Source organism: Streptomyces gamaensis, assembly GCF_042656465.1.
GTDB lineage: Bacteria > Actinomycetota > Actinomycetes > Streptomycetales > Streptomycetaceae > Streptomyces > Streptomyces gamaensis.
The window spans coordinates 1-225,503 of the sequence record NZ_JBHSPB010000009.1 but is presented as its reverse complement, the minus strand read 5'-3'; the positions used below and the strand labels follow the sequence as shown (position 1 = coordinate 225,503).

Annotated in this window: 209 protein-coding genes, 4 tRNA genes and 3 pseudogenes (1 of these 216 running past the window's edge); 143 read left to right on the top strand and 73 right to left on the bottom strand. The window is 71.6% G+C overall.

Translation table 11 applies throughout. The features are described from left to right. The 3 genes in view from ACFP1Z_RS17235 to ACFP1Z_RS17225 are tightly spaced (at most 35 nt apart) and all read left to right on the top strand, a layout consistent with a single transcriptional unit that may run on beyond the window. On the top strand, positions 1-46 hold the final stretch of the coding sequence (locus tag ACFP1Z_RS17235; RefSeq protein ID WP_390317263.1) for a LolA family protein. Its footprint begins 1,229 nt before the window's first position; only the last 46 of its 1,275 coding nucleotides appear in the window; its start codon lies off the left edge, out of view; it ends in the stop codon at positions 44-46. A 35-nt stretch (positions 47-81) separates the two neighbouring features. Beyond that, positions 82-1,044 (top strand): ABC transporter ATP-binding protein, encoded by a 963-nt coding sequence (locus ACFP1Z_RS17230; RefSeq protein ID WP_390317262.1) that lies wholly within the window; start codon positions 82-84, stop codon positions 1,042-1,044. After that, positions 1,034-1,927 carry an ABC transporter permease gene (locus ACFP1Z_RS17225; RefSeq protein ID WP_390317260.1) on the top strand — a complete coding sequence of 298 codons (894 nt, stop codon included), beginning with the start codon at positions 1,034-1,036 and terminating at the stop codon, positions 1,925-1,927. The genes ACFP1Z_RS17230 and ACFP1Z_RS17225 overlap by 11 nt, the downstream gene beginning before the upstream one ends. Positions 1,928-2,009: 82 nt before the next feature. On the opposite strand, the gene ACFP1Z_RS17220 is transcribed toward ACFP1Z_RS17225, so the two are convergent. The 8 genes from ACFP1Z_RS17220 to ACFP1Z_RS17185 all read right to left on the bottom strand — a co-directional run bounded on the left by ACFP1Z_RS17220 (position 2,010) and on the right by ACFP1Z_RS17185 (position 13,753). Then, positions 2,010-3,026 (bottom strand): M28 family metallopeptidase, encoded by a 1,017-nt coding sequence (locus ACFP1Z_RS17220; protein ID WP_390317259.1) that lies wholly within the window; start codon positions 3,024-3,026, stop codon positions 2,010-2,012. A 122-nt stretch (positions 3,027-3,148) separates the two neighbouring features. Further along, positions 3,149-4,195, bottom strand: coding sequence for an EamA family transporter RarD (rarD, locus tag ACFP1Z_RS17215; RefSeq protein WP_390317258.1), 1,047 nt, complete (start codon positions 4,193-4,195; stop codon positions 3,149-3,151). Between the two features lie 216 nt (positions 4,196-4,411). Then, the gene (locus tag ACFP1Z_RS17210) at positions 4,412-6,397 is read right to left on the bottom strand and encodes an APC family permease (protein WP_390317257.1); all 1,986 of its coding nucleotides are present in this window, start codon (positions 6,395-6,397) and stop codon (positions 4,412-4,414) included. A gap of 126 nt (positions 6,398-6,523) precedes the next feature. Continuing rightward, positions 6,524-7,573, bottom strand: coding sequence for a 2-oxoacid:ferredoxin oxidoreductase subunit beta (locus tag ACFP1Z_RS17205; protein WP_390317256.1), 1,050 nt, complete (start codon positions 7,571-7,573; stop codon positions 6,524-6,526). After that, on the bottom strand, positions 7,566-9,557 hold the full coding sequence (locus ACFP1Z_RS17200) for a 2-oxoacid:acceptor oxidoreductase subunit alpha (RefSeq protein WP_390317255.1): 1,992 nt from the start codon (positions 9,555-9,557) through the stop codon (positions 7,566-7,568). Before ACFP1Z_RS17200 ends, ACFP1Z_RS17205 begins: the two co-directional genes overlap by 8 nt. A gap of 341 nt (positions 9,558-9,898) precedes the next feature. After that, entirely contained in the window at positions 9,899-10,591 is a 693-nt protein-coding gene (locus tag ACFP1Z_RS17195; RefSeq protein ID WP_390317254.1) for a LuxR C-terminal-related transcriptional regulator, read from the bottom strand. Between the two features lie 148 nt (positions 10,592-10,739). Further along, positions 10,740-12,083, bottom strand: coding sequence for a sensor histidine kinase (locus ACFP1Z_RS17190; protein WP_390317253.1), 1,344 nt, complete (start codon positions 12,081-12,083; stop codon positions 10,740-10,742). Positions 12,084-12,508: 425 nt separating this feature from the next. Beyond that, entirely contained in the window at positions 12,509-13,753 is a 1,245-nt protein-coding gene (locus tag ACFP1Z_RS17185; RefSeq protein ID WP_390317252.1) for a sensor histidine kinase, read from the bottom strand. A 173-nt stretch (positions 13,754-13,926) separates the two neighbouring features. On the opposite strand from ACFP1Z_RS17185, the gene ACFP1Z_RS17180 reads away from it, so the two are divergent. The 12 genes from ACFP1Z_RS17180 (at position 13,927) to ACFP1Z_RS17125 (ending at position 25,320) form a co-directional block, all read left to right on the top strand. Beyond that, positions 13,927-14,355 (top strand): NADH-quinone oxidoreductase subunit A, encoded by a 429-nt coding sequence (locus ACFP1Z_RS17180; protein WP_390317251.1) that lies wholly within the window; start codon positions 13,927-13,929, stop codon positions 14,353-14,355. Beyond that, the gene (locus ACFP1Z_RS17175; protein WP_390317250.1) at positions 14,346-14,993 is read left to right on the top strand and encodes an NADH-quinone oxidoreductase subunit B; all 648 of its coding nucleotides are present in this window, start codon (positions 14,346-14,348) and stop codon (positions 14,991-14,993) included. Before ACFP1Z_RS17180 ends, ACFP1Z_RS17175 begins: the two co-directional genes overlap by 10 nt. After that, positions 14,990-16,195: an NADH-quinone oxidoreductase subunit C gene (locus ACFP1Z_RS17170; RefSeq protein ID WP_390317249.1), complete on the top strand. Its 1,206-nt coding sequence runs from the start codon at positions 14,990-14,992 to the stop codon at positions 16,193-16,195. The genes ACFP1Z_RS17175 and ACFP1Z_RS17170 overlap by 4 nt, the downstream gene beginning before the upstream one ends. After that, a complete protein-coding gene (locus ACFP1Z_RS17165; RefSeq protein WP_390317248.1) occupies positions 16,192-17,157 on the top strand; it encodes a complex I subunit 1/NuoH family protein in 966 nt (321 codons plus the stop codon). Before ACFP1Z_RS17170 ends, ACFP1Z_RS17165 begins: the two co-directional genes overlap by 4 nt. Then, positions 17,157-17,723, top strand: a complete 567-nt coding sequence (locus ACFP1Z_RS17160) for a NuoI/complex I 23 kDa subunit family protein (RefSeq protein WP_390317247.1) — start codon at positions 17,157-17,159, stop codon at positions 17,721-17,723. Before ACFP1Z_RS17165 ends, ACFP1Z_RS17160 begins: the two co-directional genes overlap by 1 nt. Beyond that, the gene (locus ACFP1Z_RS17155; protein WP_390317245.1) at positions 17,720-18,307 is read left to right on the top strand and encodes an NADH-quinone oxidoreductase subunit J family protein; all 588 of its coding nucleotides are present in this window, start codon (positions 17,720-17,722) and stop codon (positions 18,305-18,307) included. Before ACFP1Z_RS17160 ends, ACFP1Z_RS17155 begins: the two co-directional genes overlap by 4 nt. Then, on the top strand, positions 18,307-18,678 hold the full coding sequence (gene nuoK / locus ACFP1Z_RS17150) for an NADH-quinone oxidoreductase subunit NuoK (protein WP_390317244.1): 372 nt from the start codon (positions 18,307-18,309) through the stop codon (positions 18,676-18,678). The genes ACFP1Z_RS17155 and nuoK overlap by 1 nt, the downstream gene beginning before the upstream one ends. Further along, positions 18,675-20,666 carry an NADH-quinone oxidoreductase subunit 5 family protein gene (locus tag ACFP1Z_RS17145; protein WP_390317243.1) on the top strand — a complete coding sequence of 664 codons (1,992 nt, stop codon included), beginning with the start codon at positions 18,675-18,677 and terminating at the stop codon, positions 20,664-20,666. Before nuoK ends, ACFP1Z_RS17145 begins: the two co-directional genes overlap by 4 nt. Before the next feature lie 5 nt (positions 20,667-20,671). After that, positions 20,672-22,249: a complex I subunit 4 family protein gene (locus ACFP1Z_RS17140; RefSeq protein WP_390317242.1), complete on the top strand. Its 1,578-nt coding sequence runs from the start codon at positions 20,672-20,674 to the stop codon at positions 22,247-22,249. Continuing rightward, complete coding sequence (locus ACFP1Z_RS17135) at positions 22,249-23,775, top strand: NADH-quinone oxidoreductase subunit N (RefSeq protein WP_390317241.1); 1,527 nt, start codon at positions 22,249-22,251, stop codon at positions 23,773-23,775. The genes ACFP1Z_RS17140 and ACFP1Z_RS17135 overlap by 1 nt, the downstream gene beginning before the upstream one ends. Before the next feature lie 188 nt (positions 23,776-23,963). After that, on the top strand, positions 23,964-24,830 hold the full coding sequence (gene htpX, locus ACFP1Z_RS17130) for a zinc metalloprotease HtpX (RefSeq protein ID WP_390317240.1): 867 nt from the start codon (positions 23,964-23,966) through the stop codon (positions 24,828-24,830). A 94-nt stretch (positions 24,831-24,924) separates the two neighbouring features. Further along, positions 24,925-25,320, top strand: coding sequence for a YccF domain-containing protein (locus ACFP1Z_RS17125; protein WP_390317239.1), 396 nt, complete (start codon positions 24,925-24,927; stop codon positions 25,318-25,320). 94 nt (positions 25,321-25,414) lie between these two features. Here ACFP1Z_RS17125 and ACFP1Z_RS17120 read toward each other — a convergent pair whose 3' ends face one another. Beyond that, positions 25,415-25,903, bottom strand: coding sequence for a YajQ family cyclic di-GMP-binding protein (locus ACFP1Z_RS17120; RefSeq protein ID WP_390317238.1), 489 nt, complete (start codon positions 25,901-25,903; stop codon positions 25,415-25,417). Positions 25,904-26,118: 215 nt separating this feature from the next. On the opposite strand from ACFP1Z_RS17120, the gene ACFP1Z_RS17115 reads away from it, so the two are divergent. Continuing rightward, positions 26,119-26,200: transfer RNA gene (locus ACFP1Z_RS17115), tRNA-Tyr, on the top strand. A 90-nt stretch (positions 26,201-26,290) separates the two neighbouring features. On the opposite strand, the gene ACFP1Z_RS17110 is transcribed toward ACFP1Z_RS17115, so the two are convergent. Both ACFP1Z_RS17110 and ACFP1Z_RS17105 read right to left on the bottom strand, forming a co-directional pair. Next, complete coding sequence (locus ACFP1Z_RS17110; RefSeq protein ID WP_390317237.1) at positions 26,291-26,956, bottom strand: NAD(P)H-binding protein; 666 nt, start codon at positions 26,954-26,956, stop codon at positions 26,291-26,293. A gap of 42 nt (positions 26,957-26,998) precedes the next feature. After that, complete coding sequence (locus ACFP1Z_RS17105) at positions 26,999-28,294, bottom strand: amidohydrolase family protein (RefSeq protein ID WP_390317236.1); 1,296 nt, start codon at positions 28,292-28,294, stop codon at positions 26,999-27,001. Between the two features lie 205 nt (positions 28,295-28,499). On the opposite strand from ACFP1Z_RS17105, the gene ACFP1Z_RS17100 reads away from it, so the two are divergent. The 6 genes from ACFP1Z_RS17100 to ACFP1Z_RS17075 all read left to right on the top strand — a co-directional run bounded on the left by ACFP1Z_RS17100 (position 28,500) and on the right by ACFP1Z_RS17075 (position 31,122). Continuing rightward, positions 28,500-28,572, top strand: a tRNA-Thr gene (locus ACFP1Z_RS17100). Positions 28,573-28,624: 52 nt separating this feature from the next. Further along, a tRNA-Met gene (locus ACFP1Z_RS17095) sits at positions 28,625-28,697 on the top strand. A gap of 88 nt (positions 28,698-28,785) precedes the next feature. Then, complete coding sequence (gene rpmG, locus ACFP1Z_RS17090) at positions 28,786-28,950, top strand: 50S ribosomal protein L33 (RefSeq protein WP_004571794.1); 165 nt, start codon at positions 28,786-28,788, stop codon at positions 28,948-28,950. Positions 28,951-29,066: 116 nt separating this feature from the next. After that, positions 29,067-29,519 carry an FAS1-like dehydratase domain-containing protein gene (locus ACFP1Z_RS17085; protein ID WP_390317234.1) on the top strand — a complete coding sequence of 151 codons (453 nt, stop codon included), beginning with the start codon at positions 29,067-29,069 and terminating at the stop codon, positions 29,517-29,519. Then, a complete protein-coding gene (locus ACFP1Z_RS17080; RefSeq protein ID WP_390317233.1) occupies positions 29,519-29,953 on the top strand; it encodes a MaoC family dehydratase in 435 nt (144 codons plus the stop codon). The genes ACFP1Z_RS17085 and ACFP1Z_RS17080 overlap by 1 nt, the downstream gene beginning before the upstream one ends. Positions 29,954-30,066: 113 nt before the next feature. Then, the gene (locus ACFP1Z_RS17075) at positions 30,067-31,122 is read left to right on the top strand and encodes a UDP-N-acetylmuramate dehydrogenase (RefSeq protein ID WP_390317232.1); all 1,056 of its coding nucleotides are present in this window, start codon (positions 30,067-30,069) and stop codon (positions 31,120-31,122) included. 552 nt (positions 31,123-31,674) lie between these two features. Here the strand turns inward: ACFP1Z_RS17075 and ACFP1Z_RS17070 are convergent. Further along, positions 31,675-32,694, bottom strand: a complete 1,020-nt coding sequence (locus tag ACFP1Z_RS17070; protein ID WP_390317231.1) for an adenosine deaminase — start codon at positions 32,692-32,694, stop codon at positions 31,675-31,677. 146 nt (positions 32,695-32,840) lie between these two features. Then, positions 32,841-34,088, bottom strand: coding sequence for a pyridoxal phosphate-dependent aminotransferase (locus ACFP1Z_RS17065; RefSeq protein WP_390317230.1), 1,248 nt, complete (start codon positions 34,086-34,088; stop codon positions 32,841-32,843). 269 nt (positions 34,089-34,357) lie between these two features. On the opposite strand from ACFP1Z_RS17065, the gene ACFP1Z_RS17060 reads away from it, so the two are divergent. From ACFP1Z_RS17060 to ACFP1Z_RS17015, 10 genes are all read left to right on the top strand, one after another. Continuing rightward, positions 34,358-34,430: transfer RNA gene (locus ACFP1Z_RS17060), tRNA-Trp, on the top strand. Positions 34,431-34,537: 107 nt separating this feature from the next. Next, a complete protein-coding gene (gene secE, locus ACFP1Z_RS17055) occupies positions 34,538-34,828 on the top strand; it encodes a preprotein translocase subunit SecE (protein WP_390317229.1) in 291 nt (96 codons plus the stop codon). 80 nt (positions 34,829-34,908) lie between these two features. Beyond that, the gene (gene nusG, locus ACFP1Z_RS17050; protein WP_390317228.1) at positions 34,909-35,787 is read left to right on the top strand and encodes a transcription termination/antitermination protein NusG; all 879 of its coding nucleotides are present in this window, start codon (positions 34,909-34,911) and stop codon (positions 35,785-35,787) included. A 141-nt stretch (positions 35,788-35,928) separates the two neighbouring features. Further along, positions 35,929-36,363, top strand: coding sequence for a 50S ribosomal protein L11 (gene rplK / locus ACFP1Z_RS17045; protein ID WP_030412999.1), 435 nt, complete (start codon positions 35,929-35,931; stop codon positions 36,361-36,363). 84 nt (positions 36,364-36,447) lie between these two features. Continuing rightward, entirely contained in the window at positions 36,448-37,164 is a 717-nt protein-coding gene (gene rplA / locus ACFP1Z_RS17040) for a 50S ribosomal protein L1 (RefSeq protein ID WP_390317226.1), read from the top strand. 150 nt (positions 37,165-37,314) lie between these two features. Beyond that, positions 37,315-38,235: an SCO4651 family lipoprotein gene (locus tag ACFP1Z_RS17035; protein ID WP_390317225.1), complete on the top strand. Its 921-nt coding sequence runs from the start codon at positions 37,315-37,317 to the stop codon at positions 38,233-38,235. Between the two features lie 301 nt (positions 38,236-38,536). After that, positions 38,537-39,067 carry a 50S ribosomal protein L10 gene (rplJ, locus tag ACFP1Z_RS17030; protein WP_390317224.1) on the top strand — a complete coding sequence of 177 codons (531 nt, stop codon included), beginning with the start codon at positions 38,537-38,539 and terminating at the stop codon, positions 39,065-39,067. A gap of 110 nt (positions 39,068-39,177) precedes the next feature. Further along, positions 39,178-39,564 (top strand): 50S ribosomal protein L7/L12, encoded by a 387-nt coding sequence (gene rplL, locus ACFP1Z_RS17025; protein ID WP_390317223.1) that lies wholly within the window; start codon positions 39,178-39,180, stop codon positions 39,562-39,564. A gap of 644 nt (positions 39,565-40,208) precedes the next feature. Then, positions 40,209-43,691, top strand: a complete 3,483-nt coding sequence (gene rpoB, locus ACFP1Z_RS17020; RefSeq protein WP_390317222.1) for a DNA-directed RNA polymerase subunit beta — start codon at positions 40,209-40,211, stop codon at positions 43,689-43,691. Positions 43,692-43,814: 123 nt separating this feature from the next. Then, a complete protein-coding gene (locus tag ACFP1Z_RS17015) occupies positions 43,815-47,714 on the top strand; it encodes a DNA-directed RNA polymerase subunit beta' (RefSeq protein WP_390317221.1) in 3,900 nt (1,299 codons plus the stop codon). A 185-nt stretch (positions 47,715-47,899) separates the two neighbouring features. Here ACFP1Z_RS17015 and ACFP1Z_RS17010 read toward each other — a convergent pair. From ACFP1Z_RS17010 to ACFP1Z_RS17000, 3 genes and pseudogenes are all read right to left on the bottom strand, one after another. Then, positions 47,900-48,285 (bottom strand): annotated as a pseudogene (locus tag ACFP1Z_RS17010) (peptidoglycan-binding protein); the annotation flags it as partial. Between the two features lie 541 nt (positions 48,286-48,826). Beyond that, positions 48,827-49,078 carry a hypothetical protein gene (locus ACFP1Z_RS17005; protein WP_390317220.1) on the bottom strand — a complete coding sequence of 84 codons (252 nt, stop codon included), beginning with the start codon at positions 49,076-49,078 and terminating at the stop codon, positions 48,827-48,829. Between the two features lie 385 nt (positions 49,079-49,463). After that, the gene (locus ACFP1Z_RS17000; RefSeq protein ID WP_390317219.1) at positions 49,464-49,697 is read right to left on the bottom strand and encodes a hypothetical protein; all 234 of its coding nucleotides are present in this window, start codon (positions 49,695-49,697) and stop codon (positions 49,464-49,466) included. 524 nt (positions 49,698-50,221) lie between these two features. Here ACFP1Z_RS17000 and rpsL point away from each other — a divergent pair. The 4 genes from rpsL (at position 50,222) to tuf (ending at position 54,586) form a co-directional block, all read left to right on the top strand. Then, complete coding sequence (gene rpsL, locus ACFP1Z_RS16995) at positions 50,222-50,593, top strand: 30S ribosomal protein S12 (protein ID WP_003948652.1); 372 nt, start codon at positions 50,222-50,224, stop codon at positions 50,591-50,593. A gap of 2 nt (positions 50,594-50,595) precedes the next feature. Continuing rightward, positions 50,596-51,066 carry a 30S ribosomal protein S7 gene (gene rpsG, locus ACFP1Z_RS16990; protein WP_390317218.1) on the top strand — a complete coding sequence of 157 codons (471 nt, stop codon included), beginning with the start codon at positions 50,596-50,598 and terminating at the stop codon, positions 51,064-51,066. 39 nt (positions 51,067-51,105) lie between these two features. Further along, positions 51,106-53,226, top strand: coding sequence for an elongation factor G (gene fusA / locus ACFP1Z_RS16985; RefSeq protein ID WP_390317217.1), 2,121 nt, complete (start codon positions 51,106-51,108; stop codon positions 53,224-53,226). Positions 53,227-53,392: 166 nt separating this feature from the next. Then, entirely contained in the window at positions 53,393-54,586 is a 1,194-nt protein-coding gene (gene tuf / locus ACFP1Z_RS16980; RefSeq protein WP_390317214.1) for an elongation factor Tu, read from the top strand. 116 nt (positions 54,587-54,702) lie between these two features. Here the strand turns inward: tuf and ACFP1Z_RS16975 are convergent, their stop codons facing one another. Next, the gene (locus ACFP1Z_RS16975) at positions 54,703-56,811 is read right to left on the bottom strand and encodes a PIG-L family deacetylase (protein ID WP_390317213.1); all 2,109 of its coding nucleotides are present in this window, start codon (positions 56,809-56,811) and stop codon (positions 54,703-54,705) included. A gap of 597 nt (positions 56,812-57,408) precedes the next feature. On the opposite strand from ACFP1Z_RS16975, the gene rpsJ reads away from it, so the two are divergent. From rpsJ to truA, 31 genes are all read left to right on the top strand, one after another. Next, the gene (gene rpsJ, locus ACFP1Z_RS16970) at positions 57,409-57,717 is read left to right on the top strand and encodes a 30S ribosomal protein S10 (RefSeq protein ID WP_003948644.1); all 309 of its coding nucleotides are present in this window, start codon (positions 57,409-57,411) and stop codon (positions 57,715-57,717) included. Between the two features lie 13 nt (positions 57,718-57,730). Next, on the top strand, positions 57,731-58,375 hold the full coding sequence (gene rplC / locus ACFP1Z_RS16965; RefSeq protein ID WP_390317212.1) for a 50S ribosomal protein L3: 645 nt from the start codon (positions 57,731-57,733) through the stop codon (positions 58,373-58,375). An 8-nt stretch (positions 58,376-58,383) separates the two neighbouring features. Next, positions 58,384-59,034, top strand: coding sequence for a 50S ribosomal protein L4 (rplD, locus tag ACFP1Z_RS16960; protein WP_390317211.1), 651 nt, complete (start codon positions 58,384-58,386; stop codon positions 59,032-59,034). Next, entirely contained in the window at positions 59,034-59,357 is a 324-nt protein-coding gene (gene rplW / locus ACFP1Z_RS16955; RefSeq protein WP_004950438.1) for a 50S ribosomal protein L23, read from the top strand. Before rplD ends, rplW begins: the two co-directional genes overlap by 1 nt. Positions 59,358-59,397: 40 nt before the next feature. Continuing rightward, positions 59,398-60,234 carry a 50S ribosomal protein L2 gene (gene rplB, locus ACFP1Z_RS16950; RefSeq protein WP_390317210.1) on the top strand — a complete coding sequence of 279 codons (837 nt, stop codon included), beginning with the start codon at positions 59,398-59,400 and terminating at the stop codon, positions 60,232-60,234. Between the two features lie 12 nt (positions 60,235-60,246). After that, entirely contained in the window at positions 60,247-60,528 is a 282-nt protein-coding gene (rpsS, locus tag ACFP1Z_RS16945; protein ID WP_004950443.1) for a 30S ribosomal protein S19, read from the top strand. 41 nt (positions 60,529-60,569) lie between these two features. Further along, positions 60,570-60,917, top strand: a complete 348-nt coding sequence (rplV, locus tag ACFP1Z_RS16940; RefSeq protein ID WP_043264895.1) for a 50S ribosomal protein L22 — start codon at positions 60,570-60,572, stop codon at positions 60,915-60,917. Continuing rightward, positions 60,917-61,735, top strand: a complete 819-nt coding sequence (gene rpsC, locus ACFP1Z_RS16935) for a 30S ribosomal protein S3 (RefSeq protein ID WP_390317209.1) — start codon at positions 60,917-60,919, stop codon at positions 61,733-61,735. Before rplV ends, rpsC begins: the two co-directional genes overlap by 1 nt. Positions 61,736-61,740: 5 nt before the next feature. Further along, positions 61,741-62,160, top strand: coding sequence for a 50S ribosomal protein L16 (rplP, locus tag ACFP1Z_RS16930; RefSeq protein WP_004950450.1), 420 nt, complete (start codon positions 61,741-61,743; stop codon positions 62,158-62,160). Continuing rightward, the gene (gene rpmC, locus ACFP1Z_RS16925) at positions 62,160-62,384 is read left to right on the top strand and encodes a 50S ribosomal protein L29 (protein WP_004950453.1); all 225 of its coding nucleotides are present in this window, start codon (positions 62,160-62,162) and stop codon (positions 62,382-62,384) included. The genes rplP and rpmC overlap by 1 nt, the downstream gene beginning before the upstream one ends. Then, on the top strand, positions 62,384-62,668 hold the full coding sequence (gene rpsQ, locus ACFP1Z_RS16920) for a 30S ribosomal protein S17 (RefSeq protein WP_390317207.1): 285 nt from the start codon (positions 62,384-62,386) through the stop codon (positions 62,666-62,668). Before rpmC ends, rpsQ begins: the two co-directional genes overlap by 1 nt. 118 nt (positions 62,669-62,786) lie before the next feature. Beyond that, complete coding sequence (rplN, locus tag ACFP1Z_RS16915) at positions 62,787-63,155, top strand: 50S ribosomal protein L14 (RefSeq protein ID WP_087927567.1); 369 nt, start codon at positions 62,787-62,789, stop codon at positions 63,153-63,155. Between the two features lie 2 nt (positions 63,156-63,157). Continuing rightward, positions 63,158-63,481 (top strand): 50S ribosomal protein L24, encoded by a 324-nt coding sequence (gene rplX, locus ACFP1Z_RS16910; RefSeq protein ID WP_390317205.1) that lies wholly within the window; start codon positions 63,158-63,160, stop codon positions 63,479-63,481. After that, the gene (rplE, locus tag ACFP1Z_RS16905; RefSeq protein ID WP_390317204.1) at positions 63,481-64,041 is read left to right on the top strand and encodes a 50S ribosomal protein L5; all 561 of its coding nucleotides are present in this window, start codon (positions 63,481-63,483) and stop codon (positions 64,039-64,041) included. Before rplX ends, rplE begins: the two co-directional genes overlap by 1 nt. 2 nt (positions 64,042-64,043) lie before the next feature. Continuing rightward, the gene (locus tag ACFP1Z_RS16900; protein ID WP_004946670.1) at positions 64,044-64,229 is read left to right on the top strand and encodes a type Z 30S ribosomal protein S14; all 186 of its coding nucleotides are present in this window, start codon (positions 64,044-64,046) and stop codon (positions 64,227-64,229) included. Between the two features lie 241 nt (positions 64,230-64,470). Then, positions 64,471-64,869, top strand: a complete 399-nt coding sequence (gene rpsH, locus ACFP1Z_RS16895) for a 30S ribosomal protein S8 (protein ID WP_390317203.1) — start codon at positions 64,471-64,473, stop codon at positions 64,867-64,869. A 21-nt stretch (positions 64,870-64,890) separates the two neighbouring features. After that, on the top strand, positions 64,891-65,430 hold the full coding sequence (gene rplF, locus ACFP1Z_RS16890; RefSeq protein WP_390317202.1) for a 50S ribosomal protein L6: 540 nt from the start codon (positions 64,891-64,893) through the stop codon (positions 65,428-65,430). Between the two features lie 3 nt (positions 65,431-65,433). Further along, positions 65,434-65,817 (top strand): 50S ribosomal protein L18, encoded by a 384-nt coding sequence (gene rplR / locus ACFP1Z_RS16885; RefSeq protein ID WP_390317201.1) that lies wholly within the window; start codon positions 65,434-65,436, stop codon positions 65,815-65,817. Positions 65,818-65,863: 46 nt separating this feature from the next. Beyond that, positions 65,864-66,466, top strand: a complete 603-nt coding sequence (gene rpsE / locus ACFP1Z_RS16880; protein WP_390317200.1) for a 30S ribosomal protein S5 — start codon at positions 65,864-65,866, stop codon at positions 66,464-66,466. Beyond that, a complete protein-coding gene (gene rpmD / locus ACFP1Z_RS16875) occupies positions 66,466-66,648 on the top strand; it encodes a 50S ribosomal protein L30 (protein WP_017949649.1) in 183 nt (60 codons plus the stop codon). The genes rpsE and rpmD overlap by 1 nt, the downstream gene beginning before the upstream one ends. Position 66,649: 1 nt before the next feature. Continuing rightward, entirely contained in the window at positions 66,650-67,105 is a 456-nt protein-coding gene (gene rplO, locus ACFP1Z_RS16870; RefSeq protein WP_018847492.1) for a 50S ribosomal protein L15, read from the top strand. A gap of 203 nt (positions 67,106-67,308) precedes the next feature. Beyond that, positions 67,309-68,622, top strand: a complete 1,314-nt coding sequence (gene secY, locus ACFP1Z_RS16865; protein ID WP_390317199.1) for a preprotein translocase subunit SecY — start codon at positions 67,309-67,311, stop codon at positions 68,620-68,622. Beyond that, entirely contained in the window at positions 68,622-69,275 is a 654-nt protein-coding gene (locus tag ACFP1Z_RS16860; protein WP_390317198.1) for an adenylate kinase, read from the top strand. Before secY ends, ACFP1Z_RS16860 begins: the two co-directional genes overlap by 1 nt. A gap of 174 nt (positions 69,276-69,449) precedes the next feature. Beyond that, on the top strand, positions 69,450-70,286 hold the full coding sequence (gene map, locus ACFP1Z_RS16855; protein WP_390317197.1) for a type I methionyl aminopeptidase: 837 nt from the start codon (positions 69,450-69,452) through the stop codon (positions 70,284-70,286). A gap of 221 nt (positions 70,287-70,507) precedes the next feature. After that, entirely contained in the window at positions 70,508-70,729 is a 222-nt protein-coding gene (infA, locus tag ACFP1Z_RS16850) for a translation initiation factor IF-1 (protein ID WP_003956442.1), read from the top strand. Between the two features lie 201 nt (positions 70,730-70,930). Then, positions 70,931-71,044 carry a 50S ribosomal protein L36 gene (gene rpmJ / locus ACFP1Z_RS16845; RefSeq protein ID WP_003956441.1) on the top strand — a complete coding sequence of 38 codons (114 nt, stop codon included), beginning with the start codon at positions 70,931-70,933 and terminating at the stop codon, positions 71,042-71,044. A gap of 200 nt (positions 71,045-71,244) precedes the next feature. Then, on the top strand, positions 71,245-71,625 hold the full coding sequence (rpsM, locus tag ACFP1Z_RS16840) for a 30S ribosomal protein S13 (RefSeq protein ID WP_390317196.1): 381 nt from the start codon (positions 71,245-71,247) through the stop codon (positions 71,623-71,625). Between the two features lie 65 nt (positions 71,626-71,690). Beyond that, the gene (gene rpsK / locus ACFP1Z_RS16835; protein WP_003948617.1) at positions 71,691-72,095 is read left to right on the top strand and encodes a 30S ribosomal protein S11; all 405 of its coding nucleotides are present in this window, start codon (positions 71,691-71,693) and stop codon (positions 72,093-72,095) included. A gap of 115 nt (positions 72,096-72,210) precedes the next feature. Next, positions 72,211-73,233: a DNA-directed RNA polymerase subunit alpha gene (locus ACFP1Z_RS16830; protein ID WP_390317195.1), complete on the top strand. Its 1,023-nt coding sequence runs from the start codon at positions 72,211-72,213 to the stop codon at positions 73,231-73,233. Between the two features lie 160 nt (positions 73,234-73,393). Beyond that, on the top strand, positions 73,394-73,867 hold the full coding sequence (gene rplQ, locus ACFP1Z_RS16825) for a 50S ribosomal protein L17 (RefSeq protein WP_390317193.1): 474 nt from the start codon (positions 73,394-73,396) through the stop codon (positions 73,865-73,867). A gap of 84 nt (positions 73,868-73,951) precedes the next feature. Continuing rightward, the gene (truA, locus tag ACFP1Z_RS16820) at positions 73,952-74,806 is read left to right on the top strand and encodes a tRNA pseudouridine(38-40) synthase TruA (RefSeq protein ID WP_390317192.1); all 855 of its coding nucleotides are present in this window, start codon (positions 73,952-73,954) and stop codon (positions 74,804-74,806) included. 88 nt (positions 74,807-74,894) lie between these two features. Here the strand turns inward: truA and ACFP1Z_RS16815 are convergent, their stop codons facing one another. The 3 genes from ACFP1Z_RS16815 to ACFP1Z_RS16805 all read right to left on the bottom strand — a co-directional run bounded on the left by ACFP1Z_RS16815 (position 74,895) and on the right by ACFP1Z_RS16805 (position 80,919). Continuing rightward, positions 74,895-77,048 carry a glycosyltransferase family 4 protein gene (locus ACFP1Z_RS16815; protein WP_390317191.1) on the bottom strand — a complete coding sequence of 718 codons (2,154 nt, stop codon included), beginning with the start codon at positions 77,046-77,048 and terminating at the stop codon, positions 74,895-74,897. A 151-nt stretch (positions 77,049-77,199) separates the two neighbouring features. Beyond that, positions 77,200-79,584: a glycosyltransferase gene (locus tag ACFP1Z_RS16810; RefSeq protein WP_390317190.1), complete on the bottom strand. Its 2,385-nt coding sequence runs from the start codon at positions 79,582-79,584 to the stop codon at positions 77,200-77,202. Between the two features lie 243 nt (positions 79,585-79,827). Further along, a complete protein-coding gene (locus tag ACFP1Z_RS16805; protein ID WP_390317187.1) occupies positions 79,828-80,919 on the bottom strand; it encodes a hypothetical protein in 1,092 nt (363 codons plus the stop codon). A gap of 55 nt (positions 80,920-80,974) precedes the next feature. On the opposite strand from ACFP1Z_RS16805, the gene ACFP1Z_RS16800 reads away from it, so the two are divergent. The 4 genes from ACFP1Z_RS16800 (at position 80,975) to glmM (ending at position 85,449) form a co-directional block, all read left to right on the top strand. Beyond that, complete coding sequence (locus ACFP1Z_RS16800; protein WP_390317185.1) at positions 80,975-82,657, top strand: ABC-F family ATP-binding cassette domain-containing protein; 1,683 nt, start codon at positions 80,975-80,977, stop codon at positions 82,655-82,657. A 260-nt stretch (positions 82,658-82,917) separates the two neighbouring features. Beyond that, positions 82,918-83,364: a 50S ribosomal protein L13 gene (gene rplM / locus ACFP1Z_RS16795; protein WP_390317184.1), complete on the top strand. Its 447-nt coding sequence runs from the start codon at positions 82,918-82,920 to the stop codon at positions 83,362-83,364. Positions 83,365-83,405: 41 nt separating this feature from the next. Then, positions 83,406-83,909: a 30S ribosomal protein S9 gene (gene rpsI, locus ACFP1Z_RS16790; protein WP_390317183.1), complete on the top strand. Its 504-nt coding sequence runs from the start codon at positions 83,406-83,408 to the stop codon at positions 83,907-83,909. A 181-nt stretch (positions 83,910-84,090) separates the two neighbouring features. Next, positions 84,091-85,449, top strand: coding sequence for a phosphoglucosamine mutase (gene glmM / locus ACFP1Z_RS16785; RefSeq protein ID WP_390317182.1), 1,359 nt, complete (start codon positions 84,091-84,093; stop codon positions 85,447-85,449). Positions 85,450-85,503: 54 nt separating this feature from the next. Here glmM and coaA read toward each other — a convergent pair whose 3' ends face one another. Continuing rightward, on the bottom strand, positions 85,504-86,499 hold the full coding sequence (coaA, locus tag ACFP1Z_RS16780) for a type I pantothenate kinase (RefSeq protein WP_390317181.1): 996 nt from the start codon (positions 86,497-86,499) through the stop codon (positions 85,504-85,506). A 287-nt stretch (positions 86,500-86,786) separates the two neighbouring features. Between coaA and ACFP1Z_RS16775 the strand changes: the two genes are divergently transcribed. The 3 genes from ACFP1Z_RS16775 to ACFP1Z_RS16765 all read left to right on the top strand — a co-directional run bounded on the left by ACFP1Z_RS16775 (position 86,787) and on the right by ACFP1Z_RS16765 (position 89,410). Beyond that, a complete protein-coding gene (locus ACFP1Z_RS16775; RefSeq protein ID WP_390317180.1) occupies positions 86,787-87,116 on the top strand; it encodes a hypothetical protein in 330 nt (109 codons plus the stop codon). Between the two features lie 81 nt (positions 87,117-87,197). Continuing rightward, a complete protein-coding gene (glmS, locus tag ACFP1Z_RS16770; RefSeq protein WP_390317179.1) occupies positions 87,198-89,045 on the top strand; it encodes a glutamine--fructose-6-phosphate transaminase (isomerizing) in 1,848 nt (615 codons plus the stop codon). Then, positions 89,042-89,410, top strand: coding sequence for a holo-ACP synthase (locus ACFP1Z_RS16765; RefSeq protein WP_390317177.1), 369 nt, complete (start codon positions 89,042-89,044; stop codon positions 89,408-89,410). The genes glmS and ACFP1Z_RS16765 overlap by 4 nt, the downstream gene beginning before the upstream one ends. Positions 89,411-89,461: 51 nt before the next feature. Here ACFP1Z_RS16765 and ACFP1Z_RS16760 read toward each other — a convergent pair whose 3' ends face one another. The 3 genes from ACFP1Z_RS16760 to ACFP1Z_RS16750 are packed head-to-tail and all read right to left on the bottom strand — an operon-like array spanning position 89,462 to position 90,059. Further along, entirely contained in the window at positions 89,462-89,692 is a 231-nt protein-coding gene (locus ACFP1Z_RS16760) for a hypothetical protein (protein WP_390317176.1), read from the bottom strand. Then, positions 89,689-89,838, bottom strand: coding sequence for a hypothetical protein (locus ACFP1Z_RS16755; protein ID WP_390317174.1), 150 nt, complete (start codon positions 89,836-89,838; stop codon positions 89,689-89,691). The genes ACFP1Z_RS16760 and ACFP1Z_RS16755 overlap by 4 nt, the downstream gene beginning before the upstream one ends. Further along, positions 89,835-90,059 (bottom strand): hypothetical protein, encoded by a 225-nt coding sequence (locus ACFP1Z_RS16750; protein ID WP_390317173.1) that lies wholly within the window; start codon positions 90,057-90,059, stop codon positions 89,835-89,837. Before ACFP1Z_RS16750 ends, ACFP1Z_RS16755 begins: the two co-directional genes overlap by 4 nt. A gap of 301 nt (positions 90,060-90,360) precedes the next feature. Between ACFP1Z_RS16750 and ACFP1Z_RS16745 the strand changes: the two genes are divergently transcribed. Beyond that, positions 90,361-91,218 carry a helix-turn-helix domain-containing protein gene (locus ACFP1Z_RS16745; RefSeq protein ID WP_390317344.1) on the top strand — a complete coding sequence of 286 codons (858 nt, stop codon included), beginning with the start codon at positions 90,361-90,363 and terminating at the stop codon, positions 91,216-91,218. Further along, on the top strand, positions 91,211-91,414 hold the full coding sequence (locus ACFP1Z_RS16740) for a DUF397 domain-containing protein (protein WP_390317172.1): 204 nt from the start codon (positions 91,211-91,213) through the stop codon (positions 91,412-91,414). The genes ACFP1Z_RS16745 and ACFP1Z_RS16740 overlap by 8 nt, the downstream gene beginning before the upstream one ends. Positions 91,415-91,459: 45 nt before the next feature. Here the strand turns inward: ACFP1Z_RS16740 and ACFP1Z_RS16735 are convergent, their stop codons facing one another. Next, on the bottom strand, positions 91,460-91,684 hold the full coding sequence (locus tag ACFP1Z_RS16735) for a hypothetical protein (protein WP_390317171.1): 225 nt from the start codon (positions 91,682-91,684) through the stop codon (positions 91,460-91,462). Positions 91,685-91,843: 159 nt separating this feature from the next. On the opposite strand from ACFP1Z_RS16735, the gene ACFP1Z_RS16730 reads away from it, so the two are divergent. Further along, positions 91,844-93,061: an RNA-guided endonuclease InsQ/TnpB family protein gene (locus ACFP1Z_RS16730; protein ID WP_390317170.1), complete on the top strand. Its 1,218-nt coding sequence runs from the start codon at positions 91,844-91,846 to the stop codon at positions 93,059-93,061. Between the two features lie 83 nt (positions 93,062-93,144). After that, positions 93,145-96,495, top strand: a complete 3,351-nt coding sequence (locus ACFP1Z_RS16725) for an NACHT domain-containing protein (RefSeq protein ID WP_390317169.1) — start codon at positions 93,145-93,147, stop codon at positions 96,493-96,495. Between the two features lie 61 nt (positions 96,496-96,556). On the opposite strand, the gene ACFP1Z_RS16720 is transcribed toward ACFP1Z_RS16725, so the two are convergent. The 3 genes from ACFP1Z_RS16720 to ACFP1Z_RS16710 all read right to left on the bottom strand — a co-directional run bounded on the left by ACFP1Z_RS16720 (position 96,557) and on the right by ACFP1Z_RS16710 (position 98,727). Further along, complete coding sequence (locus ACFP1Z_RS16720; protein ID WP_390317168.1) at positions 96,557-96,937, bottom strand: PIN domain-containing protein; 381 nt, start codon at positions 96,935-96,937, stop codon at positions 96,557-96,559. Then, a complete protein-coding gene (locus tag ACFP1Z_RS16715) occupies positions 96,934-97,191 on the bottom strand; it encodes a hypothetical protein (protein WP_390317167.1) in 258 nt (85 codons plus the stop codon). The genes ACFP1Z_RS16720 and ACFP1Z_RS16715 overlap by 4 nt, the downstream gene beginning before the upstream one ends. A gap of 90 nt (positions 97,192-97,281) precedes the next feature. Next, positions 97,282-98,727 carry an NAD(P)H-hydrate dehydratase gene (locus ACFP1Z_RS16710; RefSeq protein WP_390317166.1) on the bottom strand — a complete coding sequence of 482 codons (1,446 nt, stop codon included), beginning with the start codon at positions 98,725-98,727 and terminating at the stop codon, positions 97,282-97,284. A gap of 127 nt (positions 98,728-98,854) precedes the next feature. Between ACFP1Z_RS16710 and alr the strand changes: the two genes are divergently transcribed. From alr to ACFP1Z_RS16690, 4 genes are all read left to right on the top strand, one after another. Then, positions 98,855-100,093 (top strand): alanine racemase, encoded by a 1,239-nt coding sequence (gene alr / locus ACFP1Z_RS16705; protein ID WP_390317165.1) that lies wholly within the window; start codon positions 98,855-98,857, stop codon positions 100,091-100,093. Beyond that, on the top strand, positions 100,093-101,265 hold the full coding sequence (locus ACFP1Z_RS16700) for an alpha/beta fold hydrolase (RefSeq protein WP_390317164.1): 1,173 nt from the start codon (positions 100,093-100,095) through the stop codon (positions 101,263-101,265). The genes alr and ACFP1Z_RS16700 overlap by 1 nt, the downstream gene beginning before the upstream one ends. A gap of 362 nt (positions 101,266-101,627) precedes the next feature. After that, positions 101,628-102,194: a tRNA (adenosine(37)-N6)-threonylcarbamoyltransferase complex ATPase subunit type 1 TsaE gene (tsaE, locus tag ACFP1Z_RS16695; RefSeq protein ID WP_390317163.1), complete on the top strand. Its 567-nt coding sequence runs from the start codon at positions 101,628-101,630 to the stop codon at positions 102,192-102,194. A gap of 259 nt (positions 102,195-102,453) precedes the next feature. After that, a complete protein-coding gene (locus ACFP1Z_RS16690; protein WP_390317162.1) occupies positions 102,454-102,693 on the top strand; it encodes a hypothetical protein in 240 nt (79 codons plus the stop codon). Between the two features lie 305 nt (positions 102,694-102,998). Here the strand turns inward: ACFP1Z_RS16690 and ACFP1Z_RS16685 are convergent, their stop codons facing one another. Beyond that, a complete protein-coding gene (locus ACFP1Z_RS16685) occupies positions 102,999-103,562 on the bottom strand; it encodes a hypothetical protein (RefSeq protein WP_390317161.1) in 564 nt (187 codons plus the stop codon). Between the two features lie 131 nt (positions 103,563-103,693). On the opposite strand from ACFP1Z_RS16685, the gene tsaB reads away from it, so the two are divergent. The 5 genes from tsaB (at position 103,694) to ACFP1Z_RS16660 (ending at position 106,859) form a co-directional block, all read left to right on the top strand. Next, a complete protein-coding gene (tsaB, locus tag ACFP1Z_RS16680; RefSeq protein WP_390317160.1) occupies positions 103,694-104,362 on the top strand; it encodes a tRNA (adenosine(37)-N6)-threonylcarbamoyltransferase complex dimerization subunit type 1 TsaB in 669 nt (222 codons plus the stop codon). Between the two features lie 23 nt (positions 104,363-104,385). Further along, on the top strand, positions 104,386-104,877 hold the full coding sequence (gene rimI, locus ACFP1Z_RS16675; protein ID WP_390317343.1) for a ribosomal protein S18-alanine N-acetyltransferase: 492 nt from the start codon (positions 104,386-104,388) through the stop codon (positions 104,875-104,877). A gap of 3 nt (positions 104,878-104,880) precedes the next feature. Then, positions 104,881-106,041 (top strand): tRNA (adenosine(37)-N6)-threonylcarbamoyltransferase complex transferase subunit TsaD, encoded by a 1,161-nt coding sequence (tsaD, locus tag ACFP1Z_RS16670; RefSeq protein WP_390317159.1) that lies wholly within the window; start codon positions 104,881-104,883, stop codon positions 106,039-106,041. A 107-nt stretch (positions 106,042-106,148) separates the two neighbouring features. Next, a complete protein-coding gene (locus tag ACFP1Z_RS16665) occupies positions 106,149-106,514 on the top strand; it encodes a hypothetical protein (RefSeq protein ID WP_390317342.1) in 366 nt (121 codons plus the stop codon). 36 nt (positions 106,515-106,550) lie between these two features. Next, positions 106,551-106,859 carry a hypothetical protein gene (locus ACFP1Z_RS16660; RefSeq protein ID WP_390317158.1) on the top strand — a complete coding sequence of 103 codons (309 nt, stop codon included), beginning with the start codon at positions 106,551-106,553 and terminating at the stop codon, positions 106,857-106,859. Here the strand turns inward: ACFP1Z_RS16660 and ACFP1Z_RS16655 are convergent. Next, positions 106,856-107,641, bottom strand: a complete 786-nt coding sequence (locus tag ACFP1Z_RS16655) for a GNAT family N-acetyltransferase (RefSeq protein ID WP_390317157.1) — start codon at positions 107,639-107,641, stop codon at positions 106,856-106,858. The genes ACFP1Z_RS16660 and ACFP1Z_RS16655 overlap by 4 nt on opposite strands. Positions 107,642-107,993: 352 nt before the next feature. On the opposite strand from ACFP1Z_RS16655, the gene ACFP1Z_RS16650 reads away from it, so the two are divergent. Continuing rightward, the gene (locus ACFP1Z_RS16650; protein ID WP_390317156.1) at positions 107,994-109,412 is read left to right on the top strand and encodes a glycoside hydrolase family 18 protein; all 1,419 of its coding nucleotides are present in this window, start codon (positions 107,994-107,996) and stop codon (positions 109,410-109,412) included. A 16-nt stretch (positions 109,413-109,428) separates the two neighbouring features. On the opposite strand, the gene ACFP1Z_RS16645 is transcribed toward ACFP1Z_RS16650, so the two are convergent. From ACFP1Z_RS16645 to ACFP1Z_RS16635, 3 genes are all read right to left on the bottom strand, one after another. After that, positions 109,429-109,830: a DUF6247 family protein gene (locus tag ACFP1Z_RS16645; protein WP_390317155.1), complete on the bottom strand. Its 402-nt coding sequence runs from the start codon at positions 109,828-109,830 to the stop codon at positions 109,429-109,431. A gap of 220 nt (positions 109,831-110,050) precedes the next feature. Further along, positions 110,051-110,305, bottom strand: coding sequence for a DUF7848 domain-containing protein (locus ACFP1Z_RS16640; protein ID WP_390317153.1), 255 nt, complete (start codon positions 110,303-110,305; stop codon positions 110,051-110,053). Continuing rightward, entirely contained in the window at positions 110,302-110,430 is a 129-nt protein-coding gene (locus tag ACFP1Z_RS16635; protein WP_390317152.1) for a hypothetical protein, read from the bottom strand. The genes ACFP1Z_RS16640 and ACFP1Z_RS16635 overlap by 4 nt, the downstream gene beginning before the upstream one ends. A gap of 185 nt (positions 110,431-110,615) precedes the next feature. Here ACFP1Z_RS16635 and ACFP1Z_RS16630 point away from each other — a divergent pair, with 185 nt between their 5' ends. The 3 genes from ACFP1Z_RS16630 to ACFP1Z_RS16620 all read left to right on the top strand — a co-directional run bounded on the left by ACFP1Z_RS16630 (position 110,616) and on the right by ACFP1Z_RS16620 (position 111,992). Then, the gene (locus tag ACFP1Z_RS16630; protein ID WP_390317151.1) at positions 110,616-111,422 is read left to right on the top strand and encodes a helix-turn-helix domain-containing protein; all 807 of its coding nucleotides are present in this window, start codon (positions 110,616-110,618) and stop codon (positions 111,420-111,422) included. A 17-nt stretch (positions 111,423-111,439) separates the two neighbouring features. After that, positions 111,440-111,604 carry a DUF397 domain-containing protein gene (locus ACFP1Z_RS16625; protein WP_390317150.1) on the top strand — a complete coding sequence of 55 codons (165 nt, stop codon included), beginning with the start codon at positions 111,440-111,442 and terminating at the stop codon, positions 111,602-111,604. A 109-nt stretch (positions 111,605-111,713) separates the two neighbouring features. Beyond that, positions 111,714-111,992 carry a hypothetical protein gene (locus tag ACFP1Z_RS16620; RefSeq protein ID WP_390317149.1) on the top strand — a complete coding sequence of 93 codons (279 nt, stop codon included), beginning with the start codon at positions 111,714-111,716 and terminating at the stop codon, positions 111,990-111,992. A gap of 307 nt (positions 111,993-112,299) precedes the next feature. Here ACFP1Z_RS16620 and ACFP1Z_RS16615 read toward each other — a convergent pair whose 3' ends face one another. Then, entirely contained in the window at positions 112,300-112,896 is a 597-nt protein-coding gene (locus tag ACFP1Z_RS16615; protein WP_390317341.1) for a response regulator, read from the bottom strand. A gap of 139 nt (positions 112,897-113,035) precedes the next feature. Then, complete coding sequence (locus ACFP1Z_RS16610; RefSeq protein WP_390317147.1) at positions 113,036-114,217, bottom strand: sensor histidine kinase; 1,182 nt, start codon at positions 114,215-114,217, stop codon at positions 113,036-113,038. 225 nt (positions 114,218-114,442) lie between these two features. Between ACFP1Z_RS16610 and ACFP1Z_RS16605 the strand changes: the two genes are divergently transcribed. Beyond that, a complete protein-coding gene (locus ACFP1Z_RS16605) occupies positions 114,443-114,730 on the top strand; it encodes a hypothetical protein (RefSeq protein WP_390317146.1) in 288 nt (95 codons plus the stop codon). Here ACFP1Z_RS16605 and ACFP1Z_RS16600 read toward each other — a convergent pair. From ACFP1Z_RS16600 to ACFP1Z_RS16585, 4 genes are all read right to left on the bottom strand, one after another. After that, positions 114,702-115,322, bottom strand: a complete 621-nt coding sequence (locus ACFP1Z_RS16600; RefSeq protein WP_390317145.1) for a hypothetical protein — start codon at positions 115,320-115,322, stop codon at positions 114,702-114,704. The genes ACFP1Z_RS16605 and ACFP1Z_RS16600 overlap by 29 nt on opposite strands. A 124-nt stretch (positions 115,323-115,446) precedes the next feature. Continuing rightward, positions 115,447-116,244: a hypothetical protein gene (locus ACFP1Z_RS16595; RefSeq protein WP_390317144.1), complete on the bottom strand. Its 798-nt coding sequence runs from the start codon at positions 116,242-116,244 to the stop codon at positions 115,447-115,449. Between the two features lie 108 nt (positions 116,245-116,352). Then, positions 116,353-116,919: a hypothetical protein gene (locus tag ACFP1Z_RS16590; RefSeq protein WP_390317143.1), complete on the bottom strand. Its 567-nt coding sequence runs from the start codon at positions 116,917-116,919 to the stop codon at positions 116,353-116,355. A 153-nt stretch (positions 116,920-117,072) separates the two neighbouring features. After that, complete coding sequence (locus tag ACFP1Z_RS16585) at positions 117,073-118,266, bottom strand: THUMP-like domain-containing protein (protein WP_390317142.1); 1,194 nt, start codon at positions 118,264-118,266, stop codon at positions 117,073-117,075. Positions 118,267-118,382: 116 nt separating this feature from the next. Here ACFP1Z_RS16585 and ACFP1Z_RS16580 point away from each other — a divergent pair, with 116 nt between their 5' ends. From ACFP1Z_RS16580 to groL, 3 genes are all read left to right on the top strand, one after another. Beyond that, positions 118,383-119,264, top strand: a complete 882-nt coding sequence (locus tag ACFP1Z_RS16580) for a polysaccharide deacetylase family protein (protein ID WP_390317141.1) — start codon at positions 118,383-118,385, stop codon at positions 119,262-119,264. Positions 119,265-119,548: 284 nt separating this feature from the next. After that, complete coding sequence (gene groES / locus ACFP1Z_RS16575; protein WP_083105757.1) at positions 119,549-119,857, top strand: co-chaperone GroES; 309 nt, start codon at positions 119,549-119,551, stop codon at positions 119,855-119,857. Between the two features lie 93 nt (positions 119,858-119,950). Beyond that, complete coding sequence (groL, locus tag ACFP1Z_RS16570; RefSeq protein WP_390317140.1) at positions 119,951-121,573, top strand: chaperonin GroEL; 1,623 nt, start codon at positions 119,951-119,953, stop codon at positions 121,571-121,573. A 129-nt stretch (positions 121,574-121,702) separates the two neighbouring features. Here the strand turns inward: groL and ACFP1Z_RS16565 are convergent, their stop codons facing one another. Further along, positions 121,703-122,476: an SDR family NAD(P)-dependent oxidoreductase gene (locus tag ACFP1Z_RS16565; protein ID WP_390317139.1), complete on the bottom strand. Its 774-nt coding sequence runs from the start codon at positions 122,474-122,476 to the stop codon at positions 121,703-121,705. A gap of 282 nt (positions 122,477-122,758) precedes the next feature. On the opposite strand from ACFP1Z_RS16565, the gene ACFP1Z_RS16560 reads away from it, so the two are divergent. Continuing rightward, a complete protein-coding gene (locus ACFP1Z_RS16560) occupies positions 122,759-123,667 on the top strand; it encodes a LysR family transcriptional regulator (RefSeq protein WP_390317138.1) in 909 nt (302 codons plus the stop codon). Positions 123,668-123,725: 58 nt separating this feature from the next. Here ACFP1Z_RS16560 and ACFP1Z_RS16555 read toward each other — a convergent pair whose 3' ends face one another. Continuing rightward, the gene (locus ACFP1Z_RS16555; RefSeq protein ID WP_390317136.1) at positions 123,726-124,025 is read right to left on the bottom strand and encodes a WhiB family transcriptional regulator; all 300 of its coding nucleotides are present in this window, start codon (positions 124,023-124,025) and stop codon (positions 123,726-123,728) included. A gap of 482 nt (positions 124,026-124,507) precedes the next feature. Between ACFP1Z_RS16555 and ACFP1Z_RS16550 the strand changes: the two genes are divergently transcribed. The 5 genes from ACFP1Z_RS16550 (at position 124,508) to ACFP1Z_RS16530 (ending at position 130,427) form a co-directional block, all read left to right on the top strand. Next, on the top strand, positions 124,508-125,119 hold the full coding sequence (locus ACFP1Z_RS16550; RefSeq protein WP_003948568.1) for a response regulator transcription factor: 612 nt from the start codon (positions 124,508-124,510) through the stop codon (positions 125,117-125,119). A gap of 503 nt (positions 125,120-125,622) precedes the next feature. Next, entirely contained in the window at positions 125,623-126,258 is a 636-nt protein-coding gene (locus tag ACFP1Z_RS16545) for a sigma-70 family RNA polymerase sigma factor (protein WP_390317135.1), read from the top strand. Positions 126,259-126,423: 165 nt separating this feature from the next. Continuing rightward, a complete protein-coding gene (gene guaB, locus ACFP1Z_RS16540) occupies positions 126,424-127,926 on the top strand; it encodes an IMP dehydrogenase (protein WP_390317134.1) in 1,503 nt (500 codons plus the stop codon). A 100-nt stretch (positions 127,927-128,026) separates the two neighbouring features. Beyond that, on the top strand, positions 128,027-129,154 hold the full coding sequence (locus ACFP1Z_RS16535) for a GuaB3 family IMP dehydrogenase-related protein (protein WP_390317133.1): 1,128 nt from the start codon (positions 128,027-128,029) through the stop codon (positions 129,152-129,154). Between the two features lie 118 nt (positions 129,155-129,272). Then, positions 129,273-130,427 carry a rod shape-determining protein gene (locus ACFP1Z_RS16530; RefSeq protein WP_390317132.1) on the top strand — a complete coding sequence of 385 codons (1,155 nt, stop codon included), beginning with the start codon at positions 129,273-129,275 and terminating at the stop codon, positions 130,425-130,427. A gap of 21 nt (positions 130,428-130,448) precedes the next feature. Here the strand turns inward: ACFP1Z_RS16530 and ACFP1Z_RS16525 are convergent, their stop codons facing one another. Continuing rightward, a complete protein-coding gene (locus ACFP1Z_RS16525; protein ID WP_390317130.1) occupies positions 130,449-131,720 on the bottom strand; it encodes a nucleotide sugar dehydrogenase in 1,272 nt (423 codons plus the stop codon). Positions 131,721-132,039: 319 nt separating this feature from the next. Here ACFP1Z_RS16525 and ACFP1Z_RS16520 point away from each other — a divergent pair, with 319 nt between their 5' ends. The 3 genes and pseudogenes from ACFP1Z_RS16520 (at position 132,040) to ACFP1Z_RS33750 (ending at position 139,198) form a co-directional block, all read left to right on the top strand. After that, on the top strand, positions 132,040-133,746 hold the full coding sequence (locus ACFP1Z_RS16520; protein WP_390317128.1) for a glycerol-3-phosphate dehydrogenase/oxidase: 1,707 nt from the start codon (positions 132,040-132,042) through the stop codon (positions 133,744-133,746). Between the two features lie 388 nt (positions 133,747-134,134). Further along, positions 134,135-134,980, top strand: a pseudogene (locus ACFP1Z_RS33720) (serine/threonine-protein kinase); the annotation flags it as partial. 1,059 nt (positions 134,981-136,039) lie between these two features. Continuing rightward, entirely contained in the window at positions 136,040-139,198 is a 3,159-nt protein-coding gene (locus ACFP1Z_RS33750) for a protein kinase (protein WP_465269276.1), read from the top strand. 22 nt (positions 139,199-139,220) lie between these two features. Here ACFP1Z_RS33750 and ACFP1Z_RS16500 read toward each other — a convergent pair whose 3' ends face one another. Then, positions 139,221-140,792: a class I adenylate-forming enzyme family protein gene (locus tag ACFP1Z_RS16500; protein ID WP_390317126.1), complete on the bottom strand. Its 1,572-nt coding sequence runs from the start codon at positions 140,790-140,792 to the stop codon at positions 139,221-139,223. Positions 140,793-140,913: 121 nt separating this feature from the next. Here ACFP1Z_RS16500 and ACFP1Z_RS16495 point away from each other — a divergent pair, with 121 nt between their 5' ends. The 4 genes from ACFP1Z_RS16495 (at position 140,914) to ACFP1Z_RS16480 (ending at position 145,382) form a co-directional block, all read left to right on the top strand. Then, positions 140,914-142,116, top strand: coding sequence for an amidohydrolase family protein (locus tag ACFP1Z_RS16495; protein WP_390317125.1), 1,203 nt, complete (start codon positions 140,914-140,916; stop codon positions 142,114-142,116). A 6-nt stretch (positions 142,117-142,122) separates the two neighbouring features. Then, positions 142,123-143,292 carry an acyl-CoA dehydrogenase family protein gene (locus ACFP1Z_RS16490; RefSeq protein WP_390317124.1) on the top strand — a complete coding sequence of 390 codons (1,170 nt, stop codon included), beginning with the start codon at positions 142,123-142,125 and terminating at the stop codon, positions 143,290-143,292. Positions 143,293-143,310: 18 nt separating this feature from the next. Then, complete coding sequence (locus tag ACFP1Z_RS16485) at positions 143,311-144,501, top strand: acyl-CoA dehydrogenase family protein (RefSeq protein ID WP_390317123.1); 1,191 nt, start codon at positions 143,311-143,313, stop codon at positions 144,499-144,501. A 413-nt stretch (positions 144,502-144,914) separates the two neighbouring features. After that, a complete protein-coding gene (locus tag ACFP1Z_RS16480; protein WP_390317122.1) occupies positions 144,915-145,382 on the top strand; it encodes an ATP-binding protein in 468 nt (155 codons plus the stop codon). Between the two features lie 993 nt (positions 145,383-146,375). On the opposite strand, the gene ACFP1Z_RS16475 is transcribed toward ACFP1Z_RS16480, so the two are convergent. Beyond that, on the bottom strand, positions 146,376-147,302 hold the full coding sequence (locus ACFP1Z_RS16475) for a cyclase family protein (RefSeq protein ID WP_390317120.1): 927 nt from the start codon (positions 147,300-147,302) through the stop codon (positions 146,376-146,378). A gap of 103 nt (positions 147,303-147,405) precedes the next feature. On the opposite strand from ACFP1Z_RS16475, the gene ACFP1Z_RS16470 reads away from it, so the two are divergent. From ACFP1Z_RS16470 to ACFP1Z_RS16455, 4 genes are read left to right on the top strand one after another with little or no spacing between them, the layout of a single operon-like run. Further along, positions 147,406-148,359, top strand: a complete 954-nt coding sequence (locus ACFP1Z_RS16470; protein ID WP_390317119.1) for an SDR family NAD(P)-dependent oxidoreductase — start codon at positions 147,406-147,408, stop codon at positions 148,357-148,359. A 49-nt stretch (positions 148,360-148,408) separates the two neighbouring features. Continuing rightward, on the top strand, positions 148,409-149,605 hold the full coding sequence (locus tag ACFP1Z_RS16465; protein WP_390317117.1) for an acyl-CoA dehydrogenase family protein: 1,197 nt from the start codon (positions 148,409-148,411) through the stop codon (positions 149,603-149,605). Next, positions 149,602-151,065, top strand: coding sequence for an aldehyde dehydrogenase family protein (locus ACFP1Z_RS16460; protein WP_390317115.1), 1,464 nt, complete (start codon positions 149,602-149,604; stop codon positions 151,063-151,065). Before ACFP1Z_RS16465 ends, ACFP1Z_RS16460 begins: the two co-directional genes overlap by 4 nt. A 54-nt stretch (positions 151,066-151,119) precedes the next feature. Beyond that, positions 151,120-152,202: an alcohol dehydrogenase catalytic domain-containing protein gene (locus tag ACFP1Z_RS16455; RefSeq protein ID WP_390317113.1), complete on the top strand. Its 1,083-nt coding sequence runs from the start codon at positions 151,120-151,122 to the stop codon at positions 152,200-152,202. A gap of 19 nt (positions 152,203-152,221) precedes the next feature. On the opposite strand, the gene ACFP1Z_RS16450 is transcribed toward ACFP1Z_RS16455, so the two are convergent. Continuing rightward, entirely contained in the window at positions 152,222-153,247 is a 1,026-nt protein-coding gene (locus tag ACFP1Z_RS16450; protein WP_390317111.1) for a GlxA family transcriptional regulator, read from the bottom strand. Positions 153,248-153,529: 282 nt separating this feature from the next. On the opposite strand from ACFP1Z_RS16450, the gene ACFP1Z_RS16445 reads away from it, so the two are divergent. Then, a complete protein-coding gene (locus tag ACFP1Z_RS16445; RefSeq protein WP_390317110.1) occupies positions 153,530-154,561 on the top strand; it encodes a hypothetical protein in 1,032 nt (343 codons plus the stop codon). Between the two features lie 70 nt (positions 154,562-154,631). On the opposite strand, the gene ACFP1Z_RS16440 is transcribed toward ACFP1Z_RS16445, so the two are convergent. The 3 genes from ACFP1Z_RS16440 to ACFP1Z_RS16430 all read right to left on the bottom strand — a co-directional run bounded on the left by ACFP1Z_RS16440 (position 154,632) and on the right by ACFP1Z_RS16430 (position 158,452). Then, positions 154,632-155,270: a flavin reductase family protein gene (locus tag ACFP1Z_RS16440; protein ID WP_390317109.1), complete on the bottom strand. Its 639-nt coding sequence runs from the start codon at positions 155,268-155,270 to the stop codon at positions 154,632-154,634. Positions 155,271-155,349: 79 nt separating this feature from the next. Then, positions 155,350-156,216, bottom strand: coding sequence for an enoyl-CoA hydratase/isomerase family protein (locus ACFP1Z_RS16435; protein ID WP_390317108.1), 867 nt, complete (start codon positions 156,214-156,216; stop codon positions 155,350-155,352). 10 nt (positions 156,217-156,226) lie between these two features. Further along, a complete protein-coding gene (locus ACFP1Z_RS16430) occupies positions 156,227-158,452 on the bottom strand; it encodes an acetate--CoA ligase family protein (protein WP_390317107.1) in 2,226 nt (741 codons plus the stop codon). Positions 158,453-158,600: 148 nt separating this feature from the next. Between ACFP1Z_RS16430 and ACFP1Z_RS16425 the strand changes: the two genes are divergently transcribed. Beyond that, positions 158,601-159,020, top strand: coding sequence for a Zn-ribbon domain-containing OB-fold protein (locus tag ACFP1Z_RS16425; RefSeq protein WP_390317106.1), 420 nt, complete (start codon positions 158,601-158,603; stop codon positions 159,018-159,020). Positions 159,021-159,056: 36 nt separating this feature from the next. On the opposite strand, the gene ACFP1Z_RS16420 is transcribed toward ACFP1Z_RS16425, so the two are convergent. Next, positions 159,057-159,740 (bottom strand): pyridoxine/pyridoxamine 5'-phosphate oxidase, encoded by a 684-nt coding sequence (locus ACFP1Z_RS16420; RefSeq protein ID WP_390317105.1) that lies wholly within the window; start codon positions 159,738-159,740, stop codon positions 159,057-159,059. 46 nt (positions 159,741-159,786) lie between these two features. Next, positions 159,787-160,959 (bottom strand): thiolase C-terminal domain-containing protein, encoded by a 1,173-nt coding sequence (locus ACFP1Z_RS16415; RefSeq protein ID WP_390317104.1) that lies wholly within the window; start codon positions 160,957-160,959, stop codon positions 159,787-159,789. Positions 160,960-161,047: 88 nt separating this feature from the next. Here ACFP1Z_RS16415 and ACFP1Z_RS16410 point away from each other — a divergent pair, with 88 nt between their 5' ends. Further along, positions 161,048-162,334, top strand: coding sequence for an acyl-CoA dehydrogenase family protein (locus ACFP1Z_RS16410; RefSeq protein WP_390317102.1), 1,287 nt, complete (start codon positions 161,048-161,050; stop codon positions 162,332-162,334). 11 nt (positions 162,335-162,345) lie between these two features. Next, positions 162,346-162,900, top strand: a complete 555-nt coding sequence (locus ACFP1Z_RS16405; protein ID WP_390317340.1) for a nitroreductase family deazaflavin-dependent oxidoreductase — start codon at positions 162,346-162,348, stop codon at positions 162,898-162,900. Between the two features lie 24 nt (positions 162,901-162,924). Here the strand turns inward: ACFP1Z_RS16405 and ACFP1Z_RS16400 are convergent, their stop codons facing one another. After that, on the bottom strand, positions 162,925-163,572 hold the full coding sequence (locus ACFP1Z_RS16400; RefSeq protein WP_390317100.1) for a TetR family transcriptional regulator: 648 nt from the start codon (positions 163,570-163,572) through the stop codon (positions 162,925-162,927). 792 nt (positions 163,573-164,364) lie between these two features. On the opposite strand from ACFP1Z_RS16400, the gene afsK reads away from it, so the two are divergent. Next, the gene (afsK, locus tag ACFP1Z_RS16395; protein ID WP_417801283.1) at positions 164,365-166,845 is read left to right on the top strand and encodes a protein serine/threonine kinase AfsK; all 2,481 of its coding nucleotides are present in this window, start codon (positions 164,365-164,367) and stop codon (positions 166,843-166,845) included. 40 nt (positions 166,846-166,885) lie between these two features. On the opposite strand, the gene ACFP1Z_RS16390 is transcribed toward afsK, so the two are convergent. Genes ACFP1Z_RS16390 through ACFP1Z_RS16380 form a run of 3 tightly spaced genes read right to left on the bottom strand, consistent with a single transcriptional unit; the run spans position 166,886 to position 169,330 of the window. Next, complete coding sequence (locus ACFP1Z_RS16390; protein WP_390317098.1) at positions 166,886-167,680, bottom strand: enoyl-CoA hydratase/isomerase family protein; 795 nt, start codon at positions 167,678-167,680, stop codon at positions 166,886-166,888. Next, positions 167,677-168,174, bottom strand: a complete 498-nt coding sequence (locus ACFP1Z_RS16385; protein ID WP_390317097.1) for a Zn-ribbon domain-containing OB-fold protein — start codon at positions 168,172-168,174, stop codon at positions 167,677-167,679. Before ACFP1Z_RS16385 ends, ACFP1Z_RS16390 begins: the two co-directional genes overlap by 4 nt. Positions 168,175-168,178: 4 nt before the next feature. Continuing rightward, positions 168,179-169,330, bottom strand: coding sequence for a thiolase C-terminal domain-containing protein (locus ACFP1Z_RS16380; protein WP_390317096.1), 1,152 nt, complete (start codon positions 169,328-169,330; stop codon positions 168,179-168,181). Positions 169,331-169,496: 166 nt separating this feature from the next. On the opposite strand from ACFP1Z_RS16380, the gene ACFP1Z_RS16375 reads away from it, so the two are divergent. Further along, positions 169,497-171,194: an AMP-binding protein gene (locus ACFP1Z_RS16375; protein ID WP_390317094.1), complete on the top strand. Its 1,698-nt coding sequence runs from the start codon at positions 169,497-169,499 to the stop codon at positions 171,192-171,194. A 156-nt stretch (positions 171,195-171,350) separates the two neighbouring features. Here the strand turns inward: ACFP1Z_RS16375 and ACFP1Z_RS16370 are convergent, their stop codons facing one another. The 3 genes from ACFP1Z_RS16370 to afsR all read right to left on the bottom strand — a co-directional run bounded on the left by ACFP1Z_RS16370 (position 171,351) and on the right by afsR (position 175,768). Continuing rightward, positions 171,351-171,551, bottom strand: a complete 201-nt coding sequence (locus tag ACFP1Z_RS16370; protein ID WP_390317093.1) for a hypothetical protein — start codon at positions 171,549-171,551, stop codon at positions 171,351-171,353. A 721-nt stretch (positions 171,552-172,272) separates the two neighbouring features. Then, a complete protein-coding gene (locus ACFP1Z_RS16365; RefSeq protein WP_390317092.1) occupies positions 172,273-172,509 on the bottom strand; it encodes a hypothetical protein in 237 nt (78 codons plus the stop codon). Between the two features lie 319 nt (positions 172,510-172,828). Further along, complete coding sequence (gene afsR, locus ACFP1Z_RS16360) at positions 172,829-175,768, bottom strand: SARP-family global regulator AfsR (protein WP_390317091.1); 2,940 nt, start codon at positions 175,766-175,768, stop codon at positions 172,829-172,831. 154 nt (positions 175,769-175,922) lie between these two features. Here afsR and ACFP1Z_RS16355 point away from each other — a divergent pair, with 154 nt between their 5' ends. The 6 genes from ACFP1Z_RS16355 (at position 175,923) to ACFP1Z_RS16330 (ending at position 184,316) form a co-directional block, all read left to right on the top strand. Beyond that, on the top strand, positions 175,923-177,164 hold the full coding sequence (locus ACFP1Z_RS16355; protein ID WP_390317090.1) for an amidohydrolase family protein: 1,242 nt from the start codon (positions 175,923-175,925) through the stop codon (positions 177,162-177,164). A gap of 138 nt (positions 177,165-177,302) precedes the next feature. Further along, the gene (locus ACFP1Z_RS16350) at positions 177,303-178,058 is read left to right on the top strand and encodes an SDR family NAD(P)-dependent oxidoreductase (RefSeq protein ID WP_390317089.1); all 756 of its coding nucleotides are present in this window, start codon (positions 177,303-177,305) and stop codon (positions 178,056-178,058) included. Positions 178,059-178,224: 166 nt separating this feature from the next. Continuing rightward, complete coding sequence (locus ACFP1Z_RS16345; RefSeq protein ID WP_390317088.1) at positions 178,225-179,355, top strand: LLM class flavin-dependent oxidoreductase; 1,131 nt, start codon at positions 178,225-178,227, stop codon at positions 179,353-179,355. 128 nt (positions 179,356-179,483) lie between these two features. Beyond that, positions 179,484-181,238, top strand: a complete 1,755-nt coding sequence (locus ACFP1Z_RS16340) for an N-acyl-D-amino-acid deacylase family protein (protein WP_390317087.1) — start codon at positions 179,484-179,486, stop codon at positions 181,236-181,238. A 229-nt stretch (positions 181,239-181,467) separates the two neighbouring features. Then, entirely contained in the window at positions 181,468-183,015 is a 1,548-nt protein-coding gene (locus ACFP1Z_RS16335) for an APC family permease (RefSeq protein WP_390317086.1), read from the top strand. Positions 183,016-183,107: 92 nt separating this feature from the next. Further along, positions 183,108-184,316 (top strand): hypothetical protein, encoded by a 1,209-nt coding sequence (locus ACFP1Z_RS16330; protein ID WP_390317084.1) that lies wholly within the window; start codon positions 183,108-183,110, stop codon positions 184,314-184,316. Between the two features lie 13 nt (positions 184,317-184,329). Here the strand turns inward: ACFP1Z_RS16330 and ACFP1Z_RS16325 are convergent, their stop codons facing one another. Beyond that, positions 184,330-185,853, bottom strand: a complete 1,524-nt coding sequence (locus ACFP1Z_RS16325; RefSeq protein WP_390317083.1) for a CehA/McbA family metallohydrolase — start codon at positions 185,851-185,853, stop codon at positions 184,330-184,332. Positions 185,854-186,058: 205 nt separating this feature from the next. On the opposite strand from ACFP1Z_RS16325, the gene ACFP1Z_RS16320 reads away from it, so the two are divergent. Both ACFP1Z_RS16320 and ACFP1Z_RS16315 read left to right on the top strand, forming a co-directional pair. Further along, positions 186,059-186,916, top strand: coding sequence for a TIGR03619 family F420-dependent LLM class oxidoreductase (locus ACFP1Z_RS16320; RefSeq protein WP_390317082.1), 858 nt, complete (start codon positions 186,059-186,061; stop codon positions 186,914-186,916). A gap of 109 nt (positions 186,917-187,025) precedes the next feature. Beyond that, positions 187,026-189,623 (top strand): bifunctional FO biosynthesis protein CofGH, encoded by a 2,598-nt coding sequence (locus tag ACFP1Z_RS16315; RefSeq protein WP_390317081.1) that lies wholly within the window; start codon positions 187,026-187,028, stop codon positions 189,621-189,623. A 102-nt stretch (positions 189,624-189,725) separates the two neighbouring features. Here the strand turns inward: ACFP1Z_RS16315 and ACFP1Z_RS16310 are convergent, their stop codons facing one another. From ACFP1Z_RS16310 to ACFP1Z_RS16300, 3 genes are all read right to left on the bottom strand, one after another. After that, positions 189,726-189,929 (bottom strand): DUF397 domain-containing protein, encoded by a 204-nt coding sequence (locus ACFP1Z_RS16310; RefSeq protein ID WP_390317080.1) that lies wholly within the window; start codon positions 189,927-189,929, stop codon positions 189,726-189,728. Between the two features lie 205 nt (positions 189,930-190,134). Next, positions 190,135-190,995 (bottom strand): helix-turn-helix domain-containing protein, encoded by an 861-nt coding sequence (locus ACFP1Z_RS16305; protein WP_390317079.1) that lies wholly within the window; start codon positions 190,993-190,995, stop codon positions 190,135-190,137. 340 nt (positions 190,996-191,335) lie between these two features. Then, positions 191,336-192,103, bottom strand: a complete 768-nt coding sequence (locus tag ACFP1Z_RS16300; protein ID WP_390317078.1) for a GOLPH3/VPS74 family protein — start codon at positions 192,101-192,103, stop codon at positions 191,336-191,338. Positions 192,104-192,975: 872 nt separating this feature from the next. Here ACFP1Z_RS16300 and ACFP1Z_RS16295 point away from each other — a divergent pair. Beyond that, positions 192,976-195,036 (top strand): D-alanyl-D-alanine carboxypeptidase, encoded by a 2,061-nt coding sequence (locus ACFP1Z_RS16295; protein ID WP_390317077.1) that lies wholly within the window; start codon positions 192,976-192,978, stop codon positions 195,034-195,036. A 180-nt stretch (positions 195,037-195,216) separates the two neighbouring features. Continuing rightward, positions 195,217-197,055 carry an MFS transporter gene (locus tag ACFP1Z_RS16290; protein WP_390317076.1) on the top strand — a complete coding sequence of 613 codons (1,839 nt, stop codon included), beginning with the start codon at positions 195,217-195,219 and terminating at the stop codon, positions 197,053-197,055. Between the two features lie 42 nt (positions 197,056-197,097). On the opposite strand, the gene ACFP1Z_RS16285 is transcribed toward ACFP1Z_RS16290, so the two are convergent. Further along, a complete protein-coding gene (locus ACFP1Z_RS16285; protein ID WP_390317075.1) occupies positions 197,098-198,423 on the bottom strand; it encodes an RNA-guided endonuclease InsQ/TnpB family protein in 1,326 nt (441 codons plus the stop codon). A gap of 53 nt (positions 198,424-198,476) precedes the next feature. On the opposite strand from ACFP1Z_RS16285, the pseudogene tnpA reads away from it, so the two are divergent. Next, positions 198,477-198,887 (top strand): annotated as a pseudogene (gene tnpA / locus ACFP1Z_RS16280) (IS200/IS605 family transposase); the annotation flags it as partial. A gap of 103 nt (positions 198,888-198,990) precedes the next feature. Here the strand turns inward: tnpA and ACFP1Z_RS16275 are convergent. Genes ACFP1Z_RS16275 through ACFP1Z_RS16260 form a run of 4 tightly spaced genes read right to left on the bottom strand, consistent with a single transcriptional unit; the run spans position 198,991 to position 207,200 of the window. Continuing rightward, positions 198,991-201,261: an ABC transporter substrate-binding protein gene (locus ACFP1Z_RS16275; RefSeq protein ID WP_390317074.1), complete on the bottom strand. Its 2,271-nt coding sequence runs from the start codon at positions 201,259-201,261 to the stop codon at positions 198,991-198,993. Next, positions 201,258-202,703 carry a VWA domain-containing protein gene (locus ACFP1Z_RS16270; RefSeq protein ID WP_390317073.1) on the bottom strand — a complete coding sequence of 482 codons (1,446 nt, stop codon included), beginning with the start codon at positions 202,701-202,703 and terminating at the stop codon, positions 201,258-201,260. The genes ACFP1Z_RS16275 and ACFP1Z_RS16270 overlap by 4 nt, the downstream gene beginning before the upstream one ends. A 31-nt stretch (positions 202,704-202,734) precedes the next feature. Further along, positions 202,735-205,086 (bottom strand): serine/threonine-protein kinase, encoded by a 2,352-nt coding sequence (locus ACFP1Z_RS16265; RefSeq protein WP_390317072.1) that lies wholly within the window; start codon positions 205,084-205,086, stop codon positions 202,735-202,737. Next, positions 205,083-207,200, bottom strand: coding sequence for a serine protease (locus ACFP1Z_RS16260; RefSeq protein ID WP_390317071.1), 2,118 nt, complete (start codon positions 207,198-207,200; stop codon positions 205,083-205,085). The genes ACFP1Z_RS16265 and ACFP1Z_RS16260 overlap by 4 nt, the downstream gene beginning before the upstream one ends. A gap of 374 nt (positions 207,201-207,574) precedes the next feature. Here ACFP1Z_RS16260 and ACFP1Z_RS16255 point away from each other — a divergent pair, with 374 nt between their 5' ends. Together ACFP1Z_RS16255 and ACFP1Z_RS16250 are read left to right on the top strand one after the other, a co-directional pair. After that, positions 207,575-208,189 (top strand): hypothetical protein, encoded by a 615-nt coding sequence (locus ACFP1Z_RS16255; protein WP_390317070.1) that lies wholly within the window; start codon positions 207,575-207,577, stop codon positions 208,187-208,189. A 174-nt stretch (positions 208,190-208,363) separates the two neighbouring features. Next, entirely contained in the window at positions 208,364-208,969 is a 606-nt protein-coding gene (locus tag ACFP1Z_RS16250) for a class F sortase (protein ID WP_390317069.1), read from the top strand. Here the strand turns inward: ACFP1Z_RS16250 and recQ are convergent. Beyond that, entirely contained in the window at positions 208,962-210,938 is a 1,977-nt protein-coding gene (gene recQ, locus ACFP1Z_RS16245) for a DNA helicase RecQ (protein WP_390317068.1), read from the bottom strand. The two genes, ACFP1Z_RS16250 and recQ, sit on opposite strands and share 8 nt — an antisense overlap. A gap of 171 nt (positions 210,939-211,109) precedes the next feature. Continuing rightward, positions 211,110-213,218: a restriction endonuclease gene (locus ACFP1Z_RS16240; RefSeq protein ID WP_390317067.1), complete on the bottom strand. Its 2,109-nt coding sequence runs from the start codon at positions 213,216-213,218 to the stop codon at positions 211,110-211,112. 173 nt (positions 213,219-213,391) lie between these two features. On the opposite strand from ACFP1Z_RS16240, the gene ACFP1Z_RS16235 reads away from it, so the two are divergent. Both ACFP1Z_RS16235 and ACFP1Z_RS16230 read left to right on the top strand, forming a co-directional pair. After that, on the top strand, positions 213,392-213,865 hold the full coding sequence (locus ACFP1Z_RS16235; protein ID WP_390317065.1) for a hypothetical protein: 474 nt from the start codon (positions 213,392-213,394) through the stop codon (positions 213,863-213,865). 170 nt (positions 213,866-214,035) lie between these two features. After that, the gene (locus ACFP1Z_RS16230) at positions 214,036-214,677 is read left to right on the top strand and encodes a LysE family translocator (protein ID WP_390317064.1); all 642 of its coding nucleotides are present in this window, start codon (positions 214,036-214,038) and stop codon (positions 214,675-214,677) included. Between the two features lie 45 nt (positions 214,678-214,722). Here ACFP1Z_RS16230 and ACFP1Z_RS16225 read toward each other — a convergent pair whose 3' ends face one another. Then, positions 214,723-215,139 carry a hypothetical protein gene (locus tag ACFP1Z_RS16225; RefSeq protein ID WP_390317062.1) on the bottom strand — a complete coding sequence of 139 codons (417 nt, stop codon included), beginning with the start codon at positions 215,137-215,139 and terminating at the stop codon, positions 214,723-214,725. Between the two features lie 288 nt (positions 215,140-215,427). Here ACFP1Z_RS16225 and ACFP1Z_RS16220 point away from each other — a divergent pair, with 288 nt between their 5' ends. The 7 genes from ACFP1Z_RS16220 to ACFP1Z_RS16190 all read left to right on the top strand — a co-directional run bounded on the left by ACFP1Z_RS16220 (position 215,428) and on the right by ACFP1Z_RS16190 (position 220,531). Then, positions 215,428-215,760 (top strand): hypothetical protein, encoded by a 333-nt coding sequence (locus ACFP1Z_RS16220; RefSeq protein ID WP_390317060.1) that lies wholly within the window; start codon positions 215,428-215,430, stop codon positions 215,758-215,760. A gap of 18 nt (positions 215,761-215,778) precedes the next feature. Next, complete coding sequence (locus tag ACFP1Z_RS16215; RefSeq protein ID WP_390317059.1) at positions 215,779-216,087, top strand: pore-forming ESAT-6 family protein; 309 nt, start codon at positions 215,779-215,781, stop codon at positions 216,085-216,087. A 113-nt stretch (positions 216,088-216,200) separates the two neighbouring features. Next, positions 216,201-216,611 carry a DUF6507 family protein gene (locus ACFP1Z_RS16210; protein ID WP_390317057.1) on the top strand — a complete coding sequence of 137 codons (411 nt, stop codon included), beginning with the start codon at positions 216,201-216,203 and terminating at the stop codon, positions 216,609-216,611. After that, complete coding sequence (locus ACFP1Z_RS16205) at positions 216,608-219,115, top strand: YwqJ-related putative deaminase (protein WP_390317056.1); 2,508 nt, start codon at positions 216,608-216,610, stop codon at positions 219,113-219,115. Before ACFP1Z_RS16210 ends, ACFP1Z_RS16205 begins: the two co-directional genes overlap by 4 nt. Positions 219,116-219,141: 26 nt before the next feature. Further along, the gene (locus tag ACFP1Z_RS16200; protein ID WP_390317055.1) at positions 219,142-219,618 is read left to right on the top strand and encodes an SUKH-3 domain-containing protein; all 477 of its coding nucleotides are present in this window, start codon (positions 219,142-219,144) and stop codon (positions 219,616-219,618) included. Beyond that, complete coding sequence (locus tag ACFP1Z_RS16195) at positions 219,611-219,997, top strand: YwqJ-related putative deaminase (protein ID WP_390317054.1); 387 nt, start codon at positions 219,611-219,613, stop codon at positions 219,995-219,997. The genes ACFP1Z_RS16200 and ACFP1Z_RS16195 overlap by 8 nt, the downstream gene beginning before the upstream one ends. 129 nt (positions 219,998-220,126) lie before the next feature. Next, on the top strand, positions 220,127-220,531 hold the full coding sequence (locus ACFP1Z_RS16190; protein ID WP_390317053.1) for a hypothetical protein: 405 nt from the start codon (positions 220,127-220,129) through the stop codon (positions 220,529-220,531). Positions 220,532-220,961: 430 nt separating this feature from the next. Here ACFP1Z_RS16190 and ACFP1Z_RS16185 read toward each other — a convergent pair whose 3' ends face one another. From ACFP1Z_RS16185 to ACFP1Z_RS16170, 4 genes are all read right to left on the bottom strand, one after another. Then, complete coding sequence (locus ACFP1Z_RS16185) at positions 220,962-221,396, bottom strand: type II toxin-antitoxin system VapC family toxin (RefSeq protein ID WP_390317052.1); 435 nt, start codon at positions 221,394-221,396, stop codon at positions 220,962-220,964. After that, positions 221,393-221,632 (bottom strand): ribbon-helix-helix domain-containing protein, encoded by a 240-nt coding sequence (locus tag ACFP1Z_RS16180; protein WP_390317051.1) that lies wholly within the window; start codon positions 221,630-221,632, stop codon positions 221,393-221,395. The genes ACFP1Z_RS16185 and ACFP1Z_RS16180 overlap by 4 nt, the downstream gene beginning before the upstream one ends. Positions 221,633-221,898: 266 nt before the next feature. Further along, on the bottom strand, positions 221,899-222,066 hold the full coding sequence (locus ACFP1Z_RS16175) for a hypothetical protein (RefSeq protein ID WP_390317049.1): 168 nt from the start codon (positions 222,064-222,066) through the stop codon (positions 221,899-221,901). Then, positions 222,063-222,278: a hypothetical protein gene (locus ACFP1Z_RS16170; RefSeq protein WP_390317047.1), complete on the bottom strand. Its 216-nt coding sequence runs from the start codon at positions 222,276-222,278 to the stop codon at positions 222,063-222,065. The genes ACFP1Z_RS16175 and ACFP1Z_RS16170 overlap by 4 nt, the downstream gene beginning before the upstream one ends. Before the next feature lie 136 nt (positions 222,279-222,414). Here ACFP1Z_RS16170 and ACFP1Z_RS16165 point away from each other — a divergent pair, with 136 nt between their 5' ends. From ACFP1Z_RS16165 to ACFP1Z_RS16155, 3 genes are all read left to right on the top strand, one after another. Next, positions 222,415-223,257, top strand: a complete 843-nt coding sequence (locus tag ACFP1Z_RS16165) for a helix-turn-helix domain-containing protein (protein ID WP_390317045.1) — start codon at positions 222,415-222,417, stop codon at positions 223,255-223,257. A 548-nt stretch (positions 223,258-223,805) separates the two neighbouring features. Continuing rightward, positions 223,806-224,678, top strand: coding sequence for an immunity 49 family protein (locus tag ACFP1Z_RS16160; RefSeq protein WP_390317044.1), 873 nt, complete (start codon positions 223,806-223,808; stop codon positions 224,676-224,678). A 162-nt stretch (positions 224,679-224,840) separates the two neighbouring features. Beyond that, positions 224,841-225,317: an SUKH-3 domain-containing protein gene (locus ACFP1Z_RS16155; RefSeq protein WP_390317042.1), complete on the top strand. Its 477-nt coding sequence runs from the start codon at positions 224,841-224,843 to the stop codon at positions 225,315-225,317. The last annotated feature ends 186 nt before the right edge of the window (positions 225,318-225,503 follow it).

Sequence of the window (225,503 nt, the reverse complement as noted above, 5' to 3'; positions counted from 1 at the left end):
CAAGGACGCCCTGGTGAAGGCCGCCGACGCCGCGGCCGGGAAGTAGTCGAGCAGCCCCGCGCCGGGGCGAGAAGGAGTGCGATGAGCGAGCTGTCCGCCGTGATCGAGACGCGTGGTCTCACCAAGCGCTACCGCGGCGGACAGCTCGCTGTCGACCGGCTCGACCTGGCCGTCCCGCGCGGCAGCGTCTTCGGTTTCCTGGGGCCCAACGGCTCCGGCAAGACCACCACCATCCGCATGCTCATGGGCCTGATCGAGCCGACCTCGGGTTCCGCCCGGGTGCTGGGCGAGCCGATGCCGCGGGCCGCGCGGCGGGTGCTGCCCAGGGTGGGGGCGCTCATCGAGGGCCCCGCCCTCTACGGCTTCCTCAGCGGCCGGGACAATCTGGTGCGCTTCGACGCGGCCGATCCCGACGCCGATCCGCGCACCCGGTCCGCCCGGGTGGCCGCCGCCCTGGAGCGGGTGGGGCTGACGGCCGCCGCGGGGAAGAGGGCGCGGGCGTACTCGCTGGGCATGAAGCAGCGTCTGGGGCTCGCGGCGGCCCTGCTGCAGCCCCGCGAGCTGCTCGTCCTCGACGAGCCCACCAACGGCCTCGATCCGCAGGGCATGCGCGAGATCCGTTCGCTGGTGCGGGAGCTGGCGGCCGACGGCACGACCGTCTTCCTCTCCTCGCACCTGCTGGACGAGATCGAGCAGGTCTGTTCGCACGCCGCCGTCATGGCGCAGGGCAGGCTGCTCGTGCAGGGCACGGTGGCCGCGCTGGCCTCCTCCGCGCGCGGCCGGCTGGCCGTGACCACCCCCGACACCACGGACGCCGTGCGCGTCCTGAAGGAGCACGGCGTGACCGATCTCGTGGTCGCCGACGACCGCGTCACCGGCGATCCGCCCGTCCCCGACGGCCCGGACGCCGAGCCGCTCGACCTCGCCGACCTCAACGCCGCGCTCGTGGCCGCGCAGGTGCGGGTGCGGGCCTTCGGCACCGAACGGGCCTCGCTGGAGGACGCGTTCGTGGCACTGACCGGGGAGGGTTTCGATGTCGGCTGAGTTGTCGGCCGGTCCCGCGAGCGTGCCGGGGCGGGCCCCGCGCCCGCTGTGGGCGCTCTCGCTGCTGCGCAGCGAGGTGACGACGGTCTTCCGCCGCTGGCGCACCCTCGCGCTGCTGGGGATACTCGCGGTCGTGCCCGTGGTCGTCGGCATCGCCGTGAAGATCGAGACGAGCGGCGGGGGCACGGCGGGCCGGCACGGAAGCGGGGCGGGCCCCGCGTTCATCGGCCAGGTCACGGGCAATGGCCTGTTCCTGGTCTTCGCCTCGCTCGCCGCGACGCTGCCGTTCTTCCTGCCGATGGCGATCGGGGTGATCGCGGGCGACTCGGTGGCGGGCGAGGCCAGTTCGGGCACGCTGCGCTATCTGCTGGTCGCGCCCGCGGGCCGTACCCGGCTGCTGCTCGCCAAGTACGCGACGGTGCTGGCCTTCTGTCTGGCCGCGACGCTCGCTGTCGCGGTCTCGGCGCTGGCCGTGGGCGCGTTGCTGTTCCCGCTCGGCGATGTGACGCTCATCAGCGGGACGAGTGTGTCCCTGGGCGAGGGCATAGTGCGGGCGCTGGCCATCGCGGGTCTGGTGGCGCTCTCGCTCACCGGGATCGCGGCGCTGGGCCTGTTCGTCTCCACGCTCACCAACAGCGGCATCGCGGCGATGGCCACCACGGTGGGGCTGCTGATCACGGTCCAGATCCTCGACCAGTTCCCGCAGTTGTCGGCGATCCAGCCGTATCTCTTCCCGCACTACTGGCTGAGTTTCGCGGATCTGCTGCGCGCGCCCGTCTACTGGGACCAGGTGCAGCACAATCTGCTGCTGCAGCTGCTGTACGCGGCGTTCTTCGGCTCGGCGGCGTGGGCGCGCTTCACCTCGAAGGACATCACGGCGTAGCACTTCACGGCGCAGGGTCCGGCCGAGGGGCCGGGGGATCGGTGATCCCCCGGCCCCTCGCACGGTCGGTGCTGCTGTCGCCTCAACGGTCCCCGGACGGCGGGGTGCTGCCGCTCAGCGACCAGACGGCACTCGCGATGGCGGCGGTGTTGGTGCCCAGCGCGGTGTCGTCGATGTTGGCGGAGGTGTCGCAGGACTGGTGGTAGCAGGCGTCGAAGGGCTGCCCGGAGGTGCCGCCCCACTTGCCGGCCTGCTCGTCGGTCTTGATGTAGTCGGCGCCGCTGAACAGCCCGCCCACGGCCACGCCCGCCTGCTGGAAGGGCGCGTGGTCGGAGCGGCCGTCGCCCTCGGTGTCGACCTCGGTGGCGATGTTCTTGGCGGTGAACCAGTTCTCGAAGAGGGACTTGAGCCGGGCGTCGTAGCCGTAGACGAAGTAGCCCGGGTTGGGTGAGCCGATCATGTCGAAGTTCAGATACTCGTCGATCTTCGACCGGTCGTCGGCGGAGAGCTGGTCGACGTAGGCCTGCGAGCCGCGCATGCCCAGTTCCTCGGCTCCCCACCAGGCGAACCGCAGGTGCTTGTCGGGCTTGTAGTGGGACCGGGCGACGGCGAGGGCGACTTCGAGGACCCCGGCCGAGCCGGAGCCGTTGTCGTTGATGCCGGGACCCCGGCCGACGGAGTCCAGGTGCGAGCCGGCGAAGACGACGTGGTTGGTGTCGCCGCCGGGCCAGTCCGCGACGACGTTGTAGCCGGTGGCGCCGCCGGCAGTGAACTGCTGGACGGTCGTGGTGAAGCCGGCCGCGTCCAGCTTGGCCTTCACGTAGTCGGCGGACGCCTTGTAACCGGCCCGTCCGTGGGCGCGGTTGCCGCCGTTGGCGTCGGCTATGGACTGCAACTGGCTCAGGTGAGCCTTGACGTTCGCGACCGGTATGTCGGGCGCGTCGGTGGCGGCGGCCGGTGCGGTACGGGCCGCGGGGGCCGTGACGGGGGTGGCCCCGGCCGCTCCGGCGGTGGGCAGGAGCAGGCTCGCGGTCAGGGCCGCGCCGGTGGCCAGCAGGGCGGTGGCGCGGCCTCTTCGGGGCAGGGCGGGTGTGCGCATGTGGGGGGCTCCCAACTCCGTTTTGACGTGAGCATGATGCTGGAAGCCCCCGGGTGGGACCGTCAAGGGCGGCTTTCGGACATCGGTGTCCGGTTACCGGATATCGGGCGCGGGCGCGGCCCTCAGGGAGCGGGCCGGGCGGCGGCGTCGTCCACAGCGCCCGTGGCATCCACAGCGCCCGTGGCATCCACGGCGCCCGTGGCGGCCGGGGCGCCCGCCGGTTCCGTGCCCCGCTGGGCGGCGGCCGTCCGCCGGGCCGCGCCGAGTGCCGCCCGCGCGGTACGGGCCGTACGCGCCGCGTCCCACGTGAGCACCGCCAGCGCGAGCCACACCAGCGAGAAGCCCGCCCAGCGCTCGGGCGGCATCGTCTCGTGGAAGACCATGAGCCCCAGCGCGAACTGGAAGACCGGCGCCAGGTACTGCAGCATGCCCAGCACCGACAGCGACAGCCGCGTCGCGGCCGCGCCGAAGAGGACCAGCGGCACGGCGGTCACCAGACCGCAGCTCGCCAGCAGCAGCGCGTGCCCCGCGCCCTCGGTGGTGAAGGAGCCCCCGCCGCTCGACTGGAGCCAGATCAGGAAGCCCAGCGCGGGCAGGAACTGCACGGCCGTCTCGGCGGCCAGCGACTCCAGGCCGCCCAGCCCCACCTTCTTCTTCACCAGGCTGTAGGTGCCGAAGGAGGCGGCGAGGCCGAGCGCGATCCACGGCAGCTTGCCGTAGCCGACCGCGAGCACCACGACGGCCGCCGCGCCGATGCCCACCGCCGCCCACTGCGCGGGCCGCAGCCGCTCCCGCATGACGAGGACGCCGAGGGCGATGACGACGAGGGGGTTGATGAAGTAGCCGAGCGAGGTCTCCACGACGTGCCCGGAGTTCACGCCCCAGATGTAGATCCCCCAGTTCGCGGAGATCGTCACGGCACCGGCCGCGATCAGCGCGAGTCGTCTGGGCTGCCGCAGCAGCGGGCGTATCCAGCCCCAGCGCCGGACCGCGGCGAGCGCCACCGCGACCGTCACCAGCGACCAGGCCATCCGGTGCGCGAGGATCTCGAACGGTCCGGCGGGCTCCAGCAGCGGCCAGAACAGCGGGAAGAGCCCCCAGAGCGCGTACGCGGCCGTACCGCACAGAAACCCGGCACGTGTCTCGTGCTGCGGCTTGTCAGGCTCCACTGCTGCCCCTTCCGGTCGTACGACGGTGAACCTTGCGACGGTAACGCGGAGCGGGACGCGCTGTCATGCGCGTCCCGGGGAATGGTCATGACGCCGACAGCACGGCGCTGCTCCAGGGCACCGGCGCCCTGGAGCGCGCCCCGGCGCGGAGGCACCGCAGGGGCCGGGCGATGCCATCGTGCGCCGTCCGCGCGCAGCCGTCGCGCGCGGCCCGCGCTACCGTGCCCTCGCCCCCCGCCGCGCCCGCAGTCTGCGCACCGCCGCCGTCACGTCGAAGGGCAGCACCGTCACCGCCACGTTCGGCAGCTGTTCCAGCGCCTTGGCCAACTGGTCGCCCGTGTCGCGGTGCAGCAGCGGGCCGAGCGGCGGCCCGTACGTGCGACGGGGGATGAGCAGGGTCAGCGCGGTGGTCCCGTCCTGCGTCGTACGGGCCGCGAGGGAGCGCACCGCGTGCCGCAGCCGCCGGTCGGGGCAGTCGACCAGCTCCAGCGGCACGTCCGTGCCGGGGGTTTCCTCCCAGCGTTGGACCAGCCGCCGGGCCCGGGTCTCGTCGATGACGAAGTGCAGGGCCCGCACCCGGTCGGGCCGCAGCTCGTGCGCGTACCGCAGGGCCTTGACGGTGGCGAGGTCGAGCACGTCGACCAGGACGTACACCACGTGCCGCGACCAGTGCGGGCGGCCGGTGGTGAACGCCGGTACGTCCTCCAGGACTTCGGCCTCCTCGCGGTACTCCCGGTTGATGCCGATCAGCGCCCACACGCCCAGCGGGAAGACCACGACGACCAGCCACGCGCCCTCGGTGAACTTGGTCACCGCGAAGATCAGCACGACCAGGGCGGAGGCCACGGCCGCCGCGAGGTTCACCCCCACCTTCCAGGTCCGTCCCGGCTCCTCGGGGCGCCGCCAGTAGTGGGCCGTCATCCCGGCGGCGGCCATGGTGAAGCCGGTGAAGACACCGATCGCGTAGAGCGCGACCAGCTTGTCGACGCTGCCGCCCATCACGAGCAGCAGCGCGAGCGAGAGGGCGGTCAGGCAGATGATGCCGCTGGAGAACGCCAGCCGGTGCCCGCGCCGCGTCAACTGCCGGGGCAGGAAGCGGTCTTCGGCGACGAAGCTGGCGAGGAACGGGAAGCCCGTGAAGGGGGTGTTGGCGCCGGTGTAGAGGATGAGGGCGGTCGCGAGCTGTACGTACACCAGGCCCACCGTGCCCGCCCAGCTGTCGCCGAAGATCAGGTGCGCCTCCTGGGCGATGACGGTGGGGTTGCCGTCGCTGTAGGGGATGGCGTGCGTGAAGTGGGCGAAGACGGAGACGCTGAGCACCATCGCGCCGAGAATCAGGCTCATCGCGGTCAGCGTGCGGCGCGCGTTGACGCCCTGGGGCCTGCGGAACGCGGACACGCCGTTGGAGATGGCCTCCAGCCCGGTCAGTGACGAGCCGCCGTTGGCGAACGAGCGCAGCACCATGAACAGCGAGGCCCCGTACAGCCAGCCGGAGCCGGGCGTGCCGAGCGGGATCGCTCCCTGGGCGTGCACGTTCGCGTGCGGCAGCCCGCCGGTCAGGGCCCGTCCGACGCCGATGGCCACTATCAGGACGATGGCCACCATGAACAGGTAGGCGGGTGCCGCGAAGGCGCGTCCGGCCTCGCGGATGCCGCGCAGGTTCCCGTACATCAGCACCAGGACCACGCCCACGGTGATGGGCAGGCCCAGGTGGTCCATGCCGGTGTAGCCGTGGCCGAGCAGGTGCGCGAGCGAGATCAGCGCGTCGGTGCCGGCGGCGGTCTGCACGGCGACCGTGACGATGTAGTCGATGAGCAGCGCGACGGCGGCGATCTGGGCGACGCGCGGGCCGAAGTTCTCGCGCGCGACGACGTACGAGCCGCCGGCGCGCGTGTAGACGGAGACCACGTCCCGGTAGGAGAGCGTGAGCAGCAGCAGGACGAGCAGGATCGCCCCGGTCACCGGCAGCAGCAGCGTGAACCCGGCGATGCCCACGACCGGCACCAGGATGCGCAGCATCTCCTCGCTGCCGTAGGCGGTGGAGGAGATGCAGTCGGAGGCGAGGACACCGAGCGCTATGGGGTTGGAGAGCTTCTCCTGGGCGAGCTGCTCGGTGACGAGCGGCGGGCCGAGGAGCCGGCACTTGAGACGGTAGGTGAATCGGTCGCGGAGGGGGACAGGCGTGGCTTCCGTGTCGGCCATGTCCATATGAGAGCTGTTCCCGCGCCGATGGCCCGTCAGACGCCCCGGCCGGGCCCCGGATCGGGTGCCCGGCCGGGCGTGGGACCGCGCTGAACGGACCAGCCGCCGTCAACGGACCAGCCGCTGTTATCCGACGACGGTCCAGGTGTCGTTGCCGGAGAGCAGGGCGCTCAGGTCGCCCTTGCCGTGCTGGGTGACGGCGGTCTCCAGCTGCTCGTTCATGAGCGTGTCGTAGACGGGGCGCTGGGTGGAGCGGAAGACGCCGATGGGGGTGTGGTGGAGGGTCGTGGGGTCGGCGAGGCGGGAGAGCGCGAACGCGGTGGTCGGGGACGCCGCGTGGGCGTCGTGGACCAGGATGTCCGCCTCGTTGTCCGCGGTGACCTCGACGATCCTCAGATCGCCGGTGGCCCGGTCGCGGATCACGCCCTTGTGCCCGTCGGCGCCGAAGCGGACGGGTGCCCCGTGTTCGAGGCGGATGACGGCCTCGGCGGCCTGGTCCTTGTCCTTGACGGTCTCGAAGGCGCCGTCGTTGAAGATGTTGCAGTTCTGGTAGATCTCCACCAGCGCGGTCCCCGGGTGGGCGGCGGCCTGCCGCAGGACCTCGGTGAGGTGCTTGCGGTCGGAGTCCACCGTCCGCGCCACGAAGGAGGCCTCCGCGCCCAGGGCCAGGGAGACCGGGTTGAACGGGGCGTCGAGCGAGCCCATCGGAGTGGACTTGGTGATCTTGCCGACCTCGGAGGTCGGGGAGTACTGGCCCTTGGTCAGCCCGTAGATCCGGTTGTTGAACAGCAGGATCTTGAGGTTGACGTTGCGGCGCAGGGCGTGGATGAGGTGGTTGCCGCCGATGGACAGGGCGTCGCCGTCGCCGGTGACGACCCACACCGACAGATCGGTGCGGGAGGTGGCCAGGCCGGTGGCGATGGCGGGGGCGCGGCCGTGGATGGAGTGCATCCCGTAGGTGTTCATGTAGTACGGGAAGCGGGAGGAGCAGCCGATGCCGGAGACGAAGACGATGTTCTCGCGGGCGAGGCCGAGTTCGGGCAGGAATCCCTGGACGGCGGCGAGGATGGCGTAGTCGCCGCAGCCGGGGCACCAGCGGACTTCCTGGTCGGACTTGAAGTCCTTCATGGTCTGCTTGGCCTCGGCCTTGGGCACGAGTTTCAGTGCCTCAGTCATCGAGGGTCTCCTTGATCACGGTGGCGAGCTGTTCGGCCTTGAAGGGCATGCCGCTGACCTGGGTGTACGAGCGCACGGGGGCGAGGTACTTCGCGCGCAGGAGGGTGGCGAGCTGGCCCAGGTTCATCTCGGGGACGACGACCTTCTCGTAGCGGGCGAGGACCTGGCCGAGGTTCTCCGGGAAGGGGTTGAGGTGCCGCAGGTGGGCCTGCGCGACGGTCCTTCCCTCCGCCCGCACCCGGCGGACGGCCGCGGTGACGGGCCCGTAGGTCGAACCCCAGCCGAGGATCAGGGTGTTGGCATCCCCCGTGGGGTCGTCGACGGCGATGTCGGGGACCGCGATGTTGTCGGTCTTGGCCTGGCGGGTGCGGACCATGTGGTCGTGGTTGGCCGGGTCGTAGGAGATGTTCCCGGTGCCGTCCTGCTTCTCGATCCCGCCGATCCGGTGCTCCAGACCCGGCGTGCCCGGTACCGCCCACGGGCGGGCGAGGGTCTGCGGGTCCCGCTTGTACGGCCAGAACACCTCGGTGCCGTCGGCCAGGGTGTGGTTGGGCGCGGTGGCGAACCGCACCCGCAGATCGGGGAGTTCGTCGGCCTCGGGGATCCGCCACGGCTCGGAGCCGTTCGCCAGATAGCCGTCGGAGAGCAGGAACACCGGGGTGCGGTAGGTGAGCGCGATCCGGGCGGCGTCGAGGGCGGCGGTGAAGCAGTCGGCCGGGGTCGACGGGGCCACCACCGGCACCGGTGCCTCGCCGTTGCGCCCGTACATGGCCTGCAGCAGGTCCGCCTGCTCCGTCTTCGTCGGCAGGCCCGTCGACGGGCCGCCGCGCTGGATGTCCACGATCAGCAGCGGCAGTTCGAGGGACACGGCCAGGCCGATGGTCTCCGACTTCAGCGCCACGCCGGGGCCGGAGGTGGTCGTCACGGCCAGGGCCCCGCCGAACGCGGCCCCCAGGGCGGCGCCGATGCCGGCGATCTCGTCCTCCGCCTGGAAGGTGCGCACCCCGAAGTTCTTGTGCCTGCTGAGCTCGTGGAGGATGTCGGAGGCCGGGGTGATCGGGTACGAGCCCAGGTACAGCGGCAGGTCCGCCTGCCGGGAGGCCGCGATGAGCCCGTAGGCCAGGGCCAGGTTCCCGGAGATGTTGCGGTAGGTGCCGGGCGGGAAGGCGGAGGCGGCGGGGGCGACCTCGTAGGAGACGGCGAAGTCCTCGGTGGTCTCCCCGAAGTTCCAGCCGGCCCGGAACGCCGCCACGTTCGCCTCGGCGACCTGCGGCTTCTTCGCGAACTTCTTCCGCAGGAACGCCTCCGTGCCCTGCGTGGGACGGTGGTACATCCACGACAGCAGCCCGAGGGCGAACATGTTCTTCGAGCGCTCGGCCTCCTTGCGGGAGAGCCCGAAGTCCTTGAGCGCCTCCACGGTCAGCGTGGTCAGCGGCACCGGGTGCACCCGGTAGGCGTCCAGCGAGCCGTCCTCCAGCGGCGAGACCGGGTAACCCACCTTCGCCATCGGGCGTTTGCCGAACTCGTCCGTGTTCACGATGATCTCCGCGCCCGGCGGCAGATCCCCCACGTTCGCCTTCAGGGCGGCCGGGTTCATCGCCACCAGCACGTCCGGCGCGTCGCCCGGGGTGAGGATGTCGTGGTCCGCGAAGTGCAGCTGGAACGACGAGACACCCGGCAGGGTGCCGGCGGGGGCCCGGATCTCGGCCGGGAAGTTCGGCAGTGTCGAGAGGTCGTTGCCGAAGGTCGCCGTCTCCGACGTGAAACGGTCACCCGTCAGCTGCATCCCGTCGCCGGAGTCGCCCGCGAAGCGGATGATCACGCGGTCGAGCCTGCGCACCTCCTTGCCGGGGGCCGTGTCCCCGGAGGAAGGGCCGCGCTGTCCGGCGAGGCGCGACGGCTCGTCGCCCGCCGGCGGCGGGGAGAAGCCTGGCTGTTCGGCTGAATCGGCCTGCTCGGCCGGGCTGCTGACCTGGCTGGTCACTGCTTCGGACCTCCCTCATGGCGGCGGCCCGCACTCGGTGGTGCCGACCGGCGTTCCCACGGGCCATCGTACGTGGGTAAGGGTCGCCTTCCCCGGGCGGATCGACGGGCCGGTCCGCCGCCACCTCACTGTTTTGTCCGAGTATGGGGTGATTTGTCTGTCAAGACGGCCGACCCCCAAGGCCACTGGCCAAGACGCTGTGAACTGGTCCTTTGGTTCTAGGACCGGTGCAAGGGCCGGTGACCGGAGGCGGCGGGTCCGCTTCCGGTCGGCTGCCCCACCAGGAGCGCTGAGCGCCCCTCCGGCGGAACCCGTGCCTCCCCCCGCCACCCCCGGAGCCGTCAGGACCGCAGATACGTCAGGACCGCCAGAACCCGCCGGTGATCCCCGTCACTAGGGGAAAGACCAAGCTTCTGGAAGATGTTGCTGACGTGCTTCTCGACGGCTCCGTCGCTCACCACGAGCTGCCGGGCGATGGCCGAATTGGTGCGCCCCTCGGCCATCAGTCCCAGGACCTCGCGCTCACGCGGAGTGAGCCCGGCGAGCACGTCCTGCTTGCGGCTGCGGCCCAGCAGCTGGGCGACGACCTCGGGGTCCAGAGCGGTGCCGCCCCGGGCCACGCGCAGCACGGCGTCCGTGAACTCCCGGACGTCCGCGACACGGTCCTTGAGCAGATAGCCCACGCCCCGGGTGTTTCCGGCCAGCAGCTCGGTCGCGTACTGCTCCTCCACGTACTGCGAGAGCACCAGCACGCCCAGCTCCGGGTGGTCGCGGCGCAGCCGCACCGCCGCCCGGACGCCCTCGTCGGTGTGGGTCGGGGGCATCCGCACGTCCGCGACGACCACGTCGGGCAGCGCGCCCTCGCCGGCCAGCTCGCCCACGGTCTTGACCAGGGCCTCGGCGTCGCCGACGCCCGCGACGACCTCGTGGCCCCGGTCGGTCAGCAGCCGGGTCAGGCCCTCCCGCAGCAGGACCGAGTCCTCGGCGATCACGACGCGGACCCTGGCGGCGTTCTCCAGGCTCTCCTGCGGCATCTGCGGCACTTCTCCGGCTCCCCCGGTCCCCGCGCCGCCCGGTGGCCGGGCGCGCGCTGCGAACATCGTCGCGTCCAGCATCTCAGGAACCGGGGGAGCGCCGGGCCGCGTCGGGGGACCGCCGAAGGGCAGCGGTGCCCCCTCGGCGTCACTGCCGCCAGGGCAGTTCGGCCGTCACGCTCGTCGGGCCGCCGGCGGGGGAGTCGACGAGCAGCATCCCGTCGACGGAGCGCAGCCGCCCGGCGAGGTCCGCCAGACCGTGGCCCGCCGGGCCGGCCGCCGGTACGGCCGTCGCCCCGCCGCGCCCGTCGTCGGTGACCATCAGCAGCAGCCGGTCGTCCGCGCGCCAGACGTCGACGCGGGCGCTACGGGCGCCACTGTGCCGTCCGACGTTGCGCAGCAGTTCGGCGACGGTGAAGTAGGCCAGGCCCTCGATGGCCGGCGCCGGGCGGGCCGGGAGCCCGACCTCGACGCGCACGGGCACCGCGCAGCGCGCGGCCAGCGCCGACAGGGCCGGGCCCAGACCCCGGTCGGTGAGGATCGCGGGGTGGATGCCGCGGGCCAGGTCGCGCAGTTCCCGCAGGGCGAGCTTCACCTCGCCGTGCGCCTCGTCCACCATCCGCGCGGCGGTCCGCGGGTCGTGGGCCAACGTCTCCTTCGCCAGGCCGAGTTCGGACTCGATGGCGGTCAGCCTGGCCTGGGCGCCGTCGCGCAGATCGCGTTCGATGCGGCGCAGGTCGGCGGAGGCCGTGTCGAAGGCCGTCCCCCGCGTCGTCTCCAGCTCGCGCACCCGGTACTCCAGCAGGGAAGGCCCCAGCAGCCCCAGCACCAGGACCCGGTCGACCTGGGCCAGGCCCCGGATCACCCACGGCGTCGCGAGCACCACGAGCAGCCCGAGCACGCAGCAGGCGGCGATGCGCAGCGGAGTGTCGAAGTAGTAGGCGGTGTAGCCGTCGCGGTCGCCGTAGAGCTGTATGCCCGGCTGCCCCCAGTACGCCGGGAACATCCACTGGTAGGCGGGATACAGCAACAGCAGCCAGCCGAGCGCCATCAGCGTCAGCGACACCCCGAACGCGGCCACCGCCCACGGCAGACGCACCACCATGTAGAGCAGGTGCCGCCAGGACGCGCCGTCCTTGAGCAGCGCGCCCAGCCAGGCGAGCGGCCCCCGCCGGTCCCGGCCGGGCCGTACGGGCGCGGGCCCGGCGACCTCCAGGCCCAGCAGGGCCCGGGCCCGTACCCGCTCCAGCGCCCCCAGCGCACGGGCCCCGGCGAGCGCGGCGGCCAGCACCGGCACCCCGAGGAAGGTGACCAGCAGACCGACGCCGAGCGCGGTCATGACCACGGTGTAGGCGAAACACAGGACCGCGATCGGCAGACCGAGCAGAAGATGGAGGAACTCCCGCCAGGTGCGCCCCTCCAGGGGCGCCCGCAGCAGAGCGGGCACCCGGTGACTCCGGGGCGCCGCCGCCCGTCCGGGGTAGATGGCCATGAGTCTGCGCTCTCCAGGGCTCGCGTGGGGGCACCGCGCCGTGGACGCACGGACGCGGGGGATGACACGTGAAAGCCTTCCGGAGCGGGAGCCGACGGACCATGGAGCGGGTCGGCGTCCTGGGGGTGGGGTTGCCCCTACCTCCAGGGGGGCGCGGGCCTGTGGGGGCGGGGCGCGTCGTGGTCGTACGGGCGCGGGTTGTGCGACGCCGGGACGGGCGCGGTCGCGGCGTACGGCCGCCGGGGCCCGGACCGTATGCCGCCGTGGGGCGCGTGGCGTGGCGTACGGTGCCGGGCCGGGGCCGCGCCGCACGGGTACTGGCGCGCGGGACCGTACGTCGCAGCGGTCGTGGGCGAGTGCGGCGCTCGCGCCGTCGCCGGGGTGCGCCCCACGGTCGTACCCAACCGCCCCGTCCGGCCGGCCCGTTACTCCTCCGGCCCCCGGTCGCGCCACGGCAGTTCGGCCGTCACCACGGTGGGGCCGCCGACGGGGGAGTCCACCGTGAACCGTCCGTCCACCGAGCGCAGCCGCTCCGCGAGCCCGGCCAGTCCGCTGCCGCCCGCCGTGGACGCGCCGCCCTTGCCGTCGTCGCGCACCCGCACCAGCAGCCGCCGGCCGTCGCGCCACAGCTCGACGCGCGCCGAGGCGGCCGCACTGTGCTTGCTGACGTTCTGCAGCAGTTCCGAGACGGTGAAGTAGGCGATGCCCTCGATCGCCGGGGCGGGCCGGGCCGGCAGGTCCACCGCCACGCTCACCGGCACCGTGCAGCGGCCCGCCACGGACGACAGGGCGGGGCCGAGGCCCCGGTCGGTGAGGATCGCGGGGTGGATGCCGCGGGCGAGGTCGCGCAGTTCGCGCAGGGCGAGTTTCACCTCGCCGTGCGCCTCGTCGACCATCTGCGCGGCCGTCTCCGGGTCCTCCAGCAGCTTCTCCTTCGCCAGGCCCAGCCCCATCGCGAGCGCGACGAGCCGGGCCTGCGCGCCGTCGTGCAGATCGCGTTCGATGCGGCGCAGATCGGCGGCGGCCGTGTCCACGACCACGCCCCGGCCGGCCTCCAGCTCGGCGATCCGCCGCTCCAGTTCGCCGGACGGGCACAGCAGCCCGCGCACCATCGCCCGGTCCACGTGCGTCAGCCCGCGCGCCACCCAGCCGAGCAGCGGCCACAGCACGATCAGCGTGATGAGGACGAGCGTGAACGCGAGCAGTCCCCAGGGCAGCCGGACGAACGCGTACAGGGTGCTGCGCCACCCCACCGGGTCCTTCACCGTCGTCCACAGCCAGGGGAAGAAGCCGCGCTCGCGCACCCGCGACAGCGGGCTCGGTTCGTCGATCCGCAGGCCCAGCATCCGCCGCGCCCGTGCCCGTTCCGCGCGGCCCAGTGCCCGCGAGCCCATCAGCCCGGCCGCGAGCAGCGGCAGCCCCACCACGGTGACCGTGAGCAGCACGCCGGCGAACAGCCACAGCGACACGTAGACGAAACCGAGCAGCGCCAGCGGCAGGTCCAGCAGCAGATGCGCGACTTCCCGCCACGTCGTCCCGGGGAAGGAGGGGGAGACCCGGGGCAGCCGCCCGTCCCCGTCCCGTCCCTCGTCGGGGCCGCCGTCCTCGGCGGCCGGGCCGCCTTCGGGGGCAATTCGGGACGTACTTCTCGCGGGACCGCTGGCGTTCATACCTCCAGCCTGCCGGGACGGACGAGGCCCGCGCCATGGGGGTCCCCGGGGCCACGGGGTGGGGACAACCCCACCTCCGGCCGGACAGCGCTGCTCGTCCCGGGCGTCTTTGGGCCTAGACTCCCGTGCGTACAGATCGTCGAACACGCGGGACAGGGAGCGAGGGGCGTTACGTGCCGGAGGCAGACGTGCGCACCAGTGGCGTCAGTGGCCCGCTCGCGGCCGAGCACGTCCAGGGGTACTTCCACAGCTACTCGGTCGTGGGACTGCTCGCCGTGGTCGGCGTGCTCTTCGTCGCCGTCGCCTTCACCGCCGGCCGGCTGCTGCGGCCGATCGTGCCGACGCCGGAGAAGCTGCTGACGTACGAGTGCGGCGTCGACCCCGTCGGCGAGGGCTGGGCCCACACCCAGGTCCGCTACTACGTCTACGCCTTCCTGTACGTGATCTTCGCGGTGGACTCGATCTTCCTGTTCCCCTGGGCGACGGTCTTCGCGGCGCCCGGCTTCGGCGGCGCCACCCTCGTGGAGATGTTCGTCTTCCTCGGCTTCCTCGCCGTGGGCCTGTTGTACGCATGGAAGAAGGGCGTCCTGGAATGGACGTGACACGCGCCGACCTGCCGCAGCCCGGCCGACTGGGCGCGCTGGCCCGGCTGGCCCCCGAGCCGATGAAGGTCGTCCTCAACTGGGGCCGCCGCTACAGCCTGTGGGTCTTCAACTTCGGACTCGCGTGCTGCGCGATCGAGTTCATCGCCGCGTCGATGGCCCGGCACGACTTCATCCGCCTCGGGGTGATCCCCTTCGCGCCCGGCCCCCGCCAGGCCGACCTCATGATCGTCTCCGGCACGGTGACGGACAAGATGGCCCCGGCGGTCAAGCGGCTCTACGAGCAGATGCCCGAGCCGAAGTACGTCATCTCCTTCGGCGCGTGCTCCAACTGCGGCGGCCCCTACTGGGACTCGTACTCGGTCACCAAGGGCGTCGACCAGATCATCCCCGTCGACGTCTACGTCCCCGGCTGCCCGCCCCGCCCCGAGGCGCTCCTCCAGGGCATCCTCAAACTCCAGGAGAAGATCGCCCGGGAGTCGCTGGGCGAGCGGTACGCCTCCGGCGGGGGTGCGGGTGCCGGTACCGCTGGTTCCGCTTCGGCGGCGGAGCTGCGCAGCGGGCTGGTGCAGCCGCCGGGTGCCGCCGGTGCGGACCGTTCCCCGGGGGACGCGGGGAACGAGGGGACGGACCGATGAGCGACGCGACGCGGCCCGAGGGGAACGGCGCCGGCGCCGAGGCCCCGGGCCCGGCGGGTGCGCCCGGGCCGGGCCGTACCCCCGTGCCGCCGGAAGCCTCCGGCGCGGCGGCCTCCGGCGGCGGGCGCCCGGACGCTCCGGGCGGCGACGCCGCCGGCCCGGCCGGCGAGGCCGTCGGCTGGCTGCCCGCGTCCGCCGGTGAACTCTTCGGCGACGGCGCGAGCGCCGCCCTCGCCTACGACCTGCTGACCGTCGACGTGCCCGCCGAGCGCTGGACCGCCGCCCTGCGGACCGCGCGCGACACCCTCGGCTGCACCTTCTTCGACTGGCTGAGCGCCGTCGACGAGCCCGGCACCGGCTTCCGCGTGTGCGCGCACCTCGCCGCGCTGCCCTCCGGGGACGTACGGACCGTACGGCGCCTGGTCGTCCGTACCACCGTGCCGCACGACGCGCCCGTCCTGCCCACCGCCGTCGGCGTCTACGCCGGAGCCGCCTGGCACGAGCGCGAGACGCACGAGATGTTCGGCATCGGCTTCGCCGGGCACCCGCACCTCGTGCCGCTGCTGCTCCCCGAGAGCTTCGAGGGACACCCGCTGCGGAAGGACTTCGTGCTCGCGGCCCGGGTCGTGAAGGCGTGGCCGGGGGCGAAGGAACCGGGGGAGTCCGAGCACGGCGGCCCGAAGCGGCGGCAGATGCTGCCCCCGGGCGTCCCCGACCCCAACGAGTGGGGCCCGCTCAAGGGCCAGCTGCCCCCGGCCCCGGCCCGCCCGGCCCGCACCGCGCGCGCAGCGGGCACGGCCACAGGCGAACGCCCCCGCCGCACCCGCACCGCCGCCGCAGGCTCGGCGAGCCAGCAGACGGAGGGTGCCGCACCGGCGGAGGGCGCGCCCCCCGCGCGTCCGCGTCGGACGCGCAGCGCGAGCCAGGGTTCCGCGAGCCAGCAGGAGCAGCCGGCGGCGCAGCCGCAGCCGCGCCCGCGACCCGCCCCGCGCTCGGCGGACGCCCCATGGCACCACGCCCGCCCCGCCTTCGACGACGAGAGCCCGGAGCGGCGCCCGGCCGCGCCCGGCGAACCGGAACCCGGACAGCCCGGAACCGGCGGACCCGCCCCGCAAGCCGACCGCCCGCACGGCGGCAAGCCGGAAACCCCCGACCCCGAACACCCCGAACATCCCGACCCCGCAGGAGGCGACACCGCGTGAGCGACACACTCGATGTGGTGCTGCGCCTTGTGGCCGTGTTCGTCGCCTTCCTGGTGCTGCCGCTCGTCGTCGGGCAGACCGAGCACAAGGTGATGGCCCACATGCAGGGCCGGCTCGGGCCGATGTACGCGGGCGGCTTCCACGGGTGGGCGCAGCTCGTCGCGGACGGCGTGAAGTTCGCGCAGAAGGAGGACGTCGTGCCCGCCGGCGCGGACCGGCGGATCTTCCGGCTCGCGCCGGCCGTGGCCCTGCTGCCGTACCTGCTGGTGCTGCTGGTGATCCCGGTCGGCCCCGGCGGCGCGGTCGGGCAGGCCGTGGACGCGGGCGTCTTCTTCGTGCTCGCCGTGATGGGCGTGGGCGTCCTCGGCTCGCTGATGGCGGGCTGGGCGTCGGCCAACAAGTTCTCGCTGCTGGGCGGTCTGCGCACCGCCGCGCAGCTGATGGCGTACGAGCTGCCCATGCTGCTCGCGGCGGCCTCGGTCGCCATGGCGGCGGGCACGGTCTCGCTGCCCGGCATCGTGGACGCCTTCCACTGGTGGTGGGTGCCCTGGCAGCTCGTCGGCGGGCTGGTGTTCTTCACGGCGGGCCTCGCGGAACTGCAGCGGCCGCCCTTCGACATGCCGGTCGCCGACTCGGAGATCATCTTCGGCGCGTACACCGAGTACACGGGGCTGCGGTTCGCGCTGTTCCTGCTCGCCGAGTACGCGGGCATCGTCGTGCTGTGCGGGCTGACGGCCGTCCTCTTCCTCGGCGGCTGGCACGGCCCGGCCGGCGCGGACGGCCTGGGCTGGGTGTGGACGCTGGCGAAGACGGCGGTCCTGGCGTTCGTCGTGATCTGGCTGCGGGTCACCTACCCGCGGCTGCGCGAGGACCAGCTGCAGAAGCTGGCCTGGACGGTGCTCATCCCGCTGGCCCTCGCGCAGATCGCGCTGACCGGCGTCGTGAAGGTGGCGATCTCCTGATGGGCTTTCCCGGAAGCGGCCTCGCCAAGGGCCTGGCCGTCACGCTCAGGACGATGACCCGGCGCTCGGTCACCGCCCAGTACCCCGACGCACAGCCCGAACTCGCCCCCCGCACCCGCGGCGTCATCGGGCTGTTCGAGGAGAACTGCACGGTGTGCATGCTGTGCGCCCGCGAGTGCCCGGACTGGTGCATCTACATCGACTCCCACAAGGAGACGGTGCCCCCGGCCGTCCCGGGCGGCCGCGAGCGCAGCCGCAATGTCCTCGACCGCTTCGCGATCGACTTCGCGCTGTGCATGTACTGCGGGATCTGCATCGAGGTGTGTCCCTTCGACGCGCTGTTCTGGTCGCCGGAGTTCGAGTACGCCGAGACCGACATCCGCGACCTGACCCACGAGCGGGACAAGCTCCGCGAGTGGATGTGGACCGTACCGGAGCCGCCCGCGCTCGACCCCGCGGCCGAGGAGCCCAAGGAGGTCGCGGCCGCCCGCAAGACGGCCGAGAAACTGGCCGCGCAGGCGCAACAGGAACAGCAGGAGCAGGAGAAGAAGGAGGGAGACACATGACCGGCACCGCCGCCCTCGCGCACCCCGCCGCGCTCGCCGCGGACACCCCCGGATTCCTCTCCCCGTCCGGGGTCGAGATCGTCTTCCTCCTGGTCGGCCTGGTCACCCTCGGCGCGGCCGCGATGACCGTCACCACCCGGCAGCTCGTGCACGCCGCCCTGTGGCTGGTCGTCGCGCTCGGCGGACTCGCCGTGGAGTACCTGCTGCTGACGGCCGAGTTCATCGCCTGGGTCCAGGTCCTGATCTACGTGGGCTCCGTCGTCGTCCTGCTGCTGTTCGGGCTGATGCTCACCAGGGCGCCCATCGGCCGCTCCCCGGACGCGGACTCCGGCAACCGCCCGGTCGCCCTCGCCGTCGCCCTCGCGGCGGCGGCAGCGCTCGTCTGGGTCGTCGTCGACGCGTTCCGCACCACCTGGATCGACCTGGGCGACGCCCCGCAGGGCACCACCAAGGTCTCCGGCGAGATCCTCTTCCGGCACTGGGTGCTGCCCTTCGAGGCGCTGTCGGTCCTGCTGCTCGCCGCGCTCGTCGGCGCGATCGTGCTCTCCCGCAAGCGCGGCGCCGGAAAGGACGGACAGGGCTGATGCACCTCGTCTACCCGGCGGTCCTCTCCGCCCTGCTGTTCTGCACCGGCCTGTACGGGGTACTGGCCCGGCGCAACGCGATCCTCGTGCTGATGGCGGTCGAGCTCATGCTCAACTCCGTCAACCTCAACCTCGTCGCCTTCGACGTGTGGCTGCGCGACACGCTCCACGCCGGACAGGCGCTCACCCTCTTCACCATCGCCGTCGCCGCCGCCGAGATCGGCATCGGCCTGGCGATCGTGCTGCTCGTGTACCGCAACCGCGGCACCGCCGACATCGACCGGCTGCGCGACCTCCGCGAGGACGCCCCCGAACCGGCCGACAGCACGGACGGCCGCACACCGGAGAAGACGGCGGAGGCCGCCGCGTGACGACCACGACCACCGCCGCCCTCGTCCCGCTGCTGCCGTTCCTCGGCGCCGCCGCGGGCCTGCTCCTCGGCCGCCGCGCCCCCGGCCTCGTCCGGCCGCTGGCCGTCCTGCCCACCCTCGCCTCGGCCGTGCTCGCCGTCCTCGTCGCCTGGCGACAGGGCGGCGGACAGCCGCTGGACGCGGCCACCCGGCTCACCCCCACCGGCTCCCTGCCGATCGACCTGGCCCTGCACCTCGACGGCACCGCCGTCCTCGTCGCGGTCCTCGTCGGCGTCGTCGCGACCTGCGTACAGCTGTACTCGACGGCCTACCTGCGCGACGACCCCCGCTACCCCTCCTACGCGGCGCTCGTCTCCCTGTTCACCGCCGCGATGCTGCTCGTCGTCTACAGCGGCGACCTGATGGTGCTGCTCGTCGGCTGGGAGGTCATGGGCATCTGCTCGTACTTCCTCGTCGGCCACTACTGGGAGACCGAGGCCGCGCGCTCCGCCTCCCTCAAGGCCTTCCTCGTCACCAAGCTCGGCGACGTCCCCTTCCTCATCGGCATCCTCGCGCTGGCCGCCGACGCGGGCACCTTCCGCATCAACGGCATCCTCACCGCCGCCGCGGGCGGCACCCTCGCGCACCCGACGCTGATCGCGCTGCTGCTCCTCGCCGGGGTCGCGGGCAAGTCCGCGCAGTTCCCGCTGCACACCTGGCTGCCCGACGCGATGGCCGGCCCCACCCCGGTCTCCGCGCTCATCCACGCCGCGACCATGGTCGCCGCCGGCGTCTACGTCGTCGCCCGGCTGCTGCCGGTCTTCGCCGCGTCCACCGCCGCCCTCCTCGTCCTCGCCGTCATGGCCGCGCTCACCATGGCCGGCTCGGCGCTCGCCGCGCTCGCCCAGGACGACATCAAACGCGTCCTCGCCTACTCCACCATCGGCCAGCTCGGCTACATGACCGGCGCCCTCGCCGTCGGCGACCGGGGCGCCGCCGTCTTCCACCTCATCACCCACGGCGCGTTCAAGGCCCTCCTCTTCCTCGGCGCGGGCGTGATCATCCACGCCGCCGGCACCAACTCGCTGGCCGCCATGGCCCGCATGGACGGCCTCGCCCGACGCGTCCCCGACGCCTACTGGACGATGACCGCCGCCCTCCTCGCGCTCGCCGCGATCCCGCCCTTCAGCGGCTTCTTCTCCAAGGAAGCCGTCCTCGGCGCCGCCGAGCGCGCCGCCCACGGAGAGACCGGCGGGGTGCCCGGCGCGGCGGGCTGGATCGTCCTCGTCGCCGGGCTGGCCACCGCCCTGCTCACCGCCGCCTACGCGGGCCGGCTTTGGCTGCTCGCCTTCCACGGCAGGGGACCCGAGGCCACCGGCCACGGCCGCGAACCCCTCGCCATGAACGCCGCCCTGTGGATCCTCTTCCTGCCCGCCCTCGGCCTCGGGCTCGCCGCCTGGAAACTCCCCGACTGGCTCGGCGGCCACGCCCTGACCCCGACCCTCACCACCTCCCTCCTCGGCACGGCCTGCGCCCTCGCCGGCCTGCTCGCCGTCCTGCTGGCCTGGGGCCGCACCCGCACGGCCGCCGCCCGTACCCCCATGGGCGCCGTCGCCGCCGACCCGGCCGCGGCCCCCTACGTCTCCGAGGAGGAGACGATCGCCACCCACGAACTCGCCTACGGCAGCCCCGCCGCCGCCCAGGACCCCGCCGACCCCGGCCGGCTCCTGCTCGGCCCCCTGCACCGGCACGCGGCCGCCGGCTTCCACCTCGACGCCGTGTACACCGCGCTGTTCGTCCGGCCCGTACGCGCCGGGGCACAGCTCGCCCGCTTCCTCGACCGCGAGGTCGTCGACGCCTACGTCCGCGGCGCCGCCACCGCCCCCGGACTCCTCGGCGCCGCCGTCCGCCGCGCCCAGACCGGCAATGTGCAGACCTATCTGGGCGCCCTGCTCGCCGGCTCCGTCGTCCTGGCCGTCACCGCCGTTCTCGCAGCCACCGGAGCCTGACGACCATGAGTGATTCCGTGATGCAGTACCTCCTCCTCGCGCTCGTCGTGCTCCCCCTCGTCGGTGCCGCCTCCGCCCTGCTGCCGGCCCCGCCCGGACTGAAGGGCCGCAGCCCCGAACAGGCCGTGCTGCGGCACGGCGTCACCGTCACCGGCGCCGTGCTCGCCCTGACCGCCGCCCTCGCCGCCGGCTTCGACCACGACGACCCGGCGCGCATGCAGGCCACCACCGACGTCAGCTGGATCCCCGCCCTCGGCATCCGCCTCCATCTCGGCGTGGACGGCGTCTCGCTCCCCCTCCTGCTGCTGACGGCACTGCTGACCTTCCTGTGCGCGCTGTACTCCTACTTCCGCGTGCCCTCCGGCCCGTCCCCGAAGGCGTTCGTCGCGCTGCTGCTCCTGCTGGAGTGCGGCACCCTCGCCAGCTTCGCCGTGCTCGACCTCGTGCTGTTCTTCCTGGCGTTCGAGACCGTGCTCGTCCCGATGTACTTCCTCATCGCCCGCTGGGGCGGCGAGAACCGCGAGCGCGCCGCCTGGCGGTTCATCCTCTACACCGTGCTCGGCTCCGTCGTGATGCTGCTCGGCCTCCTCCTCGTCGGGATCAAGGGCGGCACCTTCGACATGGTGGCACTCGCCACTGACAATGGGGCGGGCCTCAGCCATTCCGTGCAGGTCATCGCCGTTCTCGCCATCGGCCTCGGACTGGCCGTCAAGGCCCCCATGTGGCCCCTGCACACCTGGCTGCCCGACGCCCACACCGCCGCCCCCACCGTCGGCTCGGTGCTGCTCGCGGGCGTCCTGCTGAAGATGGGCACCTACGGCTTCGTCCGCATCGTGCTGCCCGTCGCCCCCGACGGCGCCCACACCTTCGCGCCCTACCTCGCCGCGTTCGCGGTGACCGGCATCGTCTACGGCTCCCTGGTCTGCCTCTCCCTCGCCCGCCGGGGACAGGGCGGCGACCTCAAACGGCTGATCGCCTACTCCTCCGTCGGACACATGGGCTTCGTCCTGCTCGGCATCGCGACCATGACCCCGACCGGCGTCAACGGCGCCCTGTTCGCCAACGTCGCCCACGGACTGATCACCGGCCTGCTGTTCTTCCTCGTCGGCGGCGTCAAGGACCGCCTGGGCACCAGCGACCTGGACACCCTCGCCGGGGCCACCGGCGCCGCCCTCTACGGCCGCGCCCCGCGCCTGGGCGGACTGCTCGCCTTCGGCGCGGTCGCCTCCCTCGGACTGCCCGGACTCGCCGGGTTCTGGGGCGAGATGCTGGCGATCCTCGGCTCGTACCGGCCCGCCGACGGGCTCAGCCGCCCCGCCTTCCTCGTCTTCATGGCCCTGGCCGCCTTCGGCACCCTGCTGACCGCCGCCTACCTGCTGGCCGTCGTACGGCGCGTGTGCATGGGCGGCGACGGCGGGATCCCCGCCGAGTTCCACCACGGCCCGCGGCTCGCCGACGTCCACGGCCACGAGTTCGCCGCCTGGACCCCGCTCGTCGCCCTCACCGTCCTCGCCGGGCTCTGGCCCGCCGCCCTCCTCGGCCTCACCGACCCGGCCGTACAGCAGCTCCTCGGAGGCAACTGATGGGCTCCCTGGTCCAGTCCGTCGACTGGCTCGCGATCGCCCCGCCCACCGTCACCGCCGTGGCGGCCCTCGCCGTCCTCGTCGCCGACCTCTTCCTGCCCGAGGGGAAGAAGCCGCTCCTGGGCGTCATCGCCACCGCCGGGCTCGTCCTGGCCGGACTGTGCCTGCTGCCGCTGCTGGACGGCGACCGCTCCACCTTCTGCCTCACCGGCGAGGGCGGCGCGTGCAGCTACAGCGCCGACCACTTCACGCTCGTCATCCAGTTCCTGGTGCTCGGCGGCGCCCTGCTGACGGCCCTGCTGTCCGTCGGCGACATCGTCGACTTCGCGCTCCCCGCCGGGGAGTTCTGGTTCCTGCTGCTGTCCTCCGCCGCCGGCGCCGCCCTGCTGCCCGCCTCCCGCGACCTGGCCACCCTCGTCATCGCCCTGGAAGTCGCCTCCCTGCCCGCCTTCGCCCTCGTCGGCCTCAAGCGCGGCGACGCCCGCTCCTCCGAGGCGGCCCTGAAGTTCTTCCTCTCCTCGGTCACCGCGACCGCCGTCACCCTCCTCGGCGTCAGCTTCGTCTACGCGGCCACCGGCAGCCTGCACCTGACCGAGGTCGCCGACGGCCTCACCCGCGTCGACCCGCGCCTGACCACCCTCGCCGGAACGGGCGTCGCGCTCACCCTCGTCGGCTTCGCCTTCAAGACGGCGGCCGTGCCCTTCCACTTCTGGGTGCCCGACACCTACGTGGGCGCGCCCCTGCCCGTCGCCGCCTACCTGTCCGTCGTCGGCAAGGCCGTCGGCTTCACCGGCCTCGTGCTCGTGACGGTCGTCGCCTTCCCCTCGCACGCCGACGTGTGGGCGCCCGCGCTCGCCGTACTCGCCGCGCTGACCATGACCATCGGCAACGCCGCCGCGCTGCGCCAGCGCCCCGACCGCCGGCACAGCGCCGTCCGCCTCCTCGCCTGGTCCTCCGTCGGCCAGGCCGGCTACCTGCTGGTGCCGCTCGCCGCCGCCGGGTACACCGAGGACCCGGCGGTCGCCATCGGCTCGACTGTCGCGTACGCGCTGATGTACGCGGCCGTCAACCTGGGCGCCTTCGGTGTCGCCGCGCTCGTCGCCCGCACCCGCCCCGCCCACCGCCTCGACGACTACCGGGGACTGGCCGCCCGGCGCCCGCTCGTCGCCCTCGCCCTCGGCTTCTTCCTGCTGTGCCTGGCCGGTCTGCCGCCGGGCGTCATCGGCCTGTTCGCGAAGGTCACCGTCTTCCGCACGGCCCTCGACGCGGGCCTGGGCTGGCTCGCGGCCGTCATGGCCGTCAACGTCGTGATCGCGCTCTACTACTACCTGCAGTGGACGGCTCTCCTCTTCCGCCCGGCCCCGGCCACCGCGGTTCCCGGGGAGCCCCAGGAGCCCGTACAGGAGCGCCCCGCGCGCGTCCCCGCACCGCTGGCCTGCGCCATCAGCCTCGCGGCCGCCCTCGGCGTGGCCCTCTCCGGCGCCCCCGAACTCGTCCTGCGCTTCGCCTCCCGGGCGCTGCTGTAGCCGGGGGCACGGGCCGGCGGGCCGGCGGGCCGGCGGGCCGTCTCACCCGTACGGCCCGTCGCACCAGGGAACCCGGAGCCCCCGTCTGGCGTTGACCGGTTCGGAAGGTTCCACTGGAGACTCCACCGGGAAACGCGTGGAAGAGCCAGGCAAAGGGTTCCCCTGCCGCACCACTTGGAGGGCGTACCGTGCACCGCCGGCACAACGGGCTCAGGACCGCCGTCCTCCTCGGAGGACTGTCCGCGCTCATCATCGTCATCGGCAGCTTCTTCGGACGCGGGGGCCTGGTCGTCGCCGTCCTCGTCGCCCTCGGCACCAACGCCTACGCCTACTGGAACAGCGACAGGATCGCGCTGCGCGCCATGCGCGCCCGCCCCGTCAGCGAGTTCGAGGCCCCGCACCTCTACCGCATGGTGCGCGAGCTCTCCACCGCCGCCCGCCAGCCCATGCCCCGGCTCTACATCTCCCCCACCGAGGCCCCCAACGCCTTCGCCACCGGCCGCAACCCGCGCCACGCCGCCGTCTGCTGCACCGACGGCATCCTGCGCCTGCTCGACGAGCGCGAACTGCGCGGCGTCATCGGCCACGAGCTCAGCCACGTCTACAACCGCGACATCCTCATCTCCTCCGTCGCGGGCGCCCTCGCCTCCGTGGTGATGTTCCTGGTCAACTTCGCCTGGCTGGTGCCCTTCGGCCGCTCCGACGACGACGAGGGCCCCGGCATCATCGGCATGATCATGATCATGCTGCTGGGTCCGGTCGCCGCCTCCCTCATCCAGCTCGCCGTCAGCCGCTCCCGCGAGTACGAGGCCGACGCCTCCGGCGCCCGCCTCACCGGCGACCCCCTCGCCCTCGCCTCCGCCCTGCGCAAGCTCGAACTGGGCACCCAGCGCGCCCCGTTGCCGCCCGAGCCCCGCATCGAGACCGCGAGCCACATGATGATCGCGAACCCCTTCCGCGCGGGCGAGGGCCTGTCCAAGCTCTTCTCCACCCACCCGCCCATGGCCGAACGCATCACCCGCCTGGAGAACATGGCGGGCCAGGGGCGGCGGTAGGGCGGGGCCGTGCCTTCCGCGGCCCGGCAACCGTTGAGGGGTGTGCCGTCGTCTCAGCGGTCAGAAGTGTGCCCGACCCGGAAGGCTGTCGACCATGAAGTTCGTCCTGAATGTCATCTGGCTGGTTCTCTGTGGCTTCTGGATGGCGGTCGGCTACGTCGTCGCGGGCCTCATCTGCTGCGTGCTCATCATCACCATTCCTTTTGGCATCGCCAGCTTCCGCATCGCCAACTTCGCCCTGTGGCCCTTCGGCCGGACGACCGTCGAGCGGCGCGACGCGGGCGCCGGTTCCTGCATCGGAAACATCATCTGGATCATCGTCGCCGGCTGGTGGCTGACGCTCGGCCACATCGTGACGGGTATCGCCCTGTGCTGCACGATCATCGGTATCCCGCTGGGCATCGCGAACTTCAAGCTGATCCCGGTTTCCCTGATGCCGCTCGGCCGTGAAATCGTCCCGACGGACCAGCGGTTCGGAAACGGCTGGTGATCCACGGAGCAGTGGAATACCGAAGGGGCGCCGGGGAACAACTCCCCGGCGCCCCTTCGGTTCCGCGCTCGGACGGGCCCCAAAAGGCCCGCATTCAGCGGTAGTTGACGAACTGGATCGCGAAGTCCAGGTCCTTGCCCTTCAGCAGGGCGATGACGGCCTGCAGGTCGTCCCGGCTCTTGGAGCTGACGCGCAGCTCGTCGCCCTGGATCTGGGCCTTGACGCCCTTGGGGCCCTCGTCGCGGATGATCTTGGAGACCTTCTTCGCGTTCTCCTGGGAGATGCCCTCCTGGACCGTCGCGAAGATCTTGTATTCCTTGCCCGAGAGCTGCGGCTCTCCCGTCTCCAGCGCCTTCAGCGAGATACCGCGCTTGATCAGCTTGGACTGGAAGATGTCGAGAACGGCCTTGACCCGCTCCTCGCCGTTGGCGCGCATCTCGATCTTCTCGCCGGACCACGCGATCGAGGCGTCGGCGCCCTTGAAGTCGTAGCGCGTCGAGATCTCCTTGGCGGCCTGGTTGAGGGCGTTGTCGACCTCCTGCCGCTCGACCTTCGAGACGATGTCGAAACTGGAGTCGGCCATATTGAGTTGGCTCCTCGTACGTAGATCCATCAGGGGGTGCGGCCCGGGGGACCCCGGTACGGGCCGGAGGGCCGGGTGCCGCTTGCGTCAGCCTAGCCACCCGGGGCCGCGGGGCGGGGCGGCGAACCGAGTGGCGGAGCACCCCAGGTCATCGGGTATGGTTTACGTCGTTGCCACGGAACGCCTCGCAAGGGCGTACGGAGCGACGAACCCATGGCGGTGTGCCCGAGTGGCCAATGGGAGCGGACTGTAAATCCGTCGGCTTAGCCTACCCAGGTTCGAATCCTGGCGCCGCCACGGACAAGGACCCCTGACCTCACGGTCAGGGGTCCTTTTCGTTGTCGGCGCGTTGCCGGCCCGTTGTCGGGGGCACCGGGCCGCCCGCCGCTATCCGGCCGCGACCGCGCCCTTGACCGCCTCGTCCACCGGCGTCTCCCCGCCGGTCAGCTCCAGGGTGCGGCCCGCCGTGGCCGGCTCGTCCAGCAGCGCGAGCAGGACGGCCGCGACGTCGTCGCGGGTCACCTCGCCGCGGCCGGTGCTCGCGGCCAGCGCGACCAGGCCCGTACCGGGTCCGTCGGTGAGCCGGCCGGGGCGCAGGACCGTCCAGTCGAGGCCCGCGCGTGCGCGTACGTCCGCGTCGGCCGCGCCCTTGGCGCGCAGATAGGCGGCGAAGACCGGGTCGGTGCCCGGCGGCGGCTCGTGGTCGGCGCCCATCGCGGAGACGACGAGGAAGCGCCGCACCCCGGCGGCCTCGGCGGCGTCCGCGAAGAGGACGGCGGCGGCGCGGTCGACGGTGTCCTTGCGCGCGGCCCCGCTGCCCGGCCCCGCGCCGGCCGCGAAGACGGCCGCGTCGGCGGACTCCAGATGCCGTGCGACGTCGGCGACGGACGCCGACTCCAGGTCGATCACGACCGGTTCGGCCCCTGCCGCGAGCAGGTCGCCCGCCTGTTCCGGTCTGCGGATGATGCCCGCGACCTCGTCCCCCCGCGCGTGCAGCAGCCGTTCCAGCCGCAGCGCGATCCTGCCGTGTCCACCAGCGATGACAATGCGCATGATCCGACCGTACGCCGCTCGCGGTGATCGCACAGGAGGGCGCTACGAGGGCTCGCCGCCGCGCGCGGCCTGCCGGGGCAGTTCGAGCGCGGCCACGGCCGAGGAGTCGCAGAACTCGCGCACCGCGCTCGTACGGGCCACGACGCGCCCCTGATGCACCACCAGGCGGCTGTAGGCGAGGGAGAGTACGCCCTCGATGCGCTCGCCCCGTACGGCCAGCAGCTCCGCCGGGAAGCCCGCCTCCACCCGCACCTGCGGCAGCCCCATCGCCGCCCGCGCCCGCGCGCTGACGGTCTCGTAGGCCTCGTCGGGGCGCAGTTCGCCGCGCGAGGCGAGCAGGAAGGCGGCCTCCAACGGGTCGCCGCGGCCCACGGGGTTGGCGGCGTCGCGCACCGCGCCGCTGCCCGCCGTCACCCGTACTCCGGCGGCCCGCAGCAGCCGTACCGGCGCGCAGCGCGAGACGGGTTCCGCGCGCTGTTCCATCGCCCCGCAGTCGCCCTGCGGCAGGCACACGACGGTCACTCCGGCGGCCGCGAGCTGCTCGGCGACGCGGGCGGCGGCCTCGTGCGGCAGCCGGGCCAGGCCCCCGCAGGGGCCGAGCGTGACGCCGGTGCGCAGCCCGCCGGCCATGGCCGCGAGGCGCGCGAGCCGGGCGGGGTCGTCGCCGTCGGTGTGCAGGTCGACGGCGCAGCCGTACTCGGCGGCGAGGTCCAGGACCGTCTCGGTGTAGCCGGCGGGATCGGGGTCCAGATCGGGGCAACCCCCCACCGCGGCCCCCATTTTGACGGCGTCCTTGAGCATGGCCAGGCTGTCGGCGCCCGCGGCGCCGGTGAGCAGCCGGGGGACGGCGACGGTGCTCAGGTCGGTCAGGCCGCGCAGCGCGCGCCGGGCCCGCAGGACGGCCTCCAGGGGGCGCAGGCCCTGGACGTCGCCGATGCGTACGTGGCAGCGCAGTGCGGTCGCGCCGTGCCCGAGCTGCAGCAGCGCGGCCTCGGTGGCGCGCCGCTGGACGTCCTCGGCGGCGCGGGAGACGGGGCCGGCGGAGTCGGCGGTCAGGGCGGTGTCGCCGTGGGCGTGCGGTTCGGCGGGGGCGGGCAGCAGGAGATAGCCGCTGAGGTCCACGCGGGGGCCGGGGACCAGGCTGCCGGCGGTGCCGACGGCCTCGATCCGGCCGCCGCTGAGGCGGACGTCCACGGTGCGGCCGTCGGCGAGCCGGGCGCCGCACAGCACCAGGACGCCGTCGTCGGGCAGGCCGCCGGGCGGGAGTGCGGGTACGGCGGCGGACGGGACGGGCTCGTCGCCGTGGTGTCTGGGGGGCTGCGGCTGGCTGTCGGGCATCGCGCTCCTCCGGGGGCCGGGGCGTGCATGATCACGCAGCGTGGTCCGAGCCTAGGGCGCGTTCGGAACCGCTTCGAGCAAGCGACGAATAGTCGTACTGGTGTGGTGCGGGTGTGGTGCGAGGGCTGTCCGGAGGGGGTGCCGGGGCGCCGTCCGGACGTGGATTTCACCTTCGGCGGCCAACCGTGTAATGTCTTCCTCGCTCGCCCCAATAGCTCAGTCGGCAGAGCGTCTCCATGGTAAGGAGAAGGTCAACGGTTCGATTCCGTTTTGGGGCTCTGGTGTGAGAGGGGTTCCCCGCCTTAGGGTGGGGAGCATCTCCCGCATCTCAGCGGTGTAGCTCAGTCGGTAGAGCAAGCGGCTCATAATCGCTGTGTCACCGGTTCAAGTCCGGTCACCGCTACACACAGTAGCCGATTGTGGGGTCGGTCCCTCCGGTCGGCTACTCTTGTCTGCGTTCCATTCGTCCATCCGCGTCAAGGAGCACTCACGTGGCTGCCACCGACGTCCGCCCGAAGATCACGCTGGCCTGCGTGGAGTGCAAGGAGCGGAACTACATCACCAAGAAGAACCGGCGCAACGACCCGGATCGTCTTGAGATGAAGAAGCACTGCCCGCGTTGCAACGCGCACACCGCGCACCGCGAGACGCGCTGACTTAACAAGCTCGTCAGTGAGGCCGTCCCCGATTCCCGGGGGCGGCCTCGCGGCATTCGGTCTGCCTGTACCGTCCTGGTGTCTGCTCACCTTGTCCACTCAGGAGGTACCGAGCCATGGCGCTCGACCAGTCCTTCGTCGGACGGACCTATCCGGCCAGTGACCCCTATGAGGTCGGCCGGGAGAAGATCCGTGAATTCGCCGTGGCCGTCGGCGATGCCAATCCGGTGTACACCGATCCCGAGGCCGCCAAGGCGCTCGGCCACCCGGATGTGATCGCCCCGCCGACTTTTGTGTTCGCCATCACGTTCAAGGCCGCCGAGCAGGTCGTGCAGGACCCGCAGCTGGGCCTGGACTACGACCGGGTCGTGCACGGCGACCAGAAGTTCGCCTACACCCGTCCGGTGCGCGCCGGTGACCGGCTGTCGGTGATCTCGACGATCGAGTCCGTGAAGTCCGTGGCGGGCAACGACCTGGTCTCGGTCCGCGGTGATGTGCACGACGAGAGCGGGGAGCTCGTCGTGACCGCCCATACCCTGCTGGTCTCCCGCGCCGCCGAGGAGGGCTGATGGCTGCCAAGGTTTCCTACGAGGACGTCACGGTCGGCACCGAGCTGCCGGCGCGGACCTTCCCGGTCACCCGGGCCGACCTGGTGCGCTACGCGGGCGCCTCGGGCGACTTCAACCCGATCCACTGGAACGAGAGGTTCGCCAAGGAGGTCGGGCTGCCGGACGTCATCGCGCACGGCATGTTCACGATGGCCGAGGCGGTGCGCGTGGTGACCGACTGGGCGGGCGACCCCGGGGCGCTCGTCGAGTACGGGGTGCGCTTCACCAAGCCGGTCGTCGTGCCCGACGACGACAAGGGCGCGGTCATCGAGGTCAGCGCCAAGGTCGCGGCCAAGCTCGACGACGAGGCCCGTACGGTCCGCGTCGACCTGCTGGCCAAGAGCGCCGGCGAGAAGGTGCTGGGCATGTCCCGCGCGGTGGTCAGGCTCGCCTGACGCGGACGTACGCGGCCGCACGCGACGAGTGAGACGGTAAGGGGCGCCCTCCAGTGTGGGGCGCCCCTTACCGCGTCCGGGGGCGGGCACCGCGGAACCGTACCCTTGTGCCCGTGCAGGAACTCCACGACGCTCCCCTCGCCCCCCTGACCACCTTCCGGCTCGGCGGTCCCGCGACCCGGCTGGTCACGGCCACCACCGACGACGAGGTGGTCGCGGCCGTCCGCGAAGCCGACGCCGCCGGCACCCCGCTGCTGGTCATCGGCGGCGGCAGCAACCTCGTGATCTCCGACAGGGGCTTCGAGGGCACGGCCCTGCACATCGCCACCCGCGGCTTCGCCCTGGACGGCACCCGGCTCGAACTCGCCGCCGGCGAGAACTGGTCCGACGCCGTGGCCCGCGTCGTCGAGGCGGGCCTGGCGGGCATCGAGTGCCTGGCCGGCATCCCCGGCTCCGCCGGCGCGACACCGATCCAGAACGTCGGCGCGTACGGCCAGGACGTCTCGGCGACGATCACCGAGGTGGTCGCCTACGACCGCCGTACCGGCGGGACCGTGGTGATCCCGAACGAGGACTGCGCCTTCTCCTACCGCCACAGCCGCTTCAAGCAGGACCCCGACCGCTACGTGGTGCTGCGCGTCCGCTTCGAGCTGGAGGACGCGGGCGGGATGTCCGGCCCCCTGAGGTACGCGGAGACCGCCCGCGCGCTGGGTGTTCGGGCCGGGGAGCGGGTGCCGGTGGCGGCGGCCCGCGAGACGGTGCTGAAGCTGCGGTCCGGCAAGGGCATGGTCCTCGACCCGGAGGACCACGACACGTGGTCGGCGGGCTCGTTCTTCACCAACCCGGTGCTCACCGAGGCCGAGCACGCCGCCTTCCTGGCCCGCGTCGCCGAACGGCTCGGCGCGGACGTCGCCCCGCCCGGCTACCCGGCGGGCGACGGCCTGGTGAAGACCTCGGCGGCCTGGCTCATCGACAAGGCCGGCTTCACCAAGGGCTACGGCACCGGCCCGGCCCGGATCTCCACCAAACACACCCTCGCCCTGACCAACCGCGGCGCGGCCACCACCGAGGACCTCCTCACCCTGGCCCGCGAGGTCCGCGAGGGCGTCCGCGAGGCGTTCGGGGTGACGCTCGTCAACGAGCCGGTGACGGTGGGCGTCCACCTCTAGCCTCCGGCACGGGCGGGGGACGTCCCCCGGAACCGGGGCGCTGTCCCGGCGGTGGACGCTCGGGCTCCCGGTGTCGCGACCGGCGCCCGCCGGGGGCTCCCGCGCCCGTATCGGAGCGCAGTCCGGCTCTGGCCTCGGGCACGGGCGGGGGACGTCCCGCGGAACCGGAGTGCTGTCCCGGCGGTGGATGCCCGGGCTCCCGTTACCGCGACCAGCGCCCGTCGGGGCCCCGCGCTCGTACCGGAGTGCCGTCCGGCTCTGGCCTCCGGCACGGGTCGGGTACGTCCCCTGGAACCGGAGCGCTGTCCCGGTGGCGGCCGCCCGGGCTCCCGTTGCCGCGACCGGCGTCCGTCGGGCCCCCGCGCCCGTATCGGAGTGCCGTCCGGCTCTGATCTCCGGCACGGGCCGGGTACGTCCCCCTGGAACCGGAGCGCCGTCCCGGCGGTGGACGCCCGGGCCCATGCTGCCGCGACCGGCGCTCGCCGGGGCCCCGCGCCCGTATCGGAGCGCCGTCCGGGCCGTGCGCCCGTCAGCGGCCCGCTGAGCCGCTCGTTAGGCCGCGAGCCAGCCGTCCACGCCCGCCAGCAGTCGTTCGCGCACGTCCTGCGGGGCCCGGGAGGCGCGGATCGACTGGCGGGCCAGTTCCGCGAGGCCCTCGTCCGTGAACCCGTGGTGCTCGCGGGCGAGTTCGTACTGGGCGGCCAGGCGGGAGCCGAACAGCAGCGGGTCGTCGGCGCCCAGCGCTATCGGCACCCCGGCGTCGAACAGGGTCCGCAGCGGTACGTCCGCGGGCTTGTCGTAGACGCCGAGGGCGACATTGGACGAGGGGCACACCTCGCAGGTCACCCCGCGTTCGGCGAGCCGTCGCAGCAGCCGGGGGTCCTCGGCGGCCCGTACCCCGTGGCCCACCCGGCCCGCGTGCAGGTCGTCCAGGCAGTCGCGCACGCTGCTCGGGCCGGACAGCTCGCCGCCGTGCGGGGCGGCGAGCAGCCCGCCCTGCCGGGCGATCTCGAAGGCGCGGTCGAAGTCCCGGGCCAGACCGCGCCGTTCGTCGTTGGAGAGCCCGAAGCCGACGACGCCGCGGTCGGCGTAGCGCACCGCGAGCCGCGCGAGCGTACGGGCCTCCAGGGGGTGCTTCATCCGGTTCGCCGCGACCAGGACGCGCATACCGAGCCCGGTCTCGCGGGAAGCGCTCTCCACCGCGTCCAGGATGATCTCCAGCGCGGGGATCAGCCCGCCCAGCCGGGGCGCGTACGAGGTGGGGTCGACCTGGATCTCCAGCCAGCCGGAGCCGTCGCGCACGTCCTCCTCGGCGGCCTCGCGCACCAGCCGCCGGATGTCCTCGGGGGAGCGCAGGCACGAGCGGGCGATGTCGTACAGCCGCTGGAAGCGGAACCAGCCGCGCTCGTCCGTGGCCCGCAGTCTCGGCGGCTCCCCGCCGCTGAGCGCCTCGGGCAGGTGCACCCCGTACTTGTCGGCGAGTTCGAGCAGGGTCGAGGGGCGCATGGACCCGGTGAAGTGCAGATGCAGATGGGCCTTCGGCAGCAGGCGTACGTCGCGAACACTCTCCATCTTGGGATCTTGCCTCACCTCCGGGACAACCGGAAGGGACTTTCTCCTATCGGAGAACCACCCGAATACGCCTGCGGGTCCCCGGCACGCACCGGGGACCCGCAGGGAACGCCGGGCCTTTTCCAGGCCCCGGCTCAGGCTGTGGCTCAGGCCTTGGCCTCGGCGAGCAGCTTCTGGATCCGGGAGACGCCCTCCACCAGGTCCTCGTCGCCCAGCGCGTAGGACAGCCGCAGATAGCCCGGCGTGCCGAAGGCCTCGCCCGGGACGACCGCGACCTCGGCCTCCTCCAGGATCAGCGCGGCGAGCTCGACGGAGGTCGCGGGCCGCTTGCCCCGGATCTCCTTGCCGAGCAGCTCCTTGACCGATGGGTAGGCGTAGAAGGCGCCCTCGGGCTCGGGGCAGTAGACGCCCTCGATCTCGTTGAGCATGCGCACGATCGTCCGGCGGCGGCGGTCGAAGGCGACCTTCATCTCCTCGACGGCCTTCAGATCGCCGGAGACGGCGGCCAGCGCGGCCATCTGCGCGACGTTGGAGACGTTGGAGGTGGCGTGCGACTGCAGGTTGGTCGCGGCCTTGACGACGTCCTGCGGGCCGATGACCCAGCCCACGCGCCAGCCGGTCATCGCGTACGTCTTCGCGACGCCGTTGACGACGACGCACTTGTCGCGCAGCTGCGGCACCACCACGGGCAGCGAGGCGAACTCGGCGTCGCCGTAGACCAGGTGCTCGTAGATCTCGTCGGTCAGCACCCACAGGCCGTGCTCGGCGGCCCAGCGGCCGATCTCCTCGATCTGCTCGCGGCTGTAGACGGCGCCGGTGGGGTTGGAGGGGGAGACGAACACCAGCACCTTCGTGCGCTCGGTGCGGGCCGCCTCCAGCTGCTCGACGGAGACCCGGTAGCCGGTGGTCTCGTCGGCGACGACCTCGACCGGGACACCGCCGGCCAGGCGGATCGACTCGGGGTAGGTGGTCCAGTACGGGGCGGGCACGATGACCTCGTCGCCCGGGTCGACGATCGCGGCGAACGCCTCGTAGATGGCCTGCTTGCCGCCGTTGGTGACGAGCACCTGCGAGGGCTCGACCTCGTAGCCGGAGTCGCGCTTGGTCTTGGCGGCGATCGCGGCCTTCAGCTCGGGCAGCCCGCCGGCCGGGGTGTAGCGGTGGAAGCGCGGGTCGCGGCAGGCCTCGACCGCGGCCTCGACGATGTAGTCCGGCGTCGGGAAGTCGGGCTCGCCCGCGCCGAAGCCGATCACCGGGCGGCCCGCGGCCTTGAGGGCCTTGGCCTTGGCGTCCACGGCGAGGGTGGCGGACTCGGAGATCGCGGAGATCCGGGCGGAGAGCCGGCGCCCGGCGGGGGACGGGGACGAGGAAGTCTCAGGGGTCGCAGAGGTCATAGGGGCATGCTCGCAGACCCGGGACGAAGCGGGCACGCCGGTTTGCCGGACTTCCTCCGCCGGGAACGGGCCCGGGGGCGCTTCGCGGGCGGTCCGCCGTGGGCGTCGGGGCGGTGGGCGCGGAGCGCTGTTCGACGGATGGCCGCCGGAGCACGTACACTCACTGACCGTTGGCCCCCCTCGCCGTCGGATCCGGCGTGTTTCCGGGTTTCCGGCTGCGCGCACGACGTGCGTACGGACGGATGCGGTACGTTTGGGGGGAACCACAAAGGGTCGTAGCTCAATTGGTAGAGCACTGGTCTCCAAAACCAGCGGTTGGGGGTTCAAGTCCCTTCGGCCCTGCTACACGCATCATCACCAGGGTGCGTGCGCGTACGTAGCGAAATGCACCGCCGTGCGGCTCATCCGGGCGCGGCACGGCGCACGACCCGGATTCAGGTGAGGACGTAGTGACGGAAGCCCTTGGCTCCACCGCGACGCCTGAGAGCGGTCGTCCCGAGGACGAGGTGGCCGTCAAGAAGGGCCGCCGCGGCGGGAAGCGCGGTAAGAAGGGTCCTCTGGGCCGCCTCGCGCTGTTCTACCGGCAGATCGTCGCAGAGCTCCGCAAGGTCGTCTGGCCCACCCGGAGCCAGCTGTCGACGTACACCACCGTGGTGATCGTCTTTGTCGTCATCGTCATTGGCCTGGTCACCGTGATTGACTATGGGTTCACCAACGCCGTCAAGTACGTCTTCGGCTGAACCCGCGCGCAGGGCGGACGCCGGTCGGCGGTCCGCCCCTTCGCTCGTTCCACCCCTTGAAGCCAGGAAGAAGCAGCCACGTGTCTGACCCGAACCTGAACGACGCCGCCGACTCGTCGAAGCCGGCGGAGGCCGACGTGGACGCGGCAGTCTCGGCCGAGGTCCAGGGCGACGACACCGCGCAGGAGATCGTCGAGAACGCCGACGGCATCGACGAGCTCGACGCCGAGGACGCCGCCGCGGGCGAGCCCGCCGAGCAGGCCGCCGTGCACGTCGAGAGCGACGCCGAGCTGTCGGCCGCCGAGCCCGCCGAGGAGGCCCCGGCGGAGGAGCAGGCCGAGGCCGACCCGGTCGAGGCCCTCCGTGAGGAGCTGCGCTCCCTGCCCGGCGAGTGGTACGTCATCCACACCTACGCGGGCTACGAGAACCGCGTGAAGACCAACCTCGAACAGCGCGCCGTCTCGCTCAACGTCGAGGACTACATCTTCCAGGCCGAGGTGCCGCAGGAGGAGGTCGTCCAGATCAAGGGCGGCGACCGCCGCACCGTCCGCCAGAACAAGCTGCCCGGCTATGTGCTGGTGCGCATGGACCTGACGAACGAGTCCTGGGGCGTCGTCCGCAACACCCCGGGTGTCACCGGCTTCGTGGGCAACGCCTACGACCCGTACCCGCTGACCTTGGACGAGATCGTCAAGATGCTCGCGCCGGAGGCCGAGGCCAAGGCCGCCCGCGAGGCCGCCGAGGCCGAGGGCAAGCCGGTGCCGGCTCGCAAGGTCGAGGTCCAGGTGCTGGACTTCGAGGTCGGCGACTCGGTCACCGTCACCGACGGCCCGTTCGCGACGCTGCAGGCGACCATCAACGAGATCAACGCCGACTCGAAGAAGGTCAAGGGCCTCGTCGAGATCTTCGGCCGCGAGACCCCGGTCGAGCTGAGCTTCGACCAGATCCAGAAGAACTAGCTTCCACGCGTCCGAGAGGCCAGACCAGGCGGTCTGGCCTCTCGGTTTTTGGCCCGGCCGCGTTACCCGTTATCGTGGTGCGGTATGCCTGCGCGCAGTGTGCGCGGGCAAAAAAACTCTCACTAGGACCCGGAGAGAGCAATGCCTCCCAAGAAGAAGAAGGTCACGGGGCTTATCAAGCTCCAGATCCAGGCCGGTGCCGCCAACCCGGCCCCGCCGGTCGGCCCCGCGCTGGGTCAGCACGGCGTCAACATCATGGAGTTCTGCAAGGCCTACAACGCCGCGACCGAGTCGCAGCGTGGCATGGTCGTGCCGGTGGAGATCACGGTCTACGAGGACCGTTCCTTCACCTTCGTGACCAAGACTCCGCCGGCCGCGAAGCTGATCCTCAAGGCCGCGGGCGTGGAGAAGGGCTCCGGCGAGCCGCACAAGACCAAGGTCGCCAAGATCACCCGCGACCAGGTCCGCGACATCGCCACCACCAAGATGCCCGACCTGAACGCCAACGACCTGGACGCCGCCGAGAAGATCATCGCCGGCACCGCCCGCTCCATGGGCATCACGGTCGAGGGCTGAATCAGCCTCCCCGCCGTTTCGGCACCCCCGTGGAAGGGCCGGCGCGGCCCGCACCACGAACTCCATAGCTACTGAGGAGCAGCAGTGAAGCGCAGCAAGACTCTCCGCGCTGCGGACGCCAAGATCGAGGCGGAGCGCCTTTACGCTCCGCTTGAGGCCGTCCGTCTCGCCAAGGAGACCTCCAGCACCAAGTTCGACGGCACCGTCGAGGTCGCCATGCGTCTGGGCGTCGACCCGCGCAAGGCCGACCAGATGGTCCGTGGCACCGTGAACCTTCCGCACGGCACCGGTAAGACCGCCCGGGTCCTGGTCTTCGCGACCGGTGACCGTGCCGAGGCCGCGCGTGCCGCGGGCGCCGACATCGTCGGTGCCGACGAGCTGATCGACGAGGTCGCCAAGGGCCGCCTGGACTTCGACTCCGTCGTCGCCACCCCGGACCTCATGGGCAAGGTCGGCCGTCTCGGCCGCGTGCTCGGTCCGCGTGGTCTGATGCCGAACCCGAAGACCGGCACCGTCACCCCGGACGTGGCCAAGGCCGTGACCGAGATCAAGGGCGGCAAGATCGAGTTCCGCGTCGACAAGCACTCGAACCTGCACTTCATCATCGGCAAGGTCTCCTTCGACGAGCAGAAGCTCGTCGAGAACTACGCTGCGGCGCTTGAGGAGATCACCCGACTGAAGCCGTCCGCCGCCAAGGGCCGCTACATCAAGAAGGCCACCGTGACCACCACGATGGGCCCCGGCATCCCGGTCGACCCGAACCGCACCCGCAACCTCCTCGCGGAGGACGAGACCGTCTGAAGCTGACGGACTCGCGCGGCGCGTGACGTCGTGAGCCGGGCCCCGCACCCCTTCCCGGGTGCGGGGCCCGGCTTTTTCACGTTTCCTTGTCGCCGCCTTCGGCTAGGGTGCCTGTGATCGAAAGTTAAAAAGTTCTCCAAGGGGGAAATGATGGGCAAGTCGACGTTCCGCCGCACCGGTGTCTGCATATCCGCGGTGGCCCTGCTCGGTGGCGCTGTCGCCTGTACGTCGGACGGGGACGGCAAGTCCTCCGGGGCCGCCAAGACGCCCGTACAGGCGCTGCAGGCGGCCTTCAAGAAGACGAGCGCGGCGAAGTCGGCCAAGGTGCACATGACCGTCTCCGCCCCGGAGGGGGCCGGTACGGCGGCCGGCACCGAGGTCACCATGGACGGCGTCGTGGGCTGGAACCCGGGCGTGATGGACATGACGATGTCCGGCGCCGGTGCGGCGGCGGCCGGTGCCGCGGGCGGCGACGGCAAGACGCGCATGATCATGATCGACAACGTGATGTACACGCAGCTGCCGGCCGGGTCCATGAAGGACGCGCCCGAGGCGATGCGCGGCAAGAAGTGGATGAAGCTCGACGCCAAGTCCGCCCCCAACGCCGCGCTGCAGAAGTCGATGGGCTCGAAGATGGACAGCGCCAACCAGGACCCGTCCAAGCAGATGGCGACGCTGCTCGACTCCCCGAACCTCAAGCGGGTCGGCGAGGAGAAGGTCAACGGGACCTCGGCCCAGCACTACAAGGGCACGCTGACCGTCGACGACATGGCCAAGGGCACGGCCTCGGCCGAGGTCATGGACGCCAAGGAGCGCGAGGCCCTGCTGGAGACCGTCAAGCAGGCCGGCATCAAGAGCTACGACACCGACATCTGGGTCAACGGTGACAACCTCCCGGTGAAGATGACCGTGGTCATGGACAGCGCCCAGGGCAAGATGAAGATGAGCGCCGACTACACCGACTACGGCACCAAGGTGGACGTCAAGGCCCCGGCGGCCGGGGAGGTCGCCGACTTCGGTGACATGATCAAGGACCTCTCGAAGGCCGTCGAGGACGCCAAGCGCTCCTGACGCCGGCGCTCGGTCCCGAGCGCGTTCTTGACCCGATTTGCCTGACCGCAGGTCGCTCCCCTATCGTGTCCGGGAAGCCAAAGACCGCTGGTCGTTGCTATGTCTTCGAAGGAAGGCATGGTGGCCGAAGGATCCGCTAGCTGCGGGCGACCTGCGCAGGTGAATGTGGTCGAAACTCCCGTCGGGGCGGATGTCCCCTCGGTCGAGTCACGCCCCGAGCGCCTGCGCCGGGGCGTTTCGTTTTGCCCAGGCCCCTTCCGCCCGTATGCGGTCCGAATCACCCGGAAGGAGGCCGAGGCTCATGGCGAGGCCCGACAAGGCTGCCGCGGTTGCCGAGCTGACGGACAAGTTCCGCAGCTCGAACGCCGCTGTGCTGACCGAGTACCGCGGTCTCACCGTGGCGCAGCTCAAGACGCTGCGTCGTTCGCTCGGTGAGAACGCCCAGTACGCCGTGGTGAAGAACACGCTGACCAAGATCGCGGCCGGTGAGGCCGGGATCACGCTGCCGGGCGAGCTTTTCGCCGGCCCGACGGCGGCCGCCTTCATCACCGGTGACCCGGTGGAGGCGGCGAAGGGTCTTCGTGACTTCGCCAAGGAGAACCCGAATCTCATCATCAAGGGCGGTGTCCTTGATGGCAAGGCGATGACCGCCGATGAGATCAAGAAGCTTGCGGACCTCGAGTCCCGCGAGGTTCTGCTCAGCAAGCTGGCCGGTGCCATGAAGGGCAAGCAGTCCCAGGCTGCCTCGCTCTTCCAGGCGCTGCCGACGAAGCTCGTCCGCACCGTGGACGCGCTGCGCGCCAAGCAGGCCGAGCAGGGCGGTGCCGAGTAATTCGGCTCGCGCATTGACCGACGCTGCCTGAAGGCGCCGGTCGCAGCGGGCCGTACGCCCGCCGTCATATACATCCCGGCACCTGCCGATTTAGTGGAAGGACCGCCATCATGGCGAAGCTGACCAAGGACGAGCTGCTCGCGCAGTTCGAGGAGATGACCCTCATCGAGCTGGCCGAGTTCGTCTCCGCCTTCGAGGAGAAGTTCGACGTCACCGCCGCCGCTGCCGCGCCGGTCGTCGTCGCCGGCGGTGTCGCCGGTGGCGAGGCTGCCGCCGCCGAGGAGAAGGACGAGTTCGACGTCATCCTCACCGCCGCCGGTGACAAGAAGATCCAGGTCATCAAGGTCGTGCGTGAGCTGACCTCCCTCGGCCTGAAGGAGGCCAAGGACCTGGTCGACGGCACCCCGAAGCCGGTTCTGGAGAAGGTCGCGAAGGACGCCGCGGACAAGGCCAAGGAGGCCCTGGAGGGCGCCGGCGCCTCGGTCGAGGTCAAGTGACCCCCGGAGTCCGCTGACTCCTCGCGCCGCCAGGCGCACACCAAGTCCAAGGGCGATCACCCATGCGGGTGGTCGCCCTTGGGCGTTGTCGGGACGGCAGGTTGCCCTGTGGGCGGGGGCGAGTATGGTGATCTTCGTTGTCCTGTCGTGCGGGTCGTGACGCCCGCGCCATTCGGCCGTTGGAAGCGACGGGGTGACGGGTGGCGGCAGGCGGTTCGGCAGGGGCGCTGTGAGGCGAAGGGCCTTGACGAACGCGACGGGGCGCGCAATTCTCAGGACGCGTCGCCACATCGATCCACCGTCCGAGGCATGGATCGTGGGCGGGCTGGGAAGTCTTGCGTCAGACGATGCCGGGGCGCGCAGCGCCGGATGTCGTGGATGGGCACTGACCGCGAGGGACAACAGCATCCCGGAGGGAGAGATTGGTATCGCACCGGTCTCGGGATATCCGCTCTGGACATCAGTGGGCCAAGTGGCTACACTGACCCTTTGCGCTGCCTGTTAGCTGCTCCCTGCCCGTCACCAGGGGCATGCCCACTGTCGAGCACTGCTGATGGAAACCCGCTGAGCTGGGACTTTCCTCGTATGCACGGAGTGGGGCCGGTACGCGCGTAGTGAGTCCGAGCCCTCGGAAGGACCCCCTCTTGGCCGCCTCGCGCAACGCCTCGACTGCCAATACGAACAACGGCGCCAGCACCGCCCCGCTGCGCATCTCCTTTGCGAAGATCAAGGAGCCTCTTGAGGTTCCGAACCTCCTCGCGCTGCAGACCGAGAGCTTCGACTGGCTGCTCGGCAACGCTGCCTGGAAGGCTCGCGTCGAGGCTGCGCTGGAGAGCGGTCAGGACGTGCCCACCAAGTCCGGTCTGGAGGAGATCTTCGAGGAGATCTCCCCGATCGAGGACTTCTCCGGGTCGATGTCGCTGACCTTCCGCGACCACCGTTTCGAGCCCCCGAAGAACTCGATCGACGAGTGCAAGGAGCGCGACTTCACGTACGCGGCTCCGCTCTTCGTCACCGCCGAGTTCACCAACAACGAGACCGGCGAGATCAAGTCGCAGACGGTCTTCATGGGCGACTTCCCGCTCATGACGCCGAAGGGCACCTTCTGCATCAACGGCACCGAGCGTGTCGTCGTCTCGCAGCTGGTGCGTTCGCCGGGTGTCTACTTCGATTCCTCCATCGACAAGACCTCCGACAAGGACATCTTCACCGCCAAGATCATCCCGTCCCGGGGTGCCTGGCTGGAGATGGAGATCGACAAGCGCGACATGGTCGGTGTGCGTATCGACCGCAAGCGCAAGCAGTCGGTCACGGTGCTGCTCAAGGCGCTCGGCTGGACCACCGAGCAGATCCTTGAGGAGTTCGGCGAGTACGAGTCGATGCGCGCCACCCTGGAGAAGGACCACACCCAGGGCCAGGACGACGCGCTGCTCGACATCTACCGCAAGCTCCGTCCGGGCGAGCCGCCGACGCGTGAGGCCGCCCAGACGCTGCTGGAGAACCTCTACTTCAACCCCAAGCGCTACGACCTGGCGAAGGTCGGCCGCTACAAGGTCAACAAGAAGCTGGGCGCCGACGCCCCGCTCGACGCCGGTGTGCTGACCGTCGACGATGTCATCGCGACGATCAAGTACCTGGTGAAGCTGCACGCCGGCGAGGTCGAGACGGTCGGCGAGAACGGCACCCAGATCGTCGTCGAGACCGACGACATCGACCACTTCGGCAACCGTCGTCTGCGCAACGTCGGCGAGCTCATCCAGAACCAGGTCCGCACCGGTCTGGCCCGTATGGAGCGCGTCGTCCGCGAGCGGATGACCACCCAGGACGTCGAGGCGATCACGCCGCAGACCCTGATCAACATCCGGCCGGTCGTCGCCTCCATCAAGGAGTTCTTCGGCACCAGCCAGCTGTCCCAGTTCATGGACCAGACGAACCCGCTGTCGGGCCTGACCCACAAGCGCCGTCTGTCCGCGCTGGGCCCCGGCGGTCTGTCCCGTGAGCGGGCCGGCTTCGAGGTCCGAGACGTCCACCCGTCGCACTACGGCCGTATGTGCCCGATCGAGACGCCCGAAGGCCCGAACATCGGTCTGATCGGCTCGCTCGCCTCCTACGGTCGCGTCAACGCCTTCGGCTTCGTCGAGACCCCGTACCGCAAGGTCGTCGACGGCCAGGTCACCGACGAGGTGAACTACCTGACTGCCGACGAGGAGGACCGCTTCGTCATCGCCCAGGCGAACGCCCCCCTCACCGAGGAGCTGCGGTACGCCGAGGCGCGTGTGCTGGTCCGTCGCCGCGGCGGCGAGGTCGACTACGTCGACCCGTCCGAGGTCGACTACATGGACGTCTCGCCGCGCCAGATGGTGTCGGTCGCGACCGCCATGATCCCCTTCCTTGAGCACGACGACGCCAACCGCGCGCTCATGGGATCGAACATGATGCGCCAGGCCGTTCCGCTGATCAAGGCGGAGGCCCCGCTGGTCGGCACCGGCATGGAGTACCGCTGCGCGGTCGACGCCGGTGACGTCATCAAGGCCGAGAAGGACGGTGTGGTCCAGGAGGTCTCCGCGGACTACGTCACCGTCGCCAACGACGACGGCACGTACAACACGTACCGGGTCGCCAAGTTCTCGCGCTCCAACCAGGGCACGTCCTTCAACCAGAAGGTCGTCGTCGACGAGGGCGCCCGTGTCGTCGCCGGCCAGGTGCTGGCCGACGGTCCGTCCACGGACGAGGGCGAGATGGCCCTCGGCAAGAACCTCCTCGTGGCGTTCATGCCGTGGGAGGGCCACAACTACGAGGACGCGATCATCCTGTCGCAGCGCCTCGTGCAGGACGACGTCCTCTCCTCGATCCACATCGAGGAGCACGAGGTCGACGCCCGTGACACCAAGCTGGGCCCCGAGGAGATCACCCGGGACATCCCGAACGTCTCCGAGGAGGTCCTCGCCGACCTCGACGAGCGCGGCATCATCCGTATCGGTGCCGAGGTCGTCGCCGGCGACATCCTGGTCGGCAAGGTCACCCCGAAGGGCGAGACCGAGCTGACCCCGGAGGAGCGCCTGCTCCGCGCGATCTTCGGTGAGAAGGCCCGTGAGGTCCGTGACACCTCGCTGAAGGTGCCGCACGGTGAGATCGGCAAGGTCATCGGCGTGCGCGTCTTCGACCGCGAGGAGGGCGACGAGCTGCCGCCGGGCGTGAACCAGCTGGTCCGCGTCTACGTCGCGCAGAAGCGCAAGATCACCGACGGTGACAAGCTCGCCGGCCGTCACGGCAACAAGGGTGTCATCTCCAAGATCCTGCCGGTCGAGGACATGCCGTTCCTGGAGGACGGCACCCCGGTCGACATCATCCTCAACCCGCTCGGTGTCCCGTCCCGAATGAACCCGGGACAGGTCCTTGAGATCCACCTGGGCTGGCTCGCCAGCCGGGGCTGGAAGGTCGAGGGCGACGAGGACTGGATGAAGCGCCTGAAGGCGATCGGCGCCGACGACGTCGCGCCGGGCACCAACGTCGCGACCCCGGTCTTCGACGGTGCCCGCGAGGACGAGATCGCCGGTCTCTTCGAGTCGACGATCCCCAACCGCGACGGCGACCGTCTGGTCCTGCCCTCCGGCAAGGCCCGGATGTTCGACGGCCGCTCCGGCGAGCCGTTCCCGGACCCGATCTCCGTCGGGTACATGTACATCCTCAAGCTGCACCACCTGGTCGACGACAAGCTGCACGCCCGCTCGACCGGTCCGTACTCCATGATCACCCAGCAGCCGCTGGGTGGTAAGGCTCAGTTCGGTGGCCAGCGCTTCGGTGAGATGGAGGTGTGGGCGCTGGAGGCTTACGGCGCCGCGTACGCCCTCCAGGAGCTGCTGACCATCAAGTCCGACGACGTCACCGGCCGTGTGAAGGTCTACGAGGCGATCGTCAAGGGCGAGAACATCCCCGAGCCGGGCATCCCCGAGTCCTTCAAGGTGCTCATCAAGGAGATGCAGTCCCTGTGCCTCAACGTGGAGGTGCTGTCCTCGGACGGCATGTCCATCGAGATGCGCGACACCGACGAGGACGTCTTCCGCGCTGCGGAGGAGCTCGGTATCGACCTGTCCCGGCGCGAGCCGAGCAGCGTCGAAGAGGTCTGACGGGTCTGGCGGGGGTTCCCCTGCGGAACCCCCGCCGTCCCCGGACCCCCAGACCACTGATGTAGAGCCCATAGCCCGCCACGGCGGGAGGGCACGAACCCTGAAAGAGGGATTGACGACAAAGTGCTCGACGTCAACTTCTTCGACGAGCTGCGGATCGGCCTGGCGACCGCGGACGACATCCGAACCTGGTCCCACGGCGAGGTCAAGAAGCCGGAGACCATCAACTACCGCACCCTGAAGCCGGAAAAGGACGGGCTCTTCTGCGAGAAGATCTTCGGCCCCACCCGGGACTGGGAGTGCTACTGCGGCAAGTACAAGCGCGTCCGCTTCAAGGGCATCATCTGTGAGCGCTGTGGTGTCGAGGTCACCCGCGCCAAGGTGCGCCGTGAGCGGATGGGTCACATCGAGCTGGCCGCTCCCGTCACCCACATCTGGTACTTCAAGGGCGTTCCGTCGCGTCTGGGCTACCTGCTCGACCTGGCCCCGAAGGACCTGGAGAAGGTCATCTACTTCGCGGCCTACATGATCACGTGGGTCGACGAGGAGCGCCGTACGCGCGACCTGCCCTCGCTGGAGGCCCATGTCTCCGTCGAGCGCCAGCAGGTCGAGCAGCGCCGTGACGCCGACCTGGAGGCCCGCGCCAAGAAGCTCGAGGCCGACCTGGCCGAGCTGGAGGCCGAGGGCGCCAAGGCCGATGTGCGCCGCAAGGTGCGCGAGGGCGCCGAGCGTGAGATGAAGCAGCTGCGCGACCGCGCGCAGCGCGAGATCGACCGCCTCGACGAGGTGTGGAACCGCTTCAAGAACCTCAAGGTCCAGGACCTTGAGGGCGACGAGCTGCTCTACCGCGAGCTGCGCGACCGCTTCGGCACCTACTTCTCCGGTGCGATGGGCGCCGCGGCGCTGCAGAAGCGCCTGGAGTCCTTCGACCTGGAGGAGGAGGCCGAGCGCCTCCGCGAGATCATCCGGACCGGCAAGGGCCAGAAGAAGACCCGTGCGCTCAAGCGTCTGAAGGTCGTCTCCGCCTTCCTGCAGACCCGCAACAGCCCCAGCGGCATGGTGCTGGACTGCATCCCCGTGATCCCGCCGGACCTGCGTCCGATGGTGCAGCTGGATGGTGGCCGCTTCGCGACCTCCGACCTGAACGACCTGTACCGCCGCGTCATCAACCGCAACAACCGCCTCAAGCGTCTCCTTGACCTCGGTGCGCCCGAGATCATCGTGAACAACGAGAAGCGGATGCTGCAGGAGGCCGTCGACGCGCTGTTCGACAACGGCCGCCGCGGCCGTCCGGTCACGGGCCCGGGCAACCGCCCGCTGAAGTCCCTGTCCGACATGCTCAAGGGCAAGCAGGGTCGCTTCCGTCAGAACCTGCTCGGCAAGCGAGTCGACTACTCGGCGCGTTCCGTCATCGTCGTCGGCCCGCAGCTCAAGCTGCACCAGTGCGGTCTGCCCAAGGCCATGGCGCTGGAGCTGTTCAAGCCGTTCGTGATGAAGCGCCTGGTCGACCTGAACCACGCGCAGAACATCAAGTCGGCCAAGCGCATGGTCGAGCGCGGCCGCACCGTGGTGTACGACGTCCTCGAAGAGGTCATCGCCGAGCACCCGGTGCTGCTGAACCGTGCGCCCACGCTGCACCGTCTGGGCATCCAGGCCTTCGAGCCGCAGCTGGTCGAGGGCAAGGCCATCCAGATTCACCCGCTCGTGTGCACCGCGTTCAACGCGGACTTCGACGGTGACCAGATGGCCGTGCACCTGCCGCTGTCCGCGGAGGCGCAGGCCGAGGCCCGCATCCTGATGCTGTCCTCGAACAACATCCTCAAGCCGGCCGACGGCCGTCCGGTCACCATGCCGACCCAGGACATGGTGCTGGGCCTGTTCTTCCTCACCACCGACGAGGAGGAGCGCCAGGTCGTGGGCGAGGGCCGGTTCTTCGGCTCCGTCGCCGAGGCGATCATGGCCTTCGACGCCCGCGAGCTGTCGCTGCAGGCGAAGGTCGACATCCGCTTCCCGATCGGCACCGTCCCGCCGCGCGGCTGGACCCCGCCGGTCGCCGAGGAGGGCGAGCCGGAGTGGCAGCAGGGTGACAGCTTCCGGCTGCGCACCACGCTGGGCCGCGCGCTCTTCAACGAGCTGCTGCCCGAGGACTACCCGTTCGTCGACTACTCGGTCGGCAAGAAGCAGCTCTCCGAGATCGTCAACGACCTCGCCGAGCGCTACCCGAAGGTGACCGTCGCCGCGACGCTGGACAACCTGAAGGCGGCGGGCTTCTACTGGGCGACCCGTTCCGGTGTCACCGTGGCCATCTCCGACGTCGTGGTCCCCGAGGCCAAGAAGGCGATCGTCGCGGGCTACGAGGCGCAGGACGAGAAGGTCCAGAAGCAGTACGAGCGCGGTCTGATCACCAAGGACGAGCGTACGCAGGAGCTCATCGCGATCTGGACCAAGGCGACCAACGAGGTCGCCGAGGCGATGAACGCGAACTTCCCCAAGACGAACCCCATCTTCATGATGGTTGACTCGGGTGCCCGAGGAAACATGATGCAGATGCGGCAGATCGCCGGTATGCGTGGTCTGGTGTCGAACGCGAAGAACGAGACCATCCCGCGACCCATCAAGGCGTCGTTCCGTGAGGGTCTCTCCGTGCTGGAGTACTTCATCTCCACCCACGGTGCCCGTAAGGGTCTCGCGGACACCGCTCTGCGTACCGCCGACTCGGGTTACCTGACCCGTCGTCTGGTGGACGTCTCCCAGGATGTGATCATTCGCGAGGAGGACTGCGGCACCGACCGCGGTCTGAAGCTGACGATCGCCTCCCGTGGCGAGGACGGCGTCCTGACCAAGGCCGAGGACGTCGAGACCAGCGTCTACGCCCGCATGCTGGCGGAGGACGTGGTCGTCGACGGCAAGGTCATCGCGCCGGCCAACGTCGACCTCGGTGACGTGCTCATCGACCAGCTCATCGCCAACGGCGTCGAGACGGTCAAGACCCGCTCGGTCCTCACCTGCGAGTCCGCGGTCGGCACCTGTGCCTACTGCTACGGCCGCTCGCTGGCGACCGGCAAGCTGGTGGACATCGGTGAGGCGGTCGGCATCATCGCCGCCCAGTCCATCGGTGAGCCCGGTACCCAGCTGACGATGCGTACCTTCCACACCGGTGGTGTGGCCGGTGACGACATCACCCAGGGTCTGCCGCGTGTCGTCGAGCTCTTCGAGGCCCGTACGCCCAAGGGTGTCGCCCCGATCTCGGAGGCGGCCGGCCGCGTCCGGATCGAGGAGACCGAGAAGACCAAGAAGATCGTCGTCACCCCGGACGACGGCTCCGAGGAGACCGCGTTCGCGATCTCCAAGCGGGCCCGTCTGCTGGTCTCCGAGGGCGAGCACGTCGAGGTGGGCCAGAAGCTCACCGTGGGTGCCACCAACCCGCACGACGTCCTGCGCATCCTCGGCCAGCGCGCCGTCCAGGTCCACCTGGTCGGCGAGGTCCAGAAGGTCTACAACTCGCAGGGTGTGTCGATCCACGACAAGCACATCGAGATCATCATCCGGCAGATGCTGCGCCGCGTGACGATCATCGAGTCCGGCGACGCGGAGCTGCTGCCGGGCGAGCTCGTGGAGCGCTCGCGCTTCGAGTCCGAGAACCGTCGTGTGGTCAACGAGGGCGGTCACCCCGCCTCCGGCCGTCCGCAGCTGATGGGTATCACCAAGGCCTCGCTGGCGACCGAGTCGTGGCTGTCGGCGGCGTCCTTCCAGGAGACGACGCGAGTCCTCACGGACGCGGCGATCAACGCCAAGTCCGACTCGCTCATCGGTCTCAAGGAGAACGTCATCATCGGTAAGCTCATCCCGGCCGGTACGGGTCTGTCCCGCTACCGCAACATCCGGGTCGAGCCGACCGAGGAGGCCAAGGCCGCGATGTACTCGGCCGTCGGCTACGACGACATCGACTACTCCCCCTTCGGGACGGGGTCGGGTCAGGCGGTCCCGCTGGAGGACTACGACTACGGTCCGTACAACCAGTAAGCCGCGTCAGGCTGTTCGCAGGGCGGTCACCCCTTCCGGGGTGGCCGCCCTGCGGCGTTCCCGCGCTCGCCAGCGGGCCCGTTCCAGGGCGACCCCGGTGGCGCCAGGCGGCTCCGCGGAGGGGGAGGGCAAGGGAACCTCCTTTGCGGGGAGGGGAGTTCGGGGGGTGCGGGGCCTGCGCGGGCTCAGGACGAGTGCGGGACCTTCAGGGCCTCCCAGGAGACGCGGCCCGGCCGGCCGTCCGCGTCGGCACCGGTGAAGCCGAGCCTGCGCTGCCACAGGGAGGAGGACCGCCGGTCCGCGTCCGTCCACTGAGGGCCCGGCCCGACCGTGCAGGCCGAGCAGCCCTCCTCGACGAGGCGGCGGCCCATGGCCGTGACGACCGGTGAGTCGGGGTGGTCCTCGAAGAAACGGAGGCCGGGGCAGGGCTCGTAGCCGCCGCCGCTGCCCGGTTGTGACCGATGACGGAGCCCGAACTCCAGCCGTGCGCACGGCAGACGGCGGCCGAGGCCCGGGCGATGGCCTCCAACTGCGCGGCGGGCCAGGGGCCGGAACCGTCGCCCACGGTGATCCGTGGGGAGCCGCGCTGGAACTGCTTGATCCGCCTGCCGGTGTCCTGGTCGCGGTAGCAGCGCACGCGCCACTCGAACCCGTTCTCCAACGTGGCCATCTGGTCGAGCAGTTGGCGGATCCGGGCCAGACCGGTCCAGGAGAACGTGTAGTTCCTGTTCCGCGGCGGACGGGCGGCTTCTTGGGGGAGGCGGCGGGGAGGAAGCGGTGGTCGAGGTACGAGTCGGACGTGCCGGCCTGGATCTCCGCCGACAGCCGCCCGCGCTCGTCGCCGTTCACGGTGCCGGTCCACAGGACGCCGCCCCACCGGATGTCGGGGCCGCGCTCCGGCCAGACCGCCGTGCAGCCGGGGCGGAGCGCCTTGCGGGCGCGTTCGGCGAGTTGTGCGTCGGGCAGCGGCACGGTGGCACGCGACTGGCCGGCCTTGCCGATGCAGTCGTCGAACTCGACGCCGGTGAGGGGGAGGGCATCGATGAGCCGGTCGGTGCGCAGCTCGCAGAACAGGGCGCGGTAGGTGACGTCCGGCGTGCGGGCGGGGCCGCTCACGAGGCGGCCTCGTAGGTGCCCCAGACCTCGTACCGCTGGCCGTTGGCGGGCACCGCCGGGTAGTCGGCGTCGACCCAGGCGGGGGCCACGCCGGTGTCCTCGAACAGGGCCTGGAGGTGGCAGCCGCTGTGGCAGTAGACGCCGTCGCCCGGGCCGATACGGGCCCGGAAGGTGCCGGGGAAGCAGCGCGCGGGGCGGACCGGGAGCGACAGCCACCAGTTGCCGTTCTGCCCGGCGCCTCGCCCCACTTGGGGGTGTAGGACTGCCAGGCGGGCCGCGGGGCGGGGTAGGGCTTCCAGACGGCTCCGTCCCAGCGTTCCAGGCCGCTTCCGGTGTCGCGGTACTGGCCGGGGTACGCGCCGGTGTATCCCGCGCCGTAGTCCACGGGGAGGATGTCGCCGACTGTGACGGAGGCGACGGGGGAGGCCGCAGGGGTGCCGGGGGCGATCTCCAGGGCCCGGCCCGGGGCCACCTTGGCGACCATGCCGGCGGTGTCGCCGAAGACGTACAGCCCGGCCAAGGGGGAGCGGCCGTCCGGCGAGCCGGGGACGATGTCGTCCCGGGAGGTCAGCGGCGCTGCGGATGCTCAGCGGTTCTCCAAGGGGGTCGGTACGGGCGGGCGGGCGGTCACCGTCACTCGTGTGCGTCGCGCCAGGTGACGGTCACCGAGGCGGCCGGGTCCGGGGGATCGTCGGGGGCGCCGTGGCAGCCGTCGTGCCGGAGTCCGCTGTCCGGGGTCCGGTCGGTCCGGCTGAGGCGGCGGAGCTGCTCGGCATCCCGCGCAGTCACCGTCGTCAGTTCGTCGAGATGACGGAAATGATCATGACGGTCAGCGGGGCCCGCGTGGGCGGCCGTGAGTCCGGTCACGGCAAGGAGGGGGTGTCCGTGCGCGGGTGACGGGCAACGGGGCGTGCGGGCAGGGGTGTTCGCGGGCGGGGGTGTCTTCGGGGGTCCGTGGCCGGGCGTGAGCGGTGGCGCGGACGGTCGCGCCGGTCCCGCGGGGGAGCGCGCGGAGGGTTCGCGGGGCGCTCGGGGTGCCGGATCCCGTCCGTACGGCCTTCGTCGTGCCCGGACGGCCGGGTTGTGGGACCCTGATCTAGGACATATGCCACAGGTCGGGGCGTCCTCCGCGTGTGCATTTGTTTTGACCGCAGCCCATGCGCTAGGTACGCTCTGACCTTGTGCCTGGGGTGTCCCCGGGCTCCTGTGCGTGCCTTCGAACCGCACGGGAGGCCCGGAGCCGGACGGTCCCGAACCGCTCGGAGACACCGAAATCTGCACTTTTCCGTCCGCGGCGGAACTCTGCAGTCTTCGACACGCCCGACCGCGTGGGTCGGTCCGTCGTTCCAGGTTAGTTCCATCGTGATCGGCACACAGAAACCGGAGAAACGGTGCCTACGATCCAGCAGCTGGTCCGGAAGGGCCGGCAGGACAAGGTCGAGAAGAACAAGACGCCCGCACTTGAGGGTTCGCCCCAGCGCCGCGGCGTCTGCACGCGTGTTTTCACGACCACCCCGAAGAAGCCGAACTCGGCCCTGCGTAAGGTCGCGCGTGTGCGTCTGACCAGCGGCATCGAGGTCACCGCTTACATTCCGGGTGAGGGCCACAACCTGCAGGAGCACTCGATCGTGCTCGTGCGTGGCGGTCGTGTGAAGGACCTGCCGGGTGTTCGCTACAAGATCATCCGTGGCTCGCTCGACACCCAGGGCGTCAAGAACCGCAAGCAGGCTCGCAGCCGCTACGGCGCCAAGAAGGAGAAGTAAGAATGCCTCGTAAGGGCCCCGCCCCGAAGCGCCCGGTCATCATCGACCCGGTCTACGGCTCTCCTCTGGTGACGTCCCTCATCAACAAGATCCTGCTGCACGGCAAGCGCTCCACCGCTGAGCGCATCGTGTACGGGGCCATGGAGGGTCTGCGCGAGAAGACCGGCCAGGACCCGGTCATCACGCTCAAGCGCGCTCTTGAGAACGTCAAGCCCGCTCTTGAGGTCAAGTCCCGCCGCGTCGGTGGCGCCACCTACCAGGTGCCGGTCGAGGTCCGTCCGGGCCGCGCCTCCACCCTGGCGCTGCGCTGGCTGGTCGGCTACTCCCGCGCCCGTCGCGAGAAGACCATGACCGAGCGCCTCATGAACGAGCTGCTGGACGCCTCGAACGGTCTCGGCGCCTCGGTCAAGAAGCGTGAGGACACGCACAAGATGGCCGAGTCCAACAAGGCCTTCGCGCACTACCGCTGGTAGTCGCTACCCCCATCGAGAACCGAGAGAAGACTGAGCCATATGGCCACCACTTCGCTTGACCTGGCCAAGGTCCGCAACATCGGGATCATGGCCCACATCGACGCGGGCAAGACGACCACCACCGAGCGGATCCTGTTCTACACCGGTGTTTCGTACAAGATCGGTGAAGTCCACGACGGCGCTGCCACGATGGACTGGATGGAGCAGGAGCAGGAGCGCGGCATCACCATCACGTCCGCCGCGACGACCTGCCACTGGCCGCTCGAAAACGTCGACCACACCATCAACATCATCGACACCCCGGGCCACGTCGACTTCACCGTCGAGGTGGAGCGTTCGCTGCGTGTGCTCGACGGTGCTGTGACGGTGTTCGACGGCGTGGCCGGTGTCGAGCCGCAGTCCGAGACCGTCTGGCGTCAGGCGGACCGCTACGGCGTGCCCCGCATCTGCTTCGTCAACAAGCTCGACCGCACCGGTGCCGAGTTCCACCGCTGTGTCGACATGATCGTCGACCGCCTGGGCGCGGTTCCGCTGGTCATGCAGCTGCCGATCGGCACCGAGGCCGACTTCAAGGGCGTGGTCGACCTCGTCCAGATGAAGGCTCTGGTCTGGTCCGCCGAGGCCGCCAAGGGCGAGATGTACGACGTCGTCGACATCCCGGACACCCACGCCGAGGCCGCCGAGGAATGGCGCGGCAAGCTCCTTGAGACCGTTGCCGAGAACGACGAAGAGATGATGGAGCTCTTCCTGGAGGGCCAGGAGCCCACCCAGGAGCAGCTCTACGCCGCGATCCGTCGCATCACGCTCAACTCCGGCAAGGCCGACCAGACCACCGTCACCCCGGTGTTCTGCGGTACCGCGTTCAAGAACAAGGGTGTGCAGCCGCTGCTCGACGCTGTCGTGCGCTACCTGCCCTCCCCGCTGGACATCGAGGCCATCGAGGGCCACGCGGTCAACAACCCGGACGAGGTCGTCAAGCGCCGCCCCTCCGACGAGGAGCCGCTGTCGGCGCTGGCGTTCAAGATCATGAGCGACCCGCACCTCGGCAAGCTCACCTTCGTGCGCGTCTACTCGGGCCGCCTGGAGTCCGGCACTCAGGTGCAGAACTCCGTCAAGGGCAAGAAGGAGCGCATCGGCAAGATCTACCGCATGCACGCCAACAAGCGTGAGGAGATCGAGTCGGTGGGCGCCGGCGACATCATCGCCGTGATGGGTCTGAAGCAGACCACCACCGGTGAGACGCTGTGCGACGCGGCCAACCCGGTCATCCTGGAGTCCATGGAGTTCCCCGCTCCGGTCATCCAGGTCGCCATCGAGCCCAAGTCGAAGGGCGACCAGGAGAAGCTGGGTGTCGCCATCCAGCGCCTGGCCGAGGAGGACCCGTCCTTCCAGGTCCACACCGACGAGGAGACCGGCCAGACCATCATCGCGGGTATGGGCGAGCTGCACCTCGAGGTGCTGGTCGACCGTATGAAGCGTGAGTTCCGGGTCGAGGCCAACGTCGGCAAGCCGCAGGTCGCGTACCGCGAGACGATCCGCAAGGCCGTCGAGCGCATCGACTACACGCACAAGAAGCAGACTGGTGGTTCCGGCCAGTTCGCCAAGGTGCAGATCGCGGTCGAGCCCCTGGAGGGCGACGGCTACGAGTTCGAGAACAAGGTCACCGGTGGCCGCATCCCGCGGGAGTACATCCCGTCCGTGGACGCGGGCTGCCAGGAGGCCATGGAGTTCGGCGTGCTGGCCGGCTACCCGCTGACCGGTGTGAAGGTCACCCTCCTCGACGGTGCCTTCCACGACGTCGACTCCTCCGAGCTCGCCTTCAAGATCGCCGGTTCCATGGCGTTCAAGGAGGGTGCCCGGAAGGCCTCGCCGGCTCTGCTTGAGCCGATGATGGCCGTCGAGGTCACCACGCCCGAGGACTACATGGGCGATGTGATCGGCGACATCAACTCCCGCCGTGGCCAGATCCAGGCCATGGAGGACCGGTCCGGCGCCAAGGTCGTCAAGGGCCTGGTGCCGCTGTCGGAGATGTTCGGCTACGTCGGCGACCTCCGCAGCAAGACCTCGGGTCGCGCAAGCTACTCGATGCAGTTCGACTCCTACGCCGAGGTTCCGCGGAACGTCGCCGAGGAGATCATCGCGAAGGCCAAGGGCGAGTAACCGGCTCCCGTCCGAAGGGACGGGAACCACGCCTTAGGCTTGACACCGGCTGTCGGGGCACCTCACCACCCACCCGTGGTGGCGTGCCCCGGCGGACGGCACCCCAGCAAAGATCCCTGGCGCCGATGAAGTAAGGCGTACAGAACCACTCCACAGGAGGACCCCAGTGGCGAAGGCGAAGTTCGAGCGGACTAAGCCGCACGTCAACATCGGCACCATCGGTCACGTCGACCACGGTAAGACGACCCTTACCGCGGCGATCACCAAGGTGCTGCACGACGCGTACCCCGAGCTGAACCCCTTCACGCCGTTCGACGAGATCGACAAGGCTCCCGAAGAGCGTCAGCGCGGTATCACCATCTCCATCGCGCACGTCGAGTACCAGACGGAGTCCCGTCACTACGCTCACGTCGACTGCCCGGGTCACGCGGACTACATCAAGAACATGATCACCGGTGCCGCCCAGATGGACGGCGCGATCCTCGTGGTCGCCGCGACCGACGGTCCGATGCCGCAGACCAAGGAGCACGTGCTCCTGGCCCGCCAGTCCGGTGTGCCGAAGATCGTTGTCGCCCTGAACAAGGCCGACATGGTCGACGACGAGGAGATCCTGGAGCTCGTCGAGCTCGAGGTCCGTGAGCTCCTCAACGAGTACGAGTTCGACGGCGACGACGCTCCGGTCGTCCGCGTCTCCGCGCTGAAGGCGCTGGAGGGCGACAAGGAGTGGGGCGAGAAGCTCCTCGGCCTGATGACCGCTGTCGACGAGTTCATCCCGCAGCCGCAGCGTGACACCGACAAGCCGTTCCTCATGCCGATCGAGGACGTCTTCACCATCACCGGTCGCGGTACGGTCGTCACCGGCCGTATCGAGCGCGGTGTCCTGAAGGTCAACGAGACCGTCGACATCATCGGCATCAAGACCGAGAAGACCACCACCACGGTCACCGGTATCGAGATGTTCCGCAAGCTGCTCGACGAGGGCCAGGCCGGTGAGAACGTCGGTCTGCTGCTCCGCGGCATCAAGCGCGAGGACGTCGAGCGCGGCCAGTGCATCATCAAGCCGGGTTCGGTCACCCCGCACACCGAGTTCGAGGCCACGGCGTACATCCTGTCCAAGGACGAGGGCGGCCGCCACACCCCGTTCTTCAACAACTACCGTCCGCAGTTCTACTTCCGTACGACTGACGTGACCGGTGTTGTGACCCTCAAGGAGGGCACGGAGATGGTCATGCCCGGCGACAACGCCGAGATGTCCGTCCAGCTCATCCAGCCCGTCGCGATGGAGGAGAACCTCCGGTTCACCATCCGCGAGGGTGGCCGCACCGTCGGTGCCGGCCAGGTCACCAAGATCGTCAAGTAACAACGGCTCGCCGTCCCGCCCTCCTGCTCCAGGAGGGCGGGGGTTACTGATCTGCGAGAGGGCCCCGCACATCCTCGGATGTGCGGGGCCCTCTCGCGTTCCCGTGCCGCCGGGCGTTACGGGCGCCAGATCCACGGAGCGGCGTCCGGGCCCATGCCCACCACCGCGAGCCGGTGCCCGCCGTCCGTGAGCAGATCCGGCGTGCCCACGGCCACGGGCCGCTCGGGCGCGGAGACCGGGGAGGCCCCGCCGTCACCGCCGTCGACGATCTGCGGCCGCCCGTCGAGGCCCCGGCCGAGCACCATGACGGTGTCCTTGCCGCCGCGCACCGCGAGCGTGTGCGCGGCCAGCGGCCCGTAGCCCGCGAACTCCTTGAGCTCGGTGACCGTGCCCTCGGCGTCCTGCGAGCCCGGCTTGAGGCCGTGCACGGCGGGTGTGACGGCGGCCGGCTCCCGGTAGACGAGCGCGAGCGCGCCGTCCGGGCCGAGCGTCGCGCCGGGCAGCCCGCCGGGCACGGGCAGCCCCTTGACCGGCTGGTACCGCACGGGCTTGCCCGGCTCGTCCTGGCTCCAGTGGTGCACCGTGTCCCGGCCGGTGCCGAAGACATGCACGCGGTGGTCGCCGTCGAGCACCGCGACCAGCCCGTCCTGGATCTCCTGCCCGTGCAGGCTCTGCCACTTGCCCCAGGTGCCGTCCGCCTCGCGCACCCGGCTGGAGATCCCCTTGCCGGCGTTGCGGACGAACAGGTGCACCCGCCCGTCGGGGGCGGCGACCGCCGCGGGCATGCCCACCCGGCGGCCCCGGTCGGGCTTGTGCTCCGGGTTGCCGAGCCCCTTCCAGGGCAGATACGGCCCGTCCTCCTTCTCCTGCTCCAGGACCACGATCTCCCGCTTGTCCGGCCGCCCCTGCCCGGCGACCGCGGCGAACCGCAGCCCGAACAGCAGCCGGCGGCCGGCCGCGTCCCTGACCGGGGCCAGGGCGGGGGCCAGCGGCCCGCCGCCCAGGTTCCGCGGATCGCCCCAGCGGCCGCTGCCGGGGGAGGACTCCAGCCAGCGCACCGCCTGGGTGCCGAGCACGCCGTACGCCTCCAGGCGCCCGGAGGCGTCGGTCGCGGGGGCGAGCGTGGCGCCGTGGTGGCGGTAGTGGGTGGAGCGGATCCAGCCCTTGCGGTTCTTCATCGGGCGGTCGCCGCCCTGCCCGTAGTCCCCGCAGCCACCGGGGTTGTCGCAGGACCACTGCGGGTCGCCGCCGTAGGCCTCGACCAGGCGGTGCTTCTGCTCGATCACCTCGGGCGGCAGATTGAACGGCCAGCGCTGGTTGTAGTAGCCGCGGAAGGCCGTGGTGACGAAGCGCGGCGGGTGCCCGTCGCGCTTGGTCGCGTCGGCCGCCCACTGCGAGAGCGCCTTCCAGGTGAACAGCGCGGTCGGCGTGTGGTCGCGGTGGTCGGAGCAGGACCCGTAGTCGTTGTCCTTGGGATGCTCCTTGTCGTGGACCTGATAGTCCGGGTCCGGGTCCATGGTGTGGATCACGGTCGGTCTGAACCGGTCCATGAGCGCGGCCAGGACGTCGACGAGGGTCCCGTGCCCGTACGTGCTCACGGTCGTGCACGGCGAGCCGGTGGCCACGAGCGTCTGCATCGTGCCCTCGGGCTGCTCCCACAGCAGCGGCAGCCGCATCTTGTCCGCCGAGAGCATGGCGAGGTTGAGGAAGACCAGCTGCGCCCTGCGCTCACCGGCCGCCAGCTCGTTCGTCTCGGCCTTGATGCCCCCGGGCAGGTCCAGCACGGACTTCTGCCAGGCCGCGGACCGGTCCAGGCCGAGCATCTGCGCGTACGCCTGGCGCAGCCCCTGGTGCCGGGCCGAGGAGTAGGCGGCCTTGTCGGGCGGGCTCTTCGGCATGCCCTGGATCCAGTTCTGCCCCGCCGCCTCACCGGCCGTGACATACACCGAGACCACCGGTACCCCGGCGGCCACCAGGTGCTCTCCGTCGGGGTTCATGAAGAACAGGTCGTCGTCCGGGTGCGCCATGACCTGCAGCAGCAGCGCGGAGCCCGCGGGGGCGAAGGACTGCGTGGCATGGGGATCGACGGCCCGTATCGGCCGGGGCGTGGCCTTCGGGTGTTCCGTGCCGCCGTCGCTGCAGCCCGCCGCGAGGGCCGCCGTGGTGGCGGCCAGGCCGGCGAGCGCGGTCCGGCGGGATATCACCATGCGCTGTGAGATGTCCAACTGTGTGACTCCGTCCCGTTGTGCAGCACGCAGTCCCCCGCCGCTCCACGTGTCATCACGTGGGGGAGGATGGCGCGGGATGTGGTACGGGTTGCCCAAGCCCGTGGCAAGGCCGGGTAGCGCTCCAGTCAAGCGGTTCGGGCCCGCCGAGGGGGCGGACAGCGCCAGGTGAGTCCCATACTGTCCCTTATGTCGGTGCGTTGGTTTGACAACTGCGCCGCCGGGGGTACCTTCTTCTGCTTCGATTGGCGCCGCTCGGAGCCCGTATGGCACACTGTTCAGGTTGCTCGGTCGGCTATCGATGCTGCGCGCCTCCCGCCGGGAGGACCGGAAGCGAGTCCCGCGGTACTCGTCGCCCCTGATCAGGGGCGGAAGTACGGGAATCTTCCGGGAAGTGTCAGCGGGGTACCGGCCAGGCACTCGGTGGGTGTCCTTCCCCCACGAACCCCTTGAGCAGGGATTCCCTTTGCGGGAGAGCTGCTGGAAGGGGCGCGACACGCCCGACCGCGTGGGTCGGAGTGGAGCGGGGTGGGACGGCGCTTCGGCGCGGCGCACCGAGTCCCAGAGCGTTACGAGAGACAGGACTACGAAGTAGCCATGGCGGGACAGAAGATCCGCATCCGGCTCAAGGCCTACGACCACGAGGTCATCGACTCCTCGGCGAAGAAGATCGTCGAGACGGTGACCCGCACTGGTGCGTCGGTCGCGGGCCCGGTGCCGCTGCCCACTGAGAAGAACGTGTACTGCGTCATCAAGTCGCCGCACAAGTACAAGGACTCGCGCGAGCACTTCGAGATGCGCACGCACAAGCGCCTCATCGACATCCTCGACCCCACGCCGAAGACGGTTGACTCGCTCATGCGTCTCGACCTGCCGGCGGGCGTCGACATCGAGATCAAGCTCTGAGGTGACGCGCGAGATGGCTAAGCAGATCAAGGGCGTCCTGGGCGAGAAGCTCGGCATGACGCAGGTCTGGGACGAGAACAACCGTGTCGTCCCGGTGACCGTCGTCAAGGCCGGTCCCTGTGTCGTCACCCAGGTCCGTACCAACGACGCCGACGGCTACGAGTCGGTCCAGATCGCCTTCGGCGAGATCGACCCGCGCAAGGTGAACAAGCCCCTCAAGGGCCACTTCGCCAAGGCCGACGTCACCCCCCGCCGCCACCTGGTGGAGATCCGCACCTCCGACGCCGCCGAGTACACCCTCGGCCAGGAGATCTCCGCGGACGTCTTCGAGGCCGGCGTGAAGGTCGACGTCACCGGCAAGAGCAAGGGCAAGGGCTTCGCCGGTGTCATGAAGCGCCACAACTTCCGTGGCCTCGGCGCCGGGCACGGCACCCAGCGCAAGCACCGCTCCCCCGGTTCGATCGGTGGCTGCGCCACCCCGGGCCGTGTGTTCAAGGGCCTCCGCATGGCGGGCCGTATGGGCAACGAGCGGGTCACCACCCAGAACCTGACCGTCCACGCCGTTGACGCGGAGAAGGGTCTGCTCCTGATCAAGGGTGCGGTTCCTGGTCCGAACGGCGGCCTCGTCCTGGTCCGTACCGCGGCCAAGGGGGCCTGAGGTAACCGATGAGCACCATTGACATCCTTTCGCCGGCAGGCGACAAGGCCGGGACCGTCGAGCTCCCCGCGGAGATCTTCGACGCGAAGGTCAGCGTTCCGCTGATCCACCAGGTCGTTGTCGCGCAGCTGGCCGCTGCCCGCCAGGGCACGCACAAGACCAAGACCCGTGGCGAGGTCCGTGGTGGTGGCAAGAAGCCGTACCGCCAGAAGGGCACCGGCCGCGCCCGTCAGGGCTCGACCCGCGCGCCGCAGTTCGCCGGCGGTGGCGTCGTGCACGGCCCCGTGCCGCGTGACTACTCGCAGCGGACCCCGAAGAAGATGAAGGCCGCCGCCCTGCGCGGTGCCCTCACCGACCGGGCTCGCCACAGCCGTATCCACGTCGTCTCCGGCGTGGTCGACGGTGCGGTGTCCACCAAGGCCGCCAAGGGCCTGTTCGGCAAGATCTCCGAGCGCAAGAACGTGCTCCTGGTCGCCGAGCGCTCCGACGAGGCCGCGTGGCTGTCCGCCCGCAACCTGCCCCAGGTTCACATCCTGGAGCCGGGCCAGCTGAACACGTACGACGTGCTCGTCTCCGACGACGTGGTCTTCACCAAGGCCGCCTTCGAGTCCTTCGTGTCTGGCCCCAAGGCCGCTGAGACCGAAGGGAGCGAGGCCTGATGACTGAGGCCGTCGTCACCAGCAAGACCTTCTCGGACCCGCGCGACCTGCTGGTCAAGCCGGTTGTCTCCGAGAAGAGCTACGCGCTGCTGGACGAGAACAAGTACACGTTCATCGTCGACCCGCGCGCCAACAAGACCCAGATCAAGCAGGCCGTCGAGGCGGTCTTCTCGGTCAAGGTCACCGGGGTCAACACGATCAACCGGCAGGGCAAGCGCAAGCGCACCCGCACCGGGTTCGGCAAGCGCGCCAACACCAAGCGCGCCATCGTGACCCTCGCCGAGGGCGACCGTATCGACATCTTCGGCGGCCCGGTCTCCTAACGGAGTCTGGACCGTCCGAATATCGGACGAGGACTGAGAAATGGGTATCCGCAAGTACAAGCCGACGACTCCTGGCCGTCGTGGCGCCAGCGTCGCCGACTTCGTCGAGATCACGCGGTCCACGCCGGAGAAGTCGCTGGTCCGCCCGCTGCACAGCAAGGGTGGCCGTAACAACGCCGGTCGTGTGACCGTTCGCCACCAGGGCGGTGGCCACAAGCGCGCCTACCGCGTGATCGACTTCCGTCGTCACGACAAGGACGGCGTGCCGGCCAAGGTCGCGCACATCGAGTACGACCCGAACCGCACTGCGCGCATCGCGCTGCTCCACTACGTGGACGGCGAGAAGCGCTACATCATCGCGCCGCGTGGCCTCGGCCAGGGCGACCGCGTCGAGAACGGCCCCGGGGCCGACATCAAGCCGGGCAACAACCTGCCGCTGCGCAACATCCCGGTCGGTACGACGATCCACGCCATCGAGCTGCGGCCCGGCGGCGGCGCGAAGATCGCCCGCTCCGCGGGTTCCTCCGTGCAGCTGCTGGCGAAGGAGGGCACCATGGCCCACCTTCGTATGCCTTCCGGTGAGATCCGCCTGGTCGACGTCCGCTGCCGCGCCACTGTCGGCGAGGTCGGCAACGCCGAGCAGTCGAACATCAACTGGGGCAAGGCCGGCCGTCTGCGCTGGAAGGGCGTCCGCCCGACCGTCCGCGGTGTCGCGATGAACCCGGTCGACCACCCGCACGGTGGTGGTGAGGGCAAGACCTCCGGTGGTCGCCACCCGGTCTCCCCGTGGGGTCAGAAGGAGGGTCGTACTCGTTCTCCCAAGAAGGCGAGCAACAAGTACATCGTCCGCCGCCGCAAGACGAACAAGAAGCGCTAGGAGCGGGTTTAGATGCCGCGTAGTCTCAAGAAGGGACCCTTCGTCGACGGCCACCTCATCAAGAAGGTGGACGCTCAGAACGAAGCCGGTACCAAGAACGTCATCAAGACCTGGTCCCGCCGCTCCATGATCGTGCCGGCCATGCTCGGCCACACGCTCGCGGTGCACAACGGCAAGACCCATGTCCCGGTGTTCGTCACCGAGTCCATGGTCGGCCACAAGCTCGGCGAGTTCTCGCCGACCCGCACCTTCCGCGGCCACGTCAAGGACGACCGCAAGTCGAAGCGCCGCTAAGCGGGGTGTGAACGACTATGACTGACACCGAAGGGACAACCATGGAAGCCAGGGCCCAGGCGCGGTACATCCGCGTCACGCCCATGAAGGCCCGCCGCGTGGTGGACCTCATCCGTGGCATGGACGCCACGGAGGCTCAGGCGGTCCTGCGTTTCGCCCCGCAGGCCGCGAGCGTGCCCGTCGGCAAGGTGCTGGACAGCGCCATTGCCAACGCCGCGCACAACTACGACCACACGGACGCCTCCACGCTGTTCATCAGCGAGGCGTACGTCGACGAGGGCCCGACCCTGAAGCGGTTCCGTCCGCGTGCCCAGGGCCGCGCCTACCGGATCCGCAAGCGGACCAGCCACATCACCGTGGTCGTCAGCAGCAAGGAAGGAACCCGGTAATGGGCCAGAAGGTTAACCCGCACGGGTTCCGGCTCGGCGTCACGACGGACTTCAAGTCCCGCTGGTACGCCGACAAGCTGTACAAGGACTACGTCAAGGAAGACGTCGCCATTCGTCGCATGATGACGAAGGGCATGGAGCGCGCCGGTATCTCCAAGGTGGAGATCGAGCGCACCCGCGACCGCGTCCGCGTTGACATCCACACCGCTCGCCCGGGCATCGTCATCGGCCGCCGTGGCGCCGAGGCCGACCGCATCCGCGGTGAGCTGGAGAAGCTGACCGGCAAGCAGGTCCAGCTGAACATCCTTGAGGTCAAGAACCCCGAGGTCGACGCCCAGCTGGTGGCTCAGGCCGTCGCCGAGCAGCTGTCCTCCCGCGTCTCCTTCCGTCGCGCCATGCGCAAGAGCATGCAGTCGACGATGAAGGCCGGCGCCAAGGGCATCAAGATCCAGTGCGGTGGCCGTCTCGGCGGCGCCGAGATGTCCCGCTCGGAGTTCTACCGCGAGGGCCGTGTGCCCCTGCACACGCTCCGCGCGAACGTCGACTACGGCTTCTTCGAGGCCAAGACCACCTTCGGCCGTATCGGTGTGAAGGTCTGGATCTACAAGGGCGACGTCAAGAACATCGCCGAGGTCCGCGCCGAGAACGCCGCCGCCCGTGCGGGCAACCGCCCGTCCCGCGGCGCCGGCGACCGTCCGGCCCGTGGTGGCCGCGGCGGCGAGCGCGGTGGCCGCGGCCGCAAGCCGCAGCAGGCTGCCGAGGCCCCCAAGGCCGAGGCCACCGCTGCTCCGGCTGAGACCACCGGAACGGAGGCCTGACCGACATGCTGATCCCTCGCAGGGTCAAGCACCGCAAGCAGCACCACCCCAAGCGGAACGGGATGGCCAAGGGTGGCACCGAGCTCGCCTTCGGTGAGTACGGCATCCAGGCCCTGACCCCGGCCTACGTGACGAACCGGCAGATCGAGTCCGCTCGTATCGCCATGACCCGTCACATCAAGCGTGGCGGCAAGGTGTGGATCAACATCTACCCGGACCGTCCGCTCACGAAGAAGCCCGCCGAGACCCGCATGGGTTCCGGTAAGGGTTCCCCGGAGTGGTGGGTCGCGAACGTCAAGCCCGGTCGGGTGATGTTCGAGCTGTCCTTCCCGAACGAAAAGGTTGCTCGTGAGGCGCTGACCCGCGCTGCTCACAAGCTCCCGATGAAGTGCCGCATTGTTCGGCGCGAGGCAGGTGAGTCGTGATGGCTGCCGGTACCAAGGCGACCGAGCTGCGTGAGCTGAACAACGAGGACCTCGTTGCCAAGCTGCGTGAGGCCAAGGAAGAGCTGTTCAACCTCCGCTTCCAGGCGGCGACGGGACAGCTTGAGAACCACGGCCGGCTGAAGGCCGTCCGCAAGGACATCGCCCGGATCTACACCCTGATGCGGGAGCGCGAGCTCGGCATCGAGACGGTGGAGAGCGCCTGATGAGCGAGAAGAACGTGACTGAGAACAAGCAGGACCGCGGTTTCCGCAAGGTCCGTGAGGGCCTCGTCGTCAGCGACAAGATGGACAAGACCGTCGTCGTCGCTGTCGAGGACCGCGTCAAGCACGCGCTGTACGGCAAGGTCATCCGCCGTACCAACAAGCTCAAGGCGCACGACGAGCAGAACGCCGCGGGTGTCGGCGACCGCGTTCTCCTGATGGAGACCCGGCCGCTGTCCGCGACGAAGCGCTGGCGCGTCGTCGAGATCCTCGAAAAGGCCAAGTAATCACCTGAGGGGCTTTTCCCCTCAGGATTAGTTCCGCCAGGCTCGGCGTGGGGCGGAGCACCGGACAGCCGTCCGGTCCCGCCCCCGCCGGGAACCGGCAGACGATCAGGAGATAGACGTGATCCAGCAGGAGTCGCGACTTCGCGTCGCCGACAACACTGGTGCCAAGGAGATCCTTTGCATCCGTGTTCTCGGTGGTTCGGGTCGCCGCTACGCGGGCATCGGTGACGTCATCGTCGCCACCGTCAAGGACGCGATCCCCGGCGGCAATGTGAAGAAGGGTGACGTCGTCAAGGCGGTCATCGTTCGCACCGTCAAGGAGCGCCGCCGCCCGGACGGCTCGTACATCCGCTTCGACGAGAACGCCGCCGTCATCCTCAAGAACGACGGCGACCCCCGCGGCACCCGCATCTTCGGCCCCGTGGGCCGAGAGCTGCGCGAGAAGAAGTTCATGAAGATCGTCTCGCTCGCGCCGGAGGTGCTGTAAGCATGAAGATCAAGAAGGGCGACCTGGTCCAGGTCATCACCGGTAAGGACAAGGGCAAGCAGGGCAAGGTCATCGTGGCCTACCCGGCTCAGGACCGTGTCCTCGTCGAGGGTGTCAACCGGGTCAAGAAGCACACCAAGGCCGGCCAGACGGCTCGTGGCTCGAAGACCGGCGGCATCGTCACGACCGAGGCCCCGATCCACGTGAGCAACGTCCAGCTCGTCGTGGAGAAGGACGGCAAGAAGGTCGTCACCCGCGTCGGCTACCGCTTCGACGACAACGGCAACAAGATCCGCGTTGCCAAGCGGACCGGTGAGGACATCTGATGACTGCCACCACCAACGCGCCGCGTCTCAAGCAGCGCTACCGTGACGAGATCGTCGGCAAGCTGCGTGAGGAGTTCTCCTACGAGAACATCATGCAGGTTCCGGGGCTCACCAAGATCGTGGTCAACATGGGTGTGGGCGACGCCGCCCGCGACTCCAAGCTGATCGAGGGCGCCATCCGCGACCTCACCACGATCACCGGCCAGAAGCCGGCCGTGACCAAGGCCCGTAAGTCCATCGCGCAGTTCAAGCTGCGTGAGGGCCAGCCGATCGGTGCCCACGTCACCCTCCGTGGCGACCGCATGTGGGAGTTCCTGGACCGCACCCTGTCGCTCGCGCTGCCGCGCATCCGCGACTTCCGTGGTCTGTCCCCCAAGCAGTTCGACGGCCGGGGCAACTACACCTTCGGTCTCACGGAGCAGGTCATGTTCCACGAGATCGACCAGGACAAGATCGACCGGGTCCGGGGCATGGACATCACCGTGGTCACCACGGCGACCAACGACGACGAGGGTCGTGCCCTGCTTCGTCACCTCGGCTTCCCGTTCAAGGAGAACTGACCGTGGCGAAGAAGTCCCTGATCGCTAAGGCCGCCCGCAAGCCGAAGTTCTCGGTGCGCGCGTACACCCGGTGCAACCGCTGCGGCCGCCCGCACTCCGTTTACCGCAAGTTCGGCCTGTGCCGCGTGTGCCTTCGTGAGATGGCTCACCGTGGCGAGCTGCCGGGCGTGACCAAGAGCTCCTGGTAATACCCGACTTGGGTAACCAGGGCTCTCGGTAAGCACCTTGGACGGCGGGGCCCGGCCCGTGAGGCTCACGTAGAGTTGAAGGGTTGGGCGCCGCCGCCCATGACCGCCCGTGGGCTGCCCCGCAGCCCGCTTAACGTCGCTTACTACGCCGTAGGTCCCCGCGCCGCACCCGTCCCGAGATCAGTCGGGGAGAGGGATGGCGCAGATAGGAAACCCCGGCGAGAGAGGCCGAAGGCCAAACATGACCATGACCGATCCGATCGCAGACATGCTGACCCGTCTGCGAAACGCGAACTCGGCATACCACGACAGCGTGTCGATGCCGCACAGCAAGATCAAGTCGCACATCGCGGAGATCCTCAAGCAGGAGGGTTACATCGCGGACTGGAAGGTCGAGGACGCCGAGGTCGGCAAGAACCTCATCCTCGACCTGAAGTTCGGTCCGAACCGCGAGCGCTCGATCGCCGGCATCAAGCGCATCTCGAAGCCGGGCCTGCGGGTCTACGCAAAGTCCACCAACCTGCCGAAGGTCCTCGGCGGCCTGGGCGTGGCGATCATCTCCACGTCCCACGGTCTCCTGACCGGCCAGCAGGCTCAGAAGAAGGGCGTGGGTGGGGAAGTCCTCGCCTACGTCTGGTAACGGGAACAGGAGGTAAAGCCAATGTCGCGTATTGGACGGCTGCCCATCCAGGTTCCCGCTGGTGTGGACGTCACCCTCGATGGCCGTACGGTCCACGTGAAGGGCCCCAAGGGTTCCCTCACGCATGTCGTGGCGGCGCCCATCGAGATCGCCAAGGACGAGGACGGCACCCTTGTCGTCTCCCGCCCGAACGACGAGCGTCAGAACAAGGCCCTGCACGGCCTGTCCCGCACGCTGGTGGCGAACATGATCACCGGCGTGACCCAGGGCTACGCCAAGAAGCTCGAGATCAGCGGTGTCGGTTACCGCGTCCAGGCCAAGGGCTCCAACCTGGAGTTCTCCCTGGGCTACAGCCACCCGATCCTGGTCGAGGCCCCCGAGGGCATCACCTTCAAGGTGGAGTCCCCGACCAAGCTGACTGTCGAGGGCATCGACAAGCAGAAGGTCGGCGAGGTCGCCGCGAACATCCGCAAGCTGCGGAAGCCCGACCCGTACAAGGCCAAGGGTGTCAAGTACGAGGGCGAAGTCATCCGCCGCAAGGTCGGAAAGGCTGGTAAGTAAGCCATGGCATACGGTGTGAAGATCGCGAAGGGCGACGCCTACAAGCGTGCCGCCGCGAAGCGCCGCCACATCCGCATCCGCAAGCGGATTTCCGGTACGGCCGAGCGTCCGCGCCTGGTCGTGACGCGCTCGAACCGTGGCATCACCGCCCAGGTCATCGACGACATCAAGGGCCACACGCTGGCCTCGGCGTCGCACCTGGACGCGTCGATCCGCGGTGGCGAGGGCGACAAGAGCGCCCAGGCCAAGCAGGTCGGTGCCCTGGTCGCCGAGCGTGCCAAGGCCGCCGGTGTCGAGGCCGTCGTGTTCGACCGCGGTGGCAACCAGTACGCCGGGCGCATCGCCGCTCTGGCGGACGCCGCCCGCGAAGCCGGGCTGAAGTTCTAAGCCCCGGTTCCGGAGCTAGCGGACGTAACAGAGAGAGGTAAATCCAATGGCTGGACCCCAGCGCCGCGGCAGCGGTGCCGGTGGCGGCGAGCGGCGGGACCGGAAGGGTCGCGACGGTGGCGCTGCCGCCGAGAAGACCGCGTACGTCGAGCGTGTCGTCTCGATCAACCGCGTCGCCAAGGTTGTCAAGGGTGGTCGCCGCTTCAGCTTCACCGCGCTGGTCGTGGTGGGCGACGGTGACGGCACGGTAGGTGTCGGTTACGGCAAGGCCAAGGAAGTTCCGGCTGCCATCGCCAAGGGCGTGGAAGAGGCCAAGAAGAACTTCTTCAAGGTTCCCCGTATCGCCGGGACCATCCCGCACCCGATCCAGGGTGAGGAGGCGGCCGGTGTCGTGCTGCTGAAGCCCGCCACCCCCGGTACCGGTGTTATCGCCGGTGGCCCGGTGCGTGCTGTCCTTGAGTGCGCCGGCGTGCACGACATTCTGTCGAAGTCGCTCGGTTCCTCGAACCCGATCAACATCGTGCGTGCCACGGTGGCCGCTCTGCAGGGCCTTTCCCGCCCCGAGGAGATCGCCGCCCGCCGTGGCCTGCCGCTGGAGGACGTGGCTCCCGCCGCTCTGCTGCGGGCGCGTGCCGGGGTGGGTGCGTAATGGCCCGCCTGAAGATCACGCAGACCAAGTCCTACATCGGCAGCAAGCAGAACCACCGCGACACCCTGCGCTCGCTCGGCCTGAAGAAGGTCAACGACGTGGTTGTCAAGGAAGACCGTCCCGAGTTCCGCGGCATGGTGCACACCGTCCGCCACCTCGTCACGGTCGAGGAGGTCGACTGACATGGCGGAGCAGAACCCGCTGAAGGTCCACAACCTCCGTCCCGCCCCGGGCGCCAAGACCGCCAAGACCCGTGTGGGTCGTGGTGAGGCGTCGAAGGGTAAGACGGCCGGTCGTGGTACCAAGGGCACCAAGGCCCGCTACCAGGTTCCGGAGCGCTTCGAGGGTGGCCAGATGCCGCTCCACATGCGCCTCCCGAAGCTGAAGGGCTTCAAGAACCCCTTCCGCACCGAGTTCCAGGTGGTCAACCTGGACAAGCTGGCCGCGCTCTACCCGCAGGGTGGCGAGGTCACGGTGGCCGATCTGGTCGCCAAGGGCGCGGTTCGCAAGAACCAGCTCGTGAAGGTGCTCGGCCAGGGCGAGATCTCCGTGGCGCTGCAGGTGACGGTCGACGCCGTCTCCGGCTCCGCCAAGGAGAAGATCACCGCTGCCGGCGGCACCGTCACCGAGCTCGTCTGAGCTCGTTGAACTGACAACCGGGGATGTCCCACAAAGGGGCATCCCCGGTTGGTCGTTCCACGCCGGGCAGGGTCGCCGGTAAGGTGGCGTGCACTGTTACAGTCCGCGCGGCCTGCGTCCGTGCGGATTTTGCCTGATTAGTAATCGTCAGTTCCTCAAGACCGTCACCTCCTGCGCTGTGCGCAGGAGGCGCAGGAGGCACCGTGCTCACCGCGTTCGCCCGAGCGTTCAAGACGCCAGACCTGCGCAAGAAGCTGCTCTTCACGCTGGGCATCATGGTGCTCTTCCGGCTCGGCGCGCACGTGCCCGTGCCCGGGATCGACTACCAGAACGTCCAGACGTGCATGGACCAGGCCAAGAGTGGCCAGGGCCTCTTCGGCCTCGTGAACATGTTCAGCGGTGGTGCGCTGCTGCAAGTCACGATCTTCGCGCTCGGGATCATGCCCTACATCACGGCGAGCATCATCCTCCAGCTGCTCACCGTCGTCATCCCGCGTCTGGAGGCCCTCAAGAAGGAGGGCCAGTCCGGCCAGGCCAAGATCACCCAGTACACGCGTTATCTGACCGTCGCGCTCGCCGTGCTGCAGGGCACGGGCCTGGTGGCCACCGCGAGCAACGGCGCGCTCTTCGCCAACTGCCCGGTCGGCAACCAGATCGTCCCGGACCGTTCGATCTTCACCGTTGCCGTCATGGTCATCACCATGACCGCGGGCACCGCGCTGATCATGTGGCTCGGTGAGCTCATCACCGACCGCGGCATCGGCAACGGCATGTCGATCCTGATGTTCACCTCGATCGCCGCCGGCTTCCCGACCGCCCTGTGGGCCATCAAGCTCCAGGGCAAGCTGATGGACGGCTGGCTGGAGTTCGGCCTGGTCATCCTCTGCGGTCTGGCCATGGTCGCGCTCGTGGTCTTCGTCGAGCAGGCCCAGCGCCGGATCCCCGTGCAGTACGCGAAGCGCATGATCGGCCGCCGCTCCTACGGCGGCACCTCGACGTACATCCCACTCAAGGTGAACCAGGCCGGCGTGATCCCGGTCATCTTCGCCTCGTCGCTGCTGTACATCCCGGCGCTGCTGGTGCAGTTCACCGGCTCGAAGGCGGGCTGGGCGAACTGGGTCCAGGCCAACCTGGTCAAGGGTGACCACCCCGTCTACATCGTCACGTACTTCCTGCTGATCGTTTTCTTCGCGTTCTTCTACGTCGCGATTTCCTTCAACCCCGAGGAAGTCGCCGACAACATGAAGAAGTATGGTGGGTTCATTCCGGGCATCCGGGCCGGTCGTCCCACTGCGGAGTATCTGAGCTACGTGCTGAACCGCATCACGTGGCCTGGCTCGCTCTACCTCGGTCTGATCGCCCTGGTGCCCACGGTGGCGCTGGTCACACTCAACGCAAACCAGAACTTCCCGTTCGGGGGAACCAGCATCCTGATCATCGTGGGTGTCGGTCTGGAGACTGTGAAGCAGATCGAGAGCCAGCTTCAGCAGCGCAACTACGAAGGGTTCCTCCGCTGATGCGAATCGTCCTCGTCGGACCTCCCGGCGCCGGCAAGGGTACGCAGGCCGCGTACCTCGCGAAGAATCTCGCGATCCCGCACATCTCGACGGGCGACCTGTTCCGGGCGAACATCAGCCAGGGCACGGAACTCGGCCTGCGCGCCAAGGCGTTCATGGACGCGGGCAATCTGGTGCCGGACGAGATCACCATCGGCATGGCCCAGGACCGGATGAACCAGCCGGACGCCGAGCGGGGTTTCCTGCTGGACGGCTTCCCGCGCAACGTCTCCCAGGCCGAGGCCCTCGACGAGGCCCTCAAGCGGGACGGGGTGCGGCTGGACGCCGTGCTCGACCTGGAGGTCCCCGAGGACGAGGTGGTCAAGCGCATCGCCGGCCGCCGTATCTGCCGCAAGGACTCCAGCCACGTCTTCCACGTGACCTACAGCCCGCCGAAGCAGGAGGGCGTCTGTGACGTCTGCGGCGGCGACCTGTACCAGCGCGAGGACGACAGCGAGGACACCGTCCGCAAGCGGCTGGAGGTCTACCACTCGCAGACCGAGCCGATCATCGACTACTACAAGGCGCAGGAGCTCGTGGTGACGATCTCGGCGCTCGGCAAGGTGGACGAGGTCACCGAGCGCGCCATGGCGGCGCTGCAGGGTGACGACTAGTTCCGCCGCTCTTTCACAGGTCTGTGCATACGGCCGCGATGCCCCTCCGGGTATCGCGGCCGTATGGTGTGTGGGCGGGCCCGGCCCGTGAGGGAAATCGCCGGGAGGCGGCCGTTCCCGGCCGTTCCCGGTACTCCTCGGTGTAGTCCTCGGTGCAGAAAGGCGTCAGCCGCAATGGTGGAGATCAAGACCCGCGACCAGATCGCGAAAATGCGCGAGGCGGGGCTGGTGGTCGCCGCCATTCACGCGGCGACCCGGGAGGCGGCCGTTCCCGGCGCCACGACCAAGGACCTGGACGAGGTGGCCCGCAAGGTGCTCGCCGAGCACGGCGCGAAGTCGAATTTCCTCGGCTACGGCGGATTCCCCGCCACGATCTGCACCTCGGTGAACGAGGTCGTCGTCCATGGCATCCCGGATACGAAGACCGTCCTGAAGGACGGCGACATCATCTCCATCGACGCGGGCGCGATCGTGGACGGCTGGCACGGTGACGCCGCCTTCACGGCCTTCGTGGGCACCGGGCACGCCCCGGAGCTGCTGGAGCTCTCCCGGGTGACCGAGGAGTCCATGTGGGCCGGTGTCGCGGCCGTGCGGAACGGCAACCGCCTGGTGGACATCTCCCGGGCCATCGAGAGCTACATCCGCCGCCAGCCGCTGCCCTCCACCGGCAAGTACGGGATCATCGAGGACTACGGCGGGCACGGCATCGGCTCCGAGATGCACATGGACCCGCACCTGCTGAACTACGTCTCCCGCAAGCGCGGCCGCGGCCCGAAGCTGGTGCCGGGCTTCTGCATCGCGATCGAGCCGATGGTGAGCCTGGGCACCGCGAAGACGCACGTCCTGGAGGACGACTGGACGGTGCTCACGAACGACATGTCCTGGTCCTCGCACTGGGAGCACTCGGTGGCCCTGACGGAGGACGGCCCGCTGGTCCTCACGGCCGTCGACGGCGGCAAGGCCAAGCTCGCGGAGCTGGGCGTCACGGCCGCCCCGGACCCGCTGGGCTGAGGGTCCGCGGGGCCCCCGCCGGGCCCTGGCGGTCCGGCGGGGGCCCCGAGCTTTAACGATCAGCGCGGCTGGGCAGGCACCCTGGATTAGCCTTTGGGGTTGCCCTGACGTAGACTGACGCGTCGGCTCTCGTGTATCCGCATGCCCGCCTTCGTCCGCGGGGGTTCGGTGCACGAAGGTGCACAGGAGTCGATCAAGGTAGCCGATTCGAAAGGCGAAGCGTGGCCAAGAAGCAAGGTGCCATCGAGATTGAGGGCACCGTGATCGAGTCTCTGCCGAACGCGATGTTCAAGGTGGAGCTCCAGAACGGTCACAAGGTCCTCGCGCACATCAGCGGCAAGATGCGGATGCACTACATCCGTATCCTTCCCGACGACCGGGTCGTGGTGGAGCTGTCTCCGTACGACCTCACGCGCGGCCGGATCGTCTACCGCTATAAGTGAGCCTGAGCGGGTCCCGTACCCGCTCCTGCGGCCGGAAGGGTCGTCGATGGGCAGGCATACCTGCCAAACTCCCCGGAGCGATCCAGGGGAGAGTCTCGCGGATCCGTCCGGGAGAGAACTTCAACGGTACAAGTAGATCTTGCCCCGTCGTCGCCCCGTTCCTGCGGGGCGGTGGCACTGACCCGGAGAACCTCACATCCCATGAAGGTCAAGCCGAGCGTCAAGAAGATCTGCGACAAGTGCAAGGTGATCCGCCGCCACGGCCGGGTCATGGTCATCTGCGACAACCTGCGCCACAAGCAGCGCCAGGGCTGACGCACACCGACCTGCACCTCGCAGTTCTTCGCGCGACGCGAGCAATACGTACATACGCAGCGCCCGACCGGCCGTACAGCGGCCGGCGACACCTCCGGCGGGGGCCGGGGACCGGGTCCGTACCGCATTTGCCCATTCGGGCGGCCGGCGGTCCGGAGCGGCGCTGCGGAAGACCCCCGATAGTCAACTGGAGCCATTGAATGGCACGCGTTTCCGGTGTTGACATCCCGCGCGAGAAGCGCGTGGAGGTCGCACTCACCTACGTCTTCGGCATCGGCCGCACCCTGGCGAAGGAGACCCTCGCCGCCACCGGTGTGAACCCGAACACCCGCGTTCGTGACCTGGCCGAGGAGGACCTGGTCAAGATCCGCGAGTACGTGGACGCCAACATCAAGACCGAGGGTGACCTCCGTCGTGAGGTACAGGCCGACATCCGCCGCAAGGTGGAGATCGGCTGCTACCAGGGTCTGCGCCACCGTCGCGGTCTGCCGGTCCACGGCCAGCGCACCAGCACGAACGCCCGTACCCGCAAGGGCCCGCGTCGCGCGATCGCCGGCAAGAAGAAGCCGGGCAAGAAGTAGTCCTCAGCGGACGCTGACCAGCGGTCTTCGCTGTAGGACCGACCACCTCCCGTAGGAGTTAAGACATGCCCCCCAAGGGTCGTCAGGGCGCTGCCAAGAAGGTGCGCCGCAAGGAAAAGAAGAACGTCGCTCACGGCCACGCGCACATCAAGAGCACGTTCAACAACACGATCGTGTCCATCACGGACCCGACCGGCAACGTGATCTCGTGGGCCTCCGCCGGCCACGTCGGCTTCAAGGGCTCCCGCAAGTCCACGCCGTTCGCCGCGCAGATGGCCGCCGAGTCGGCCGCGCGTCGTGCCCAGGAGCACGGCATGCGCAAGGTCGACGTGTTCGTCAAGGGCCCCGGCTCCGGCCGTGAGACCGCGATCCGCTCGCTGCAGGCGACGGGCCTTGAGGTCGGCTCCATCCAGGACGTCACCCCGACCCCGCACAACGGCTGCCGTCCGCCGAAGCGCCGCCGCGTCTGACGCTTCCCGCGTCGTGGGGTGTGGGCGGTACGGCTCCCCGGAGCCGTACCGCCCGTACCCTTGTAAGAGCTCAGGACATCAAATAGTGGGTGTCCATGACTGAAGGATTCATCGCATGCTGATCGCTCAGCGCCCCTCCCTGACCGAAGAGGTCGTGGACGAGTTCCGCTCGCGGTTCGTGATCGAGCCGCTGGAGCCGGGCTTCGGCTACACCCTCGGCAATTCCCTGCGTCGTACGCTCCTCTCCTCGATCCCGGGTGCGGCGGTCACGTCCATCCGTATCGACGGTGTCCTGCACGAGTTCACCACCGTGCCGGGCGTCAAGGAGGACGTCACCGACCTCATCCTCAACATCAAGCAGCTGGTCGTCTCCTCGGAGCACGACGAGCCGGTCGTGATGTACCTGCGCAAGCAGGGCCCCGGTGTGGTCACCGCCGCGGACATCGCCCCGCCGGCCGGTGTCGAGGTCCACAACCCCGACCTGGTCCTGGCGACGCTGAACGCCAAGGGCAAGCTGGAGATGGAGCTGACCGTCGAGCGCGGTCGCGGTTACGTCTCCGCCGTCCAGAACAAGCAGGTGGGCCAGGAGATCGGCCGTATCCCGGTCGACTCCATCTACTCGCCGGTGCTCAAGGTCACCTACAAGGTCGAGGCGACCCGAGTCGAGCAGCGCACCGACTTCGACAAGCTGATCGTCGACGTCGAGACCAAGCAGGCCATGCGCCCGCGTGACGCCATGGCGTCCGCCGGCAAGACCCTGGTCGAGCTGTTCGGTCTGGCCCGTGAGCTCAACATCGACGCCGAGGGCATCGACATGGGCCCGTCCCCGACGGACGCCGCCCTGGCCGCCGACCTGGCGCTGCCGATCGAGGAGCTGGAGCTCACCGTCCGCTCCTACAACTGCCTCAAGCGCGAGGGCATCCACTCCGTGGGTGAGCTCGTCGCCCGCTCCGAGGCCGACCTGCTCGACATCCGCAACTTCGGTGCGAAGTCGATCGACGAGGTCAAGGCGAAGCTGGCCGGCATGGGCCTGGCCCTCAAGGACAGCCCGCCCGGATTCGACCCGACCGCTGCGGCGGACGCCTTTGGCGCCGAGGACGACGCGGATGCGGGTTTTGTGGAGACCGAGCAGTACTGACGGTCTTCGGGTGCGGGTGCGCTGTGGCTGGTCGCGCAGTTCCCCGCGCCCCTTCCGGGCGCCCCTTGCGGGGCAGCCCGGATCTCCGACAGGCAACCGTCTGCTCGGATACTGACTCCGGTACCTGGTACGGCCGGGGCAGACTTCTAGGAGAAATACCATGCCGCGTCCCACCAAGGGTGCCCGTCTGGGCGGCAGCGCCGCGCACGAGAAGGCGATGCTGGCGAACCTCGCCCGCTCCCTCTTCGAGCACGGCCGCATCACCACGACCGAGGCCAAGGCCCGCCGCCTGCGTCCGGTCGCCGAGCGCCTGATCACCAAGGCGAAGAAGGGCGACATCCACAACCGTCGCCAGGTGCTGCAGACGATCACCGACAAGGGCGTCGTCCACACCCTCTTCACCGAGATCGCTCCGCGCTTCGCCGAGCGTCCGGGTGGCTACACCCGCATCACGAAGATCGGCAACCGTCGTGGCGACAACGCCCCGATGGCCGTGATCGAGCTGGTCGAGGGCGAGATCGCCAAGAAGGCGACCGTCGCCGAGGCCGAGGCCGCCGCCAAGCGCGCGGTCAAGGAGGCCGACGCCAAGGCCGAGGCCGCCGAGGCTTCCGCCGAGGAGTCCAAGGACGCCTGACACCCCTGTGGGTGTGCACCGGACGGGCCCGCTTCCCTTTCGAGGGGAGCGGGCCCGTCCCGCATGGGTGAGAGAGAGATTCTGGTGAGTGACGAGGTTGAGCCCGGCTGGGTGCGGGTGCGGCTGGATCTGTCGTACGACGGCAAGGACTTCTCCGGCTGGGCGCGGCAGCGCGAGGGACAGCGCACGGTGCAGGGCGAGCTGGAGGACGCGATCCGTACGGTGACGCGTTCGCCGCGCACGTACGAGCTGACGGTCGCCGGCCGGACCGACGCCGGGGTGCACGCGCGCGGGCAGGTCGCGCACGTCGATCTGCCGGTGGAGGTGTGGACCGAGCACCGGGAGCGGCTGCTGCGCCGGCTCGCCGGGCGGCTGCCGCACGATGTGCGGGTGTGGCGGGCCGAGGAGGCCCCGGCCGGGTTCAACGCGCGGTTCTCGGCGGTCTGGCGGCGGTACGCCTACCGCGTCACGGATCACCCCGGCGGGGTGGATCCGCTGTTGCGCGGTCATGTCCTGTGGCACGACTGGCCGTTGGACGTCGACGCGATGAACGAGGCGTCGCGGCCGCTGCTCGGGGAGCACGACTTCGCCGCCTACTGCAAGAAGCGCGAGGGCGCCACGACGATCCGTACGCTGCAGCGGCTGAGCTGGGAGCGCGACGCGTCGGGCGTGGTCACGGCGACCGTGCGGGCGGACGCGTTCTGCCACAACATGGTGCGTTCGCTGGTGGGCGCGCTGCTGTTCGTCGGTGACGGGCACCGGCCGGTGGACTGGCCGGGCAAGGTGCTCGCGGCCGGGGTGCGGGACTCGGCGGTGCACGTCGTACGGCCGCACGGGCTGACCCTGGAGGAGGTCGGCTACCCGGCGGACTCCGAACTCGCCGCCCGCAACCGGGAGGCGCGCAACAAGCGGACGCTTCCGGGGGCGGGATGCTGCTGAGCTGACGTAGCGTCAGGCGATATCGATGGGCGCCGCCCCCCGGACCCACGAGGTCCGGGGGGCGGCGCTTTCGCACAGTGCCCTGGAGTCAGTTCCCCTCGGGGGCCGGGCAGTTGACGGCCAGGTCGCTGTTGACCGTGAAGTACGGGCGGACGCCCGCGACCACCGGGTACAGGTCGGTCTTGTTGCGGTCGACGATGTCGCCGGTGAGCCGGGCGAGTCGGACCGGCTCGACGTCCGGGGACAGGCGCAGGCTCAGGTCCCAGATGGTGCCCTCGGGGCCTCGGGCGGCGCGCAGCGTCTCGTACGGCAGGGTCAGCGCGAAGCCCGCCCCGCCGGTGACGGTGACGTCGGCGGTGACCTCGGAGCCGCCCTCGGCGCGCGGCCGGCCGACGGCGACCGGGGTGGCGCCGTCGCCGAACTCCGCGCCGTGCAGGGTGCCTTCGACGACCAGCGCGTCCCGTTCCTGCCGCAGCGTGCGGACCTCGGCGTGGGCGGGGCGGTGCCAGGCGCGGATCGCGAGGAAGCCGTCGACGGTCGGGTAGGGCACCCACCAGGTGAACGGGGAGCCGTCCAGCGGCTGGAGGTCCACCAGGCCGCGCCCCTCGGCGAGGTGGGAGACCACGCGGCGGCGGGCGTTGTCGTCGCCGCGCACGACGTGCAGGTCCCAGCGGCCCTCGTGCAGGCGCAGTTCGCGGCGGTCGAGGACGGCCGTCCACGGGCCGCCGGGCCGCTCCGGCTTGCGCAGCGGCACGGCGATCGGCTTGGCCTCCTTGCGGTGCGTGACCGTCAGGGAGAGGTTCTCGCCGGACAGGCCCTTGCGGTCCACGAGGACCACGATGTTGCCGTTCGCGTCGACGCGGCAGGAGGCGGTGCAGCGCAGCGGCTTGCGGACGATCTCCTTGATGGCGGCCTTGACCGGCGGGGTCGCGGGCCTGGCCACGGAGCGGCGCAGCGGGCGCAGCAGCTTGCCGGCGGTGCGGCGCAGCATCTTCGCCAGCGGCACGGAGCCGTTCGCGGGCCGGGCGGCGGGCTTGACGGTGGTGGTCGTGGCGCCGGCCCTGGTGCCGGTGGCGGGCACGGCGGTCCGCTGCGGCCGCTCCTCGCCGCGCAGGCTCGCGATGAGCTCCTCGTAGGCGCGGGCGATGGCGTCCGGCTGGTAGCGCTCGGCGGAGATCCGGGCGGCCCTGCCCATGGACGTGCGCAGCTCGTCGTCCTCGATGAGCTTGAGCAGGCCCTTGGCGATGGCGGCGCTGTCGCCGTTGGCGACGAGGAGGCCGTCCTTGCCGTCGGTGATGATCTCGCCGGGGCCGTGCGGGCAGTTCGTGGCGACGACCGGCACACCGCAGTTCATGGCCTCGACGATCGTCATGCCGAAGGACTCCTCGCGGGAGGTCACGGCGGCGATGGAGCCCTTGGCCCACTCGGTCTCGATGGGGGAGTGGGCGCCCATGAGCGTGAGCGAGTCGCTCAGGCCCAGCTTGTCGATCTGCGCGCGCAGCCTGGGGAGTTGGGGGCCGCGGCCGTAGATGCGCAGCTTCCAGTCGGGGTGCGCGGCCGCGACCGTCGCCCACGCCTCGACGAGCAGGTCGTAGCGCTTGACGGGGATGAGCCGGCCGGCGGCGACGACGAGCTTGGCGCTGCCGTCGGAGGGCTCGACCTCGGAGGGCGGGCAGCCGTTGGGCAGAGCGACGAGCTTCGTCCGCACGCCGGGGAACTGCTCGCGGTGGGTGGCGGCGTCGGCCTCGGAGACGGCGGTGTGCGCGTCGAGGCGGGGGATCGCGCGGTCCTGGGCGGCGCGGATGTTCGGCTCGTGCGTGCCGTAGATCCGGTGCTCCTGGCCGATCTTGAGATAGCGGTCGGTGCCGAACTCGGCGAGGTACATCACGAGTCCGGGCCGGGTCGCGATCACGACGTCGGCGTCCGTACGGGCCAGGTGCTCCGCGACGCGCTTGTCGGTGAGGGCGCTGAAGTGGGCGCCCTTCGCCTCGACGGGCGGGACGAGCGCGCTCTCCTGCTGGAGCAGCTCGTTGTCCCGGTCCGCGCCGTGCTCGGCGCGGGTGTCGATGAGGTGGACGAGCCGGACCTTGCGGTGCAGCGGGAGCTTCGGGGTGCCGCCGGTGCGGTGGATCGAGACGATCTCCACGTCGTGGCGGGTCGCGAGCGCGCTCGCCACGTTGAACGTGGAGCGGATGGTGCCGCCGATGCCGTAGGCGTTCTGCAAAAGGAAAGAGATCTTCATGGCGGTGTGTGCGGGGCCCGTGCCGGGCGTCGCGTCCGTCCTTCCCCCCTGGCCTGGAGTGTCGAGGTCGTCCCCTCATGCGGCGGGCCGCCTGGTCGGTTGCGGTCCGGTGCGTCCGTTAAGACCGCTGGGGAGGCTTTCGGTTGCTTCCTCAGCCTACATTGTGCGTTGGGTCACACTTCCGGCCTTCCTGGGAGGCGTCGGGGGCCTCCCGTACGTTGAGGATCTTCCGTGCTTCGGGGATCTTCGGGGTCGGGCGCACGTCGACGGTCAGGTCGTTCTCCGGGTCGAAGACGGGGCGGACGGTGACGGTCCCCCGAAGGGGGGACGGGAGGGTGCCCGCCGGGTACACGTCGGTGCGCTTGCGGTCGACGTTGTCGCCGGCGAGGCGGCCGAGGGGGACGAGGGCGGCGCCGGGGGCGGGGCGCAGCCGCAGCCGCCAGGCCCCTTCGACGGTTTCGGTGCTGCCCGTGAGGGTCTCGTACGGCAGGGTGCAGGTCAGCCGCCGCTCGTCGAGGACGGTGACGGGCAGTTCTACGGGTTCCGCGCCGTCCCGCGGGGGCAGTGCGACGAGGGTGCCGTGCTCGCCGAGGGGTACGGCCGTGCCGTGCGCGGTCGCGGTCAGGGTCAGCGCCTCCGGGCCGGCCTCGATCCGGTCGAGCTCGGCGTGCGCGGGCCGGCGCCAGGTGCGCAGGGTGAGGCCGCCGCCGGCGGTGGCGTAGGGCACCCATGCGGTGACGTGGCCCTCCTGCTCGCGCAAGGGCAGCGCCAGCAGCCGCGCCTGCTCCACGTACGCGGCCCCGACCCGGGCCCGCTTGCCGTCGTCGGCCCGCTCGACACGGAAGTCCCAACGGCCTTCCGCCAGGGGGTTGGTGCGGGTGAGGACGGCGGTCAGGTCGCCGGTGGCGGCGTCCGCGACGAGCGGCAGCTCGACGCGCTGCCGGGCGGCGGTGCCGTCGGTACCGCGCAACGTGCCGACGAGCGTGAGGAGTTGACCACTGACCCCGGCGCGGGGGAACCGGACGGCGAGCCCGCCGTCGACGGTGGCCCGGGCGTGCGCACGGGGGCGGAGGGGCTTGAGGGGAGCGGGTACGGGGGGCGCGGCTGCGCGGTTCGGGGTGGTCGTGGGCGGGGGCGTGGGCGTTCCGGCGCGGCGGCGCAGGACACGCAGCAGCCGGCGGGCGGTGCGGCGGAGGGGGTGGACGGTGGCTGTACGGGCGGTGGGTGCGGCCGTTGCGTCGGCGGATGGCCCGGGTGCCCCGGAGTTGTCGTGCGGTGTGGGCGTGGTCCCGTTGTTCGGGCGGGCGGGGGTGGCTGGGGTCGGGGTGGGCCCCGTAGGGGTGGTCGTTGTGTCGGGCGGCGCGTTCGTACCCTGCTGCGCGCCGTCGCGCAGGGTCCGTACGAGGTCCTCGAAGCGTTCGGCGACGCGTGCGGGGGTGTAGCGCTTCGCGGACTCGCGGGCGGCTGTGCCCATCGTGTGGCGGAGGGCCGGGTCGTCGATGAGGGCGAGCAGGCCCGCCGCGAGGGCGTCCGCGTCGCCGGTGGGGACGAGGAGGCCGTCCTCGCCGTCGGTGATGATCTCGCCGGGGCCGTGCGGGCAGTTCGTGGCGACGACCGGCACACCGCAGTGCATCGCCTCGACGATCGTCATGCCGAAGGACTCGTAGTCGGAGGCGACGGCGGCGACGGCTCCCTTGGCCCACTCGGTCTCGATGGGGGAGTGGGGGCCCATGAGGAACACGTGGTCGCTGAGGCCGAGCCGGTCGATGCGCTCGCGGAGCGCGGCGTGTTCGGGGCCGCGCCCGTAGATGCGCAACCGCCAGTCGGGGCGCTCGGCGACGACCTTGGCGAAGGCCTCGACGAGCAGCGGATAGCGCTTGACGGGGATGAGCCGGCCGGCGGCGACGACGAGCCGGGCGTCGCCGGAGGAGGGTTCGACGGGCGGTGCGGGCACCGCGTTGGGCAGGGCGACGACCGGGGTGCGCACGCCGGGCAGGTGCGCGCGGTGCGTGGCCGCGTCGCCCTCGGAGACGGTGGTGTACGCGTCGAGGAGGGGGATCGCCGCGTCCTGCGCCTCCCGCACGGCCGGCGGGTGCGAGCCGTGGATGAGGTGTTCCTGGCCGATGCGCAGGAAGCCGCGCTCGCGGGCGAGCCGCGCGAGGTACACGACGAGGCCGGGGCGGGTCGCGACGACGACGTCCGCGTCGGTCGCGGCCAAGTACGCGGCCACGCGCTCGTCGGCGAGGCGCGTGAAGGCGGTGAGGGACGCCTCGCCGCCGGGCAGCAGCGCGCTCGGTTCCCGCTGGAGTTCGTGGTCGAGGTCCCGGCCGGCGCCCTTGCCGGTGTCCTTGCGGATGTCGATGAGCGGGACGAGCCGTACTCCGGGGCCGGGCGGCAGCTGGGGGGTGTCGGCGCCCCGGTAGACGGAGACGATCTCGACGTCGTGGCGGGCGGCGAGCGCGCTCGCGAGGTTCCCGGTGGCGCGGATGGTGCCGCCGATGCCGTAGGCGTTGTGGATGAGGAACGCGATCTTCATGGCGGTGTCGCGAGGCGGCGGGCGCCGCGTTCGCCTTCTCCCTGCCGACGAGTGGGGTGGGAAGTGGGGGAGGGCGCCGCCCCCCTCGACGGGGTAACGACGCCCGGGCACTCGTGGTGATGGGGCCGGGATTCCTGGGGTTCCGCTGTGAAGGCGCTGTGCGTCAGCTGTGGGGAGATCTATGGGCTGCTGTTACAAATCGGCCGGGATTCGGGCCTGTTGACCCTGTTTGCCGCCGGCCGCTCAGGCGTGCTCGGAGCGGGAGACGGAGGCCGCCGCGGCGGCGTTGGCGCGGGCCATGACGCGCTGGAACGCGTAGTCCGACAGATCGCGGGCGGCGGCCAGGGCCCGGGTGTCGGCGGCCGTGACCGAGGTGCCGTTGGTGAACCCGGCGACGGTGAAGTAGGCGTAGCGGCCGATGGAGTTGGTGGTCAGCCGGCAGGTCAGGCCGCCCTGGCAGAAGGCGGGGGCGTCGCCGCCCGGGAGCGGTGCGATGTTGCCGGTGGCCTGCTCCTTGACGCGGTCGGCGGCGGCCTGGTCGTCGAAGACGGCGACGCCGACGGTGACGGCGACCCCGTCCCGTACGTAGGTGGCGCGCAGCAGTCGGCGGCAGCCGTTGCCGGTGAGGACGGGGCCGAGGCCGGCCTGGGCGCCTGCGGCGCAGTCCTCGCCGCTGTCGGTGGCGGTCCGCTGGTACGGGCGGCCCGCGAGGACGGGGCGCGGGTGCGGGAAGAAGGACTCCGTGGTGAGGGGCGCCGTGTCCTTCCCGGCGTTCGCTATGAACTCGCGGGGGTCCGGCGGGGGTGGCGGGGCGACCTGCGAGAAGCTCGGCCCGGGGGAGCCGCCGGCGCTCCGCGCGGGGGCGGGCAGCGCCTTGTTGCCGCCGCTCTGCGTGTGCGTGACGGCGGTCGCCACGGCGGCGGCGACGGCCCCGGCGGCCAGTACGCCGCCGCCGGCGTACAGCCATTTCCGCCGCCGGCCGCGCGCGGCGGTGGTCTCGGCGAGCGCGGCCCAGTCGGGGGTGTGCGCCGGCGCCTGCGGCTGGGGGAGCCCCGGCCCGTACGGCCCGCCGGGGAGCGGGGGGTGTCCCTGAGCGGCCCTGGGCTGATCGGGCGCGGCGGGGCCGTAGCCGTGGCCGCCCTGCCCGGGCGCGGAACCCCCGGGGGGCTGGGGGAGGCCGGCGCCGGGCAGCCCCGGCCCGTACGGTCCGCCCGAGGCGGCGTCGTGGCCGCCCTGCCCCGGCGCGGAAGCGGGCCCTCCGCCCGTCCCCCACGGGCCGCCCGTCCGTCCGGAGTCCCCCCGGGCCCCGTCCGGACCCCCCTGCCCAAAGCTCATGCCCCGCATCGTAATCCGCTTGGACCGGGCCGTCCGGGGCGGAACAATCGCGGCCATGGGACACGTCGAAGCGGCACATCTTGAGTACTTCCTCCCGGACGGCAGGGCGCTGCTCGGCGATGTGTCGTTCCGGGTCGGCGAGGGCGCGTCCGTCGCGCTCGTCGGGGCGAACGGCGCGGGCAAGACGACGCTGCTGCGGCTGATCGCCGGGGAGCTGGAGCCGCATGGCGGCTCGGTGACGGTCAGCGGCGGGCTCGGCGTGATGCCGCAGTTCGTGGGGTCCGTACGGGACGAGCGTACGGTCCGTGACCTGCTGGTCTCCGTCGCGCAGCCGCGTATCCGCGAGGCGGCGGAGGCCGTCGACGAGGCCGAGCACGCGGTGATGACTGGGGGTACCTCCCACGCCGTTCAGGCAGTGGGGGAGGATGACGAGGCCGCGCAGATGGCGTACGCGCAGGCGCTCAGCGACTGGGCGGAGGCGCGCGGCTACGAGGCCGAGACCGTGTGGGACATGTGCACCATGGCCGCGCTCGGCGTCCCGTACGAGAAGGCGCAGTGGCGCCAGGTGCGCACGCTCAGTGGCGGCGAGCAGAAGCGGCTGGTGCTGGAGGCGCTGCTGCGCGGCCCGGAGGAGGTCCTGCTGCTGGACGAGCCGGACAACTATCTCGACGTGCCGGGCAAGCGCTGGCTGGAGGAGCGGCTGCGCGAGACGCGCAAGACCGTGTTGTTCGTCTCGCACGACCGGGAGCTGCTGGCCCGCGCCGCCGAGAAGATCGTCAGCGTCGAGCCCGGGCCGGCGGGCATGGGGGTCCCCCCACGAAGTGGGGGAGTCTGGGTGCACGGCGGGGGCTTCGGCACGTACCACCAGGCCCGTAAGGACCGCTTCGCGCGCTTCGAGGAGCTGCGGCGGCGGTGGGACGAGCAGCACGCCCAGCTGAAGAAGCTGGTGTTCACGCTCAAGCAGAAGGCGATGTACAACGACGGCATGGCCTCCCGCTACCAGGCCGCGCAGACCCGGCTGCGGAAGTTCGAGGAGGCCGGGCCGCCGCAGGAGCCGCCGCGCGAGCAGGACATCCGGATGCGGCTGCGCGGCGGCCGTACCGGTGTGCGTGCGGTGACCTGCGCGGGGCTGGAGCTCACGGGCCTGATGAAGCCGTTCGACCTGGAGGTCTTCTACGGCGAGCGGGTCGCGGTCCTCGGCAGCAACGGCTCGGGCAAGTCGCACTTCCTGCGGCTGCTGGCCGGTGACACCGAGCGTCCCGTGGCGCACACGGGCTCCTGGAAGCTGGGCGCCCGCGTCGTCCCCGGCCACTTCGCGCAGACCCACGCCCACCCGGAGCTGTTCGGCCGCACCCTGATCGACATCCTGTGGACGGAGCACGCGCGCGACCGGGGCGCGTCCATGTCCGCCCTGCGCCGCTACGAGCTGGACCGGCAGGGCGACCAGCCCTTCGAGAAGCTCTCCGGCGGGCAGCAGGCGCGCTTCCAGATCCTGCTGCTGGAGCTGGCCGGGGCGACGGCGCTGCTCCTGGACGAGCCGACGGACAATCTGGACCTGGAGAGCGCGGAGGCGCTGCAGGAGGGGCTGGAGGCCTTTGAGGGGACGGTGCTGGCGGTCACGCACGACCGCTGGTTCGCGCGCTCCTTCGACCGCTTCCTGGTCTTCGGGGCGGACGGGCGGGTCCGAGAGGCCCCGGAGCCGGTGTGGGACGAGAGCCGGGTGGTGCGCAAGCGGTAGCGCGGGGGCGCGGCTGGCCGGTCCGTTCCGGGGATGGGACCATGTGTTTTGACCCCGCCGGTGGGCGACCGGTACTCTACGAGTTCGTTATGCGTATTGGCTTGGTCGTTCTCACGCGAGGGGCCCTTACGCTTGTCCACCGGTCCGATGACCAGCGGCGGACTGTCGGGTTGCGTCCCCGGCAGGCTGCCAGGCTGCAGTGATCTTCCCGGCGGGCCGTGTCAGGACCCACACTCACTGAAGAAGCGAAGGCTACGACCGTGCGTACGTTCAGCCCCAAGCCCGGCGATGTCCAGCGCCAGTGGCACATCATTGACGCGCAGGACGTCGTCCTGGGCCGTCTGGCCTCCACGGCAGCGTCCCTGCTCCGTGGCAAGCACAAGCCCGTGTATGCCCCGCACCTCGACATGGGTGACTTCGTCGTCATCATCAACGCCGACAAGGTGCACCTGTCCGGTAACAAGAAGACCCAGAAGATGGCCTACCGCCACTCCGGCTTCCCGGGCGGTCTGCGCTCCGTGCGTTACGACGAGCTGCTCGACAAGAACCCCGAGAAGGCTGTCGAGAAGGCCGTCAAGGGCATGCTGCCGAAGAACTCCCTCGGCCGTCAGATGCTCTCGAAGCTGAAGGTCTACTCGGGCTCCGAGCACCCGCACGCTGCCCAGCAGCCGGTCGCGTTCGAGATCACCCAGGTCAAGCAGGGCTAAGTCCCGGCCACCGCCGAACCAGAAAGATCTGAGGAGAACCAGTGGCTGAGACCACCGCCGAGATGCCGGTCGAGGGCATCGAGGAGTACACCACCGAGACCGAGGTCGTTGAGTCGGAGTACACCTCCGAGTCCCTCGCGTCCCGCTTCGGCGACCCGCAGCCGGCCGCCGGCCTGGGCCGTCGCAAGAACGCCATCGCCCGTGTCCGGATCGTCCCGGGCTCCGGCAAGTGGAAGATCAACGGCCGCACCCTTGAGGACTACTTCCCCAACAAGGTGCACCAGCAGGAAGTCAACGAGCCCTTCAAGGTTCTTGAGCTCGACGACCGCTACGACGTCATCGCCCGCATCGCGGGTGGCGGCGTCTCCGGCCAGGCCGGCGCCCTGCGCCTCGGCGTGGCCCGCGCCCTGAACGAGGCGGACGTGGAGAACAACCGCGGCCCGCTGAAGAAGGCCGGCTTCCTCAAGCGCGACGACCGTGCGGTCGAGCGCAAGAAGGCCGGTCTGAAGAAGGCCCGCAAGGCTCCGCAGTACAGCAAGCGCTAATCGCGGCTTCGCTGCTGCACGAACGCCCCGGCGCACACTCTTGTGCAGCCGGGGCGTTCGGCTATCGGCGGTCCGCGGCGTATACCTGGAAGCAATGCCCCGGACCAGGGCCGGACACCCCGGTACGGGGGCCCTGCCCCGTAAGGCCCCGTACTTCCCGCGTTTTTCGGAGGACACCACAGTGGGACGACTCTTCGGTACGGACGGTGTGCGCGGCGTGGCCAACGCCGACCTGACGGCCGAGCTCGCACTCGGCCTGTCGGTCGCCGCGGCTCATGTGCTCGGTGAGGCGGGCACCTTCGAGGGCCATCGCCCGGTGGCCGTCGTCGGCCGTGATCCGCGCGCGTCCGGGGAGTTCCTGGAAGCCGCCGTGGTGGCCGGGCTCGCCAGCGCCGGGGTCGACGTGCTGCGGGTGGGTGTGCTGCCCACGCCCGCCGTCGCCTATCTCACCGGGGCGCTCGGCGCCGACCTGGGCGTCATGCTCTCCGCGAGCCACAACCCGATGCCCGACAACGGCATCAAGTTCTTCGCCCGCGGCGGCCACAAGCTCGCCGACGAGCTGGAGGACCGTATCGAGCGGACCTACCGGGCGCACGCCTCCGGCGAGCCCTGGGACCGGCCCACCGGCGCCGGCGTCGGCCGGGTCCGCGACTACGACCAGGGCTTCGACAACTACGTCGCCCACCTCATCGGCGTGCTGCCCAACCGTCTCGACGGCCTCAAGGTCGTCATCGACGGCGCGCACGGCGCCGCCTCCCGGGTCTCCCCGGAGGCCTTCGCCCGGGCCGGCGCCGAGGTCGTCACCATCGGCACCGACCCCGACGGCCTCAACATCAACCACGAGTGCGGCTCCACCCACCTCGACAAGCTGCGGGCCGCCGTCGTCGAGCACGGCGCCGACCTGGGCGTCGCCCACGACGGCGACGCCGACCGCTGCCTGGCCGTCGACGCCTCCGGCGAGGAGGTCGACGGCGACCAGATCCTCGCCGTCCTCGCCCTGGCCCTGCGCGAGTCCGGTGCCCTGCGCAAGAACACGGTCGTCGCCACCGTGATGTCCAACCTCGGCTTCAAGCTCGCCATGGAGCGCGAGGGCGTCGACCTCGTCCAGACCGCTGTCGGCGACCGCTATGTCCTGGAGGAGATGAAGGCCCACGGCTACGCCCTCGGCGGCGAGCAGTCCGGCCACGTCATCGTCCTCGACCACGCGACCACCGGTGATGGCACCCTGACCGGCCTGATGCTCGCGGCCCGCGTCGCCGCGACGGGCCGGCCGGTGGCCGAACTGGCCGGTGTCATGCGGCGGTTGCCGCAGGTCCTCATCAATGTGCGGGACGTGGACAAGTCCCGCGTGAAGACCTCGCAGGAGCTCGCCTCCGCCGTCGCGGCCGCGGAGGCCGAACTCGGCGCCACCGGGCGGGTGTTGCTGCGCCCCTCGGGCACGGAGCCCGTGGTGCGGGTCATGGTGGAGGCCGCCGACATCGAGCAGGCGCGGGCGGTCGCGGAGCGGCTGGCCGATGCGGTGAAGTCGGCGCTGGGGTAAGGGACTTGCCGTAAGGGGGGCCGAGGGGCGTAGCCCCTCGGACCCCCTTTTTTGTTACAGCTTGCGCAGCGACAGACGCTGCACCTTGTGGTCCGGCCCCTTCCGCAGGATCAGATTCGAACGGCCCCGTGTCGGCGCCACGTTCTCCAGCAGGTTCGGCTTGTTGATGGTCCGCCAGTTCCGGCGCGCGAAGTCCAGGGCCTCCTCCTCCGACACCTGCGTGTACTGCCGGAAGTACGAGCTCGGGTCGTGGAAGGCGGTGGCCCGCAGCTTCGTGAAGCGCTCGTAGTACCAGCGCTCGATGTCCTCGGTGCGCGCGTCGACGTAGATGCTGAAGTCGAAGAAGTCGGCGAGCCCGACCCGGGTCCGGCCGTCCTTGCCGGGCAGGGCGGGCTGCAGGACGTTGAGGCCCTCGATGATGAGGATGTCGGGGCGGTGCACGGTCAGCCGTTCACCGGGAACGATGTCGTAGATGAGGTGGGAGTAGACGGGCGCGGACACCTCGTCCTTGCCGGCCTTGACGTCGGCGACGAAGCGGGTGAGGGCCCGCCGGTCGTAGGACTCGGGGAAACCTTTCCGCGACATCAGCCCGCGCCGGTGCAGCTCGGCGTTGGGCAGCAGGAAGCCGTCGGTGGTGACGAGCTCGACGCGCGGATGCTCCGGCCAGCGGGCCAGCAGCGCCTGCAGCAGCCGGGCCGTGGTGGACTTGCCGACCGCGACACTGCCGGCCACGCCTATGACGAAGGGGGTGCCGGGCTGCGATCCGTGACCCTTGTCGCCGGCCTCGCCGAGGAAGGTGTTCAGGGTGCCGCGCAGGGCGCTCGTCGCGCCGACGTAGAGGTTGAGCAGCCGGGACAGCGGCAGATAGACGTCGCGCACCTCGTCGAGATCGACGACGTCGCCGAGCCCGCGCAGCCGCTCGACCTCGCCGGCGGTCAGCGGCAGCGGCGTGTTCTCCCGCAGCGCGCTCCACTCCGCGCGGGTGAGGTCCACGTACGGGGACGACTCCGCCCGGCGGCGCTGCTGCGGCTGCACTGTAGTGGTCGGCACGGGCCCATTGTGCGCGGGCCGCGCGCGGTGCTCACTCCCGGGTTCGGGGTGTGGGTGTTCTTGTGCGGTTTGGGCGAGTCGTACGGGCCGGGGTCCGCCTGGGGTCGTACGGGCCGTACGGGCGGGGTGCATCGGGGTCCGTACGGCCGGGCCGCGCCGCCCCCCTACGGGCCACCCGGGTGAAAGGCGATGTCACCCCTGTACTTACTCATGAGTCAGGTCTACGGTCCGGGGTCCGGCCTGCCGGTCACCGCGTCGCGGGGCCGCCGCTCGACCCTGGGGACACCGTGTTCGTTCGCCATCCCGTACGCCCCCTGCGTCCCGCACGCCCCGTGGGGGCCGTACTGCGTGCTGCCGTGCACCGGCTCGTCTGCCGCGAGCGCCGGCGCGGGAGGCGCCCGTGTGCTTCCGGTCCCGGCCCCGGCCCCGCCCTCGACGAGATGTTCGCGGCGCGGGTGCGCGGCGAGCTCGTCGCCGCGCTGCCGGACGAGGACCTGGGCCAGGAGCTCGACGACTGCCTGGACACCTATGTCCTGGGCAGCAAGCCGCGCTGCGAGGAGGTCGAGTACCTCGAACTCGTCCAGGACGCCATCGACCGCATCGAACGCGGGCGTTGAGGGGACGCGGGGCGCGGGCGGCGTGCGGTCTTGCCGTGGTCGCCCGCCGCGAGCGGCCCCGCGGGCCGTACGCTGCTGCGCATGTGCGGAATCGTTGGCTATGTGGGAGGGCAGTGCGCCCTCGATGTCGTATTGGCGGGGCTGCGGCGCCTGGAGTACCGCGGCTATGACTCGGCCGGGGTCGCGGTGCTCGCGGACGGCGGGCTCGCGGCCGCGAAGAAGGCCGGCAAGCTCGCCAACCTGGAGAAGGAGCTGTCCGACCGCCCGCTGCCCTCCGGCCCGACCGGCATCGGACACACCCGCTGGGCCACCCACGGCGGCCCCACCGACGCCAACGCCCATCCGCACCTGGACAACGCGGGCCGTGTCGCGGTCGTCCACAACGGCATCATCGAGAACTTCGCCGCCCTGCGCGCCGAGCTGGCCGAACGCGGCCACGGCCTGGCCTCGGAGACCGACACCGAGGTCGTCGCGCACCTGCTCGCCGAGTCCTTCTCCTCCTGCGGCGACCTGGCCGAGGCGATGCGGCAGGTGTGCCGCCGCCTGGAGGGCGCCTTCACGCTCGTCGCGGTGCACGCCGACGAGCCCGACGTGGTCGTGGGCGCGCGCCGCAACTCCCCGCTCGTGGTGGGCGTCGGCGACGGCGAGCACTTCCTCGCCTCGGACGTCGCCGCGTTCATCGAGCACACCCGGGAGGCGATCGAGCTGGGCCAGGACCAGGTCGTGGAGCTGCGCCGGGACGCGGTGACGGTCACCGACTTCGACGGCGCGCCCGCGCGGGTCCGTACGTACCACGTCGACTGGGACGCCTCCGCCGCCGAGAAGGGCGGCTACGACTACTTCATGCTCAAGGAGATCGCCGAGCAGCCGAAGGCGGTCGCGGACACGCTCCTGGGCCGGATCGACGCGCAGGGGACCCTGTCCCTGGACGAGGTCCGCATCCCCGCGTCCGTCCTCCGCGAGGTGGACAAGATCGTCATCGTGGCCTGCGGCACGGCCTACCACGCGGGGATGATCGCCAAGTACGCGATCGAGCACTGGACCCGCATTCCCTGCGAGACGGAGCTGGCCAGCGAGTTCCGCTACCGCGATCCGATCCTCGACCAGCGCACCCTCGTCATCGCCATCTCGCAGTCCGGGGAGACCATGGACACGCTGATGGCGCTGCGGCACGCGCGCGAGCAGGGCGCGAAGGTCCTCGCCATCTGCAATACGAACGGCTCCACCATCCCCCGCGAGTCGGACGCCGTCCTCTACACCCACGCCGGCCCCGAGGTCGCCGTCGCCTCCACCAAGGCGTTCCTCACCCAGCTCGTCGCCTGCTACCTCGTGGCGCTCTACCTCGGGCAGGTGCGCGGCACCAAGTGGGGCGACGAGGTGCACTCCGTCGTCCGTGAGCTGTCCGCCATCGGCACACAGGTGGAGGAGGTGCTGGAGACCATGGAGCCCGTCCGCGCGCTGGCGCGCTCCCTCGCCGCCAAGAACACGGTCCTCTTCCTCGGCCGGCACGTGGGCTATCCCGTGGCCCTGGAGGGCGCCCTCAAGCTCAAGGAGCTCGCCTACATGCACGCCGAGGGCTTCGCCGCCGGCGAGCTCAAGCACGGTCCGATCGCGCTCATCGAGAAGGACCTGCCCGTCGTGGTGGTCGTGCCCTCGCCGCGCGGGCGGTCCGTCCTCCACGACAAGATCGTCTCCAATATCCAGGAGATCCGCGCGCGCGGCGCCCGCACGATCGTGATCGCGGAACGGGGCGACGAGGCGGTGCGCCCGTACGCCGACCACCTGATCGAGATCCCCGCGACCCCCGTGCTCCTCCAGCCCCTCGTCGCCACCGTTCCCCTCCAGGTCTTCGCCTGCGAACTCGCCACCGCGCGCGGCAACGAGGTCGACCAGCCGCGCAACCTCGCGAAGTCGGTGACTGTCGAATGATCGTCGGAGTGGGCATCGACGTCGCCGCGATCGACCGCTTCGAGGCGGCGATGCGGCGTACGCCGTCCTTGGCGCAACGCCTCTTCAACGAGGGCGAGTTGTACCTCCCCGGCGGGGAGCGGCGCGGCATCGCCTCCCTGGCCGTCCGCTTCGCAGCGAAGGAGGCCGTCGCGAAGGCGCTGGGCGCGCCCGGCAACCTGCTGTGGACGGACGCCGAGGTCGTCACGGAGGGCTCCGGCCAGCCCCGCCTGCTGGTACGGGGGACGGTCGCGGCGCGGGCGGAGGCGCTGGGGGTCACGTCGTGGCATGTGTCGCTGAGCCATGATGCGGGGGTGGCTTCGGCGGTGGTGATCGCGGAGAAGTAAGGGGTTTGCGGTTCGGGGTCTCCGGGGGCAGCCCCTGGAGACCCCGGCGTTTCAGGAGGGCCTGCGCTGCGGTTGCGCGGAGGACCTGCGGTTGTGCGCGGCTGCCCAGTGCGCGCGTGTCTGTTCGCGGTAACGGGCTTCCGACGGCCAGTCGCAGCGGGCGGTGGCCGTGTGCCGGGCGGCGGTGAGGCGGACGCATTCGGGGCAGTCCGTTTCGCCGGGTACGAGGACGCTCGGGCCGGAGGTGTGCGGTACGGGCACGACGGGGCGCGGTGCGGTCATGAGTGGGCCTCCCGCTGATGCTTGTCCAACTCGGCCTGGATGCGGGCCACTTTGCTCATGGGATCGAGGCGCCTTGCGTCTGCGCGCAGGATGATGAGGCGCAGGCACTCCCGGCATACCGGGATCGTGGTTTCCGTGTCGGTCACCAACGGTTCGCCGCCTTCCTGCTGAGCGCGTTGGCCTCCGCGACGCGTTCGCTCAGCGTTGCCTTGCGGGTGATGCGACGCGCGTGCGTCGATCGCCAGTGGCGCTCCAGGGCTTCGGCCAGCTGTGTGGCGGTTTCGTGGCGCCCGTCGGCCGCCGCCCTTTCGCGTGCGGCGTCGATCTTGTGGCCGGTGGGGCAGCATGCGCCGTCTGCTGTCGTCATTGAGATGTGCACCTCCGAGTCTCCCCGTCAGGGCAGGACAAAGGGGCTGACATGAAAGGGAGTTCGAGCTGGATGGGTGGCATCTGCCCTGCCATATCGGCGAGATGGGGATGCCGCTGCTCAGAGTGCCTGCGGCGAAGGGTATTTGCAAGACTTCATTTGAATTCACTCATACGTGTTGACGTGCATTGCACGTGTCTCGCGCTGCTGATTTCATTTCGAGCGCAAGGGCATTTCACACGTGGTCGGCAGGAAGGGGCGGGGTGTGTCGGATGGGGTGACGGGGCCGACAGGGTCGACCGTGCCACGCAGGCAACTCGGGCGATACCTGGCGGAACTGCGCGAGCGGGCAGGACTCACGGTGAAGACGGCAGCGAAGGAGCTGGAGCGGTCCACCGCCACGCTGTGGCGCATCGAGTCCGGGAAGACCTCGATCCGGAGCCATGAGGTTGCGGTCATGTGCCGGGTCTACGGTGCGTCCGAGGACCTGACCGAGGCGCTGACGGCTCTCGCGAAGGAGACGAAGGCGCGGGGGTGGTGGCATGCGTACGGGGACGTGATCCCGGAAGGGTTCGATCTCTATATCGGGTTGGAGGAGGCGGCGGCCCGGCTCGATGTGTACGAAACGGCTCTGGTTCCTGGGTTGTTGCAGTCCGAGGGATATGCGCGCTCGATCATCGAAGCGGGACACGCGGACAAGGATCCGGCGGAGGTGGAACGGCGTGTGCAGCTTCGCGTCAAACGGCGTGTACTGCTCACCCGGGTGATCAATCCGCCGAAAATCGATGTTGCTCTTTACGAGGCTGTGCTGAGGTGCCCGGTCGGAGGGCATAAGACCATGGCGGAGCAGCTGCGCTACTTGGCGGAGGCCAGCGAATTGCCCAACCTTACGATCAAGGTTGTGCCCTTCAGTGCAGGGCTGCACCAAGGCGTCGTGTCCGGGCAGTTCATGATCCTGCGCTTCCCCTCCACGGGGAACGGCAGCACGACCGAGCCGCCGACCGTCTATGTGGACGGCTACACGGGAGCCCTCTACCTGGACAAGCCTGCTGAGATCGAGCAGTACGACTCAGCTTTCAGGAACGTGTGGAACATGGCTCTGGGCGTCGAGGAGTCGCGACGCCTCATCTTGGAAGTGGCAGGGAGTCTTGATGGTTGACCCGAGCCGAGTGATATGGCGCAAGTCCAGCTACAGCAACGCGGACAGAGCGTGTGTCGAAGTCTCCGACGCCTGTCCCGGTATCGTCCCGGTCCGGGACAGCAAGCGCCCTCACGGGCCCATACTTTCGGTGTCGGCATCGGCTTGGTCCTCGTTCGTCGCCGCTGTCGACGTGGACCGGACTGCCGGGCGCTGACACCGCATCCCACGTTCGGAAGGCCCGCATTCGCGGGCCTTCCCGTTAACGGGGGTCGTGCCCGATCATGTTCGTGGCCAGCTCCTCGTCGGTGATCTCCGTGGCCCACCCCTCGGGCGGTTCCAGATACTGGCTGCACGCCCCGCAGTGCGGGCAGGACCATCTCCCGTGAATCCCGTGCACGTCGGCGCCGCAGCCGGTACAGCTGTTCGTCGTGAAGTACGGCTCCCCGTCGGGGAGACGGGGTATACGGGGGCGGGGGGTGTCCATCGATTCTTCTTTCGAGGGGCCCACCGACTTCAGCCGGTGGGGGGGCCAGTCCTTGGCTCTGGGACGCGGTGCGCTGCGGTATCGCTTCGTTGTCAGTGCCGGGCGTTAGGCTCAGCGCATCGGCATTGGACGGCTCAATCGTATGGAGAGGCAGGGGACTTGAGGCATTCGTACAAGTTCCTTCTCCGTCCGACGGTCGGGCAGGAGGCCGCGCTGCGGGCGATGCTGGTCGATCACTGTTCGCTCTACAACGGGGCGTTGCAGGAGCGCCGTGACGCCTGGCGGCATGTGTCGAAGACGAGCATCAAGTACGTGGACCAGTCCGCGCAGCTCAAGGAGATCCGGGCGTTCGACCCGGAGCGTCAGGGCCGTTGGTCGTTCTCCTCGCAGCAGGCCACCCTGCGGCGTCTGGACAGAGCGTTCGCCGCGTTCTTCCGCCGGGTGAAGGCGGGGGAGAAGCCGGGTTATCCGCGTTTCAAGGGCGTCGGGCACTTCGACACCGTGACCTTTCCGAAGGACGGCGACGGCTGCCGGTGGAACAGTACGCCGCACGATCGGCAGACCCGCGTGCGCCTGCAGGGCGTCGGGCACATCCGCGTGCACCAGCACCGTCCCGTGAAGGGCCGTGTGAAGACGGTCTCGGTGAAGCGGGAAGGCCGCCGTTGGTACGTGATCCTCGCCTGCGACAACGTGCCCGCCGAGCCCCTGCCCGCCACGGGCCGTCGGATCGGCATCGACATGGGGACCGCGCATTTCCTGACCACGTCGGACGGCGTACACATCGCCAACCCGAAGCCCGGCAAGAAGGCCGCCTGCGCCCTGGCGCGGGCACAGCGGGAGCTGGAGAGGTTCCCCAGGCGCAGGCGGGCGAAGGACCGCAGCAAGGCCCACCGCGCGGCGGTACGCAAGGTCGCCCAGGTCCACGCCAAGGTCAGGCGTCAGCGACTGGATTTCGCGCATAAGGCCGCGAACTTCGTGATCCGTGACGCGGACGTGATCGGGCACGAGCGGCTGAACATCGTGGGCATGACCCGCACCCCCAGGGCCAGGCCCGACCCCGGCCAGGACGGCGCGTTCCTGACGAACGGAGCCGCCGCCAAGGCCGGTCTCAACCGCAGCATCCTCGACGCGGGTTGGGGCATCTTCCTGAACATCCTGACGCACAAGGCTGAGAGTGCCGGTCGCCGGGTGGTCGTGGTGGATGCCCGCAACACTTCCCGCACCTGCCCGGACACGGAGTGCGGGCACGTGGCGGCGGAGAACCGCGACGGGGAAGCGTTCGTCTGCGTGAAGTGCGGGCTCACCGAGCATGCCGACCGCGTGGGCGCACTCAACGTCCATCACAGGGCCGGGCTGGTCCTCTGCACGGCGGCGTAGCCACCGACGCAGGAAGCCCGCGCGTTTACGCGTGGGTGGGGTCACGGGGAAAGGGTGCCATGGAGAGGAGAGGGGGGGATGGGATGGCGCAGGTTGCTCATCCTGTGCGGGGGTACGTCGCGGCGGTCTTCGGGCGGGGGAAGGACGGGCGGGAGACGCAGGGGAGCGGGTATCTGCTGATGCCCCGCGTCGTGCTGACCGCCGGGCACGTGGTGGCCGGCGCGGCCGGGATACGGGCGGTCGTGCCGGGCGGGGCCGGGCCCGTCCCGTGCCGCCTCGCGTGGGTGAAGAACAGCGAGGAGTGCGATGTCGCCCTGCTGATCGCGGAGCGGGACCTGGTCGCGGACGAGGCCGCGGTGGACTTCGACCCGGTGGTGCTGGGGCTCGTGGACGGCCTGCGGGTGTTCCCGGGCGCGGAGGCGGTCGGATACCCGGACGTGCAGCGGGGGCGGGGCGGGGAGCTGGACTCCGAGCAGTTCGTGGGCACGTACAAGCCGGGCAGCAACATGCTCGGGAGCCGGCACGTGCTGGACAGCGCGCACGCGGCGCCGCAGGGGGCTGCCGGTGGTGTTTCGCCGTGGGCGGGGATGTCGGGCGCGCCGGTGTTCGTGAACGGGCTTCTCGCGGGTGTGGTGTGCGAGGTCCCGGGCGGGTGGGGGAACAGCCGGCTGGCGCTGACGCCGGTACGGGCGCTGGCGTCGGACACCGGATTCCTGGGGGTGAGCGCGGACGCGGGGTTCTGGCCGGAGACGCGGGAGCTGTTGCCGTCCCAGGAGTCGGAAGTCGCCGCGTTCGAGGGGAAGTTCCGTGACTACGTGGTGCGGACGCAGGGGGCGTTGACCATTGTGGGGCTGACGCTTTCGGACGGGGAGGGGGAGGCGTGGCCGCTGGATGTGGCGTATCTGAGTCTGGAGGTGACGGCTGCCTCCGGGCCCATGCGGTCGATGGACTGGGGCGGGGACGGCCCCTCCTTCGCGCCCGCCCCCGCGTCCTTGCGTGCGGCGGACGCCCTTTCCGGGCGGCAGCGCGTACTGCTGCGCGGCACCGCGGGATCGGGGAAGACGACCCTGATGCAGTGGCTCGCGGTGGCCTCCGCCCGGGACGGGCTGCCGCCGGAACTGGCGGACTTACGCGGTTGCGTGCCCCTGCTGCTGCCTCTCCGGACGCTGCTCAGGAAAGGCGAACCGCTTCCGGAACCCGAGGATTTCCTGCGCACTGTCGCCCGGCCGCTCGCGGGGTTGCCCGCCGCGCGGGGCTGGGTGTCGCGGAAGCTCGACGAAGGCAGAGCGCTGCTGCTGATCGACGGCGTGGACGAGGTCCCCGAGGCGGAGCGCAAACGGACTCTCGCGTGGCTCAAGGACTTGCTCGTCGCCTACCCCGAGGCGCGCTACGTGGTCACGACCCGCCCGTCGGCGGTACGGGACGGCTGGTTGGCGGACCTCGGCTTCGCCGAGATGGAACTGCTGCCCATGAGCCGTGGCGATGTGGCGGCGTTCATCGACCGCTGGCATGCGGCGGCTGCGTGCGACAGGGATGACGAGCGGCTTCCGTTGCTGCGGGATGCGCTGAAGGCGGCCGTGGTCGCCAAGCCGGATCTGGGGCGGCTCGCCACCAACCCCCTCATGTGCGCGATGATTTGCGCTCTCAACCGGTCCCGGAACGGGTTCCTCCCGAACGGGAGGATGGAGCTGTACCGGGCGGGCCTGGAGCTGCTGCTCGTACGGCGCGACCGCGAACGCGAAGTGCTGGCCGACCCCGAAGGGCTGGAGCTCGACCCGGCCGAGCAGGTGGCGCTCCTCCAGAAGCTGGCGTACTGGCTCGTCATCAACGGCCGTTCGGAGATCGAATGGGACAAGGCTGTCACTCTTGTCGAGCGCGCCCTGCCGGCGATGCCGCGCTTGCTGGCATCCGGGAGTGCCGAACAGGTCCTGCGTCGGCTTGTGCTCCGCAGTGGGCTGTTGCGGCAGCCGACGAGCGAGACGCTGGACTTCATCCACCGGACCTTTCAGGACTATCTGGGGGCTCAAGCGGCTGTCGACGACATGGACTTCGACCTGCTGGTCGGGCACGCCCACGAGGACCAGTGGGAGGACGTGCTGCGGATGGCGGTCGGATATGCCGCTCCGCGCGGCCGTACGGAGTTGCTGCGCAAGCTGCTGGAGCGGGGGGAGCGGGAAGCCGAATACCGGGACCGGATGCGTCTGCTGGCGGCGGCGTGTTTGCACGAGGCGGCGGTCGTGGATCCTCAGGTGCGGGAGGAAGTGCAGGAAGCGACGGCTGAGTTGGTGCCGCCGCCGGATCAGGATGCGGCGAAGGCGCTGGCGGGGGTGGGGGCGTTCGTTCTGGATCTGCTTCCGGGGCCGGAAGGGCTGACCGAGGAGCAGGCGCTCGCCGTCGCTACGACGGCCACCGTGATCGGAGACGATCGCGCGATCCCGCTTCTGTCTCAATACGCCACGCATGATTCCATGTCAGTTCGCGCTCAACTCGCCTGGTCCTGGCATCGGTTCGATGTGGACCGCTATGCCGATGCTGTGGTCGGGCGCCTCAGGTACGAGGGTGGGGTTGACCCTGAGCTCAGGTTCGTGGCGAGATCCACGGAGCACCTCAAGGCGCTCAAGAGGCTGGGTGGGCGTCCCATGGTCGAGGTCCGTGACCTTGAGCTGCGCGACTGTGTCGCGGATCTTGTGACTCCGGCGCTCCAAGGGCTGACGTTGAGGGGGCAGACTGCGGTCGACCTACGTGATCTGCGTGTCTGCCCGCCGTTGCGCAAGCTGGACGTCTATCCCAACCGGGGGGTGACTTATGTGCGCTCTTTGAATGCCACGGCTTTGGAGTCACTCAGCATCCTCGCAGAAGCGCATGACGAAGAACTGGAAGTCATTGCCTCCATGGATCGGCTTCGTAGGCTTCACATAGGGCTGCTTGGAGACGCCTCGGAAGAGCCTCGGGTGGTGCCGCTGCCGCCAGGGCTGCGTTCCCTCTCCTTGCACTTCAAGTCGCCGCACAAGCTGCGGCCTTCCGGGATTGCCGCTCACTCCGGGATAGAGAGGGTGACCTTCAGTACGGATGTCGTCGAGAGGGATGCTCTCGCCTTGCACACGTTGCGTGGGCTCAGGGTCGTGGCTGTGCATCATGAGGACTTGGCCGGGCTGGGGAACGTAAAGCCGTTGCCGCAAGTAACATCACTGTTCTTGACGGATCCTGTGGGGCAAGGTCTCGACTGCGTTCCGGTTGTCTATCCCTGCCTCACGAAACTCGCGATCTACATCTCGGAATCCGATCCGGATGTCTTTGATCTGGCTCCGTTGCGTACGCTCGGACCGATCCGGGTGTCTCTGAACGGAGGGCGGGCCCTCAACCGGGAGCTCCTGGCCGAGGGCTCCGAGGTGACGGAACACGAGTATCTGACCCGTTTAGTGATCACGCCGTGACGGGCGAAGAGGTCGCAGCGCCCTCCTGCGCGGCGGTCTCAACACCCCTTCCGGCCCGCCTTCAAGGATTGACGTCGATCACCCGCACCGGCCACTCCACCCACCGCTCCGGCGCAGCAGTCGCGATGAACGCCCCTTCAGGCCGCTCCGCGTTCGGCGCGGCCGCGTAGCGGGCATGTGCCTCCGCCCATGTGCCCTCACGTGCGACAGTCAGCGCGGCGGGCAGGTCGAGGTCGAGGACGATGAGGGCGGGTAACGAGGCAAGGTGCTCGGCTGTCCCGGGGCGCTTCCGGTCGGCCTCCACCAAGGCGCAGGCCGGGGCGTAGAGGTAGGCGGTCGACTCGTGGTGCGCGCGATAGATGAGACGGGACGCGGCGATATTGCCGCGGCCGGCGGCGACCATGGCCGTGTCGTCCAAGACGACGTGCAGGTGATCGCTCACCGGGTGGCCGCCTCGGCGATGCGGCGATTCAGGTCCAGGTCGTGCTGGGCTTCCTCTTCCGGGGTCGGGTCGTAACCGTTCCACTCGCGCAGCACTTGACGGGCGCGTTCGGCTTGGTCGGCGCGTTCGGCCGGGGTGCGCAGACCGGTCGCCAGCCGGGCGAGGTACGCACGCAGTGACATGCCCTCCGCGGCAGCCACTTCGGCGAACCGGTCGCGGGCTTCGGCAGGGATGCGGATGTTGGCGTCAGTCATGGTGACTCCTTCCACTCGGTCCCGAGCGTACGGGTGCGTACCCGTACGACTCTGGTGTATCGGAGATCCATCACCCGTAAGAGGGTCCCCTCAGTCCACCAAGTCCCCCCAAACCCCCCGCAGTTCCTCCGCCACCCCCATGGCCGTGATCGGCCCCGCCCCCAACTCCCGTGCCGCCAGACCATGCAGATACGCCCCCACGGAAGCCGCATCGACCCCCGGAAGCCCGGAAGCCAGCAGGGCCCCCGTCAGTCCTGACAGCACATCGCCGCTTCCGGCTGTCGCCAGCCACGGTGTTCCCGTCGGGTTCACCCGTACCGGGCCGGTGTACGCGCCGGCGCCCGCCACCACTGTCGTGGAACCCTTCAGGAGCACGGTGGCCCCGTACCGCTCCGCCACCGCCCGTACCGAGGACGAGCGTGACGCCTCGACCTCTTCCCGGGCGCAGCCCAGGAGGACGGCGGCCTCCCCGGCGTGCGGGGTGAGGATGGTTTCGGCGACGGAGGAGCGTTCCCGCAGGGCGTCGGGGGAGATCAGGCGCAGTCCGTCGGCGTCCACCAGTACCGGTACGTCCGACGCGAGGACGTCCTCCAGGGCCCGTCGCGCGTCGGAGCCGTCGCCGAGGCCGGGGCCCACGACCCAGGCCTGGACGCGGCCCGCCTTCGACGGGGGGCCGGCGGTCACGAGGGTTTCGGGGAAGCGGGCGATGACGGCTTCGGTGGCGGGGCCGGCGTAGCGGACCGCGCCCGCGCCGCCGTGGAGGGCGCCCGCGACGGCCATGACCGCGGCGCCCGGGTAGCGCGCGGAGCCGGCCACGATGCCGACTACGCCGCGCCGGTACTTGTCGCTCTCGGCGGAAGGCCGCGGCAACAGGGCGGCGACGTCGGCGTGTTGGAGGGCTTCCGCGTCGGGTACGGGCGGCAGGAAGGGCTCCAGGCCGATGTCGACGAGGCGCAGGGCGCCCGCGTACGAGCGGGCCGGGTCGATGAGCAGTCCCGGCTTGTACGCGCCGAAGGTCACCGTCGCGTCCGCGCGCACCGCCGCGCCCCGTACCTCGCCGGTGTCGGCGTCGACCCCGCTGGGCAGGTCGACGGCGACGACGAAGCCGCGGGCGGCCCGTACCAGTGCCTCCGCCTGCGGGCGCAGGCCGCCGCGGCCGCCGATGCCGACGATGCCGTCGACGACGAGGTCGGCGCGGCGCAGCGCCGTCTCCCCGGACTCGGCGGAGGCGACGCGTCCGCCGGCGGCGCGCAGGGCGGCGAGGCCGCCGGGGTGGGCGCGGTCGGGGGAGAGGAGGACGGCGGTCACGCCCGCGCCGCGCCGGGCGAGGCGGGCCCCGGCGTACAGGGCGTCGCCGCCGTTGTCGCCGCTGCCGACGAGGAGGGCGACGCGCGCGCCGTACACCTTGCCCAGCAGGTCGGCGCAGGCGGCGGCGAGGCCGGCGGCGGCGCGCTGCATCAGGGCGCCGTGGGGGAGCCGGGCCATGAGCGCGCGTTCGGCGGCCCGTACGGTCTCTACGGTGTAGGCGGTCCTCATGCCCACCAGTCTTCCGGGGGCGCGGGGCGGGCACCACCGCGGGATCGGCCGCCCCGTGCGCCCCACGACATGACAGCTCGCGAACACACCGCACCGCCCCCAGCCCTGTCCTGAGACACTGGCGGGGATGAACGAGACACCGATGCGCGCCCGAGCCCTGGTCGACCTGGCTGCCCTGCGGGCCAACGTACGCACCCTCAAGGCCCGTGCGCCCCGTGCGCAGCTGATGGCCGTGGTCAAGGCGGACGCGTACGGGCACGGGGCCCTGGCCTGCGGGCGTGCGGCCCGGCAGGCGGGTGCGGAGTGGCTCGGCACGGCCACGCCGCAGGAGGCGCTGGCGCTGCGCGCGGCGGGCGACACCGGGCGGCTGATGTGCTGGCTGTGGACGCCGGGCGGCCCGTGGCGCGAGGCCATAGAGGCGGATGTCGACGTCACGGTGAGCGGGCTGTGGGCGCTGGCCGAGGTGGAGGCCGCGGTGCGCGCGGCCGGGGTCCCGGCCCGCGTCCAGCTGAAGATCGACACCGGTCTGGGGCGCAACGGCTGCCAGCCCGCCGACTGGCCGGAACTCGTCCGCGCGGCCCGTGCCGCCGAGGAGCGCGGGACGCTCAAGGTCACGGGCCTGTGGTCGCACTTCGCGTGCGCCGACGAGCCGGGGCACCCCTCGATCCGCGCGCAGCTCGACGTCTTCAAGGAGGCCCTGGCGCACGCCGAGGCCCAGGGCCTGGACCCCGAGGTGCGGCATCACGCCAACTCGCCCGCGACCCTCACCCTCCCCGAGAGCCACTTCGACCTCGTGCGCACCGGCATCGCGATGTACGGGGTGTCCCCTAGCCCGGAGCTCGGCGCCCCGGAGGACTTCGGGCTGAAGCCGGTGATGACGCTGGAGGCCACGCTCGCCTCCGTCAAGCGGGTGCCGGGCGGCCACGGTGTCTCGTACGGGCATCACTACGTCACCCCCGGGCCCACTACCCTCGCGCTCGTACCCGTCGGTTACGCGGACGGCATCCCGCGCGCCGCCTCGGGCACCGGGCCGGTGCTCGTCGGCGGCAAGTGGCGGACCGTCGCGGGCCGGGTGGCCATGGACCAGTTCGTGGTCGATCTCGGGGGCGACAGCGCGCGCGCCGGTGACACGGCGGTGCTGTTCGGCCCCGGCGACCGGGGCGAACCGACCGCCGAGGACTGGGCGCGGGCCACGGGCACCATCGCCTACGAGGTCGTCACGCGCATCTCCGCGCGCGTGCCGCGCGTCTACGTCGGAGACGTCCCGGGTGGCGGGATCCCGGACAGCGAGATCCCGGACGGGGTGCAGAACGTGTACGAAAACGGGGAAGAGAACACCAGGAGCGACGACACGGGGGGCACGTGATGAGCGACAGCACCACCACGGGCATGCGCGGCGGCGCGGCCGCCTGGGCGCGCGGGGCCGGTTTCGCCGGCGCCGCGATCGGCGTCGTGGCGGCCGGGGCCGCCGTCGGGGTCGCGGTCGAACGGCTCACCGTCGGGCGCGGCATGCGCCGCAAGGCCCGCATGGCGCTCGATGCGACCGGCCCCTACGGGACGCTGCGCGGTACGCCCGGCACGGCGGTCGCCGAGGACGGCACCGAGCTGTACTACGAGGTCGACGAGATCGACGAGGCCGGGGCGGCGCCGCGCGGCCGGTTGTTCGGCCGGCGGCGTCCGGCGCCCGTCACGGTGGTTTTCAGCCACGGCTACTGTCTGTCGCAGGACAGCTGGCACTTCCAGCGGGCGGCGCTGCGCGGCGCCGTCCGCATGGTCTTCTGGGACCAGCGCAGCCACGGCCGTTCGCAGCGCGGCCGCAGCTCGGAGCCGGTCTCCATCGACCAGCTGGGCCGGGATCTGAAGGCGGTCGTCGACGCGGCCGCCCCCGAGGGGCCCCTGGTGCTGGTGGGCCATTCCATGGGCGGCATGACGACGATGGCGTTCGCCGCGCAGTTCCCGGAGCTGATCGCGCGGCGCGTCGTCGGCGCCGCCTTCGTCGGCACGTCGGCGGGCGGGCTCGCCCAGCACACGTACGGGCTGCCAGCCGCCGGGATGACGGTGGCCCGCCGGGTGGTGCTGCCGGCCGCGTTCAAGATGATGGCGAGCCGGCCCGAGCTGATGGAGCGGGGGCGGCGCGCGACCTCCGACCTGTTCGGGGGCGTCCTCAAGCGGTACTCCTTCGGCGCGAAGGACGTGGACCCGGCGGTCGTGCGCTTCGCGGAGCGGCTCATCGAGGCGACGCCCGTGGACGTCGTCGCCGAGTTCTACCCGGTCTTCGACGCGCACGAGAAGACGACGGCGCTGTCGGCGTTCGCCCACTGCCCGGTCGTGGTCGTCGCGGGCGGCAAGGACCTCATGATCCCCAGCACCCACAGCGAGGCCATCGCGGCGGCCCTGCCGCACGCACGGCTCGCGCTGCTGCCGGACGCGGGGCATCTGGTGATGATGGAGTGCCCGGAGACGGTCTCCGGAGAGCTCGTGTCACTGCTGACGGAACAGGTGGCGGCGCCTGTGGCGCGGGGGGCGCGGGTGCGCTGAGAACGGGGCGCGGGGGCCGGCTGCCCGGTGCGGGGTGTCGGCTCGTATTGCTGCCGCTCGGGGAGGCCCGCGTGCTGGTTCGGGGTGCGGGTGGTGTGCGGTGCTTCGCGTGGAGGCCGTGGGTGCGATTCGGGGCGCGGCTCCGTGCGGCTGTGGCTCGGGGAGGTCCCGCGAGCTGGTTCCGGGGTACGGGCTCCGGGCAGCGCCTCCAGCGGGGGAGCCCGCTCCGTGCTGCGTCCCGGTCCCGTACGGCCGCCGCTCGGGGAGGCCCCGCGGGCCGGTTCCGGGTGCGGGCTCCGGCGGAGCCCCCCGCACGGGGAGCCCGCTTCGTGCCGGCTTCCGGCCCCGTACCATCGGCGGGTATGAACGTCCCGCACGATTCCGCCGCGCTCGCCGAGTCCGCCGCCCCCGCCGCCGGTGCGCGGATCACCGTCAAGTCTCCCGAGGACATGCGGGAGTTGGGCCGCCGGCTGGCCGCCTTCCTGCGCCCCGGCGACCTCGTGCTGCTCACCGGTGAGCTGGGCGCCGGCAAGACGACGCTGACCCGGGGCCTCGGCGAGGGCCTGAACGTCCGGGGTGCCGTCACCTCCCCGACCTTCGTGATCGCCCGTGTCCACCCGCCGCTCGGCGACGGCCCGGCGCTCGTGCACGTCGACGCCTACCGGCTCCCCGGCGGCCTGGACGAGATGGAGGACCTCGACCTCGACGTCTCGCTGCCCGAGTCGGTGATCGTCGTCGAGTGGGGCGACGGCAAGGTCGAGGAGCTCTCCGAGAACCGGCTGCACGTGCTCATCGAGCGCGCGGTGGGCGCGGACGCGCCGTCCGTGACGGACCCGCACCTGGCGGAGGACCACGCCGATCCGCGCGGGGTGCGGATCGTGGGCGTGGGGGAGCGCTGGGCGGGCGTGGACTTCACGGCGTTGGGCTGAGGCGGGCGTACGGCCCTGGGCTGAGCGTTACGTACGACGCCGGGCTGAACGGTACGTACGGCCCCGGCCGGAGTGGTACGTCCGTCCCTGGTCGGACGTGGGTGCGGCGTACGCCGGGGGCGCTCGCGGACGTACGTTCCGACAGGGTGTCGGCAAGATGTTGCGCGGGTGGTCCCGGCCGTGGTCCCATGGAGAGCGAGGACCCGGTTAGGTCTGCCTAACCATGCCCGCCTGTGTCCGATCCCCCCAGGAGGCGCTCATGCCGGCCCAAGAGCCCGCAGCCGCCGTGGCCCGCCGCGCCGATGGCGCCGAAGGCGCCCAGGACGCCAAGGCCGAGGACGAGGCGAAGGCTCCCTCGGTGCGCGACCTCCTCGCGGCCTGCGCCGCGGCCGACGCGGTCTCGACGCCGCCCGTGGCGCCGGTGGCGCCTGCGGCGCCGGAGACGGGTGAGGGTGCCGGGAGTTCTGCCGGGAAGCGGCCGGAGCGCGAGGCGGCGTAAGCGCCGGCCAAGGCGGGCTCGGCGAAGCCGGGTGCGGGTGGCGCCCCGAAGCCCCGAAGGGGCGCTGGGGCCGACCGCCGGCCCGGAGTCCGCCGACAGGCAGCCGTGGGGCCCGGTCCCGTCCCGCGCGGGCCTGCCCGCGCATCGCGTCCGGGCGCCGATTCGCCCCGGGGCAGCCGACGGGCTCCTCGGCCCGGATTCCCCGCCACCACCGGGCGACGGACCGGCAGGGCCCGGCATTGACTCCGGCCGGCGGCGCCATGGGCCCGTAAAAACCAGAGGCCGGAGGCCGGGGCACCCGCCCCCTACGGGACGACCACCACCGGCGTCCCGTTTATCGCGAACTCCCACATCGCCCGCCCGTCCGCCGGCTTCTCGCGGATGCCGCCGGTCTTCTTCGCGGCCGTCGGGTTCGGGGAGGAGCCGTCGACGGCGGCGCTGAAGCCGAAGACGACGCCGGCCGCGTCGCGGTGGAAGCGGACGATGTGCTCGATGGGGATGCCGTCGGAGCCGGGGCCGCTGGGGGTGCGGGAGGTGACCTTGTAGCTGCCGACCGGCGGGTTCACGGTGCTGGGCGCGACCTCGAAGGTGCGGGTGACGTCGCCGTTCGCGGTGACGAGCCAGACCCGCCTGCGCTCCAGCGCGTACACGACGCGCATGCCGGTGCCGGAGTCGGCGGGCAGCGCGTTCGGGTCGGCCCGGGGGGTGTCCTTGCCGGCGTCGGGGGCGTCCGAGGCGGAAGGGGCCGCGTGGGCGGCGCGCGCGGGCCTGTCGGGCGCGGCGGACGCCTGGTAGGCCAGGAAGCCCACCCCGGCCAGTGCCGCCACGGTGAGCCCGGCCACGAAGGCCCCCGAGCTGCTGCGTGCCACGCTGCGTGCCCTTTCTGTCGTACGGCTTGGGGTGACCGTAGCACCGCCGGGCGCCCCGGGGTTCTCCCGGGAACCGGTGGTCCGTTCCCTCCCCGCGCCGCCGGGCGCGCCCCGCGCCGTAGGCTGTCAGTGTGCTGTTGCTCGCTCTTGATACCGCCACCCCCGCCGTCACCGTCGCCCTGCACGACGGTGACCGGGTCGTCGCCGAGGACTCCCAGACCGACGCCCGCCGCCACGGTGAGCTGCTGTTGCCGGCCGTGGACCGGGTGCTCGCGGAGGCGGGCCACAAGCTGGACGCCGTGACGGACATCGTCGTGGGCGTGGGCCCGGGCCCGTACACGGGCCTGCGCGTCGGCATCGTGACGGCGACGACCTTCGCGGCCGCCCTGGACGTGCCCGTGCGCGGACTGTGCTCGCTGGACGGCATCGCGTACGCCGCCGGGCAGGCGGGCCTGGAGGGCGAGTTCGTCGTGGCGACGGACGCCCGCCGCAAGGAGGTGTACTGGGCGCGGTACGCCGACGCCCGTACCCGGATCACCGAGCCGGCCGTGGACCGGCCCGGCGACCTGACCGAGCCCCTCGCGGGCCTGACGGCCGTCGGCGCGGGCGCGGTGCTGTACGCGGACGCGTTCACGGACGTACGGCCGGAGCTGCCGCGGCACCAGTCGGCGGGCGCGCTCGCGGCCCTGGCGGCCGAACGGCTGCGCACGGGCGGGGAGTTCCTGCCGACGACGCCGCTGTACCTGCGCCGCCCGGACGCCCAGGTGCCCGCCAACTACAAGGTGGTCACACCGAAGTGACCACGACGGTGCGTGTCCGTGAGATGCGCTGGTGGGACATCGAGCCGGTGCTGGAGCTGGAGCGCGCGCTCTTCCCCGACGACGCCTGGTCCAAGGGCCTGTTCTGGTCGGAGCTGGCGCACGCGCGCGGCGCGAACGCCAACCGCCGCTACGTGGTGGCGGAGACCGCCGAGGACAAGCCGCGCGTGGTCGGCTACGCGGGGCTGGCCGCCGTCGACGGCACGGGCGACGTGCAGACCATCGCCGTGGACCGCGAGCACTGGGGTACGGGCCTGGGCGCCCGGCTCCTGGCCGAGCTGCTGGGCGCGGCGACCGCCTTCGAGTGCCGTGAGGTGCTGCTGGAGGTGCGGGTGGACAACACGCGCGCGCAGCGGCTGTACGAGCGCTTCGGCTTCGAGCCGGTCGGCATCCGCCGCGGCTACTACCAGCCGGGCAACGTGGACGCGCTCGTGATGCGCCTGACCGGCCCGGAATCCTCCCCCTCGATCTCCCCGACAACGCAGTGCAAGGAATGACCCATGGCTCGCAAGGCTGACGAACCCCTCGTCCTCGGTATTGAGACCTCGTGCGACGAGACCGGCGTCGGCATCGTCCGGGGCCACACCCTGCTCGCGGACGCGGTCGCCTCCAGCGTGGACGAGCACGCGCGCTTCGGCGGCGTCGTCCCGGAGGTGGCCAGCCGCGCGCACCTGGAGGCGATGGTCCCCACGATCCAGCGGGCGCTGAAGGAGGCCGGGGTCAGCGCGAGCGACCTCGACGGCATCGCCGTGACCGCCGGCCCCGGGCTCGCGGGCGCGCTGCTGGTGGGCGTCTCGGCCGCGAAGGCGTACGCGTACGCGCTGGGCAAGCCGCTGTACGGCGTGAACCACCTCGCCTCCCACATCTGCGTGGACCAGCTGGAGCACGGCGCGCTGCCCGAGCCGACCATGGCCCTGCTGGTCTCCGGCGGCCACTCCTCGCTGCTGCTCGCCCCCGACATCACCTCCGACGTGCGCCCGCTGGGCTCGACGATCGACGACGCGGCGGGCGAGGCGTTCGACAAGGTGGCGCGCGTGCTGCACCTGGGCTTCCCCGGCGGCCCGGTCATCGACCGGTACGCGCGCGAGGGCGACCCGGACGCGATCAGGTTCCCGCGCGGGCTGACCGGCCCCCGCGACCCCGCCTACGACTTCTCCTTCTCCGGACTGAAGACGGCCGTCGCCCGCTGGATAGAGGCCAAGCGCGCGGCGGGCGAGGAGGTGCCGGTCGCGGACGTGGCGGCGTCCTTCCAGGAGGCCGTGGTCGACGTCCTGACCCGCAAGGCCGTCCGCGCCTGCAAGGACAACGGCGTCGAGCACCTGATGATCGGCGGCGGTGTCGCCGCCAACTCCCGGCTGCGCGCCATGGCCGAGCGCCGCTGCGAGGACGCCGGCATCACGCTGCGCGTACCGCGCCCGAAGCTGTGCACGGACAACGGCGCGATGGTCGCGGCGCTGGGCGCGGAGATGGTGGCGCGGGGCCGCGCGGCCTCGTCCTGGGACCTGTCGGCGGACTCGTCGCTGCCGGTGACGTACACGCACGTACCGGGCGAGGAGCCGCACGAGCACGGTACGCACGAGCACGGTGCGCACGGCCACGCGCATTCCCACGACCACGACCACGTCCACGAGTTGAGCAAGCGGAACCTGTACGACGCCTGAGCGCCGGAGCCTGCCGTCCGCCCGGTCAGCAAGCGGCCGGGCGCGGCGTACTCTGGGGAAACGGGCGTCGGCGCGGTGGGAACGGGGAGGAACCGGGCATGCACTGGTTGAGTTGGTACTGGCTGGTGCTGATCTTCTTCTGCTTCGGCGGCTTCACCAAGATCGCCGATACGGCCCGCAAGGCCATGCGCACCCGCCACAAGCGCAAGCTCGAACTCCTCAAGGCCGAGCGCGACCGGCGCGAGGCGATAGAGGCCGCGAACAAGCCCCCGGAGCCCGTCTGCGGCTGCGGCCACCACCTCGCCAAGCACGACAAGCAGGGCAAGTGCCATGAGACGGTGGAGATGCCGACCGCCTGGGACGCGGAGAAGAAGCCCGTCGCCTACGAGCCGGGCCGGTGCACCTGCCAGCAGTACGTGGGCCCGCAGCCGCTGACGACGTTCTACGCGGAAGATCTGACGGACCTCGCGTAGCCCCCGCCGTCACGACGTCACGGGGACCGGTGACAGATGTACCGCCTGGTCCCGTCCCTGGCCGTCTCCGTGATCGGGCTCGCGCAGCCCATCGGACACGGCGCCGGCAGCGCGGCCGCGTTCACGCGGCGCTCCGGGGGATGGTTGCACACCGAGCAGTACCAGCACGCCTCGTACGGGGGCGTCACGTCCCACCACATGGGGCTGCCGCACATGGGGCAGCGGCCCATCGGGCCGACTGCCTGGCTGTTGGTCATGCGCGGCATGCTGCCGCAACGGCCGGGGCCCGGAGCCGGATTGAGGCCCGGCCTCACCCGTGTGAGGGTGGCCGTCCACGCGCGCTAGGGACGCAGGACGTACGGCGTCGTCGTGGTCAGCGCCACGAACCCCAGTCGCTCCAGGATCGGCCGGCTCTGCGTGGAGGCGTCGACCTGGAGATACCGGCAGCCCCGGCGGGCGGCGATCCGCGCCCGGTGCGCGACCAGCGAGCGGTACAGGCCGCGCCCGCGCCAGGCCGGTACGGTGCCGCCGCTCCACAGCCCCGCGAAGTCGGTGCCGGGGACGACCTCCAGGCGGGCGGCGCTCACGGGCAGACCGTCGGCGAGGGCGACGACGGCAGTCAAGGGGCTTTCACCGCAGCCCAGTTGCGCGAGGCACCGCTGCCTGAACCGCTTCGCCGTACCCGTGCCGAAGGCCTGCTCGTGCACGGCGACCATCAGCTCCACGCCCGCCGCGTCCGTCACGTCCCGCAGGACGACGCCGTCCGGCGGCGCGGCATCCGCGGCCGCGCCACCGGTCTCCGCGACCATCAGCGTCTCCTCGTCCCCGGGCACGAACCCGGCGGCCCGCAGCCGCGCCCCGAGATCGGCGGGCCGGTCGTGCCCGTACAGCTTCCACTCCACATCCCGCCCACGGGAGGCGAAATACTCGACCTGCGCGGTGATGGCCATGTCGGCGGTGCCCGCGTCGAGCCCGGACCAGAGCACGGCACTCCCCGCACCGCCCCCCTCCCCACCGACCTGCCGGACCACCCCGCCCACGTGCTCCACCCGCGCTCCCGGCCCATCGGGCCGCGCCCCGCGCCGCATCTGCGCGTCGAACAGCTCCAGTACCGCGTCACGATCCATCGGGCCACTTCAGCATCGGGCGGGCGCGGGCGCCACTGGAATTGGCCGGGCCCTCGCACAGCCGTCGGCGCGCGCCCCCGGCTCGGCCAACGTGGAACCTTCATGGCGGAGGGAGCGCCCCGCCGGGGGTGACAGATGGGGGAGACCGGGCGCGAGGGACCGAACTGCGGTGCGGCGAGAGGCGCATGAGGAGCTTGCGGTGACCGGGCAGGGGGACAACATCTGAACAAACGGCGGAGAAATGCCCTTCCGGAATACATGGCGCAAAGCAGACCTATTGGGGAAACGATGCTGCGCGACAGGCTGACGGGCGCCGCACAGGACGGCGGAGCGCGCACTCCGAGGAGGTCTCATGGAGTTCATCGGCTACTTCCCGCAGTGGTCGATCTACGACCGGAAGGTGTTCCTCAAGACCATCGACGACAACGGCACGGCGGGGCGGCTGACGATCCTCAACTACGCCTTCGAGAACATCACGTCGGGCGACGTGCCCAAGTCCGAGAAGTACCCCGAGGGCTACGACGGGTACCGGTGCTTCGAGGAGGTCAGGGCGCTCGACAAGGACAAGCCGAACCACGCGGACGCCGGGATCAACGCCGAGGACGCGGGGGCGGACTACCTCACCCCGTTCATCAAGGGGTCGGGCAAGGAACCCATCGGGCCCGACGACCCGGGCTGGGGCCGGGACGTCCTCATGGGCAACTTCAACCAGCTCAAGCAGCTCAGGGCCAAGCACAAGAACCTCAAAGTCCTGGTCTCGCTCGGCGGTTGGACCTACAGCCGCAACTGGTCACTCGCCGCGGCCACCAAGAAGGGCCGGGAGGACCTCGTCTCCTCGTGCATCGACCTCTTCATCAAGGGGAACCTGCCCAAGAAGATCTGGGTGCAGGACTGGCAGAACCCGAAGAAGATCACGCTCAAGGACGTGTTCGGCGGCGCGAAAGCCGCGGCCGGGATCTTCGACGGCGTCGACATCGACTGGGAATGGCCCGGATGCGACAAGGGCCTGCCCGGCAACAAGTACGACCCGAAGCACGACAAGGCGAACTTCCTGGAGCTCCTCAAGGAGTTCCGCAAGCAACTGGACGACCCACAGCTGGTCAGGGACTACCCGCCGCGCGGAGGGAAATACCTGCTGACCGCCTTCCTGCCCGCCGACCCTGAGATCATGAAGGCCGGCTGGGACGCGGCCGAAGTCATGAAGTGCCTCGACTTCGGCAACATCCAGGGATACGACTTCCACGGCGCGTGGGAGAAGACCACCGACGAACAGTCGGCGCTGTACTCGACCGGCACTTCCCTCTCCGTGGAGAGCGCGGTCAACAACTGGATCAAGGCTGCGGGAGAGAGCGCCCGCTCGAAACTGACCTTCGGAGTCCCTTACTACGGCCGCGGCTGGGCAGGCGTGGGCACGGAACACGCCGACGGGCTGCACAACTCGGCGACCGGCGCGGCCCCCGGCAAGTACGAGCCCGGCGTCAACGACTACCGCGAGATCGCCAAGCTCGATGCCACGAGCTACCCGGTGTTCCGCAACAAGAAGGACGGCCAGGAGAACTTCGCCTGGCGGTACAGCAAGACGGACCACGTCTTCTGGACCTACGACGACCCCACACTCGCCTACGCCAAGGCCGCCCACGCGAAGAAGCTGAAGCTCGGCGGGGTCATGGCGTACTCCCTCGACGGGGACGACCCGACGACCGGCGCGCTCTCCCAGAGCATCCGGGCCGGCCTGGACGGCGCGAAGCCGCCGTTCAACGGCGGGAGTTGACGCCCCCCGGCCCCCGTCACCGCTGGTGACGGGGGCCGCGGTCGGCCTTTCCCCTGGCCGGTCCCCGGTGGATTCCGGCCTCCGTCAGGGCGAGGTCCACAATCCGTCCGATCCCGGAGACGGCGGCCCGCGCTTCTTCCATGGTGTCCGCCGCCTCCGCATCCGCTTCCAGCTGGTGCAGCCGCGCCGCGCGTTGCGGATACCGCTCAATCGCGACCCAGAAGGCCCACTGCTCCACGAGCCGACGCATCGGCGCGGCATTGCCTGCGCGGCGGGCCTCCCGCAGCGCTTCCGCGTGCTCCGCGTCAAATGTGGGCAGTGACGCCCGCATGACGCGGGCCACGGCGGCGCGCACGGCCTCGGGGTTGTTCGCCGGTTGCGGAATGAGGGGGACATCCGTCCCCTCCTGTGACGTCAAGGCATCCCCCCTCGGTCCTCCGCCGGAGGCATGCCCCCGTGGAGGCGGCTGAGTTCCGCCGTGGCCTCATGGGCCACGGCCGGGGTCTCCGCCGTCGCCACGGCGCTACGGAAGTCCTCCGGGGTGTGCGCGGGGGGCCACGCGGCCGTGAAGTCTTTGTCGGGCATCGTTGCGCTTCTCCTGCATGTGGGGGGTGGGTACGGGCGAGGTACGCGCCCGCTCAGTGCATGAACGCCCGCCACGGGCGCTGGACCACCTCCCGGTACGTCAGATGCGACGGATGCCGGCCCGCGTGCCGCAGCGTCCATTCCTGTGCCGGTACGAACTCCTCACCCGGCGCCGAAGTTTCCCCGCACACCACGCATTCCATCGCGAACACGGTCGGCTCCGCGTCCGGTTCGCGATCGGGCAGCAGTGTCCAGTACATCGGACGGATGACGGTTCGTCCCGTACGCGCGGCGGGCGCGCCGCTCACGGGTGCCTCCGGCGGTTGACCTCCATCACGCGGTCCCGCAAGTACGCGCGCAGCGTCGTCGGCTGCGCGGCATCGAGGGGGCAGTCCCACTCCAGGTCCCCGTTCGGCTGCCGCAGGTGCAGCAACTCTGCGTTGTGGGACCTGACTTGGCCCACCTCTTTGGTGCGGGTGTCAATGACGTATGACCCGCGCGGCGGAATTTCTGGGTTCACGGCGCCCAGGGTGCCGGGGTGTGGCTAGCCTCCCGAAGTGACGGTGACGGTACCCAGCGTGTACGTACATTCGCGCGAAGAACGGAAAGGGTGGACACGTGGCCGAGGGGGAATACCCAGTGCCGTGGCGCTACTGCGGGCATCAAGTGAAGCTGTGGCGGGTGCGGGCCGGGGTGACGCGGGAGCAGCTGGCTCGCGAAGCGAACTACGACTACGAGACCGTGAAGTCAATGGAGTTGGGTCGTCGGAGGCCGTCCGAACGCCTGCTCAAGGTCGCGGACCAGATGTGCGGAGCGGGTGGGTTGCTGGAGGCGGGGCTGGGATATCTCAACCCGGACAAGCCCGAGGCCCTGTTCGGGGACTATCTGCAGTACGAGGCTGAAGCGGTCTCCATCAGCTCCTTCCAACCTCTCGTGATTCCCGGCCTGTTGCAGACGGAAGAGACGGCTCGGGCGATCTTCAGTCACGCAAATTGGCCGCCCATCAGCGACGAGGAGGTCGAGGAGCGGTTGGCGACAAGGATGGCGCGCCAGGAGTTGCTGAAGCATCAGGACCGCGCCTTCAGCTTCGTGATCGGCGAGCTCCCGCTGCGCTTTCCTGTCGTCGGAGCGGAGGAGCACAAGCGTCAGCTCCAGCGGTTGCTGGACCTGGGGGAGCAGCGCAACGTGACCGTTCAGGTGCTGCGTGCGGGTGGTGCCAATGTGGGACTCAGTGGGGCGTTCGTTCTCATGGAGATGCCCGATCACGGTCTGGTCTCCTATGAGGAGGGCCATGCGGTGGCTTCGTTGCACAGCAACGTGAAGAAGACCAGTCTGATTGCTCAACGCAGTGCACTCCTGGGCCGATTGGCGCTCAATACCGAGGAGTCCGCGGACTACATCAGACAGTTGATGGAGGCTCTGTGAATGCCCGAAGAGTGTGGATGAAGTCCACGTACAGCAGCGGGGCTGCTGAATGCGTAGAAGTGGCGGCTTCCAGCGGAGCTATCTGCATACGCGATTCGAAGCGAATACGCGGGCCGCAGCTGGCGGTACCCGAACCTGCCTGGGCGGCCTTCATCGGGTACGCGACAGCGACGGGCGGTTGAACAGGCTGTGGGCGGCAGATGAGCCTGGTGCAGGCCCACCCGCAGCGTTGGTGAGAGAGCCCAGGCTGGGAAGCCGGTAGCTGCTCACCTGCACATCTATCGTTTTGGTGTGAACTACACAACCCGCGACCGACTCATCTGGGAACTGACCGGGTGGGATGCTGACGAACGCCCGGCTCACGTCACCGAACTCAGCCGGGAAGAAATCGTGCGCATCCGCGACCTCTTCGACCGCCGCCTGCCCCCGGCAGGGATGGACGAGTGGCTTGCCTACGCGACGTACGAAGTGGCCCCTGACCTGCAACCCCAGGTACTGGCCGCCATCCCCAGGCTGGACTTCAAACCAGGGCTGGACTACTTCGTGGAAGGGATGGTCCTGTCCGATTAGGCGCCGGACGCGCCCGCAGCCGCGTACGGGCACCGCCCGGCCAGAACCGGGCGCTCGTACAGCGGGTCCGCAGCCGCCAGACGGCGGGAGGGGCCGGGGCGGGGAGGGCCCGGAAAAGGGGCGATGGGGGCACCCCCAGCGGTAGCTGGGGGAGTGTGAATTGCGGCGGCAGTCGGGGTGCCGTCACGGCCCAGGGCACGCCGCCGTAATTCATACAGCCCCTTCCGGGCCCGGACCGCCCCGGCCCCGACCCACCCCGCACCGCGTGCGCACCCCGCAACCGCAACGCACCCGCACCCGGAACCGCTCACAACAACCCCGCATCATGCACCAGCAACGCAATCTGCACCCGATTGTTCAGCCCCAACTTCCCCAGAATCCGCGACACATGCGTCTTCACAGTCGGCACGGACACATACAGCTCGCCCGCGATCTCCGCATTGGACTTGCCCTCTCCCACCGCCACCGCGACCTCCCGTTCCCGTTCCGCGAGCGTCCCCAGCCGCTCCTGCGCGAGCGTCTTCCGCAACGCCTGCCCGGGTCCGCCCGACACCTGGTCGATCAACTGCCGGGTGACGGCGGGCGACAGTACGGGCTCCCCGGCGGCGACCCGTCGTACGGCGGTCACGATCTCCTCGGGAGGGGTGTCCTTGAGTACGAACCCCGCAGCCCCGGCCCGCAGCGCCCGCAACACATGCTCGTCCGTGTTGAACGTGGTGAGCACGATGACCTCGGGAGGGGAGAGGCGCCGGCGCAAGCCTTCCGTGGCGGCGAGGCCGTCGATGCCGGGCATGCGGATGTCCATGAGGACGATGTCGGGGCGCAGGGCGCCGACGAGCGCGGGGACCTCTCTGCCGTCGGCGGCCTCGCCCACCACGTCCACATCGGGCGCACCGCCGAGCATGAGCCGCAGTCCGGAGCGGACGAGGGGGTCGTCGTCGACGAGCAGTACGCGGATCGTGGGAGTGGGGGAGGCGTTCAACGGCAGGACCTCACAGGTGTGTCGGACGGGGACGCCCCGGTGCTTGGTTGAAAGCTGGACGTCACGAAGGTCGTGCGGGCCAGGGTAGCCATGCCTTGATCCGGAAGTCCGCCCCGAAGCGCCCGTACTCCAGCCGTCCGCCGGCGAGCCGGGCCCGTTCCGCGAGCCCTGCGAGCCCCTGCCCGGCCCCCGGAATCCGCGTCCCGGGCCCGGAAACCGCAGGTCCGGGCACCGTATTGCGCACCTCGACGCGCAACTCGTCCCCGGCCCGCCCGGAGACGCGCACGCGCACAGGCGCACCGGGGGCGTGTTTACGCGCATTGGTGAGTCCCTCCTGCACGATCCGGTAGACGGTACGGCCAACGGTCCCGGAGAACTCGGCCGCGCTGTCGAGCGGTTCGTACACGACATCGGTACCGGCTCCCCGCGCCTCCTCCACGAGCCGCTCCACGTCCCCCAACGTCGGCTGGGGACGGCCTTCCCCGCTCTCCCCGGCGGACGTCGTCGCCCGGAGTACGCCGATGACCTCCCGCAGGTCCTGCAGGGCGGCGTGGGAAGCCTCCCGGATCACGCCGGCCGCGCGCCGTACCTCCTCCGCCGGGGCGGACGGATGGAACTCCAGCGCCCCCGCGTGGACGCTCAGCAGCGACAGCCGGTGCGCCAGCACGTCGTGCATCTCCCGCGCGATGTCCTCGCGGACCATCCGCTGCGCCCGCTCGGCGCGCAGAGCCGCCTCGGCCTCGGCCCGTTCGGCGCGGTCCCGCAGCGAGGCGATCAACTCCCGTTGCGCATGCCGGAACAGCCCCCACCCGATGGATCCCGCGATCAACGCGAAATAGGTGACCCCGGAACCGGCGCGCTGTTCCTCCATCCCCGGCAACTCGCCGAGGAACCACGGCAAAGGCGCGAACGCGAGCGCCGCCACCCACGCCGTGGTCCGCCACGGCCGGTACGCGGCCACGGTGAACAGAGCCACCAGCAGCGGCCCCGTCACGAAGTGCGCCCAGACCCCGGCGGTCAGCAGCACCACCGCCAGCGCCACCGGCCACCGCCGCCGCAGGAACACCGCCGCACAGGCCAGTCCGCCCACGACCTGGTCGACGGCCCGCCACGCCGGACTCAGCTCTTCCAGCCCGGCGATCTGCTCGGAGGTGACCATCCCGAAGCAGGCCGCGAAGAGGAACAGCCCGATGTCGACGGCCCAGTCCCGCCGGGACCGGGAAACGCGGCGCCCGGAACGCATGGACGGCCGCCAAGGACGCACGGGCAGTCGCCAGGAACGAACGGGCAGTGGACGAAGGAGAGAACGCACCCCCCGAACCTACGTCGCGGATCCGCCCCCGCCCGCCGCGCGCGCCCACCTCGATACCGAGGGATGACAGCCGTCTGCGGACCGTACGACTTCCGTCAGCAGGCCCGCACCCGCAGCCCGACGCGCTGCCGCCTCCGACCGCCGTAGCGTCGAGCCATGACCACGGACCCGACGCGGTCGGCCGATCCGGCCGATCCTGCCAAGCACCCGCTGTACCCCCTCAAACGCCTCCTGGAGATCATCGCCTTCATCCTGATCGTCGGCGGCGCCACCGGCCTCCTCCGCGAATGGATCGGCTGGAAGTGGCTCCACCTCTTCGGCTTCTTCCACTACGTGATCCCCACCGGCTACGAGGTCTACGGCTACATCGTCCTGGTCGTCCTCGGCCTGGCGGTGGGCGGCGCGAGCGAAACCCTCACCCGCACCGACAAAGTCCATCGGTGAGGCCGCCCGCGGCATCGGCCCCACCCGCCCTCCCCAACGCCCCCAGCGCCGCCAGGAACAGCAGCCCCGCCACCGGCATCAGGTCCAGGCTCGCCCCCGCCGCCGCGATCCCCGCGACAACGGCCACCGGCCGCCAGGCCGCGGCCCTGCGCTGGACCGCCAACTGGGCGGTGAGCAGCACGAGTCCTATGTAGAAGAGCAGGGGACCCACGCTGTACACCTCGGCCTTCACCAGCGCGTCGCTCTGGACCTCCTGGAACAGCTCGTCCATGCCCGCCCGGTCCGCTGCCCGGAAACCGACGTCCAGGTCGATGGCCGACTGCACGGTGACCGCCGCCGTGCCGTACAGACCCAGCAGTGCCCCCGCGCCCGCGACGGCGCGGCCGGCGGGGCCCGTGCCCCGTGCTGCCGCGCGGTGCAGGGTGAGGAACACCGGGATGAAGGCCAACACCCCCGTGAGCATGGCGAGATGGCCCAGTGTCCAGGCGGAGCCGGGGCCGTGCTCCTGGTCGGTGAGCCGGATCAGCCCGTAGGCCGTCAGGCATGCCGGTCCCGCGACGCATGCCGCCCGCCCCCACGTCGTGTTCTTCATGGCCACGATCTTTCCGCCCCGGGCCCGCCGTGCCGTCCGGGATGACCCCCATCCGACCCCCACCCGACCCCGAGCCGCCCCGGAATCCGCTCCGCCTCCGCTGAGCACTCCGCCAAGGACTCGGCTAGAGACTCGACGGCGTCTTCCCGGAAAGAACTTCCTTGAGCCGGGACGTGCCCTTGTCCAGAGCCACCTTCGTCTGCTCCCCGACGATCCCGGTCTGCGGCAGGTTGATCCCGCCGTTGGCCAGCGTGATGGCGTCGGTCCCGACCCGGACGGCGGCCGCCTCCATGGTCAGCGCCGCGTTGGTCCCCTGCGCCTTCGTGCCCAGGTTCAGCCGTACCCCGGCCCGGTCGTCGCCGACGGAGGGCAGGTCCGCCTTCACCACCTGGCCCGTGAACGTGGTGCCGGCCGGGTCCGTGACCTTGAACTGGTCGCAGACCTTGGGCAGCGACTTCAGCCAGGCCAGCCCCTTGTCGATGTCGGCCGGGGTGTACGAGCCCACTCGGTAGACCAACTGGGCAGGTCCAGGCGTGTGGTTGAACAGCCTGCTCGCCATGGGGGAGGGTGTCGTGCCCAGGATGTTCCCGTTGGCCAGCCGGTCCAGGAGCGTCTGGCACTCGGCTGTCTTCGTCCTGTCCCGCGTCAGCGCGTCCGGGGTGCTGGGCGCGCCGGAGACCTTGGACCACTGGGCGCCCATGTCGGAGGTGTCGACGAGTGCGGCCGTGGCCTGCGCCTGGGTGAGCCGTCCGCCGGACGGGGACCCGGAGGGCGAACCGGAAGGAGAACCCGAAGGGGAAGAGGCCGGCGGAGAGGACGCGCCGCCCTTCTTGCCGCCGCCCGAACACGCCCCTGTCGCCACCAGCGCGGTAACGGCCAGCGCGGCCGCCGCGCCACGAAACGCGCGGGCTGCTCGGTCCATGGGGGCCTCCTGGTCACACGGTGCTGCTCCGAGACCACCACCCCCGGCCGTGTTGCGCCACCGCACCGGGCCGTCCGGGTGAGCCGCCCCCGAAAACCCGCCCCGCCCTCAGATGGGGTTGAACGACCAGAACACCCCCACCTCCGACTCCGAGACCACGATCAGCCCGTAGTCCGCCAGGTACTGCGTGAGGTTGTGCCAGCCGGGTGCCCGGTAGAAGAGGTCCGGGCTCGCCTTCGAGGGCTTCTCGATGACGTTCGACCAGCACTGGAAGTCCGGCTCGTAGCGGGTGAGGAGCACATTGGCCTGCTCCAGCAACTCCCCGCGCTCCTCGGCATAGTTGGGGATCTTCGGTGCCTCGCACCAGTCGTCCGTCATCGCCACGAGCAGCTGCGCGGCGTGTTCCGGCGCGATGCGGTGCAGGCGCTGCGAGAGGTCGTCGGGGGTGAGGGTCTCGAAGGGGTAGACCGTGTTCCCGGCGGGCCGCTGTTTCTCGTGCAGTTCCTCCCAGTCCACCGACAGCCATCCCCGGGGGTCGGCGACCTCGCGTGCGATGACGGCCAGCGCGTCCTGCCGCCAGTCCTCGTGGTTCCTCGGCCCGGTCAGGACGAACGAGTACTTGTCGACGAACAGCCGCACCACCGCGGCGCCCCAGTACATGCGGTCGGGAAACATGTCGGCCCTCGCGGGTGGGGGATGGCGTCGCCGGGTGGCACGTACGAAAGCCGGCGGACTCCCCCGTACCGCTTCGACCGTGCCACGGAGATCATGCACCGCGACCGGGACTTGGCCAAGGGGGTGCGCCGACTCCCTTACGGGGCAGGGTCGTTACGGACGTACCTGCTGCCCCAGCAGCATCGTCGGGGCTCCCGCGACCCGGGTCAGGACGATCACGCAGGAGTTCGGCCCGTCGAGCCGCAGCTTCCTGCGCAGTTCCTCCGGTTCCACCGCCGACCCCCGCTTCTTGATGACCGCCACCCCGATCCCGCGTTCCCGCAGCAGTGCCTTGAGTTTCTTGACGTTGAACGGCAGCACGTCCGTGATCTCGTACGCCGACGCGTACGGCGTCGCGCGCAGCTCGTCGCCCGTCACGTACGCGATCGTCTCGTCGATCAGGCCGCCGGCGAGCTCGTCCGCGACCTCGGCGACCAGGTGGGCGCGGATGACCGCGCCGTCCGGCTCGTAGAGGTAGCGGCCCACCGGGCGCACCCCGGGGTCGGGCAGGCCCCGGCCCGTCAGGGAGCGCGGACCGGGGAGCAGGGTCGCGCGGTACGTGCCGGGGGAGGTGCCGAACCACAGGACCGCTTCCTTCACCTCGCCCCCGTCCGAGATCCACTCGGCCTCCGCGTCCTCGGGGACCGCCTCGTGCGGGACACCGGGAGCGATCTTGAGGGCGGCGTGCGGGGTCGTCCGGGCCGCGGTGATCGCCCAGGACAGCGGGGGCGAGTACGCCTCGGGGTCGAAGATGCGGCCGCGGCCGCCCCGGCGGGCCGGGTCGACGAAGACGGCGTCGTATCCGGTGGTGTCCACCTCGGTGACGTCCGCGCGGCGTACCTCGATCAGGTCGGCCAGGCCCAGGGCGTCGGCGTTGGCGCGGGCCACCTCGCAGGTCAGCGGGTCCCGGTCCACGGCCAGGACCGCGATCCCGGCGCGTGCCAGGGCGATCGCGTCACCGCCGATCCCGCAGCACAGGTCCGCGACCCGCCGTACGCCCAGCGCGCGGAAGCGCTCGGCGCGGTAGGCGGCCACCGGGGCGCGCGTGGCCTGCTCGACGCCGTTGGGGGTGAAGTACATGCGGTACGCGTCGTGCTCCCCGAACTTCGCCACCGCCCGCTGCCGCAGCCGCGCCTGCCCCAGCGCGGCGGAGACCAGTTCCGCCGGGTGCTCCCGGCGCAGCCGCGTGGCGAGGGCCAGCTCGTGCGCGGGGTCGTACGTGCGCAGTTCTTCGAGGAGGCGGCGGCCCTCGTCGGTGAGGAGGGGGGCGAGCGGCGGGGCGGTCGGCGCGTTCTGTGGTGCGGGCACGGGTCCATTCTCGCCGCTCGCGGGACGGCGGGGCGCGCCCGTACGGTCCGTACGGCCCGTACCGTCCGTACCTCCCCGTCACGCGCTCCGGCCGTGCTGTCGGCACAATCGGAGGGGTGAGCTCGACTGCCCCCGGCCTGCGGGCCGTACTCGCCAAGGCCCTGCCCGTCGGCCTGTCCGTCCTGCTGCTCGCGGGAGTACTCTCCGGCTGTTCGCAGGGTGCCTCGTCCACGCCCGCGCCGCCCAAGGACGGGAGTCCGTCCGGTGTGGAGACCTCCGCGAGCGCCGCCGCGTCCAGTCCCGTCCCCGACGACGCCTGGCGGCGCTGGGGGCTGGACAAGCCGCTCGCCCCGTCGCCCGCGCCGCCGGTGAAGAAGCTGACGGACGAGCTGAAGCCGGGGACCGTCCCGCCGGTCGTCAAGAGCGTCCGGACCGACGACAAGGTCGTCTTCCTCACCTTCGACGACGGGGCCGAGAAGGACCCCGAGTTCGTGAAGATGGCCAAGGAGCTCAAGCTGCCGTTCACGATGTTCCTGACGGACGACATCGCGCGCGCCGGAGCGGGCTACGGCTACTTCGACCAGCTGCGCTCCCTCGGCAACGCCGTGCAGAACCACACCCTCTCGCACCCCAACCTGCGCACGCTGTCCCCGGAGGACCAGCGCCGCGAGATCTGCGGCCAGCAGGACCGGCTGGCGAAGCGCTACGGCGCCCGCCCGCCGCTGTTCCGTCCGCCCTACGGGAACTACAACAACGCCACCCTCGCCGCGGCGGGCGGCTGCGGGGTCAGGGCCGTGGTGCTGTGGGAGGCGACGATGCAGATCAACGACATGCGCTACGCGCGGGGCGACAAGCTGCACGCCGGCGACATCGTGCTCGCGCACTTCCGGGGGCCGAAGGAGCTCAAGGGCACGACGATGACGCGCATGGTCATCAACATGCTGCGCAGCATCCAGGCCCAGGGGTTCACGGTGGCGCGCCTCGACGACTACGTCTGAGCGGGCCGGGTGCGCGGGGCGGCGCGCGGAATCGGTGGATTACGGCGCGTACAGCGGGGAAGATCCTTGCTCGCCGCCCCGCGTGCGACGGGCCCGCCGCACGCCGGATTGGCACTCCGCTTGACCGAGTGCTAACCGCGTCATAGTCTCGGCTCCGTTGGCACTCTCCACTCGGGAGTGCCAAACACAGCGACGGGCAGGTCCGGCACCCGCGACGACGGATCCACCTGGTCGCCACCTCAGACAGATAACCCCGTGAGATCTCCGAAGGGGGAGGTCGGATCGTGACGACCGCCAGCTCCAAGGTTGCCATCAAGCCGCTTGAGGACCGCATCGTGGTCCAGCCGCTCGACGCCGAGCAGACCACCGCGTCCGGCCTGGTCATCCCGGACACCGCGAAGGAGAAGCCCCAGGAGGGCGCTGTCCTCGCCGTGGGCCCGGGCCGCTTCGAGAACGGCGAGCGCCTGCCGCTCGACGTCAAGGTCGGCGACGTCGTGCTCTACAGCAAGTACGGCGGCACCGAGGTGAAGTACAACGGCGACGAGTACCTCGTCCTCTCGGCCCGCGACGTCCTCGCGGTCATCGAGAAGTAATTCACCCCGTGTGAGGCGACTGCGCCCTCGGTACCCGCGTTGTGACCGGGCGCCGGGGCGCAGTCCCGTTTTTGAGAGGACTTGAAGCAACTCATGGCGAAGATCCTGAAGTTCGACGAGGACGCCCGTCGCGCCCTGGAGCGCGGTGTCAACACGCTGGCCAACACGGTCAAGGTGACGCTCGGCCCCAAGGGCCGCAACGTCGTCATCGACAAGAAGTTCGGCGCCCCCACCATCACCAACGACGGTGTCACGATCGCCCGCGAGGTCGAGATCGAGGACGCCTACGAGAACCTGGGCGCCCAGCTCGTCAAGGAGGTGGCGACCAAGACCAACGACATCGCGGGTGACGGCACCACCACCGCGACCGTCCTGGCCCAGGCGCTGGTCCGCGAGGGTCTGCGCAACGTCGCCGCCGGCGCTTCCCCGGCCGCCCTGAAGAAGGGCATCGACGCCGCCGTCAAGGCCGTCTCCGACGAGCTGCTGGCGACCTCCCGCCCGATCGACTCCAAGACCGACATCGCCGCTGTCGCCGCCCTGTCCGCCCAGGACAAGCAGGTCGGCGAGCTCATCGCCGAGGCGATGGACAAGGTCGGCAAGGACGGTGTCATCACCGTCGAGGAGTCCAACACCTTCGGTCTGGAGCTGGACTTCACCGAGGGCATGGCCTTCGACAAGGGCTACCTGTCGCCGTACATGGTCACCGACCAGGAGCGTATGGAGGCCGTTCTCGACGACCCGTACATCCTGATCCACCAGGGCAAGATCTCCTCCATCCAGGACCTGCTGCCGCTGCTGGAGAAGGTCATCCAGGCCGGTGCCTCCAAGCCGCTGCTGATCATCGCCGAGGACGTCGAGGGCGAGGCCCTCTCCACGCTCGTCGTCAACAAGATCCGCGGCACCTTCAACGCCGTGGCCGTCAAGGCCCCCGGCTTCGGTGACCGCCGCAAGGCGATGCTCGGCGACATGGCCACCCTCACCGGTGCCACCGTCATCGCCGAGGAGGTCGGCCTCAAGCTCGACCAGGCCGGTCTGGACGTGCTGGGCACCGCCCGCCGCGTGACCGTCACCAAGGACGACACCACCATCGTCGACGGCGGCGGCAACTCCGCCGATGTCGCCGGCCGGGTCGCCCAGATCAAGGCCGAGATCGAGACCACCGACTCCGACTGGGACCGCGAGAAGCTCCAGGAGCGCCTCGCGAAGCTGGCCGGCGGCGTGTGCGTCATCCGTGTGGGTGCCGCCACCGAGGTCGAGCTCAAGGAGAAGAAGCACCGTCTGGAGGACGCCATCTCCGCGACCCGCGCCGCGGTCGAGGAGGGCATCGTCTCCGGTGGTGGCTCCGCGCTCGTCCACGCCGCCAAGGTCCTGGACGGCGACCTCGACAAGAAGGGCGACGAGGCCACCGGTGTCGCGGTCGTCCGCCGCGCCGTCGTCGAGCCGCTGCGCTGGATCGCCGAGAACGCCGGCCACGAGGGCTACGTCATCACCTCCAAGGTCGCCGAGCTCGGCAAGGGCCAGGGCTTCAACGCCGCGACCGGCGAGTACGGCGACCTGGTCAAGGCCGGCGTCATCGACCCGGTCAAGGTCACCCGCTCCGCCCTGGAGAACGCCGCCTCCATCGCCTCCCTGCTGCTGACGACCGAGACCCTGGTCGTCGAGAAGAAGGAAGAGGAGAAGGCGGAGGCCGCGCACGGCCACGGCCACGCGCACTGAGACCGCTGATCCCGGTACGCGACGGGTACGAGGCCCGGCTCCCGCGAGGGGCCGGGCCTCGGCCTGTTCTCCGGCCTGCTTCTTTCCGTGAAGTCCCCCCGCAGTGCGGTCGGTTGAGGCCGGCGCGGGCTACTTCGGCCCGTATTTGCGGCCTGTCGACGACGAGGCCTTCTGCATCACGCCACGCGGCGCCAGCCGCATCAGCCCCGTGAGCGCCTTGTAGCGGGGGTCCGGCACGGACAGCGTCTTCCCCTGCGCGAGGTCCTTGAGCGCCGCCGCGACCACCTTGTCCGCGTCGAGCCACAGCCAGCCGGGCACATTGTCGGTGCCCATGCCCGCCCGCTCGTGGAACTCGGTCCGCACGAAACCCGGGCACAGTGCCATCAGCCGCACCCCGCTGCCCGCCAGGTCCTGCGCGACGCCCGTCGTGAACTGCACGACCCACGCCTTGCTCGCCCCGTAGGTGCCTCGGGCCGTGAACGCCGCCACCGAGGCCACGTTGACGACCGCGCCCCGGCGCCGCTCGCGCATCACCCGCGTCGCCGCGGTCGTCAGCCGCAGCACCGCCTCGCAGTGCACCTTGAGCATCCGCAGCTCGTCGGCGAGCGGGACCTCCAGATACCTGCCCTTGTTGCCGAAACCGGCGTTGTTCACCAGCAGGTTGACCGGACGCTCGGGGTCGCCGAGGCGGGCCTCGACGGCCGCGATGCCCGCCTCCTCGGCGAGGTCGGCGCGCAGCACCTCGACCTCCACGCCGTGCCGGTCGTGCAGTTCGGCCGCCTGCTGGTCCAGCCTCTCCTTGTCGCGCGCGACCAGCACGAGGTCGTGGTGGTCGGCGGCCAGTTTGCGCGCGAAGGCGGCGCCGATCCCCGCCGTCGCTCCCGTGATCAGAACAGTCGTCATACCGGCACGGTAGAGCGCGTGCGTGTCGTACGGCGTGGTTCCACGGGGTTTTGACGATCTTCCAGCCGTCGCACGGGGACCGTTTCCGGCCACGGCAGCCGCTGGTCCCCTCGCCTTCGCGCGCGCGGGCGGAGGCCGCCGGGCGCTGTCACCCGAAGGCGGTCACCGGGCGCGGCCGCCCGTCGCCCGGGCCGGGGGTGAGGGCCGGGAGCCCCCGCTGACCGCCCCAAAGGGGCATGAAGGAATTTCCTCGTCCGTCCAAGGTGGTCTTATACTCGAAGCATGATCGAGGCACGTCATCTCCGAGTGCTGCGCGCCGTGGCCACCAGCGGCTCGTTCTCCGCCGCCGCCCGCGAGCTGGGCTGCACCCAGCCCGCCGTCAGCCAGCAGATGAAGGCCCTGGAGCAGTCCGCGGGCACCCCGCTGCTGATCCGCACCGGCCGCGAGATGCGCCTCACCCAGGCCGGTGAGGCCCTGGTCCGGCACGCGTCGGGGATCCTGGCCGGGCTGACCGCCGCCGAGGAGGAGGTCGCCGCCATCGCCGGGCTGCGCGCCGGGCGGGTGCGGCTGGTGTCCTTCCCCAGCGGCAGCTCGACCCTCGTGCCCACCGCGCTCGCCGAGCTGCGCGCGGCCCACCCGGGCACCCAGATCTCCCTCGTCGAGGCCGAACCCCCGCGCTCCGTCGAGATGTTGCGCGACGGCGACTGCGAGATCGCCCTCGCCTTCCGCTACCCCGAGGTCCCCGGCGCCGATCCCGCCGCCGGCAGTGAATGGGACGACCTGGTCGTGCGCCCCCTGCTCGCCGACCGGCTCGTCGGGGTGCTCCCCGAGGGCCACCGGCTGGCCGGGTCCGAGCGCATCGGCGTCGGCGAACTCGCCGAGGAAGCCTGGATCGCGGGCTGCCCCCGCTGCCGCCGGCACCTGGTCGAGGTCTGCGAGAACACCGGCTTCACCCCGCGCATCGACTTCGCCACCGACGACTACGCGGCGGTCTTCGGGCTGGTCGGCGCCGGTCTCGGTGTCGCGGTCATGCCGGAGCTGGCGCTGGAGACCGTCCGGCTGAAGGGCGCGCGCATCGTCCCCGTGGAGCCGCTCGTGCAGCGCGAGATCGTGGCGCTGACCCTGCCGGATCTCGCGCGGGTCCCGGCGGTGGCGGCGATGCTGGACCGCCTGGCGGCGGTGGCGCGATAGGCCCTGGCCGCGGGCCGTACGCGGTGGCGTGCCGCGGCTTTCCCCCCGCCGCGCGGCGCTAGCTCACCGCGATGACCCGGTGTCGCGCGCGGCCCATCAGCTCCTCGCGCTCGTCCTCGGTGAGGCCGCCCCACACGCCGTAGGGCTCCCGCACCGCCAGCGCGTGCGCCGCGCACTCCGCACGTACGGGGCAGCGCATGCACACTTCCTTCGCCGAGGTCTCACGCGCGGTGCGGGCCGCTCCGCGCTCGCCCTCGGGGTGGAAGAACAGGGAGCTGTCGACCCCGCGGCACGCCGCGAGGAGCTGCCAGTCCCACAGGTCGGCGTTGGGCCCGGGAAGGCGGGAGAAATCTGCCATTGCTAGTCCCTCATGAACGATCGGAACGATCTGAACGACTTGCCCTGAACGATCTGCACGATCGGAACGATCTGAACGATCTGTCGGCGCGACCGCCGCGGGGGTCCGAAGCGGACGCACAACCCATGCCCGTACATCCACCGTCCTAGTAGATGTAAATATGACTGATTGCGAATCTAGTCACAGACACCAGCAAATGGGAAGAAAAACTACGCCGCCCGAGCAAATGGGGCATGGAGCGGGCGGCGTGCGAGCTCTTTCCGCGCGCCCTGCTCCGTGTCCACGCCCTCACGTAGAGTGCCGAAGGTGGCCGACCGAGCCCGTAACTCTTTCGGGTGACCGTCGTTGAGAGGGCGGAGGCGGTTGACGCATGAAGCAGTCGGGCGGGTGCCCGGCCGCACCGGAGAGTCGTCGATCGCACAGGTGACGATCAGTACAGCCTGGAGGCTCAAGGTGACGCGCATCAGCTGCGGAGGACGGCCATGACATCCGTCCTCGTCTGCGACGATTCCCCGCTTGCCCGGGAGGCGCTCCGCCGTGCGGTGGCGACCGTGCCCGGCGTCGAGCGTGTGACGACGGCCGCCAACGGCGAGGAAGTCCTCCGCCGCTGGGGCGCCGATCGTTCGGACCTCATTCTGATGGACGTACGGATGCCCGGACTCGGCGGTGTGGAGACCGTGCGCCGGCTGCTCTCCGCGGACCCCGGCGCGCGCATCATCATGCTCACCGTCGCCGAGGATCTCGACGGGGTCGCGCTCGCCGTCGCCGCCGGAGCCCGCGGCTATCTGCACAAGGACGCCTCGCGCGCCGAGCTGCGGGCGACGGTCACGCAGGCGCTCGCCGACCCGACCTGGCGGCTCGCCCCGCGCCGGCTGCGCTCGGCCGAGATGGGGGCCGCCCCCACCCTCACCGCGCGCGAGATCCAGGTGCTGGAAGGCATGAGCCACGGGCGGTCCAACGCGGAGATCGGCCGTGAGCTGTTCCTCTCCGAGGACACGGTCAAGACCCACGCCCGGCGCCTGTTCAAGAAGCTCGGCGCCTCGGACCGGGCGCACGCCGTCGCCCTCGGCTTCCGCTGGGGGCTGGTCCGCTGAGCGGGGTGTGGCGCGCAACGCCGTGAGGTCGCGGTGCGCGCCACCCGGCCGTGGCGCGCACCGCGACGTTTCTCCCGCGGGCGTCTCCTTGCCGGGACGCTCCGGCAGGCCCGTCGGATGCTCCTGGTGCGACGCCCGGCGGACCGTCGTGCGCGCAGCAGCGCGGCCTTCCGCGCGCGTCACGGCCCCTTCGCGGGGGCCCGCCCCGCCGGTGCCCGGCGCCGAAACTCCGAGGAATGCCGCATCCTTGGAGTTGTGACTCCTCCCCGGCTGAGGCCGAGGCCGCTGCCTCGGTCGGACAAGACCTCATGACGGGCGACTGGTCCGGGCCGGTGTCGCACGGTACGGGCACAAGCTATCGGTGGAGTCGTGAGTGCCGGGGCGGGTATACCCGAAAGGGGGAGACGCGAGACGTGGGTACGAGGACACCAGCGCGTAACGGTTCGACGCACGACTGTGAAGGCGGTGCCGTGGATCGCATGGCGTCAATGCACCATGGACCGATGCGCGACGACGAGACCGCAGCCGACCGGGGAGCCTCGGCCACCCCCCTGCCGGCCGCGGGCGCGGCCACCGCGCAGGGGGACATCGGAGCCCTGGTCGCCCGCGCGGTCGCCGGGGACCAGCAGGCCACGCACGATCTGCTCGCCCTCGTGCACCCCCTCGCGCTGCGCTACTGCCGCACCCGCCTGACGCGGCTGCCCGGCGACGCCCGCCACTTCGTCGACGACCTCGCGCAGGAGGTCTGTCTCGCGGTGCTGTGCGCCCTGCCGCGCTACCGCGACACCGGCCGCCCCTTCGAGGCGTTCGTCGTCGCCATCGCCGCCCACAAGGTCGCCGATCTGCAGCGGGCCGCCATGCGGCACCCCGGCAGCACCGCCGTGCCCTCCGACGAGATGCCCGAGCAGCCCGACGACTCCCTCGGCCCCGAGGAGCGGGCTCTGCTCAGCAGCGACGCCGAGTGGGCCAAGAAACTCCTCGCCAGCCTCCCCGAGCACCAGCGCGAGCTGGTGCTGCTGCGCGTCGCCATCGGCATGACAGCCGAGGAGACCGGCCAGATGCTGGGCATGTCCCCGGGCGCGGTGCGCGTCGCGCAGCACCGCGCGCTGAGCCGGCTGCGGGCGCTCGCCGAGCAGTGACGCCCGTTTCCCGGCCGCCGGGCGGCAGCCGGGAAGCGAGGCCCAGCACACGGAAGTTGGAGGAAGCTCCAAGTGATGTGGGACTCACTGATCGTGGAATGGGACACCTGTGACGGCCGTTAGCATGGGAGTCCGCGCTGGGGCAAGACCATTGGGGAAGGTGTCATGACTGACAACATCGACGGACTGCCCGGGAAATTCGCGATGCTCGGTCTGACCTATGACGACGTCCTGCTGCTGCCGGGCGCTTCGGAGGTACTGCCGAACAGCGTCGACACCTCCTCCCGGGTCTCGCGCAACGTCCGGGTGAACATCCCGCTGCTGTCGGCGGCGATGGACAAGGTCACCGAGGCCCGGATGGCGATCGCCATGGCCCGCCAGGGCGGTGCGGGCGTGCTGCACCGCAATCTGTCCATCGAGGACCAGGCCAACCAGGTCGACCTGGTCAAGCGCTCCGAGTCCGGCATGGTGACCGACCCGATCACCGTCCGCCCGGACGCCACCCTCGCCGAGGCCGACACCCTGTGCGCGCGCTTCCGCATCAGCGGTGTCCCGGTCACCGACGCCGCCGGCAAGCTGCTCGGCATCGTCACCAACCGCGACATGGCCTTCGAGACCGACCGCGGCCGCCAGGTGCGCGAGGTCATGACCCCGATGCCGCTCGTGACGGGCAAGGTCGGGATCTCCGGCGAGGACGCCATGGCCCTGCTGCGCCGCCACAAGATCGAGAAGCTGCCGCTCGTCGACGACGCCGGGGTCCTCAAGGGCCTGATCACGGTCAAGGACTTCGTCAAGGCCGAGCAGTACCCCAACGCCGCCAAGGACGCCGAGGGCCGGCTCATCGTCGGTGCCGCGGTCGGCGTCGGCGGCGAGGCGTACGAGCGCGCCCAGGCGCTGGTCGAGGCCGGTGCCGACTTCCTGGTCGTGGACAGCGCCCACGGCCACAGCCGCGGCATCCTCGACATGATCGCCAAGGTCAAGTCCAACATCAACGTCGACGTCGTCGGCGGCAATGTCGCCACCCGCGAGGGCGCCCAGGCGCTGATCGACGCCGGTGTCGACGGCGTCAAGGTCGGGGTCGGCCCCGGCTCGATCTGCACCACCCGCGTCGTCGCCGGTATCGGCGTCCCGCAGGTCACCGCGATCTACGAGGCCGCGCAGGCCTGCCACGCGGCGGGCGTGCCGCTCATCGGTGACGGCGGTCTGCAGTTCTCCGGCGACATCGCCAAGGCCATCGCGGCCGGTGCGGACACCGTCATGCTCGGCTCGCTGCTCGCCGGCTGCGAGGAGTCCCCGGGCGAGATGGTCTTCATCAACGGCAAGCAGTTCAAGTCCTACCGGGGCATGGGCTCGCTGGGCGCGATGCAGTCGCGCGGCCAGGCCCGCTCGTACTCCAAGGACCGCTACTTCCAGGACAACGTCCTCTCCGAGGACAAGCTCGTCCCCGAGGGCATCGAGGGCCAGGTGCCCTACCGCGGCCCGCTCTCCTCGGTGGCCCACCAGCTCATCGGCGGTCTGCGTGCCTCCATGGGCTACGTCGGCTCGGCGGATGTGCAGGAGCTCAAGGACAAGGGCCGCTTCGTGCGCATCACCGCGGCCGGCCTCAAGGAGAGCCACCCGCACGACATCCAGATGACGGTCGAGGCGCCGAACTACGCCTCCCGGTAGTAGACGCGCGACGTCCCGGAGCCCGCGACCGTCAGGCCGCGGGCTCCGGCGCGTCGGGGATACTGGATGCGGCAGACGTGCAGAAGGAAAGGCCACACACGTGACTGAGATCGAGATCGGGCGCGGCAAGCGCGGCCGCCGGGCGTACGCGTTCGACGACATCGCCGTCGTCCCGAGCCGCCGTACCCGGGACCCGAAGGAGGTCTCGATCGCCTGGCAGATCGACGCCTACCGCTTCGAGCTGCCGTTCCTGGCCGCTCCCATGGACTCCGTCGTCTCTCCCGAGACCGCGATCCGCATCGGTGAGCTGGGCGGCCTGGGCGTGCTCAACCTTGAGGGCCTGTGGACCCGTTACGAGGACCCGGAGCCGCTGCTCGCCGAGATCGCGGAGCTGGACGAGACCGCCGCGACCCGCCGGCTGCAGGAGATCTACTCCGCGCCGATCAAGGAGGAGCTGATCGGGCAGCGCATCAAGGAGGTCCGCGACTCCGGTGTCGTGACCGCCGCCGCGCTCTCCCCGCAGCGCACCGCCCAGTTCTCCAAGGCCGTCGTCGACGCGGGTGTGGACATCTTCGTCATCCGCGGCACGACCGTCTCCGCCGAGCACGTCTCCGGCGCCGCCGAGCCGCTGAACCTCAAGCAGTTCATCTACGAGCTCGACGTCCCGGTCATCGTCGGCGGCTGCGCGACCTACACCGCCGCGCTGCACCTGATGCGTACCGGCGCGGCCGGTGTCCTCGTCGGTTTCGGCGGCGGCGCCGCGCACACCACCCGCAACGTGCTGGGCATCCAGGTGCCGATGGCGACCGCCGTCGCCGACGTGGCCGCCGCCCGCCGCGACTACATGGACGAGTCCGGCGGCCGCTATGTGCACGTCATCGCCGACGGCGGCGTGGGCTGGTCCGGCGACCTGCCCAAGGCCGTCGCCTGCGGCGCGGACGCCGTGATGATGGGCTCCCCGCTCGCCCGCGCCACCGACGCCCCGGGCCGCGGCCACCACTGGGGCATGGAGGCCGTCCACGCCGACGTGCCGCGCGGCAAGCGCATGAACCTGGGTGTGGTCGGCACGACCGAGGAGATCCTGCTCGGTCCCTCGCACACCTCGGACGGCTCGATGAACATGTTCGGCGCGCTGCGCCGTGCCATGGCCACCACCGGCTACAGCGACCTCAAGGAGTTCCAGCGGGTCGAGGTGACGGTCGCGCCGTCGCAGCACGACAAGCGCTGACGCCCGCTCCGCGCGCCCTGCGCAGGGCCCGGAACCGCTCCCGCGGTTCCGGGCCTTTTCGCGCCCCAACTCCGTTAGTTCCGTATAAAGGTTCGGCCATAGGGAATACTGGCGACTTATGGCGCAAAGCAAGTCGTTCAGCGGCAGGGACATGGGGATCGACCTCGGCACGGCGAACACGCTCGTGTACGTGCGGGGGAAAGGGGTGGTGCTCAACGAGCCGTCGGTGGTCGCCGTCAACGCCGATGACGGCGGTGTGCTGTCGGTCGGCTCCGAGGCCAAGGAGACCATCGGGCGCACCCCTTCGAACATCGTGGCCGTCCGTCCGCTGCGTGACGGTGTCATCGCCGACTTCGAGATATCCGAGCGGATGCTGCGGCACTTCATCAAGAAGGTCATGGGCAACCGCCGGCTGAGCCGTCCGCGCGTCGTGGTGTGCGTCCCCTCCGGCATCACCGGGGTCGAGCGGCGTGCGGTCATCGAGGCCGCCTCCCGGGCCGGCGCCCGTCAGGTGCACCTGGTCGAGGAGCCTATGGCGGCGGCGATCGGCGCGGGCCTGCCGGTCAGCGAGCCGACCGGCTGCATGGTCGTCGACATCGGCGGCGGCACCACCGAGGTCGCCGTGATCTCCCTGGGCGGGATCGTCACGGCCCGCTCGGTGCGCACGGCGGGCGACGCGATGGACGCGGCCATCACCTCCTACGTCAAGAAGGAGTACTCCCTCGCGATCGGCGAACGCACCGCGGAGGAGATCAAGATGACGATCGGTTCCGCCGCCCCGACCGGCTACTGGTCGCCGGCCGGACTGAACGCGCTCGCCAAGCGGCTGGAGAAGGACGTCGCGCTGGAGGGCGTCGGCGGCGACCCGGAGGAGACCCAGGGCCTCAAGCCGCCGGAGCGCGTGACGATCCGCGGCCGCGACCAGGTCAGCGGGCTGCCGAAGACGCTGGAGCTGACGGCCGACGAGATCCGGCACGCCCTGTCCGAGCCGGTGGACACGATCGTGATGGCGGTGCGCCAGACCCTGGACGAGACCCCGCCGGAGCTCGCCGGCGACATCATGGACCGGGGCATCGTGCTGACCGGCGGCGGCGCGCTGCTGCGCGGCCTGGACGTCCGGCTGGGCCGGGAGCTCGACATCCCCGTGCTCGTCGCGGACGAGCCGCTGGACTGCGTGGCCGTCGGCACGGGCCGCTGCGTGGAGGACTTCGCGGCGCTCAGGACGGTGCTGGACACCCCGGGCTCGCGGCTGCTGGGGGCGGGACGGCTGTAGGGCGCGGGCGCGCCGCGTGCCCTACAGCCGGTACGCGGCGCCCGCCGGGCTCGCTCCCCTTGTGTCCAGCAGGAGTTGGGCCTTGACGGCGAGCCCCTGGAGGTCGTACGTGCGGTGGTGCTGCAGCAGCACCGTCAGGTCGGCGGCGGCCGCGGCCTCGTAGAGGCCCTCGGCGCGCGGTACCGGCAGGTCCGACACGCGCCACTGGGCGACGTAGGGGTCGTGGTAGCTGAGCTGGGCGCCCAACTCCATGAGCCGTGAGGCGATCTCGCGTGCGGGGGAGCCCTCCTGGTCGCCGATGTCGGCTTTGTAGCTCACCCCCAGCAGCAGGACGCGGGCGCCGCGCGCCGACTTGCCGTGCTCGTTGAGCAGGGTGGTGCAGCGCTCGGTGACGTAGCGCGGCATCCGGCTGTTGATCTCCCGCGCGAGTTCCACCATGCGCAGCGGATGCCCGGGCCCGGTGCCGTTGCCGGCAAGGCAGTTGGGGTCGACCGGCACGGAGTGGCCGCCGACGCCGGGGCCGGGCCGGAAGGCCTGGAAGCCGAAGGGTTTGGTCTCCGCGCAGCGCACGACGTCCCACAGGTCCACGCCGATGCCGTGGCACAGGACGGCCATCTCGTTGGCCAACGCGATATTGACGTAGCGGTAGTTGGTCTCCAGGACCTTGACGGTCTCGGCCTCGCGGGTGCCCCGGGCGCGGACGACGCGGTCGCAGACGCGCCCGTAGAAGGCGACGGCGGCCTCCGTGCAGGCCGGGGTGAGTCCGCCGATGACCTTGGGGATGGTGGCGTAGCCGTGGCGGCGGTTGCCGGGGTCCACCCGGCTGGGGGAGTAGGCGAGGTGGAAGTCGCGGCCCGCCCGCAGCCCCGAGCCGGACTCCAGCACCGGGCGCAGGAAGTCCTCGGTGCACCCCGGGTGGACCGCGGACTCCAGGATCACCGTGGTGCGCGGCCGCAGCCGGGGCGCGAGCGCGCGGGCCGCGTCCCCGATCGCGCCCACGTCGGGCGAGCGGTCCGCGCCGAGCCGGGTCGGGGCGCAGATCACGGCCGTACGGGCCCTGCCGAGCTCGGCGTCCTCGGTCGTGGCGCGGAACCCCTGGGAGAGCATCCGGCGCACCTCGGCCGCGGTCAGACAGCCGTCGGGGCCCTCCGAGGGCAGCCGGCCGGCGCTGAGCTCGGCGACGGTGTGCGGGTCGGGGTCGTAGCCGATGGTGGGGATGCCGGCGGCCGTGGCGGCCTGGGCGAGCGGGAGGCCGAGGTGGCCGAGTCCGATGACGGCGAGATCTGCGGGCATGGGCGGTCGGTCCTTCCCGGAGGGGTCCGGTGGGCCCGGAGGGGGTCCGGCGCGGCGGGCCCGGGGCGGGGGCGCCGAGGTCGGCCGGGCTCGGCGAGCGACATCAGGTTAAGCGGATATATGACTGATAGTCGGGATTGCCGCGTCGCGGGTCCGTCGGCGTCGCTCCCCGGCGGAGACGGGTTCCGGACGGCCGGAACGCGGGTTCTGGGGCAGCATCGAAGGAGCGGCCCCGGCCGGGACGGCGGTACGGGCCCCGGGCCGCGGCGGATCCGGCGCCCGCGCGCGGCGGCGGGAGCGGTCACGACGGGAGGCATCGGTGAGGACAGCGACACTCGGGCCGGCCGAACGCGGCGAGGCACTCGCCCGGATGGCCGAGCGGGAACTGGACATCCTGGTGGTCGGCGGCGGCGTCGTCGGCACGGGCACCGCGCTGGACGCGGCCACCCGGGGCCTCGCCACCGGACTGGTCGAGGCCCGCGACTGGGCCGCCGGCACCTCCAGCCGGTCCAGCAAGCTCATCCACGGCGGGCTGCGCTATCTGGAGATGCTCGACTTCGCCCTCGTGCGCGAGGCGCTCAAGGAGCGCGGACTGCTGCTGCAGCGGCTGGCCCCGCACCTCGTGCGGCCGGTGCCCTTCCTTTATCCGTTGCAGCACCGCGGCTGGGAGCGCCTGTACGCGGGCTCGGGCGTGGCCCTGTACGACGCGATGTCGGTCTCCTCGGGGCACGGCCGCGGTCTGCCCGTGCACCGTCACCTCACCCGCGGGCGCGCCCTGCGGGTCGCGCCGTGCCTGCGCAAGGACGCGCTCGTCGGCGCCCTGCAGTACTACGACGCGCAGGTGGACGACGCCCGCTACGTCACCACCCTGGCCCGTACCGCCGCCGCCTACGGCGCCCAGGTCGCCAACCGGGCGCGCGTGGTGGGGTTCCTGCGCGAGGGCGAGCGCGTGGTCGGCGCCCGCGTGCACGACACGGAGCAGGGCGGCCAGTACGAGGTGCGGGCCCGGCAGATCGTCAACGCCACGGGCGTGTGGACCGACGACACACAGAAGCTCATCGCCGAGCGCGGCCAGTTCCACGTACGGGCCTCGAAGGGCATCCATCTGGTCGTGCCCAAGGACCGCGTCCACTCCACGACCGGGCTGATCCTGCGGACCGAGAAGAGCGTGCTGTTCGTCATCCCGTGGGGCAGACACTGGATCATCGGCACCACGGACACCGACTGGGACCTCGACAAGGCCCACCCGGCCGCGTCCAGCGCGGACATCGACTATCTGCTGGAGCACGTCAACTCCGTGCTCGCCGTCCCGCTCACCCGCGACGACGTCCAGGGGGTGTACGCGGGCCTGCGGCCCCTGCTGGCCGGGGAGTCGGACGCCACCAGCAAGCTCTCGCGCGAGCACACGGTGGCGCACCCCGTGCCCGGTCTGGTGGTCGTCGCGGGCGGCAAGTACACGACGTACCGGGTCATGGCGAAGGACGCCGTCGACGAGGCCGTGCACGCCCTCGACCGGCGGGTCGCCGACTGCGTCACCGAGGACGTGCCGCTGCTGGGCGCCGAGGGCTACCGGGCGCTGTGGAACGGGCGCGCCCAGCTGGCGCGGCGCACGGGGCTGCACGTGGCGCGCGTCGAGCATCTCCTGGGCCGCTACGGCTCGATGGTCGACGAGGTGCTCGACCTCGTCGCCGCCGACCCCTCGCTCGGCGCGCCGCTGACCGGCGCCGAGGACTATCTGCGCGCCGAGGTCGTCTACGCCGCCTCGCACGAGGGCGCGCGCCACCTCGACGACGTCCTCACCCGCAGGACGCGCATCTCCATCGAGACCTTCGACCGCGGCACGCGCAGCGCGCGCGAGGCCGCCGGTCTGATGGCCCCCGTGCTCGGCTGGGACCGGAGGCAGATCGAGAAGGAGATCGAGCACTACGACAAACGCGTGGAGGCGGAGCGCGAGTCGCAGCGCCAGCCCGACGACCTGACGGCTGACGCGGCCCGGCTGGGGGCCCCGGACGTCCAGCCGCTCTGACGCCCTAGCGGCGGAACTCGGTCCACAACAGCTTTTTTTCGGACATCCCATGAGGGTCCTGTGACAGTCGCGGCCCACCGGGAACCGCGCCGGGGCGAAGGCGGTCCTGTAGAGATGAGCCGGACAGGAGGCGATGACGCCTGCCGCGGCTGTCGTACGACGCTCGCTCAACTGCCCCCGGGGCGCCGGTCGGCGGGGTACGGCGGACCGCGTACGGGCGTGTGCCGGGCAGCCGGTGCTACGCGTCAGTAGGCACCGTCCGGGCGCCGGAAGGCGTCCGCTGTCCGTCTCCGGCGCGGACCCTGGCCTTCCGCCGGTCCGCGGATGAGAGACAATGGTGGCTCTGCCAGGGTGGGTTGGTCGCAGAGCTGATTGCCAGAGGGGACGCATGTCGGAGGCGGAGCAGACGCAGGGCACGGCAGGGCGCCTCCTGGCCGGGCGGTACCGCCTCGGGGACGTCCTCGGGCGCGGCGGCATGGGCACGGTCTGGCGGGCGACGGACGAGACGCTCGGCCGCACGGTCGCGGTCAAGGAGCTGCGCTTTCCGGCCAATATCGACGAGGACGAGAAGCGCCGGCTGATCACGCGCACGCTGCGCGAGGCGAAGGCGATCGCCCGGATCCGCAGCGCGGGCGCCGTCACCGTCTACGACGTGGTCCACGAGGACGACCGGCCGTGGATCGTCATGGAGCTCATCGAGGGCCGCTCGCTCGCGGACGTCATCCGCGAGGACGGGCCGCTGCACTGGCGGCGCGCGGCCGAGGTCGGGCTCGCCGTTCTCGACGTGCTGCGCGCCGCGCACCGCGAGGGCATCCTGCACCGTGACGTGAAGCCCTCCAACGTGCTCATCGCGGACGACGGCCGGGTCGTGCTCACCGACTTCGGCATCGCGCAGGTCGAGGGCGACCCGTCGGTCACCTCGACCGGCATGCTCGTCGGCGCGCCCTCGTACATATCCCCGGAGCGGGCGCGCGGCCAGAAGCCCGGTCCGCCGGCGGACCTGTGGTCCCTGGGCGGGCTGCTGTACGCGGCGGTCGAGGGCGCGCCCCCCTACGACAAGGGGTCGGCGATCGCGACGCTGACCGCTGTGATGACCGAGCCGCTCGGGCCGCCGCGCAACGCGGGTCCGCTCGCGGAGGTCATGTACGGGCTGCTCGCGAAGGACCCGGAGAAGCGACTCGACGAGTCCGGCGCGCGGGCCCTGCTGACGTCGGCCGTCAACGCGCCGGAGGAGCGCCGCCCGGCGGCGCCCGAGCCCGGGCCGGAGCTGGAGTCCACGCAGGCGATCGCGGTGCGGGAGCTGCACGGCGACGGCGCCGACCGCGCCGGCGGCAGTGCCCGGGGGGCGAAGCGCCCGTCCGGGACGGCGGCCAAGGGGGCTGCCGCGGTGGCCGGGCCGGCGGCGGCGCGGGACGCGGCTGTGCGGGGCGGTGGGTCCGGGCGGCCCGGGACGTCCGGTCGGCCTGAGACGTCCGGGAAGTCCGAAGAGGCGCGAAAGCCGTCCGGCAGGGCGTCGTTGAAGCCCCTGGTGGAGACGGCCCCGCAGGCGGCGGCCGCGGGTCCGGGGGCGGCCGGGCAGGAGCCGGGACCGAAGCAGCCGTCGAGACCCTCGTTCACGCCGGGTGTCTCCGGGGGCGGGGTGCGCGACGTGCTCGGCTCCGCGCGGGACGCGGCGGTACCGGTGTCCGCCGCGCGGTCCGCCGGGCGCCGGGCGAGCGTCACCGGCGGTGCCGTGGGCGGCGGTTCGGCCGGAACGGCCAATCTGTACCGGTCGTCGGCGCGGGGCGGCGTGCCGCGCCGCGCGCTGCTCGTCGTCGCGGTCGTCGTGGTGCTCGCCGTGGTCGGCACGGTGATCGCTATCGCGATGAGCAACAGCGGCGGCAAGGAGCACGAGAAGGACGGCAAGAGCGGTAAGTCCCGGTCGGGTGGGGACAAGTCGGTATCCGCCCCGTTCCGGCCGGGCGAGGCCCTGCCGAAGGGATGACGCTGCGTTCCGGCCGGTTTCCGTCAGTGCGGCGGGAGTTGTGACCTGTGGTGCTCGGCTGACGGTACGGGCTGGAGGGGCGGAACGGACGGAGTCGGCGGCGACGTACTGAGCCGTACGCGCCCGAAGGGGTGGGTCCGGCACGTATCGTGAGGTGCCGTGAACCGTACGCAGTCGCAATGGGCGGTGCTGCGGCCGGGGTTGACGGCCGATCCTGCGGGGCAGTGATGTACCGGCCCCGGAGTCCGTCGCCGGCGGGCCCGTCGGACCGGCCGGTGACACGTGGATCGCGCGCTTTGGGGAGGCGTCGTGGACGACTACGCGGGCCGGGTGCTCGCCGACCGCTATCGCCTGCCCCTGCTGCCCTCCGAGGTGTTCGAGCTCGTCGAGACGCGGGCGTTCGACACCTACAGCGGGCAGGAGGTCTTCATCCGGCAGATCCCGCTTCCGGAGGTCGTGGACGCGGAGTTCATGGATGCGGAGGCCTTTGGCACGGAGTCCTTTGGCGCGGAGGCCGCCGGGGTCGGTGACGGTGCGGGAGGTCTGCCGGGGGCGGACCGGAGCGCGGGCGGGGGTGCGAGCGGTGACGGCGCGGGCCGGGCGCGGGGTGCGGCGCCGGGCGCCGGGAATCCCGCCGTGCGCCGGGCGCTCGCGGCGGCGACCGCCGCCGCGCGGCTGCCCGACCATCCCCGGCTCGACCAGGTCTTCCACGTCTTCGCCGAGGCGGGCAGCCTGTGGATCGTCAGCGAACTCGTCCCGGCCCGGCCGCTGGCCGCGCTCCTGGCCGAGCGGCCCCTGTCCCCGCACCGCGCGGCCGAGGTGGCGGCCGACGTCCTGACCGCTTTGCGGGCTCTGCACGCGCACGGCTGGACGCACCGCAACATCACCACGCGCACGGTGCTCGTCTGCGACGACGGCCGCGCCATCCTCACCGGCCTCGCGGCCGGCGCCGCGGAGGAGGCCCTCTGCGGCTACGACCCGGTGCCGCCCGAGGCCTTCGCACCGGGCGGGGGCCGGGACACGGCCGTCGCCCCGGAGACCGCCGGGGCTCCGCGGCCAACGGCCGGTGACCAGCGGCTCTCCGGCGGCTTTCCGAGGAGCGCGGGGACGGGGATCCCGCTGCAGGCGGACGGGGCGACCGGCGGGGCGATCGGTGGCGCGTCGCCGGGTGCGGGGCCGGGCGGCCCCGGTGCGGCTGCCGGAGGGGCGGCCGAGGGCGCAATGCAGGGCGACGGCACGGGGTTGCCGGTGCGGCCGGGGCCCGGGGTGTTCGGGGGGCCGGGTCCGTCGGGGGACGCAACTGGCCAGCAAGGTACGGGGGTTGCCCCGGTGATGGGTCCTGGGGGTCTGGGAGGTGGGCCTGGGGGTGGCGTGTCGGGGAGTGGTGTAACCGGCTGGGAGCGTCCGGGGGGTGGGGTGCCCGGTGGGTCTGTGCCGCCTGCGGCTGCCTCGGGTCGTCCGGGTGTCCGGGGTGGGCCTGGGGTTTCGGGGGGTGTGTCTTCCGGGGGTGAGGGGCCGGGGAGCGGTGCAACCGGCTGGGAGCGTCCGGGGGTTGGCCCGTCGGGCGGTCCTGGGTGTCCGGGGGGTGGGGTGCCCGGTGGGTCTGTGCCGTCTGCGGGTGCTCCGGGGCGTCCGGGAGTCTCCGGGGGCGGTGGGCCCGGAAACGGTGCGCCCGCGCTGCCCGCGGCTCCCGGGCAGCAGAGTGGAGTTCCGCCGCAGGCCGGGCCCGTGTACCGGGATCAGGGTGCCGTCGGCGGGTATCTCCCCGCCGGTGGCGGGGGCGTGCACGGTGCGCCCGAGGGTGCCGGGGCGCGCAGTCGTGCCGTACGGGCCGGGGCCGTCGCCGCCTACCGGGCCGGTGCCCGTGCCGCCGTCGAGGGCAGGGCGACCCCGACCGGCTCGGCCACCTGGGGCGGCGGCAGCGCCGCCAGCGGTACGGCGCCCGCGCCCGGCCCCCGGATCGCGGGCTCCCCGGTGCACGGGGCCGTGGCGGAACGTCCGGCGGGGGCTGCTCCTGGGGCGAACTCCCCGCGCGGGGAGGCTGGTTCGGCCGGTGAGCCCGTGCACCCGCTCACCGGGGTCCGGCCCGGTGGCGCCCGTACCGTGGCCGCGCCCGCCTGGGGCGGTACCGCCCCAGGCGGCCCGCTCGCGGCCGAACGGGCCCGGCAGGCGCGCATGGTGGTGGTGGGCGCCGTCACCGAGCGCTGGGCGCCGGAGCTGGCGTCGCCGGTGCAGGAGAGCTGGCAGCTCGCGCCCCCCGTCGGGCCGGCGGCGGACCTGTGGGGGCTCGGCGCGCTGCTGTTCCGCATCGTGCAGGGCCGCGCCCCGTTCCCGGAGGAGAGCACCGCCGAGCTCGTCCAGCTCGTCTGCGCGCAGCCGCCCGCCTCGGCCGAGGACTGCGGCGCCCTGCGGCCCGTCGTCGAGTCGCTCATGCGCAAGGACCCCACCGAGCGCCCGGACTTCGAGGAACTCCGCGGCTGGCTGCGCTCGTTGATCCGCTCGGCGCCCGAGCCGGACATCGGCAGCCGCACCGTGACCGTGCCGCCGCTGGAGCGGACGGCGGGCGGTTCCGGCGGCGGGGCGGGCGGCTCCCGGCTGCCGATCCTGCGCCGCCGGGGCGAGCTCGCACGCCGCAGGAGGAGCCGGCCCACGGGCGAGGAGGACCAGGGGTCGGCCGCGCACGGCCGGCACAAGAGGCCCGCCGAGGGCCGGCCCCGGCGCGGCGCGGAAGCGCCTGCCCAGGAGCAGTACGGCGAGCAGCGGCGCGGCGCGCGCAGCCTGGGCCGGCTGCTGCTGGGGCTGATCCTGCTCGCCCTGATAGGCGCGGTGCTCTACGCGATGCTGTTCATGCCGCGTGCGAGCGAGAGCGCGGACCGTACGGGCAATACCGGCGCGGGCAGCGCCGCCCCTGCCGCCCCGGACGGCACCGGTGCGGCAGGAGGGGCCGGTCGGCAGGACTCCTCCGGTGGCTCCGGCCCCGGTGTGCAGGAGGCGCAGACCACCCGGCCCGGTGGGGTCGGCGACGGCTTCACCGTGCGGCAGGACAGCAAGGGTTTCTCCGTGGCTGTCGCCAAGGAATGGCAGCGCCAGGGGGAGAACGCGCGGGGCCAGGTCGTCTACGGTGGCGGTGACTTCCGGCTGATCGTCGTGCCGGGCCGTGACAGGGTCGAGCAGTTCGGCGGCGACCCGATGGCCTATCAGGCGGACAGGGAGCCGGAGTTGGCGCCGTACCGTTCCTCGTCGTGGTCGAGCGCCTCCGGGCTGCGCAAGGTCGAGGTGGGCGGCAGGACCTCGGCCGAGGGCGCGTTCAACTGGAACGACAGCGGCGGCCACCAGGTGTACGTCCGCAACTCCGCGATGCTCCTCGACGGCGCCTACCACGTGCTCCAGGTGATCGGCCCGATGACCGAACAGCGCGCTGTGGACGCGTACTTCGAGCAGGCCGCCGCGACGTACCGGGCCGGCTGAACGACGCGACCCCCGGGTGGTCTCAGGGGCGCGTGTAGCGGCTGCGCAGCGCGTCCTTGCGGACCTTGCCGAGCGTGGCGTCCCGGGGCAGCGCGTCGACGAGCTCCAGCCGCTCGGGGAACTTGTGGACGGCCAGCCCCACGGTGCGCAGATGGGCGGTGAGGCCGGCGAGGGTCGGCGGGGCGGCCCCGGCGGCCGGCTGGACGACGGCGCACACGCGCTCCCCGCGCAGCGCGTCGGGCAGTCCGATGACGGCGACCGCTTCCACGGCGGGGTGCCGCAGCAGCGCCTGTTCCACCTCCTGGGCGGAAATCGTCTCCCCCTTGCGGAGGATGACGTCCTTGGTGCGGCCGGTGAGTACGAGCCTGCCGTCCTCGGTGAGCCGGCCGAGGTCCCCGGTGGCGAGGAAGCCGTCGGTGTCGAACGCCTCGGCGGTGTCCCGCGGATCGAGATAGCCCCGGCAGACGGTGTCGCCGCGCAGCCGTATCTCTCCGGTCTCCCCGGGCGGTACCGGTGTGCCGTCCGCGCCGGTCACGCGGATCCGCATCCCCGGGACGGGCCGTCCCTCCGTGGTGGCCAGCTGTCGCGGTGTGTCGTCCGGGGAACCCATGGTGATGACGGGGGCCTCGGTCATGCCGTAGCCGTGGACGAGGCCGCAGCCCAGCTCGCGCCCGACCGCCTCGTGCAGTTCGGGCGGCCGGGGGGCGCCGCCGCCCGCGAGCAGGCGGAGCGCCGGCAGCAGCCGGCGGCCGGGGTGTTTGCGCTGCTCGGCGAGGAACAGCGTGTAGAAGACCGTGGATCCGCCCGCGAGGGTCACTCCGTGGCGGCGGTAGGCGCCGAGCGAGTCCGGCAGCGAGAAGCGCTCCACGAGCAGTGCGGGGAAGCCGCGCAGGAGCAGCATCACGGTGTAGACGAGGCCGCCGACGTGTGCGTACGGGAACGCGATGGATCCCACGTCGGCAGGGGTCGGGCGCAGCGCTCCGGTGAGACGCGCGCCGGAGGCGAGGAGTGAACTGTCGCTGTGCAGTACGCCTTTGGGGGCGGAGGTGGTGCCGGAGGTCCAGTGGATCCAGCGGACGGCCGTCCCGTCGTCCGGTGGCGCGGGCAGCGTTCCGGGGTCGCCCTGGGGGAGGACGGTGTACGCCGTGAACACCAGCGGCGGTTCCGGCAGCCCTGCGGCGAGCCGGCGGGCCGCCGCCAGGTGGTCGTGGCCGCGCCACACGCCCGGTACGGCGAGGAATCCGGCCCCGGTGGCCCGCAGCGCGTACTCGGTCTCTGCGTCGCGGCAGGAGGGCACCAGCGGCGACTGGACGGCGCCGAGCCGGGCCAGGGCGAGGGTCAGGACGACGGTCTCGATGCGGGTGGGCAGCTGCCACAGCACGCGGCTGCCCGGCCGTACGCCCAGCTCGCGCAGGCCCGCCGCGACGCGCTCGGCCCGTGCGCGCAGGGCGCCGAAGGTCAGGGCGCGGTCCCCGACGGGCGGGTGCGGGTCCTGCTGGACGAGCGCGAGGGCGTCGGGCGTGCGCGCGGCCCGCAGTGCGAGCAGTTCCCACAGGGTGCGGGCGGCGGCCGGGTCGCGGGCGGTGGTGTTCATGGGGCGCCTCCACGGGTGGCGGGGGAGCGGCAGGAACGCGATGGTGCGCGCCTTGTCGGTGCGGGGGTTCGGGACTAGCGTCGAATCTGACGCACCGTCAGGCAAGGGGAGGGGTGCACCCGTGGAACTGCCCCGGATCGTCAGCGTCGACGACCACGTGATCGAGCCCGCCCACCTCTTCGAGACCTGGCTGCCCGCCCGCTACCGGGACCGGGGCCCCAGGCCGCTGACCGCCGGCATCGGTGAACTGGCCTACACCGGCGGCAAGTACAGGTTCACCACGGACCCGGACGGCCCGCTCACCGACTGGTGGGAGTACGAGGGCGGCCTCTTCCCGTACAAGCGCACCATCGCGGCCGCCGGCTTCCCGCGTGAGGAGATGACCCTCGAAGGCATCACGCGCGAGCAGATGCGGCGCGGGTGCTGGGAACCCAAGGCCCGCCTCGCCGACATGGACCTCAACCACGTCGAGGCGTCCCTGTGCTTCCCGACCTTCCCGCGCTTCTGCGGGCAGACCTTCGCGGAGGCACGCGACAAGGAGGTCGCCCTGGCGTGCGTACGGGCGTACAACGACTGGATGGTCGAGGAGTGGTGCGGCGACAGCGGCGGCCGGCTCGTACCGCTGTGCCTCGTTCCCCTGTGGGACGTCGGCCTGGCCGTCGACGAGGTCCGGCGCAACGCGGTGCGCGGCGTGCGCGCCGTGACCTTCAGCGAACTGCCCACGTGTCTGGGCCTGCCCAGCATCCACTCCGGCTACTGGAACCCCTTCTTCGCCGTCTGCCAGGACACCTCGACCGTCGTATGCATGCACATCGGCTCGTCCTCGCAGATGCCCGCCGCCTCCCCGGACGCCCCGCCGGCGGTGCAGGCGACGCTGTCGTTCAACAACGCCATGGCGTCGTTGGCCGACTTCCTCTTCAGCGGTGTGCTGGTGCGCTACCCCCGGTTGAAACTCGCCTACAGCGAGGGGCAGATGGGCTGGATCCCCTACGCCCTGGAGCGTGCCGACGACGTGTGGCGCGAGCACCGGGCCTGGGGCGGCGTGCGCGATCTGCTGCCCGAACCGCCGTCGGTCTACTACTACCGGCAGGTCTTCTGCTGCTTCTTCCGGGACAAACACGGAATCACCTCACTCGATGAGGTGGGCCGTGACAACGCGACCTTCGAGACCGACTACCCGCACGTCGACTCGACCTTCCCGCACACCGAGCGGGTCGCGCTGGAGCACGTGCGCGGCCTGGACGCCGAGACCGTCCACAAGCTGATGCGCGGCAACGCCATCCGCATGCTCGGCCTGGAGCACCTCGACCGGCCGGCGGCCTGAGCGCCGATGGACCTCGCCACCGCCCCCGAGGACGAGGCGTTCCGGCAGCGGCTCCGGGCGTGGCTGCGTGCCGTACTGCCGCAGCTGCCGCCCCCGCCGCCCGCCGGTGACTGGCCCGCCCGCCGCGCGTACGACTGCGCCTGGCAGCGGGCGCTGTACGACGCCGGTTACGCGGGACTGCACTGGCCCGCCGACGCCGGCGGCCAAGGCGCCGGAGCCGTGCGGCAGTTGATCCTCCTGGAGGAGACGGAACGGGCGGGAGCCCCCTATGTGGGCGCGGGGTTCGTCGGTCTGCTGCACGCCGGGCCGACCATCGCCGCCGAGGGCACCGCCGCGCAGCGCGCCCGCTGGCTGCCGCCGATCCTGCGCGGCGAGGAGGTCTGGTGCCAGGGCTTCTCCGAGCCCGAGGCGGGCTCCGACCTCGCCGCCCTGCGCACCCGCGCCGTGCGCGAGGGCGATCACTACGTCGTCACCGGCAGCAAGATCTGGACCTCGCACGCCTGTGTCGCCGACTGGTGCGAACTGCTCGTGCGCACCGACCCCGCCGCGCGCGGCCACCGCGGCATCTCCTGGCTGGCGATGCCCATGGACGCCCCCGGGGTGACCGTGCGGCCGCTGCGCACCCTCGCGGGCAGCGAGGAGTTCGCCGAGGTGTTCCTCGACGGCGTGCGGGTGCCCGTGGAGCATCGAGTGGGCGCCGAGAACGACGGCTGGCGCGTGTCCATGGTCACCCTCTCCTACGAGCGCGGCACGGCCTTCGCCGGCGAAGTCGTCGCCTGCCGCCGCGTCCTGGGCCTGCTGGCCCGCACGGCCCGGGAGAACGGCCTGTGGGACGACGCGGCCCTGCGGCGCCGCCTCGGACGCCTGAACGCCGAGTTCACGGCGCTGTGGCGGCTCGTGCAGAGCAACGCCGCGGAGGCGGAACGGGCCGGGCGCGACGGCGTCCGCGGGGTGCCCGGCCCGGGTGCCTCCGTCGTCAAACTGCGCTACTCCCACGCCCGTCAGGAGCTCTACGAGGCCGCCGCCGACATCCTGGGACCGGGGGCGCTGGACGCGGACCATCCCTGGACCGCCGCCCGGCTTGCCTCGCTCGCCTACACCATCGCCGCCGGCACGACCGAGATCCAGCGGAACGTCCTCGCCGAACGCGTCCTCGGGCTGCCCAAGGGGCGTTGATCACAAGGGGTGTTGATCATGGGCTTCCGGCCGGACGAGGATCAGCGGGCACTGCGGGAAGGGATGCGCGCTCTGCTGGCGGCCCGGTTTCCGCGGGAACGGCTGCGGGGGGCGGTTGATGCCGCCGAGGCGGAGGCGGCGGGGGCACGGGCGGATGCGGGGGCTGCGGGGGAGGCCGGCGGGCGCCGGGCGGGTTCCGGGCGGGCGCGGCCGGAGGGGGGCGGGGATGCCGCACCACCCCGTGCGGTGGCCGTCGTCGACCCGGAGCTGTGGCGGGCGTTGGGGGAGGCCGGGTTCTTCGCGCTGCGGCTGCCCGAACGGGACGGCGGGGCGGGCCTCGGACTCCCGGAGGCCGCCGTGCTCTTCGAGGAGGCGGGCCGGGCGCTGCTGCCGGGCCCGCTGACCGCCACCCACCTCGCGGCGGGCCTGCTGCCCGGAGCCGCCGACGGCACCGCCGTGGTCACGGCCCTGGACCGGCCCGGCCCCGCCGAGCACCTCGCGGCGGCCGGACACGTGCTGCTGCTCGACGGCACCGGGACACGGCTGCTGGAGTTCACGGCCGGCACCGCGCCGACGGCACTGGACGCGCGCCCCCTGCGCGCCGTCGACCCGCTGACGCCCCTGCACCACGTGGCCCGGCTCCCCGCCCCGCCGCAGGCGGCGGAAGCCCGTACCGGCGGCACGGTCCGTACGGGCGCGGCGCGCACCGTGAGCGTGCCGGCGGACAGGATCCGGTACGAGGCGTTGGTGCTCACCGCCGCCCAACAGCTCGGCGGGGCAGGCCGCATGCTCGGCATGGCGGTCGAACACGCGCGGCGGCGCAGCCAGTTCGGGCGGCCTGTCGGCTCCTTCCAGGCCGTGCAACACTTGTGCGCCCGGATGCTCGTCCGTGTGGAGACGGCCCGCGCGGCCGTCCGTGCCGCGTCGGCGACGGACTCTCCGACCGATGCCGTCACGGCCAAACTGCTCGCGGACCGTGCAGCGGTCCGCAACGCTCGTGACTGTCTGCAAGTGCATGGTGGCCTGGGCTTCACCTGGGAATCGGACGTCCATCTGTATCTCAAAAGGGCGTGGACGAGGGCCTGTCAGTGGCAGTCCGCCGCCGAGGCCGAGGAATTTCTCGCGAACGAACTGCTCTTGAATGATCCCTGGAATCGCACGGCAGTTGATGCACCGGATGCTTCGGCCAAGGGGAATGTCACGGTGTAATCGGCATGGGCGAAATGCCGGTCATGTCATGCATAACCGATCACAGACCGTCGATATCGGCCTGTGTCCCGCAGCGTGCCCGTCACGGGGAGGAGTCACCTCCGCGCTCGGGTACTCTCCCTTGGGTGCGAGTGGTTCAGAGGCGCGGCGGCCCGGGTGTTGCACAAGGGGCGAAGTCGGGTACGGGAACGACTGGTGCTCGCGTCGGAACAGTGCCCGGAGTCATTCGGTGTTCGACTCCGCGGGGCACGCGTCGCACAGTATGCAGCAGTCCTACTCCTTTGCGCCGGAATATGCCCGAAGCGCTTGTTGGGGTGACTGAGCGTCAACCATGCTGTCACGTAAGGGGATCACGTTCCGTGAGCCCTTGGAGACGCCAGGCGTTGTGTCCGCCGGTTCGGATGGTGTGAGCGGTGCAGGTGCTTCAGATGCAGATGGAGGTCCGGGCCGACCCCGCGGAAGTGGGGCGCGCCCGCAGGTGGGCGAGGTCGCGGCTCGCCGGTTCCGGGATAGGGGTGGACGAGCCGCTGGCCGAGACGCTGATCCTGCTGATCTCCGAGCTCGTCACCAACGCGGTGGTGCACACCGGCTGTCCGGCCGTGCTGCGCGTGCTCTTCCCGGTCGCCGGGGCGGCGGGCGGGGCCAGGGTGGGCACCGTCCGCGTGGAGGTCGCCGACATCAGCGCCCGGCCGCCCCGCCGGCGCTGCGCCCAGGGCGACGACACCGGCGGGCGGGGCCTGGAGCTCGTGGACGGGCTGGCCGACCGCTGGGGCTGGCAGCGGGAGGGGACCGGCAAGCGCATCTGGTGCGAGGTGGACCGGGGAACGGCCGCGTGGGTGGGCGCTTTTGAGTCACCTCACGCCGTCACAAATCGGGCGTAATCGACAAAGTCCAGACCAGGTGTTGACGTGAAGTGTCCACGTGATCACCCTTGGACGCAGCGATTCGTTGCGAGGGGACGTCGAGACGCCCGCCTGTACCGGGCTGCCTTGGCGAGTGCGGGTCGCCGTCCGGCGCGAACAGGGCTCAGGCGCCGGAGCTGGGCGGCGGCGTGCGGTGCCGTGCTCGGGGTGCGCATCGGCGCGTCGCCGCCATCTCTCGGGCCGAGGGGCCCGCACGGTCGGGGTGCCGTGGTTCTTCGGTGTTGGCCGGCGCGGGGGTTCGTGCGGGCGCTGGCGGTGCTCGCAGGTGTCGGCCCCTTGCGGTGGTGCGGAGGGGACTGCCGGGGAGGGTGGCCCGTCGTAGGGCCCCGGTGGGGTGTCGCCGACGCCGGCGGGGGCTGTCTGCCCTGTCGGGGCGCGGTGTGCGGTGGCCGGGGCAAGGGCTCGCCCCTGTGGGGGTGTGGGAGACGCAGGGCCGGAAAGGTGTGCCCGGGGCGGCTGTTCGTGGCTGTTCGCGGTTGTTCCGGTGTCCTGGCGGTGCGGGTGCGGCTTCTGCGCGGGGCGATGGATTCGGGGGCCGAGGGATATCCGGGGTCCGGTCGTCGTCCGGAACGGCAGGCGCATGGCCGGATCGGGGTGCTGCCGCGAGGTTGGCTGGAATCCGTGCGGGCCGTGTGGTTGACGGCGGAACCGGACAGGGTTCGGCGGTATGGGGGCATGGGGTGCGACGGGCGGGGGCCCTGCGGTGCGGGCGGTCCGGAAAGGTCCCCGTGGTGCGGGCGGGCCGGACAGATCCATGCGGTGCGGGCGGTCCGGACAGGTCCCCGCGGTGCGGTTGGGCTGGGCGGGTCCCTGCGGTGCGGATGAGTCGGACAGGTCCCCGCGGTGCGGGCGAGCCGGGCAGGTCCCCGTGGTGCGGGCGGGCTGGACAGGGCGGACGTGGTGGTGGCGCGGCCTCGTTCGCGGTCGTGTGGGCGGTGCCGTCTTGTGGTCTCAGAGGATTGCCACCGGTGCCACTGGGCTGCCCACCGCGCCGGCGAAGGGTTCCGGTGTCGCCGTCAGGAGGAAGGCGTAGCGGCTCTCCTCCCGGCACGCGGCGGCCAGTTGCTCCAGGTCCCAGTTCTGGCCCTGTAGCATCCCCATCTCGACCAGGTGCAGCGCGTGCACCGGGAGCCACAGGCCCTCGACTTCCGGCGGGAAGATCTCGAACGTCAGGGTGTCGCCCGCGACAGCGGCCACGTCCCGGGCGTGGAACCACTCGGGAGCGCGGATCGACAGCCCCGGTGACGGATGGGCATACCCCTCGCGGTCCCCGGCCAGGTACACACGGATCTGCCCGGTCCTGACGAGGACGATGTCGCCCCGCCGCACCCTCACCCCCGCCCACTCCTCCGCCGCCGTCAGCTCCTTCGGCCCCACCGCGTGCCCGCCCCCGAGCCGCTCGGCCCCCAACGCGCCCGCGACATCGAGGAGTACGCCGCGCGAGACGATGTGCCGCACCTTCTCGATGCCGCCGAAGGCCGCCCGGCCGTGCGCGGTCACCGAAGCCGCGGGGCGGCCGTTGTAGAGCGTGCCGCCGTGGGAGACATGCGCGAGCCCGTCCCAGTGCGTGCCGGCCTGGAGGCCCATGGTCACGACGTCGTCGCTCGTGGCGACGGTGCCGGGCCCGAAGAGCTCCTGGTTGACCGCGGTCATCGTGTGCAGGGGGTTGACCCGGCCCGGTATCAGCCCGGTCTGTATCCCGTCCGGCCGCAGCGGCACCGCGAGCGGCACCCGGCGGCCGGTCCGTACCGTCGCGACCGCGCCACGGACGACCTCGTCGTCGATGAGGTTCAGGGTGCCCCTCTCGTCGTCCGCGCCCCAACGCCCCCAGTTGTTCACGCGTTTGGCGATCTCGCGGAACTCCGGTGGCATCGGCATCGGCTTCCCCTTCGCCGGAACGGACGCCCTGCGGGGCTTGTGCCCGCGCCCGAGCTGCTCAAAAATCTAACGGACCGTCAGATGCGCTCGGAAGGGGCGAGCCATGGGGAACTTCCTCGCCGAGAAGGTGGTCGTCGTCACCGGGGCCGGCCGGGGCATCGGGCGGGCCGTGGCCCTGGCCTGCGCCGCCGAGGGCGCACGGGTCGTCGTCAACGACCTCGGGGTCACCGTCGCCGGCGGGGAACCCAGCGCCGCCGTGGCCACGGCCGTGGCCGAGGAGATCGCGGCGGCCGGCGGAGAGGCGGTCGCCGTCGCGGACGACGTCGCCACGATGGCCGGCGGGGCGCGGATCGTCGAGACCGCCGTGTCCCGCTACGGGCGGCTCGACGGCGTCGTGTGCGCCGCCGGGATCCTGCGCGAGCGCATGCTGTTCAACATGACCGAGGAGGAGTGGGACCCGGTCCTCGCCACCCACTTGAAGGGGACCTTCACCGTCTTCCGCGCGGCCTCCGCCGTCATGCGCCGCCAGCGCGGCGGCGCCCTCGTCGGCTTCACCAGCGGCGCCCACCAGGGCAGCGTGGCCCAGGCCAACTACGCCGCCGCCAAAGGCGGTGTCGTCTCCCTCGTGCGGAGCGCCGCGCTCGCCCTGGACACCTACGGCGTCACGGCCAACTGCGTGGCACCCGTGGCCCGGACCCGTATGTCCGCCGCCGTGCCGGGCGGGCTCACCGGCATCGGCGACCCCGAGGACGTCGCACCCCTGGTCGTCTACCTGCTCAGCGAACGGGCCCGCGCCGAAGGCGTCACCGGGCAGGTCTACACGGTCGCCGGCCCCAGGATCGCCCTGTGGGCCCAGCCCCGCGAGGTGCGGACCGTCTGCGCGGAGGGGCCCTGGAGCCCGGAACGCATCGCCCGGGTGCTCCCCGCCGCCGTCGGCACCGACCCGATGCCCCTGCTCGGCCAGGTGCGCGCGAGGGCGGCCGCGGCCCGGACCGACGGACGCCCCGCACAGGAACCCGGACCGGAGCCCACCGGGCCCACGGCCCCGGCCGGTTGACGGCAGCCGGCCCGTCGAGGAACACGCAGGCACAGCGAGGGGAGAGGACGTGGACTTCGCTTTCGGCCCGGAGGACGAGGCACTGCGCAAGGAGGCCCGCTCCTGGCTCGCGGCCCGCCTGCCCGCAGCGGGATCCGCGCCCGAAGGACCCGTCGCTCCCGTCACCCCCGTGGACCTGCGTGCCTGGGAACGCGAACTCGGCTCGGGCGGCTGGATCGGCCTCGGGTGGGACACGGCGCACGGCACCTACGGGAACCGCAGCGCGGGCCTGGCCGGGCAGCTCGTCTGGGCCGAGGAGTACGCCCGCGCGGGAGCACCGGCCGCCCGCCTCGGACACACGGGAGAGCACCTTCTCGCCCCCACCCTCCTCGCCCACGGCGACGCCGCGCAGCGCTCCCGCTTCCTGCCCCCCATCGCCCGCGGCGAGGAACTGTGGTGCCAGGGCTACAGCGAACCCGGTGCCGGCTCCGACCTGGCCGCCGTGCGCACCACCGCCGTCCGCTCGGGCCGCACCGGCACGTACCGGATCAGCGGCCAGAAGACCTGGACCTCCCACGCCCACGAGGCCCACTGGTGCTTCCTGCTGGCCCGCACCACCCCGGGCTCCCGACGGCACCACGGACTCTCCTTCCTGCTCGTGCCGTTGGACCAGCCCGGCCGCGTCGACATCCGGCCGATCCGGCAGCTGACCGGCGCCGCCGACTTCTGCGACGTGTTCCTCGACGGCGCCGAGGCCCGCGCCGAGCACCTCGTCGGCGCGGAGGGCGACGGCTGGCGCGTCGCCGTCGACCTCCTCGGGCGGGAACGCGGCGCGGCCACCCTCACCCGGCAGATCGGCTACGCCGCCGAACTCGCCCGCGTCATCCGGCTCGCCGTCGACAGCGGCGCCGCAGAGGACCCGGTGCTGCGCGACCGGCTCGTGCGGCAGTGGGCCGAGCTGTGGACCATGCGCCGGCACACCCTGCGGACCCTGGGGACGGACGGCGGCCCCGGCGCGGCCGGCGTCACCAAACTGCTGTGGGCCCGCTGGCACCGCGCACTCGGCGAACTGGCGATGCAGGTACAGGGCCCGGCCGCCGCCCTCGGCCCCGGGGCCTGGCACACGGACAGGCCCTATGAACTCGACGCCCTGCAACGTCTGTTCCTCTTCTCCCGTGCCGACACCATCCACAGCGGCACGGACGAGATCCAGCGCACCGTCATCGCCGAGCGCGTGCTCGGCCTTCCGAAGGAGCCCCGGCCATGACGGCGTACGGGCACTGGATCGGCGGCGCCTGGCGCACGCCGGAAAAAGGTCACTATCCAGTTGTCAATCCGGCGACCGAAGAGGTCGTCGGGGAGGCCCCGGAGTCGACGCGCGCCGAAGTCGCCGACGCCGTGGCCGCCGCACAGGCCGCTCAGGACGGCTGGTCCCGCACCCCCGCACGCGAACGCGCGGCCGTACTGGACCGGATCGCGGATCTGCTCACCGAACACGCGGAGCGGCTGCTGCCCCTCCTCCAGGCCGAGACGGGCGCGACCACACGCGTCACCTCGGCCATGCAACTGCCCGTGGCCGTCGAAAGATTCCGCCGCTACGCGCGCGGGGCGATGGAACCGCACACCGTCCCGCTCGCGCCGACCATCGGCCACGGCAGCCCACTTGCTCCCGGCGGCCTGCTGGGGGCCGCCGCCGTACGCCGCCCCGTGGGCGTCGTCGCCTGCATCACCTCCTACAACTTCCCTCTCGTCAATCTCGCGGGCAAGGCCGCGCCGGCCCTGGCCATGGGCAACGCGGTCGTCGCCAAACCGGCGCCCCAGGACCCCCTGAGCTGCCTGGAACTGGGGCCCATCACACGCCGGGCCGGCCTCCCCGACGGCCTGTTCAACGTCATCACCGGTGAATACCCCGCCACCGGCGAGGCGCTCGTCTCGCACCCCGGCGTCGACATGGTCAGCTTCACCGGGTCCACTGTCGTGGGAAAGAGGATCGCCGAATCCGCGGGGAGGTCGATGAAGCGCACCCTGATGGAAATGGGAGGCAAGGGCGCGGCCATCGTCCTGGGTGACGCCGACGACAAAGTGATCGAGTCGGCCGTCGGAGCGGTGGGCTCGGTCTGGTCCTTCCACAGCGGGCAGATCTGCACGGCGCCGACCCGCGCCCTCGTCCACCGCTCGCGGTACGAGGAGGTCGTCGCCCGCCTCACAGACTACGCTCGGTCACTGACCGTCGGTAGCCCTGTGGAAAACTCCACCGACGTCGGCCCGTTGATCTCCGCCGAGCAGCGCGAACGCGTCGAGGCGTACATCGCCGGGGCCCGCGCCGAGGGCGCCCGCGTGGCCGCCGGCGGCACCCGCCCCGCCCTTCGCCCCGGCTTCTACGTCGCCCCCACGCTCCTCGCGGACGTCACCCCCGGCATGGCCGCGGCCCGCGAGGAGATCTTCGGGCCCGTCGTCGCCGCGATCCCCTTCGACGACGAGGACGAGGCGGTGCGCATCGCCAACAGCACCCCCTACGGCCTCCACGACTACGTCTTCGCGGCCGGCGCCGCCCGTGCCTGGGCCCTGGCCGCCCGGCTGCGCAGCGGCAACGTCGGCATCAACACGGCCCAGCGGCACCCCGAGACCCCCTTCGGCGGATTCAAGGACAGCGGTGTCGGCCGCGACGGAGGCTCCTTCGCCCTGCACGCCTACAGCGAACTGCAGTCCGTCGTCTGGACCGCGTGAGACGGCAACAACACCGATATATCCGGCAGTTGACCTCCCGGGAGGGGAGCCGGCATGAGAGGTGTCGTCTTCGACGGCGACCGTCCCCGGGTCGTCGACGACCTCGACGTGCGCGCTCCGGGACCGGGCGAGGTCCTGGTCGCCGTCCTGGCCGCCGGGCTCTGCCACAGCGACCTGTCGGTCCTCGACGGCACCATCCCCTGCCCCGTGCCGGTGGTCCTCGGCCACGAGGGTGCCGGAGTCGTCGAGGAGACCGGGCCCGGCGTCACCCACGTCGCGCCCGGTGACCACGTCGTACTGTCCACCCTCGCCAACTGCGGGACCTGCCCCGAGTGCGGACGCGGCCGCCCGGCCATGTGCCGGTACTCCATCGGCCGGCCCGGCCGGCCCTTCACCCGTGGCGGGGAGCGGCTGCACCAGTTCGCCGCGACGTCCGTCCTCGCCGAACGCACCGTCGTCCGGGCCGTCCAGGCCGTGCGGATCTCCCACGGCATACCGCCCGCCTCAGCGGCCGTCATCGGCTGCGCGGTGCTCACCGGCGTCGGCGCCGTCCGCAACCGCGCCCGCGTCGCCCAGGGCGACTCCGTCGTCGTCATCGGGGCCGGGGGCGTGGGCCTGAACGTCGTACAGGGCGCCCGCCTCGCCGGGGCCTCCACCGTCGTGGCCGTCGACAGCAATCCCGCGAGGAGCGGACCGGCCCGCCGGTTCGGCGCCACCCACTTCGTCACCGAGGCCGGCGCCGGCGTCACCACCGGCCCGTCGGAGGTGCGCGCGATCCTCCCGGACGGCGCCGACCACGTCTTCGAGTGCGTCGGGGACGCCTCCCTCGTCCGGCAGGCCGTGGGCCTGCTCGGCCCGCACGGTCAGGCGGTCCTGCTGGGGGTGCCGCCCGCCGGGGCCCAGGCGTCCTTCGCCGTCTCCTCCCTGTACCTCGACAAGGCGGTCCTCGGCTGCCGCTACGGCTCCTCGCGCCCGCAGTACGACATCGCCCTGTACGCGCGGCTCTACGGGGAAGGGCGGCTCCTGCTCGACGAGTTGGTCACCCGCACCTACCCCGTAGAGGACTTCGCCGAGGCCGTCGCCGACACCCGCGGTGGACGGGTCACCCGCGCCGTCCTGACGTTCGCGCCGTCCTGACGTTCGCACCGGGCGGCCGTCAGCGCGAGGCCGCGCGCTCGGCCCGGAAGGTGCGCCGGTAGGCGGTCGGGGAGACACCGAGCGCGGCCTGCAGGTGCTGCCGCATCGACGCCGCCGTACCGAAACCCGCGTCCCGCGCGACCTGGTCGACCCCCAGGTCGGTGTCCTCCAGCAGATGCCGGGCGCGCTCCACCCGCTGCTGGATCAGCCACTGCCCCGGGCTCATGCCGACCTCTTCGCGGAAGCGGCGCGTGAAGGTCCGTACGCTCATCGCCTCCCGCTCGGCCAGATCGCGCAACTGGATCGGCAGGTGCAGCCGCCCCAGGGCCCAGGCGCGGGCCGTCGTGGTCGTCGACACGCGCGGCTCGGGCACCGGCCGCTGGACGAACTGGGCCTGCCCGCCGTCGCGGTGGGGCGGTACGACGCCGCGCCTTGCCACGTCGTTGGCCACGGCGCTGCCGTGGTCGCGCCGCACGATGTGCAGACACAGGTCGATGCCGGACGCGGCCCCGGCCGACGTCAGCAGGTCGCCGTCGTCGACGAAGAGGACGTCCGGATCCACCCGCACCGCCGGGAACAGCCGCTGGAAGTGCTCCGCGCTGCGCCAGTGCGTGGTCGCCGGCCGCCCGTCGAGGAGACCGGCGGCGGCCAGGACGTACGAGCCGGTGCAGATGGACACCATCCGCGCACCGGGGCGGATCCGGGCGAAGGCGGCGGACAGCGCGTCGCCGAGCCGCCCCTCCTCGTAGGGCAGGCCCGGCCGGTGCGAGGCCGGTACGACGACCGTGTCCGCCCTGTCGAGTGCTTCCGGCCCCTGCCCGACGGTGATCGTGAAGTCGGTGTCCGTGCCCACAGCTCCCGCGGCGAGCGCGCAGGTGACCACTTCGTACAGTGCTTCTCCCGTGCTCGACCGGGCGTTGCCGAAGACCTTGTGCGGGATGGCGAGTTCGAAGGGGACCACCCCGTCCAGCGCGAGGACCGCGACCCGGTGCGGCCGTGCCCCCGGGCGGTGGCCGGTGGTCCCGTCGGCGGTGGCCTGTGTCATCTCGGTCGTCCCCCTGCGCGTACTGGCGATCCTGCCATGACGGTCAAGGCCGCGGCCGCCGGGCGCATTCCCGGCGGCTTCCGGCCCCCGGCCCGCTTCCGGGGCAAGAGGGGTTATTCGGTAACAATGTCTGCCGGGTGCCCCGGCTCGTACGGGCCGGGGCACCCGGGCCTCCTTGTCGACGGACCGGTGACGGATCCGGTGGGCCGCGCGGTCCCGGACCGCACGCGGAAGCAACCTCTCGGCCTCTGGGGGAATCATTTCTTGGAGAGAGGGGCGGTTATGACACAGCAGGCCGAGCCGGGCGCGATACCGGACGGGGACGGGGCGGAACGTCCGCGCGGCAGGACCGGGCGCGTCGTGCACCCCGACGGTTTCGGTGCCGCGTTCTGCGCGTCGATGGCCGGGCTCTGCGCGGAGCTCGCCCTCTCCGGTACGGTCGCGGTCCTCGTGCTGCTCGCCCGTGAGCACGACGGTCTGCCCAGCGGCGTCGTGCTGGTCGCCGTCCTGCTGCTCGCGGCCGTCCTGCTCGGTGTCCTTTTCAGCGGCTTCGCCACGGCGGTCGCCGTCATGCCCGCCCTGGCCCTCGCGCGTCGGCTGGCCCGGCGCGCGGGCCGGGACGAACGCTGGCCGTGGACCGTGGCGGCCGTCCCGGTGGTCTCCGCGGGCGCGGTGGCCGCCTTCGGCGGTGTCGCGGCGCTGGGCAGCATGCGGCTCGCGCATCCGCTCGCCTATCTCGTGTGGTGGGGCGCGCTGAGCGCCGCGCTGCTGCCCGCCGCCCTGATCGCCCGGGCCGCCGGACGCGCGGTCCGTGCGGGCAGGCCGCCGCGGCTGGTCCGCCGGGTGTCGGGCTACGGAGCCCTCGCCTGGCTGGCGGTCGGCGCGCTGGGCGCGGGCGCGTACGGCTCCGGTCTGGTCAAGGTCTACGAGCCGCCCCGGCTCGGCAGCGCGGATCTCGCCGGGACCTGGGCCGACGACCACGGCGGCAAGGTCAGGCTGACCTCCGACGGCCTGGCGTTCGCCAAGGGCCTGGACCACTACACGTGGGACGGCACGGGCAAGCCCCGGTCCAAGGACTGCGACGGTTCCGGGACGTGGTCCCCGGTCGAGGACAACGGCACGGTCCAGGGGGTGTCCCTGCGGATCGCCCCCTGCGAGCTCGTCGTCAACTGGAGCGTCGCGGGCACGCAGAAGAAGCCGCGTATCTTCCACGAGATCGGCAAGCCGGGGCAGGGCAAGCGGTACGTCCTGACGAAGGTCGTCAAGGGCGCCGGGCACCACCGGGGCGACACGTCCGGAACGAGCGACAAGTAGCCGCCACCGCGCGACAGTTCCGGTAGGCGGTTGACGGGCGGCAGGCGTCGATTTCGTCTGTCCTTACGTGTCACACCGTGAAGGTGCCGAACGTGCCCCGGTGGAAGAGCAGCGGTCCCGCGGCTGCCGCCTGCTCGTCCGTTCCCAGTGCCTCGACGCGTCCGATGACGACGAGATGGTCCCCGCCGGTGTGCACGGCGTGCACCGTGCAGTCCACCCAGGCCACCGCGCCCGCCAGCCGTGGTGAACCCGTCACCGGCGACGGCTCGTGGGCGACGCCGGAGAACTTGTCGCCGGCCGCCGACGAACTGACCGCGAACGAGCGGCAGAGCGCTTCCTGCCGTGCTCCCAGGATGTTCACGCAGAACACCCCGGCCCGGGCGATGCGCGGCCACGTCGTGGACGTACGGCCCACCATGAAGACGACCAGCGGCGGGTCGAGCGAGAGCGAGGCGAACGCCTGGCAGGCGAAGCCGGCGGGCGGTTGCCGGTCCGTGCCCGGCGCGGTGACGACCGTGACGCCGCTGGCGAACGCGCCGAGGACGCGGCGGAGTTGCTCCGGTCCCGGCGGGGGCGGTTCGTCCGGTCCCACGGCGCGCAGTCGCGGCCGGGGCGCGGGGCCGGCGGGCGGTGGTGCCGCGCGGACCGGAGCGTCGGCGGAGCGCAGATAGCGCACCGCGAGGGCCGCCATGCCCGCGTGTCCCATCATGGCTCCATTGAAACTGACGGGGCGTCAACAAGGAAGGGTTCCGGGACCGCTGCCGCGCGCGGGCCGCGCCGCCGCGCCGCTAGCGGCCCCGGTACTGCGGGTCGCGGCGCTCCAGGAAGCTCGCGATGCCCTCGCGGGCGTCGGCCGTACTCATGTTGATCTCCTGGGCGGCCGCCTCGGCGGCGAACGCCGCCGAACGGTCGCCGTCGAGCGAGGCGTTGACCAGCTGCTTGGCCAGGGCGAGGGCCCGGGTCGGCCCCGCCGCCAGCCGGCCGGCCCAGGCCCGGGCCGTCGCGGCGAGCTCCCCGTCGGGCACCACGCGGTTGACCAGACCCAGCCGCCGCGCCTCGGCGGCGGTCACGTCCTCGCCGAAGAACATCAGCTCCTTCGCGCGCTGCGGGCCGACGAGGCGGGGCAGCAGATAGGCGCCCCCGCCGTCCGGGACCAGCCCGCGCCGGACGAACACCTCGGTGAAGCGGGCCCGTTCACCGGCGAGGACGAGGTCGCAGGCGAACGCGAGGTGCGCGCCGAGCCCGGCGGCGACGCCGTTCACCGCCGCGAGCACCGGCTTCTCGCAGTCCAGCACGGCGCCGATCAGGCGCTGGGCCCCCTGGCGGACGACGCGGGAGACGTCCCCGGGGAGCCGGGCGCGGGCGCCTTCCGCCGACGCCGCCCGCAGATCGGCCCCCGCGCAGAACGCCGGCCCGCTCGCCGTGATCACCACGGCGCGCACGGCCGGGTCGGCGGAGGCGTCGGCCAGCCCGGAAATGAGGCGTTCTCGCAGCTCGGGGGTGATGGCGTGGCGGGCGGCGGGGCGGTTGAGAGCGATCCAGGACACCCCGTTGTCAGTGGCGTGCAGTATCACTGGGGCATCGGGTCCGACGGGCCCGGTGGACCCGGCGGTCCCGCCGGGCTCCGGGGGCCGCGCACGGGGGGAGAGGGACATGGGGGAGCTCCTAGCGGCAGAAGGCCAGCGCGTCCAGGGCGACGGCGCCCTGCCCGCGTTCGAGGACGACGAGCGGGTTGATGTCGAGCTCGGTGAGCCCGTCGCTCAGCTCCAGCGCCATGCGCTGCACCCGCAGCACGGTCTCCACGAGGGCGTCCACGTCGGCCGGGGGAGCCCCCCGGACCCCGTCCAGCAGGGCCCGGCCGCGCAGTTCGGCGACCATCGCCCGGGCCCGGTCCTCGCCGAAGGGCGGCACGCCCACGGCGGTGTCGCGCAGCACCTCCACGAGCCGTCCGCCGAGGCCGACGGTCACCGTGGGGCCGAAGAGGGGGTCCTGGGCGATCCCCACCACCATCTCCACGCCGTGTCCCACGAGTTGGCACACGAGGACGCCGTCCAGCGGCAGCCCTTCGCAGCGCGCGATGTCGGTCAGCTCGCGGTAGCTGTCGCGGACCTGGCTGGCGGAGGTCAGGCCGATCCTGACCAGGCCCAGCTCCGTCTTGTGCGCGAGCTGCGGGCCGGAGGCCTTCATCACCACCGGGTATCCGATCTGCGCGGCCGCCCGGACGGCAGCGGCGGCGCTGGTCACCAGTTGCTCCCTTGCCACGCGGATGCCGTAGGCGCGCAGGAGCTGCTTCGCCGCGTGCTCGCTGAGCTGCTCGCCGGGGCGCAGGAGTTCGCGCGCCTTGCGGGCCGACGGCGAGGGGGTGCGGGGCGCGTCGTCGAAGGGGGAGCGGTAGCCGGTGGTGAAGCGGTGGTGGTCGAGCCAGGCGCGTACGGCGGTGACGCAGTTGCCGAAGGTGCGGAAGGTGGCCACGCGCGAAGAGCCGAGGAGTGTGGTGCGGTAGGCGTCCTCGGTGCCCACGGGCGAACCCCACACCACGCACACGAGTTTGTCGGTCTCCTCCGCCGCCGCCACCAGGTCCCGCGCGAGCCGGTCGCTCAGCGGCGGGAACGGGCCGGTGATCGGGCAGACGAGGACGCCGACCGCCGGATCGGCCAGGAGCGCGTCGATGATCTTCCGGCCGCGCCGGTCGCCGACGGGGTGGCCGCCGCTGTCGACGGGGTTCGTGACGTCGAGGTACTCGGGTATCCACCGGTGGAGCTCGGCCTGTTTCGCCGGGGAGAGGGCGGGCAGTTCGAGCCCGGCGGCCGTGGCGAGATCGGCGAAGTGGGCGCCCGTGCCGCCGGAGATGGAGCAGACGGCCACGCCCGTGGCGCGCGGCGGGCGGGCTCTGGCGAGCAGTGCAGCGGTGTCCTGCAGTTCGTCGAGTCCGTCGACGCGGATCACGCCGAACTGCCGCATCGCGGCGTCGGCGACGGCGTCGGCGCCGGTGAGCTTGCCGGTGTGCGAGGCGGCCGTGCGGGCGCCGGCCTCGGTGCGGCCGACCTTGACGGCGACGACGGGCACGCGGTGCCGCGCCGCCCGGTCGGCGGCCAGCAGGAAGGAGCGGCCGTCCTTGAGCCCTTCCACATAGGCGGCGACGGCCCCGACCTCGGGCCGGGTGGCGAAGTAGGAGATGAAGTCCGCGCACTCCAGGTCCGCCTCGTTGCCGGTCGGGGCCCAGTGCGAGAGCCGGATGCCCAGTTCCTGCAGGGCGAACAGGGGCCGGCCCTGGTGGCCCGACTGTGTCACCAGCGCGATGGCCGGGCCCGGCAGGTCGTCGCGGAAGATCTCGAAGGCGTTGAGGTTGGTGTTGGGGCCCAGCAGCCGTACGCCCGAGCGTGCGGCCGCGGCCGCCAGCCGGGCCTGGGCGGTGGCGCCCTCCGCGCCGGTCTCGGCGAAGCCCGAGGCGAAGGCGACGGCGAACGCGACCTTGGCGTCGGCGAGTTCCTCGACCACCGGCAGCGGGTCGCCCACCAGCAGGACGGCGAGGTCGACCGGTTCGGGCAGGTCCGAGACGCGAGGGTGGCAGGGCAGGCCCAGGACGGAGGCGCGGGTGGGGTGCACGGGCAGGACGCGGGCGCCGACGTGCCGGGCCCAGTCGACGAGTTGCCGGGTCACCCCGGCGTTGGGGCGGCCCGGGGCGTCGGAGGCGCCGACGACGGCCACGGTCGCCGGGCGGAAGAACCGGTCCAGGTCCGGGACGGGTGAGCACAGCGGCCGTCCACTGACGTCGAGGTCCAGGGCGCCGTCGGGCAGGCCGTGCGCACCGGGGCGGGGATGCTCGCCGCGGCCCACCACGCGGGCCGGGCGGGAGGTGGTGGTGAGGGTGCCGTGAGTCGATCCAAGCATCGTTCTCGCCTGCTCCTGCTCGACGGTCCGGTGAACTGGCGTACGGTCAGGCTACCGATCTGATGCAGTGTCAGGAATGGTGCCGCGAGGGAAGAGAGGAGAGCGGGAGACAGCCAAGCAGCCGGAGCGGGAAGGGGGTTGGCGCGGAATGACCGACAGGCCGCGCTTCGACATACCGGACATCGACCCGTTCGCACGCCCCTACTGGGACGCGGCGGCGGAGGGCCGGCTGCTGATCCGCCGGTGCCGGGCACAGGGCTGCGGACGGGCGCACCACTATCCGCGCGAGTTCTGCCCGTACTGCTGGAGCGAGGACGTCGGCTGGGAGGAGGCGAGCGGCCGCGCCACGCTCTACACCTGGTCCGTCGTCCACGTCAGCGACCTGCCGCCGTTCGACGAGCGGCCGCCCTGGACGGCCGCCGCCGTCGACCTCGACGAAGGGCCGCGGATGATGACCGAGGTCGTCGGCTGTCCCGAGGACTTGCTGCGCGTCGGCATGCCCCTGCGCGTCCGCTTCCGGCCCGGCCCCGTGCCCCCGCTGCGGACGCCTGTCTTCGGGCCGTGCTGACCGGGGCCTGCGCACGCGTGGCCGCGGGGTGCGGTCTCACGGCCACAGCAGCCGTGTGGTCCACGTCCCGTCGGCGGTGCGGCGGTACGCGAGGCGTACGTGCCGGCGCCCGGCGTCGCCCTGGAAGAACTCGATCTCGCGCGGCCGCAGCACGTACAGCCGCCAGCTGTCCACGGGCGCGTCGGGCTCCCGCAGAGCCCGCTCCCAGGCCGCCTCGAAGGCCCGCTCCAGCTCCTTGTACGAGTCCAGCACCTCGCTCTGCCGCCCCACCAGCGCGGCCGCGAGCGCGCCCGGCGAGCGCCGGGCCAGGTCCGCGCGGCTCTCCGCCGCGTCGGCCTCCGTCACCGGTCCGCTCATCCGGACCTGCCGGCCGACGGCCGGCCAGTAGAAGCCCAGCGCCGCCTCGGGCCGCGCCGCCAGCTCCCGGCCCTTGCGGCTCGTGCTGTGCGTGCCGAAGTGCCAGCCGCGCTCGTCCGCGTCGTGGAGCATCACCGTGCGCACCGACGGCAGCCCGGCGGCGTCCGCCGTCGCCAGTGTCATCGTGTGGGGCTCGACGGCCCCCGCCTCGGCCGCCTCGCGCAGCCACCGCTGGAACAGCGGCAGTGGATCGGCGGGTGCCGACTCCGGGTCGAAGTGCGGCAGTTCGGTGTCCCACACGCGCAACGAGCGCAGCAGGGCACGGAAGGACTCCTGGCGGCTGTCGTCCGTTTCGCTGCTCATGCCTCCATCCAACCGCCTGCGCGCGGCTGCCGCGCGCCGGGGCCCGTCAGCCGCGCGCGAGGACGAGCGTCCCGGAGGAGCAGAACCAGCCGCCGGTGCCCGAGACGACGGCGAGGCGGGGCGGCGTGCCGTCGGGGCGGCGCACCTGGCGTCCTTCCTCGGCCTCCCCGCGCAGCTGGCGCACCGCCTCGACGAGGAGGAACAGTCCCCGCATGCCGGGGTGGCAGGCGGACAGCCCGCCGCCGTCCGTGTTGACCGGCAGGGCGCCGGAGACCGTCAGCCGGTTCCCCCCGACGAACGGCCCGCCCTCGCCCTTGGCGCAGAAACCGAGGTCCTCCAGTGTCACGAGCGTCATGTAGGTGAACGCGTCGTACAGTTCGGCCACGTCGATCTCCTGCGGCCGTACACCCGCCCGCGCGAACGCCAGGCGACCGGAGACGGCGGCCGGGGTGACGGTGAAGTCGTCCCACTGCGACATCGCCGTGTGCGAGACGGCCGTGCCGCAGCCCAGCACCCACACCGGAGGGTGTGCCGCCCCGTCCAGGTACTCCCGGGCCGCGAGGACGACCGCGCAGCCGCCGTCCGAGCGGACGCAGCAGTGCAGCTTGGTGAACGGGTCCGCGATCACCGGTGCGGACAGGACGTCGTCGACGGTGATCGGGGTGCGGTGCAGCGCGGCCGGATTGTGCCGGGCGTTCTCGCGGGTTTGAACCGCGACGTCGGCAAACTGTTCAACCGTCGTGCCGTACTGGTGCATGTGACGGCGCGCGGCCATCGCGTACTTGGCGACGATCGTGTGCCCGTAGGGCGCCTCGAACTGCGCCGGGCCCCCGGTGCCGAAGGACAGCGTCGCGGTGCGGCGGCCCGCCTTGAGGTCGGCGCGGGCCGTGGAGCCGTACACCAGGAGGACGACGTCGGCGTGGCCCAGCGCGATGGCGTCGGCGGCGTGGGCCGCCATCACCTCCCAGGTCGCCCCGCCGACGGAGGTCGAGTCCACCCACCGGGGCCGCAGCCCCAGGTACTCCGCGACGTCGACGGGGGCGAGCGTGCCGAGCCCGGCCGAGGCGAAGCCGTCGACAGCGGACCTCTCCAGGCCGCAGTCGGCGAGCGCGCGCCGGGCGGCCTGCGCGTGCAGGGCGTACGGCGTGACGCCGTCGAGGCGTCCGCAGTCGGAGAGGGCGACGCCGGCGACGGCGACCTTGCGGGGGCCCGCGGACATGTTTCTGACGGTACATCAGGAAGATGCTGGGAAACCATGCCCGCGCGGCCTACCATGTCGGCCCCCGCAACGGGAGGAGGCGCCGCTCATGGACGCGGAGTTGAGCCCCGAACAGCGTGCGATCCGGCGCACCCTGCGTGAGGTGCTGGCCCGGCACTGCGGCCCGGAACGGGTCGGGGCCGCCGTCCGCACGCCGCACGGCCACGACGAGGAGCTGTGGCACCGCCTCGCGGAACTGGGGCTGCCGGGGCTCGCGGTGCCCGCGCGGTACGGCGGAGCGGGTCTGGGTCCTGCCGAACTCGCCCTGGCCTGCGAGGAGACCGGCCGCGTCCTGCTGCCGTCCCCGCTGCTGGCCACAGCAGGGCTCGTGGCCCCCCTCGTCGCCGCCCTGGGTTCGCCCGCGCAGTGCGCGCGGCTGCTGCCGCGCCTGGCGGACGGAACACTGACCGGGGCCCTCGTCGTGCCCCGCGGCCCGCTCACGGCGCCGCTCGGGCTCACCGGCGGCCGGGACGGCGACTGGGCGGGAGGCGGCCGTAGCGGCGGCGTCCAGGCACGCCCCGCTGACGGCGGCCGTACCTGGCGGCTGTACGGGGAGGCACCGCGCGTCCTCGACGGCCACAGCGCCGGCCTGCTGCTCGTCGCGGCCCGTACGGGCGGCTACGCGCGCCCCCGTACCCTGCTGTTCGCGCTGCGGCCGCGCGGGGCGCCCGGTGTGGCCGTCACGCGCCTGACCACCCTGGACGAGACGCGGCCGCAGGCCCGCGTCGAACTGCGCGACGCGCGGGCCGAACCGCTGGAGCGGGGCGACGCGGCCGAGGCGCTGGAGGGACTGGGCGGGAGTGTGGCCGCGATGCTGGCCGCCGAGGCGGTCGGCGCGGCGGACCGGGCACTGGGGCTGACGGTCGCGCATGTGCGCTCGCGCGAGCAGTTCGGCAGGCCCGTCGGATCCTTCCAGGCGGTCAAGCACCGCCTCGCGGACCTCCATGTCGCGGTGCAGGCCGCCCGTTCCGCCGCGTACTGCGCGGCATGGGCGGCCGGACGCGGACCGCGCCCCGGCGACGGGGATCCGGCCGGGACCGCCGTGGCGGGCCAACTGGCCCTCGCCCAGGCCCTGGAGGCGCAGTACGCGGTGGCCGCGGAGGCCCTGCAGTTCCACGGCGGCCTCGGCATGACCTGGGAGTGCGCCGTGCACCTGTACGTCAAACGCGCGGCTTCCGACGCGCTGTTGTTCGGCCCCGCGCACAGGCTGCGGGCACGCGCGGCGGACGTGTGCGGCCTGTTCGACACCGCAGGCACAACAGCCGGCACAACAGCTGGCACAACCGCCGGCACGACCGGCGCAACCACTGGCACACACGAAGAGGTGATGCTGTGAAGGGCGTTGACCTGACCCGGCTGGTGCAGGAGGTCTCCTCGACGCGAGCCTTCGCGAAGGTCGCCCCGTACGTCCTCCCGGCACTGGACCGCGCCGTGCACCGGCTGACGGGCGGCCGGACGCTGCTGAGCGCGCGCATGCTGCCGGGGCTCGTCCTCACCTCGACGGGCGCGCGCAGCGCACTGCCCCGGCACACCCCGCTCGCGTGTCTGCCGGAGGGCGATCCGGTGCGTTCCTGGGTCGTGGTCGGCAGCAACTTCGGCCGGCCCGGCCACCCGGCCTGGTCGGCGAATCTTCTGGCGCACCCGGAGGCGGTGGTCAGCTGGCGGGGACGGGACGTTCCGGTACGGGCCCGGCTGCTCGGCGGGCCGGAGCGCGGGTCCGCGTGGGCGGCGGTCGTCGGTCTGTGGCCCCCGTACGCGCGCTACCAGGCGCGTGTGGGGCGGGAGATCAGGCTCTTCCGGCTGGAGCCGCGCGAGCGGTCCGCCGGGCGGGGCGCAGGGTCACTCGGGGGGCCCGGCGCCGGTCCGGGGGATGCCGGCCGGCCGGGCCCGCCGTCGTGCTGACAGGACGCGCGGGTGCGAAGGGCGCTACTTCGCCGGCTTCTTGCCGGTGATGCCCAGGTGCACCAGCAGCGCGAGGTTCGGCTTGAGCTCGGCCTGCTTGACGCCCCAGCTCTGGAAGCCCTTCTGGTGCGAGGCGACCGCGGCGAGCATCGCGACGAGCGACCCGGCGACGGCCGCCGCGCTCACGTCCTTGTCGACCTTGCCCTTGGACTGGAGCTCCTTGACGGAGTCCGTGAGGGAGTTGGTGACGGCGTTGAGGATCTTCATGCGGATCTTGTAGAACCGCTTGTCGCCCTCGGCGGCACCGAGGTCGACGACGCGCAGGATGGCATCGTGCCGGCGCCAGAAGCCCAGGAAGCCGTCGACGAGTTCCTCGGCCGCCTGCCAGCCGGCCTTGCCGACCCAGGAGCGGCCGGCGACGAGAGAGGTCAGACTCGCGCCCTCCTTCGCCATCTCCTCGGCCAGTTCGAGGACGGCGCCCTCGACGTCCGGAAAGTACTGGTAGAAGGTCGCGGGAGAGGTGCCGGCCCGGCGCGCGACGTCGATGACCTTGACGTCCCGGTAAGGCGAGGAGCTGAGCATTTCACTGAGGCAGTCGAGCAGCTTCTGCCGCGTCGCCTGGCCTCGCCGACCGGCCACGCGGCCGTCGACGGTGCGTACTTGTCCTGTCATGCCGTCAGCTTACCGAGGGGTGATCGGAGCGCGATCCGGCCGCATGCAAATGGGGGCAGGGGGGAGGGGTGGGGTATCTGCCCAGGTCAGACGGTGTGTCGCGGACGGCCGTAGGTCGTGGACGGATTGGCCCGTACCGGTGAATCGTCTTATCAACAGGCTGTGGACAAGTGGATCGGGGCGGTACCGGCCCAGTTTTCCACAGGCCCCCCACGGACCTTGATCCACCGGTAGCGTGGCATCGGGGGCAACGGCGTCCGGACGCCGTCCCGGGCGCGGGCCGGGGTGCGGGACGCTCCGGGGAGGCCGGTGCGCGCGGTGGCCGGAAATCGACCTTGAGGCAGGGGTGCGGGCGGGCGGATCCGCATCGGTGGCCGAAGGGTGACAACTGGGATGTACGGGGAGGTCCGGGAGGATTCGCCGGTCCGGGGGAGAGGCCGGCGCAACCGCCCCGGAGTGACGCAGAGTTAGACAAGGAGAGGGGGAAGGCGGTGCGCGGGGCGCCTCGCGCACCGGCCCGCCGGGACACGGCGAAGGGTGCCCCGGGTTCGCAACCGCGGCCTTCGCCAGGAAGAATCAGCGGGTGTTCGCCGGGGATACTGTGTTTTCCCGGGGGACACCGTCCGGACCCCCGGCTGCTGTGCCTTCCCGTGGGACACCCCCTGGCCGAGACCGCAGGCCGACGGGGCTCCCCGACGGCAATCGCCAGGGAGACATCAGTAATTCGCGGTGAGACGCTGCACGGGGCGGGGGGAACCCTTCTAGCCCCCACGGGGAGGTGGCAGGCCAGTGGTGGAGCAGCTTACGCAGCACGACCCGAGACGGATCGGCCCGTTCGAGGTGCTCGGCCGGCTCGGGGCAGGCGGCATGGGGCTGGTCTATCTCGCCCGCTCGGCATCCGGCCGACGGGTCGCGATCAAGACGGTGCGCACGGAGCTCGCGGAGGACCAGCTCTTCCGGGTCCGCTTCACGCGTGAGGTGGAGGCGGCCCGGGCGGTCAGCGGCTTCTACACCGCGGCCGTCGTCGACGCCGATCCGCGCGCCGCCGTGCCCTGGCTCGCCACCGCCTATGTGCCCGCCCCCTCCCTGGAGGAGATCGTCAGCGAGTGCGGGCCGCTGCCCGCCCAGGCGGTGCGCTGGCTGGCCGCCGGCATCGCCGAGGCGCTGCAGTCCATCCACGGCGCCGGGCTGGTGCACCGCGACCTGAAGCCCTCCAACGTGCTCGTGGTGGAGGACGGCCCGCGCGTCATCGACTTCGGCATCGCCTCCGGCGTCTCCAGCACCCGGCTGACGATGACCAACGTCGCCGTCGGCACCCCCGCCTACATGTCGCCCGAGCAGGCCCGGGACTCCCGCAGCGTGACCGGCGCCAGCGACGTCTTCTCGCTCGGCTCGACCCTGGTCTTCGCGGCCACCGGCCACGCGCCCTTCCACGGTGCGAACCCCGTGGAGACCGTCTTCATGCTGCTGCGCGAGGGCCCCGACCTCAGTGGCCTGCCGGACGAGCTGCGCCCGCTGATCGAGTCCTGCATGCAGATGGCGGCCGAGCACCGGCCCAGCCCCGCCGATCTGCAGTCGCGGCTCGCCCCGCACCTGTTCGCCTCCGGCGGCGGTGACGACAGCGGCACGGCCTCGGCCTGGCTCCCGGACGACGCCGTCTCCCTCATCGAGCGCCGCCGCGCCGGCGGCCGGCCCGCGTCGGCGGGGCCGGCCTCCGGCGGCGGCCGGTCCCGTACGGCACCGCCCCGCCCCACGCAGCCGCCGTCCCCCGCGTACGAGCCGCGGGGCGAGAGCCGGGCGGCCGGGCCCGGCTGGGGGGACGGGCGCCTCGGCGGGGCCGGGCCGGCCGCCGTCTCCGCGGCCGGCGATCCGCGCACCGCGCCGGGGGCCCGCTCGGGAGGCCGGCACGCCGCAGCGCCCGCCGTGTCCGCGTCCGACGGGGCCGTGCGGCTGGCCGGTTCGCAGGTGCCCATCGGCCCGGGACCGCGCGTCGCCGACGGGGCACGGGCCGAGGAGGCGCACGCCCACGCGGGCGCCGTGTCGGCGGCCGGCTGGGTGCGCCCGCCGTCCCCCATGCCCGCCACGCCCCCGCCCGCCCACGTCCCCGCCCCCGCGGCGGAGGGCGGCAACGCGCAGACCGCGCAGAGCCGTTGGCGGCCCTGGCGGTTCCGCATGTCCAACGACGTGTGGGGCACGCCGGTCGTCGCCGGCGACCTGGTGTACGTGACCTCCTTCGAGGTGCACGCGCTCGATGTGGCCAGCGGCAGGCGGCAGTTCAAGACCCGGGACGTGGCGTGGGCGATGGCCGTCGCGGACGGCCGCATCCACGCCTCGGACGGCCCCACCCTGTACGCGCTGGACGCCACGGACGGCAGCGAGCGCTGGCGTCTGGGCACCGACGGCTGGGTGTACGCGCTGCGCGCCGAGCGCGGCACCGTCGTCACCGGTACGCGCGGCGGGGGCGCCCAGGCGTGGGAGGCCGCCACCGGCGAACTGCTGTGGGAGACGGCCGGACTGCAGGCCGACTTCGAGACCCCCGACTGCGGCCCGTTCCTGCGGGACGGCACGGTCTACGTCCGCTCCGACTCCCGGCTGCGGGCCCTGGACGCCCGCACGGGGGCCGAGCGCTGGTCGTGCGCGGTGGGCGACACGGCGTCCTGCGGCGGGGTCCCGGTGCGGCTGCTGGCCGCGCCGGACGGCGTGGTCTATGTGGCGGCGGGGGCCCGGGTGCTCGCCGTGGACGCGGCGCGCGGGGACGTGCGCTGGCAGTTCGAGGCGCCCGCGGCCTTCCTGTGCCCGCCCGCCCTCGCGACGGGCGCCGCAGTGCCGGGCGGCGGCGTGTACATCGCCGACTATCTGGGCACGGTCTACTGCCTGGACCCGGTGACCGGCCGCGAACGCTGGCGGATAGCGACGGAGGCCCGGCAGTCGGCCGAGCCGGTGCTCGTGGCGGCCGGCTCCGTGCACCTGGGCAGCGGCAGCGCCCTCTACACCCTGGACGCGGCCACCGGCACGCCCAAGTGGCGTTTCGCGGCGGGCGGCGAGGTCGTGGGCTCGCCCGTCGTCGCGGACGGCCGGATCCACTTCGGTTCCGCCGACCACTGCGTCTACACGGTCGACGCGGCCGGCGGCCAGCTGCGCTGGAAGCTCGCCACGGGCGGGGAGATCACCGGCTCCCCGGCGGCCCGGGGCGGCGTGGTCTACGCGTGCAGCAAGGACCGCTGTGTGTACGCGCTGGACGCCGCCAAGGGCACGGGGATGTCCCGCCGCTGACGGGATCCCCGGCTCCCGGCCCGCGCGCCGCCCCGGGAGCTCAGCGCACCCGGTGCGTGCGGGTGCGTGCGGCGAACAGGGCGGCCTGGCGGTCCGGGGCGAGGCTGCCGAGCGCGATCAGGTGCGGGGCGAGGGCCAGCGCCTGCTGCCGGGTGGCCTCCCGCGCCGACCACAGGGCCCGTACGGTGCCCTGCACCGCCTCCGTGGGCCAGGAGGCGATGACGGCGGCGGCCCGAAGAGCCGCGGGGACCGTTTCGCCGGGCGCGGTCACCTCGCAGACCAGGCCGAACTCCTGGGCACGGCGCGCGGAGAGGCGTTCGGCGGTGCCCATCAGCGCCATACGGGCGGCCTCGCCGTAGGGCATGCGCTGGGCCATGAGCACCGCCTCGTAGGCGCTGACCATGCCGTAGCTCGTGTGCGGGTCGAAGAACGTCGCGTCCTCGGAGGCGACGACGAACTCCGCCTCGCCCAGCAGGTAGAACGCCCCGCCGCAGGCCATCCCGGCCACCGCGGCGACCACCGGCTTCCACAGGTCGCAGGACTTGGGGCCGATGCCCAGCAGCGGATCGTCGAGGCTGTAGGGCGAGGGCGGCTGGGGGACGCGGACGGAGCGGTCGACGCCGGTGCAGAACGCGCGGCCGCCGGCACCGGTGAGCACGACGGCCCGCACGGCGTCGTCGAAGCGGAAGTCCCGCCACACGCGGGCGAGTTCGTGTGCCATGGCCTCGTCGACGGCGTTGTGGACCTCGGGCCGGTCGAGGGTGACGAGCGCGACCCCGTCCTCGCGCACCTCGGCCCGTACGGTCCCGCGGCCGGCGGCGGGCCGGGTGTTCACGCTTCCTCCAGCAGCCAGTACGGCACGGTGACGCCCTCGGCGGGATCGGTGAACGCGGCGCGTACGGGTGCCCCGATGGACAGCCGGGCCGGGTCGAGGGAGCCGAGCCCCGCCCCCGGGGCGGCGACGACATTGCCGACGAGACGGATGCGCGGGTCCTCGGCGAGCTCCACCAACGCGACGTTGTAAGGGGCGTGTTGCTCGTAGAAGGGCAGCAGGGGCGGGTGGGGGACGACGTACGACCACAGGCGTCCGTGCCCGCTCACGCGGCGCCACTCGGAGGCGAAGCACTGGCAGCGGGGGCAGCAGGGGCGGGGCGGGAAGCGCGGCAGTGCGCAGGCGGCGCAGGACTGCACCCGCAGCTCGCCCCGGGCCGCGAACTCCCAGAAGGGCAGGCCGTCCTCGTCCTCGACCGGGGCCGTCGCAGCGCTCTCCCCGGGGTGAAAGTCCTGGTCGGGGGCGTTGTCAGTGGTACCCGTCACCATGGGGGACATGACCTCAACTCCTCAGCAGCAGAGCCGATGTGGGGACACCTTCGCCCGCCGTGACCAGGCAGGTGCGGGCGCCGGTGACCTGCGCGGTGGAGTCGCCCCGCAGCTGTCTGACGCCTTCGGTGACGAGATTGAAGCCGTGGATGTAGGCCTCGCTGAGCCCGCCGCCGCTGGTGTTCAGGGGCAGCCGGCCGCCGGGGTCGAGGGCGCCGCCCTCGGTGAAGGCGGCCCCCTCGCCGCGCCCGCAGAAGCCGTAGCCCTCCAGCGACAGCAGGACGAGCGGGGTGAACGCGTCGTAGATCTGGGCGACGTCGACGTCCTGGGGGCCGAAGTCGGCTGTCTTCCACAGCTGTCGGGCGGCGGTCCAGGAGGGGCCCGTGAGCGGGTCGTCGTTCCAGTAGTTGACCATGCCGTGGTGCTGTGCGGGCAGGCCCTGGGCGACGGAGTGCACGAGGACCGGGCGCCGGCGGCAGTCGCGGGCGCGTGCGGCCGAGGTGACGACGCAGGCCGAAGCCCCGTCGGTCTCCAGGCAGTTGTCGTACAGGCACAGGGGCTCACTGATCCAGCGCGCGGACATGTACAGCTCGCGGGTCAGCGGCCGGTCGCGCATCAGGGCGGCCGGGTTGGCGCGGGCGCGGTCGCGGCAGGCGCGGGCGACGTTGAACAGGTGCTCCCGGGTGGCGCCGTGGTCGTGCAGATAGCGGCGCGCGAGCAGGGCGATCTCGTCGACGGGGCGCAGCAGTCCGTACGGCCTCGTCCACTGCCCGGGGGTGGGCAGCGGGTGGCGGGTCTCGCGCCAGGGGCGCGGTCCGGAGCCGCGCTTGCGGGAGCGCCAGGCCACGCCGACGGTGGCCGCTCCCGTGGCGATCGCGGCGGCCAGCAGGGCTACGGTGGCGCAGGAGCCGCCGCCCCCGTAGCCGGTGCGCGCGAAGAAGGTGACGTCGCCGGCCCCGATCGCCTTCGCGACCTCGACCTCTTCGGTCTCCTCCATCGTGTAGGAGGCGAAGGCGTCGACCTCCGACGGCGCGATGCCCGCGTCGTCGAGCGCCGCGACGACGGCGCGGCAGGCCAAATGCTTCTCGGATTCGGGGAGTCGGCGGGCGAAGGGGGTCTGTCCTATGCCGACGATCGCGGTGGCGTCCTTGAGCGGCGTCGTCATCGTCACCTCCGCGCTGTGCGCGCTGTGGACGCGGGCACTGCTGACAGCGCGGAAGGCTATCGCTAATCTGACGAACAGTCAGCCACGGGCCGCGGTGCCGGGCCGGCACCGGGTCCCGGCCGGCCCTTCGGCCGGCGTGGCGGCCCGGGGCGGGGGAGGGCGTGCGATGCGCGGTGACCTGGAGTTCATGTCCGTACCCCGGCTGGTCCGCACGGCCGCCGAGCGGTACGGCGAGCGCGAGGCCGTGGTGGACGGCCGCACCCGGATCAGTTACCGGCAGCTCGGCGCACAGGTCGAACGGGCCGCCGCGGCCTGCCTGGCCGCCGGAGTGCGCACCGGCGACCGGGTGGCGGTGTGGGCGCCGAACTCGCTGGGCTGGATCGTCTGCGCGCTGGGGGCCGTCACGGCCGGCGCGGTGCTGGTGCCGGTCAATACGCGGCTGAAGGGCGCCGAGGCGGCGCAGCTGCTCGCCCGCACCCGGGCGCGCCTGCTGTTCGTCACGGGCCCGTTCCTCGGCACCTCCTATGTCGCCGCGCTCCGTCAGGCCCTCGCCCGGCGGGACGGCCGGACCGGGCGGTTCGCCACCCGGAGCGCCGACGGCCAACAGGGGCTGCCCTCCGGCCCGTTGCCGGGACTGCCGCATCTGCGGGACGTCGTCGTCCTCGCGGACGAGGCGCCCGGGGGTTCTCGCACCTGGAAGGAGTTCCTCGCGGCCGGCGGAAGCGTGTCGGCCGGGGCGGTGCGGCTGCGGGCGAACGGCATCGGTCCCGGCGCGCCCTCGGACATCATGTTCACCTCCGGCACCACGGGCCTGCCCAAGGGCGTGGTCGTCACCCAGGCGCAGACCCTGCGGGCCTTCGCCACCTGGGCCGACCTGGCCGGGCTGGGGGAGGAGGACCGGTATCTGATCGTCAACCCCTTCTCGCACACCTTCGGTTACAAGGCCGGGGTGCTCGCGTGCCTCATGCGGGGCGCGACGATGGTGCCGCAACCGGTCTTCGAGCCCGGCGCGTTGCTCGCGACGCTCGCCGCGGAGCGCATCACCGTGCTGCCCGGACCGCCCGCCCTCTACCGTTCGCTGCTCGACCACCCCGGCGGCGCGGACCGTGGCCTGTCCGCGCTGCGGCTCGCCGTCACCGGGGCGGCCTCCGTGGACGGACGGCTGGTGGAGCGGATACGTACGGAGCTGGGGATCGCGACGGTGCTCACCGCCTACGGGATGAGCGAGGCCACCGGGCTCGTCACGATGTGCCGCCGGGACGACCCGCCGGAAGTGGCGGCGCACAGCTGCGGGCGGGCCGTGCCGGGCACCGAGGTCGTGGTCGTCGACGCCGCCGGGGCCTTCCTGCCGCCGGGCGGGACGGGGGAGATCCTGGTGCGCGGCCATCAGGTCATGGCCGGCTACTTCGAGAATCCGTCGGCCACGGCCCGCGCCGTCGACCCGCAGGGCTGGCTGCACACCGGCGATGTGGGGGTGCTGGACGCCGACGGCAATCTGCGGATCACCGACCGGCTCACGGACATGTACGTCGTGGGCGGCTTCAATGTCTGTCCCGCCGAGGTGGAAAGGCTGCTGGCCCGGCATCCCGGGCTCGCGGACGTCGCCGTCGTCGGGGTGCCGGACGCCCGGCTCGGCGAGGTCGGCAAGGCGTTCGCGGTCCGGCGGCCGGGGAGCCGTTCCCCGAGCGCGGGGGAGCTCCTGGCGTGGGCGCGCCGCGAGATGGCCGGCTACAAGGTGCCGCGTGAGGTGGAGTTCGTGCCGGAGCTGCCGCGCAACGCCGCGGGGAAGGTGCTCAAACGGCGGCTGCGGCAGGGGGTGGAGCGGGCGGGCGGGGAAGCGGGCAGCGGGGGCGTGGGCCGGTGAGCGCCCTTCCTTCCGCCGTGTCGGCACGACGGACTCGCCGGGCGGGTCCCGGTCCACGCACCCCTGGGAACGGCGCGGACGGTCCGGCCGCGGTGGCCGGGCGTCTGCCCCTTCCTCTTCCCCTACTGGTTCCTCTTCCCCTACTGGGACGCGCTGTTACTCCGCGTGGTCGTCGGAGCCGCCGAGGATGTGGGTGCCGGATCCGGCGGTGAGGTGACCGGGGGCGACGCTCGCCGCCGCGGGGTGGATCTCCGCGTGGTCGTCGGCCGAGGCGGGTACCGCCGTACCGATGGCGGCGGCCGCCGCCAGGGCGGCTATGACGAACGCTTTCCTGTTGCGTGTGGTCGTGCTGCTCATGTCCGACTCCTCAAGGATCGGGGGTCATACGGTGGTTGGCACGCGGGCGCGGGTGGTCGGTGCGTTTGCGGTGCGCCGCGTACGCGTGCGGTGAACCTAGCGGTTCGGGCCGGCGCCGTCCGCGTCTTCGCGCGGACCTTGTACGAACCTCCGTGCGGCGGGCCGCGGTTGCGGGTGCCGTCGCACGGGGCCCGGCTCGGGAGCGCTGGAGCGCACGGCCATGAGGCCGGCGTCGGCGGCTCCCCCTCCGTGCAGCCGACGCCGGCCCCTGGCGGTCCCCTGTGGATCGTTCCCCCCTCGGGACTTCACTGTTGAATTGATGTGGTCGTGCGGTGGTGCATCCCCCGTGTGTGGATCCCCCGTTGACGTGCCCCCGTTGTGGTTCCCCCGTTGTGCTTCCCCCGTGGTCGGTGCGCTGCGGTCCCCCGTTTCTCGTGTCCCCCGTTGTTCCCCCGTGGTTCCCCCGTGCGTTCGTACGGTCTTGCCGGTTTCCCCCGTGCCCCCGTGTTCCCCCGTACGTCCTGCCGCCGTTGCCGGCAGGCTCCGTCCGTCCGACGTCCCCCCGTGCACTCCCCCGTGCACTTCCCCCGTGTGCCTGTCGGACGTCCCCCGGCGGAGCCTGCCGTCCCCCGGTCGATCCCTCTTGCCTCCCCCGTGGTCCCCCGTGCCCCCCCGGCCGGTCAGTGGTGCCCCGGCCGGGGGAGCCTGCTCAGCGGTCCGGTCAGATCGGCTCGGTCTGTGCGTGGTCGTCCGCCGCGACGGCCGGGCCGCCGCTGTGTCCGCCCGTGGCGTGGTCGTCGGGCGGGACGACCGGCGAAGTGGCGGCCAGGCCCTTCGTGCCCGTCGCGTGGTCGTCCTGCGGGAGCAGGGACGGAACGGCGGCGAGGGTCTTGGTGCCGGTGGCGTGGTCGTCCTGCGGCGTCGCCACTCCGGTGCTGAGGTTCTGCTGGTCGCTCATGATGTTCACCCCGTTGTTCGCGAGTCGTCTTGGCGTGAAGGGGAGTGGTGTTGATCGGTGATGCGGAACCCGCCCGGCGACTCCCCCGAGTACCGCCGGACGGGTCTGAGGGGCTGATCGCCCCGGTGGTGAAGGACTCATCCGCTACGACCCGCCTGCCCCCCGACGCGACGGATCGACATGCCGTAAGACTGCCCGGCCGCGATAAACGATCGATTAACGGGCACGTGAGGGGGGTTTCGGGCCTCCCCGAAAGGGCTTCGGCACGGGGTGGGACCCCTGTGCCGCCGTGCCCGTGCCGCAGGCGCGGCAGTCGCTCCTAAGCCGCCGCCACCACGGTCAACAGCCGTCGCACCTCGGCGGCTTCGGGGGAGCCGAGCTCCTCGTAGATGGCCAGGGCCTCGCGCCAGCAGGCGTGCGCGCGGCCCGGCTGGCCCAGCGCGTCCAGTGAACGGCCGAGGACGGTCAGAACGTTCCCGCGCCGCCAGCCGCCGCCCAGACCGCGCAGCAGGGCCAGGGCCTGTTCGGCGTGGGAGGCCGCCTGGGCGGGCCTGCGGGCGGCGAGGTGGAGCTCGGCGATGCGGAAGAGGGTCAGGCCCTCCCACAGCCGCTGCCGGTTGTCGTGGAAGATCGGGATGGCCTCGTTGAAGCGGCGCAGTGCCTCGTCGAAGCGTCCGGCGCGGGTGAGGGCGATGCCCGCCGCGTACAGGCCGTTGGCGAGCCGCCAGGTGGCCTCGCCCGTGCGGTAGATGGCCACCGACTGCTCGGCGAGCTCGATGCCCGTCTCGACGCGTCCGCTGTCGACGTGCACGCGGGAGAGGTTGCTGAGGGCGCTGGCCTCGCCGGGCCGGTTGCCGTCGGCGCGGAAGTACTCCAGGGCCCGGCCGAGGTGGGTCTCGGCGTCCTCGTGGCGGTGCTGGTAGAGGGCGATGATGCCGCGGGCGTTGGAGGCGTGGCAGCAGGGGACGGGGTCCTGGCAGGAGCGGCCGAGCAGCACCGCGCGCTCGGCCTCCTCGTCGGACTGGTCGAACCGTCCGGCCCAGCTGTGGACATGGGCCAGTACGGTCCGGGCGCGGCCCTCCGCCCTGTTGTCGCCGGCCTCGCGGGCGGCGGCCAGCAGGGCGAGGGCGGCCTGCTCGTACTGGCGGGCGTCGGCCCCGGACTCCGAGAGGTCCTTCGCGGCGAGCAGCAGGTCGACGGCGCGCGGCAGGGCGTCGCGGGCGGAGCCGGACGGGTCGGCGTGCTGGCGGGCGCAGGCCAGCAGGCAGGCGGCCTCCGCGAAGAGCCAGTCGCCGGCCTCGGCGGCGTCGGCGAAGGCGAGTCCGGGGTGGGCCGTGGGGGTCAGGTGGGTGAGCAGCTGGTCGCCGGGGCGTGCCAGGACGTACACGCTGCCGGCGGTGGCCAGGTAGAAGTCGAGGAGCCGGGAGAGGGCGGCGTCGTGCTCGGCGGGCCGCTCGTCGCGTTCGGCGCAGGAACGCGCGTAGAGGCGGACCAGGTCGTGGTAGCGGTAGCGGCCGGGGGCCGCGGACTCCAGGAGCGAGGTGTCCACGAGGGACTCCAGCAGTTCCTCGGCGTCCTCGGCGTCCATGCCGAGCAGGGCGGCCGCGGCGTGCAGGGAGATGTCGGGGCCGTCGGCGAGGCCGAGGAGGCGGAAGGCGCGGGCCTGGTCGTCCTCCAGCTGTCCGTAGCCGAGTTCGAAGCTGGCCTTGACGGCGAGGTCGCCGGCGCGCAGTTCGTCGAGGCGGCGGCGTTCGTCGGCGAGTTTGCGGGCGAGGACGGAGACGGTCCAGGTGCGGCGCGAGGCCAGCCGGGAGGCGGCGATGCGGATGGCCAGCGGCAGGAAGCCGCAGGCGGCGACGACGTCCATGGCGGCGTCGCGTTCGGCGCCGACGCGTTCGGCTCCCACGATCCGGGTGAAGAGCACCAGGGCCTCGTCGGGGCTCATGACGTCGAGGTCGACGAGGTGGGCGCCGGCGAGGTCGACCATGCGGGCGCGGCTGGTGACGAGGGCGGCGCAGCCGTCGGTGCCGGGCAGCAGCGGGCGGATCTGGGCGGCGTCGCGGGCGTTGTCCAGCACGGTGAGGACGCGGCGTCCGTCGAGGGTGGAGCGGAAGAGCGCGGAGCGCTCCTGGAGCCCGTTGGGGATGCCGGTGTCGGGGATGCCCAGGGCGCGCAGGAACGAGCCGAGGACGGCCTCGGGGTCGGCGGGCACGGGGCCGGCGCCCTGCAGGTCGACGTAGAGCTGGCCGTCGGGGAAGTGGTGCCGGGCGGCGTGCGCGACGTGCACGGCGAGGGTGGTCTTGCCGACGCCGCCGATGCCGGCGACCGCGGAGACGGCCATGATCCTGGCCTCGGCGGCGGCCAGTTGCTCGTTGAGCTCGGCGACCAGGGCTCCTCTGCCGGTGAAGTCGGAGATGGTCGCGGGCAGCTGGGCGGGGCGGATGAACGCGGGTCCGGTGGCGAACTGGTCGTCCGGCCCCAGCTGCAGCGTCAGTTCGGCGTCCGCGTGCAGGATCCGCTGTTGCAGCTCGGAGAGCTCCGGGCGGGGGTCGACGCCGAGTTCGTCGGCGAGGAGGCGGCGGGTGTCGGCGTAGACGGCCAGGGCCTCGGCCTGCCGGCCGCAGCGGTACAGGGCGAGCATGAGCAGTTCGCGCAGCCGCTCGCGCAGCGGGTAGGCGGCGGTCAGTCCGGTGAGCTCGGAGACGGCCTCGGCGTGGCAGCCGACCTCCAGGTCGAGGTCGAGGCGGGTCTCGATGAGGGAGAGCCGCCACTCCTCCAGGCGGGCGCGCTGGGTGTCGGCGTACGGGCCGGGCACACTGGCCAGTGGTTCGCCGTCCCACACGGCCAGGGCCTCGCCCACCAGCTCGCGGGCGCGGGCGCGGTCGCCGGCGGCGCGGGCCTTGTCGGCCTGGCCGGCCAGGGACTCGGCCCGGTCGATGTCCAGGCAGCCGGGCCGGACCCGTATCGCGTACCCGCCGGACTCGCTGACCAGGACGTCGGCGTCGGGGCCGAAGGACTTGCGCAGCCGGGAGGCGTAGGTGCGCAGGGCGGCCAGTGCCGCGGGCGGGGGCTCCTCCCCCCACAGCGCGTCGACCAGCTCCGAGGCCGTCGCGGTGCGGCCGCCGCGCAGCAGCAGCGCGGCCAGCAGTGCCCGCTGCTGCGGTGATCCCGTGTGCAGGACCTCGCCGCCTCGGCGGGCCCGGACGGGCCCGAGCACGGCGAAGCACAGCCCCTGCTCGTACCCTGTGCCGTCGGCCATGGTGACCCCCTGCTCGTCCCGCTCGGTCGCACCGGCAAGTCTGCCTTGTTCCCCACCATTACGTCAGCAGGGGTCCGGCCTCTCCACAAGGCCCGCCCCGGACCACCCCACGCCAACTGCTGACGGGGCGTCAGTTCGGCGCTACGGTTCCGGCATGGCGAGCTTCCCCTGGATCGTCTCGGTGGACGACCACACGGTCGAGCCGCCCCACCTGTGGCAGGACCGCCTTCCCGCGCGGCTGCGGGCCGAGGGGCCGCGTGTCGTACGGGCGCCCTGCCGCGAAATGGCCTTCTCCGGAGGCCGGTTCACGGCGGTGATGGGCGGGCCCGGGGACGGGGGGCCGCCCGTCGACTGGTGGGTCTATGAGGATTTGCGCCGTCCGCTCACCCGGCTTGATACCGCCGTCGGATGCTCCAGGGACGAGGTCGCGCTCAAAGGGATCACCTTCGAGGACATGCGGCCGGGCTCCTTCAGCGTGCCCGAGCGGCTCGCGGACATGGACCTCAACCACGTGCGGTCGGCGCTCTGTTTCCCCACGTTTCCCCGGTTTTGCGGGCAGACGTTCGCGGAGGCCCGGGACAAGGAGCTCGCGCTCGCGTGCGTCCGCGCCTACAACGACTGGATGACGGAGGAGTGGTGCGGCCCCGGGGCGGGCGGCCGGCTGATCCCGCTGGCGATCGTGCCGCTGTGGGACGCGGAGCTCGCCGCCGCCGAGGTGCGGCGCACCTCGGCGCGGGGCGTGCCCGCCGTGTGCTTCTCGGAGATCCCCCCGTACCTGGGCCTGCCCTCGGTCCACACCGACGCCTGGGACCCCTTCCTGCGCGCCTGCGAGGAGACCGGCACCGTCGTCGCCATGCACATCGGCTCCTCCTCGCGCATGCCCTCCACCTCCGCCGACGCCCCGCCCGCCGTCGGCTCCGCCCTCACCTTCGCCAACTGCTGCTTCTCACTGGCCGACTGGCTGCTGTCGGGCGTCTTCGAGCGCTTCCCGCGCCTGCGCGTCATGTACGCGGAGGGGCAGATCGGCTGGATCCCGTACCTGCTGGAGCGCGCCGACACCGTGTGGCAGGAGAACCGCGGCTGGGGCGGCGTCGCGGACAGGGTGCGCCGGCCGCCCTCCGAGCTGTTCGCCGGGCACGTGCACGGCTGCTTCTTCGACGACGCCTTCGGGCTGCGCAGCCTGGACGCGATCGGGGTGGGCAACGTGCTGTACGAGACCGACTATCCGCACTCCGACTCCACCTGGCCGCGCTCCCGCGAGGTCGCCGAGCGGCAGATGGCGCACCTTGCGCCCGAGGTGACCGAGCGCATCGTGCGCGGCAACGCGATCGCGCTGCTGGGCCTGACCGAGGACGGGCTGTGGCCCGGCGCGGCCCGCCCGGCGGGGCGGCGGTGACGGCGCACCGCGGCCCGTCCGTGCGCGGGGGAGCGCCGCATGCGTCGGACGGCCGCGTACGGAAAGCCTTTCCGTGACTCCCCTGCGCGTTGCCGGAGGGGAGTTGTCCGGTCCCCGAGGGAGGAAGGCGGTCACGGCATGGGCAAGCTGGAGGGCCGCGTCGTACTGATCACCGGTGCGGCGCGCGGGATGGGCGAGCAGGAGGCGCGGCTGTTCGCCGCGGAGGGCGCGCGGGTGGTCCTCGCGGACGTCCTCGACGAGCAGGGCGAGGACGTCGCGAAGGACATCGGGGCGGCGGCGCTGTACGTCCACCTGGACGTGGGCGAGGAGGCGCAGTGGACGGCCGCCGTGGAGCGGGCGCTCGACGCCTTCGGCAGGCTCGACGGGCTCGTCAACAACGCGGGCCTCCTGCGGCAGAACACGCTCCTGGACACCTCCACCGCCGAGTTCGTCGAGGTGTGCCGGGTCAACCAGCTCGGCACCTTCCTGGGCATGCGCACCGCGGCGCCCCTGATCGCCGACGCCGGGGGCGGCACGATCGTCAACGCCGCCTCGTACGCGGCACTGTCGGCCCTGGAGCGGCTAACGGCCTACGCGGCCTCCAAGGCCGCCGTCCTGGGCATGACGCGGGTGGCCGCGCTGGAACTCGGCGCGCGGGGCATCCGGGTCAACGCGATGTGCCCGGGCGTGGTGGACACCCCCATGCTCGGCGGTGCCCGGGGCCCGGAGGCGGCCGAACTGTACCGCAGGATGCTGCCGCTGGGGCGGATCGGGCAGCCGCAGGAGGTGGCGCGCCTGGCGCTGTTCCTGACCTCCGAGGACTCCTCCTACGTCACCGGCCAGCCGTTCGTCGTCGACGGCGGCTGGCGGGCCGGGTCGATGCTGCGGCCGTGACGGGCGGCACCGGCGCCCTTGACGCTGCCGGGTGCCGGTGCCAGAGTCCTGGCCGTATCTGACGGTGCATCAGAAAGACGCGCGGTGCATCAGAAAGACGCGCGGAGCGTCAGGAACAGGCGCGGAGCATCAGGAACAGGCATCGACACCGGGGCGGTGAACCTCCATGGAATTCGGGATCTTTGTGCAGGGGTACGTGCCCGCGAGCAGGGTCCGCGACGACCCCGACGCCGAGCACCACGCGCTCATGGAGGAGGCCGGCTACGTCGTCGAGGCCGACCGCCGAGGCTTCAAGTACGCCTGGGCCACCGAGCACCACTTCCTGGAGGAGTACTCGCACCTGTCGGCCAACGACGTCTTCCTCGGCTACCTCGCCCACGCCACCGAGCGCATCCACCTCGGCTCCGGCATCTTCAACCCCCTGCCCCGGGTCAACCACCCCGTCAAGGTCGCCGAGAAGGCCGCCATGCTCGACCATCTCTCCGGCGGCCGCTTCGAGTTCGGCACCGGACGCGGCGCCGGCAGCCACGAGATCCTCGCCTTCCTCCCGGACGTCGAGAGCATGGACGCCACCCGGGAGATGTGGGAGGAGACCATCGCCGAGTTCCCCCGCATGTGGCGGCGGGGGCGCTACCCGGGCTTCTCCGGCCGGCACTGGTCACTGCCGCCGCGCACCGTCCTGCCCAAGCCCTACGGGCCCGCCCACCCCGCCCTGTGGTACGCGGCCGGCTCGCCCTCCTCGTACGCCATGGCCGCCCGCAAGGGCCTGGGCGTCCTCGGTTTCAGCGTGCAGAAGGTCTCCGACATGGAGTGGGTCGTCGACTCCTACAAGTCCGCCGTCAATCAGGCAGAGCCGGTGGGCGACTTCGTCAACGACAACGTGATGGTGACCTCCACCGCCGTGTGCGCCGAGACCCACGCCGAGGCCGTCGCCACCGCCGCGAGCGGCGGACTGCACTACCTGCAGTCGCTGCTCTTCCGCTACCACGACACCTTCCCGCGCCCCGAGGGCATCCCGCGCTGGCCCGAGCTGCTCCCCGAGTACACCGAGGAGATCATCGAACTCCTCATCGCCGAGGAGCTGTTGATCTGCGGCGACCCCGACGAGGTGCTGCGCCAGTGCAAGCGCTGGGAGCAGGCCGGCGCCGACCAGCTGGTGTTCGGACTGCCCGTGGGCATCCCCCACGAGGCCACCATGACCACGATCCGCCTCATCGGCGAGCACGTCGTCCCGAAGATAGACACCGATCCCGTGCACCGCACGACCCGCTACCGCCGGGCCGCCGCGCAGCGCTGAGCGGTATCCCCGGCACGCCGGGGCGGCGCTCCCGGGCCGCCGCCCCGGTCCCGTCCCGTACGGCACGCGCGCGTACCCGGCCGTCCGGCCGACCGTCCGGCTGACCGTCCAGCGAGGGGAGTTCCGCCGTGCTCGACCACATCGTCCGCCGCGCCACCGTCGTCGACGGCGGCGGGGGCCCCGCGTACGTCGCCGACGTCGGCGTCCACGACGGCCGGATCGCCTTCGTCCGGGCCGCCGGGCGGCGCCGGGCCGGGGCCGGCCGGGTCGGGGAGCGGGCGCGCACCGAGGAGGACGCCCACGGCCTCGTCCTCGCCCCCGGGTTCGTCGACCCGCACACGCACTACGACGCCCAGCTGTTCTGGGACCCCTGCGCGGCCCCCTCGCTGACCCACGGGGTGACCACCGTCGTCGGCGGCAACTGCGGCTTCAGCCTCGCCCCGCTGCACCCCGACGACGCCGACTACACCCGGCGCATGATGAGCCGCGTCGAAGGCATGTCCCTGCGGGCCCTGGAGGAGGGCGCCCCGTGGACGTGGGCCTCCTTCGGCGACTACCTGGCCGCCCTCGACGGACGCATCGCCGTCAACGCCGGTTTCATGGCGGGCCATTGCGCGCTGCGCCGCCGCGCGATGGGCGAGCAGGCCGTCGGCGGAACCCCCGACGCCCGGCAGCTGGCCCGGATGACCGCCCTGCTGCACGAGGCGCTGGACGCGGGCGCCTGGGGCCTGTCCACCACGCAGTCCCACACGCACGCCGACGGCGACGGCCGCCCCGTCGCCTCCCGCCACGCCCGCCCCGAGGAACTGCTGGCCCTGTGCCGGGCCGTGGGCGCCCACGAGGGCACCCAGGTCGAGGCCATCGTCAGCGGCTGCCTGACCGGCTTCAGCGAGGCCGAGAGCGCCCTGCTGACGGCGATGACGACCGCCGCCCGCCGCCCCCTGAACTGGAACGTGCTCACCGTCGACGCCGCCGCCCCCGAACGCGTCACCCGCCAGCTCGCCGTCAGCGAGCGCGCCCGTGCCGCCGGCGGCCGCGTCGTCGCCCTGACCATGCCCGTACTGACCCCCATGAACATGTCCCTGGGCAGCTACTGCGCCCTGAATCTGCTGCCCGGCTGGGGCGGGATCCTCGCCCTGCCCGTGCCCGAACGGATCGACCGGCTGCGCGACGCGGACGTACGGGCCGCGATGCTGTGCGGCGCCCGCTCCCCGGAGGCCGGGGACCTGCGCCGGCTCACCGACTTCGGCGCGTACGTCATCGGCGACACCTGGTCCAAGGAGAACGACGGCCTCACTGGCCGCACCGTGCGCGACATCGCCGCCGAGCGCGGCACGGACCCCTTCGCTTGCCTGGTGGAGATCTGCGCCGCCGACGAACTGCGCACCGTCCTGTGGCCGACCCCCACCGACGACGACCCCGCCAGCTGGGAGCTGCGGCGGCGCACCTGGGCCCACCCCGACGTCCTCCTCGGCGGCTCCGACGCCGGCGCGCACCTGGACCGCATGTGCGGCGCCCCCTACCCCACGCGTTTCCTGGGCGACTGCCTGCGCGGCCGCCGGCTGCTGCCGCTGGAGCAGGCCGTACGGCTGCTCACCGACGCCCCGGCGCGGCTGTTCGGGCTGCGCGGCCGCGGCCGGATCGCCGAGGGCCACCACGCGGACCTCGTGCTCTTCGACCCCGAGCGGATCGACGCCGCCCCCGCCTCGCTCGTGCACGACCTGCCGGGCGACGGGCCGCGGCTGGACTCCCGCGCGGTGGGCGTGGTGAGCGTACGGGTCAACGGGGTCGAGACGGTGCGGCACGACGTGCTCACGGGGGCGCTGCCGGGCGTGGTGCTGCGGTCGGGGCGGGACACGGAGACGGTGGACGTGGCGGGGTGAGGCGGCGGACCGGACGGGCGCGGGTAATTTTCAAATGCGGACAAAAGGGATGTGGCTGCGGTTCTCGTAGTAGCTGGAACCCGCTTCGCGCCTGGGGGTTACCGGTCGTTACCCAGGGCGGGCCTTTCGAAAGCAGGGTGCTACCCCGGTTTGCTGCCGAGATTCAAGGTCAGCTGCGCGGAGTTGAACCCCCCCGGATACGGAAACAGCAGCACTTAACGTCCTGTTCATGGTTCAGGCAGACCCGCGGCCCAGGGCCGGAGACACGGTAACGAGCGGCCGCCGCCGCAAGGGCCTCAGCGGCAATTCCGTCGGCCTGCTCGGCAGTGCCGTCATCGGCATCTCGACCGTCGCCCCCGTCTACTGCCTGACCTCCACCCTCGGCCCGACCGCGGGCCAGGCCGGGGTGCAGATGCCCGCCGTCTTCCTGGCCGGTTTCCTGCCGATGCTCCTGGTCGCCTTCGCCTACCGGGAGTTGAACAAGGCCGTCCCCGACTGCGGCACGTCCTTCACCTGGACCGTGCAGGCCTTCGGCCCCCGCGTCGGCTGGATGTGCGGCTGGGGGCTGGTCATCGCGACCATCATCGTGCTGTCCAACCTCGCCGGGGTGGCGACGTCCTTCTTCTACCTGCTGCTCGGCCGGATCACCGGCATCGAGGCCGTCGCCGCCCTCGACGGCAACAAGCCCGTGCACGTGGCGACATGCCTCGCGTTCATCGCCGTCGCGACCGCCGTCAGCTACCGGGGCATGACCGCGACCAAGGGTGTGCAGTACGCCCTGGTGGCCCTCCAGTTGACGCTTCTCGCCGTCTTCGTCGCCATGGCCTTCGCCAAGGGCGGTGCCGGGGACCTGGCGGGCTCCATCGGCTTCTCCTGGGGGTGGCTGAACCCCTTCGCGGTGCCGTCGTTCGGCGCGTTCACGGCCGGCCTGTCGCTGTCGATCTTCATGTACTGGGGCTGGGACGCCTGCCTGACCGTCAACGAGGAGACCCAGGGCAGCGAGAGGACCCCCGGCCGGGCCGCCCTCCTCGCGATGGCCGTCCTCGTCGGCTCGTACCTGCTGACGGCCGTCGCCACCCAGATGTTCGCCGGCGTCGGCACCGAGGGCACCGGACTGGGCAACCCCGACACCGCCGACAACGTCTTCGCCGCCCTGGCCACCCCCGTCATGGGCCCGGTCCTCGGCAGCCTGCTCCTCGTCGCCGTCCTCGCCTCCGCCGCCGCGAGCCTCCAGACCACCTTCCTTCCGGTGGCCCGCACCGTCCTGGCCATGAGCGCCTACGAGGCCCTCCCGCCCGCCTACGCGCGCATCCACCCGCGCTTCAGGTCCCCCGGCCGCGCCACCGTCGCCGCGGGCATCGCCACCGGCGCGTTCTACGCCGTGATGAGCTTCCTGAGTGAACACGTCCTCATCGACACCATCTACGCGCTCGGCCTCATGATCTGCTTCTACTACGCCCTGACGGCCTTCGCCTGCGTGTGGTTCTTCCGCGGCGAACTGCGCCGCTCCGCACGCGACCTGTGCTTCAAGGGCGTCTTCCCGGCCCTGGGCGGGCTGCTGCTGGCGGCCGTGTTCTGCAAGACCCTGTACGACATGTGGAACCCGGCCTACGGCAGCGGCAGTTCGGTCCTCGGCATCGGATCCGTCTTCGTCATCGGCGTGGGCCTGCTGCTCCTCGGCGCCGTCCTCATGGAGACGATGCGCCGCCGCAGCCCGGCCTTCTTCCGCGGCGAGGTCCTCACACGCGCGACGCCCGCGCTCGTCGTCGAGGAGTGACGCAACCGACCGTTGGCAGGGCCACTGTCAGTGCGTGCGTCTAGAGTTTCTGCGCCGGAACAGAGAGTCATGAACCAACGGGGGAGTGCGCGTTGAGCGTCGAACCAGGTGTGCCGGGGAAGTCCCCGGGCGACGACGGATGGTCCTCCGCCGTGCCCGACGAGGTCTGGGAGCAGTTCGCCCGCGACCACGAGGGCGCCATCCGCGCGTCCGCCCCCAAGGAGCCGTCCGCGCGTGCCCGCCAGGTCACGGCACGGCTGCGGGAGCAGGACGAGGCCGCGGCAGCGGCCGCCGCCCGCAAGGGCCTGTTCCGGCGCGGGCGGTCCAAGAGCAACCCTCCGGCACAGCCCGACGGCTGGCGCACCGGCCCCGCCTGGCAGGAGACGAACGGCCGGGCCGACCGCAAGCGCAAGATCCTCGCCTGCATAGGCGTGCTGGCCGCCGTCGGCGCCACCGTCCTCGTCCTCAACCCGCATCTGGTCCTCGGCCGTACGACCGGCAGCGCCGTGCCGACGCCCCTGCCCCCGGAGACCGCCCGCCCCACCGCCGCCCCCTCCGCCCCCTCCGACACGGCCCCCAGCCTCGACCGGCCCTTCGCGGGCTCGCCCGCCGAGCAGTACGCCGACGGCGCGGCCGGCATCGTCCTGCCCGACGCGGCGCCCGTGGGCAGCGCCTCGAAGGACGAGGTCGCCTCGGCCCTCGCGAGGACCAAGGACTTCCTCGTCGCCGCCAATCTCGACCCGGGCACGCTGCGCGGCGAGCGCCCGGCCAGGGCCGTGGAACTGCTCGACCCGTTACAGGACGACGTCTACGCCCTGGCCACCACCGCCCTCGGCCGGCCCACCCGCGAGCAGGACCCGCTGCTCCTCCTCAGCCGCTTCGACCCCGGCGAGACACGGCCCGTCGGCGGGACGGTCAAGACCCGGGGCCGGATGACGGTCGGGCCGGGAGCGGACGGCGTGCCGACGATCCACGCCGACTACACCTTCGTCTACGCGCTCACCAAGAAGGCACCGGACTCGCGCGAGATCGCCCGCACCGTCGTGCGCCGCGTCCTCGACATCGAGATCCCCGACCCGGGCCGCTACCGCGTGACCCCCGGCCGGCTCGTCGTCCGTTCCCACAAAGCGGACTTCGCCAACTCCGCGTGCGGGGTCCACGACGGCTTCCTGCACCCGGAGTTCGGGCCCGGCAGCGACAGCGGCCCGCAGCCCTCGGGCCCCGCCGTCGACCCCTACGACCGCAGCCGCGAACTGGGCGAGGCGAAGAGGGAGGAGTGCGGCACGGTCACGCGCACCTGACGCCGCCGCGGCGTCAGTCCCGCCCCAGGAACACCGGATTCGTCATCGCCGCCATCGCCCCCGGCAGCCCCGACGCACCCCCGTCCCCCGGCGGATGCCGCACCTCCGCCCGTACGTACGCCGCGTACGCGGGCGTCGTCGTCCACTCCAGCCGGCCGTCCGCCGGCACGGGCGCGGTGAACAGCACCCCCTGGTCGGTGACGAACGACGCCGTGCAGCCCCGCGCCCCGGTCACCCGCAGGCGTGCCGTGACCGGGGCCCCGCGCTCCGCAGGCAGCCGCTCGCCGAGGCCGGCGCGGGCGCCGCGGGCGTCGGTGACGGTGAACTCCAGGCCGATCCGGGAGGACTCGGCGATCCAGCTGCGGCCCGCGCGCAGACCCTCCAGAAGGGCCGTGCGCGACAGGCCGTCGGCCAGGACGACGGTCTGCGGCAGGCCGACCGTCTGCGGCTCGCGGTGGGCGTCGCTGTTGCCCATCGCGGGCAGCCAGCGCCGGCCCTCACGGACGGACGCGACCAGCGTGCCGTCCCACGCGGCGACCGCGACCTCGTCGTCGGGGGTGAACGGGCCGTTCCACACCTCCACCACGTCGGCGTCCTCGAAGCCGAACTTCCAGTTGCAGCCGACGCACGTCGCGTACGGGTGCGCGGGCACGACCAGCCCGCCGGCCTGCCGGACGCGGCCCGCGAAGCGGCCGAAGACCCCGTCGCGGGCCCGGTAGCGCCAGTCGACGAAGGTGCCGGGACGCGTGCCCAGCGCCAGGACGTGCCCGTTGCGGGTGGTGACCTCCTCGCCGGTGAGGATCAGCAGGTCGTCGCCCCACAGCCCCTGCCACGCGCCGTGCCCGGACGTGGTGTTGTGCTCGGTGGTGGTGATCCAGTCCAGTCCGGCGGCGCGCGCGGCGGCGGCGATCTGCGCGGGGGTGCGCAGCCCGTCGGAGTACACGCTGTGCAGATGGTTGTCGCCCCGGTACCAGGCGCGGCCGCGCCCCGCGGCCGTCTGCGGCGGGTACACCGGGCGCGGGGTCGTGCCGGCAGGCCCGTACCGCAGGGTGACCGTCACCTCGTAGGCCAGGCCCTGCGGCGCCACCGTGTACGGGCCCAGGACGACGTGCCAGGTGCCGGGCCGTACGGGGCCCGCGAGATAGCCGGGCGTCGCCCGCTCCGCGCTGATCGCGAACTCCGTGCGCGCCCCGCCCGACCAGCCCCTGAAGCCCCGCCCGCCCAGCGCCGTGCCGCGCTCGTCGAAGACGCCGATGTCGAGCGCGTTGCCCCGGGTGCCCTCCGGCACGGCCGGTCTGTCGTAGCGGTAGGACACGGCGATCTCCCGTACGCCGCGCGGGACTTCCACCGGCAGGTAGACGTAGTCGGGGGAGCCCGCGGGCAGTCTGCCGGTGACCGTGCGGGTCTCGCTCCCGGAGGCCGGCGGGGCCCCCTCCGCGCGGGCGAAGCTCACGCTGTCGAGCGTAAGCACACCCGCCGCGCCGGCGACAGCGGTGAGCTTGAACAGGTCGCGCCGAGGGACGTCACGTCCGAGCATCCGGGCCTCCGGAAGTGGGGAGCCAACGCGTGAGGACACCGTTGTACGCCGGGGTGGCGTGCCGGGGAACGGGTGCGGGCACGCGCGCGTACTCCGGCGTACGGCCGTTTTTTGCGACAGCCGTATGGCGATCCCGCCCGGTTCCGGTTCCCCGGCGCGTCACCGGGCTTACCGTGAGCGCACGCGACGACGGAGGTGCCCTGGCATGCGGATCGCCACCACGATCTTCCTGACCGACGAGACGATCAGCCCCGTGCGGCTCGCGCGCGAGCTGGAACAGCGCGGCTTCGACGGGCTCTACCTGCCCCAGCACACCCACATCCCGGTCAGCCGCCGGACCCCGGCCCCGCAGGGCGGCGAGCTGCCGCGCGAGTACGGGCGGGCCCTCGACCCGTTCGTCGCGCTCGCCCAGGCCGCCGCCGTCACCGAACGCATCACCCTGGGCACCGGGGTCGTGCTCGTCGCCCAGCACGACCCGATCGTTCTCGCCAAGCAGACCGCGAGCCTGGACTTCGTCAGCGGCGGCCGCTTCACCCTCGGCATCGGCTTCGGCTGGAACGTGGAGGAGGCCGAGGACCACGGCGTCGACTGGCACACCCGGCGCGCCCTCGTACGCGACCGGATGGCCCTCATGCGTGCCCTGTGGCATCCCGAACCCACCTCCTACATCGGCGAGTTCGGCTCCGTCACGGCCAGCTGGGCGCATCCCAAGCCGCTGCGCGCCCCGCGTGAACGCAAGGGCCACGCGCCGCTGACCGGGCCGCGCGTCCTGCTCGGCGGGGCCGCCGGGCCGAAACTCTTCGCGGCGGTCGCCGAGTACGCGGACGGCTGGATGCCCGTCGGCGGCAGCGGACTGAAGGAGGCCATTCCGCAACTGCGCCGTTCCTGGGAGGAAGCAGGCCGCTACGGCGCCCCCGACGTCGTCCCGTACGCGGTCCGCCCGTCGGCGGGCAAACTCGCCCATTACGCCGAACTCGGCCTGCGCGAGGTCGTGGTGGGCCTCCCGGCGGCGGGCGAGGCGGAAGTGCTGCGCGCGCTCGACGCACACGCGGACTTCCTGTAGCGCTTCCTGTAGCGGGCGGGCCGCCGCGTTGCGGGCGACGTGACCAGCGGCACACAAGCGGAACCGGGTCCTCTCCACCACTGTCCGTGCTCGCTCGTATGCTCGGACAATGACCTTGAGCGCACAGGGACCGGGAAAGGCAGCACCCACCGCGAACGCCATGCGGCGCGCGCTCAGGCGCGCTCGCGACGGCGTCGCCCTGGACGTCGCGGAGGCCGCCGTCCTGCTCCAGGCGCGCGGCGACGACCTCACGGACCTGTGCGCGTCGGCCGCGCGGGTGCGCGACGCGGGACTGGAGGCCGCCGGGCGGCCCGGCGTCATCACCTACTCCAAGAGCGTCTTCGTGCCGCTCACCCGCCTGTGCCGCGACCGCTGCCACTACTGCACCTTCGCCACCGTCCCCGGCAAGCTGCGCCGGGCCGGCGAGGGGATGTTCATGTCCCCCGACGAGGTCCTGGACATCGCCCGGCGCGGCGCCGAACTCGGCTGCAAGGAAGCCCTGATCACCCTCGGCGACAAGCCCGAGGACCGCTGGCCCGAGGCCCGCGAGTGGCTCGACGCGCACGGCTACGACGACACCCTCGCCTACGTGCGCGCGATCTCCATCCGCGTCCTGGAGGAGACCGGACTGCTGCCGCACCTCAACCCGGGCGTCATGTCCTGGACGGACTTCCAGCGCCTCAAGCCCGTCTCGCCGTCCATGGGCCTGATGCTGGAGACGAGCGCGCGCCGGCTGTGGAGCGAGCCGGGCATGCCGCACCACGGCTCCCCCGACAAGGAGCCCGCCGTCCGGCTGCGGCATCTTGAGGACGCGGGCCGCAGCTCCGTCCCCCTCACCAGCGGCCTGCTCATCGGCATCGGCGAGAGCTTCGAGGAGCGCGCCCAGTCGCTGTTCGACCTGCGGCGCGTCTCCCGCGCCTACCACGGCATCCAGGAACTCATCATCCAGAACTTCCGCGCCAAGTCGGACACGGCCATGCGCGGCATGCCCGACGCGACGCTGGACGACCTGGTCGCCACGGTCGCCGTGGCCCGGCACATCATGGGCCCCTCCGCCTGCCTGCAGGCCCCGCCGAACCTCGTGGACGGGGAGTACGGGCGGCTGATCGGCGCGGGCATCGACGACTGGGGCGGCGTCTCCCCGCTCACCCTCGACCACGTCAACCCCGAGCGCCCCTGGCCGCAGATCGACGAACTCGCCGCGCACTCGAAGGCCGCCGGCTTCTCCCTGCGCGAACGCCTGGCCGTCTACCCGGAGTTCGTCCAGCGCGGCGAGCCCTGGCTGGATCCGCGCGTCCTGCCGCACGTACAGGCGCTGGCCGATCCGCGCACGGGTCTGGCCCGGGAGGACGCCGTGGTGCGGGGCCTGCCCTGGCAGGAGCCGGAGGAGGTGTTCACCGCCTCGGGCCGTACGGACCTGCACCGCGCCGTCGACACCGAGGGCCGCACCGGCGACCGCCGCGCCGACTTCGACGCCGTCTACGGCGACTGGGAGGCCCTGCGCGAGGCCGCGGCCCCCGGCATGGTCCCGGAGAGGATCGACGCGGACGTACGGGCCGCACTGCGGCAGGCCGCCGACGACCCCACCCGGCTCACCGACGGCGAGGCCCTCGCCCTGCTGCACGCCGAGGGCCCCGCCCTGGACGCCCTGTGCTCCATCGCCGACGACCTGCGCCGCGCCACCGTCGGCGACGACGTCACCTACATCGTCACCCGCAACATCAACTTCACCAACGTCTGTTACACCGGCTGCCGGTTCTGCGCGTTCGCGCAGCGCCGCACCGACGCCGACGCCTACACCCTGTCGCTGTCCCAGGTCGCCGACCGCGCCGAGCAGGCCTGGCAGGTCGGCGCGGTCGAGGTGTGCATGCAGGGCGGCATCCACCCCGATCTGCCGGGCACCGCCTACTTCGACATCGCCAGGGCCGTCAAGGAGCGCGTGCCCGGGATGCACGTGCACGCCTTCTCCCCGATGGAGATCGTCAACGGCGCGGCGCGCACCGGGCTTTCGGTCCGCGAGTGGCTGACGGCCGCGAAGGAGGCCGGACTCGACACCATCCCCGGCACCGCCGCCGAGATCCTCGACGACGAGGTCCGCTGGGTCCTCACCAAGGGCAAGCTCCCGGCCGCCGAGTGGATCGAGGTCGTGAGGACGGCGCACGAGGTGGGCATCCGCTCCTCGTCCACGATGATGTACGGGCATGTCGACCAGCCCCGGCACTGGCTCGGCCATCTGCGCACCCTGGCGCGCCTCCAGCAGGAGACGGGCGGATTCACGGAGTTCGTGACCCTGCCGTTCATCCACACCAACGCCCCCGTCTACCTCGCCGGCATCGCCCGGCCGGGTCCGACGACGCGCGACAACCGCGCGGTCACCGCGATGGCCCGCGTCCTGCTGCACCCGCACATCACCAACATCCAGACCAGCTGGGTGAAGCTGGGCACGGAGGGCGCGGCCGAGATGCTGCGCTCGGGCGCCAACGACCTGGGCGGCACCCTGATGGAGGAGACCATCTCCCGGATGGCGGGCTCGTCCTACGGCTCGTACCGCTCGGTGCGCGACCTCGTCGCCATAGCCGAGGCGGCGGGCCGCCCGGCCCGCCCGCGCACCACGCTCTACGGCGAGGTGCCGCGGGAGCGGCAGGAGGCGGCGCTGGCCTCCGACGGCCATCTGCCGGAACTGCTGCCGGTGCTGGGCGAGGGCTGAGCCGGGCACGGCCGAGCCCTCCCGGACCGGGGACAGGCCGGTCGGGAGGGCTCTGCTCGGAACTGCTCGGTATCGCTGGTCGGTTATCGTCGGCCGGAGGTATCAGAGGTCGTAAGCGCCATCGGTGACGGTCACCACGAACGCGGACCAGGCAACCGGCGTGAAGCCGAGCATCGCCCTGTTCGGGACCTTGGAGTCACGGACCGCGATGGCCTGCGGGAGGGGAGAAGCGACCTCCACGCAGTCTCCGTTGTACAGGGAGTACGAGGACTTCCGCCACGCGGTCTTGCCCTGCTGGATGGCCATGTCTTGCTCCCAAGTGGTGCTGAGGTGGTTATTGCCTGTCGCATCGTCCGGGCGAACGCGGCAGCCGGGCGGCCGCCGTCTCCCCGGGGTGTGCCACAGACAGTACGCGCCAACATCAGCTGATGAATGGCCAGTTCACTCGACCGGATGGCATGTCCGGGACGGGTCTTCCCAGTTGGGCGAGGCGCGGTGTACCGTACCGCGCTCACTCCCGCGCCCAGTCGTCGGCGACAGAACGGATGAACTGCCGTGACTGCTCGGCGTTCAGGGCCTGCATTCGCAAATGTTCGTACATCACGCTGTAGGTCTGCACATCGTTCGGCTTCTCCAGATAAAGATCGCTGGTGACGCCCTCCAGATAAACCGTGCTCGCGTCCTGCGGATCGGTGAACTCAAGGATGGAGAACTTCCCGTACATCCCCGGGTGCGCGCCCACGTCATAGGGCAGCACCTGCACCGTGATGTGCGGCTCCAGACTGAACTGCACCAGCTGGTGCATCTGTTCGCACATGATGGCGGGGTTGCCGACAATGCGGCGCAGCGCCGACTCGTCGATGACCGCCCACAGCCGCAGTGGATTGTCGGGGTCGGTGATCCGCTCCTGCCGCCGCATCCGCACCTGCACCCGCCGCTCGATGTCCGCGGTCGTCGCCTCCGGCCACGAGCCCTCGGTCACCGCGCTCGCGTAGTTCGGTGTCTGCAACAACCCCGGTACGAGGGACGCCTCGAAGACCCGCAACGAGGCGGCATCGGTCTCCAGACCGATGTAGACGCTGTAAGGAATATCCCCGAAGGCGTGCCACCAGCCTTGCTGGCGCGACTCCTTGGCCATCTGCATGAGTGAATCCACAATGCGGTGGTCCTCGACCCCGTAGACCCCGCACAGGTCGCGCACATCGCGCTGGCTGATACTGCGGCGGCCGTTCTCCAGCCTGCTGATCTTCGACTGCGACACCAGCAGCCGCTCCGCCACCTCCTCCGCTGTCATGCCCTTGAGCTCGCGAAGCTTGCGCAGCTCCTGCCCCAAGCGGCGCCTCCTCACGGTGGGGTTGACACTGGACGCCACGGGACGCACCTCCGGCTCCGTCATGCTGCTGTCTCCTGACCTCGCAGCCTGCCACCACTCGCCGGGGCGGCGCTGGGAAATGCCGACACAGGGTGTCCGATGCTTGACGTCGGCGCGAGTCCGTGCTGCGGCCCTCCGCGCGGACGGCCACGGGCCCGCGGACGCACGCGCGCGGGGCGGTGGACCGGCCGCCCGGGACGGCGGCCCGGTCCACCGCCCCGCGCGATCGTGCGGCTCCCGAACCGGCGCCCCGGGGGGACTGCGGTGCGGTCGGTGGAGCGGAGGGTGGTGCGGTCACCGCCGGCGTCAGGGGGCGGCGGCGGTGGAACGGTTCAGCGGCTCAGGAGGCGCCGGCCCGGGCCATCACGGCCGTACGCCCCGTGCCCCGCCCGTCCCCGGCGGACTCCACGGCCGCCGAGCGCGGCCGGACCGCCGTACCGCGCCGTCCGCCGCCGTTCGCGGCGGCGGCCCGCCGCGGCTGGGCGGCCACCCCGTTCTGCACGTCCATCACGGCGTGCGCGACGAGCCCGCCCATGGGGTCGTGCCTGATCAGATCCCGCAGCCGGGAGCGACAGGACCGCCCCTCGTTGCCGGGATACAGATGCTTGCCCAGACCCACCGCGTGGGCCAGGGCCGCGAGCGCCGCGGTCCGCGGGTCCGGCGGGACGCCGGTGCGGATCGCGCTGTCCAGCCGGGCCCTGATCTCCCGGCTGATCGCGGTGTCCGTCGCCTGATAGCGCGTCGTCGGCAGCACCCCGCACATCTGGCCCGCCACGGCATGCACCATGCCGCACCGCTCCAGATGCGTGAGATACGTCTGGCGCAGCCCCAGCCGGGGCCCGCCGATCCAGTGCACGGCCCGCACCGGGCTGCCGCGGCGGCGCAGCAGTTCCAGCGCGGAGTCCAGCGTCGGATCTCCGGTCGGCCGTGGCATCACCACGGCGATACGATCCCCGTCCGGGGCTATCCGTCCGGCGAGGGCCAGCTCCACTAGCTGCGCACCGGCCAGACCCAGGTCGAGCGACTGCGGCTGCGCCGTGGTTCCCGTGGCCGGGTCCAAAGCGAGCAGCAGAAGCTCCTCCGGAATTGTTCTGCGGCTCCTGCCCATCCATGCCTCCCCGCGTGGATGAGTGACAGGGTGACCCCTCTCACATTGGTCTGTCGAGAGTGCGTGGTGGCTTCGGGTGGGAACCGGTAGGTATGTCGTCTCGTCTAGCACCACGGTGAGGCCAGTCGATCCCCTCTGGCGGTGCGGTTGCGCGGTGGTGCGGCGGCGACACAGGACACTGGTAAGCGATGGAGAAGGTTCGCCCGACGCGGGACCTCCGGGTTCCCGCCACGGCGCAGGCGTGGGAATTCGAGGAGGCATCCGTGGCGGGCGAGTCCCCCGGCAAGTCGGAGCAGCAGAAGTCGTCGGGGGAGACGGCGAGCGCCGAACGCGAAGCGCGTCCCGGGAATTCCCGGGATTCGCAATCCCGGACCCCGTCCTCGCCGGCCGGCGAGGACGCGTCGGCCGCGGCGCGCGGTGCGGAAACGGATAAGTCTGCGCCTGCAAAGGCGGAGAGCGGCGGGGCCCCCGGTGCCCCGGAGGGCGACGCCCGGCTGCAGGCGGCGGTGGCCGCGTGGCGCGCGAGCGCGGCTTCGCCGTCCGGCGAGGAGGAGGACGGGCCTGCCGAGGCTGCCGCGGCGCCGGAGGCGGTACGGGCTGCGGGCCGCGCGGGTGCCGCCGGGTCCGCCGGCGACAGTGAGCGCGTCGGCTCCGGCGACGGCAGCGAGTCCGACGCCGCCGGCTCCGCCGACGCGCGCGCCGGGTCCCGCGCGAACGAGGACCGTTCCGAGTCCGCGGCCCAATCGGGGGCCGTTTCCGATGAGGGCAGTGCTTCCCGTGGGAACGGGAACGGTGACCGCCCGGCCGGGGCGGACGCCGTCGGCGGTTCCGGTGAGGACGGGGACCGTTCCGGCAAGTCTGCCGACCGGCCTGTGACTGCTTCCGGCGAGGGCGGCGGCGCGGCCGCCGCCGATCAGCCGACGACCGTGCTCAGCACGGTGCGCTCCGGCCGGGACGGCGACGGTTCCGGCGTGGACCAGCCGACCGCCGTGCTCGGTGCCGTACGTCCCGGCAAGGGCGACACGTCGGACGCCGACCAGCCCACGACCGTGCTCGGCACGGTCCGCGCCAAGGGCAAGGCCGCCGCCGAAGAGCCCACCACCGTCCTCAAGACCGTCCGGGCCGACGGCCGTGACGGCGACGAGGGCTCGCGGGACAAGGCCGGCAAGGCCGCCCCCTCGTGGGCCGGGCGCGACAGCGCCACCGCCCCCGCCGACCAGCCGACCGCCGTCATCGACGTGCTGCCCGGCAAGGACGGCAGCAGAAACGACAAGAGCAGCAAGGACGGTGCCGAGTCGGACGCGGAGCGCACCAGCCAGTTCGTACCGCTGAAGTCCCTGGACGACGCCCCGGCGAAGCCGCCGCGCCCGGTGAAGACCGAGAAGCCCGAGAAGGCCGGCAAGACCGGGCAGGGCGAGAAGGCGGAGCAGCCGGGCAAGAACGGCAAGGACGCGAAGGCCGCCGAGCCGGCCATACCCGTCAAGGTCGCTCCTCCCACGGAGAAGCCGGCCGGGGCGGGCGCCGCCGCCAAGTCCAAGGCCAAGAAGCCCAAGTCGGAGCACAAGTCCGAGCCCGTGGCGGAGCAGAAGGCCGAGCAGAAGACCGAGCAGAAGCCGGCCGAGCCGCAGGCTCCGCTCGACCTGCTCGCCCAGCTGACGAACACCCCGCCGCCGCCGGAGACCCCGACGCGCACCATCGTGCGGCGGGTGAAGGTCTGGACGCCGCTGGTGGTCCTGCTTGGGATCATCTTCACGGTCGTGCAGGTCTTCCGCCCGTTGCCGGAAGCCAAGCTCGTACTCACCGGCAAGTCGTCGTTCCAGGTCGAGGGCTCCGCGCTCTCCCTGCCCTGGCCCTCGGAGGGCCAGGCGATCGTGGACGTGGACGGACTCGGCCGCGTCGGCTCTTACGGCGAGATGAAGCCGCTCCCCATCGGCAGTGTGGCCAAGGTGATGACCACCTACCTCATCCTGCGGGATCACCCGTTGAAGAAGGGTGATGACGGTCCGAAGATCGACGTCGACCAGAAGGCTGAGGAGGACTTCGTCAACGGCGACAAGGAGAACGAGTCGGTCGTCGAGGTCAAGAAGGGCCAGACGATCTCCGAGAAGGAGGCCCTCGAAGCCGTCATGCTGCCGTCCGCGAACAACGTCGCGCGGCTGCTCGCCCGTTGGGACGCCGGCAACGAAGAGGCGTTCATCAAGAAGATGAACGACACCGCCAAGGAACTCGGCATGACCAACACCACCTACACCGACGCCAGCGGGCTCCTGGAGAGCACCGTCAGCACGGCGGAGGACCAGGTGAAGCTGGGCAAGAAGGCGATGCAGGACCCGGTTTTCCGGGAGATGGCCAAGGCGACCCAGTACACGTCCACGACGGCCTCCGGAACGGGCTCCGGCGCCGCGACGCAGAAGGTCCAGCGCAACTTCAACAAGCTGGTGCCCGCGTACGGCGTCGTCGGCATCAAGACCGGTTCCACCACCAAGGCCGGCGGCAACCTGCTGTTCGCCGCCGAGAAGAAGGTCGGCGACTCCACGCAGCTGATCATCGGCGCGGTCTTCGGACAGCACAAGTCGCCCATCATCGATACCGCCACCGACTACAGCAAGAACCTCATCCTGACGGCGGGCAAGGCGCTCACCACCAGCACCGTCGTGAAGAAGGGCGAGGTTGTCGGCCACGTCGACGACGGTCTCGGCGGCACGACGCCGGTCGTCGCGACCAAGGACCTGACGGTCGCGGGCTGGCCCGGCCTCAAGGCCGACCTGAAGCTCGACAGCGGCGGCAAGAACGTTCCGCACTCGGCGAAGTCCGGCACCGAAGTCGGCGACCTCACCGTGGGCACCGGCGACAACGCCGCCAAGGTCCCCGTCGCCCTGCAGAAGGACCTCGCCGAGCCGGGCTTCGGCGCGAAGGTGACGCGCCTGGGCTGAGCCCGGTGCCGCAGGCTCCCGGCCCGTACGCCGCAGTACGGGCCGGGAGCCGCTTTACGGGCCCGCGGCACCCGGCGTGTTAGCGTCGCGAAGTTCGCGGGGCAAGTGTTCGCGGGGGACAGCGCGCACGTGAAGATGGGGGAACGTTCGAGACAAGCCGCCAAGACGGGGAGAGCCGCAGTGACCACCGTGGGATCGACACGGGCGGGGCAGCCGCAGGAGCCGGGTGGGCAGGTGCCCGCCGACGGGAGCCCTTCGGGGATACGGCAGCGGAGCCGGTGGCGGCGGGCCGGGCGGGTTCTGGGCGGGCGGCCTGTGCTGATCACTCTGGTCGTGGCCGCGCTCGCGCACGTGCTGTGGGTCGGTGTGTTCGCCAACAGCGGCGGCGATCTGGCCGCGCAGGACGCGTGGGCGGAGTTCGCGCTGCAGCACCCGGACTCCGCGTACAACCTCGCCTGGTACGGCGGTATGCACCCCGTCTCGTACAGCGTGATCTCCCCGTACCTGATGGCGCAGCTGGGCGTGCGCAGCACGATGATGATCGCGGGCACGGTCTCGGCGGGGCTGCTCGCGCTGATCCTGGTGCGGTGCCGCGCGGTGCGCAGACCGCTGCTGCCCGCGCTGTACGGGACGTTCGCGCTGCTGTGCAACGCGGTCTCGGGCCGGGTGACCTTCGGTCTGGGGCTGATGTTCGGGCTGGCGGCGGTGGCCGTGGTCTTCGCCTGGCCCGCGCGCTGGCGTTCCGAGGGCCGGTACCGCTGGGGCCGGGCCGCGCTGGCCGCGCTGATGGCGGGGCTCGCGACGGCGGGCAGCCCGGTCGCGGGTCTGTTCGTGGGGATAGTGGCGGCCGCGCTGTGGCTGGGCCGGCGCCGTCCGGCGGCGTACGCCCTGGGGCTGACGCCGGTCGCCGTGGTGGCGGCCTCGGCGCTGCTGTTCCCGTTCTCGGGCCGTCAGCCGATGGCGTTCGTCTCCGCGATCCTGCCGCTGCTCTCGGGTCTCTTCGGGGTCTTCCTGGTGCCGAAGGCGTGGCGCACGGTCCGTACCGTCTCCGCCCTGTACACCCTGGGCGTGCTGCTGGTGTGGCTGATCCCCTCGCAGATCGGCACCAACATCTCCCGCCTCGGCATGATCATCGGCGGTGTGGTGCTGGTCGCCGCGCTGTGCGAGCTGCCGCTGCCGCGCGTGCGCGAGCTGCTGACGAAGGGGCTGCGCTGGACGCTGACGCTCGGCGCGGTCGTGACGATCACCGCCTGGCAGCTGGCCAACACCATCGGCGACATCAAGCACACGACGCCCGCCGCCGCCTGGGCCCGCGAGCTGGCGCCGCTGGTGGACCGGCTGCAGCACCTGGACGCGGCACGCGGCCGCGTCGAGGTCGTCCCGGCCCGCAGCCACCGCGAGGCCTCCGCGCTCGCCCCGTACGTGAACCTGGCGCGCGGCTGGAACCGGCAGGCGGACCGCGAACGCAACCCCCTCTTCTACGAGGAGGGCCGGCTGACCCCGTCCAGTTACCGGGCCTGGCTGGACCGCTGGGCCGTGCACTACGTGGTGCTGCCGGCCGGTGAGCCGGACCACGCGGGCCTGGACGAGGCCGAGCTGGTCGCCGAGGGGCAGCCCTATCTGCGTGAGGTGTGGTCGGACGCCAACTGGCGGCTGTTCGAGGTCGCCGAGCCGGTGCCGCTGGCCGATCCGCCGGCGGTCGTCGAGCGCGTGGACGCGGACGAGCTGACGATCCGCGTGCCGAAGGCCGGGCAGGTGCTCGTCCGCATCCCGTACTCGCCGTGGCTGGGCCTGGTCGACGAGGCCGGCAAGGACGTGCAGGCGCCGAAGCCGGGGCCGGGCGGGGAGCCGCCGGTGAATGTGAGCGGCTGTCTGTCGAAGCTCGTCGAGCCACCGCGCGCGGGCGAGCCGAAGGACAGCTGGACGGTGCTGCACGCGCCGAAGCCCGGCACGTACCACCTGGTGGCGCGGTACAAGCTGCCGCGCGGCACCGGGTGCCCGGAGGATCTGGCCAATTGAAGTTCTCCCCTCCCTTCGCAGGCTCAGGAAGGGGATTCCCGTCTACCTTGCGGTGACAGGCTTGACGGTTTTGCCCGCCCTGCGACCGCGCCTTCCGGCGGCCGGGACCTCCACGATGACGTGGCCGATCCGGTACAGGTGCAAGATGTTCCTCGCTGCGTTCCAGTCGGCGTTGCACTGGAAGCCGCAGTCGGGGTTCTTGCATACGAACGTGGCCTGGTCCTCTCGGCTGCCCGGGACGGTGAAGCCGCATGCGGAGCAGCGTCGGGAGGTGTTCGGGGTGGTGACTTTGACGAGCCGGCCGCCGTAGCGGGCGGTCTTGTACGTCAGCATCGTCACGGTCCGGCCCCATGCTTCTTGGGCGATGGAGCGGTTCAGACCGGCTTTGGCTTTGACGTTGGTGCCGGGCTCTTCGATGGTGCCCCGGGCGGACTTGACCATGTTCGTGATGGTGAGCTGTTCGACCACGACCGTGCCGTAGGTGCGGGCGAGGTAGGTGGTGGTCTGGTGCTGCCAGTCCAGGGCTCGTCGCGTGGCTTTTGCTCGGAGCTGCTTGATCTGGTCGTAGGTGTGCCGCAAGCGGCCGGAGGTCTTCTCCCCCTTCTTGCGGAAGCTCCTCTGGTGCGCGGCCTGCCGCTCCAGGTTCAGGAGCTTGGCCTTCTCCTTCCCGGTGAGCCACTTGTCCCGGTCGGCGGTGCCGTCCGGCAGGCGCGGGGGACGCCCGTGGTCCTGGTGGTCCTCGTTGGACAGAGCGAGGGGCAGGTTGACCCCGGCGTCGATGCCGACCTCGGGCCCCTGATGGGGTTGCGGTGCGAGTTCGAGGGTCTGGACGCGGAAGGCGATGTGCCAGCCGAGCGCATCCTTGACCAGCCTTGCGCCGGTAATCCGGTTGTCGGCGTTCGCCTTCTTCCCCACAGGGAGGTGTTTGGTCCAGCGGAAGCGGACCCGGCCGACCTTGGGGATACTGACCATGCCCCACCGGCGGTTGATCCGCACGATCTGAAGGTCACGGCCCTGCGGGATGTCCACCGACATGACGGATCGGAACCGTCCCTTGAAGGTGGGGGTATCCGCCCGGCCTTCCCAGCAGTTCTTCCAGCTCTGGAAGTACGTCTTCAGCACGGCCTGCGCGGCCTGCGCAGGCAGCTTGCCGAGGAAATCGAGATCCTTGCGGGCCTGGCGTATCGCCGCGTCCGCGTTCGCCAGAGTCCGCTTGTCCTTCGGCATCATCAACCACCAGGCGTGCAGGCAGTTCCACACGGTGCGGGCCGCGTGCGCCTGATCGTCCATGACGCGGATCTCGGCAGGGCTGAGCGCCAGTCGGGCACGGTGCCCGAACTGCCTCTTCACCAAACCAAGTTCACTCATCGCGATCACGGTACTACAGTTGGCTCACGTCGCCGCGCTGGAATCCGAATCCCGATGTCAGGACCGGCCGCCACGTTGTCCACCACCTGCACGTCCACTTGGTGTTCGTCACCAAGTACCGGCGCAAGGCATGCACGGACGAGATGCTGACGCGCTGCGAAGAGATCATGCGGGACGTGTGCACGGACTTCGAGGCCGAGTTGAAGCAGTTCAACGGCGAACAGGACCACGTCCACCTGCTCGTGCACTACCCGCCCAAGGTCCAGCTCTCCAAGCTGGTGAACTCCCTCAAGGGTGTCTCCGCCCGCCTGCTGCGCAAGGAGTACGACACGCACGTCCGCCGATACCTGTGGGGCGGGCACTTCTGGTCCGGCTCCTACTTCGCCGGAAGCTGCGGCGGCGCACCACTCACCGTCGTCCAGCAGTACATCGAACGGCAGCGGTGCCCCGTGAGCTCAGGTTGATACTGCGCGACCCATGCCCCTGGTGCGGGTCACAGCAGTTCTGAGGTGCGCTTCACCACCGCCCTGAAGGGCGGCGCACTAGCCAAGATCAGAGGTAGACACCTCAGCCGCACACCGGTGGCAGGACGGCGAACTGGTTCCGCAGTATCTCCCGCAGGTCGTCGAGCCCTTTGAGGATCTGCCGCAGGACGGTGCTGTCGGGGCGGCTGAGGTACTCCAGCACGGCCTGGTGGAAGGCGGCGCGCATCCGGGGCGGCATGGAGTCGGAGGCGTCCAGGCAGAGGTCGCGGGTGTGGTGGAGGGCGTCGTTGATGCGCCGTTCGACGCGATCGGCGGGAGGGTCGAGCCCGGAGTCGTCGACGAAGAACGGGCGGAAGCCGATGTCCGTGCCGTTGTTCGTGGCGGCTTTGATCCAGGCCCGCCGGGCTTCCGGCCCGAGCAGATACTTCAGCAGCCGCTCGGCCTGCCGGCTCTTGCCGAACAGTGAGACGTAGTCGGCGGACGCCTCACGCACGGTGGAGCGGCTGTCGGTGCCGGGCAGCAGGCCGGCGGTGAAGACGAAGTCGGGGTTCGCGCCCTTCTTCTTGTAAGTGCTGCGGACGTACGACGCCTGGTGCTGCAGCTCGCACCGCTGCCCCGGGTCGTACAGGCCCTGCCGGTAGTTCTGCCGCAGGGCCGGATCTTCCCGCCCGGGCGGGAAGATCCGGCCGAACTCCTCCCAGGCGCCGCGTACCTGGTCCGAGTCCCAGCGGAGCTCTCCATGTGCCCACTGCCGGTAGGCGTCCTTGCCGCTGTGCAGGAGCAGCAGGTCCTCGATCCAGTCGGTGCCGGGCCAGCCGGAGGTGGCCCCGTCGCCCATCCCCGCGCACCAGTTGGCGCCGTCGCGGGCGAGAGCGGGCAACTGGCCGGGATCGGGGTGCGCGTCCTTGTCGTACCAGGCGATGCTTTTCAGGTCGGCCTTGACGGGGACGGCGTAGACGTGACCGCTGCTTTGGGCCCACGGTTGTCCGGAGCGCCGGAGCGTGTCCTCGCCCAGGACGTCTGCGAGCGGCCGGAGGAGATTCGGTCCGTTCCCGACGTAGTCGGTGATCTCACCCAGGCTCGACAGGATCGCGATGTCGGGAGGGTTGCCGCCGGCGATGCGGGAGAGCAGGACCGAGCGTTGGGCGGTGGTGCCCTCGTAGGAGGGTTCCTTGGCGCCGGTGTCCTTGCTGAACTGCCGCAGTACCGCGCGGAACGCCTTTTCCTCCGTGCCGGACCAGGGCGCGAGGACGGTCATGGGTTTCTCGTGCGGGCCCAGCAGTCCGGACCGTTCGACGGTGCCGTACACCAGGACGCTCAGCGCGAGGGCGATGACGGCGGCGTGCCACGCGCGGAGCCGCCGCCGGGGCCGCTGCCGCAGTGGCGTCCGCGTGGCGCCCTGCGAACCGCCGTGCCGGAAGCGGTATTCGTCGATGCGCGGTTGCAGGCCCAGGACGACGAGCGCGGCGAGCGGGGCCGCGAGGAAGGGGATCCAGTTCGTGATCCCGGCCCGCCAGCCGGCTCTCGTCCCGTCCCGGGCACCAGTGATGTCGAGGCCGGGCTTCACGAGCCGGCCCTGACCGTCGTACAGCGCGAGGACCGCGTGTCCGGCCGAGCTCAGCCTGCCCTGGATCTCCAGTCCGACGACCGCCAGCGGTACGGCGACCGTCAGCAGTACGGTCCCGGCGAGCAGCCAGGTGTTGTAGCGGCGGCGGAAGTGCCGCCGCAGGAAGAGCTGGGTGGAGACGAACAGCACCACCAGCGCCGTCCACAGGGCGAGTGCCAGGGTCCACGACAGGCACCGCAGCCAGCTGAAGTGCGTCTGCCCGTGCAGGGCGCGCAGTTGGTCTCTCTGCGCCTTGTGGAGCTGGGCGTAGAGTCCGTCCTTGCCGTCCGGTATGCCGTCCAGTGTCTGGCCCGCGTAGGACAGGTACGCCTCGCGTAGGGGGGCGTTGCCCGCGTTGCGGGCCGCCTGCTCGATGAGTGAGGCGTATGTGCCGAGCTGGTCGGCGGCGTTGCCGAGTTCGGGGCCGGTCGCGGGGGTGATGAGCGCGGCTCCCCAGAGGCTGCGGTAGGCCGAGTCGTACTTCGTGCGGTACTCCTCGCCCGCCCCCTCGGTGCTCGCGGTCTCCTTCCGCAGGATGTCCGTCGCGGCCGTGTAGGACTGCCGCAGTGCTTGTTCGGCTGCCGTCACTTGCTGGATGGCGGGGATCGTTTTCTCGTGCACCGGCTCGGAGTTGCGGCTGACGCCCCAGTAGGCGGCGAACAGGGCCCCGAAGGCGAGATCGATCGTGACCAGCAGGACGACCAGCCGTCGCAACAGCCGTCGCCGGGTGTCGGCCGCCGCGGTCACCCGGCGGTCCCGGAGCCGTCCGGGAAGGAACGGCGGCAGTTGGTGCAGTGGGTGGCGCTCGCCGGGCAGGTCCACCCGCAGCCGGGGCACTTCTTGTCCGAGCCGCCGGCCTCCTGCCCGGCCCTGCCCTCCGTCCACCGCGGGTTCTGGTCGACGCTCACCCAGGCCGAGTTGAGGTCCCCGGCCGAGAGGTCCTCCCGGATCCGTGGCGCCCCCTCGTCCTCGGTGACGAGCCTGCCGAGCCGCCGCCGCGTCTTGGTGTCGCCCAGTTCGCGGGCCAGGCGCAGCGCGCGCGCCCACTCCTCCTCGGCGGCACGCCGGTCCCCGCGTTCGTACGCCTCGCAGCCCGCGGAGACGGCGCGGCCGAGTTCGGCGTGTTTGCCGTAGTGGTCCAGGCGCGGGTCGACGCGGGTGGACAGGGCGCGGTCGGCGGTCCAGTGGGCGAGCAGGGGGACCGGGCCGCAGAGGGCGACGCGGTCCGCGCAGGGGCCGTCGACTGTCACCGAGACCACGGCCAGTTGCAGGTCCTCGCCCTTCGGGTCGCCGTCCGGGACCGCGGTCACGGACAGCTGGTACTCGCGGTCGTCGTCGCCCCACGCCCCCGTGGGGAACTCCCACACCCGCTCGGAGATCTGCGTGCCCTCGGCCGTGAGGTCGCGTTCGACGGGGAACAGCTGGGTGAAGGAGCGCAGTTCGCTGCCGACGCGCAGGGCGACGCGGATCCGGACGTCCGCCAGGACCTTGTCCATGGCGGTGGCCATGGCGGTGCGGAACTCCTCCGCCAGCTCGGTGACGTCCTCGACGGCGTCCGCGACACCGTGCAGGCGGGCGGCGATCGTCCGCAGTTCGGTGGCCGCCCAGCCCTCGCCGACGCCGAGCACGTCGCAGGTGAACTCGCCCGCGCAGGCGGCGAGTACGGCCTCCAGCCCGCCGGGGCGCCAGTCCTCGTCCTGGCCGTCGGTCAGCAGCAGGACATGCCGGATGGGGGAGTCCTGCGCGGCCAGCAGGGCGCGGGCGCGCTCCAGCCACACGCCGATGACGGTGCCGCCGGCGGCGACGAGGCGGTGGGCCGCGCGCGCGGCCTCGGCGCGGGCGTCGGGTCCCGCGACCGCCATCCGGCCGTCGTGCGGGTGGACGACCTCGGCCTCGTGCGTGCCCTGGATCAGCGCGAAGCGGGTGCCGTCGTGCAGCGCGCCGATCGCGGCGGCCGCCGCCTGCCGGGCGGCCGTGATCTTCTTCGGATACATCGAGCCCGAGCAGTCGATGACGATCACCACGGCGGCCGGGGTGCGGCAGGGGAGCGCGCCCAGGCCGTGCGCCCGCAGCGTGAGCGCGGCGTGCGCGAGCACGGGGCCGTCACCCGACGGAAGGTAGTGGTTCTGGTGCAACTCCAGGTTCAACGCGGGTGGTTCGGGAATGTCGGCGCCGTTCGCTCGGTCCATGGGGTCCTCCTGCGGTACGGGTCGGGCCGGTTCAGGTGCGGGTCATGGGGCGGACGCTGTTGGCCCGGTCGATCAGGACGCCCAGGGCGTACGGGGTGGGGACCTGCTGGGCGAGGTCGCGCAGCGTCCGCTCCAGCAGCCACCGGACGGTTTCCTCCGTCTCCTCCGGCGCCGGGCGGCCGCTGCCCTCGGACCGGGGCTTCGGGCCCGTGCACCAGGCCAGGGTGGCCTCGTACACCTCGGCCGCCAGCCAGTCGTACGCGGACTGGGTCTCGCCGTCCGTCCGCAGTGACCGCAGCCGCGCGCGGGCCTGTTCGAGGTCGGTGCGGCCGGGCGGTCCCGCTCCGGGCAGCCGCCCGGCCAGCACACGGATGCACGCGACGCGGGCCGCGTCGTAGTACCGGTCGGCCCGGGGGACTTCGCCGAGCAGATCGACGGCGCCCCCGCGGTCCCCGGCGGCCAGCCGCAGCCGGGCGAGCCCGAACGCGGCACCGGCCTGTGCGCGGTCGCGCCGCCACACCGCCTGGTAGTAGCGCTCGGCGGCGGCCGCCTCGCCCCGGTGCTCGGCGCAGTAGCCGAGGGCCAGTTTGGGGGCGGACTCCCCGGGCAGCGCGCGGTAGACGCGGTGGAACTCGCCCTGCGCGGCGGCGGTGTCGCCCGTGGCGAGCAGCAGCAGTCCCCGGTGCCAGTCGATGCGCCAGTCGTGGCGGGCGAGCCGGATCACACTGCGGCCGGCGGCCTTCAGCTGTACGGTGTGCCGGGCGATCTCCAGCCGGCGGGCCCGCCGCGCCTCCCGCAACCGGGCCTGGGCCTCGGCGAGTTCGCCCAGTTCGAGGTGGGCGCGGCACTGGCGCAGCCGCAGTTCCACGGAACGGTCGAGGCCGACGGCGTCCAGCTGGGCGACGAGCCGCCGCAGCCCCTCGGGGCTCGGCCGGAGCAGCAGGGCCGCCGCCGGGTCGGCGGGGTGCGGCAGCGGCGCGGGCAGCAGGGCGGGTACGGTCGCGGGCGCGGGCAGTCCGGGGGCGAGCGGCGGCCGTTCCTCGTCGGCCCCGAGTCGCCGTCCTCCGTCGGCCAGCCAGCACTCCAGGTCGGGCGGGCGGCCCAGGGAGGCGTCCAGCAGGCCGCCGCCGGGGCCGAACAGCGCGGACGGCTCGGGGTGTTCGATGCCGGTGCGCACCGAGTGGATCTCCTTGAGGACGCCGTGCAGCTGCTGGGCCATGGCGTCGGCGGAGGGGTAACGCGCGTACGGGTCACGGGCGGTGGCGCGAGCGAGGACGTGTTTGCAGGACTCGCGGCCCAGCCCGGGCGGCCGGCTGCGGGCGGCCGCCGCGAGCTGCCGCAGGGTGACGCCGAGCCCGTACACGTCCGAACGCACCGACAGGCCGCGTGCGCCCAGCGCGCTCACCTCCGGCGCGACGTAGCCGGGTGTGCCCAGCACGGGGCCGTCGGCGCCGAGCCGGTGCACGCCGCCGAGGTCGATGAGCTTGACGCGGTCGCCGTGGTGCATGACGTTGTGCGGTTTGATGTCGCAGTGCACCAGCTTCTTGCGGTGCAGATGGTCCAGTGCCTGCAGCACGGCGCAGCCGTAGGCCAGGACGTGCTCGATGACCCGTTCCTCGCCGAACGGGCCGTCGCCGCGCCGGATGCGGTCCCGTACCTGGGCCAGTGACATGCCGTCGACGTACTCCATGACCGTGTAGCTGGTGCGGCCGTCGCTCTCGGCGGTTCCCCAGTCGGGGTGCGCGACGTGGTTGAAGACGCGGACGATGCCCGGGTGGTCGACGCTGGTGAGGTACCGGCGCTCTTCGCCTGCCCGTTGCAGGGCCGCGCTGTCGCCGGTGTGGATCAGCCCTTTGAGGGCGACGTAGCGGTCGAACAGGCGGGTGTCGCGGGCGAGGTAGATCCAGCCGAGGCCGCCGTGGGCGAGACAGCCGACGACCGTGTACTGGCCGCCGCCGACGCGTTCCCCCGGGGCCAGGCGCGGGGTGAAGTCGAAGGGGTGCCCGCAGCGTTCGCAGTAGCCCCTGGTGAGCGCCGGCTGCCCGGCGTAGGGCACGCCGACGACCGCCGTGCAGCCGCGCCAGCCGCAGGTCTTGCCGCCGAGGACAGCCCGTGGATCGCGGACGACGAGTTCCTCGGGGGAGGGCGCTCCGACGACCGGCAGGTCGAGCGGCCCGGGGCCGGGCGGGCCGACGGTGAACAGCGGGTCGCGGACCGTGCGCAGCGTACGGGGTTCCCTCTCACTTCCGGGGGGCCGGGGCGGCCGTCGGCCGCAGTCGGAGCAGAAGCCGGTCCCGGCGACGATGCGCCCGGCGCATCCACGCCGGGGACACGGATGTTCCGGCCGGTCGGGTCCGGGCGGGGCGCTGCGGGGTGGGGTCACGGGAGTTCGTCCCCTCGCCGGCGTGGACGTGGCCGATGGGTACGGGCGCGGACCGCCCGGAGGAACTCCGCCACCGCCCGTTCCGCCTCGGCGAGTTCGCACGGCGCGCGGTAGAGCAGCTCGTGCGCCGCGCGGTACAGCCCGGCGATGTCCTTGTCCTCGGTCAGCCCGTGGGCGGCGGCGAGCGCGAAGTACGCGTCGAGCCGGCCGCGCAGCTCGTCGCGGCGCGCGATATCGGTCTCGGCCCGGCCGATGGCCTCCTCGGCCCCCACCAGTCCTTTCTCCACGGCTTTTTCGAAGGCTTCGAGCAGTACGGGCAGCCGCTCGTCCTGCCGGGCGGCCGCTTCCCGGAGCCGGATCAGGTCCAGTCGCAGCCCGGCCGCCTCCTTCGGCACCGGCTGCGGCGGGGCGATGAGCGCGATCCGGTCGCGGGCCGTGCGCTCGCGTGCGGCCACGTGCTCGATGCGGTCACGGACCCGGTCGAGCCGGGCGACGGGGTCGTCGTTGCGCGGGTCGGCCATCCTCTTCGCCAGCTCCAGGATCGGTGACGCGGGGCTACGGAAGACGAGCAGCAGCCGGGCGCCGCGCGCCGCGAGCACCCCGGTGAACTCGACTAGTGCGGCGGGGCGTTCGGCGTGGTCGACGCCCTCCGCGACGATGGTCAGCGGCACGCTCCGGGCCCGGCCGAGCCACTGGACGGCCTCGCCGCCCCCGCCCCGGAACCCCAGCCGGTCGGCGGCCCGCCACGCGAGCCCGGCCACGGTCACCCCGGACACGTCGAGCGCGAGATCGACGCTGCCGAGGGGCGGGACGGTGCCGTCGGGGGCGGCCGGGTCCGGGACGGTGCCGCCGGGGGTGCCGTGTGGTCCGTCTCCGGCGGTGACGGCGTCGCCGGGCGCGCGGTGTCCCGCGCGTGCGGTGCCGGTGCTGTTCCGGGGGGACGGTGCGTCAGGGGTGTGTCCGGCTGCGCGGGCGCGGTTGCGGTCCGGGGGAGCGGGGGCGCCGGCGGGCGCACGGGTGCTGCTCGGCGGGTCGGTGGCGCAACCGGCGCCTCCGGGCGGGCCGTTGTCCGCAGGCACCCCGGGCACCCCGTGCCGTCCCGTTCCCGGCGCATCGTGTCCCGTGCCCGGGGCCTCGGTGCCGTGCCCCCTCTCCGGTCCGCGCCCGCGCGCGGCGGCACCGCTCGCCGGCGGGAACGGCGCCGCCCCGGTCGCCCGGAAACCCGGCCCCGCGGCACTCGCCCCGCCCTCCCGGTCCGCCAGCGCCACCGCGCGGCTCAGCGCCGCCGACCGTTCCGTGTCCGTCTTCCTGACGACCACCGCCTCCACCGGGCGCGTGCCCTCCGCCGCGCGGAACCAGTCGGCCAGGAAGCGGGCGAACTCCCCGTCCACGCGGGCGGATTCGGGCACTACAGGAAGGGAGTTGCAGGGCTCGCCCGTCACGTACGGGTCGATGTGCGGCAGGTACCGGGCGATGGTCCCCACCGGGATCATGTACGACAGCCGCAGCGGTGGGCCGTACGGTGCGTCGGGGTGGTCGTCGTAGCGGCTGACGACCATGCCGAGCACGTACCCGGTCGCGTTGTCGATGACGGCGGTCCCGCTGAACCCGGGCCGCACCGTGTGCTCCTGCCTTCCGGGGTCGAGCTGCACCCACTCGCCGCGCGGCCCGGCCGGCCCCGCGATCCCGGCGCCGAACCAGACTCCGTCGCGGAGGCTCCGGGGGAATCCGCACATCCGCACCGCCCGCCCATAGGACGGTACGAGCCGGTGCAGCGGCGCCCCCTCGGACGCCGTGCGGGGCTCGGTCAAGGTCAGCAGGGCCAGGTCCCCGCAGTCGGCCCGCGCCGGGACCCAGGAGCCCTTGACGTACCGGGCCGGCGACTGCCAGACGGGGTCCCACAGGTGCTCGGCCACGACCTCCTCGCCCGCGCCGTCGATGACATGGGCGCACGTGAGCACGGTGTCGGTGCAGAGCAGGATGCCCGCGCCGAGGACGAACCCGCCGCGGTCGGAGATCCGTAATACCCAAGGGGGGCTGAACGCGGGGCCGTTGACGCCACCGCGGACGATCCCGGCGCCGTCCGTCACGGGTCCCCCGGCCGTGTCCCCCATGCGGCGAGAGCATACGCGCGCGACGGCGGACCGTACCCCCGTGCGCCGTGGTGCTCACCGTTCCGGGTGAAGCGCCCGGCGGGCGCTGCCACGGCTGTCCCGCGCGCCCCCGGGTCACCCGTTCGCAGTGATCCCCCGGCACGCGTCCCACCAGCACCGTCACGACCCCGTGTGCACCTCCGGTGACCTGGCGTTACGCCGTACGGGGCGCGGTCGCGCGGCGGCCCGGGGCGGCTCGCGCGCCCCCTTTCCGGGCGTGCCCCGAGGTGCGTGCCCGGCGCGCGGCCCGGACGCTCGGCTCGTAGGAGCGCGGAACCCCCCACTCCTGCTGCGGCACCACCGGGTGCCGCGACCGCGCTCACGGAGGAAGAGGCATGCGTAACTCACGAGTGCTCACCGGGGCCGCCATGACCATAGCCGCACTGGGGCTGGCGAGCGCGCCCGCGTTCGCGGGGGACTACGGGAAGCTGGACGTCTCGCCGAGCCCGGCCAAGGCCGGCGCGGAGGTCACGGTGTACTCGACGGCCTGCGGCGCGAACGGTTCGGCCCAGGGCGACGCCAGCGCCGTCGGCGGCCCGGCCTCGTTCGAGCTGAGGGCCGGCGCGAAGGACACCGTGGCCGGCACGTTCAGGGTTCCCGAGCACGCCAAGCCGGGCACGTACGGGGTCGGTATCCGCTGCCACACCGGCAAGGAGGCCACCGGCGACGTCGTCGTCACCGACAAGGGCGACAAGGGTGAGAAGGGTGAGAAGTCGCCCGCCCCGGAGAAGAAGGCCCCCGGCAAGGCGGCGCCCGCCTCCAGCGCCCCGGCGCCGATGCACCCGGGAGCCGGACAGCAGCCCCCCAAGGGCGCGGTGAAGACCGGTGTCGGTTCCACGAGCGACAACTCCGGTCTGACCGAACTCATGGCGGGCGCCGCCCTGTTGGCCACGGCGGCCGTCGGCGGAACCTGGTTCCTGACCCGGCGCGGCAGGGGCAACCGGATCTGAACACGCGCTCCCGGTCCCCGGACGCGCGCGCCCGGGGACCGCGGTGCCGTGGAGGTCCCGATGCCGCACCACCGGCCGCGTGCCCGCCGTTCCCCCCGCTGCCCCCGTCCGTCGCCGGTCCCGCCGGCGCACTGGCCGTACACGCCGGAGAGCCGGCGCGCCAGCGTCGCCGGCGTGCTCCTGGCGGCCGTGCTGGGCGGCGGGGGCTGGCTGCTCGCGGACGGTGCGACCACGCACCCGCCGCCGCAGCCCTCGGCTGCCGAGGCGTTCGCCGGGGCGGGCCCCCGGCCGGACATCGTCGGCCCGGTGCTGCCGCCGCTGCCGCCCGCCGAGCCGACCCGGGTGCGCATCCCCGCGATCGACGTGGACGCGCCCGTCATGCCGCTGGGCCTGCTGTCCGACGGCACCCTCGACAGCCCGCCGGAGACGGAGAGCGACCTGACCGGCTGGTACGCGGACGGCCCCGCGCCCGGCGCGGTGGGCACCGCGGTCGTCGCCGGGCACGTCGACACCGCTTCCGGGCCCGCCGTCTTCTACAGCCTCGGCGCCCTGAAACGGGGCAGCGCGGTGGAGGTGGCGCGCGCGGACGGCAGCACCGCCCTGTTCACCATCGACGCGATCGAGGTGTACGACCGCAGGACCTTCCCTTCCGAGAAGGTCTACGGGCCCACGCGCCGCGCCGAGTTGCGGATCATCACGTGCGGCGGCGGCTTCTCCCAGGAGGAGGGCGGCTATCTGGGGAACGTGGTGGCCTACGCGCACCTGACGGGCGTCAGATGACCGGCTCCTCCGGATCCCCGGGCTCCTCCTGATCCCCGTCCTGATTCCCGTCCTGATCCCCGGCTGCCCGCGCGGCCCGGAAGCCCGCCAGCACGTCCAGGATCTGCTCCCCGTACTTGGCCAGCTTGCTCTCGCCGACGCCGCTGACCGAGCCGAGCTCGCCGAGCGAGCCCGGCACGGCGGTGGCGATCTCGCGGAGCGTCGCGTCGTGGAAGATCACATAGGCGGGCACGCCCTGCTCCTTCGCCGTCGCCGCCCGCCAGGCGCGCAGCTCCTCGAAGAGCGGCACGGCCTCCTGCGGCAGATCCGCGGCGGCGGCAGCGCGCTTGCCGCCGCCGGTGCCGCTCTTCGCGGACTTCGCGGCCCGCGCGGGCCTCTCCGGCTCGCGCCGCAGCAGCACGTCCCGCCGCCGGCCCAGCACCTCGCCGCTGGCCTCGGTGAGCACGAGCGTGCCGTAGTCGCCCTCCACCGCCAGCAGCCCTTGCGCGAGCAACTGCCGCACCACACCGCGCCATTGGGCGACCGACAGCTCGGTGCCGATACCGAAGACCGTCAGGGTGTCGTGGTCGTGCTGGATGACCTTCGCGGTCTTCTTGCCGAGCAGGATGTCGATGATCTGGCCCGCCCCGAACTTCTGCCGCCGCTCGCGCGCCAGCCGGTAGACGGCGGAGAGGAACTTCTGCGCGGCGATCGTCCCGTCCCAGGTCTCGGCGGGCGTCAGACACGTGTCGCAGTTGCCGCAGGCGCCGCTGTCCTGCCCGAAGTAGGCGAGCAGCCGCACCCGGCGGCACTCGACGGTCTCGCACAGCGCGAGCATCGCGTCGAGGTGCGCGGCGAGCTTGCGGCGGTGCGCCTCGTCGCCCTCCGAACCGTCGATCATCTTGCGCTGCTGGACGACGTCCTGCAGCCCGTACGCCAGCCACGCCGTCGACGGCAGCCCGTCACGGCCGGCGCGGCCCGTCTCCTGGTAGTAGCCCTCGACGGACTTCGGCAGGTCCAGGTGCGCGACGAAGCGCACGTCCGGCTTGTCGATGCCCATCCCGAACGCGATCGTCGCGACGACGACCACGCCGTCCTCGCGCAGGAACCGCGCCTGGTTCGCGGCCCGCGTCGCCGCGTCGAGCCCCGCGTGGTACGGCAGCGCGTCGATCCCGTGCGCCACGAGGAAGGCGGCCGCGTCCTCGACCCCCTTGCGGGACAGGCAGTACACGACGCCCGCGTCGCCCTCGTGCTCCGTGCGCAGCAGCTCCAGCAGCTGCTTCTTCGGATCCTCCTTCGGCACGATCCGGTACTGGATGTTGGGCCGGTCGAAGCTCGCCACGAAGTGCCGCGCGCCCTGCAACCCCAGCCGGCCCGCGATCTCCGTGTGCGTCGCCTTCGTGGCCGTCGCGGTCAGCGCGATGCGCGGGACGTCCGGCCAGCGCTCGTGCAGCGCGGACAGCGCGAGATAGTCCGGGCGGAAGTCGTGGCCCCACTGCGCCACGCAGTGCGCCTCGTCGATCGCGAAGAGGGAGATCTTGCCCCGGTCCAGCAGCCGCAGCGTCGACTCCACGCGCAGCCGCTCGGGGGCGAGATAGAGCAGATCCAGCTCGCCCGCGAGGAACTCGGCCTCCACCATGCGCCGTTCGTCCACGTCCTGCGTCGAGTTGAGGAACCCGGCCCGCACGCCGAGCGCGCGCAGCGCGTCGACCTGGTCCTGCATGAGCGCGATCAGCGGCGAGACGACGACCCCGACACCCTCGCGCACGAGCGCGGGGATCTGGTAGCACAGCGACTTCCCGCCACCGGTGGGCATGAGCACGAGCGCGTCGCCGCCGGAGACGACGTGCTCGATGATCTCTTCCTGCTCGCCGCGGAAGGCGTCGTACCCGAAGACCCGGCGCAGGACACGGAGGGCATCACTGCCCCCGGTCTCTCCGGGGTCCACGGGGTCTGCCGGGCTGGAGGGGAGGGTGGTGGAGTCGGCCATTGCCAAAGTGTATGGGGGCGGGACGGGGCCGTGGGGCGGCTTCCACAAGCCTGTGGACAACCGCACGCGGGGTGGCGCGCGGGCACGGGCTCGGGCGACAGCCGGGGCGGTGCGACAGCTGGGGCGGTCCGGCACTGGGGCGGCCGGCGCCCGCGCGGCCCTCGGCGTGACCTACTCCACATCCACCCCGTACGCCCGCACCAGTTCCTCCAGCCCGCCCGGATAGCCCTGCCCGCCCAGCACGAAGTCCCAGTCACCGTTCGCGCGGCGTCGGAAGGAGCCCAGGACGAGTGCCGTCTCGCCGGGGCGGCCCTCGGAGACCTCCAGTTGTCCCAGCTCCGTGCCCGACGCGTCCGCGAGCCGGATGCGGGCGTCGGTGAAGCCGGAGAGATCCGCGTGCGGATCCAGTTCCGGGTCGACCGCCGCGACCAGCACCAGCCGGTCCGCCGTCGTCGGCAGCGCGTCGAAAGCCACTTCCAGCGCGGCCCGGTCCGCCCCGCTCGCGGGCACCGCCCGCACCGTCCCGTCCGGGGTGCGCGGATTGTTGAAGAAGACGAAGTGCTCGTCGCCGAGCACCCGCGTGCCCTCGCACACGAGCGCGCACACGTCCACGGCGACGGACCCGGACCACGCCATGCCGAGCACGCTGTACCCGCCGCGGTCCTCGGCCGGCTGCGGCGCGGCGGCGGTCGCGGTGGTCGCGGCCGTACGGGCCGTACCCGCGCCGGTGCCCGTACCGCCCGTACGGGCCGTACCGCCCGTACCGTCCCCGCCTCCCAGCCGCCCCCGCAGCCCGTGCTGCCCCAGCAGCTCGACCAGTTCCTCGCCGGAGACGAGCGTGAGCGGCTTGCCCTCGGCGAAGGCGTACGACCCGGGACCGAAGCCCGAAGTCGTCACCAGCACACCCTTGTTGGCGCCCGCACCCTGCACCGTCCCGTACAGGTCGCGCACCGCCGTCGGCGGCACCGTCTTCCGGTACCGCTTGACCTGCACGATGATCCGGCCCCCGCTGATCGGATCCGGGTCCAGCGCCTCCACGTCGACGCCGCCGTCGTTGGAGCGGCTCGTCATCACCGCCCGCATGCCCCGCGCCCGGAACAACTGGGCGACCAGCGCCTCGAACTCGACGGGGTCCATCTCGTACAGATCGGGGTCGTCCCCGCCGCCGTGCGAGACGACGCCGCGCCCCACCTCGTCCGGCGTGCGGACGGGCCGTACGGCCGCCCGCTGCTCCGGCCGCGCGGACAACTGCCCGCCGAGCCCCTCCACGAGACAGTCGACCGCGCTCACCTGCTCCAGGTGCAGTCCGTCGAACGCGGCCCGGGTGACGGCCACCGAGGCGAGCACCAGCCGCGCCCGTCGCCCGGTCACCGGATCGTGGTCGTCCACGAAGCCGTTGACCGCGACGGAGTCCAGCGCCCCGAACTCGTCCGCCGCGAACAGATCACGCACCACCAGCAGGACGCACTGCGCCAGCACGTCCCGGTAGACGGCCCTGCGCTGCGCGGCCGGCCGCGCGGTCTCCCGGTGCTCGTCGGCGGTCGGCATATAGCGCACGGCCTTCGCCTCAGGTACGACGTCGTAGCCGGGCAGCTCCCACGTGAGGAAGAGTTGCCGTGCCGCAGGGTCGTACGCCGCCGACACCTGCCGGGGGAGGTCCTCGGGCCAGGCGGTCGACGAGTACAGGGCACCTGAGAAGTAGTCCACGACGGCGTCCGGATCACGCTCCCGCAGTGCCGCGACGAGCGCGCCGATCCCCGCGTTGTGCCGCCGGATCTCCTCCCGCTGCCCGGCGGCCCACTGGTCGTACTGCGCCCGGTACGCGGCCAGTTGCTGCTGCCGCTGCGCCTCCGCGGACTGCGCGGCTGCCCAGTCGCGCTCGTACTGCTGCCGCCCCCGGAACGACCGGTACAGGTTCGGATCCGGCATCGGCACGGGCTGCCCCAGGTGCCCCGGCTGGAACGGCTCGACCTCCTCCGGCCGGGCCAGCGCCCGCGTGGAGAACGCGGGCTCCCGGCACCCGGCCGCCAGCAGCCCCGTCAACTCCGCGACGCGCGCCTCCAGCTCCTCCGTCCGTTGCCGGGCCTCCGCCTCCTGCCGCCGCCGGTACGCCGCCCGCTGCTCCCGGTCCAGCCGCGCGGCCTCCCGCTCCCGCGCCCGCTGCTGCCGCTCCCACTCGCGCTGCTCCTGCACCTGCCGCCGGTGCTCCAACTCCCGCTGCCGCTGCTGCTGACGCTTGGTCTCGGCCCAGATGCCTATCAGTCCGTTGGAGCGGCTCATACGAGAACGTGTCCTCCCCACGGGACGCCTGGCCGTCCCGGTCCCTGCACCGGCCCCACAACCAGTGACGTCTGCTTTCGACTCTAGGTCACCGTGGGGTGGAAGATCGTCTGCGCCCGGTCTCATCCGCATGAGCGATGTACGGGTACGGGTGTACGTGCTTGGCTGGACATATGCCGAAACGTACGAGGTGCCGCACCGTTTGCGCTGTCGGGGCCGCCGTCGTCGCGGCCGCGCTCGGCCCCCTCGCCCTGGCGGCCCGGGCGACTCCCGCTCCCGCGCAGGCCGTCACGATCCGGGAGACCCGCGCCGAGGCCCAGGTCAACTTCTTCTACAAGGACTACCGCCGGGCGATCGAGCGACGCGACCCCGTGACGGCCAAGGAAGTCCGCACCAAATACCTCACCCAGGACCTCAACAGACGCCTCGACGCCTGGGCCAAGCTCCACGAGGCGGACCCGGTCTTCCGCGCGCAGAACGCCCCGCCGGCGTGGTCGGTGCGGTACGAGGGCAGCGGCGCGGGCCACGCGACGGTGATCCTCACGGAGCGCTGGGGGCACGGGCCGCAGGCGAAATCACAGGACGTGTGGTACGCGGTGCGGCTGGACACCCTGGTCATCTCGGACATCGAGGACCCGCCGAGGTGAGTGCGGCGGTGCGGCCCGTGCGATGGAAGAGGCGGCCCTTGTGACGGAAGAGACTGAGGGAACCCCTTCCCGCCCCCACACCCCCGGGGCATCCTGAACCAGCGTGATCACGCCGCCCCGAGCGGCCGCCCGATCACGGCGAACAGGACCGGGGGAACGGGGACTTCGTGATGGGCACGGGTGCGGTGCTGGGCGTCGGCGCGGTGTCGTTGGGAATGGTGCTCACCCCCGGCCCCAACATGATGTACCTCGTCTCCCGGAGCATCACCCAGGGCCGCCGCGCGGGCCTGATATCCCTCACCGGCGTCGCGCTCGGCTTCCTCGCCTATCTCACCGCTGCCAACCTCGGTCTGTCGGCTCTCTTCCTCGCCGTCCCGTGGCTGTACATGACGGTCAAACTCGCCGGCGCCGCCTATCTGGCCTGGCTCGCCTGGAAAGCCCTCAAGCCGGGCGGGACATCGGTCTTCACCCCGCAGCAGCTCTCCCCGGACTCCCCGCGACGCCTGTTCACCATGGGCCTGATGACGAATCTTCTCAACCCGAAGATCGCCGTCATGTACCTCTCCCTCATCCCCCAGTTCGTCGACCCGGCCGCAGGTCATGTCCTGCTCCAGGGCTTCGCGCTCGGCGGCGTACAGATCGCGGTGAGCCTGGCCGTGAACTGCGCGATCGTCCTCGCGGCAGGATCGATCGCCCTGTTCCTGCGCCGCCGCCCGATGTGGCTGAAAATCCAACGCCATGTGATGGGCGGGGTATTGGGAGCCCTCGCGGTGAAACTGGCCCTGGACCGCTCACAGCCGACGGCGGCGTGAGCGGGTCCCTTCCTTCCGGCGCGCACTGACGAGTGCGCCGCGCCCTCAGTTCCGCATGCACCAGTCGATGATGGCGCGGAGCGCGTCCTGCACGGCCTTCTGGTCCGCTTCGTCAAGCTCTACGCCGAGACGCAAGGCCGTGCACAGGTCCGACCGGTCGATGCGGCCGACGGCAGGATCCGCAGCCCTGCGGCCGTGAAGCCGTGCGATGTGCTTCCCGACGATTCCGGGCAGCCGGAGCTCCTGGGCCATGGACCGCAGATCGTGATGCGGCTCCAGGGCGGACGAGTCGCGGTGCTTGCCGCGTGTCAGCAGACGTTCCGAGAGGGCGCACTCCGCCGTGTGGAGGAGCAGCAGGGAGACCGTGGCCGAGTCGAGCCCGGCGGCGTCGATTCTCGTCGCGCTGCCGAGCAGTTGGTCCCGCCTGTGCTGAAGGTCCCGTTTCCCCATGTGGAGCGGCATGAGGCCATCTTGTCAGTGGGGCCGGGCGGTTCGGGTGCGTTCAGAGCACGCCACGCTCCGTGGCGGAACCGTAGCCCACGCCCTCGTCGTCCCCGTCCCCGACCCGTTGTCAGTGGTGCCTGGGAGTATCGAGGGCAGTGGAGGGCGTCGGGGAAGCGCGTTGCTTCCCTGACACGTTTTCGATAGACATGGGTGTTCATCAGGAGAGAAATGTGACGCAGGCACACCTGGAGATGTCCAAGAATGTCCGGGTGGGAACAGCGCACATGACGGTCCGGGGGTAAGTGCATGAAGTTCGACATGGGGCAGACGACCCTGTCCGATCTCGGGTCGGCGACGGAGGGTTCCAGCTCCGATCTGGGCGCGCTCATCCAGCAGTTGATCGCCGCGGCGGACCCGCTGGAAGGCAAGTTCAACGGCGCCGGAAAGGCCGCCTTCGACTCCTTCAAGATGCGCGCCGACGAGATCACGGCCGCGCTCAACGATTCGCTCCAGGCGATTCTGGGTGGACAGTCCGGCATGGACACCGCGTTCGGCACCGGTGACCAGGAGCAGGAGTCCAACGCCTCGCAGAACATGGCCGGGGCCAACTTCGACGCCGCCCGTTTCTCCGGGCGATAAGGGGCAGGGGATTTCACGATGGCGAATCTGGACCGCCGCAGCTACGACACCGGTGCCTCGTCCGAGGTGCAGGGCAATCTGCAGGGCGTCATCGGCCAGCTGGAGCGCGTGCTGAACGACCGTGACCGCGCGGTGAAGACGGCCATGGCCAACTTCCAGGCGGACGGCGTCTCGGACGAGTACCACGGCAAGGAAGTCCGCTGGCAGCGCGCGTCCCACGAGGTGCGCGAGATCATCCGTCTCGTCCGCACGACGATGGTGCAGAACGACCAGACGGCGCAGTCGACGCTGGCGAAGGCGAAGGCGGCGGTCGACAACATCGGCTGACGCCGCGCCATGGCCGACGCGGCGCGCGTCGCGGGCACGACGCGCGCTGCCGGCACGGCGTGTGCCGATGAGATCGACCGGTACCCGGACAGAGGGGCTTCAGGGGGCTTTTTGTGACGGCTTGGGACATATATCCGTCGAGCGTGAGCGGTGTGCTCCAGCGTTGCGGCAAGGCGGCCAAGGACCTGGGCGAGGCAGGCCAGAAGGTCCAGGGGGACCTCCAGAAGGCCGCGGGCTCGGCGGGCACCGTGTCCGGCGTCTACTGCGGTGCGACGCCGCCGTCGGGCCCCGTCAGTGACGCACTGGGCGACTTCTTCGGCAAGTGGGAACGGGACGTCGTCTATATCGCGAAACGGACCGAAGCCTCTTTCAAGGGCGCCCGGCTGGCCACCGAGGCGTACATCGAGGGCGACTTGAAGATGGCCGCCCAGAAGCAGGGCGACGCGCTGAAGGAGCCGGAGATCAAGCCGGAGGACCTCAGCAGCGGCAAGTCCCAGGGCAACTCTTCGGGTGGTGGCAAGTGAGCGACGACCAGCTCGTCAACCCGATGCAGATACCCGTGTTCACGGGTGATTTCGGGGAGTTGGAGCGGGCTTCCGCCGATCTGAAGGCGCAGGCCGGGAAGTTCCGGGACGCCGGTGGGTCGGTGCACTCCGAGTTCCAGGGCCTGGCCTCGTGCTATCACGCCCCGGAAGCGGACCAGCTGTTCGCGACCACCGCGCCGGTGAAGACCAAGTCGGACCATTTCGCGGGTGACTTGGAGAAGGTGTCGGCCGCACTGGACACGTACGTGTCGGAGGCCAAGCCGATCGCAGCGCGGTTGCAGACGCTCCGGGATCAGGCGTTCGCGTTCGTCGAGAGCGTCCGGGGCGATGACGACTGGCGCAAGGACCAGAAGAACATCGACCGGAACAACGGCATCGATACCGGGGTCAAGGCGGCCTGGGCGGAATTCATGGATGCCGAGCGGGCCTGCGCGAGCAAGATCCGTGCGCTGGTGGGCCTGTCCGAGCTGGTCACCGACGACGGCAGTCACCAGTCCAATATGTACGGCTACTCCCTCGACTCCCTCAAGGAGGCCGAGGAGATGCCCTGGGGCAAGCGCGCGGAGCGTGAGTACGAGGGCGTCGAGTGGCTCTGGCACAAGACCGTCGACTTCGGCAAGGGCTTCTTCGTCGACGGCGTCTGGGGCACCGTCCGGGGCCTCGGTACCCTCGTCGGCGTCGACGGCTGGGACAAGGCCGGCCAGGCATGGACGGGCCTGGGCAAGCTCGCCACGGGCTTGGCCATCACGGCCACCCCTGCGGCAGGCATCTTCTGGACGGCCCGTGACGACCAACTTCCTTCCTGGCTCCGGGACTCCCGTAAAGCGGTCAAGGAGACCGGTAAGGCGCTGGTCGCCTACGACGAGTGGGGCAAGAATCCGGCCCGTGCGGCCGGCTCGGTCACGTTCAACGTCCTGACGACCGTCTTCTCCGGCGGCGCGGGCACGGCGGCGAAGGCGGGCGCGGTCGGCAAGGTCCTCTCGGTCACGGGCAAGGTCGCGAGGGCCGTCGACGCGACGACGTACGTCAGCAAGTTCGGCAAGTTCGGTGTCGCCAAGGTCGGCGACCTGATGGGCACGCTGAAAGACCTGCCCTTCAACGTCCGCCTGGGCGCGAACCTGCACACGGGCAACACGTTCAAGATGCCGGAGCGGTTCCCGGAAGAGCACTTCGTCCAGGGCTGGGACCGCCACGGCAGCCCGACGTTCATGGACAAGCGGACGGGCGACCTCTACCACGAGAACGGTGACCTCTACCAGGCGGTGAAGCACGCCGAGAAGGAGGCGCCGGCCGGCGAACGTGTCCCGAACGAGCATGAGTTGGACGCGGGGCGGAAGCTGGCCGCGAAGGAGGAGCAGAAGGTACTCGTCGGCGTCCGTTCGGGTACGGACGTGAAGGCGTCCGTGGGCGGTACGGCGGACCACCTGTCGGGCGGCAGCGCGGCCGAGCGCGTCCCGCCGGGCGGATCGGCAGGACGTGGTTCAGGCGCTTCTTCTGGTCACGCTCCCGGCAACTCGCCCGACCACGGCACCGGAGGAGGGGTGGATCGCGTGCCCCGGGGCTCGGCGGACGGCCACGTCCGACGGGGGACAGCGGGTCACGAGCCACTTGGTGGGCCGCGTCATTCAGAGTCTTCTCACGGCGAATATGGGCCGGACCGGAACCTGCACACGGTTGACGGTGCGCACCAGGCTGATCAGGCACGGTCGGCCCACCCTGGTGATAGTGGTCATGACCATGCGCCGCACGGTGCCGAGCCGGATCACGGCTTCGGCGACGCCGATCGCCCGGCCTCCCACGACGATGGGCACGCTCCTGCGGCGGCTGAAAGCCACGAGTCCGGACACGGCGGTCCTGCGCCGGAAGGCGTGCCGCTGGAGCCGCAGCCTGACTGGCATGGAAGCAGCGCCGATAAAATGCGACATCACCGGCGCCCGGCTGTAGATGTTTCGCGACTCTCTCATGAGGAGAAGGTTTCGGTTCTTGAGACAGAAGCGCAACATCTCGCTGACGATGCTGTGAATGCCCCGAAGGGTGAAGCAGCGCCTGGTGACCACTACTTGGAATCGGGATGCGCCGGGAGTTTTCTGCACGACAACGTGATATCTGTACACAGCAGCACGACTAAGCTGCATGGGCAGACACTGCCGCACACTCACCCAGTGTTGAGAGACATACTGCAACAGATTCAGGAAGATGTTGACAGAGGTGTACTCGAAAAGAAGGGAAGAGGGCATGGAAAGTGTGCAGAGATCTCGTTGATCAGCGACAGGCTCCGCCAGTTGGATCCGACGGGTTCGACTATACGTACGGTCGATGATGCGCGCCGGGTGCTGGAGGGTAGCGTGATGCACACTAGGCGGATTGGCGACGTCATCCATAAGAGGACGGGTGAGGTCGGAGGGCGTCATGGCGACTTCTTTCCGCCCTGCGACACATGCAAGCATGTCTTGCCGCAGCTCGGCATCCACGTGCACAAGTGATCACCCGATGACGGAACGGAACGTACATGACTGTAGGTGACCTCTCTCCGGAGGCCGTGTCCTGGCTGACGGATAACGGCTGGTTCCCCGGCAGGGACATTGGTGCCGAGTGCGATGAGCTCGTCAACGTGTGTGTGCGCGACTCGGAGCGTCAGGGGGCGCCGCTTCAACCGTTTGATGCTGCGAGCCGAATCATCCGGACCTATGGCCTTTTGAAGCTGAAGCATCCAAGGGTTTCGGGCTGCATTCTGGAGATGGACCCTACGGTCGGTTATGAGGGTGATGCGGGAGTCATTTCTGAGCTGGCCTCGAACTTGGGCTGTCGCCTCTTCCCTGTTGGGTTCGAATCAGAGGAGTTCGGGCTGGTGCTTGTGGACGAGCGAGGGCGATTCTTCTACCTCCACCACACCGGAGGTTATTTCTGGGGGGCGGATGAGAACGAAGCGTTCATGAGATTCATGACCGGCGCCGACGCGCCGGATGCGGAGGACTTCTTTGTCTGATCAGTTTCCGGCGGTGGCGTCCTCGCTGCTCATCAACGACACCATCGTCAGTCACACCAGCCTTGTCGGGGAGGGGCACCCCAATCTCCATCCCGCCGTCTGGCGCTTTGTCGAAGAGCTGCCGGAGGACCAGCGCGGCCGCTTCACCGGCCGCTGTGCCGAAGCGGTCCTGATTTCGGACCAGTTGTGGCGCCTGGACTCCGAGCGCAGTGGTGAGCCGCCGGTCAGCATCACGGAGGCGGCTCCGCACTTCGCCGGCGCCGCGATGACGTCGCGCATGATCCGGCCCCAGGGGGACGCCGATCACGGGAAGCCCACTCGCCCGTGCAGTGCGTGCTCGGCACTCATCGAGGCTCTGGGAATCCAGTTCATTGGGTGAAGGGTCTTACCCTTCCTATGCGTTGAGCTCGACAGTCACTGGCGTGCACGCTCTGCTGATGTGTGAGCAACGGCGTCGTGTTGCCCTCCGGGCCGTTGAGCACGGCGCTGTTTGTCGGACGGCGCCACGATGACTGAGGAAATAGTGCGAGTATCCGGACGCAAGTCCACAGTGGCCGCAGCCTTGGCTGCTGCTGTGACCCTGATAGCAGGCTGCGGCAGTGGCGATGGTGGCGCCGAAAAGACCTACGATGTGACCCTTGAGGCGCAAGACACCGGGAAGACCTCCATCTACTACACCCTTGAGACCAACCACTTCGAACAGGTGACTCTGCCCTGGAAGAAGTCAGGCAAGGTCACGTTGAAGGATGCCGAGCTGAAGGTCGGCCGAACGGTGTCGGTGGTACCTGGGACTGTGCAGGACCCTGACGGCACGCTTCGGGCCGGGTCGTGCGTCATTTATGTCGATGGCAAAAAGGTGTCGGACAATCAGAACGGCAAGTCCAACAAGGGTTGCGAGTACAAGTTGAAGTGACCGGCGCAGACTGCCAGTTGGCTGCACTTTCGTATCTGATGGTCGCTATGCGGCGTGACTGGACCTGCTGTTGTCGGTGGCCGCCGATAGGGGGTCACGGCCATTTCCGTGGAGGACTTCAGCCGTGGCGCCCTCCCCTCACCCCTGCCGTTCACGGATGCGCCGGGATGCGCCGCCTAGACGCCGGTGCAGTGCGCCAAGGCGCTTGAGCAGTTCGAGGAGACCAAGGCGAAGGGATACGCGCCGCCGCTTGAGCCTTGGGTCGTGGACGGTGTCATGCAGGTCATCGGCTGGCTGCGGCACACGGAAGGCCGGCCCGGGTACGGGATCATAGGCTTCCGTTGTTGAGGCGCGGCGCCGACGAAGACCTTTCGGGCGCGCTCCTGTGCGGACTCGGGCAGCGGCCCCTGGAGGTCCGGTGTGGCATCGCTCAAAGGTCGTCCGGCAGAAGTTGGAACGCCGCCGGTCCATGCAGCGGGCGCATCGCGCGGAAGTCACGCCGGTCCACCGTGAGGATCGCGCAGGTGTCGTACTCCGCTGCCAGGACCACGTTGATCGCGTCCACGAGGTCCAGGTCGAGCCCCGCGTAGCGTTGTCGTACGGTGACGGCATCACGAAGGACCGCAGGAGTGGTGTCCGCGAGGGAGAAGCGTCCGGATGCGACGCGTGCGGCGATGACGGACACCGCCTGGTCAGCCGCTGCACGGCTGCCCCTGGAAGTGGCGACCTGATGCAACTCGGTGACCGTCATCGGGGACACGACCGTGAGCGCTGCTGCGGACAGGGCGGCATGGGCGGCTTGGTGGTCCTTGTCGCTGCGGTTGAGCGCGGCCAGCAAGCCGCCCGTGTCCGCGATGAGGATCATCGGGTGTCTCCGGTGGTGCGGCGTAGTGAGCGGATGTCGTCGTGGGTGACTGCTTCGCCCAGATCGAGGAGTTCGTCGTCGGAGAACACGGGGGTGTCCCAGGTGCGTACGGACAGGGCAGCGATGTGCACACCGCGCCGGATGATCTCGGCTTCGGAGACGCCCAGGCGAGCTGCTGCCTCCTTGATCGTTTCCAGGTCCTCGGAGTCCGCGTAGACGTTCGTTCTCTTCAGCATGTGTACCAGAGTAGTACATGCCCCCCCTCGGGGGGCGTGGCCCGGTGTGGCCCTAGGGCGTCACGTCGAGCGGGTGCTTCTGTGGGTGGTCGCGCAGTGGTGGTGCAAGGCGCGTTCTGCGGCCGCTGCGGCCGACCAGTTGCTGGTGGTCTGGGCCCGGTGGCGGGTGGTCGTGAGGCGGGCGCACTCCGGGCAGGTTTCCGTTGTGGGGACGGTCAGGGTGGTCGGGCCTGCGGAGTGGGGGACGGGGACTACGGGGTGGGGTGTCATGCGTGGTCCTCGCGTTCGTGTTGGTGGAGGTCCGTGGCCAGGTGGCGGGCGCGCAGCGTGTGCCCGTCCTGAGTGGCTGTCGCCAGGGCTTCCTTGAGGCGGATGCAGATCAGGCAGGGGTGGGTTTCGGGCGCGGCCTCGGTCAGGGCGGTGTGTGTTGTCACTGGGGGCCGCCGCCCCTGCCCTGGCGGCTGAGGGCGTTTGCCGCGGCCACGCGGGTGTGGAGGGTTTCCGCCGGGTGCGCCTGGCGGAGATGGCGCTGCAGGGTCGTTGTGAGGTGGTGGGCCGTTTCCGTGCGGCCTTGGTCCACGGCTTTCTCGTAGGCCTGCTTGAGCTTGTCGCAGTTGGCGCAGCGGGCGCGGTCCGCCGTCGTCATTTCGTTCGATCCTTTGCGTGTTCCGCCCTTGCGGAGCGGGCAACTCCCGTTTGTATGTTCAGGGTTGTGGGTCCGGGGCTGTGGGCGCTAGGGATTGATGTCCCCAGTCGCCACTGGGGAGATGGGAGTTGCGCCCATGCCAGCGCGGCCGAAGGTGCTGAAGCCCGAGCGCTCTGCCCGTGACCTGTTCGGATCGAAGTTGCGGGCGCGTCGGGAGCGGGAGGGGCTGAGCCTGGAAAAGCTGGCAGGGCTGGTCAAAGTCAGCAAGAGTCACTTGTCGCGCATTGAGACGGCCGAAGTCATGCCACCGCCGCAGTTGCCGGCCCTGCTGGACGTGGCGTTCAGTACGGACGGGATCTTCGAAGAGCTGTACGCACTGGCTTGTCGAGAAGCGCACCCTGATCCTTTCGCGCGGTACAAGGCCCTTGAGGTGTGTGCGCAGCGCATTCAGGAGTACAGCGGCCAGTTCATTCCGGGTCTCTTGCAGACGGAGGGCTATGCGCGTTGTCTGTTTGAGACCGCCGACCCGAGGAAGTCCCCAGAAGCAATTGAGGAGTTGCTTGTCGAGCGCATGGCGCGGCAAGCGGTTCTGTGTTCTGATTCGCCGCCGGACCACTCCGTTGTTCTGGACGAGGAGGCGCTTTGGCGAGGCTTCGGGGGAGCGGCAGTCATGCGTGACCAGCTGGCCCTGCTCGCCCGGCTCACACTGACTGCAACGACCACCTTGCAGGTTGTTCCGCTCGCGCACGGAGGACATGCTCTGACCGGCAGCTCGCTGAACATGCTGACGCTCGGCGACGGGACCCAGGTTGCCTTGGAGGAGGGTAATAGCCGCCGGGCGTTGCTTGAAGATGCGGTAACCGTCCGGAAGCGGCAACGATCTTTCGACGTGCTGAGGTCATGTGCTCTCTCGCCGAAGGACTCGGCAACGCTGATTCGTTCCGTGATGGAGACGCTTCCCGGCGAACCCGAGTCCTGATCGCTTCCACGCGGAGTGGTGTGTGTCGAGTTACTCCGGCAGCGGAGTCAGCAACTGCCTTGTCCGGGAGCCCGGGTGTGTCGCCAGAGGCGATGTGCCCACTCGGGCTACGAAGACGTCCTTACCCCCGCGCTCAGGGCGCGGTCGTTGTTCATGGCTGCCATCAAGAGCAACGACTCCTGCCCCTCAAACCGGGACTCGGGTGCCGGGCCCGGTGGACCGTATGCGTGCCCCCATACCGGCACCGCTTCCTGCGCTGACTGTGTCCCCCTGTTGAAGGCATGGCCGGGGGCACCGGGCCCGAGGGGCACCGTCGGCGACGGCAGCGGTACCCCGTCGGGGGTGCTCGAAGTGGATGAGTGGGATGAGAGCGGGCGCGTGACGAAGTGCTGGCATCGGAGTGGTGGGTGACCCTGGACCGCCGGTAACCAGGGCTGTTTCACCTGGCGTTAGGCTGGCCGGGAACGTACGTGCAGGGAGTGGAAATGCGGGCACCTCGTACGCTGGTGCTGTGCTGGAACACTTCACGATCTACTGAGGAGAGCTTCGTGGCCACTCGCGTTTCCCGGCACGCGTTCCCGGCAGACAGCGCTACGGCAGAGGGCAACGTTGCTCGTGTTCAGAGCCTTGCCCGGATTCTCGGCCGTCTTGAGGAGTCGGAGATGTCCCGCTCCCGCGCCCTTGGCAGTGCGCTGACAGTGGCCAAGCAGTACTGTGCGGCTGATCCGGAGGCGTCGAACCTGGAGACGTGGGAGGCGTGGGTCACGGCTATGCAGGTCGGCTGTGCCTTGTTCGACTCGGCCACGGCAGCGGAAGGCCCCGTGCCGTGTCGGATCGGGAGCCAGGGCGAGGTGAGGAACCTCCCGGCGACTGGAGCGACGTCCTATACCCATGCTGGAGCCTGGCTCACCTCCGTTTACCTGGCCACGGTCTGCCGTGAGAATGAACGCCTTGACCGGCTGATGCAGGTGCCGGTTTCCTTTCTGCGTGCGTCCGGAGCGGAAATCGAAGAGTACGTCTACGGCTGGGTGGAGGCTCTGCAGAATTTCTGGAACGGCCGGGCGGCGGAGACCTGGGCCAAGCTGATTGACGCGATCAATGGCACTGACGTCGAGACAGTTCCGGTCTTCAACCGAGAACTGACGCTGAAGATCATGTATCCCCCCGTTGAGCTGTTTCAGCTTCTCAATCGAGGTGAGACCGAGCAGTTCAACACGTCGCTTGCAGGATTTCTTGCCTGGCACAAGCAGTACTGGACTGGAAGTGAAGCGCGCTCCTTGGACAGCGAAGGGCTGGTCGCCTTGAGTTTGCTTGCCATTGTCTGTATGGCTTACGACAACGATGTGCCGATCGAGGTCGAGTCCGAATACTTGCCCAAGCATCTGCTCAAGCGTTCCTGGGTGGGGGAGTGCGACGCCTGACCGTGCCGCTCTGAACTGAGTCAAGTCGCCGCCGAATTGGACCGTCGAGCGGTTCCTGTGCTTCGGCTTGCCTGGCCTGTCACGTCACGAGATGGCAGTTGAAGTGACCCGTGTGGCCATCCACGTGCACAAGTGATCACCTGCTGACGGAATGGAATGCATATGGCTGTAGGTGACCTCTCTCCAGAGGTCTTGTCGTGGCTGACGGAGAATGGCTGGTCTCCCGGGAGGGACATCGGCACCGAGTGCGACGAGGACATCGACGTGCGTGTGCGTGACTCGGAGCGACAGGGGACACCTCTTCAACCGTCTGATGCTGCGAAGCGAATCATCCGAACCTATGGCCTGCTGAAGCTGAAGCATCCGAGGGTTTCGGGTCGCATTCTGAAGATGGAGCCTGCGGCCGGTTATGAGGGTGACGCGGAAGATATTTCTGAGCTGGCCTCGAACTTGGGCTGTCGCCTCTTCCCCGTCGGGTACGACTCCGAGGAGTTCGGGCTGGTGCTTGTGGACGAGCGGGGGCGGTTCTTCTACCTTCACCACACCGGAGGTTATTTCTGGGGGGCGGATGAGGACGAAGCGTTCACGAGATTTTTGACAGGCGCCCACGCGCCGGACGCGGAGGACTTCTTTGTCTGACCAGTTGCCGACGGTGGCGTCCTCGCTGCTCATCAACGACACCATCGTCAGTCACACCAGCCTAGTGCGTCGTGATTCCGTTGGCGTTACTTGATCTCGTGTGTCTCGTTGCTGCTGGCATGGAGCTCTCCGTTGAACAGGCCGCCGAGTTGCGGGCGTTGGCGAACAGCCGGGATGTGTCCGCGG

Coding starts and splice junctions, on each gene's coding strand:
- ACFP1Z_RS17230 (WP_390317262.1), top strand. CDS start 82: ATGAGCGAGCTGTCCGCCGTGATCGAGACGCGTGGTCTCACCAAGCGC.
- ACFP1Z_RS17225 (WP_390317260.1), top strand. CDS start 1,034: ATGTCGGCTGAGTTGTCGGCCGGTCCCGCGAGCGTGCCGGGGCGGGCC.
- ACFP1Z_RS17220 (WP_390317259.1), bottom strand. CDS start 3,026: ATGCGCACACCCGCCCTGCCCCGAAGAGGCCGCGCCACCGCCCTGCTG.
- ACFP1Z_RS17210 (WP_390317257.1), bottom strand. CDS start 6,397: ATGGCCGACACGGAAGCCACGCCTGTCCCCCTCCGCGACCGATTCACC.
- ACFP1Z_RS17205 (WP_390317256.1), bottom strand. CDS start 7,573: ATGACTGAGGCACTGAAACTCGTGCCCAAGGCCGAGGCCAAGCAGACC.
- ACFP1Z_RS17195 (WP_390317254.1), bottom strand. CDS start 10,591: ATGCCGCAGGAGAGCCTGGAGAACGCCGCCAGGGTCCGCGTCGTGATC.
- ACFP1Z_RS17190 (WP_390317253.1), bottom strand. CDS start 12,083: ATGGCCATCTACCCCGGACGGGCGGCGGCGCCCCGGAGTCACCGGGTG.
- ACFP1Z_RS17185 (WP_390317252.1), bottom strand. CDS start 13,753: ATGAACGCCAGCGGTCCCGCGAGAAGTACGTCCCGAATTGCCCCCGAA.
- ACFP1Z_RS17175 (WP_390317250.1), top strand. CDS start 14,346: ATGGACGTGACACGCGCCGACCTGCCGCAGCCCGGCCGACTGGGCGCG.
- ACFP1Z_RS17170 (WP_390317249.1), top strand. CDS start 14,990: ATGAGCGACGCGACGCGGCCCGAGGGGAACGGCGCCGGCGCCGAGGCC.
- ACFP1Z_RS17160 (WP_390317247.1), top strand. CDS start 17,157: ATGGGCTTTCCCGGAAGCGGCCTCGCCAAGGGCCTGGCCGTCACGCTC.
- ACFP1Z_RS17155 (WP_390317245.1), top strand. CDS start 17,720: ATGACCGGCACCGCCGCCCTCGCGCACCCCGCCGCGCTCGCCGCGGAC.
- nuoK (WP_390317244.1), top strand. CDS start 18,307: ATGCACCTCGTCTACCCGGCGGTCCTCTCCGCCCTGCTGTTCTGCACC.
- ACFP1Z_RS17140 (WP_390317242.1), top strand. CDS start 20,672: ATGAGTGATTCCGTGATGCAGTACCTCCTCCTCGCGCTCGTCGTGCTC.
- ACFP1Z_RS17135 (WP_390317241.1), top strand. CDS start 22,249: ATGGGCTCCCTGGTCCAGTCCGTCGACTGGCTCGCGATCGCCCCGCCC.
- ACFP1Z_RS17125 (WP_390317239.1), top strand. CDS start 24,925: ATGAAGTTCGTCCTGAATGTCATCTGGCTGGTTCTCTGTGGCTTCTGG.
- ACFP1Z_RS17120 (WP_390317238.1), bottom strand. CDS start 25,903: ATGGCCGACTCCAGTTTCGACATCGTCTCGAAGGTCGAGCGGCAGGAG.
- ACFP1Z_RS17110 (WP_390317237.1), bottom strand. CDS start 26,956: ATGCGCATTGTCATCGCTGGTGGACACGGCAGGATCGCGCTGCGGCTG.
- ACFP1Z_RS17105 (WP_390317236.1), bottom strand. CDS start 28,294: ATGCCCGACAGCCAGCCGCAGCCCCCCAGACACCACGGCGACGAGCCC.
- ACFP1Z_RS17085 (WP_390317234.1), top strand. CDS start 29,067: ATGGCGCTCGACCAGTCCTTCGTCGGACGGACCTATCCGGCCAGTGAC.
- ACFP1Z_RS17080 (WP_390317233.1), top strand. CDS start 29,519: ATGGCTGCCAAGGTTTCCTACGAGGACGTCACGGTCGGCACCGAGCTG.
- ACFP1Z_RS17070 (WP_390317231.1), bottom strand. CDS start 32,694: ATGGAGAGTGTTCGCGACGTACGCCTGCTGCCGAAGGCCCATCTGCAT.
- ACFP1Z_RS17065 (WP_390317230.1), bottom strand. CDS start 34,088: ATGACCTCTGCGACCCCTGAGACTTCCTCGTCCCCGTCCCCCGCCGGG.
- rplK (WP_030412999.1), top strand. CDS start 35,929: ATGCCTCCCAAGAAGAAGAAGGTCACGGGGCTTATCAAGCTCCAGATC.
- ACFP1Z_RS17035 (WP_390317225.1), top strand. CDS start 37,315: ATGGGCAAGTCGACGTTCCGCCGCACCGGTGTCTGCATATCCGCGGTG.
- rplJ (WP_390317224.1), top strand. CDS start 38,537: ATGGCGAGGCCCGACAAGGCTGCCGCGGTTGCCGAGCTGACGGACAAG.
- rplL (WP_390317223.1), top strand. CDS start 39,178: ATGGCGAAGCTGACCAAGGACGAGCTGCTCGCGCAGTTCGAGGAGATG.
- rpsG (WP_390317218.1), top strand. CDS start 50,596: ATGCCTCGTAAGGGCCCCGCCCCGAAGCGCCCGGTCATCATCGACCCG.
- fusA (WP_390317217.1), top strand. CDS start 51,106: ATGGCCACCACTTCGCTTGACCTGGCCAAGGTCCGCAACATCGGGATC.
- rpsJ (WP_003948644.1), top strand. CDS start 57,409: ATGGCGGGACAGAAGATCCGCATCCGGCTCAAGGCCTACGACCACGAG.
- rplC (WP_390317212.1), top strand. CDS start 57,731: ATGGCTAAGCAGATCAAGGGCGTCCTGGGCGAGAAGCTCGGCATGACG.
- rplD (WP_390317211.1), top strand. CDS start 58,384: ATGAGCACCATTGACATCCTTTCGCCGGCAGGCGACAAGGCCGGGACC.
- rplW (WP_004950438.1), top strand. CDS start 59,034: ATGACTGAGGCCGTCGTCACCAGCAAGACCTTCTCGGACCCGCGCGAC.
- rplB (WP_390317210.1), top strand. CDS start 59,398: ATGGGTATCCGCAAGTACAAGCCGACGACTCCTGGCCGTCGTGGCGCC.
- rpsS (WP_004950443.1), top strand. CDS start 60,247: ATGCCGCGTAGTCTCAAGAAGGGACCCTTCGTCGACGGCCACCTCATC.
- rplV (WP_043264895.1), top strand. CDS start 60,570: ATGGAAGCCAGGGCCCAGGCGCGGTACATCCGCGTCACGCCCATGAAG.
- rpsC (WP_390317209.1), top strand. CDS start 60,917: ATGGGCCAGAAGGTTAACCCGCACGGGTTCCGGCTCGGCGTCACGACG.
- rplP (WP_004950450.1), top strand. CDS start 61,741: ATGCTGATCCCTCGCAGGGTCAAGCACCGCAAGCAGCACCACCCCAAG.
- rpmC (WP_004950453.1), top strand. CDS start 62,160: ATGGCTGCCGGTACCAAGGCGACCGAGCTGCGTGAGCTGAACAACGAG.
- rpsQ (WP_390317207.1), top strand. CDS start 62,384: ATGAGCGAGAAGAACGTGACTGAGAACAAGCAGGACCGCGGTTTCCGC.
- rplX (WP_390317205.1), top strand. CDS start 63,158: ATGAAGATCAAGAAGGGCGACCTGGTCCAGGTCATCACCGGTAAGGAC.
- rplE (WP_390317204.1), top strand. CDS start 63,481: ATGACTGCCACCACCAACGCGCCGCGTCTCAAGCAGCGCTACCGTGAC.
- rpsH (WP_390317203.1), top strand. CDS start 64,471: ATGACCATGACCGATCCGATCGCAGACATGCTGACCCGTCTGCGAAAC.
- rplF (WP_390317202.1), top strand. CDS start 64,891: ATGTCGCGTATTGGACGGCTGCCCATCCAGGTTCCCGCTGGTGTGGAC.
- rplR (WP_390317201.1), top strand. CDS start 65,434: ATGGCATACGGTGTGAAGATCGCGAAGGGCGACGCCTACAAGCGTGCC.
- rpsE (WP_390317200.1), top strand. CDS start 65,864: ATGGCTGGACCCCAGCGCCGCGGCAGCGGTGCCGGTGGCGGCGAGCGG.
- rpmD (WP_017949649.1), top strand. CDS start 66,466: ATGGCCCGCCTGAAGATCACGCAGACCAAGTCCTACATCGGCAGCAAG.
- rplO (WP_018847492.1), top strand. CDS start 66,650: ATGGCGGAGCAGAACCCGCTGAAGGTCCACAACCTCCGTCCCGCCCCG.
- ACFP1Z_RS16860 (WP_390317198.1), top strand. CDS start 68,622: ATGCGAATCGTCCTCGTCGGACCTCCCGGCGCCGGCAAGGGTACGCAG.
- map (WP_390317197.1), top strand. CDS start 69,450: ATGGTGGAGATCAAGACCCGCGACCAGATCGCGAAAATGCGCGAGGCG.
- rpmJ (WP_003956441.1), top strand. CDS start 70,931: ATGAAGGTCAAGCCGAGCGTCAAGAAGATCTGCGACAAGTGCAAGGTG.
- rpsM (WP_390317196.1), top strand. CDS start 71,245: ATGGCACGCGTTTCCGGTGTTGACATCCCGCGCGAGAAGCGCGTGGAG.
- rpsK (WP_003948617.1), top strand. CDS start 71,691: ATGCCCCCCAAGGGTCGTCAGGGCGCTGCCAAGAAGGTGCGCCGCAAG.
- ACFP1Z_RS16830 (WP_390317195.1), top strand. CDS start 72,211: ATGCTGATCGCTCAGCGCCCCTCCCTGACCGAAGAGGTCGTGGACGAG.
- rplQ (WP_390317193.1), top strand. CDS start 73,394: ATGCCGCGTCCCACCAAGGGTGCCCGTCTGGGCGGCAGCGCCGCGCAC.
- ACFP1Z_RS16815 (WP_390317191.1), bottom strand. CDS start 77,048: ATGAAGATCTCTTTCCTTTTGCAGAACGCCTACGGCATCGGCGGCACC.
- ACFP1Z_RS16810 (WP_390317190.1), bottom strand. CDS start 79,584: ATGAAGATCGCGTTCCTCATCCACAACGCCTACGGCATCGGCGGCACC.
- ACFP1Z_RS16805 (WP_390317187.1), bottom strand. CDS start 80,919: ATGAGCTTTGGGCAGGGGGGTCCGGACGGGGCCCGGGGGGACTCCGGA.
- ACFP1Z_RS16800 (WP_390317185.1), top strand. CDS start 80,975: ATGGGACACGTCGAAGCGGCACATCTTGAGTACTTCCTCCCGGACGGC.
- glmS (WP_390317179.1), top strand. CDS start 87,198: ATGTGCGGAATCGTTGGCTATGTGGGAGGGCAGTGCGCCCTCGATGTC.
- ACFP1Z_RS16765 (WP_390317177.1), top strand. CDS start 89,042: ATGATCGTCGGAGTGGGCATCGACGTCGCCGCGATCGACCGCTTCGAG.
- ACFP1Z_RS16760 (WP_390317176.1), bottom strand. CDS start 89,692: ATGACCGCACCGCGCCCCGTCGTGCCCGTACCGCACACCTCCGGCCCG.
- ACFP1Z_RS16750 (WP_390317173.1), bottom strand. CDS start 90,059: ATGACGACAGCAGACGGCGCATGCTGCCCCACCGGCCACAAGATCGAC.
- ACFP1Z_RS16740 (WP_390317172.1), top strand. CDS start 91,211: ATGGTTGACCCGAGCCGAGTGATATGGCGCAAGTCCAGCTACAGCAAC.
- ACFP1Z_RS16735 (WP_390317171.1), bottom strand. CDS start 91,684: ATGGACACCCCCCGCCCCCGTATACCCCGTCTCCCCGACGGGGAGCCG.
- ACFP1Z_RS16725 (WP_390317169.1), top strand. CDS start 93,145: ATGGCGCAGGTTGCTCATCCTGTGCGGGGGTACGTCGCGGCGGTCTTC.
- ACFP1Z_RS16715 (WP_390317167.1), bottom strand. CDS start 97,191: ATGACTGACGCCAACATCCGCATCCCTGCCGAAGCCCGCGACCGGTTC.
- ACFP1Z_RS16710 (WP_390317166.1), bottom strand. CDS start 98,727: ATGAGGACCGCCTACACCGTAGAGACCGTACGGGCCGCCGAACGCGCG.
- alr (WP_390317165.1), top strand. CDS start 98,855: ATGAACGAGACACCGATGCGCGCCCGAGCCCTGGTCGACCTGGCTGCC.
- ACFP1Z_RS16700 (WP_390317164.1), top strand. CDS start 100,093: ATGAGCGACAGCACCACCACGGGCATGCGCGGCGGCGCGGCCGCCTGG.
- tsaE (WP_390317163.1), top strand. CDS start 101,628: ATGAACGTCCCGCACGATTCCGCCGCGCTCGCCGAGTCCGCCGCCCCC.
- ACFP1Z_RS16690 (WP_390317162.1), top strand. CDS start 102,454: ATGCCGGCCCAAGAGCCCGCAGCCGCCGTGGCCCGCCGCGCCGATGGC.
- rimI (WP_390317343.1), top strand. CDS start 104,386: ATGCGCTGGTGGGACATCGAGCCGGTGCTGGAGCTGGAGCGCGCGCTC.
- tsaD (WP_390317159.1), top strand. CDS start 104,881: ATGGCTCGCAAGGCTGACGAACCCCTCGTCCTCGGTATTGAGACCTCG.
- ACFP1Z_RS16660 (WP_390317158.1), top strand. CDS start 106,551: ATGTACCGCCTGGTCCCGTCCCTGGCCGTCTCCGTGATCGGGCTCGCG.
- ACFP1Z_RS16655 (WP_390317157.1), bottom strand. CDS start 107,641: ATGGATCGTGACGCGGTACTGGAGCTGTTCGACGCGCAGATGCGGCGC.
- ACFP1Z_RS16650 (WP_390317156.1), top strand. CDS start 107,994: ATGGAGTTCATCGGCTACTTCCCGCAGTGGTCGATCTACGACCGGAAG.
- ACFP1Z_RS16625 (WP_390317150.1), top strand. CDS start 111,440: ATGAAGTCCACGTACAGCAGCGGGGCTGCTGAATGCGTAGAAGTGGCG.
- ACFP1Z_RS16615 (WP_390317341.1), bottom strand. CDS start 112,896: ATGCTCGGCGGTGCGCCCGATGTGGACGTGGTGGGCGAGGCCGCCGAC.
- ACFP1Z_RS16610 (WP_390317147.1), bottom strand. CDS start 114,217: ATGCGTTCCGGGCGCCGCGTTTCCCGGTCCCGGCGGGACTGGGCCGTC.
- ACFP1Z_RS16605 (WP_390317146.1), top strand. CDS start 114,443: ATGACCACGGACCCGACGCGGTCGGCCGATCCGGCCGATCCTGCCAAG.
- ACFP1Z_RS16600 (WP_390317145.1), bottom strand. CDS start 115,322: ATGAAGAACACGACGTGGGGGCGGGCGGCATGCGTCGCGGGACCGGCA.
- ACFP1Z_RS16595 (WP_390317144.1), bottom strand. CDS start 116,244: ATGGACCGAGCAGCCCGCGCGTTTCGTGGCGCGGCGGCCGCGCTGGCC.
- ACFP1Z_RS16590 (WP_390317143.1), bottom strand. CDS start 116,919: ATGTTTCCCGACCGCATGTACTGGGGCGCCGCGGTGGTGCGGCTGTTC.
- groL (WP_390317140.1), top strand. CDS start 119,951: ATGGCGAAGATCCTGAAGTTCGACGAGGACGCCCGTCGCGCCCTGGAG.
- ACFP1Z_RS16565 (WP_390317139.1), bottom strand. CDS start 122,476: ATGACGACTGTTCTGATCACGGGAGCGACGGCGGGGATCGGCGCCGCC.
- ACFP1Z_RS16560 (WP_390317138.1), top strand. CDS start 122,759: ATGATCGAGGCACGTCATCTCCGAGTGCTGCGCGCCGTGGCCACCAGC.
- ACFP1Z_RS16555 (WP_390317136.1), bottom strand. CDS start 124,025: ATGGCAGATTTCTCCCGCCTTCCCGGGCCCAACGCCGACCTGTGGGAC.
- ACFP1Z_RS16550 (WP_003948568.1), top strand. CDS start 124,508: ATGACATCCGTCCTCGTCTGCGACGATTCCCCGCTTGCCCGGGAGGCG.
- ACFP1Z_RS16545 (WP_390317135.1), top strand. CDS start 125,623: ATGCGCGACGACGAGACCGCAGCCGACCGGGGAGCCTCGGCCACCCCC.
- guaB (WP_390317134.1), top strand. CDS start 126,424: ATGACTGACAACATCGACGGACTGCCCGGGAAATTCGCGATGCTCGGT.
- ACFP1Z_RS16530 (WP_390317132.1), top strand. CDS start 129,273: ATGGCGCAAAGCAAGTCGTTCAGCGGCAGGGACATGGGGATCGACCTC.
- ACFP1Z_RS16525 (WP_390317130.1), bottom strand. CDS start 131,720: ATGCCCGCAGATCTCGCCGTCATCGGACTCGGCCACCTCGGCCTCCCG.
- ACFP1Z_RS16500 (WP_390317126.1), bottom strand. CDS start 140,792: ATGAACACCACCGCCCGCGACCCGGCCGCCGCCCGCACCCTGTGGGAA.
- ACFP1Z_RS16490 (WP_390317124.1), top strand. CDS start 142,123: ATGGACCTCGCCACCGCCCCCGAGGACGAGGCGTTCCGGCAGCGGCTC.
- ACFP1Z_RS16485 (WP_390317123.1), top strand. CDS start 143,311: ATGGGCTTCCGGCCGGACGAGGATCAGCGGGCACTGCGGGAAGGGATG.
- ACFP1Z_RS16475 (WP_390317120.1), bottom strand. CDS start 147,302: ATGCCGATGCCACCGGAGTTCCGCGAGATCGCCAAACGCGTGAACAAC.
- ACFP1Z_RS16470 (WP_390317119.1), top strand. CDS start 147,406: ATGGGGAACTTCCTCGCCGAGAAGGTGGTCGTCGTCACCGGGGCCGGC.
- ACFP1Z_RS16460 (WP_390317115.1), top strand. CDS start 149,602: ATGACGGCGTACGGGCACTGGATCGGCGGCGCCTGGCGCACGCCGGAA.
- ACFP1Z_RS16455 (WP_390317113.1), top strand. CDS start 151,120: ATGAGAGGTGTCGTCTTCGACGGCGACCGTCCCCGGGTCGTCGACGAC.
- ACFP1Z_RS16450 (WP_390317111.1), bottom strand. CDS start 153,247: ATGACACAGGCCACCGCCGACGGGACCACCGGCCACCGCCCGGGGGCA.
- ACFP1Z_RS16445 (WP_390317110.1), top strand. CDS start 153,530: ATGACACAGCAGGCCGAGCCGGGCGCGATACCGGACGGGGACGGGGCG.
- ACFP1Z_RS16440 (WP_390317109.1), bottom strand. CDS start 155,270: ATGATGGGACACGCGGGCATGGCGGCCCTCGCGGTGCGCTATCTGCGC.
- ACFP1Z_RS16435 (WP_390317108.1), bottom strand. CDS start 156,216: ATGTCCCTCTCCCCCCGTGCGCGGCCCCCGGAGCCCGGCGGGACCGCC.
- ACFP1Z_RS16430 (WP_390317107.1), bottom strand. CDS start 158,452: ATGCTTGGATCGACTCACGGCACCCTCACCACCACCTCCCGCCCGGCC.
- ACFP1Z_RS16425 (WP_390317106.1), top strand. CDS start 158,601: ATGACCGACAGGCCGCGCTTCGACATACCGGACATCGACCCGTTCGCA.
- ACFP1Z_RS16420 (WP_390317105.1), bottom strand. CDS start 159,740: ATGAGCAGCGAAACGGACGACAGCCGCCAGGAGTCCTTCCGTGCCCTG.
- ACFP1Z_RS16415 (WP_390317104.1), bottom strand. CDS start 160,959: ATGTCCGCGGGCCCCCGCAAGGTCGCCGTCGCCGGCGTCGCCCTCTCC.
- ACFP1Z_RS16410 (WP_390317102.1), top strand. CDS start 161,048: ATGGACGCGGAGTTGAGCCCCGAACAGCGTGCGATCCGGCGCACCCTG.
- ACFP1Z_RS16400 (WP_390317100.1), bottom strand. CDS start 163,572: ATGACAGGACAAGTACGCACCGTCGACGGCCGCGTGGCCGGTCGGCGA.
- ACFP1Z_RS16385 (WP_390317097.1), bottom strand. CDS start 168,174: ATGTCCCCCATGGTGACGGGTACCACTGACAACGCCCCCGACCAGGAC.
- ACFP1Z_RS16380 (WP_390317096.1), bottom strand. CDS start 169,330: ATGACGACGCCGCTCAAGGACGCCACCGCGATCGTCGGCATAGGACAG.
- ACFP1Z_RS16375 (WP_390317094.1), top strand. CDS start 169,497: ATGCGCGGTGACCTGGAGTTCATGTCCGTACCCCGGCTGGTCCGCACG.
- ACFP1Z_RS16370 (WP_390317093.1), bottom strand. CDS start 171,551: ATGAGCAGCACGACCACACGCAACAGGAAAGCGTTCGTCATAGCCGCC.
- ACFP1Z_RS16365 (WP_390317092.1), bottom strand. CDS start 172,509: ATGAGCGACCAGCAGAACCTCAGCACCGGAGTGGCGACGCCGCAGGAC.
- afsR (WP_390317091.1), bottom strand. CDS start 175,768: ATGGCCGACGGCACAGGGTACGAGCAGGGGCTGTGCTTCGCCGTGCTC.
- ACFP1Z_RS16355 (WP_390317090.1), top strand. CDS start 175,923: ATGGCGAGCTTCCCCTGGATCGTCTCGGTGGACGACCACACGGTCGAG.
- ACFP1Z_RS16350 (WP_390317089.1), top strand. CDS start 177,303: ATGGGCAAGCTGGAGGGCCGCGTCGTACTGATCACCGGTGCGGCGCGC.
- ACFP1Z_RS16345 (WP_390317088.1), top strand. CDS start 178,225: ATGGAATTCGGGATCTTTGTGCAGGGGTACGTGCCCGCGAGCAGGGTC.
- ACFP1Z_RS16335 (WP_390317086.1), top strand. CDS start 181,468: ATGGTTCAGGCAGACCCGCGGCCCAGGGCCGGAGACACGGTAACGAGC.
- ACFP1Z_RS16325 (WP_390317083.1), bottom strand. CDS start 185,853: ATGCTCGGACGTGACGTCCCTCGGCGCGACCTGTTCAAGCTCACCGCT.
- ACFP1Z_RS16320 (WP_390317082.1), top strand. CDS start 186,059: ATGCGGATCGCCACCACGATCTTCCTGACCGACGAGACGATCAGCCCC.
- ACFP1Z_RS16315 (WP_390317081.1), top strand. CDS start 187,026: ATGACCTTGAGCGCACAGGGACCGGGAAAGGCAGCACCCACCGCGAAC.
- ACFP1Z_RS16310 (WP_390317080.1), bottom strand. CDS start 189,929: ATGGCCATCCAGCAGGGCAAGACCGCGTGGCGGAAGTCCTCGTACTCC.
- ACFP1Z_RS16300 (WP_390317078.1), bottom strand. CDS start 192,103: ATGGGCAGGAGCCGCAGAACAATTCCGGAGGAGCTTCTGCTGCTCGCT.
- ACFP1Z_RS16285 (WP_390317075.1), bottom strand. CDS start 198,423: ATGAGTGAACTTGGTTTGGTGAAGAGGCAGTTCGGGCACCGTGCCCGA.
- ACFP1Z_RS16270 (WP_390317073.1), bottom strand. CDS start 202,703: ATGGACCGAGCGAACGGCGCCGACATTCCCGAACCACCCGCGTTGAAC.
- ACFP1Z_RS16260 (WP_390317071.1), bottom strand. CDS start 207,200: ATGGGGGACACGGCCGGGGGACCCGTGACGGACGGCGCCGGGATCGTC.
- ACFP1Z_RS16255 (WP_390317070.1), top strand. CDS start 207,575: ATGCGTAACTCACGAGTGCTCACCGGGGCCGCCATGACCATAGCCGCA.
- recQ (WP_390317068.1), bottom strand. CDS start 210,938: ATGGCCGACTCCACCACCCTCCCCTCCAGCCCGGCAGACCCCGTGGAC.
- ACFP1Z_RS16240 (WP_390317067.1), bottom strand. CDS start 213,218: ATGAGCCGCTCCAACGGACTGATAGGCATCTGGGCCGAGACCAAGCGT.
- ACFP1Z_RS16235 (WP_390317065.1), top strand. CDS start 213,392: ATGCCGAAACGTACGAGGTGCCGCACCGTTTGCGCTGTCGGGGCCGCC.
- ACFP1Z_RS16230 (WP_390317064.1), top strand. CDS start 214,036: ATGGGCACGGGTGCGGTGCTGGGCGTCGGCGCGGTGTCGTTGGGAATG.
- ACFP1Z_RS16225 (WP_390317062.1), bottom strand. CDS start 215,139: ATGCCGCTCCACATGGGGAAACGGGACCTTCAGCACAGGCGGGACCAA.
- ACFP1Z_RS16220 (WP_390317060.1), top strand. CDS start 215,428: ATGAAGTTCGACATGGGGCAGACGACCCTGTCCGATCTCGGGTCGGCG.
- ACFP1Z_RS16215 (WP_390317059.1), top strand. CDS start 215,779: ATGGCGAATCTGGACCGCCGCAGCTACGACACCGGTGCCTCGTCCGAG.
- ACFP1Z_RS16200 (WP_390317055.1), top strand. CDS start 219,142: ATGACTGTAGGTGACCTCTCTCCGGAGGCCGTGTCCTGGCTGACGGAT.
- ACFP1Z_RS16190 (WP_390317053.1), top strand. CDS start 220,127: ATGACTGAGGAAATAGTGCGAGTATCCGGACGCAAGTCCACAGTGGCC.
- ACFP1Z_RS16185 (WP_390317052.1), bottom strand. CDS start 221,396: ATGATCCTCATCGCGGACACGGGCGGCTTGCTGGCCGCGCTCAACCGC.
- ACFP1Z_RS16180 (WP_390317051.1), bottom strand. CDS start 221,632: ATGCTGAAGAGAACGAACGTCTACGCGGACTCCGAGGACCTGGAAACG.
- ACFP1Z_RS16170 (WP_390317047.1), bottom strand. CDS start 222,278: ATGACGACGGCGGACCGCGCCCGCTGCGCCAACTGCGACAAGCTCAAG.
- ACFP1Z_RS16165 (WP_390317045.1), top strand. CDS start 222,415: ATGCCAGCGCGGCCGAAGGTGCTGAAGCCCGAGCGCTCTGCCCGTGAC.
- ACFP1Z_RS16155 (WP_390317042.1), top strand. CDS start 224,841: ATGGCTGTAGGTGACCTCTCTCCAGAGGTCTTGTCGTGGCTGACGGAG.